The organism is Serratia sp. CY40230, assembly GCF_052168835.1.
GTDB lineage: Bacteria > Pseudomonadota > Gammaproteobacteria > Enterobacterales > Enterobacteriaceae > Serratia > Serratia nematodiphila.
This window is the reverse complement of record NZ_JBJNLX010000005.1, coordinates 335,559-554,844: the sequence shown is the minus strand read 5'-3', so window position 1 is coordinate 554,844 and position 219,286 is coordinate 335,559. Positions and strand designations below refer to the sequence as shown.

226 protein-coding genes, 2 tRNA genes, 1 other RNA gene and 1 pseudogene (2 of these 230 only partly in view) are annotated in these 219,286 nt (G+C 60.0%); 122 read left to right on the top strand and 108 right to left on the bottom strand.

Annotated elements, in window-relative coordinates; genetic code table 11:
• Positions 1–2,134: the 3' portion of a glucans biosynthesis glucosyltransferase MdoH gene (gene mdoH, locus ACJ8IJ_RS20090; RefSeq protein WP_016928223.1), read on the top strand. The gene continues 425 nt to the left of window position 1, outside the view; the window shows 2,134 of its 2,559 coding nt (coding positions 426–2,559); the start codon falls outside the window, past its left edge; it ends in the stop codon at positions 2,132–2,134.
• A gap of 163 nt (positions 2,135–2,297) precedes the next feature.
• Entirely contained in the window at positions 2,298–2,543 is a 246-nt protein-coding gene (locus tag ACJ8IJ_RS20085) for a YceK/YidQ family lipoprotein (RefSeq protein WP_004927875.1), read from the top strand.
• A 6-nt stretch (positions 2,544–2,549) separates the two neighbouring features.
• Here the strand turns inward: ACJ8IJ_RS20085 and ACJ8IJ_RS20080 are convergent, their stop codons facing one another.
• Both ACJ8IJ_RS20080 and ACJ8IJ_RS20075 read right to left on the bottom strand, forming a co-directional pair.
• Positions 2,550–3,095, bottom strand: coding sequence for a GNAT family N-acetyltransferase (locus tag ACJ8IJ_RS20080; protein ID WP_265261625.1), 546 nt, complete (start codon positions 3,093–3,095; stop codon positions 2,550–2,552).
• A gap of 33 nt (positions 3,096–3,128) precedes the next feature.
• Complete coding sequence (locus ACJ8IJ_RS20075; RefSeq protein WP_004927872.1) at positions 3,129–3,506, bottom strand: MysB family protein; 378 nt, start codon at positions 3,504–3,506, stop codon at positions 3,129–3,131.
• 209 nt (positions 3,507–3,715) lie between these two features.
• Between ACJ8IJ_RS20075 and leuA the strand changes: the two genes are divergently transcribed.
• A complete protein-coding gene (gene leuA / locus ACJ8IJ_RS20070) occupies positions 3,716–5,404 on the top strand; it encodes a 2-isopropylmalate synthase (protein ID WP_166445018.1) in 1,689 nt (562 codons plus the stop codon).
• Here the strand turns inward: leuA and ACJ8IJ_RS20065 are convergent.
• Positions 5,355–6,155 (bottom strand): AraC family transcriptional regulator, encoded by an 801-nt coding sequence (locus ACJ8IJ_RS20065; protein ID WP_442518483.1) that lies wholly within the window; start codon positions 6,153–6,155, stop codon positions 5,355–5,357. The two genes, leuA and ACJ8IJ_RS20065, sit on opposite strands and share 50 nt — an antisense overlap.
• 135 nt (positions 6,156–6,290) lie before the next feature.
• Between ACJ8IJ_RS20065 and ACJ8IJ_RS20060 the strand changes: the two genes are divergently transcribed.
• Genes ACJ8IJ_RS20060 through ACJ8IJ_RS20045 form a run of 4 tightly spaced genes read left to right on the top strand, consistent with a single transcriptional unit; the run spans position 6,291 to position 7,852 of the window.
• The gene (locus ACJ8IJ_RS20060; RefSeq protein ID WP_033638023.1) at positions 6,291–6,608 is read left to right on the top strand and encodes an ArsR/SmtB family transcription factor; all 318 of its coding nucleotides are present in this window, start codon (positions 6,291–6,293) and stop codon (positions 6,606–6,608) included.
• A complete protein-coding gene (locus ACJ8IJ_RS20055) occupies positions 6,598–7,032 on the top strand; it encodes a YeeE/YedE family protein (protein ID WP_004927858.1) in 435 nt (144 codons plus the stop codon). The genes ACJ8IJ_RS20060 and ACJ8IJ_RS20055 overlap by 11 nt, the downstream gene beginning before the upstream one ends.
• 2 nt (positions 7,033–7,034) lie before the next feature.
• Complete coding sequence (locus tag ACJ8IJ_RS20050) at positions 7,035–7,463, top strand: DUF6691 family protein (protein WP_442518482.1); 429 nt, start codon at positions 7,035–7,037, stop codon at positions 7,461–7,463.
• Positions 7,454–7,852, top strand: a complete 399-nt coding sequence (locus ACJ8IJ_RS20045; protein ID WP_015377424.1) for a VOC family protein — start codon at positions 7,454–7,456, stop codon at positions 7,850–7,852. Before ACJ8IJ_RS20050 ends, ACJ8IJ_RS20045 begins: the two co-directional genes overlap by 10 nt.
• 49 nt (positions 7,853–7,901) lie before the next feature.
• Here the strand turns inward: ACJ8IJ_RS20045 and ACJ8IJ_RS20040 are convergent, their stop codons facing one another.
• The 4 genes from ACJ8IJ_RS20040 to ACJ8IJ_RS20025 form a co-directional block, all read right to left on the bottom strand.
• Positions 7,902–9,455 carry a peptide MFS transporter gene (locus tag ACJ8IJ_RS20040; RefSeq protein ID WP_004927849.1) on the bottom strand — a complete coding sequence of 518 codons (1,554 nt, stop codon included), beginning with the start codon at positions 9,453–9,455 and terminating at the stop codon, positions 7,902–7,904.
• Positions 9,456–9,930: 475 nt separating this feature from the next.
• Positions 9,931–11,169: a multidrug efflux MFS transporter MdtG gene (gene mdtG / locus ACJ8IJ_RS20035; protein WP_442518481.1), complete on the bottom strand. Its 1,239-nt coding sequence runs from the start codon at positions 11,167–11,169 to the stop codon at positions 9,931–9,933.
• A 199-nt stretch (positions 11,170–11,368) separates the two neighbouring features.
• Positions 11,369–11,653, bottom strand: a complete 285-nt coding sequence (locus tag ACJ8IJ_RS20030) for a YciI family protein (protein ID WP_442518480.1) — start codon at positions 11,651–11,653, stop codon at positions 11,369–11,371.
• 101 nt (positions 11,654–11,754) lie between these two features.
• Positions 11,755–12,675, bottom strand: coding sequence for a Kdo(2)-lipid IV(A) acyltransferase (locus tag ACJ8IJ_RS20025; RefSeq protein WP_131164369.1), 921 nt, complete (start codon positions 12,673–12,675; stop codon positions 11,755–11,757).
• A gap of 261 nt (positions 12,676–12,936) precedes the next feature.
• Between ACJ8IJ_RS20025 and ACJ8IJ_RS20020 the strand changes: the two genes are divergently transcribed.
• Together ACJ8IJ_RS20020 and trhO are read left to right on the top strand one after the other, a co-directional pair.
• On the top strand, positions 12,937–13,095 hold the full coding sequence (locus ACJ8IJ_RS20020) for a hypothetical protein (RefSeq protein WP_015377427.1): 159 nt from the start codon (positions 12,937–12,939) through the stop codon (positions 13,093–13,095).
• Between the two features lie 118 nt (positions 13,096–13,213).
• Entirely contained in the window at positions 13,214–14,281 is a 1,068-nt protein-coding gene (gene trhO / locus ACJ8IJ_RS20015) for an oxygen-dependent tRNA uridine(34) hydroxylase TrhO (protein ID WP_131164368.1), read from the top strand.
• Between the two features lie 43 nt (positions 14,282–14,324).
• Here trhO and ACJ8IJ_RS20010 read toward each other — a convergent pair whose 3' ends face one another.
• Positions 14,325–14,903 (bottom strand): YceI family protein, encoded by a 579-nt coding sequence (locus tag ACJ8IJ_RS20010; RefSeq protein ID WP_015377429.1) that lies wholly within the window; start codon positions 14,901–14,903, stop codon positions 14,325–14,327.
• Positions 14,904–14,926: 23 nt separating this feature from the next.
• A complete protein-coding gene (locus ACJ8IJ_RS20005; RefSeq protein ID WP_004927830.1) occupies positions 14,927–15,481 on the bottom strand; it encodes a cytochrome b in 555 nt (184 codons plus the stop codon).
• Between the two features lie 442 nt (positions 15,482–15,923).
• Here ACJ8IJ_RS20005 and ACJ8IJ_RS20000 point away from each other — a divergent pair, with 442 nt between their 5' ends.
• Positions 15,924–16,982, top strand: coding sequence for an AI-2E family transporter (locus ACJ8IJ_RS20000; protein WP_021504908.1), 1,059 nt, complete (start codon positions 15,924–15,926; stop codon positions 16,980–16,982).
• On the opposite strand, the gene ACJ8IJ_RS19995 is transcribed toward ACJ8IJ_RS20000, so the two are convergent.
• The 8 genes from ACJ8IJ_RS19995 to pyrC form a co-directional block, all read right to left on the bottom strand.
• Positions 16,930–17,934, bottom strand: coding sequence for a zinc-dependent alcohol dehydrogenase family protein (locus tag ACJ8IJ_RS19995; RefSeq protein ID WP_131164367.1), 1,005 nt, complete (start codon positions 17,932–17,934; stop codon positions 16,930–16,932). The genes ACJ8IJ_RS20000 and ACJ8IJ_RS19995 overlap by 53 nt on opposite strands.
• Positions 17,935–17,937: 3 nt before the next feature.
• On the bottom strand, positions 17,938–18,054 hold the full coding sequence (locus ACJ8IJ_RS19990) for a DUF2770 family protein (RefSeq protein ID WP_004927822.1): 117 nt from the start codon (positions 18,052–18,054) through the stop codon (positions 17,938–17,940).
• A gap of 122 nt (positions 18,055–18,176) precedes the next feature.
• Positions 18,177–18,803, bottom strand: coding sequence for a LuxR C-terminal-related transcriptional regulator (locus ACJ8IJ_RS19985; RefSeq protein WP_049189150.1), 627 nt, complete (start codon positions 18,801–18,803; stop codon positions 18,177–18,179).
• A 216-nt stretch (positions 18,804–19,019) separates the two neighbouring features.
• Positions 19,020–20,135 (bottom strand): N-methyl-L-tryptophan oxidase, encoded by a 1,116-nt coding sequence (gene solA, locus ACJ8IJ_RS19980; protein ID WP_085058616.1) that lies wholly within the window; start codon positions 20,133–20,135, stop codon positions 19,020–19,022.
• Positions 20,136–20,274: 139 nt separating this feature from the next.
• Positions 20,275–20,529 carry a biofilm formation regulator BssS gene (bssS, locus tag ACJ8IJ_RS19975; RefSeq protein WP_004927812.1) on the bottom strand — a complete coding sequence of 85 codons (255 nt, stop codon included), beginning with the start codon at positions 20,527–20,529 and terminating at the stop codon, positions 20,275–20,277.
• 201 nt (positions 20,530–20,730) lie between these two features.
• Positions 20,731–21,009, bottom strand: a complete 279-nt coding sequence (locus tag ACJ8IJ_RS19970; protein WP_004927809.1) for a hypothetical protein — start codon at positions 21,007–21,009, stop codon at positions 20,731–20,733.
• Positions 21,010–21,139: 130 nt separating this feature from the next.
• The gene (dinI, locus tag ACJ8IJ_RS19965; protein WP_015377444.1) at positions 21,140–21,379 is read right to left on the bottom strand and encodes a DNA damage-inducible protein I; all 240 of its coding nucleotides are present in this window, start codon (positions 21,377–21,379) and stop codon (positions 21,140–21,142) included.
• A gap of 75 nt (positions 21,380–21,454) precedes the next feature.
• Positions 21,455–22,501 (bottom strand): dihydroorotase, encoded by a 1,047-nt coding sequence (pyrC, locus tag ACJ8IJ_RS19960; RefSeq protein ID WP_004927803.1) that lies wholly within the window; start codon positions 22,499–22,501, stop codon positions 21,455–21,457.
• A gap of 213 nt (positions 22,502–22,714) precedes the next feature.
• On the opposite strand from pyrC, the gene ACJ8IJ_RS19955 reads away from it, so the two are divergent.
• Positions 22,715–23,002 (top strand): putative quinol monooxygenase, encoded by a 288-nt coding sequence (locus tag ACJ8IJ_RS19955; protein ID WP_004927799.1) that lies wholly within the window; start codon positions 22,715–22,717, stop codon positions 23,000–23,002.
• 60 nt (positions 23,003–23,062) lie between these two features.
• On the opposite strand, the gene rne is transcribed toward ACJ8IJ_RS19955, so the two are convergent.
• Positions 23,063–26,455, bottom strand: coding sequence for a ribonuclease E (gene rne, locus ACJ8IJ_RS19950; RefSeq protein ID WP_442518479.1), 3,393 nt, complete (start codon positions 26,453–26,455; stop codon positions 23,063–23,065).
• 552 nt (positions 26,456–27,007) lie between these two features.
• On the opposite strand from rne, the gene rluC reads away from it, so the two are divergent.
• Positions 27,008–27,967 carry a 23S rRNA pseudouridine(955/2504/2580) synthase RluC gene (rluC, locus tag ACJ8IJ_RS19945; RefSeq protein WP_004927787.1) on the top strand — a complete coding sequence of 320 codons (960 nt, stop codon included), beginning with the start codon at positions 27,008–27,010 and terminating at the stop codon, positions 27,965–27,967.
• A gap of 6 nt (positions 27,968–27,973) precedes the next feature.
• Here the strand turns inward: rluC and ACJ8IJ_RS19940 are convergent, their stop codons facing one another.
• Positions 27,974–28,555: a Maf family protein gene (locus ACJ8IJ_RS19940; protein ID WP_442518478.1), complete on the bottom strand. Its 582-nt coding sequence runs from the start codon at positions 28,553–28,555 to the stop codon at positions 27,974–27,976.
• A 141-nt stretch (positions 28,556–28,696) separates the two neighbouring features.
• Between ACJ8IJ_RS19940 and yceD the strand changes: the two genes are divergently transcribed.
• The 14 genes from yceD to ptsG all read left to right on the top strand — a co-directional run bounded on the left by yceD (position 28,697) and on the right by ptsG (position 41,006).
• The gene (gene yceD, locus ACJ8IJ_RS19935) at positions 28,697–29,218 is read left to right on the top strand and encodes a 23S rRNA accumulation protein YceD (RefSeq protein ID WP_004927780.1); all 522 of its coding nucleotides are present in this window, start codon (positions 28,697–28,699) and stop codon (positions 29,216–29,218) included.
• A 16-nt stretch (positions 29,219–29,234) separates the two neighbouring features.
• A complete protein-coding gene (rpmF, locus tag ACJ8IJ_RS19930) occupies positions 29,235–29,402 on the top strand; it encodes a 50S ribosomal protein L32 (protein ID WP_004927778.1) in 168 nt (55 codons plus the stop codon).
• An 11-nt stretch (positions 29,403–29,413) separates the two neighbouring features.
• Complete coding sequence (gene plsX, locus ACJ8IJ_RS19925; RefSeq protein WP_004928717.1) at positions 29,414–30,448, top strand: phosphate acyltransferase PlsX; 1,035 nt, start codon at positions 29,414–29,416, stop codon at positions 30,446–30,448.
• Positions 30,449–30,454: 6 nt separating this feature from the next.
• Positions 30,455–31,408 (top strand): beta-ketoacyl-ACP synthase III, encoded by a 954-nt coding sequence (locus tag ACJ8IJ_RS19920; RefSeq protein WP_004928723.1) that lies wholly within the window; start codon positions 30,455–30,457, stop codon positions 31,406–31,408.
• Between the two features lie 18 nt (positions 31,409–31,426).
• Complete coding sequence (fabD, locus tag ACJ8IJ_RS19915) at positions 31,427–32,356, top strand: ACP S-malonyltransferase (protein WP_015377451.1); 930 nt, start codon at positions 31,427–31,429, stop codon at positions 32,354–32,356.
• Positions 32,357–32,367: 11 nt separating this feature from the next.
• Positions 32,368–33,102 (top strand): 3-oxoacyl-ACP reductase FabG, encoded by a 735-nt coding sequence (gene fabG / locus ACJ8IJ_RS19910; RefSeq protein ID WP_004928729.1) that lies wholly within the window; start codon positions 32,368–32,370, stop codon positions 33,100–33,102.
• A gap of 154 nt (positions 33,103–33,256) precedes the next feature.
• Positions 33,257–33,493: an acyl carrier protein gene (gene acpP / locus ACJ8IJ_RS19905; RefSeq protein ID WP_004719003.1), complete on the top strand. Its 237-nt coding sequence runs from the start codon at positions 33,257–33,259 to the stop codon at positions 33,491–33,493.
• A gap of 82 nt (positions 33,494–33,575) precedes the next feature.
• Positions 33,576–34,817 carry a beta-ketoacyl-ACP synthase II gene (gene fabF, locus ACJ8IJ_RS19900; protein WP_004928734.1) on the top strand — a complete coding sequence of 414 codons (1,242 nt, stop codon included), beginning with the start codon at positions 33,576–33,578 and terminating at the stop codon, positions 34,815–34,817.
• Positions 34,818–34,961: 144 nt separating this feature from the next.
• Complete coding sequence (pabC, locus tag ACJ8IJ_RS19895) at positions 34,962–35,759, top strand: aminodeoxychorismate lyase (RefSeq protein WP_442518477.1); 798 nt, start codon at positions 34,962–34,964, stop codon at positions 35,757–35,759.
• Between the two features lie 13 nt (positions 35,760–35,772).
• Positions 35,773–36,798, top strand: a complete 1,026-nt coding sequence (gene mltG / locus ACJ8IJ_RS19890) for an endolytic transglycosylase MltG (RefSeq protein ID WP_265261618.1) — start codon at positions 35,773–35,775, stop codon at positions 36,796–36,798.
• Entirely contained in the window at positions 36,788–37,426 is a 639-nt protein-coding gene (gene tmk / locus ACJ8IJ_RS19885; protein WP_171403403.1) for a dTMP kinase, read from the top strand. The genes mltG and tmk overlap by 11 nt, the downstream gene beginning before the upstream one ends.
• Positions 37,426–38,433 (top strand): DNA polymerase III subunit delta', encoded by a 1,008-nt coding sequence (gene holB / locus ACJ8IJ_RS19880; RefSeq protein WP_265261617.1) that lies wholly within the window; start codon positions 37,426–37,428, stop codon positions 38,431–38,433. Before tmk ends, holB begins: the two co-directional genes overlap by 1 nt.
• A gap of 19 nt (positions 38,434–38,452) precedes the next feature.
• Positions 38,453–39,229 (top strand): metal-dependent hydrolase, encoded by a 777-nt coding sequence (locus ACJ8IJ_RS19875; RefSeq protein ID WP_442518476.1) that lies wholly within the window; start codon positions 38,453–38,455, stop codon positions 39,227–39,229.
• Between the two features lie 343 nt (positions 39,230–39,572).
• Positions 39,573–41,006, top strand: coding sequence for a PTS glucose transporter subunit IIBC (gene ptsG, locus ACJ8IJ_RS19870; RefSeq protein WP_015377458.1), 1,434 nt, complete (start codon positions 39,573–39,575; stop codon positions 41,004–41,006).
• Between the two features lie 56 nt (positions 41,007–41,062).
• Here the strand turns inward: ptsG and ACJ8IJ_RS19865 are convergent, their stop codons facing one another.
• Together ACJ8IJ_RS19865 and mntR are read right to left on the bottom strand one after the other, a co-directional pair.
• A complete protein-coding gene (locus ACJ8IJ_RS19865; protein ID WP_440484078.1) occupies positions 41,063–41,428 on the bottom strand; it encodes a DUF4180 domain-containing protein in 366 nt (121 codons plus the stop codon).
• 14 nt (positions 41,429–41,442) lie between these two features.
• Positions 41,443–41,913, bottom strand: a complete 471-nt coding sequence (mntR, locus tag ACJ8IJ_RS19860) for a manganese-binding transcriptional regulator MntR (RefSeq protein ID WP_048322909.1) — start codon at positions 41,911–41,913, stop codon at positions 41,443–41,445.
• Between the two features lie 230 nt (positions 41,914–42,143).
• Here mntR and ACJ8IJ_RS19855 point away from each other — a divergent pair, with 230 nt between their 5' ends.
• Positions 42,144–43,448 (top strand): Nramp family divalent metal transporter, encoded by a 1,305-nt coding sequence (locus tag ACJ8IJ_RS19855; RefSeq protein ID WP_015377461.1) that lies wholly within the window; start codon positions 42,144–42,146, stop codon positions 43,446–43,448.
• 30 nt (positions 43,449–43,478) lie between these two features.
• Here ACJ8IJ_RS19855 and ACJ8IJ_RS19850 read toward each other — a convergent pair whose 3' ends face one another.
• Positions 43,479–44,228, bottom strand: coding sequence for an SDR family oxidoreductase (locus ACJ8IJ_RS19850; RefSeq protein WP_154870749.1), 750 nt, complete (start codon positions 44,226–44,228; stop codon positions 43,479–43,481).
• 99 nt (positions 44,229–44,327) lie between these two features.
• Between ACJ8IJ_RS19850 and ACJ8IJ_RS19845 the strand changes: the two genes are divergently transcribed.
• Complete coding sequence (locus tag ACJ8IJ_RS19845) at positions 44,328–44,705, top strand: winged helix-turn-helix transcriptional regulator (protein ID WP_074469396.1); 378 nt, start codon at positions 44,328–44,330, stop codon at positions 44,703–44,705.
• Here ACJ8IJ_RS19845 and ACJ8IJ_RS19840 read toward each other — a convergent pair.
• A complete protein-coding gene (locus ACJ8IJ_RS19840; RefSeq protein WP_442518475.1) occupies positions 44,702–45,607 on the bottom strand; it encodes a transporter substrate-binding domain-containing protein in 906 nt (301 codons plus the stop codon). The genes ACJ8IJ_RS19845 and ACJ8IJ_RS19840 overlap by 4 nt on opposite strands.
• A gap of 221 nt (positions 45,608–45,828) precedes the next feature.
• Here ACJ8IJ_RS19840 and hinT point away from each other — a divergent pair, with 221 nt between their 5' ends.
• From hinT to ACJ8IJ_RS19795, 9 genes are all read left to right on the top strand, one after another.
• Complete coding sequence (gene hinT / locus ACJ8IJ_RS19835) at positions 45,829–46,179, top strand: purine nucleoside phosphoramidase (protein ID WP_004928776.1); 351 nt, start codon at positions 45,829–45,831, stop codon at positions 46,177–46,179.
• Between the two features lie 11 nt (positions 46,180–46,190).
• Entirely contained in the window at positions 46,191–46,586 is a 396-nt protein-coding gene (locus ACJ8IJ_RS19830; RefSeq protein ID WP_004928779.1) for a YcfL family protein, read from the top strand.
• 26 nt (positions 46,587–46,612) lie between these two features.
• Positions 46,613–47,203, top strand: a complete 591-nt coding sequence (lpoB, locus tag ACJ8IJ_RS19825) for a penicillin-binding protein activator LpoB (protein ID WP_004928784.1) — start codon at positions 46,613–46,615, stop codon at positions 47,201–47,203.
• Positions 47,184–48,038 carry a thiamine kinase gene (gene thiK, locus ACJ8IJ_RS19820; RefSeq protein ID WP_265261614.1) on the top strand — a complete coding sequence of 285 codons (855 nt, stop codon included), beginning with the start codon at positions 47,184–47,186 and terminating at the stop codon, positions 48,036–48,038. The genes lpoB and thiK overlap by 20 nt, the downstream gene beginning before the upstream one ends.
• 49 nt (positions 48,039–48,087) lie before the next feature.
• Entirely contained in the window at positions 48,088–49,107 is a 1,020-nt protein-coding gene (gene nagZ / locus ACJ8IJ_RS19815; RefSeq protein ID WP_021504926.1) for a beta-N-acetylhexosaminidase, read from the top strand.
• Positions 49,108–49,186: 79 nt separating this feature from the next.
• Positions 49,187–49,729, top strand: coding sequence for an alpha/beta hydrolase YcfP (gene ycfP / locus ACJ8IJ_RS19810; RefSeq protein WP_015377468.1), 543 nt, complete (start codon positions 49,187–49,189; stop codon positions 49,727–49,729).
• A 332-nt stretch (positions 49,730–50,061) separates the two neighbouring features.
• Complete coding sequence (locus ACJ8IJ_RS19805) at positions 50,062–51,366, top strand: NAD(P)/FAD-dependent oxidoreductase (protein WP_004928794.1); 1,305 nt, start codon at positions 50,062–50,064, stop codon at positions 51,364–51,366.
• 356 nt (positions 51,367–51,722) lie between these two features.
• Positions 51,723–52,259, top strand: coding sequence for a glycine zipper 2TM domain-containing protein (locus ACJ8IJ_RS19800; RefSeq protein ID WP_004928798.1), 537 nt, complete (start codon positions 51,723–51,725; stop codon positions 52,257–52,259).
• 264 nt (positions 52,260–52,523) lie between these two features.
• On the top strand, positions 52,524–53,003 hold the full coding sequence (locus ACJ8IJ_RS19795; protein WP_015377469.1) for an RrF2 family transcriptional regulator: 480 nt from the start codon (positions 52,524–52,526) through the stop codon (positions 53,001–53,003).
• Positions 53,004–53,068: 65 nt separating this feature from the next.
• Here ACJ8IJ_RS19795 and sdeB read toward each other — a convergent pair whose 3' ends face one another.
• A complete protein-coding gene (gene sdeB / locus ACJ8IJ_RS19790) occupies positions 53,069–56,212 on the bottom strand; it encodes a multidrug efflux RND transporter permease subunit SdeB (RefSeq protein WP_049241717.1) in 3,144 nt (1,047 codons plus the stop codon).
• Between the two features lie 24 nt (positions 56,213–56,236).
• A complete protein-coding gene (gene sdeA, locus ACJ8IJ_RS19785; RefSeq protein WP_442518474.1) occupies positions 56,237–57,424 on the bottom strand; it encodes a multidrug efflux RND transporter periplasmic adaptor subunit SdeA in 1,188 nt (395 codons plus the stop codon).
• Positions 57,425–57,719: 295 nt separating this feature from the next.
• Between sdeA and ACJ8IJ_RS19780 the strand changes: the two genes are divergently transcribed.
• Positions 57,720–58,076: a helix-turn-helix domain-containing protein gene (locus ACJ8IJ_RS19780; protein WP_004928813.1), complete on the top strand. Its 357-nt coding sequence runs from the start codon at positions 57,720–57,722 to the stop codon at positions 58,074–58,076.
• A gap of 55 nt (positions 58,077–58,131) precedes the next feature.
• On the opposite strand, the gene ACJ8IJ_RS19775 is transcribed toward ACJ8IJ_RS19780, so the two are convergent.
• The 3 genes from ACJ8IJ_RS19775 to ACJ8IJ_RS19765 form a co-directional block, all read right to left on the bottom strand.
• A non-coding RNA gene (locus ACJ8IJ_RS19775) (RtT sRNA) lies at positions 58,132–58,251 on the bottom strand.
• Between the two features lie 47 nt (positions 58,252–58,298).
• Positions 58,299–58,388 (bottom strand) — tRNA-Ser (locus ACJ8IJ_RS19770).
• Positions 58,389–58,762: 374 nt separating this feature from the next.
• A tRNA-Ser gene (locus ACJ8IJ_RS19765) sits at positions 58,763–58,852 on the bottom strand.
• A 447-nt stretch (positions 58,853–59,299) separates the two neighbouring features.
• Between ACJ8IJ_RS19765 and ACJ8IJ_RS19760 the strand changes: the two genes are divergently transcribed.
• The 6 genes from ACJ8IJ_RS19760 to ACJ8IJ_RS19735 all read left to right on the top strand — a co-directional run bounded on the left by ACJ8IJ_RS19760 (position 59,300) and on the right by ACJ8IJ_RS19735 (position 66,197).
• Positions 59,300–60,766, top strand: coding sequence for a peptide MFS transporter (locus tag ACJ8IJ_RS19760; protein ID WP_075685762.1), 1,467 nt, complete (start codon positions 59,300–59,302; stop codon positions 60,764–60,766).
• Between the two features lie 127 nt (positions 60,767–60,893).
• Positions 60,894–61,835: a glyoxylate/hydroxypyruvate reductase GhrA gene (gene ghrA, locus ACJ8IJ_RS19755; RefSeq protein WP_442518473.1), complete on the top strand. Its 942-nt coding sequence runs from the start codon at positions 60,894–60,896 to the stop codon at positions 61,833–61,835.
• Between the two features lie 90 nt (positions 61,836–61,925).
• The gene (locus tag ACJ8IJ_RS19750; protein WP_004928821.1) at positions 61,926–62,663 is read left to right on the top strand and encodes a phosphatase; all 738 of its coding nucleotides are present in this window, start codon (positions 61,926–61,928) and stop codon (positions 62,661–62,663) included.
• A gap of 42 nt (positions 62,664–62,705) precedes the next feature.
• Complete coding sequence (locus ACJ8IJ_RS19745; protein WP_015377474.1) at positions 62,706–63,284, top strand: TorD/DmsD family molecular chaperone; 579 nt, start codon at positions 62,706–62,708, stop codon at positions 63,282–63,284.
• Positions 63,285–63,441: 157 nt separating this feature from the next.
• Positions 63,442–64,095: a tellurite resistance TerB family protein gene (locus ACJ8IJ_RS19740; protein WP_099982672.1), complete on the top strand. Its 654-nt coding sequence runs from the start codon at positions 63,442–63,444 to the stop codon at positions 64,093–64,095.
• A gap of 68 nt (positions 64,096–64,163) precedes the next feature.
• Positions 64,164–66,197 carry a S9 family peptidase gene (locus ACJ8IJ_RS19735; RefSeq protein ID WP_075685761.1) on the top strand — a complete coding sequence of 678 codons (2,034 nt, stop codon included), beginning with the start codon at positions 64,164–64,166 and terminating at the stop codon, positions 66,195–66,197.
• Between the two features lie 35 nt (positions 66,198–66,232).
• Here ACJ8IJ_RS19735 and exoX read toward each other — a convergent pair whose 3' ends face one another.
• Together exoX and ACJ8IJ_RS19725 are read right to left on the bottom strand one after the other, a co-directional pair.
• Positions 66,233–66,901 (bottom strand): exodeoxyribonuclease X, encoded by a 669-nt coding sequence (gene exoX / locus ACJ8IJ_RS19730; protein ID WP_033644251.1) that lies wholly within the window; start codon positions 66,899–66,901, stop codon positions 66,233–66,235.
• 26 nt (positions 66,902–66,927) lie between these two features.
• The gene (locus ACJ8IJ_RS19725; protein WP_442518472.1) at positions 66,928–67,674 is read right to left on the bottom strand and encodes a carbon-nitrogen hydrolase family protein; all 747 of its coding nucleotides are present in this window, start codon (positions 67,672–67,674) and stop codon (positions 66,928–66,930) included.
• 369 nt (positions 67,675–68,043) lie between these two features.
• Here ACJ8IJ_RS19725 and dksA point away from each other — a divergent pair, with 369 nt between their 5' ends.
• Positions 68,044–68,469: an RNA polymerase-binding protein DksA gene (gene dksA / locus ACJ8IJ_RS19720; protein WP_004928840.1), complete on the top strand. Its 426-nt coding sequence runs from the start codon at positions 68,044–68,046 to the stop codon at positions 68,467–68,469.
• 4 nt (positions 68,470–68,473) lie between these two features.
• Here the strand turns inward: dksA and ACJ8IJ_RS19715 are convergent, their stop codons facing one another.
• The gene (locus ACJ8IJ_RS19715) at positions 68,474–69,370 is read right to left on the bottom strand and encodes a LysR family transcriptional regulator (RefSeq protein WP_004928843.1); all 897 of its coding nucleotides are present in this window, start codon (positions 69,368–69,370) and stop codon (positions 68,474–68,476) included.
• 148 nt (positions 69,371–69,518) lie between these two features.
• Between ACJ8IJ_RS19715 and ACJ8IJ_RS19710 the strand changes: the two genes are divergently transcribed.
• Positions 69,519–69,914 carry a RidA family protein gene (locus ACJ8IJ_RS19710; protein WP_015377479.1) on the top strand — a complete coding sequence of 132 codons (396 nt, stop codon included), beginning with the start codon at positions 69,519–69,521 and terminating at the stop codon, positions 69,912–69,914.
• A gap of 156 nt (positions 69,915–70,070) precedes the next feature.
• Positions 70,071–71,024, top strand: coding sequence for a prolyl aminopeptidase (gene pip, locus ACJ8IJ_RS19705; RefSeq protein WP_004928848.1), 954 nt, complete (start codon positions 70,071–70,073; stop codon positions 71,022–71,024).
• A gap of 31 nt (positions 71,025–71,055) precedes the next feature.
• Here pip and ACJ8IJ_RS19700 read toward each other — a convergent pair whose 3' ends face one another.
• Positions 71,056–71,286: a DNA polymerase III subunit theta gene (locus tag ACJ8IJ_RS19700; protein ID WP_016928156.1), complete on the bottom strand. Its 231-nt coding sequence runs from the start codon at positions 71,284–71,286 to the stop codon at positions 71,056–71,058.
• A gap of 344 nt (positions 71,287–71,630) precedes the next feature.
• On the opposite strand from ACJ8IJ_RS19700, the gene ftnA reads away from it, so the two are divergent.
• The 5 genes from ftnA to ACJ8IJ_RS19675 all read left to right on the top strand — a co-directional run bounded on the left by ftnA (position 71,631) and on the right by ACJ8IJ_RS19675 (position 75,046).
• Positions 71,631–72,149: a non-heme ferritin gene (gene ftnA / locus ACJ8IJ_RS19695; RefSeq protein WP_015377481.1), complete on the top strand. Its 519-nt coding sequence runs from the start codon at positions 71,631–71,633 to the stop codon at positions 72,147–72,149.
• A 324-nt stretch (positions 72,150–72,473) separates the two neighbouring features.
• Positions 72,474–72,857 carry a copper homeostasis periplasmic binding protein CopC gene (copC, locus tag ACJ8IJ_RS19690; protein WP_442518471.1) on the top strand — a complete coding sequence of 128 codons (384 nt, stop codon included), beginning with the start codon at positions 72,474–72,476 and terminating at the stop codon, positions 72,855–72,857.
• Positions 72,858–72,859: 2 nt separating this feature from the next.
• A complete protein-coding gene (copD, locus tag ACJ8IJ_RS19685) occupies positions 72,860–73,741 on the top strand; it encodes a copper homeostasis membrane protein CopD (RefSeq protein WP_004940888.1) in 882 nt (293 codons plus the stop codon).
• 69 nt (positions 73,742–73,810) lie between these two features.
• Positions 73,811–74,152: a YebY family protein gene (locus ACJ8IJ_RS19680; protein ID WP_033633333.1), complete on the top strand. Its 342-nt coding sequence runs from the start codon at positions 73,811–73,813 to the stop codon at positions 74,150–74,152.
• Positions 74,153–74,641: 489 nt separating this feature from the next.
• Entirely contained in the window at positions 74,642–75,046 is a 405-nt protein-coding gene (locus ACJ8IJ_RS19675) for a hypothetical protein (protein WP_049188179.1), read from the top strand.
• Here the strand turns inward: ACJ8IJ_RS19675 and ACJ8IJ_RS19670 are convergent.
• Together ACJ8IJ_RS19670 and ACJ8IJ_RS19665 are read right to left on the bottom strand one after the other, a co-directional pair.
• Positions 75,043–75,261 carry a hypothetical protein gene (locus ACJ8IJ_RS19670; protein ID WP_004940942.1) on the bottom strand — a complete coding sequence of 73 codons (219 nt, stop codon included), beginning with the start codon at positions 75,259–75,261 and terminating at the stop codon, positions 75,043–75,045. The two genes, ACJ8IJ_RS19675 and ACJ8IJ_RS19670, sit on opposite strands and share 4 nt — an antisense overlap.
• Before the next feature lie 74 nt (positions 75,262–75,335).
• Positions 75,336–75,686, bottom strand: a complete 351-nt coding sequence (locus ACJ8IJ_RS19665; protein WP_049188181.1) for a hypothetical protein — start codon at positions 75,684–75,686, stop codon at positions 75,336–75,338.
• Between the two features lie 248 nt (positions 75,687–75,934).
• On the opposite strand from ACJ8IJ_RS19665, the gene ACJ8IJ_RS19660 reads away from it, so the two are divergent.
• Positions 75,935–76,285, top strand: coding sequence for a DUF4377 domain-containing protein (locus ACJ8IJ_RS19660; RefSeq protein ID WP_004940949.1), 351 nt, complete (start codon positions 75,935–75,937; stop codon positions 76,283–76,285).
• Positions 76,286–76,335: 50 nt separating this feature from the next.
• On the opposite strand, the gene ACJ8IJ_RS19655 is transcribed toward ACJ8IJ_RS19660, so the two are convergent.
• Together ACJ8IJ_RS19655 and ACJ8IJ_RS19650 are read right to left on the bottom strand one after the other, a co-directional pair.
• Positions 76,336–76,638, bottom strand: a complete 303-nt coding sequence (locus ACJ8IJ_RS19655; RefSeq protein ID WP_042784229.1) for a hypothetical protein — start codon at positions 76,636–76,638, stop codon at positions 76,336–76,338.
• Complete coding sequence (locus tag ACJ8IJ_RS19650) at positions 76,638–77,414, bottom strand: DUF4225 domain-containing protein (protein ID WP_053089782.1); 777 nt, start codon at positions 77,412–77,414, stop codon at positions 76,638–76,640. Before ACJ8IJ_RS19650 ends, ACJ8IJ_RS19655 begins: the two co-directional genes overlap by 1 nt.
• A 276-nt stretch (positions 77,415–77,690) precedes the next feature.
• Between ACJ8IJ_RS19650 and fabV the strand changes: the two genes are divergently transcribed.
• The 3 genes from fabV to ACJ8IJ_RS19635 all read left to right on the top strand — a co-directional run bounded on the left by fabV (position 77,691) and on the right by ACJ8IJ_RS19635 (position 80,196).
• Positions 77,691–78,890 carry an enoyl-ACP reductase FabV gene (gene fabV / locus ACJ8IJ_RS19645; RefSeq protein ID WP_004940952.1) on the top strand — a complete coding sequence of 400 codons (1,200 nt, stop codon included), beginning with the start codon at positions 77,691–77,693 and terminating at the stop codon, positions 78,888–78,890.
• Positions 78,891–79,506: 616 nt separating this feature from the next.
• Positions 79,507–79,812 carry a hypothetical protein gene (locus ACJ8IJ_RS19640; RefSeq protein WP_004940954.1) on the top strand — a complete coding sequence of 102 codons (306 nt, stop codon included), beginning with the start codon at positions 79,507–79,509 and terminating at the stop codon, positions 79,810–79,812.
• 48 nt (positions 79,813–79,860) lie between these two features.
• Complete coding sequence (locus tag ACJ8IJ_RS19635) at positions 79,861–80,196, top strand: hypothetical protein (RefSeq protein ID WP_004940957.1); 336 nt, start codon at positions 79,861–79,863, stop codon at positions 80,194–80,196.
• 37 nt (positions 80,197–80,233) lie between these two features.
• Here ACJ8IJ_RS19635 and dcuR read toward each other — a convergent pair whose 3' ends face one another.
• The 3 genes from dcuR to ACJ8IJ_RS19620 all read right to left on the bottom strand — a co-directional run bounded on the left by dcuR (position 80,234) and on the right by ACJ8IJ_RS19620 (position 83,527).
• On the bottom strand, positions 80,234–80,953 hold the full coding sequence (gene dcuR, locus ACJ8IJ_RS19630; protein ID WP_004940959.1) for a two-component system response regulator DcuR: 720 nt from the start codon (positions 80,951–80,953) through the stop codon (positions 80,234–80,236).
• Entirely contained in the window at positions 80,946–82,559 is a 1,614-nt protein-coding gene (locus tag ACJ8IJ_RS19625; RefSeq protein ID WP_004940962.1) for a sensor histidine kinase, read from the bottom strand. The genes dcuR and ACJ8IJ_RS19625 overlap by 8 nt, the downstream gene beginning before the upstream one ends.
• A 125-nt stretch (positions 82,560–82,684) precedes the next feature.
• Positions 82,685–83,527 (bottom strand): class I fructose-bisphosphate aldolase, encoded by an 843-nt coding sequence (locus ACJ8IJ_RS19620; protein ID WP_004940965.1) that lies wholly within the window; start codon positions 83,525–83,527, stop codon positions 82,685–82,687.
• A gap of 484 nt (positions 83,528–84,011) precedes the next feature.
• Between ACJ8IJ_RS19620 and ACJ8IJ_RS19615 the strand changes: the two genes are divergently transcribed.
• The 5 genes from ACJ8IJ_RS19615 to ACJ8IJ_RS19595 all read left to right on the top strand — a co-directional run bounded on the left by ACJ8IJ_RS19615 (position 84,012) and on the right by ACJ8IJ_RS19595 (position 89,444).
• On the top strand, positions 84,012–84,941 hold the full coding sequence (locus ACJ8IJ_RS19615) for a sugar ABC transporter substrate-binding protein (RefSeq protein WP_015377544.1): 930 nt from the start codon (positions 84,012–84,014) through the stop codon (positions 84,939–84,941).
• Positions 84,942–85,016: 75 nt separating this feature from the next.
• On the top strand, positions 85,017–86,501 hold the full coding sequence (locus ACJ8IJ_RS19610) for a sugar ABC transporter ATP-binding protein (protein WP_004940975.1): 1,485 nt from the start codon (positions 85,017–85,019) through the stop codon (positions 86,499–86,501).
• Positions 86,502–86,516: 15 nt separating this feature from the next.
• Positions 86,517–87,557: an ABC transporter permease gene (locus ACJ8IJ_RS19605; protein WP_004940978.1), complete on the top strand. Its 1,041-nt coding sequence runs from the start codon at positions 86,517–86,519 to the stop codon at positions 87,555–87,557.
• A 63-nt stretch (positions 87,558–87,620) separates the two neighbouring features.
• The gene (locus ACJ8IJ_RS19600; RefSeq protein ID WP_004940980.1) at positions 87,621–88,541 is read left to right on the top strand and encodes a sugar ABC transporter substrate-binding protein; all 921 of its coding nucleotides are present in this window, start codon (positions 87,621–87,623) and stop codon (positions 88,539–88,541) included.
• A 138-nt stretch (positions 88,542–88,679) separates the two neighbouring features.
• Positions 88,680–89,444 carry an SDR family oxidoreductase gene (locus tag ACJ8IJ_RS19595; RefSeq protein ID WP_004940984.1) on the top strand — a complete coding sequence of 255 codons (765 nt, stop codon included), beginning with the start codon at positions 88,680–88,682 and terminating at the stop codon, positions 89,442–89,444.
• 46 nt (positions 89,445–89,490) lie between these two features.
• Here ACJ8IJ_RS19595 and metQ read toward each other — a convergent pair whose 3' ends face one another.
• The gene (metQ, locus tag ACJ8IJ_RS19590; protein WP_442518470.1) at positions 89,491–90,306 is read right to left on the bottom strand and encodes a methionine ABC transporter substrate-binding lipoprotein MetQ; all 816 of its coding nucleotides are present in this window, start codon (positions 90,304–90,306) and stop codon (positions 89,491–89,493) included.
• Positions 90,307–90,542: 236 nt separating this feature from the next.
• Between metQ and ACJ8IJ_RS19585 the strand changes: the two genes are divergently transcribed.
• Together ACJ8IJ_RS19585 and ACJ8IJ_RS19580 are read left to right on the top strand one after the other, a co-directional pair.
• Entirely contained in the window at positions 90,543–91,061 is a 519-nt protein-coding gene (locus ACJ8IJ_RS19585) for a hypothetical protein (RefSeq protein ID WP_004940990.1), read from the top strand.
• Between the two features lie 147 nt (positions 91,062–91,208).
• Positions 91,209–91,634, top strand: coding sequence for a universal stress protein (locus ACJ8IJ_RS19580; protein ID WP_015377548.1), 426 nt, complete (start codon positions 91,209–91,211; stop codon positions 91,632–91,634).
• Between the two features lie 43 nt (positions 91,635–91,677).
• Here the strand turns inward: ACJ8IJ_RS19580 and ygjK are convergent, their stop codons facing one another.
• Both ygjK and ygjJ read right to left on the bottom strand, forming a co-directional pair.
• On the bottom strand, positions 91,678–94,047 hold the full coding sequence (gene ygjK, locus ACJ8IJ_RS19575) for an alpha-glucosidase (protein WP_442518469.1): 2,370 nt from the start codon (positions 94,045–94,047) through the stop codon (positions 91,678–91,680).
• A 17-nt stretch (positions 94,048–94,064) separates the two neighbouring features.
• On the bottom strand, positions 94,065–95,135 hold the full coding sequence (gene ygjJ, locus ACJ8IJ_RS19570; RefSeq protein ID WP_015377550.1) for a protein YgjJ: 1,071 nt from the start codon (positions 95,133–95,135) through the stop codon (positions 94,065–94,067).
• Positions 95,136–95,471: 336 nt separating this feature from the next.
• Between ygjJ and ebgR the strand changes: the two genes are divergently transcribed.
• From ebgR to ACJ8IJ_RS19535, 7 genes are all read left to right on the top strand, one after another.
• Positions 95,472–96,452, top strand: a complete 981-nt coding sequence (ebgR, locus tag ACJ8IJ_RS19565; RefSeq protein WP_015377551.1) for a transcriptional regulator EbgR — start codon at positions 95,472–95,474, stop codon at positions 96,450–96,452.
• Positions 96,453–96,618: 166 nt separating this feature from the next.
• Positions 96,619–99,708: a beta-galactosidase subunit alpha gene (gene ebgA, locus ACJ8IJ_RS19560; RefSeq protein ID WP_154870807.1), complete on the top strand. Its 3,090-nt coding sequence runs from the start codon at positions 96,619–96,621 to the stop codon at positions 99,706–99,708.
• Positions 99,705–100,157 carry a beta-galactosidase subunit beta gene (locus ACJ8IJ_RS19555; protein ID WP_004941002.1) on the top strand — a complete coding sequence of 151 codons (453 nt, stop codon included), beginning with the start codon at positions 99,705–99,707 and terminating at the stop codon, positions 100,155–100,157. Before ebgA ends, ACJ8IJ_RS19555 begins: the two co-directional genes overlap by 4 nt.
• 58 nt (positions 100,158–100,215) lie before the next feature.
• Entirely contained in the window at positions 100,216–101,718 is a 1,503-nt protein-coding gene (locus ACJ8IJ_RS19550; RefSeq protein WP_015377554.1) for an amino acid permease, read from the top strand.
• Between the two features lie 102 nt (positions 101,719–101,820).
• Positions 101,821–102,135, top strand: a complete 315-nt coding sequence (locus tag ACJ8IJ_RS19545; protein ID WP_049188197.1) for an ArsR/SmtB family transcription factor — start codon at positions 101,821–101,823, stop codon at positions 102,133–102,135.
• Positions 102,132–102,461: an SRPBCC family protein gene (locus tag ACJ8IJ_RS19540; protein ID WP_049188199.1), complete on the top strand. Its 330-nt coding sequence runs from the start codon at positions 102,132–102,134 to the stop codon at positions 102,459–102,461. Before ACJ8IJ_RS19545 ends, ACJ8IJ_RS19540 begins: the two co-directional genes overlap by 4 nt.
• A 45-nt stretch (positions 102,462–102,506) precedes the next feature.
• Positions 102,507–103,100 (top strand): ATP-dependent Clp protease proteolytic subunit, encoded by a 594-nt coding sequence (locus ACJ8IJ_RS19535; protein WP_154870810.1) that lies wholly within the window; start codon positions 102,507–102,509, stop codon positions 103,098–103,100.
• 5 nt (positions 103,101–103,105) lie between these two features.
• On the opposite strand, the gene ACJ8IJ_RS19530 is transcribed toward ACJ8IJ_RS19535, so the two are convergent.
• The 6 genes from ACJ8IJ_RS19530 to ACJ8IJ_RS19505 form a co-directional block, all read right to left on the bottom strand.
• Positions 103,106–103,972, bottom strand: coding sequence for a hypothetical protein (locus ACJ8IJ_RS19530; protein ID WP_015377557.1), 867 nt, complete (start codon positions 103,970–103,972; stop codon positions 103,106–103,108).
• Positions 103,973–104,015: 43 nt separating this feature from the next.
• On the bottom strand, positions 104,016–104,765 hold the full coding sequence (locus ACJ8IJ_RS19525) for a fimbrial biogenesis chaperone (protein WP_187212326.1): 750 nt from the start codon (positions 104,763–104,765) through the stop codon (positions 104,016–104,018).
• The gene (locus tag ACJ8IJ_RS19520; protein ID WP_197752727.1) at positions 104,765–106,105 is read right to left on the bottom strand and encodes a fimbrial protein; all 1,341 of its coding nucleotides are present in this window, start codon (positions 106,103–106,105) and stop codon (positions 104,765–104,767) included. Before ACJ8IJ_RS19520 ends, ACJ8IJ_RS19525 begins: the two co-directional genes overlap by 1 nt.
• 27 nt (positions 106,106–106,132) lie before the next feature.
• Entirely contained in the window at positions 106,133–108,664 is a 2,532-nt protein-coding gene (locus ACJ8IJ_RS19515; RefSeq protein WP_154870812.1) for a fimbria/pilus outer membrane usher protein, read from the bottom strand.
• 20 nt (positions 108,665–108,684) lie between these two features.
• Positions 108,685–109,407: a fimbrial biogenesis chaperone gene (locus ACJ8IJ_RS19510; protein ID WP_015377561.1), complete on the bottom strand. Its 723-nt coding sequence runs from the start codon at positions 109,405–109,407 to the stop codon at positions 108,685–108,687.
• A gap of 88 nt (positions 109,408–109,495) precedes the next feature.
• Positions 109,496–110,029, bottom strand: coding sequence for a fimbrial protein (locus ACJ8IJ_RS19505; protein WP_015377562.1), 534 nt, complete (start codon positions 110,027–110,029; stop codon positions 109,496–109,498).
• Between the two features lie 486 nt (positions 110,030–110,515).
• Between ACJ8IJ_RS19505 and ACJ8IJ_RS19500 the strand changes: the two genes are divergently transcribed.
• Positions 110,516–111,088, top strand: coding sequence for a helix-turn-helix transcriptional regulator (locus ACJ8IJ_RS19500; protein WP_286094058.1), 573 nt, complete (start codon positions 110,516–110,518; stop codon positions 111,086–111,088).
• 7 nt (positions 111,089–111,095) lie between these two features.
• Here ACJ8IJ_RS19500 and ACJ8IJ_RS19495 read toward each other — a convergent pair whose 3' ends face one another.
• A complete protein-coding gene (locus ACJ8IJ_RS19495) occupies positions 111,096–111,590 on the bottom strand; it encodes a winged helix-turn-helix transcriptional regulator (protein ID WP_049188207.1) in 495 nt (164 codons plus the stop codon).
• A 166-nt stretch (positions 111,591–111,756) separates the two neighbouring features.
• Here ACJ8IJ_RS19495 and ACJ8IJ_RS19490 point away from each other — a divergent pair, with 166 nt between their 5' ends.
• Entirely contained in the window at positions 111,757–112,182 is a 426-nt protein-coding gene (locus ACJ8IJ_RS19490; RefSeq protein ID WP_004941035.1) for a tautomerase family protein, read from the top strand.
• A gap of 109 nt (positions 112,183–112,291) precedes the next feature.
• On the opposite strand, the gene ACJ8IJ_RS19485 is transcribed toward ACJ8IJ_RS19490, so the two are convergent.
• Positions 112,292–113,173: a LysR family transcriptional regulator gene (locus ACJ8IJ_RS19485; RefSeq protein ID WP_004941038.1), complete on the bottom strand. Its 882-nt coding sequence runs from the start codon at positions 113,171–113,173 to the stop codon at positions 112,292–112,294.
• Between the two features lie 181 nt (positions 113,174–113,354).
• Here ACJ8IJ_RS19485 and ACJ8IJ_RS19480 point away from each other — a divergent pair, with 181 nt between their 5' ends.
• Positions 113,355–114,299 (top strand): amidohydrolase family protein, encoded by a 945-nt coding sequence (locus tag ACJ8IJ_RS19480; protein ID WP_131164330.1) that lies wholly within the window; start codon positions 113,355–113,357, stop codon positions 114,297–114,299.
• Positions 114,300–114,425: 126 nt separating this feature from the next.
• Here ACJ8IJ_RS19480 and ychF read toward each other — a convergent pair whose 3' ends face one another.
• Positions 114,426–115,517 carry a redox-regulated ATPase YchF gene (gene ychF / locus ACJ8IJ_RS19475; RefSeq protein WP_004941048.1) on the bottom strand — a complete coding sequence of 364 codons (1,092 nt, stop codon included), beginning with the start codon at positions 115,515–115,517 and terminating at the stop codon, positions 114,426–114,428.
• A 334-nt stretch (positions 115,518–115,851) separates the two neighbouring features.
• On the opposite strand from ychF, the gene ACJ8IJ_RS19470 reads away from it, so the two are divergent.
• Entirely contained in the window at positions 115,852–117,381 is a 1,530-nt protein-coding gene (locus tag ACJ8IJ_RS19470; RefSeq protein WP_004941051.1) for a SulP family inorganic anion transporter, read from the top strand.
• Positions 117,382–117,418: 37 nt separating this feature from the next.
• On the opposite strand, the gene pth is transcribed toward ACJ8IJ_RS19470, so the two are convergent.
• On the bottom strand, positions 117,419–118,009 hold the full coding sequence (pth, locus tag ACJ8IJ_RS19465) for an aminoacyl-tRNA hydrolase (protein ID WP_004941053.1): 591 nt from the start codon (positions 118,007–118,009) through the stop codon (positions 117,419–117,421).
• Between the two features lie 301 nt (positions 118,010–118,310).
• Here pth and ychH point away from each other — a divergent pair, with 301 nt between their 5' ends.
• The gene (ychH, locus tag ACJ8IJ_RS19460) at positions 118,311–118,589 is read left to right on the top strand and encodes a stress-induced protein YchH (protein WP_004941056.1); all 279 of its coding nucleotides are present in this window, start codon (positions 118,311–118,313) and stop codon (positions 118,587–118,589) included.
• Positions 118,590–118,774: 185 nt separating this feature from the next.
• Here ychH and prs read toward each other — a convergent pair whose 3' ends face one another.
• From prs to lolB, 3 genes are all read right to left on the bottom strand, one after another.
• Positions 118,775–119,722 carry a ribose-phosphate diphosphokinase gene (gene prs / locus ACJ8IJ_RS19455; protein WP_004941061.1) on the bottom strand — a complete coding sequence of 316 codons (948 nt, stop codon included), beginning with the start codon at positions 119,720–119,722 and terminating at the stop codon, positions 118,775–118,777.
• A gap of 174 nt (positions 119,723–119,896) precedes the next feature.
• Entirely contained in the window at positions 119,897–120,763 is an 867-nt protein-coding gene (gene ispE, locus ACJ8IJ_RS19450) for a 4-(cytidine 5'-diphospho)-2-C-methyl-D-erythritol kinase (RefSeq protein WP_154870815.1), read from the bottom strand.
• Complete coding sequence (lolB, locus tag ACJ8IJ_RS19445; RefSeq protein WP_004941069.1) at positions 120,760–121,383, bottom strand: lipoprotein insertase outer membrane protein LolB; 624 nt, start codon at positions 121,381–121,383, stop codon at positions 120,760–120,762. Before lolB ends, ispE begins: the two co-directional genes overlap by 4 nt.
• Positions 121,384–121,850: 467 nt before the next feature.
• On the opposite strand from lolB, the gene hemA reads away from it, so the two are divergent.
• Genes hemA through kdsA form a run of 6 tightly spaced genes read left to right on the top strand, consistent with a single transcriptional unit; the run spans position 121,851 to position 127,224 of the window.
• Positions 121,851–123,113 (top strand): glutamyl-tRNA reductase, encoded by a 1,263-nt coding sequence (gene hemA, locus ACJ8IJ_RS19440; protein ID WP_004941072.1) that lies wholly within the window; start codon positions 121,851–121,853, stop codon positions 123,111–123,113.
• A gap of 31 nt (positions 123,114–123,144) precedes the next feature.
• On the top strand, positions 123,145–124,230 hold the full coding sequence (prfA, locus tag ACJ8IJ_RS19435; RefSeq protein ID WP_004941074.1) for a peptide chain release factor 1: 1,086 nt from the start codon (positions 123,145–123,147) through the stop codon (positions 124,228–124,230).
• Positions 124,230–125,063, top strand: coding sequence for a peptide chain release factor N(5)-glutamine methyltransferase (gene prmC / locus ACJ8IJ_RS19430; RefSeq protein WP_131164328.1), 834 nt, complete (start codon positions 124,230–124,232; stop codon positions 125,061–125,063). Before prfA ends, prmC begins: the two co-directional genes overlap by 1 nt.
• Positions 125,064–125,103: 40 nt before the next feature.
• Positions 125,104–125,505, top strand: a complete 402-nt coding sequence (locus ACJ8IJ_RS19425) for a SirB2 family protein (protein WP_171455054.1) — start codon at positions 125,104–125,106, stop codon at positions 125,503–125,505.
• Positions 125,502–126,311, top strand: a complete 810-nt coding sequence (gene sirB1 / locus ACJ8IJ_RS19420) for an invasion regulator SirB1 (RefSeq protein ID WP_004941083.1) — start codon at positions 125,502–125,504, stop codon at positions 126,309–126,311. The genes ACJ8IJ_RS19425 and sirB1 overlap by 4 nt, the downstream gene beginning before the upstream one ends.
• Before the next feature lie 58 nt (positions 126,312–126,369).
• Positions 126,370–127,224, top strand: coding sequence for a 3-deoxy-8-phosphooctulonate synthase (gene kdsA / locus ACJ8IJ_RS19415; protein WP_131164327.1), 855 nt, complete (start codon positions 126,370–126,372; stop codon positions 127,222–127,224).
• Positions 127,225–127,271: 47 nt separating this feature from the next.
• Here kdsA and dauA read toward each other — a convergent pair whose 3' ends face one another.
• Positions 127,272–128,960: a C4-dicarboxylic acid transporter DauA gene (gene dauA / locus ACJ8IJ_RS19410; protein WP_004941089.1), complete on the bottom strand. Its 1,689-nt coding sequence runs from the start codon at positions 128,958–128,960 to the stop codon at positions 127,272–127,274.
• 232 nt (positions 128,961–129,192) lie between these two features.
• Positions 129,193–129,678 carry a heme-degrading domain-containing protein gene (locus ACJ8IJ_RS19405; RefSeq protein ID WP_004941092.1) on the bottom strand — a complete coding sequence of 162 codons (486 nt, stop codon included), beginning with the start codon at positions 129,676–129,678 and terminating at the stop codon, positions 129,193–129,195.
• A 200-nt stretch (positions 129,679–129,878) separates the two neighbouring features.
• Between ACJ8IJ_RS19405 and ACJ8IJ_RS19400 the strand changes: the two genes are divergently transcribed.
• A complete protein-coding gene (locus ACJ8IJ_RS19400; RefSeq protein WP_004941095.1) occupies positions 129,879–130,979 on the top strand; it encodes a GGDEF domain-containing protein in 1,101 nt (366 codons plus the stop codon).
• Between the two features lie 32 nt (positions 130,980–131,011).
• Here the strand turns inward: ACJ8IJ_RS19400 and mfd are convergent, their stop codons facing one another.
• The gene (mfd, locus tag ACJ8IJ_RS19395; RefSeq protein WP_131164326.1) at positions 131,012–134,485 is read right to left on the bottom strand and encodes a transcription-repair coupling factor; all 3,474 of its coding nucleotides are present in this window, start codon (positions 134,483–134,485) and stop codon (positions 131,012–131,014) included.
• A gap of 309 nt (positions 134,486–134,794) precedes the next feature.
• On the opposite strand from mfd, the gene lolC reads away from it, so the two are divergent.
• The 5 genes from lolC (at position 134,795) to cobB (ending at position 139,840) form a co-directional block, all read left to right on the top strand.
• The gene (gene lolC, locus ACJ8IJ_RS19390) at positions 134,795–135,997 is read left to right on the top strand and encodes a lipoprotein-releasing ABC transporter permease subunit LolC (protein ID WP_004941116.1); all 1,203 of its coding nucleotides are present in this window, start codon (positions 134,795–134,797) and stop codon (positions 135,995–135,997) included.
• Complete coding sequence (gene lolD / locus ACJ8IJ_RS19385) at positions 135,990–136,694, top strand: lipoprotein-releasing ABC transporter ATP-binding protein LolD (protein ID WP_004941120.1); 705 nt, start codon at positions 135,990–135,992, stop codon at positions 136,692–136,694. Before lolC ends, lolD begins: the two co-directional genes overlap by 8 nt.
• Positions 136,694–137,941 carry a lipoprotein-releasing ABC transporter permease subunit LolE gene (gene lolE / locus ACJ8IJ_RS19380; RefSeq protein ID WP_015377581.1) on the top strand — a complete coding sequence of 416 codons (1,248 nt, stop codon included), beginning with the start codon at positions 136,694–136,696 and terminating at the stop codon, positions 137,939–137,941. Before lolD ends, lolE begins: the two co-directional genes overlap by 1 nt.
• Before the next feature lie 53 nt (positions 137,942–137,994).
• A complete protein-coding gene (nagK, locus tag ACJ8IJ_RS19375) occupies positions 137,995–138,912 on the top strand; it encodes an N-acetylglucosamine kinase (protein WP_004941127.1) in 918 nt (305 codons plus the stop codon).
• A 91-nt stretch (positions 138,913–139,003) separates the two neighbouring features.
• Positions 139,004–139,840 carry a Sir2 family NAD+-dependent deacetylase gene (gene cobB / locus ACJ8IJ_RS19370; protein WP_004941131.1) on the top strand — a complete coding sequence of 279 codons (837 nt, stop codon included), beginning with the start codon at positions 139,004–139,006 and terminating at the stop codon, positions 139,838–139,840.
• 45 nt (positions 139,841–139,885) lie between these two features.
• Here the strand turns inward: cobB and potD are convergent, their stop codons facing one another.
• Together potD and ACJ8IJ_RS19360 are read right to left on the bottom strand one after the other, a co-directional pair.
• Positions 139,886–140,929 carry a spermidine/putrescine ABC transporter substrate-binding protein PotD gene (gene potD, locus ACJ8IJ_RS19365; RefSeq protein WP_015377584.1) on the bottom strand — a complete coding sequence of 348 codons (1,044 nt, stop codon included), beginning with the start codon at positions 140,927–140,929 and terminating at the stop codon, positions 139,886–139,888.
• A complete protein-coding gene (locus tag ACJ8IJ_RS19360; protein ID WP_131164325.1) occupies positions 140,859–141,176 on the bottom strand; it encodes a hypothetical protein in 318 nt (105 codons plus the stop codon). The genes potD and ACJ8IJ_RS19360 overlap by 71 nt, the downstream gene beginning before the upstream one ends.
• On the opposite strand from ACJ8IJ_RS19360, the gene ACJ8IJ_RS19355 reads away from it, so the two are divergent.
• Positions 141,166–141,876 (top strand): MurR/RpiR family transcriptional regulator, encoded by a 711-nt coding sequence (locus ACJ8IJ_RS19355; RefSeq protein WP_004941137.1) that lies wholly within the window; start codon positions 141,166–141,168, stop codon positions 141,874–141,876. The genes ACJ8IJ_RS19360 and ACJ8IJ_RS19355 overlap by 11 nt on opposite strands.
• Before the next feature lie 12 nt (positions 141,877–141,888).
• On the opposite strand, the gene ACJ8IJ_RS19350 is transcribed toward ACJ8IJ_RS19355, so the two are convergent.
• The 6 genes from ACJ8IJ_RS19350 to ACJ8IJ_RS19325 all read right to left on the bottom strand — a co-directional run bounded on the left by ACJ8IJ_RS19350 (position 141,889) and on the right by ACJ8IJ_RS19325 (position 148,114).
• Positions 141,889–143,274 (bottom strand): family 4 glycosyl hydrolase, encoded by a 1,386-nt coding sequence (locus ACJ8IJ_RS19350; protein ID WP_442518468.1) that lies wholly within the window; start codon positions 143,272–143,274, stop codon positions 141,889–141,891.
• 24 nt (positions 143,275–143,298) lie between these two features.
• On the bottom strand, positions 143,299–144,858 hold the full coding sequence (locus ACJ8IJ_RS19345) for a PTS transporter subunit EIIC (protein WP_171403484.1): 1,560 nt from the start codon (positions 144,856–144,858) through the stop codon (positions 143,299–143,301).
• Positions 144,859–145,077: 219 nt separating this feature from the next.
• Positions 145,078–145,860: a spermidine/putrescine ABC transporter permease PotC gene (gene potC, locus ACJ8IJ_RS19340; RefSeq protein WP_075684741.1), complete on the bottom strand. Its 783-nt coding sequence runs from the start codon at positions 145,858–145,860 to the stop codon at positions 145,078–145,080.
• A complete protein-coding gene (gene potB, locus ACJ8IJ_RS19335; RefSeq protein WP_004941149.1) occupies positions 145,857–146,717 on the bottom strand; it encodes a spermidine/putrescine ABC transporter permease PotB in 861 nt (286 codons plus the stop codon). Before potB ends, potC begins: the two co-directional genes overlap by 4 nt.
• On the bottom strand, positions 146,701–147,816 hold the full coding sequence (gene potA / locus ACJ8IJ_RS19330; RefSeq protein ID WP_004941151.1) for a spermidine/putrescine ABC transporter ATP-binding protein PotA: 1,116 nt from the start codon (positions 147,814–147,816) through the stop codon (positions 146,701–146,703). The genes potB and potA overlap by 17 nt, the downstream gene beginning before the upstream one ends.
• Before the next feature lie 25 nt (positions 147,817–147,841).
• Entirely contained in the window at positions 147,842–148,114 is a 273-nt protein-coding gene (locus tag ACJ8IJ_RS19325; protein WP_126180994.1) for a hypothetical protein, read from the bottom strand.
• Between the two features lie 57 nt (positions 148,115–148,171).
• Here ACJ8IJ_RS19325 and pepT point away from each other — a divergent pair, with 57 nt between their 5' ends.
• Positions 148,172–149,401 carry a peptidase T gene (gene pepT, locus ACJ8IJ_RS19320; RefSeq protein WP_049188226.1) on the top strand — a complete coding sequence of 410 codons (1,230 nt, stop codon included), beginning with the start codon at positions 148,172–148,174 and terminating at the stop codon, positions 149,399–149,401.
• Positions 149,402–149,603: 202 nt separating this feature from the next.
• On the opposite strand, the gene ACJ8IJ_RS19315 is transcribed toward pepT, so the two are convergent.
• From ACJ8IJ_RS19315 to phoP, 8 genes are all read right to left on the bottom strand, one after another.
• Positions 149,604–149,861 carry a DUF1471 domain-containing protein gene (locus ACJ8IJ_RS19315; RefSeq protein ID WP_072010109.1) on the bottom strand — a complete coding sequence of 86 codons (258 nt, stop codon included), beginning with the start codon at positions 149,859–149,861 and terminating at the stop codon, positions 149,604–149,606.
• 155 nt (positions 149,862–150,016) lie between these two features.
• The gene (locus ACJ8IJ_RS19310; RefSeq protein WP_049278645.1) at positions 150,017–150,817 is read right to left on the bottom strand and encodes an AraC family transcriptional regulator; all 801 of its coding nucleotides are present in this window, start codon (positions 150,815–150,817) and stop codon (positions 150,017–150,019) included.
• The gene (locus ACJ8IJ_RS19305; RefSeq protein ID WP_442518467.1) at positions 150,807–152,570 is read right to left on the bottom strand and encodes an FUSC family protein; all 1,764 of its coding nucleotides are present in this window, start codon (positions 152,568–152,570) and stop codon (positions 150,807–150,809) included. Before ACJ8IJ_RS19305 ends, ACJ8IJ_RS19310 begins: the two co-directional genes overlap by 11 nt.
• Complete coding sequence (locus tag ACJ8IJ_RS19300) at positions 152,567–153,430, bottom strand: HlyD family secretion protein (RefSeq protein WP_342579180.1); 864 nt, start codon at positions 153,428–153,430, stop codon at positions 152,567–152,569. Before ACJ8IJ_RS19300 ends, ACJ8IJ_RS19305 begins: the two co-directional genes overlap by 4 nt.
• 1 nt (position 153,431) lies before the next feature.
• Complete coding sequence (locus ACJ8IJ_RS19295) at positions 153,432–153,599, bottom strand: DUF1656 domain-containing protein (protein WP_411295373.1); 168 nt, start codon at positions 153,597–153,599, stop codon at positions 153,432–153,434.
• Between the two features lie 439 nt (positions 153,600–154,038).
• A complete protein-coding gene (locus ACJ8IJ_RS19290) occupies positions 154,039–155,160 on the bottom strand; it encodes a ribosomal protein uL16 3-hydroxylase (RefSeq protein WP_004941161.1) in 1,122 nt (373 codons plus the stop codon).
• Positions 155,161–155,244: 84 nt separating this feature from the next.
• Positions 155,245–156,702 (bottom strand): two-component system sensor histidine kinase PhoQ, encoded by a 1,458-nt coding sequence (gene phoQ, locus ACJ8IJ_RS19285; protein WP_004941164.1) that lies wholly within the window; start codon positions 156,700–156,702, stop codon positions 155,245–155,247.
• A 5-nt stretch (positions 156,703–156,707) separates the two neighbouring features.
• Complete coding sequence (gene phoP / locus ACJ8IJ_RS19280; protein WP_004941169.1) at positions 156,708–157,379, bottom strand: two-component system response regulator PhoP; 672 nt, start codon at positions 157,377–157,379, stop codon at positions 156,708–156,710.
• Between the two features lie 379 nt (positions 157,380–157,758).
• Here phoP and ACJ8IJ_RS19275 point away from each other — a divergent pair, with 379 nt between their 5' ends.
• On the top strand, positions 157,759–158,778 hold the full coding sequence (locus ACJ8IJ_RS19275) for an ADP-ribosylglycohydrolase family protein (RefSeq protein WP_033645924.1): 1,020 nt from the start codon (positions 157,759–157,761) through the stop codon (positions 158,776–158,778).
• A 21-nt stretch (positions 158,779–158,799) separates the two neighbouring features.
• On the opposite strand, the gene ACJ8IJ_RS19270 is transcribed toward ACJ8IJ_RS19275, so the two are convergent.
• The 4 genes from ACJ8IJ_RS19270 to ACJ8IJ_RS19255 form a co-directional block, all read right to left on the bottom strand.
• Positions 158,800–159,564 (bottom strand): GntR family transcriptional regulator, encoded by a 765-nt coding sequence (locus ACJ8IJ_RS19270; RefSeq protein ID WP_004941173.1) that lies wholly within the window; start codon positions 159,562–159,564, stop codon positions 158,800–158,802.
• 112 nt (positions 159,565–159,676) lie between these two features.
• On the bottom strand, positions 159,677–160,951 hold the full coding sequence (locus ACJ8IJ_RS19265) for a c-type cytochrome (protein WP_033645925.1): 1,275 nt from the start codon (positions 160,949–160,951) through the stop codon (positions 159,677–159,679).
• A gap of 17 nt (positions 160,952–160,968) precedes the next feature.
• Positions 160,969–162,747: a GMC family oxidoreductase gene (locus ACJ8IJ_RS19260; RefSeq protein ID WP_004941179.1), complete on the bottom strand. Its 1,779-nt coding sequence runs from the start codon at positions 162,745–162,747 to the stop codon at positions 160,969–160,971.
• Between the two features lie 2 nt (positions 162,748–162,749).
• Positions 162,750–163,466, bottom strand: coding sequence for a gluconate 2-dehydrogenase subunit 3 family protein (locus tag ACJ8IJ_RS19255; protein ID WP_442518466.1), 717 nt, complete (start codon positions 163,464–163,466; stop codon positions 162,750–162,752).
• A gap of 290 nt (positions 163,467–163,756) precedes the next feature.
• Between ACJ8IJ_RS19255 and pdxR the strand changes: the two genes are divergently transcribed.
• The 3 genes from pdxR to ACJ8IJ_RS19240 all read left to right on the top strand — a co-directional run bounded on the left by pdxR (position 163,757) and on the right by ACJ8IJ_RS19240 (position 166,563).
• Positions 163,757–165,274 (top strand): MocR-like pyridoxine biosynthesis transcription factor PdxR, encoded by a 1,518-nt coding sequence (pdxR, locus tag ACJ8IJ_RS19250; protein ID WP_442518465.1) that lies wholly within the window; start codon positions 163,757–163,759, stop codon positions 165,272–165,274.
• Between the two features lie 116 nt (positions 165,275–165,390).
• Positions 165,391–165,843 (top strand): GNAT family N-acetyltransferase, encoded by a 453-nt coding sequence (locus tag ACJ8IJ_RS19245; RefSeq protein ID WP_015377605.1) that lies wholly within the window; start codon positions 165,391–165,393, stop codon positions 165,841–165,843.
• A 15-nt stretch (positions 165,844–165,858) separates the two neighbouring features.
• On the top strand, positions 165,859–166,563 hold the full coding sequence (locus ACJ8IJ_RS19240) for a GNAT family N-acetyltransferase (protein WP_015377606.1): 705 nt from the start codon (positions 165,859–165,861) through the stop codon (positions 166,561–166,563).
• A 51-nt stretch (positions 166,564–166,614) separates the two neighbouring features.
• Here ACJ8IJ_RS19240 and purB read toward each other — a convergent pair whose 3' ends face one another.
• The gene (purB, locus tag ACJ8IJ_RS19235) at positions 166,615–167,985 is read right to left on the bottom strand and encodes an adenylosuccinate lyase (RefSeq protein WP_004941193.1); all 1,371 of its coding nucleotides are present in this window, start codon (positions 167,983–167,985) and stop codon (positions 166,615–166,617) included.
• Between the two features lie 22 nt (positions 167,986–168,007).
• Entirely contained in the window at positions 168,008–168,634 is a 627-nt protein-coding gene (hflD, locus tag ACJ8IJ_RS19230; protein WP_004941196.1) for a high frequency lysogenization protein HflD, read from the bottom strand.
• A 323-nt stretch (positions 168,635–168,957) separates the two neighbouring features.
• Between hflD and kup the strand changes: the two genes are divergently transcribed.
• Positions 168,958–170,826: a low affinity potassium transporter Kup gene (kup, locus tag ACJ8IJ_RS19225; protein ID WP_015377607.1), complete on the top strand. Its 1,869-nt coding sequence runs from the start codon at positions 168,958–168,960 to the stop codon at positions 170,824–170,826.
• A gap of 48 nt (positions 170,827–170,874) precedes the next feature.
• On the opposite strand, the gene mnmA is transcribed toward kup, so the two are convergent.
• From mnmA to rluE, 4 genes are all read right to left on the bottom strand, one after another.
• Entirely contained in the window at positions 170,875–171,975 is a 1,101-nt protein-coding gene (mnmA, locus tag ACJ8IJ_RS19220; protein WP_015377608.1) for a tRNA 2-thiouridine(34) synthase MnmA, read from the bottom strand.
• 106 nt (positions 171,976–172,081) lie between these two features.
• Positions 172,082–172,528, bottom strand: a complete 447-nt coding sequence (locus tag ACJ8IJ_RS19215) for an NUDIX hydrolase (protein WP_440484096.1) — start codon at positions 172,526–172,528, stop codon at positions 172,082–172,084.
• 9 nt (positions 172,529–172,537) lie between these two features.
• Positions 172,538–172,876: a lysozyme inhibitor LprI family protein gene (locus ACJ8IJ_RS19210; RefSeq protein WP_171453833.1), complete on the bottom strand. Its 339-nt coding sequence runs from the start codon at positions 172,874–172,876 to the stop codon at positions 172,538–172,540.
• Between the two features lie 22 nt (positions 172,877–172,898).
• The gene (gene rluE / locus ACJ8IJ_RS19205; RefSeq protein WP_044031414.1) at positions 172,899–173,525 is read right to left on the bottom strand and encodes a 23S rRNA pseudouridine(2457) synthase RluE; all 627 of its coding nucleotides are present in this window, start codon (positions 173,523–173,525) and stop codon (positions 172,899–172,901) included.
• A 131-nt stretch (positions 173,526–173,656) separates the two neighbouring features.
• On the opposite strand from rluE, the gene icd reads away from it, so the two are divergent.
• A complete protein-coding gene (icd, locus tag ACJ8IJ_RS19200) occupies positions 173,657–174,910 on the top strand; it encodes an NADP-dependent isocitrate dehydrogenase (RefSeq protein ID WP_046686909.1) in 1,254 nt (417 codons plus the stop codon).
• Positions 174,911–174,996: 86 nt separating this feature from the next.
• On the opposite strand, the gene uspF is transcribed toward icd, so the two are convergent.
• The gene (gene uspF, locus ACJ8IJ_RS19195) at positions 174,997–175,452 is read right to left on the bottom strand and encodes a universal stress protein UspF (RefSeq protein WP_004941216.1); all 456 of its coding nucleotides are present in this window, start codon (positions 175,450–175,452) and stop codon (positions 174,997–174,999) included.
• A 508-nt stretch (positions 175,453–175,960) separates the two neighbouring features.
• Here uspF and tolA point away from each other — a divergent pair.
• The gene (tolA, locus tag ACJ8IJ_RS19190; protein ID WP_442518464.1) at positions 175,961–176,404 is read left to right on the top strand and encodes a cell envelope integrity protein TolA; all 444 of its coding nucleotides are present in this window, start codon (positions 175,961–175,963) and stop codon (positions 176,402–176,404) included.
• 161 nt (positions 176,405–176,565) lie between these two features.
• Here tolA and ACJ8IJ_RS19185 read toward each other — a convergent pair whose 3' ends face one another.
• Positions 176,566–176,856, bottom strand: a complete 291-nt coding sequence (locus ACJ8IJ_RS19185) for a hypothetical protein (protein ID WP_004941220.1) — start codon at positions 176,854–176,856, stop codon at positions 176,566–176,568.
• A 147-nt stretch (positions 176,857–177,003) separates the two neighbouring features.
• On the opposite strand from ACJ8IJ_RS19185, the gene ACJ8IJ_RS19180 reads away from it, so the two are divergent.
• Positions 177,004–177,423 carry a GNAT family N-acetyltransferase gene (locus ACJ8IJ_RS19180; RefSeq protein ID WP_442518463.1) on the top strand — a complete coding sequence of 140 codons (420 nt, stop codon included), beginning with the start codon at positions 177,004–177,006 and terminating at the stop codon, positions 177,421–177,423.
• Here the strand turns inward: ACJ8IJ_RS19180 and ACJ8IJ_RS19175 are convergent.
• Positions 177,420–177,632 carry a hypothetical protein gene (locus tag ACJ8IJ_RS19175; RefSeq protein ID WP_004941224.1) on the bottom strand — a complete coding sequence of 71 codons (213 nt, stop codon included), beginning with the start codon at positions 177,630–177,632 and terminating at the stop codon, positions 177,420–177,422. The two genes, ACJ8IJ_RS19180 and ACJ8IJ_RS19175, sit on opposite strands and share 4 nt — an antisense overlap.
• A gap of 93 nt (positions 177,633–177,725) precedes the next feature.
• Positions 177,726–178,841, bottom strand: coding sequence for an AI-2E family transporter (locus ACJ8IJ_RS19170; RefSeq protein ID WP_033640590.1), 1,116 nt, complete (start codon positions 178,839–178,841; stop codon positions 177,726–177,728).
• Between the two features lie 294 nt (positions 178,842–179,135).
• On the opposite strand from ACJ8IJ_RS19170, the gene ACJ8IJ_RS19165 reads away from it, so the two are divergent.
• Positions 179,136–179,273: a hypothetical protein gene (locus ACJ8IJ_RS19165; RefSeq protein WP_004941229.1), complete on the top strand. Its 138-nt coding sequence runs from the start codon at positions 179,136–179,138 to the stop codon at positions 179,271–179,273.
• 85 nt (positions 179,274–179,358) lie between these two features.
• On the opposite strand, the gene ACJ8IJ_RS19160 is transcribed toward ACJ8IJ_RS19165, so the two are convergent.
• Both ACJ8IJ_RS19160 and ACJ8IJ_RS19155 read right to left on the bottom strand, forming a co-directional pair.
• Positions 179,359–179,568, bottom strand: a complete 210-nt coding sequence (locus tag ACJ8IJ_RS19160; RefSeq protein ID WP_004941231.1) for a tautomerase family protein — start codon at positions 179,566–179,568, stop codon at positions 179,359–179,361.
• A gap of 17 nt (positions 179,569–179,585) precedes the next feature.
• Positions 179,586–180,326: an SDR family NAD(P)-dependent oxidoreductase gene (locus ACJ8IJ_RS19155; RefSeq protein WP_015377621.1), complete on the bottom strand. Its 741-nt coding sequence runs from the start codon at positions 180,324–180,326 to the stop codon at positions 179,586–179,588.
• 122 nt (positions 180,327–180,448) lie between these two features.
• Between ACJ8IJ_RS19155 and ACJ8IJ_RS19150 the strand changes: the two genes are divergently transcribed.
• Positions 180,449–181,351, top strand: coding sequence for a LysR family transcriptional regulator (locus ACJ8IJ_RS19150; RefSeq protein ID WP_442518462.1), 903 nt, complete (start codon positions 180,449–180,451; stop codon positions 181,349–181,351).
• Here ACJ8IJ_RS19150 and ACJ8IJ_RS19145 read toward each other — a convergent pair.
• Positions 181,326–182,534, bottom strand: a complete 1,209-nt coding sequence (locus ACJ8IJ_RS19145) for an MFS transporter (RefSeq protein ID WP_442518461.1) — start codon at positions 182,532–182,534, stop codon at positions 181,326–181,328. The two genes, ACJ8IJ_RS19150 and ACJ8IJ_RS19145, sit on opposite strands and share 26 nt — an antisense overlap.
• 228 nt (positions 182,535–182,762) lie before the next feature.
• Here ACJ8IJ_RS19145 and ACJ8IJ_RS19140 point away from each other — a divergent pair, with 228 nt between their 5' ends.
• The 5 genes from ACJ8IJ_RS19140 to ACJ8IJ_RS19120 all read left to right on the top strand — a co-directional run bounded on the left by ACJ8IJ_RS19140 (position 182,763) and on the right by ACJ8IJ_RS19120 (position 187,137).
• Positions 182,763–183,221 carry a hypothetical protein gene (locus ACJ8IJ_RS19140; RefSeq protein ID WP_442518460.1) on the top strand — a complete coding sequence of 153 codons (459 nt, stop codon included), beginning with the start codon at positions 182,763–182,765 and terminating at the stop codon, positions 183,219–183,221.
• A gap of 98 nt (positions 183,222–183,319) precedes the next feature.
• The gene (locus tag ACJ8IJ_RS19135) at positions 183,320–183,736 is read left to right on the top strand and encodes a DUF2000 domain-containing protein (protein ID WP_004941246.1); all 417 of its coding nucleotides are present in this window, start codon (positions 183,320–183,322) and stop codon (positions 183,734–183,736) included.
• 72 nt (positions 183,737–183,808) lie between these two features.
• The gene (locus ACJ8IJ_RS19130) at positions 183,809–184,840 is read left to right on the top strand and encodes a LacI family DNA-binding transcriptional regulator (RefSeq protein WP_049186078.1); all 1,032 of its coding nucleotides are present in this window, start codon (positions 183,809–183,811) and stop codon (positions 184,838–184,840) included.
• Between the two features lie 186 nt (positions 184,841–185,026).
• Positions 185,027–185,950 carry a TIM barrel protein gene (locus ACJ8IJ_RS19125; RefSeq protein WP_004941251.1) on the top strand — a complete coding sequence of 308 codons (924 nt, stop codon included), beginning with the start codon at positions 185,027–185,029 and terminating at the stop codon, positions 185,948–185,950.
• A gap of 14 nt (positions 185,951–185,964) precedes the next feature.
• The gene (locus ACJ8IJ_RS19120) at positions 185,965–187,137 is read left to right on the top strand and encodes a Gfo/Idh/MocA family protein (protein WP_156865556.1); all 1,173 of its coding nucleotides are present in this window, start codon (positions 185,965–185,967) and stop codon (positions 187,135–187,137) included.
• A gap of 13 nt (positions 187,138–187,150) precedes the next feature.
• Here the strand turns inward: ACJ8IJ_RS19120 and ACJ8IJ_RS19115 are convergent, their stop codons facing one another.
• Positions 187,151–187,501: a GFA family protein gene (locus ACJ8IJ_RS19115; RefSeq protein ID WP_004941257.1), complete on the bottom strand. Its 351-nt coding sequence runs from the start codon at positions 187,499–187,501 to the stop codon at positions 187,151–187,153.
• Positions 187,502–187,642: 141 nt separating this feature from the next.
• Between ACJ8IJ_RS19115 and ACJ8IJ_RS19110 the strand changes: the two genes are divergently transcribed.
• From ACJ8IJ_RS19110 to ACJ8IJ_RS19100, 3 genes are all read left to right on the top strand, one after another.
• Complete coding sequence (locus ACJ8IJ_RS19110; RefSeq protein WP_004941260.1) at positions 187,643–187,852, top strand: hypothetical protein; 210 nt, start codon at positions 187,643–187,645, stop codon at positions 187,850–187,852.
• Between the two features lie 152 nt (positions 187,853–188,004).
• Complete coding sequence (locus tag ACJ8IJ_RS19105) at positions 188,005–189,126, top strand: SMP-30/gluconolactonase/LRE family protein (protein WP_442518459.1); 1,122 nt, start codon at positions 188,005–188,007, stop codon at positions 189,124–189,126.
• 26 nt (positions 189,127–189,152) lie between these two features.
• Positions 189,153–189,797: a Qnr family pentapeptide repeat protein gene (locus ACJ8IJ_RS19100; RefSeq protein WP_442518458.1), complete on the top strand. Its 645-nt coding sequence runs from the start codon at positions 189,153–189,155 to the stop codon at positions 189,795–189,797.
• Between the two features lie 8 nt (positions 189,798–189,805).
• Here the strand turns inward: ACJ8IJ_RS19100 and ACJ8IJ_RS19095 are convergent, their stop codons facing one another.
• The gene (locus tag ACJ8IJ_RS19095; protein ID WP_442518457.1) at positions 189,806–190,207 is read right to left on the bottom strand and encodes a hypothetical protein; all 402 of its coding nucleotides are present in this window, start codon (positions 190,205–190,207) and stop codon (positions 189,806–189,808) included.
• A 558-nt stretch (positions 190,208–190,765) separates the two neighbouring features.
• Here ACJ8IJ_RS19095 and cspE point away from each other — a divergent pair.
• Together cspE and ACJ8IJ_RS19085 are read left to right on the top strand one after the other, a co-directional pair.
• Positions 190,766–190,978, top strand: coding sequence for a transcription antiterminator/RNA stability regulator CspE (gene cspE / locus ACJ8IJ_RS19090; RefSeq protein WP_004941268.1), 213 nt, complete (start codon positions 190,766–190,768; stop codon positions 190,976–190,978).
• A 114-nt stretch (positions 190,979–191,092) separates the two neighbouring features.
• Positions 191,093–191,171: pseudogene (locus ACJ8IJ_RS19085) on the top strand.
• A gap of 213 nt (positions 191,172–191,384) precedes the next feature.
• Here ACJ8IJ_RS19085 and ACJ8IJ_RS19080 read toward each other — a convergent pair.
• On the bottom strand, positions 191,385–192,062 hold the full coding sequence (locus tag ACJ8IJ_RS19080; RefSeq protein ID WP_016928046.1) for an isochorismatase family protein: 678 nt from the start codon (positions 192,060–192,062) through the stop codon (positions 191,385–191,387).
• Positions 192,063–192,315: 253 nt separating this feature from the next.
• Between ACJ8IJ_RS19080 and ACJ8IJ_RS19075 the strand changes: the two genes are divergently transcribed.
• The gene (locus ACJ8IJ_RS19075; protein WP_442518456.1) at positions 192,316–192,669 is read left to right on the top strand and encodes a universal stress protein; all 354 of its coding nucleotides are present in this window, start codon (positions 192,316–192,318) and stop codon (positions 192,667–192,669) included.
• Here ACJ8IJ_RS19075 and ACJ8IJ_RS19070 read toward each other — a convergent pair.
• On the bottom strand, positions 192,664–192,954 hold the full coding sequence (locus ACJ8IJ_RS19070) for a hypothetical protein (RefSeq protein WP_442518455.1): 291 nt from the start codon (positions 192,952–192,954) through the stop codon (positions 192,664–192,666). The two genes, ACJ8IJ_RS19075 and ACJ8IJ_RS19070, sit on opposite strands and share 6 nt — an antisense overlap.
• Before the next feature lie 118 nt (positions 192,955–193,072).
• On the opposite strand from ACJ8IJ_RS19070, the gene ACJ8IJ_RS19065 reads away from it, so the two are divergent.
• Complete coding sequence (locus ACJ8IJ_RS19065) at positions 193,073–193,828, top strand: SDR family NAD(P)-dependent oxidoreductase (protein ID WP_025302549.1); 756 nt, start codon at positions 193,073–193,075, stop codon at positions 193,826–193,828.
• 43 nt (positions 193,829–193,871) lie between these two features.
• Here ACJ8IJ_RS19065 and ACJ8IJ_RS19060 read toward each other — a convergent pair whose 3' ends face one another.
• From ACJ8IJ_RS19060 to puuD, 4 genes are read right to left on the bottom strand one after another with little or no spacing between them, the layout of a single operon-like run.
• Entirely contained in the window at positions 193,872–195,152 is a 1,281-nt protein-coding gene (locus tag ACJ8IJ_RS19060) for an NAD(P)/FAD-dependent oxidoreductase (RefSeq protein WP_004941279.1), read from the bottom strand.
• A gap of 11 nt (positions 195,153–195,163) precedes the next feature.
• Positions 195,164–196,660 (bottom strand): aldehyde dehydrogenase PuuC, encoded by a 1,497-nt coding sequence (gene puuC, locus ACJ8IJ_RS19055; protein ID WP_442518454.1) that lies wholly within the window; start codon positions 196,658–196,660, stop codon positions 195,164–195,166.
• A 15-nt stretch (positions 196,661–196,675) separates the two neighbouring features.
• Positions 196,676–197,233 carry an HTH-type transcriptional regulator PuuR gene (puuR, locus tag ACJ8IJ_RS19050; protein WP_015377636.1) on the bottom strand — a complete coding sequence of 186 codons (558 nt, stop codon included), beginning with the start codon at positions 197,231–197,233 and terminating at the stop codon, positions 196,676–196,678.
• A complete protein-coding gene (gene puuD / locus ACJ8IJ_RS19045) occupies positions 197,230–197,991 on the bottom strand; it encodes a gamma-glutamyl-gamma-aminobutyrate hydrolase (RefSeq protein ID WP_044031398.1) in 762 nt (253 codons plus the stop codon). Before puuD ends, puuR begins: the two co-directional genes overlap by 4 nt.
• A gap of 219 nt (positions 197,992–198,210) precedes the next feature.
• Between puuD and ACJ8IJ_RS19040 the strand changes: the two genes are divergently transcribed.
• The 5 genes from ACJ8IJ_RS19040 to ACJ8IJ_RS19020 all read left to right on the top strand — a co-directional run bounded on the left by ACJ8IJ_RS19040 (position 198,211) and on the right by ACJ8IJ_RS19020 (position 203,883).
• Positions 198,211–199,629 carry a glutamine synthetase family protein gene (locus tag ACJ8IJ_RS19040; protein WP_015377637.1) on the top strand — a complete coding sequence of 473 codons (1,419 nt, stop codon included), beginning with the start codon at positions 198,211–198,213 and terminating at the stop codon, positions 199,627–199,629.
• A 308-nt stretch (positions 199,630–199,937) separates the two neighbouring features.
• Positions 199,938–201,308: an APC family permease gene (locus ACJ8IJ_RS19035; protein WP_015377638.1), complete on the top strand. Its 1,371-nt coding sequence runs from the start codon at positions 199,938–199,940 to the stop codon at positions 201,306–201,308.
• Between the two features lie 91 nt (positions 201,309–201,399).
• Positions 201,400–202,293, top strand: coding sequence for an aromatic amino acid DMT transporter YddG (gene yddG, locus ACJ8IJ_RS19030; protein WP_048323071.1), 894 nt, complete (start codon positions 201,400–201,402; stop codon positions 202,291–202,293).
• Positions 202,294–202,366: 73 nt separating this feature from the next.
• Positions 202,367–202,639 (top strand): hypothetical protein, encoded by a 273-nt coding sequence (locus ACJ8IJ_RS19025; RefSeq protein WP_004941292.1) that lies wholly within the window; start codon positions 202,367–202,369, stop codon positions 202,637–202,639.
• A 362-nt stretch (positions 202,640–203,001) separates the two neighbouring features.
• Positions 203,002–203,883, top strand: a complete 882-nt coding sequence (locus ACJ8IJ_RS19020) for a nucleoside-specific channel-forming protein Tsx (RefSeq protein ID WP_004941293.1) — start codon at positions 203,002–203,004, stop codon at positions 203,881–203,883.
• A 54-nt stretch (positions 203,884–203,937) separates the two neighbouring features.
• Here ACJ8IJ_RS19020 and ACJ8IJ_RS19015 read toward each other — a convergent pair whose 3' ends face one another.
• On the bottom strand, positions 203,938–204,117 hold the full coding sequence (locus ACJ8IJ_RS19015; RefSeq protein ID WP_031300509.1) for a hypothetical protein: 180 nt from the start codon (positions 204,115–204,117) through the stop codon (positions 203,938–203,940).
• 442 nt (positions 204,118–204,559) lie between these two features.
• Between ACJ8IJ_RS19015 and ACJ8IJ_RS19010 the strand changes: the two genes are divergently transcribed.
• A complete protein-coding gene (locus ACJ8IJ_RS19010; protein WP_103085645.1) occupies positions 204,560–205,054 on the top strand; it encodes an anti-virulence regulator CigR family protein in 495 nt (164 codons plus the stop codon).
• Positions 205,055–205,168: 114 nt separating this feature from the next.
• Positions 205,169–205,699: a chorismate mutase gene (locus ACJ8IJ_RS19005; protein ID WP_442518453.1), complete on the top strand. Its 531-nt coding sequence runs from the start codon at positions 205,169–205,171 to the stop codon at positions 205,697–205,699.
• A gap of 3 nt (positions 205,700–205,702) precedes the next feature.
• On the opposite strand, the gene ACJ8IJ_RS19000 is transcribed toward ACJ8IJ_RS19005, so the two are convergent.
• The 4 genes from ACJ8IJ_RS19000 to hutC form a co-directional block, all read right to left on the bottom strand.
• Complete coding sequence (locus tag ACJ8IJ_RS19000) at positions 205,703–207,238, bottom strand: serine hydrolase domain-containing protein (protein ID WP_015377642.1); 1,536 nt, start codon at positions 207,236–207,238, stop codon at positions 205,703–205,705.
• A gap of 237 nt (positions 207,239–207,475) precedes the next feature.
• On the bottom strand, positions 207,476–208,279 hold the full coding sequence (hutG, locus tag ACJ8IJ_RS18995) for an N-formylglutamate deformylase (RefSeq protein ID WP_275095785.1): 804 nt from the start codon (positions 208,277–208,279) through the stop codon (positions 207,476–207,478).
• Positions 208,276–209,499, bottom strand: coding sequence for an imidazolonepropionase (gene hutI / locus ACJ8IJ_RS18990; RefSeq protein ID WP_004941304.1), 1,224 nt, complete (start codon positions 209,497–209,499; stop codon positions 208,276–208,278). The genes hutG and hutI overlap by 4 nt, the downstream gene beginning before the upstream one ends.
• 157 nt (positions 209,500–209,656) lie before the next feature.
• On the bottom strand, positions 209,657–210,412 hold the full coding sequence (gene hutC, locus ACJ8IJ_RS18985) for a histidine utilization repressor (RefSeq protein WP_015377644.1): 756 nt from the start codon (positions 210,410–210,412) through the stop codon (positions 209,657–209,659).
• A gap of 181 nt (positions 210,413–210,593) precedes the next feature.
• Here hutC and ACJ8IJ_RS18980 point away from each other — a divergent pair, with 181 nt between their 5' ends.
• The 3 genes from ACJ8IJ_RS18980 (at position 210,594) to ACJ8IJ_RS18970 (ending at position 213,598) form a co-directional block, all read left to right on the top strand.
• Complete coding sequence (locus ACJ8IJ_RS18980; RefSeq protein WP_442518452.1) at positions 210,594–211,964, top strand: formimidoylglutamate deiminase; 1,371 nt, start codon at positions 210,594–210,596, stop codon at positions 211,962–211,964.
• Positions 211,964–212,527 carry a HutD/Ves family protein gene (locus ACJ8IJ_RS18975; RefSeq protein WP_049186043.1) on the top strand — a complete coding sequence of 188 codons (564 nt, stop codon included), beginning with the start codon at positions 211,964–211,966 and terminating at the stop codon, positions 212,525–212,527. Before ACJ8IJ_RS18980 ends, ACJ8IJ_RS18975 begins: the two co-directional genes overlap by 1 nt.
• Positions 212,528–212,596: 69 nt before the next feature.
• Positions 212,597–213,598, top strand: coding sequence for a LacI family DNA-binding transcriptional regulator (locus ACJ8IJ_RS18970; protein ID WP_442518451.1), 1,002 nt, complete (start codon positions 212,597–212,599; stop codon positions 213,596–213,598).
• A gap of 41 nt (positions 213,599–213,639) precedes the next feature.
• Here ACJ8IJ_RS18970 and ACJ8IJ_RS18965 read toward each other — a convergent pair whose 3' ends face one another.
• The 3 genes from ACJ8IJ_RS18965 to ACJ8IJ_RS18955 form a co-directional block, all read right to left on the bottom strand.
• Positions 213,640–215,082: a glycoside hydrolase family 32 protein gene (locus ACJ8IJ_RS18965; RefSeq protein ID WP_442518450.1), complete on the bottom strand. Its 1,443-nt coding sequence runs from the start codon at positions 215,080–215,082 to the stop codon at positions 213,640–213,642.
• Positions 215,079–216,338, bottom strand: a complete 1,260-nt coding sequence (locus ACJ8IJ_RS18960) for an MFS transporter (RefSeq protein WP_004941315.1) — start codon at positions 216,336–216,338, stop codon at positions 215,079–215,081. Before ACJ8IJ_RS18960 ends, ACJ8IJ_RS18965 begins: the two co-directional genes overlap by 4 nt.
• Positions 216,339–216,499: 161 nt before the next feature.
• Positions 216,500–217,441 carry a LysR family transcriptional regulator gene (locus tag ACJ8IJ_RS18955; protein ID WP_033645932.1) on the bottom strand — a complete coding sequence of 314 codons (942 nt, stop codon included), beginning with the start codon at positions 217,439–217,441 and terminating at the stop codon, positions 216,500–216,502.
• Positions 217,442–217,548: 107 nt separating this feature from the next.
• On the opposite strand from ACJ8IJ_RS18955, the gene ACJ8IJ_RS18950 reads away from it, so the two are divergent.
• Positions 217,549–218,760: an MFS transporter gene (locus ACJ8IJ_RS18950; RefSeq protein ID WP_442518449.1), complete on the top strand. Its 1,212-nt coding sequence runs from the start codon at positions 217,549–217,551 to the stop codon at positions 218,758–218,760.
• A gap of 28 nt (positions 218,761–218,788) precedes the next feature.
• On the opposite strand, the gene ACJ8IJ_RS18945 is transcribed toward ACJ8IJ_RS18950, so the two are convergent.
• A protein-coding gene (locus ACJ8IJ_RS18945) for an MFS transporter (RefSeq protein ID WP_004941321.1) crosses the window boundary here: on the bottom strand, positions 218,789–219,286 show its final stretch. Its footprint extends 807 nt past the window's final position; 498 of the gene's 1,305 nt are visible here — the last part of the coding sequence; its start codon lies beyond the right edge, outside the window; the stop codon is at positions 218,789–218,791.

Genomic DNA, 219,286 nt, shown 5'->3' with positions numbered 1-219,286 from the left:
CGGCTCCATGCGCCGCTATGTGCTGCTGGTGCTGATGCTGGTGCAAACCGGCATCGCCACCTGGTACATGAAAACCATCTTGCCTTACCAGGGCTGGGCGCTGATCGATCCTATCGCCATGCTGGATCAGGATCTGATGCAGTCGGTGTTGCAGCTGCTGCCGTATGTGCTGCAAACCGGCATTCTGATCCTGTTCGCCGTGCTGTTCTGCTGGGTCTCGGCCGGTTTCTGGACCGCGCTGATGGGCTTCCTGCAGCTGCTGATCGGCAAGGACAAATACAGCATTTCCTCCACCATCAAGGGCGATGAGCCGATCAACCCGGCGCACCGCACTGCGCTGATCATGCCGATCTGCAACGAAGACGTCGAACGCGTGTTCGCCGGCCTGCGTGCGACCTATGAGTCCGTCGCCGCGACCGGTCAGCTGGAACACTTCGATATCTACGTGCTGAGTGACAGCTACGATCCGGACATCTGCGTGGCCGAGCAAAAGGCGTGGATGGAGCTGTGCCGCGATGTCGATGGCCACGGCCGCATCTTCTATCGCCGCCGCCGCCGCCGCGTCAAACGCAAGAGTGGCAACATCGACGACTTCTGCCGTCGCTGGGGCGGTGAGTACAGCTACATGGTGATCCTGGATGCCGACAGCGTGATGAGCGGCGAATGCCTCACCGGGCTGGTGCGCCTGATGGAAGCCAATCCGAACGCCGGCATCATCCAGTCGGCGCCGAAGGCGTCCGGCATGGATACCCTGTATGCGCGCGTGCAGCAGTTCGCCACCCGCGTTTACGGGCCGTTGTTCACCGCCGGCCTGCATTTCTGGCAGCTGGGCGAGTCGCACTACTGGGGGCACAACGCCATCATCCGCGTGAAGCCGTTTATCGAGCACTGTGCGCTGGCGCCGCTGCCGGGCGAGGGCTCTTTCGCCGGGTCTATCCTGTCGCACGACTTCGTTGAAGCGGCGCTGATGCGCCGCGCCGGCTGGGGCGTGTGGATCGCTTACGATCTGCCGGGCAGTTATGAAGAGCTGCCGCCAAACCTGCTGGACGAGCTGAAGCGCGACCGTCGCTGGTGTCACGGCAACCTGATGAACTTCCGCCTGTTCCTGGTGAAAGGCATGCACCCGGTGCACCGCGCGGTGTTCCTTACCGGCGTCATGTCCTACCTGTCGGCGCCGCTGTGGTTTATGTTCCTGGCGCTCTCCACCGCATTGCAGGTGGTGCATACGCTGATGGAGCCGCAATACTTCCTGCAGCCGCGGCAGCTGTTCCCGGTCTGGCCGCAGTGGCGGCCCGAGCTGGCGATAGCGCTGTTCTCCACCACGCTGGTGCTGCTGTTCCTGCCGAAGTTGCTCAGTATTGTGCTGATCTGGGCCAAGGGCGCGAAAGAATACGGCGGGGCGTTCCGTCTGTTCATTTCGATGCTGATGGAAATGCTGTTCTCGGTGCTGCTGGCGCCGGTGCGCATGCTGTTCCATACCGTGTTCGTGGTGAGCGCCTTCCTCGGTTGGGAAGTGGTGTGGAATTCGCCGCAGCGTGACGATGATGATACGCCGTGGGGTGAAGCGTTCCGCCGCCATGGCTCGCAGATGTTGCTGGGCCTGGTGTGGGCCGGCGGCATGGCGTGGCTGGATCTGCGCTTCCTGTGGTGGTTGGCGCCGATCGTGTTCTCGCTGATCCTGTCGCCGTTTGTGTCGGTGTTGTCGAGCCGCGCAACGCTGGGCATGAAAAGCAAACGCGCCAAGCTGTTCCTGATCCCGGAAGAGTACAATCCGCCGCGTGAGCTGTTGGCGACGGAAGAATATCTGCATCTCAACCGCAACCGCGCGCTGACCAACGGCTTTATGCATGCGGTGGTCAATCCATCCTTCAACGCGCTGGCGACGGCGTTGGCGACGGCGCGTCACCATCTGCGCGCGACGCTCGATCGCAATCGTGAGGAGCGGGTGAACGAAGCGCTACAGTTAGGGCCTGAGAAGCTGGTGAAGGGCAAACGTCTGGAGCTGCTGAGCGATCCGGTCACGCTGGCTCGTTTGCATCAGCGCGTCTGGCTGTTGCCGGAAGGCGCCGCCTGGCGTGAGCATTATCAGCAGTTGCCGCACAACCCGCTGGCGCACCCTACGGGCCGGCGTTAATTGCTAATCGGCAACGCTCAGACGGGGAATGCGCATGGCGCATTCCCCGTTTTTTTTACCTTTTGCTTACGTGCGCCGGTACCGGTGGAGAAAGGGAACTGTGATAGACTGCGGCCGATGCGTTGTTCACTCGCGAAACAACCCCTTGCTCAGAGTCAATGTCGTGAAGCTCTCTTCCTATCTTCGGCTGGCCTGCGTGACGGCCGGTGTGATGACACTCACCGGCTGCGGCAGCATTATCAGCCGCACCGTGCCCGGTGCGGGGCATGGCCACCAGTACTATCCCGGCGTGCAGTGGGATCTGCGTGACACGCCCTGGCGCTACGTCACGGTGATAGATGTGCCGCTGTCGATGGTGGTGGACACCTTTATGCTGCCGTTTGATGCGCAGCATGGCCCCTACGAGTAATTTCGTTCAGCGGGTGGCGAACACCACCAGCTGATAGCCTTGCTGCCCGCAATGGAAAGGCGCCAGCGCCGTCATCCCCAACCCTTGCACGTGAGCGGCCAACGAATGCGGATTGTCGTCGTCGATAAACAACGCGCCCACGTCATAGTCATGGCAAGTATGCGCTTTGACCGCGGCGTAGAGGCGCTTCAGCACGCCTTTGCCGCGCCAGGCGGCGGCGAGGCAGACGGGGCCGTAGAGAAACACCCGCTGCTCACTCAGCGGCCGTCCGGCGAAGGATTGCGTGGCGAGCGTCACCAGCATCGCCTCCACCACCGGCGGGCGCGGTTGCACGTCGGCGGGCATCAGGCAAACAAACCCCGCCAGTTGGTTCTCCTGTTCGGCCACCCATATGCCGATGCCGCGGTTGATCGCCGCCAGCTGCGCCTCATTCATGCGCGATACGATAAATCCCTGCCGTTTTTGGCGCTCGTCGAGCGCTTCCGGCACGTTTTCCCCCTGTAGCTGCAAAATGGCGGGGTAGTCGGTAGGGCAGGCCCGGCGAATAATCATGCGGCCTCCTTGGCGATGAAAGCGTGGTGCGGGTTAACGTTCATCCCACTCATCGGCTGCGGCCTGGCCTTCTTCGGTATCCAGCGGCGGTTCGAGCTGAAAGTCGCCTTCCTCCCATTCGTACAGGGTGTTTTCATCTATCCACTCGGCGGTAATTTCCACCTCGTCGTAGTCACCGTCGAAGATCGCCTGCGCCGCCGCACCGCTGCGCAGCGTCAGACATTCTACCGCCTCTCCTTCTTCTTCGAAGAACTCCGCCTGCCACATCGTGTCGCCATCCTGCATCACGTACTTTTGCAGATTGAACTGCTGGGGCACCGGCGGTTCGTCACCGCTGCCGCCTTCGGCGGTGTCGATAAACTCTTCGCGTGCGGCCTCGATGGCTTCTTCCAGGGTTGCATACAGGCTCATGTTCGCCTCCGTTGACAATGAGAGTAAAGCGTCCGGCGCATTGCCGGTGCGGTGGGGGAAACGTCAAAACTAATTGTTGTCTCACTGGCGCAGGATGCAAATTTTTTTGTTGTCCGCTGTGCGACGATGGTTGTCCGCAAAGCGGGAGAAGAGGAGGCGATGGCGGGAAATAATGACGCGATCGTTCACTCTGGCGTCAGGAGAAGCCCATGTTAATCGACCCTTCAAGCAAATACCGACCTTTCCCGCCGGTGGCGTTGCCGGACCGCCAATGGCCTGCGCGTACGCTGCGGCAGGCGCCGCGCTGGTGCTCCAGCGATCTGCGCGACGGCAACCAGGCGCTGGCGGAGCCGATGGATAACGCGCGCAAGCGCGAATTTTATCAATTGTTGTTGCAGTGTGGTTTCAAAGAGATCGAGGTAGCGTTCCCTTCGGCGTCGCAAACGGATTTTGACTTTGTACGCACGTTGATCGACGAGCGGCTGATCCCGGACGACGTCACGATCCAGGTGCTGACGCAGTCGCGCGACGATCTGATCGATCGCACCTTCGAGGCGCTGCAGGGGGCGCCGCGGGCTATCGTGCATCTGTATAACGCCACGGCGCCGATGTTTCGCGATATCGTGTTCCGCCAGGATAAGGCGGCGACCGTGGCGCTGGCGGTGAACGGCGCGCGGCGCATCCGCCGGCAGTGCGAGGCGCAGCCCGATACCGCCTGGTGCTTCGAATATTCGCCGGAAACCTTCTGTTTTACTGAGTTAGAGTTTGCGCTGGAGATCTGCGAAGCGGTGGCGGAGGTTTGGCAGCCGGGGCCGCAGCGGCCGATGATCATCAACCTGCCGGCGACGGTGGAAGTGAGCACGCCCAACGTGTATGCCGATCAGATCGAATGGTTCTGCCGTCACTTCAGCCGCCGCGCCGATGTGGCGATCAGCGTGCATCCGCATAACGATCGCGGCACCGGCGTGGCCTGCGCGGAGCTGGCCTTGCTGGCCGGCGCCGATCGGGTCGAAGGCTGCCTGTTCGGCAACGGAGAGCGCACCGGCAACGTCGATCTGGTCACGCTGGCGTTGAATCTCTATACCCAGGGCGTGGCGCCGGGTCTCGACTTCAGCCGCCTGAAGCAGGTGGTGGAGGTGGTGGAGCAGTGCAATCAGCTGCCGGTGCATCCTCGCCATCCTTATGCCGGCGAGTTGGTGTTTACCGCTTTCTCCGGTTCGCATCAGGATGCGATCAAGAAAGGTTTCGCCGCACAGCGGCAGCGGCAAGATGGCCGCTGGCAGGTGCCATACCTGCCGCTCGATCCCGCCGATGTCGGTTGCAGCTATGAGGCGGTGATCCGGGTCAACAGCCAGTCCGGCAAAAGCGGCGCCGCCTGGCTGTTGGAGCAGAATCATGGGCTGGCGTTGCCGCGTGGTTTGCAGATTGATTTCAGCCAGGTGGTGCAGCGCGCGACCGACGATAGCGGCAAAGAAATGAGCGGCGCGCAGCTGTGGCGCTTATTCCGCGATACTTACGGGCTGGTGGAGCAGCCGCGTTTGCAGCTGTTAAGCTACCAGACGGAAAGCCATGGGGTAGAGGCCTACAGCTTCAACGCGCGAGTTGCCTGCGAGGGAGAGCCGCTGCGCCTGCAGGGGGCCGGCAACGGTCTGCTGTCCAGCGCGGTGGATGCACTGCGTCAGCGCTTCGGCTTGCCGCTGGCGATCGAGGATTACCACGAGCATACGTTGGGGCATCAGAGCGATAGCCGAGCGGTGGCCTATATTCGCTGTACGCTGCCGCAAGGTGAGGCGACTTATGGCGTTGGCATCGACGTCGACTCCGCCAGCGCCTCGCTGCAGGCGCTGTTCAACGTCGCCGGGCGCTATCTGGCGCCAACGTCGGCGCAGTCCGGCTGAAATAGTCGCTGGGTGCTACTCCCAGCAGCCGGCGGAACATGGCGCTGAACGCGCTGGGGCTGTCATAGCCGAGATCCAGCGCCACTTCCAACACCGAGCGACCGGTCGCCAGCGCGTTTAATGCCGCCAGCAAACGGGCGCGTCGCACCCAGTCGCTAAAATGTAGCCCGGTTTCTCGCAGGAAGCGCCGCGACAGGGTGCGTCCGCTGACGCTGAGATGAGCGGCAGCCTGTTCCAGCGTCCAGGGCTGCGCCAGCGTGGCCTGGATATGGTGGCACAGGGCGAGCAGCGAGGCTTCGCGAGGTTCCGGCAGGTGCAGCGGCAGGATCGGCAGCATTCGCAACTCATCCAGAATCAGTTCCATCACGCGCTCATCGCGCCCGCCGCTGGGGTAACCGGGCGCAATCTCCATCGCACAGATAATCAACTCGCGCAGCAGCGGGGAAACCTGCACTACCTGGCATTGGGCCGGCAAATCGGCGCGCGCCAACGGATCGACGAACAGCGTCCTGGCCGCCACCTGGCCGGTGATACGCAGGCTGTGCACCACTTTCGCCGGCACCCAGACGCCGCGGCCGGGCGGCACCACCCAGCTGCCGAGCCGGGTCGTGACCTGCACCACGCCGCTCAGGCTGTGGATCAGCTGCGCGCAGTTATGGTAGTGGTCCGGCTCGCTGTCGCCGTGGCGATAATCCCTGGCTAACGGCCGGACAGGCCGATCGGGCGGCAGAACGTCGTGAAAAAACAGCATCGTAAGCAGGCTCCGCGCGGCAAAAGAGGGAGGACAGCATGCCATGCGTCGCTGTTTCACACCAGTCTGTGGCGCGGCACGGTAAAATGGTTTATAAAATTATATTATATAATTTTATAAACTGAAGGAGGGGCAATGGATATTGATGCGATGCGCAAGGCGGCGGCGCAGGCCGGTGCGATGCTGCGTACCCTGGGCAACGAAGATCGGCTGCTGCTGCTGTGCCGGCTCAGTCAGGGCGAGATGGCGGTGAGTGAACTGGCGCAGGCGCTGGATATCCGCCAGCCGACGCTGTCCCAACAGCTTGGCGTGCTGCGCGAGGAGGGGTTGGTCTCCACCCGGCGAGCCGGCAAGCAGATTTACTATGCGGTGGCCGATGCCAAAGCGCTGGCGCTGCTCCATACCCTGTATCAGCTTTATTGCCCACAACCGGAGAACCGCGATGACCATTGACTGGCAGCACTTCACGCCGTATTCCGCGTTGGCGGGCGGGGCCATTATCGGCGGCGCGGTAGCGCTGCTGCTGTTGTTCAACGGCCGGATCGCCGGTATCAGTGGCATTACCGGCGGTTTATTGAGCGCGGGCGGCCGGGAGCGGGGCTGGCGCGCCGCATTTATTGGCGGGTTGCTGCTCTCCCCCTGGCTATATGCTGCCGCTGCGGCGTTGCCATCCGGTGAGATCTCGGTTGGCAACGGCTGGCTGGCGGCCGCAGGGCTGTTGGTGGGCTTGGGTACTCGATTGGGCAGCGGTTGCACCAGCGGGCACGGCGTGTGCGGCGTCGCGCGGTTGGCGCCGCGTTCACTGGCCGCCACGGCGTTGTTTATGCTGCTGGGCTTTATGACCGTGTGGCTGATGCGCCACACGTTGGGAGGTTGAAAATGCTTAAAACGCTGTTGGCGCTGCTGAGCGGCGTGATTTTCGGTCTGGGGTTAATTATTGCCGGCATGGCCAATCCGGCCAAGGTGTTGGCGTTTCTCGACGTTACCGGCCAGTGGGATCCCTCGTTGGCGCTGGTGATGGCTGGGGCGATCGCGGTGGCGGCGCCGGCCTTCCTGTGGGCGCGGCGACGCGAACGGAGCCTGTTGGGGGAAACGCTGCAGATCCCGGCCGCCGGGCGTGTGGAACGCCGTTTACTGGCGGGCAGCGCGCTGTTCGGCATCGGCTGGGGCATCGCGGGTATTTGCCCTGGCCCAGCCTGGGTGTTGGCCGGGGCGGAGATAAGTCGGGTATGGCCGTTTCTGCTGGCGATGCTGGCGGGTATGGCGCTGTATGAAATTATCATGAGGCGGAGGCGTACATGTCGATAGCCAAAGCGGTGTTGCGCATCGCGCGCCCGACAGATCGGTTGCAAGAGATTGCCGCGCTGTATTGCCGCGGGCTGGGTTTCGAAAGGCTGGGCGAGTTTGTCGATCATCTGGGCTTTGACGGCATTATGATCGGGCATCCGCAGCATGCATACCATCTGGAGTTTACGCAGCATCGTGGGGTACAGGTTGGACAAGCGCCGACGCAGGATCACCTGCTGGTGTTTTATCTGCCGGATGAGAACGAATGGCGAGCCGCGTGTGAGCGGATGCGGGCGGCGGGGTTCTTGGCGGTCGCCGCCTATAACCCCTATTGGGATCGGGCGGGGCAAACCTTTGAAGATCCTGATGGCTACCGGGTGGTATTGCAACACCAGGCCTGGCAGGCATAAAAAAACCGGCGCATCGAGCGCCGGTTTGCGAGATAAAACGGTTTATCCGTCAGGCGCTGGTCGCCGGCTTTTGTGCGCTCTTGGACTGGGTATTTTCCAGCATGCGGCGAATCGGCACGATCAGCACGATAAGCACGGCGGCGCAGATCAGCAACGCGACTGAGCAGCGGGCGAACAGATCCGGCAGCATATCCAGTTGGTCGGCCTTGACGTGACCGCCGATCAGACCGGCCGCCAGGTTGCCCAGCGCACTGGCGCAGAACCACAGCCCCATCATCTGACCGCGCATTCTCTCCGGCGCCAGCAGCGTCATGGTGGCCAGCCCGATCGGGCTCAGGCACAGCTCACCCAGCGTCAGCATCAGGATACTGCCCACCAGCCACATCGGCGATACGCCGGTGCCGCCGTTGCTCAGCACATTCTGCGCGGCCAACATCATCAGGCCGAAACCGCCGGCGGCGCACAGGATACCGATCACGAACTTGGTGATGCTGCTCGGACGCACGTTATTGCGTGCCAGCGCAGGCCAGGCCCAGCTGAACACCGGCGCCAGCAGGATGATGAACAGGGCGTTGATCGACTGGAACCACACCGCCGGGATCTCGAAGCCGCCAATCATGCGATTGGTGTAATCGTTGGCGAACAGGTTGAACGAGGTCGGTTTTTGCTCAAACGCCGACCAGAAGAACGCAGCGGAGATCAGCAGGATGAAGCACACCAGCAGGCGTGCGCGCTCTTTGCGGCTCAGGCCGGCAAAGGCGAACAGATAGATGAAGTACAGGGTGACCGACGCAGCGATCACGTACACCAGCATGCTGGCCACTTCGACCGGATTGATGACGATGGTGCCCTGAGCGATCAGCACGATGACGGCCACCAGGATGACCGCCAGCGCCAGCAACCAGGCGCCGACGCCTTTTTTCTTCGCCACCGGGCTGTTCCAGGTGGAGTCCAGGCCCACTTCGCGGTCATAGCGTTTCATCGCCGGGACGGCGAACACGCGGAAGATCACCAGCGCCACCAGCATCCCGATACCGCCGATGCCGAAGCCCCAGTGCCAACCGTGTGACTTGATCAGCCAACCGGAGATCAGCGGAGCGATGAACGAGCCGATGTTGATGCCCATGTAGAACAGCGAGAAACCGCCATCGCGGCGCGCATCGCCTTTTTTGTACAGCGTGCCGACCATCACCGAGATACAGGTCTTGAACAGGCCGGAACCGAGCACGATGAACATCAGGCCGATGAAGAACAGGTTGGTGCCCATCACCGCGGACAGGGCGATCGACAGGTGGCCGAGTGCGATCAGGATCGAACCGTACCAGACGGCCTTGCGTTGGCCGAGCCAGTTGTCCGCCAGCCAGCCGCCCGGCAGTGCCGCCAGGTACATGCTGCCGGCGAAGATGCCGACGATCGCCGACGCGTTCTCGCGCGCGAGACCCAGACCGCCGTCGTACACGGTGGCGGCCATAAACAGGATCAGCAGCGGACGGATGCCGTAGAACGAGAAACGCTCCCACATTTCGGTGAAGAACAGAGAACCCAGCGGATAGGGATGGCCGAAGAAGGTCCGGCTTTCTGACTTATTGACAGAGGATTGCATAACGATTTCCCAATAAAAGGCGCTGCAAGGCTGCAGCCCGTACTGTGGTATGTATGTGTATTTAATAAAGGCGATCCGCCCAATGCGGATTACCCGACAAACACCGTGGCTGCAACGCTGATAAACCGTGGAAAGCGTGCTGACCTTTTCTTCACTTGGCCGATGTTTCACATCTGGCGTGATATTATTTAACCATTTGATAACTGGTCGTTGGTTTTGTCTAGTACCTGTATCCCATTTTTTAGACGAAAAGTCGACAAGCATCTCCTTTTCTGGTTTTTCTGTTGGTTGTGACAGGAATATGATTGACAGCGGGTTTTATGTGCTGAAAGTTATTTTTTTGTTGATAAACAAAATGTTGAGATAAGAAAGTTCTGGGTGGGACGAAAATTCGCCGGCCCGAAGGAGGCATTATTAAAAGTGGGGGAAATGCGCCGTTGATCCGGCCAACGGAGGAAGCTGGCGATAAATGCAGCTATTGTTCTTCCTGCAGCGTGTCTTCCCGCAAATAGCCCGGCCGCCGCCGCAGACACCACCAGGAATAACCGGCGTTGAACAGCACCACTAAAGCGGTGACAGCGAAGACCGTGCGGAAACCGTAGCCGGCGGAGACTGCAGCGCCGAGCAGCGGACCGCTGACGTTGCCGACGTCGCGGAACGATTGGTTGTAGCTGAAGATTCGGCCGGCTACCTGATTGGTGCAGTTGTAAATCAACAGCGTCTGTACCGCCGGCAGCAGCGCGCCGTCGGCCGCCCCCAGCAGAAAACGCAGCACCCCGAGCTGCCACGGCGTTTGCACGAACGCCATCGGGATCAGCAGCAGCACCGAGACGATCAGCATAAACACCAGAATGCGCTCCGGGCCGATGCGATCGCCCAGCTTGCCCAACCGTGGGGCGCTCATCAACGCCGCGACGCCGGGCACCGAGGCAATCAGCCCGCTGATAAACGCCAGGTTATGGGTGGCGCCGGCCAGATCGCGCACATACAGCGTCAGGATCGGCGCAATCGAGCCGGTGGCGATCTGGATGATCATGGTGGTCACGAACAGGCTGAGCACCAGCTTCGGGTTCTTCAGCGAGGCGAACACCTGTTTTGCGTGCAACATGTCGCGCTTTTGCACCGGGGTGAATTGCTCTTTGACATACAGCAGCGTCAGCACGAAACAGACGAACAGCACCGCGGCGGTGATATAAAACACCGGGCGCAGCCCGTAGAGGTCGGCCAGCAAACCGCCGATCAGCGGGCCGACCAGCGCGCCGCCGACGCCGCCGGTTGACAGGGTGCCCAGCGCCCAGCCACTGCGGTTGCGCGGCACCTGGGTGGCGATCAGCGCGTTGGCGTTGGGGATGAACCCGCCGAGCAGCCCCAGCACCGCGCGCAGCGCGAGAAATTGCCAGACCGTTTGCGCCATGCCCATCAGCACCATGACGATCGCCATGCCCAGGGCGGAGCGCAGCAGCATCAGTTTACGGCCGCGTCGGTCGGCCAGGGCGCCCCAAAACGGCGCGGCGATAGCGGAAAACAGGAAGGTGATGCTGAACAGCAGACCGGACCACATGTTGAGCGCCTGATGGCCGGTTACGCCCAGCGTCTCTACGTACAGCGGAAGAAACGGCATCACCAGGCTGAAGGCGGCGCCGGTGAGAAAACACCCGACCCAGGCGACGAAAAGGTTGCGTTTCCAGTTAACGGGTTCTGCTGCCGAAGCCATAAATGTCCACTGTCGAAGGGTGACGCGCTTTGCCGGCGGCATGATGAAGGGGCAAAACGTGAAAGTTAGCCTGATAAGTATGCGCCGCCTGCGTGGCAACGGCAAACCAGAGGACGGAAATAGGGCGAAAAATGAAATAAAGTTTTAAAAATGGCGTTTAAACCTTATTCCGCGCTTAGCGCGCGGAATTTACAGCGTTTTATAAGCCGGCCAGCGCCTCGAAACCGGCGGCGGTGGTGGTCGCGCTAAAGTCGATGACCTCGTAGTGGGCCACGGCGTTGAACGGATCTTCGGCCAGGATGGCGTCCAGCTGCGCACGCTCAATGCCCTTGGCCAGGATCACGCCGCCGGTGCGGGGATTCTTGCGGCCGGAAGCGACGAAGGTGCCGTCCTGAAAATATTTCTTAAGCCAGGCGATGTGCTCGTCAAGGTGGCTGTCGACGTCGGCGATCGGGCGATGGTAGGTCAGGCTGACAATGTACATAGCGGCTCCTGGGGTGTCGGCAAAGGCATTACCATCCCACCCTCGCCGGCGATTCTCAAGAGGCACGCAATAAAAAACCCGCCGACGGCGGGTTGGTTTTATCAGTAAAGCGAAGGCTCGCCTTCAGGACGGGTCTTGAAGCGGCGATGCAGCCACATGTATTGGTCCGGCGCCATCAGGATCTCTTTTTCCACCACTTTATTCATGAAGGCGGCGGCGTCGAGTTCATTATCCAGCGGGAAGTTTTCCACCGCCGGCTGCATGATCAGCTCATACCCTTTGCCGTCCGGCAGGCGACGCGGGGTGAACGGAATGATCGCCGGTTTACCCATTCGCACCAGCACATAGCTGCCGGTGGTGGTGGCGGCTTTGTTCACGGCGAACAGCGGCACGAAAACGCTGCTGCGCGGGCCGTAGTCGTGATCCGGCGCATACCAGATGATATCGCCCTGTTTCAGGGCACGGATCATGCCTTTGACGTCCTTGCGATCCAGCATTGACTTGTTGGAACGCATGCGCCCCCAGGTTTGCAGCCAGTCCATCAGCTTGTTGTCGTGCGGGCGGTAAACGCCGATGCCCGGGTTGTGAATGCCGAAGATACGCGCGCCCAGCTCCAGCGTCAAAAAGTGCAGGCCAATCAGCAGCACGCCCTGCTGGTTGTCGCGCGCTTTTTGGATATGCTCCAGGCCGCTGACCTTGAACCAGCGCTCGATGCGCCAGTTGGGCCAGAACCACGCCATGCCGGTTTCAAACAGCCCCATGCCGACCGATTCGAAATTCTTTACCACCAGCGCATCGCGTTCGGCCTGCGGCATGTCGGGAAAACAGAGCTCGAGGTTGCGTTGGGCGATAGCGACGCGCCGCTTGAGAAAGCGCATGGAAAATCGCCCAATCGAGGTGCCGAGCCAGTAGATGACGGGGTAAGGCAGCAACACCAGCAGATACAGCAAGCCGATGCCGACCCAGGTCAGCCAGTAGCGCGGGTGCAATAAGGAGCGATTGAAAGTAGGAACTTGAGTCATGGGTTCTCTGTTTGAATACGGTTGTTTAAGTGTAATGACAGCGTCATCGCACGGTCTGGCAGCCGGGTGAACTCGGCGGCAAGGTTCGTTTCTGCCGTTTGTTTGCGACTATTGTGGCATTTTTCTGGCGATCCGGGAAAACACAACGCATTAAAATCCCTTTTGGGGCGTTAAATATGCATCGAATGCCGAATTTTTCCACAATCTTTCCTGCCAAAGATAATGGCGATATTATTGTCGGTAATTATTTAGAGGGTAAATATGTTGGCATCATGGATCAGTGCGGGGCTGCTGGTGTTGGGTGCGGCGGTCGGCAGCGTCGGCGCACATCTGCAGATGAACGCGATATTGGCGCTTGCCGGCGTGATGATGGCGCTCGGTATGGTGGCTTCCGCGTTTACCGAAGGCGGCGGGCGCTGAACGGGGCGCTGCGCCAGGGCTGCGCGGCGGCGGTTTTTCGGGTATGATGTGCGCCGCGCGTGGGCCTGCTGGCTGCACGCGGTAATCAGTCACCTCCCGAAAGACAGGAAAGTACACCATGCCAGTGTTACATAACCGAATTTCTAATGAGGAACTGAAGGCGCGCATGCTGGCGGAAACCGAGCCGCGCACCACAGTTTCTTTTTACAAATACTTCTCCATCGACGATCCCAAGGCGTTTCGCGACAGCCTGTACGTTCAGTTTGAAAAACTGAAGGTGTTTGGCCGCATCTACGTGGCGAAAGAGGGCATCAACGCGCAGATCAGCGTGCCGCAGCATAACTTCGATGCGTTCAAATCCGCGCTGTTCGCCTCGCACCCGGCGCTGGATCAGGTACGCCTGAATATCGCGCTCGAAGACGACGGCAAATCCTTCTGGGTGCTGCGCCTCAAGGTGCGTGAGCGTATCGTGGCCGACGGCATCGATGACGAAAGTTTCGATCCGAGCAACGTCGGCGAGTATCTGCAGGCCGAGCGTGTCAATCAGATGATCGACGATCCGAATACGGTATTTGTCGATATGCGCAACCACTATGAGTACGAAGTCGGCCACTTCGAAAACGCCATCGAGGTGCCGTCGGATACCTTCCGCGATCAGCTGCCGATGGCGGTGGAGATGCTGCAGGACAGTAAAGACAAGAATATCGTCATGTACTGCACCGGCGGCATTCGCTGTGAAAAAGCCAGCGCCTATATGCTGCACAACGGTTTTAAAAACATCTACCACGTGGAAGGCGGGATCATCGAGTACACCCGCAAAGCGAAAGAACAGGGGTTGCCGCTGAAGTTTATCGGCAAAAACTTCGTGTTCGATGAGCGCATGGGCGAGCGCATATCCGACGATGTGATCGCCAACTGCCACCAGTGCGGAGCGCCGTGCGACACTCATACCAACTGCAAGAACGACGGCTGCCATCTGTTGTTCATTCAGTGCCCGAGCTGCGCCGCCAAGTTTGAAGGATGCTGCAGCGAGATTTGCCGCGAAGAGCTGAAGCTGCCGCGCGAAGAGCAGCGCGCGCGCCGTGCCGGCCGTGAAAATGGCGTCAAGATCTTCAATAAGTCGAAAGGCTTGCTGCAGACCACGATGCACATTCCGGCACCGGAAGAAGAAGGCCCAGCCCGCTGAGCCTGAGGAAATGAGAAGCCCGGCCGCCAAGCCGGGCTTTTTTTTATTTCTCGCGCACGCCTTCTACGGAGATGATCAGCTCAACGTCTTGCGACGCCGGGCCCAGATCGGTGGTGATGCCGAAATCTTTCAGCTTGATCTTGCCGTTGGCTTCAAAGCCGGCGCGGTAGCCGCCCCACGGATCGTTGCCCTGGCCAATCAGTTTGGCATCGAGCGTAACCGGTTTGGTGACGCCGTTCAGCGTCAGGTTGCCGACCACCGCATAACCGTCGCCGTTTTTCTTCACTTCGGTGGATTCAAACTTGGCCTGCTTGTTCTTCTCCACGTTGAGGAATTCGGCGCTGCGCAGGTGCTTGTCGCGCTCGGCATGGTTGGTGTCGACGCTGGCGGTATTGATGGTCACGTTGACCTTGTCCTTCGAAGGATCTTTTTCGTCGAAGGTGAAGCCGCCGTCGAAGTCTTTAAAGCTGCCGTACAGCCAGCTGTAGCCCAGATGCTGGATACGGAACTCGATAAAGGCGTGCTGGCCCTGTTTGTCGATCTTGTAGTCCGCCGCCAGTGCGGAACCGGCGCTCAGCAGCAGGGCGCCTGCGGTCAGGCCCAATACGGTCTTTTTCAACATAGCAATCTCCATAAATCCAAAGGTTAATCGGCGCTGCTACCCAGCATCCGTTTCAAAGTGACATCACGATCGATAAAGTGATGTTTAAGCGCGGCCAGCCCGTGCAGTACCGAGAGCACTACCACGGCCCAGGCCAGGTAAAGGTGTATGGCGCCGGCGGTATCGGCCTGTTCCGCCATGCCGGTCACGGTGGCGGGCACGTCGAACCAGCCGAAGACGCTGATCGGTTGACCGTCGGCGGTCGAGATCAGATAGCCGCTGATCAGAATGCCGAACAGCACGGCGTACAGCGCCAGATGCGCGAGGATGGCGCTGACGCGAGTGAGGCGGCCATAGCTGGCCAGAGGTTTGGGCGGCGGTGAGACAAAGCGCCAGATCACGCGGATCACCATCACGATGAACAGCAGCGTGCCGATGCTTTTGTGGATCTCCGGCGCCTGGTGATACCAGACGTCGTAATAGCCCAGCGTGACCATCCACAGGCCGAGCGCGAACATGCCGTACACCGTCAACGCCACCAGCCAGTGGATCAACACTGACACATGGCCGAAACGATCGGCGGTATTTTTCCAGAGCATCCTGTTTCCTTCGATTACCGATTGGCTGGCTGCAATAATTAAACTTTAGGAAACATAAAATCAATAATAAATTTAACTATGTTACTTCTTAGAAATATTAGTCAGTGAATTTGTTTGAGATGTTCGTGAACCTTCAGATAAATCGTTGAAGATGATATTGTTTCTCTCGCGCGGTGATTGTGCTAGTTGTTGAAAATTAGGCTTATTATCTATTAATGTCAGCTTTTGTCATTTTACGTAAACCTCGCGTGAGTTGCCCGGTGAGATTATTTGTTGGCAAAGGTTATGCCTATTTTTTGCGGCGCAGAGCAGGGCGGAAAGATTAACGTTGTCGAACGGTTTCGCTAAATCCTCTGCGGTGCAGCGGCGGATTTTGCTACCATTAGCGCCAAGAGACGGCCCCATGAGGCCGGTTAACCCAGTGAAATAACAAGGAAACGTCATGGGCCGAACCCGCGTGACCGACAGCAGCCTGCGTCTGGCCGTCCTGCTGGCGATGTTGGTGATCATTCTGGCCGGGGTGAAAGCCGCCGCCGACATCGTGGTGCCGTTTTTGCTGGCGGTATTTCTCGCCATGGTGTTGAACCCGCTGGTGGCGATGCTGGAACGCAAGCGGGTGCCGCGTATCGTCGGGGTGACGCTGCTGCTGACGGCGGTGATCGTGGTCGTGATGCTGTTTATCGGCATGTTGGGCGCTTCGCTCAATGAGTTCGCCCGCTCGCTGCCGCAGTACCGCGGCATGATGATCGAGAAGCTGCGCGAGCTGCAGCATTACGCCGATCGCTTCAATATCAGCCTCTCCAGCGAAGCGATGCTGCAGTATGTCGATCCCAGCGCGGCGATGAATCTGGTCACCCGCATGCTGGGGCACCTGTCTGGCGCCATGACCAACGTCTTCCTGCTACTGATGACCGTGGTGTTTATGCTGTTCGAAGTGCAGCTGCTGCCTTACAAGCTGCAGCAGGCGCTGGATAAGCCGAACGAGGGGCTCGCCGCGATGCGGCGGGCGCTGGACGGCGTGACGCGCTATCTGGTGATTAAAACCATCATCAGCCTGGCCACCGGGGTGATCGTCTGGATCTTCCTGGCGGCGGTCGGCGTGCGTTTTGCCTTTATCTGGGGGCTGCTGGCGTTTCTGCTCAACTATATTCCCAATATCGGCTCGGTGTTGGCCGCCATTCCGCCGCTGATTCAGGCGCTGCTGTTCAACGGATTGGGGGATGCGCTGGTGGTGGCGGGCGGCTTTATCGCTGTCAACATGGTGATCGGCAATATCCTCGAACCGCGTGTGATGGGGCGCGGGCTGGGGCTGTCGACGCTGGTGGTGTTCCTGTCGCTGATCTTCTGGGGCTGGCTGCTCGGCCCGGTGGGCATGTTGTTGTCGGTGCCGCTGACGATCGTGGCGCGCATCGCGCTGGAGACCACCGAGGGCGGCTATCGTCTGGCGGTTATTCTGGGGGACGGTCGCCCGCCGCGCCAGCCTCCGGCGGCGCCGGAGTGAGGAAGATTTTGCCGCTCACGCCGGGTTGTGCGGCATGCTGCAGCGCCGCTGCGTACTGATGCAAAGGATAAATCGCGGCGGGTGGGCGCAGCGCCAACTGGCCGCGCCGCAGCAGCTGGAACAACTGATAAAACGCCATCTGCCATTGCGCCGGCGCCGCCTGTGCGTTCCATTTGCGCAGGTGGAACAGCGAAGCGCGCAGCTTTAACTCGTCCACCACGCGCCGCCAGTCTACCTGGTGGCCGCTCAGCAGGCCCAGCGCCACAAAATCGCCGCCGGAGCGCACCGCCCGCGCCAATTGCAATCCGTCTTCTCCACCGATGCAGTCGATGGCCGCACGGGCGCCAAAATTCGTCATTTCCACCAGCTGCGGCGCTTCGATAACGCGCCAGGCGCCGGCGGCCAGTAAAGCCTGACGATGAGCGGCGTTGCGCACCACGACCGCCAGACGAATACCGCGCAGCGCCGTCAGCTGCGCCAGCAGCAGGCTGACAGCGGAGCCGCCGCCGTTGAGCAGCAGTACGTCGCCGGCGTTGAGCGGCAGCCATTGCGTCAACAGCACCCAGCAGGTGAGCGGGTTGATATAGATTTGCGCTGCGCCAGCGTCGTCAATGTCGTCCGGCACCCAGATCACCCGATCCTCAGGCAGCGTGACGAAGGTTTGCCAACTGCCGTTACCCGCTACCGCCAGCGCGCGTCGGCCCGTTGAATGCCCATTCTGCGGATTGACGATGATGCCTACGCCTTCATATCCCGGCACCTGCGGCAGGGCGGTGCGGTGCGCGTATTGGCCGTGGATCGGGATCAGATCGGAAGGGTTGATCGGGGCATAGCGCATCTGCAATAACCGCTGTCCGGGGCGCAGCAGCGGTCTGCTCATCTGCTGCAATTCCAGCACCTGGGTGGGATCGCCGAAGCGGCTGAAGCTCAATCGGGGAAATAACGGTGGCATGGCTTACATGACGAAGAAGAAATAGACATCCAACGCCAGCAGCACCAGCCACAGACAAAGGTAAAGCACCAGGTGCTCACGCACGTTGTTGACGATAGCCGCCAGTATTCGGTTTAACATTTCAGCCGCCTGAAGAGAAGGACCCTTGATTATAGTCCTTTTCTCGGCGTCTTTTACAGCGCACCGCGCGTGAGTGCTGGAAGAGCGGCGATAAAAAAGCCTGCGTTATCGCAGGCTTGATGTTATACCGCCAGCAGCGCCAGCGGCGTCGAATTGGTTGGCGTGCTCGGTGGGTAGAAATAGCGCAGCACGTTATACAGCGAGTAGAACTCCAGCCGGTTGCGCGCGTTGATCTTCTCCGTGATGTGACGCTTGTGCACGTACACCGTATGCGAGCTGATCTGCAGCTTTTTCGCGATGCGGTAGTTGGGCATTTCCGCCATCCAATATTTCATTACCGTCAGTTCTTGCGGGCTGAACAGGGAACGCTCTTCGCCGTCATCGGCCAGCGCCAGCGGATTTTCGCGCAGCGTGCGTAAGGTGAGCGGCAGAATGCTTTTATTGAACAGAAAGGCATTATCGGCAATGCGCATTGGCGCTTCGCTGTAAGGATAAGGTGTATCGAGATAGATAAACAGCAAGGCGGACTGGCTGGCTTCCATAAATGCCTGCAGCTGTGCGTCCGCTTCGTTATAGCGGCATTGGTTGCTGAGGTTCACCAGAATGTGGCTCGGCTGAAAGCTGGCCAACAGCGATGTAGCGTATTCAATGCTGTGGCAGCACTTGATCGTCGTGATCCCACTATCAGCAAAGTAGCTGGCTATACCGACCCGGGTGAAGCAGCATTCGTCCACGACAAGTAGTTTCATGGTGACGTCCTTGTTGAAAGCCGATGGAGCATATCTTCTGTAAAATAGGACTTACACTGCAAGTGTTCAATTCGGAAATTCAAATGCTGAATGCAAGAAATTTCCGTCATCAGAGTTTTTACTTGGTATTTAAAAGAGTTAGCAGGTTAATAAATTGTAACCAGCAGATTTCGCTGTCCAGGGCGCGACGGGAACGTGGACAGCGAAATCCTTCGCTTAGCTGAATCGCTTCAGACCAAAGCTGGAGAGGTCAACCGGCGGCGCTTTGTCCTGCGCGAACAGCGCGGCGATCTCGCCCAGTGCGCTGGCGAACTTGAAGCCGTGGCCGCTCAATCCGCTGATGACCATCAGGCGATCGCAATCCGGCAGGGTATCGATAATAAAATCTTCGTCGGGGCTCATATCATAACTGCAGGCTTCGCCGTGTAAACATACGCCTACACCCGGCAAAAATTGCCGCAGGAAGGAGAAAACTTCCGTGCCGTCGCTGGCGTAGCTGCCGAAGGGTTTGCGCTGTTCGGGGGCATCCATCGGCTGGCCGCCGTCGTGTTTGCCCACTTTCAGGCCATCGTTATCCGCCGGGAAGCCGTAATAGTGCGTGCCGTCCTGCGCTTCGACGGTAAAGGCCGGGAAGCGATTGTTCACGCTGTAGCGGCCGTCCGCCTGATGCCAGGAGAATACCTTGCGCAATGGCGCGATAGGCAGCTGCGGCAACAGCGCTTTCACCCAGGTGCCTGCGGTGACCACCGCTTTTCGCGCCGTGAAACGCCCTTCGCCGGTGACGATCTCAACGCCGCCATCAATGGGGTTCACCGCGCTGACCGGGCAGTTGAAAAGCTGGCTGCAGCCGGCCTCTTTCGCCAGTTTGATCAGGCTGGCAACCGCCAGTTCGGAGCGCAGGAAGCCGGCGTCCGGCTCGAAGACGCCGACGTAACCTTCCGGCGCGCGGAATTCCGGCCAGCGTTGAGCGATCTGTTCGGCGCTGAGGGTTTGCGCGTTCAGGCGAAACTTTTGCGCGCTCTGCTGAGCATTGCGAATGAATTCGGAGTGCTGCGGCCCCAGGTTGAGCACGCCGCACGACTGGAACAGTTCTTCACCGGATTGTTGAATCAGCGCATTCCACAGCGCCTGTGCGCGCAGCACCAGCGGCACGTACTTTTCACCTTCGCCGTAAGCGTGACGAATGATGCGGGTATCGCCGTGATGGCTGCCGTTGCGATGTGGAGGAATGGCGCTGTCGATCATCAGCGCTTTCAAGCCGGCCCGGGTAGCGTAATACCCTGCCGCCGCGCCGACTGAACCGCTGCCCACCACGATCAAATCATATTCCACGTGCCCACCCTCTCTGATAGCAATTGCTTATCGCCCCATGATAAAAGGTTGGCGAGCGCAATGCACTGATTGAACGGTGAAAGGCAAAGAAAAAGGCGCCGGGAACGGTCACGGCGCCTTAGGGTTAGGGGACGATGAATCAATGTTTTCTGCGATCAAGATCCTGGTAATCCGTAGCTTCAATCTTGGCGATGCCGGCCTCTAAAATATTGATTAATTGACGGGCGACATCTGTAGTCAGCCAAAGCGTTCGGTCTACTTGGGCTTCTTCGGGCGTTTGGTCTAGTGAAGACAGGTAATGAAGGCGTATCATCATGGCGTCGTAAACGTCGACAGTACTGATATCCCAACCGACAAGCGGGTGCGTCTGAATTACTTCATCATTTCTGTCCATAAAGACCCCTTATTGAGTAGTAACTACCGTGAGTGACTAACGAGGATCAATGCGGCTCATCATCATGAGAGCAATTACAGTATACGCATCCGCTTTCATCGGTGGAGAGGGTTGTCACCGAAATTTGCAAAATAAATATTTATTTGAACAATTATTCTACAAATTTGTATGTGCAGCAGTGGATGAGCAGAGCGCAGGGCGTTATTCCGCGTCGGCAGGCGGCGATGCGCCATGCAGACATTTTTCCAGCTCTTCGGCCAAATGGGCGAAATGCTTTTGCGTTTCGGCATCGCGATTCTGGCTGTGCGATTCCAGCTTCAGGCTGTGGATCAGCCGTTGGTTGGCTTTGTCATCCAGGCTGAAGGCCAGATAAGAGAAAGCCACTTCCAGTACGTTCAAGCGCCTTTTCTGATCGGCTATCAGCGCCAGCAGTTCGCCAAACGTCATTGCGTCTTCGGATTTCACCTTGTCCGGGGCCATGCTTACTCCTTTGCGTTAAATACAGCGCTGAGGCGGATTTTGTTCCAGAGTAAGGGTAAGCGATGAATGGGCAGGGCGCCAGAAACAAAAAAGCCGGAGAGCGACCCCCGGCAAAAACAGCATTGCAGTGTTATTCTGCGCTAAACCATTCGTCTGCGCTTTCCCAGGTTTCCTGAAGGATTTCCTCGATCAGATCCCGGTCGGTTTTGGCGCCCCCCAGCACGGAGAGCCCGTTGGCGCCGGCATAACGTACGTGCACGACGGCGTCTGGAAACTGGCGGTTGACCCGCTTGCCCAGTTCTCCGGTCAGCGCCTCAATGGCGCCCGCCGGCAGCGGCCGGGTTTTATCTATAGTGACTTCAACACGCATAATTGCCCCCGAAGCGATTTACTGTTTATTTATACAGTTAACCGAGTGCGGGGGCAAGAGGGCGAAGCAAAAATATCAGTCTTTCAGCGACCAGTTCAGGGTTTCACCCGCCAGGAAGGGGATCACGGATTCATTGCCGAGAGCGATCTCTTCCGGCTGGGTGGTTGGCACGCGCTGCAGTTCGATGAAGTCTTCGTTGAGCGGCAGGCCATAGAAGCGCGGGCCGTTGAGCGAACAGAAGGCTTCAAAGTGTTCCAACGCGCCGAGTTGTTCGAACACGGCGGCGTAAGCCGGGATGGCATTCGGCGCGTTGAAGCAACCGGCGCAGCCACAGCTGGACTCTTTACGGTGCTTGAGGTGCGGCGCGGAGTCGGTGCCAAGGAAGAAGCGGTCCGAGCCGCTGGCCACCGCCTGACGCAGCGCCTCCTGGTGGACATTGCGCTTGAGGATCGGCAAGCAGAACAGGTGAGGGCGAATGCCACCGACCAGCATGTGGTTGCGGTTGAACATCAGGTGCTGCGGCGTGATGGTGGCGCCGAGGAAACGATTGCCTGCCTGCACATATTGCGCCGCTTCCTTGGTGGTGATGTGCTCGAAGACGATCTTCAGCTCAGGGAAATGCTGACGAATCGGTTCCATCACCTGTTCGATAAAGCGCGCCTCGCGGTCGAAGATATCGACGGCGGGATCGGTCACTTCGCCGTGGATCAGCAAAGGCATGCCGATTTTTTGCATCTGTTCGAACAGCGGGTAAATACCGGTCACGTCGCTCACGCCGTGGCTGGAGTTGGTGGTGGCGTTAGCCGGATACAGCTTGGCGGCAGTAAACACCCCTTGCTCGAAGCCGTTGACCAGTTCACTGGCCGCCAGGGAGTTGGTCAGGTAGCAGGTCATCAGCGGAGTGAAGTTGTGCCCCTGCGGGACCGCCGCCAGAATGCGATCGCGGTAGGCGCGCGCGGCGGCCACGGTCGTTACGGGCGGAACCAGGTTCGGCATCACGATCGCCCGGCCAAATACCTGACTGGTATAGGGCACCACCGTTTTCAGCATTTCATCGTCACGCAGGTGGATATGCCAGTCGTCTGGGCGGCGGATTTTCAGAACTTGAGGTTGTGCGGTCATCTAGCTAGGCTCCGGCGGTCAAATACGTCTAATGAAAAGCGAATAATGGGTTTATTCACGCCGGGGTGTAAGGATAAGCGGAAAGTGCCGCAGATGCATCTGTTTGTTGCCGACAAGTTGAAATCAATGGGCCAGCAGGCGCATAGTGGCAGGGATTTCAACGATGCCGACATGATTAGGGTCGACTGCCATCAAGTGGAAAGGGAGAAAACAATGGAAGTACGCGTTATTGCCACCCTGCAAGCAAAAGCGGGATTTGAGGCCGCCGTCAGCGAAGCGGTGCACGACATACTTGAGCCGAGCCGCCAGGAGTTGGGCAACCTGCAATATGATTTGCATCGCGACCTGGAAAAGCCGGGTGTTTTCGTGTTCTTTGAGCGTTGGGCCAGCAGCGAAGCGCTGGATAAGCATAATGAGACGGCGCATTTTCAGCAGTTTGTCAGCCGGCTTGACGGCAAGTTGGATGTTCTGGACATCAAAAAACTGAAGAAGATCGCCTGAGTATTTTACAGGCAAGAAAAAACCCGCCGATGGCGGGTTTTTTTAGGGTTGCAGATTAACTTATTCGTTAACCGGCTGCGGCTTGGTGGCCGGCGCGGTCGCCTGGCTTACCGCCGAATGACCGCCTGCGGAGCCTTTGCCTTCGAAGTTGAAGGAAGGGCGCTGCCAGTCGCTGTGCTTGCGTTCTTCCGGCACATAGGCTGGTGCCGGCGCTTTGGTCATCGGCGCAGTGGCGATGTGTTTGTACAGCACGTTCTGCACGGCTTTCACCGGCACCGGCTGTTGAGCAACCACTGGCGCAGGGGCTGTTTCCACCGGAGCGGCTTCCAGGGCTGCTGCCGCAGGTGCAGCTTCTACCACTGGCGTTTCTTCCGCTGGCGTGGCTTCCACGGCTGCTGCCGCAGGTGCAGCTTCTACCACTGGCGTTTCTTCCGCTGGCGTGGCTTCTACCGGCGCAGTTTCGACCACAGGCTCGTCCTCCACCGACTTAGCTTCAACTACAGGCTCTGCAGCAACGGTTTCAACTACCGGCTCGGCTTCCACTGCCGGGGCAGTCTCTTCCACTTTCGGCTCTTCAACCGCGACTTCCGCCGGCGCCGGGGTTTCCTCGGCCGGGATAGCAACGACAGGCGCTACGGCTGCAGCTTCTTCCGTGACGGTGACGGCGGCAGTTTCAACGGCGGCTTCTGGTGCCGGTTCGTTGACGCTGGCCGCGGTCTGGGTTTCTTCCACGGCAACGTTGTGTTGTTCAACCGCTGCGGCGACAACCGGTGCCTGCTCTACGGCTTCGGTCTGCACTTCGGCTTCTTCAACCTGAGCGACCGGGTAGCTTACCCAGACTTTGCCCGATGCCATTTCCGGCGAAGCGAAGGCACCCGCCAGCGGCATTGGAGATTGCAGCGGGTAACGCTCATCGCGGTAACGACGGCGGCGCTGGCCGCTGACGCGCAGGTGACGCGGTGAACGACGGGAACGGCGCGGCATGCCTTCGCCGTTGCCGCGGTTTTCACCCTGGGCATCGTCTTCCGGCTGTGCGGCAACGGTTTCCGGCAGCAGCTTGACGCTGTCGTCGGCGGTCGGCTGCACGTCTTCGGCTTTCGCTACCGGCGCTTTCGGCGCCAACAGCTCTTCCGCTGCACGCTGCAGCTCTTCTTCGGCAGACAGGATACGCACTTTCTGCGACAGTGGGCGGCGCTGACGGCGCTGCATGTTCTGCTGCTGGCGTTCTTCCTGCTCTTCGTCGGTGCTCTCGACCGCTTCAACGCTTTCCAGCGCTTTCACTTCCTGCTGAGCCTGACGTTTCTCTTCCTGACGGCGACGCTGGCGTTCAGCACGCTGCTCACGACGCTGCTGCTGATCTTCGCGCGGCGCTTTAGCGCTTTCTTCCGTTGCGGTTTCCTCCGCTACCGGCGCGTTCTGCTGCTGGTTGCGGCGGTTACGGCGCTGCTCATCGCGGGATTCACGCGATTCACGGCCTTCACGGTTCTCACGCGGTTCACGGTTGTCGCGCTCGCGATTGTCACGGCCTTCACCGCGCTCTTTACGCTCGCCGCGTTCCGGACGATCGCCACGCTCACCGCGCTCTTTACGGCCGGTGCCTTGGCGGCGCTGACCGCGACGATCCTGACGACGGTTTTCACCGTTGCCTTCCGCTTTCGGCGTTTCGGCCGGTTTGGCTTCTTCGACGGCAGGTTGTTCTTCACCGGCGAACAGGCTCTTCAGACCACCGAACAGGCGGCCCAGGAAGCCCGGCTTGGCGGCGACCGGCGCTGCGGCTTTCGCCTTGGCGGCGGCAGCGACAGGTTTGGCCACGGCGACGGGCTCTTCAGCCGGCGGCGGCGCATCGGCGGACAGCGAGAAGGAAGCCAGGGCCGGTTGCTCCGGACGCTTGCGTTCCATCGGCGCATCTTCCAGCGGGCGCTCCATGTCTTCTTCGTGCAGCTTCGGCAGCAGGTAGCTGAGGGTGGAAGTCTCTTCGCCCTTGCGCACGCGCAGCACAGAGTAGTGTGGAGTTTGCATCTGATCGTTCGGCACGATGACGGCTTTCACGCCGCCCTGGCGTTTTTCGATCGCGCTGACGGATTCGCGCTTTTCGTTCAGCAGGTACGAAGCGACCTGAACCGGCACGATAGCGTGAACTTCTTTGGTGTTTTCCTTGAGCGCTTCTTCTTCGATCAGGCGCAGAATGGACAGCGCCAGCGATTCGTTGTCGCGAATGGTGCCGGTGCCGTTACAGCGTGGGCACACGTGGTGGCTGGACTCGCCCAGCGACGGGCTGAGGCGCTGACGCGACATTTCCAGCAGGCCGAAGCGGGAGATGCGGCCGATTTGGATGCGCGCGCGGTCTTGGCGCACGGCGTCACGCAGGCGGTTTTCCACTTCGCGCTGGTGGCGTACCGGCGTCATGTCGATGAAGTCGATGACGATCAGGCCGCCGAGGTCGCGCAGGCGCAGCTGGCGAGCGATTTCGTCCGCCGCTTCCAGGTTGGTGTTGAACGCCGTTTCTTCGATGTCGCCGCCGCGGGTTGCGCGCGCGGAGTTGATGTCGATGGCGGTCAGCGCTTCGGTGCTGTCGATGACGATCGAGCCGCCGGACGGCAGGCGCACTTCGCGCTGGAAGGCGGATTCGATCTGCGATTCGATCTGGTAGTGGCTGAACAGGGGGATTTCACCGCTGTACAGTTTGATTTTGCTGCTGAAATCCGGGCGACCCAGCGCAGCGATGTGCTCTTTGGCCAGATCGAGAATTTTCGGGTTGTCGATCAGGATTTCGCCGATGTCCGGGCGCAGGTAGTCGCGGAAGGCGCGCACGATAACGTTGCTTTCCTGGTGGATCAGGAACGGCGCAGGGCGGCCTTCGGCGGCTTTTTTAATCGCTTCCCAGTGCTTCAGACGGAAGGAAAGATCCCACTGCAGCGCGTCGGCGGATTTGCCTACGCCCGCGGTGCGAACGATCAGGCCCATGCCGTCCGGCAGCTGCAGCGAGGAGAGCGCTTCTTTCAGCTCGGTGCGATCGTCACCCTCGATGCGGCGAGAAATACCGCCGGCGCGCGGGTTGTTCGGCATCAACACCAGATAGCTGCCCGCCAGGCTGATGAAGGTGGTCAAGGCGGCGCCTTTGTTGCCACGTTCTTCTTTGTCTACCTGAACAATGACTTCCTGGCCTTCGCGCAGCACATCTTTGATGTTCGGGCGGCCATGGGAAGAGTAATTGCTAGGGAAGTATTCGCGGGCGATTTCTTTAAGGGGGAGGAAACCATGTCGTTCTGCGCCGTAATCCACGAACGCTGCTTCAAGACTTGGTTCAATGCGGGTGATTTTGCCTTTGTAAATATTCGCTTTTTTCTGCTCATGACCCGGACTTTCGATATCCAAATCATACAGCCGCTGTCCATCTACGAGGGCAACACGCAACTCTTCCTGCTGAGTTGCGTTAATCAACATTCTTTTCATCTTAACTTACTCGTTATTTTTACATTATCGACAAAGCTGCGGGCAAAATAACCTCATGGCCGGAGTTAAACCGAAAGCCCCGTGTCTTCTCGCAAAGTCGTCAACCTCACGGTTGTCGCCTGCATAGGGGCGCATTATCTCGGTAAGCCTGCTTTTCTTTGTGAAAGACAGCACTTTTACTAGGGGAATAGCCTCTGATTTACGTCGACAGATCTGATTCCATTTGCCGGCCAAGCTGCAACCCGCAGCCCGCTAATTGTTTGATTTCGCATTACGTCTTACGCCATTGCTGCGTTTTTGCGCGATCAGACAAATTTTATAATTCCACCGTTTTCCCTGTTTAACGAGAATCAACGCGGAAAGTGACTGCATTATTCCACTGCTGATGCCGTTATAGCAAGGTGACTTTTCCTTAACTGCGGAAGAAATCGCAAACGTTCAAATCGGCTTGCTGCCTTATTGTCCGCTGGGGTTTCGCCCGCCGTCAGAGAGACAGTTAAGCACAGAAAAAGATGTGGCGCTATTCACGCGCTCTATTTAGAATCCCGCACCATGAAAACGAACAATCCAGCAGTACAATTCATCACGATTTCCGACGACGAAGCCGGTCAGAGAATCGACAACTTTCTGCTCGCTCGCCTGAAAGGCGTGCCGAAGAGCATGATTTATCGCATCGTGCGCAAAGGTGAGGTGCGGGTTAATAAGGGGCGCATCAAGGTCGAATACAAATTGGCGGCCGGCGACGTGGTGCGCGTGCCGCCGGTGCGCGTGGCCGAGCGCGAAGAGGCGCCGGTGTCGGCCAAGCTGGATAAGGTGGCGGCGCTGGCCGACTGCATTCTGTATGAAGATGACCACCTGCTGATCCTCAACAAGCCTTCCGGCACCGCGGTGCACGGCGGCAGCGGCCTGAGCTTCGGCGTGATTGAAGGGCTGCGGGCGCTGCGCCCGGAAGCCCGCTTCCTCGAGCTGGTGCACCGTTTGGATCGCGATACCTCCGGCGTGCTGTTGGTGGCCAAGAAGCGTTCCGCGCTGCGTTCGCTGCATGAGCAACTGCGGCTGAAGGGCATGCAGAAGGATTATCTGGCGCTGGTGCGCGGCCAGTGGCAATCGCACTGCAAGGCCGTACAGGCGCCGCTGCTGAAAAATATTCTGCAAAGCGGCGAACGTATCGTGCGCGTCAACAGCGAAGGCAAGCCTTCGGAAACCCGCTTCAAGGTAGAAGAGCGTTACGAATTCGCCACCCTGGTGAAGGCCAGCCCGATCACCGGGCGTACTCACCAGATCCGCGTGCACACTCTGCATGCCGGGCACCCGATCGCCTTTGACGATCGTTATGGCGACCGCGAGTTCGATCGTCAACTGGCGGGCACCGGCCTGAAGCGTCTGTTCCTGCACGCTGCGGCGCTGCGCTTTGAGCATCCGGCCACCGGTGAAACGATGCGCATCGAAGCGCCGATGGACGAAGAACTGCGTCACTGCCTGCAGGTGCTGCGCCGGCAGGCGGCCAAGTAATCTGCGTCACACCAGCGGGTTGATGCCTTCAGCCCGCAACATGTCCAACAGCGCGATCAACGGCAGGCCGATCAGGGCGTTCGGATCCCGGCCTTCCAGCCTGTCGAACAGCGCGATCCCCAATCCCTCGCTCTTGAAACTGCCTGCGCAGTTCAGCGGTTGCTCCAGACGCACATAGGCGGCTATCTCCGCTTCGCTTAGCGCGCGAAAATGCACGTGAAACGGCTCGCACAAGGCTTGCAGCTGCTTGCTGCGGCCGTTGTACAGCGCCAGGCCGGTATAGAAAGTCACGGCCTGGCCGCTGGCCTGCCGCAGCTGCGCGCGGGCGTTTTCCTCGGTATGGGGCTTGCCGGTGATGTTGCCATCGATCACGCAGATCTGATCGGAGCCGATGATCAGATGCTCGGGATAGGCGAGGGCCAACGCCTGAGCCTTCGCCGCCGCCAGGCGCAGCACCAGCGCTTCGGCGCTTTCGCCGGGCAAGGGGGTTTCATCCACCTCCGGCGCGGCGCAGTCGAACGGCAGCTGCAGCTTCTCCAGCAGCATTTTTCGATAGGGGGAGGTGGAGGCTAAAAGCAATCTCTGCATAATTTTTTTCGCAAACCGTAGCGTAAATGGGTACGGCATTTTAAACTGTCGGCCGCTGTGGAAGCGAATATTGGTGAAAGGAGCCGTTTTACGGCCTTTTTCTTTGACTCTATGTCGTTACAAAGTTAATATGCGCGCCCTATGCAAAAGGTAAAATTACCCTTGACCATTGATGCGGTACGTACCGCTCAGAAACGCCTGGACTATGCTGGTGTCTATGCGCCTGAGCAGGTTACTCGTGTTGCCGACTCCGTGGTCAGTGTGGACAGTGATGTCGAGGTGTCGTTGTCGTTCAATATCGACAATCAACGCCTCGCGGTGATAACAGGGCATGCGGACGTCACGGTAACGTTGATGTGCCAACGCTGTGGAGTCCCGTTCGAACATCAGGTTCACACAACATATTGTTTTAGCCCGGTCGTCAATGATGAGCAGGCTGAGGCATTACCGGAAGCGTACGAACCGATCGAAGTTGACGAGTTTGGCGAAGTCGATCTGTTGGCAATGATTGAAGACGAAATTATTCTTTCACTGCCTGTCGTTCCGGTACATGAATCTGAACACTGTGAAGTGTCCGAAGCGGACATGGTATTTGGCCAACTGCCTCCTGAGGCGGAGAAACCGAATCCGTTTGCCGTATTAGCCAGTTTAAAGCGTAAGTAATTGAGGAGTAAGGTCCATGGCCGTACAACAGAATAAACCAACCCGTTCCAAGCGTGGCATGCGTCGTTCTCACGATGCTCTGACCACGACTACTCTGTCTGTAGACAAAGTATCCGGTGAAACTCACCGTCGTCACCACATCACTGCCGACGGTTTCTACCGCGGTCGCAAGGTTATCGGCTAAGTAGCGATACCTTGACTCGTCTAACCCTGGCGTTAGATGCAATGGGCGGGGACTTCGGTCCCTGCGTCACAGTGCCTGCTTCGTTGCAGGCACTGGCCTCTAATTTACAGCTTCATCTCCTGCTGGTCGGCAATCCCGACGTCATCTCTCCCTTGCTTGCCCACGCCGATCCGGTTCTTCTGGAGCGTCTGCAAGTCGTGCCCGCCGAGTCCGTGATCGCCGGCGACGCCAAACCTTCACAAGCGATACGCGCCAGCCGCGGTACGTCGATGCGCATTGCGCTCGAACAGCTCAGCAGCGGCAACGCGCAGGGGTGCGTCAGCGCCGGCAATACCGGTGCGCTGATGGGATTGGCGAAGCTGTTGGTCAAGCCGCTGGAAGGCATCGAGCGCCCGGCGCTGATGACGGCGATCCCGAACCAGCAACGCAGCAAAACCGTGGTGCTGGATCTGGGCGCCAACGTTGAGTGCGACAGCACCATGCTGGTGCAGTTTGCCGTGATGGGTGCGGTGATGGCGGAAGAGGTGATCGGCATTGCGCAACCGCGGGTGGCGCTGCTGAATATTGGCGAAGAAGAGACCAAAGGCCTGGATAATATCCGCGAAGCGGCCGCTGTGCTAAAAAATACTCCGGCAATCAACTATATTGGTTACCTGGAAGGAAACGAACTGCTCACCGGCAAGACCGACGTGTTGGTTTGTGATGGCTTCGTGGGCAACGTCACCCTGAAAACCATGGAAGGGGTGGTCAGGGTGTTCTTATCGCTGCTGAAATCGTCCGGCGACGGAAACAAGCGAGCGTGGTGGCTGAAATTGTTGGGCCGTTGGTTGCAAAAACGGGTGGTTAAGCGGTTCGGCCACCTGAACCCCGACCAGTATAATGGCGCATGTCTGTTAGGATTGCGCAGCACCGTAGTCAAGAGCCACGGCGCTGCGAACCCTCACGCGTTTGCAGTCGCAATCGAACAGGCTGTGCAGGCGGTGCAGCGGCAAGTCCCGGAAAGGATTGCTGCGCGCCTTGAGGCTGTATTACCTAAGAGTGACTGATCGTACATGTATACAAAGATTCTCGGTACGGGGAGTTATTTGCCCGTACAAGTGCGCACCAATGCTGATTTGGAAAAAATGGTGGATACCTCTGACGAGTGGATCGTCACGCGTACCGGTATCCGCGAACGTCGCATCGCCGCCGCGGATGAAACCGTTGCGACGATGAGCTTCCAGGCCGCTGAAAAAGCGCTGGAAATGGCAGGTGTGGCTAAAGAAGACATCGGGCTGATCGTGGTGGCGACCACCACGAATACGCACGCGTTCCCGAGCGCGGCGTGCCTGGTGCAAGACATGCTGGGTATCAAAGACTGCGCGGCGTTCGATCTGGCTGCGGCCTGCGCCGGCTTTACTTACGCGCTCAGCGTGGCCGATCAGTACGTGAAAAACGGCGCGGTCAAACATGCGTTGGTGATCGGCGCAGATCTGTTGTCACGCACGCTGGATCCTGAAGATCGCGGCACCATCATCCTGTTTGGTGATGGCGCAGGGGCGGTGGTGCTGGGGGCGTCTGAAGAGCCGGGCATTCTGTCTACTCATCTGCATGCCGACGGCAGCTACGGCAACCTGCTGACGCTGCCATATAAGGATCGCCAGAATCAAGACAAGCCGGCCTATGTCACCATGGCGGGCAACGAAGTCTTCAAGGTTGCGGTCACCGAGCTGGCGCGCATCGTCGACGAGACGCTGCAGGCCAACAACATGGACCGCAGCGAGCTGGATTGGCTGGTGCCGCACCAGGCCAATCTGCGCATCATCAGCGCAACGGCGAAAAAACTGGGCATGGGGATGGACAAAGTGGTGGTGACGCTCGATCGTCACGGCAACACCTCTGCCGCCTCGGTGCCTTCCGCACTGGACGAAGCCGTGCGCGACGGGCGAATTCAGCGTGGTCAACTGGTGCTGTTGGAAGCCTTCGGCGGCGGCTTTACCTGGGGCTCGGCGCTGGTTCGTTTCTGATTTGGACAGGAAGAAAAAATGACGCAATTTGCTTTTGTTTTCCCGGGCCAAGGGTCGCAGACCGTTGGCATGCTGGCCGAGTTGGCCGCACAGTTCCCGATCGTCGAAGAAACCTTCGGCGAGGCTTCTTCCGCCCTGGGTTACGACCTGTGGCAGCTGGTGCAGCAAGGTCCGGCGGAAGAACTGAACAAAACCTGGCAGACCCAACCGGCTCTGTTGGCCGCTTCGGTGGCGATTTTCCGCGTGTGGCAGCAGCAGGGCGGTAAAGCGCCTGCGCTGATGGCTGGCCACAGCCTGGGCGAGTACTCGGCGCTGGTCTGCGCCGGCGTGCTGGACTTCAAGGCGGCGATCCGTCTGGTCGAGCTGCGCGGTAAGCTGATGCAGGAAGCGGTGCCAGAAGGCACCGGCGCGATGTACGCCATCATCGGTCTGGACAACGACGCGATCGCCAAGGCGTGTGAAGAGTCCGCGCAGGGGCAGGTGGTTTCTCCGGTCAACTTCAACTCGCCGGGCCAGGTGGTCATCGCCGGCAACAAAGAAGCGGTTGAACGTGCGGGCGCCGCCTGCAAAGCCGCCGGCGCCAAACGTGCGCTGCCGCTGCCGGTGAGCGTGCCTTCGCACTGCGCGCTGATGAAGCCGGCCGCCGACAAGCTGGCCGTGGCGCTGCAAGACATCACCTTCAACGCGCCACAGGTGCCGGTGGTGAACAACGTCGACGTACGCACCGAAAACGATCCTGAAGCGATCCGCAGTGCGCTGGTGCGTCAGCTTTACAGCCCGGTGCGTTGGACCGAGAGCGTAGAATTTATCGCAGCACAGGGAGTGACGTCGCTGCTGGAAGTGGGGCCGGGCAAAGTGCTGACTGGTCTGACTAAACGTATTGTTGACACCCTGACGGCTGCGGCGGTGAACGACACCGCCAGCCTGTCGGCGGCGCTTGAACAATAAAGAGGAAAATGATGAGCTTCGAAGGTAAAATCGTTCTGGTCACCGGCGCGAGCCGCGGTATTGGCCGAGCCATTGCAGAAACGTTTGTAGCACGCGGCGCCAAAGTGATCGGCACCGCGACCAGCGAGAGCGGCGCTGAAGCGATCAGCGGCTACCTGGGCGCAAACGGCAAAGGGTTTATGTTGAACGTTGTTGATGCGCAATCTATCGACAGCGTGCTGGCATCGATTCGTGCCGAATTTGGCGAAATCGACATTTTAGTGAATAATGCCGGCATCACGCGTGATAACCTGCTGATGCGTATGAAGGATGATGAGTGGGAGGATATCCTCGACACCAACCTGACTTCCGTATTCCGCCTGTCAAAAGCGGTAATGCGCGCTATGATGAAAAAGCGGTTTGGCCGTATCATCACCATCGGTTCCGTTGTCGGTACCATGGGGAACGCAGGGCAGGCGAACTACGCGGCGGCTAAAGCCGGTCTGATTGGTTTTAGCAAATCTTTGGCACGTGAAGTTGCTTCTCGTGGCATTACGGTCAACGTCGTGGCACCTGGCTTTATTGAGACGGACATGACACGGGCGTTGACAGATGATCAACGCGCAGGCATTTTGTCATCAGTTCCAGCCAACCGGCTGGGCGATGCTAAAGAAATCGCCAGCGCTGTTGCATTTTTGGCCTCTGATGAGGCCGGCTATATCACCGGTGAAACGTTACATGTCAATGGCGGCATGTACATGATTTAAAAAATGCGAAAACCATTTGCGTTATTTGAGGCAAAAACCGCAAAATAGCGTAAAATCGTGGTTTGACCAGCCGGGATTTAGTTGCATCTTTTTCAGCATTTTATACACTACGAAAACCATCGCGAAAGCGAGTTTTGATAGGAAATTTAAGAGTATGAGCACTATCGAAGAACGCGTTAAGAAAATCATTGTTGAGCAACTGGGTGTTAAACAGGAAGAAGTTTTGAACAACGCTTCTTTCGTTGAAGATCTGGGCGCTGATTCTCTTGACACCGTTGAGCTGGTAATGGCACTGGAAGAAGAATTCGACACCGAGATTCCAGACGAAGAAGCTGAGAAGATCACTACTGTTCAGGCAGCTATTGATTTCATCAACGCTAGCCAGCAGTAAGAGAACATATCTAGGCGGTCGTTCGACCGCCTAAGTTTTTTCTATCCCTAGTGTCATATTTTTCCCTCCCTGGAGGACAAACGTGTCTAAGCGTCGAGTAGTTGTGACCGGACTGGGCATGTTGTCTCCTGTCGGCAATACGGTAGAGTCCACGTGGAACGCTCTTCTTGCCGGTCAGAGTGGCATCAGCCTGATCGACCATTTCGATACCACTGCCTATGCGACCAAGTTTGCTGGCCTGGTAAAGAATTTTAATTCTGAGGATTTCATCTCTCGCAAAGATGCGCGCAAGATGGACGCCTTTATCCAGTACGGTATCGCTGCCGGCATGCAAGCCATGCAGGATGCAGGTCTGGACATCACCGAGGCTAACGCCACCCGCATTGGAGCCGCGATCGGTTCCGGCATCGGCGGCCTGGGTTTGATTGAAGAAAACCACAGTTCACTGGTTAACGGTGGCCCACGGAAAATCAGTCCGTTCTTCGTGCCATCCACCATCGTGAATATGATTGCAGGCCACCTGACAATCATGTACGGCATGCGTGGCCCAAGCATTTCCATCGCCACCGCCTGTACTTCAGGTGTGCACAATATCGGCCATGCGGCGCGTATCATTGCCTACAATGATGCGGACGTGATGCTGGCCGGTGGGGCAGAGAAAGCCAGCACCCCATTGGGCGTCGGCGGCTTTGGCGCAGCGCGCGCCCTGTCCACCCGTAATGACAACCCGCAGGCGGCGAGCCGTCCGTGGGATAAAGACCGCGACGGCTTCGTGCTGGGCGACGGCGCCGGCATGATGGTGCTGGAAGAGTACGAACATGCGAAAAAACGCGGCGCGAAAATCTACGCCGAAGTGGTTGGCTTTGGGATGAGCAGCGATGCTTATCACATGACTTCGCCACCGGAAAACGGCGCAGGCGCTGCGCTGGCGATGGAAAATGCCCTGCTTGACGCCGGTGTGACCCCGTCACAAATCGGTTACATCAATGCGCACGGCACTTCTACGCCGGCGGGCGACCAGGCGGAAGCGCAGGCGGTGAAATCCGTGTTCGGCGCCGATGCAGAGCGCGTGCTGGTGAGCTCGACCAAATCGATGACCGGCCACCTGTTGGGTGCGGCAGGCGCGATCGAGTCCATCTTCACCGTGCTGGCGCTGCGCGATCAGGCGGTACCGCCAACCATCAACCTGGATAACCCGGATGAAGGTTGCGATCTGGACTTCGTGCCTCACGAAGCGCGCCAGGTCAGCGATATGGAGTACACCCTGTGTAACTCCTTCGGCTTCGGCGGCACCAACGGCTCGCTGATCTTCCGCCGAGTGTAACTCGCGCTGTCGAACGCTGATGAAAGCCCGGTTTTTTAACCGGGCTTTTTTACGCCTGGCGTCCGGCCGTCAGCAGGGCTGCGTATTGCCTCGCCGCCTGCTATTCTGCGAGCGTAATGAAATAACCCGGCAACAGGAGGAAGCATGTACTGGATTAACGGACAACGCCACGACGCGCTGGCGCCGAGCGATCGCGGCCTGCAGTTCGGCGATGGCTGTTTTACGACTGCCCGGGTTATCGACGGTAAAATCGAGCTTTTGTCCTGGCATCTGGAGCGGCTGCAGCAAGCGGCGCAGAGGCTGATGCTGCCCGCCACCGATTGGGCGGCTTTCGAGCGCGAGATGGCGCTGGCGGCCGAATCAATTCCGCTCGGCGTGGTCAAAGCGATACTGACGCGCGGCAGCGGCGGGCGGGGTTACAGCCCGACCGGGTGCGAGAACCCGACGCGCATTGTTGCCCGCAGCAGCTACCCTACGCACTATTTGCAGTGGCGCGAGCAGGGCATTACGCTTGCGCTCAGCCCGGTGGCGCTGGCGCGCAATCCGCTGCTGGCGGGGTTGAAGCATTTGAACCGCCTGGAGCAGGTGCTGATCCGCGCGCATCTTGACCAGACGGGCGCCGACGAGGCGCTGGTGCTTGACACTGCCGGTATGCTGGTGGAATGCTGTGCGGCTAATTTGTTCTGGCGTAAGGGAAAAGCGGTATTTACCCCGGATCTGAGCCAGGCGGGCGTCGCGGGCCTGATGCGGCGGCGAGTGATCGCGCTGCTGGCGGGCTCGGAATACCGTCTGCATTGCGTCAGTGAACCGCTGGAGACGCTGGCCGATGCCGACGAAGTCCTGGTGAGCAATGCACTGATGCCGTTGCTGCCGGTAAACGCTGCGCAATCATGGCGTTATGCTTCGCGTCAGCTGTATGATTTTTTGCGTCCACACTGTTAACCATGGCTAATTGATGAAGAAAAGAAAGCTGAAGGTCCTGTCTGTTATTGTTGTTCTGGCATTGGCGCTGCTGTTTTGGGGCTACCAGAAGATCGAACGCTTTGCCGATACGCCACTGGCTATCCAGCAAGAAACCATCTTCAAACTGCCGGCCGGCACTGGCCGGGTAGCGCTCGAAGGGTTACTGGTGCGCGACAAATTGGTGCGCAACGGCCGCTGGTTCCAGTGGCTGCTGAAACTGGAGCCGGAGCTGGCGGAATTTAAAGCCGGTACCTACCGGTTCACGCCGGGCATGACGGTGCGTCAGATGCTGAAACTGTTGGCCAGCGGCAAAGAGGCACAGTTCACCGCACGCTTTATCGAAGGCTCACGCCTGCGTGACTGGCAGCAGGTGTTGCAACAGTCCAAATACCTGAAACACACCCTGGCGGGCAAGAGCGAAGCGGAGATCGCCGCTGCGCTCGGCATTCCTGCGGGAGAAACCCCGGAAGGACATTTGTACCCGGATACCTATCAGTATACCGCCGGCATGAGCGACATCGCGTTGCTCAAACGCGCGCACGTGCGCATGAACAAAGCGCTGCAGGCCGCCTGGGCCGGCCGCGACACCAGCCTGCCGTACAAAACGCCGGAGGAGCTGCTGACTATGGCTTCGATCGTCGAGAAAGAGACCGCGGTCCCGGAAGAGCGCAGCAAGGTGGCGTCGGTGTTCGTCAACCGCTTGCGCATCGGCATGCGTCTGCAGACCGATCCGACGGTGATCTACGGCATGGGCGAAAGCTATAATGGCAACATCACGCGCAAGGATCTGGAGACGCCGACGCCTTATAACACCTATGTGATCGCCGGCCTGCCGCCAACGCCGATCGCCATGCCGGGTGAGGCCTCGCTGCAGGCGGCCGCCAATCCGGCCAAAACGCCTTATCTCTATTTTGTCGCCGACGGCAAGGGTGGGCATACCTTCACCACCAATCTGGCGAGCCATAACCAGGCGGTGCGCGTGTACCGTCAGGCGTTAAAGGAAAAGAATGAAAAGTAAATTCGTTGTTATCGAAGGGCTGGAAGGCGCGGGTAAAACCACCGCGCGCGATACGGTGGTCAATGTACTGCGTGAACACGGCGTCAGCGATATCGTCTTCACCCGTGAACCCGGCGGCACGCCGCTGGCGGAGAAACTGCGCGATCTGTTCAAGCGCGGCATCGACGGCGAATTGCCGACCATCAAGGCCGAAGTATTGATGCTGTACGCCGCGCGCGTGCAGCTGGTGGAAACCGTGATTAAACCGGCTCTGGCGCGCGGCGCCTGGGTGGTGGGCGACCGTCACGATCTCTCTTCACAGGCTTACCAGGGCGGCGGCCGTGGCGTAGATCCGCAACTGATGGCCTCGCTGCGCGACATCGTGCTGGGGGATTTCCGCCCGGATCTGACGGTTTATCTCGATCTGCCGCCTCTGGTCGGCCTGCAACGCGCACAGGCACGCGGCCAGCTGGATCGCATTGAACAGGAGGCGCTGCCGTTCTTCGAACGCACCCGCGCGCGCTATCTCGAGCTGGTGGCGCAGGATGAAACCATCGTCACCGTTGACGCTGCCCAGCCGCTGGAGCAGGTGACGGCGGCGATCCGCGACTGCGTCGGCCACTGGCTGCGGCAGCAGGAAGGCGCATAATGAACTGGTATCCGTGGCTGAATGGCCCTTATCGCCAGCTGATTGGGCAGTACGCCGAGGGCCGCGGCCATCATGCGCTGCTGCTGCACGCGGCGGCGGGCAACGGTGACGATGCGCTGGCCTACGGCCTGAGCCGTTGGTTGATCTGTCAGCAGCGCAACGGCGAAAAAAGCTGCGGCGAGTGTCACAGCTGTCGGCTGATGCTGGCGGGCAACCACCCGGATTATCACGTGCTGGCGCCGGAAAAGGGCAAGAGCAGCCTGGGCATCGAACCGATCCGCCAGGTGATTGAAACGCTGTATGCCCACGCGCAGCAGGGCGGCGCCAAGGTGATTTGGCTGCCGCAGGCGGAACAGCTGACCGAGGCGGCGGCCAACGCGCTGCTTAAAACGCTGGAAGAGCCGCCGGAGAAAACCTATTTCCTGCTGGGTTGCCGTGAGCCGTCGCGGCTGATGGCGACGCTGCGCAGCCGCTGCCTGTACTGGCATTTGGCCAGCCCGGATGAACAACTCAGCCTGCAGTGGCTGAGCCGGCAGGCGGCCGGCTCTCAGACGGACCGCCTCACGGCGCTGCGCCTGCACGACGGCGCGCCGCTGGCCGCCGAACAGCTGTTGCAGCCGCAGCAGTGGCAGCAGCGCAGCGCGCTGTGCGCCGCGTTGAGCGCCGCGCTGCCGCAGCGCGATATGCTGTCGATGTTGCCGGTGCTGAGCCATGAAGACGTCGCCGAGCGCCTGCACTGGCTGTGCGCGCTGCTGGTGGACGCCATGAAGTGGCAGCAAGGCGCGCATCACTATGTATTGAATCAGGATCAGCAACCGCTGGTGCATCAGCTGGCCAGCCTGTTGAGCAGCGCCTCGCTGCAACAGATCGTGCAACAGTGGCTGAGCTGCCGCCATCAGTTGCTCAGCGTGGTGGGCGTCAACCGCGAGCTGCTGCTGACCGAACAGTTACTTCGCTGGGAACAGATGCTTGGCGCCGCCGGCTATTCCCACCCTCACTCGCTGTAAAGTTAAAGAGTTAAAAATTATGTTGTTAGTCGATTCTCATTGCCACCTTGACGGCCTGGATTATCAAACGCTGCACCAGAATGTGGACGATGCACTGGCCAAGGCCAAAGCTCGCGACGTCGGCTATGTGCTGGCGGTCGCCACCACGCTGCCGGGCTACCGCTCCATGACCGAACTGATCGGCCAGCGCGACGATGTGGCCTTCTCCTGCGGGGTGCATCCGCTCAACCTGGAAGAAGGCTATGATTACGCCGAGCTGCGCCGCCTGGCGGCGGCGGAGCAGGTGGTGGCGCTGGGGGAGACCGGGCTCGATTACTTCTACCAGAAGGATAACCTTGAGCTGCAGCAGGACTCTTTCCGCGAGCATATCCGCATCGGCCGGGATCTGAACAAGCCGGTGATCGTCCACACCCGCGACGCGCGCGCGGACACGCTGGCGATCCTGCGTGAAGAGAATGCACAGGACTGCGGCGGCGTGCTGCACTGCTTCACCGAAGATCTGGCCACGGCCGAAGCCTTGCTGGATCTGGGCTTCTACATCTCCTTCTCCGGCATCGTCACCTTCCGCAATGCCGAACAGCTGCGCGAAGTGGCACGCTACGTGCCGCTGGATCGCATGCTGGTGGAAACCGACTCGCCTTATCTGGCGCCGGTGCCGCATCGCGGCAAAGAAAACCAACCCGCCTATGTGCGTGATGTGGCTGAATACATGGCGGTATTGAAGGGCGTCAGCCTGGAACAGCTGGCCGAAGCGACCACCGCCAACTTTTCACGCTTATTTCACCTCGAACTGTGATCTTTGGCCTAGGCTATAGCGGTAGGTCATTGTCTGCGTAATTTTTTTTAAGCTCGTAATTAATCACTGAAACGGGTAAGGTTCCCTCCCGTTTCAAGGTGGTTGGTGCGCGTTTTTTGCTCTCTTTTGCCAAAAAAACGCCGGTTTATGCAAAGTTGCCGCGGCTCGATCATCGAAACGTGATTGTCATCAAACATTGCGCAGGCTATTTATTTTACTCTGCGTAATAAATTCAAGGGGTGCTCAGACACCCTGAATTGCAGGGGTTTTTCTCCCCCCCTTGCAGCGCGACGTATCGCGACAAGAAGTAGCAAAGCATTATTACTCAGGAGCACACTCAACTATGTTCAAGAACGCATTTGCAAACCTGCAAAAAGTAGGTAAATCGCTCATGCTGCCGGTGTCCGTGTTGCCTATCGCAGGTATCCTGCTGGGCGTCGGCTCCGCCAACTTTAGCTGGCTACCTGCGGTAGTCTCCCACGTGATGGCGGAAGCGGGCGGTTCGGTCTTCGCCAACATGCCGCTGATTTTCGCCATCGGCGTCGCCTTGGGCTTCACCAACAACGACGGCGTTTCCGCGCTGGCGGCGGTGGTGGCTTATGGCATCATGGTGAAAACCATGGCGGTGGTTGCGCCGCTGGTGCTGCACCTGCCGGCTGAAGAGATTGCGGCCAAACACCTGGCGGATACCGGCGTGCTCGGGGGGATTATCTCCGGCGCCATCGCGGCCTATATGTTCAACCGCTTCTTCCGCATTCAACTGCCGGAATACCTGGGCTTCTTTGCCGGTAAGCGTTTCGTGCCGATCATTTCCGGTCTGGCGGCGATCGTTCTGGGCGTAGTGCTGTCCTTCATCTGGCCACCGATCGGTACGGCTATCCAGACCTTCTCGCAGTGGGCGGCTTACCAGAACCCAGTTGTAGCCTTCGGCATTTACGGCGTGGTTGAGCGTGCTCTGGTGCCGTTCGGTCTGCACCACATCTGGAACGTACCGTTCCAAATGCAGATTGGTGAATTCACCAACGCGGCGGGCCAGGTGTTCCACGGCGACATCCCTCGTTACATGGCGGGTGACCCAACCGCGGGCAAACTGTCCGGCGGCTTCCTGTTCAAAATGTACGGTCTGCCTGCTGCGGCCATCGCCATCTGGCACTCGGCCAAGCCGGAAAACCGCGCGAAAGTCGGCGGCATCATGATCTCCGCCGCGCTGACCTCGTTCCTGACCGGTATTACCGAGCCGATCGAGTTCTCCTTCATGTTCGTCGCGCCGATCCTGTACGTGATCCACGCTATCCTGGCCGGTCTGGCGTTCCCAATCTGCATTCTGTTGGGCATGCGTGACGGCACCAGCTTCTCGCACGGCCTGATCGACTTTATCGTACTGAGCGGCAACAGCAGCAAAATCTGGCTGTTCCCAATCGTCGGCATCGTCTACGGTCTGGTGTACTACACCATCTTCCGCGTGCTGATCGCCAAGCTGGATCTGAAAACGCCAGGCCGTGAAGACACCGCTGCCGAGCAGTCTGCGCAGGGCGGTTCCGAAATGTCCGCGGCGCTGGTTCAGGCCTTCGGCGGCAAAGAAAACATCACTAACCTGGATGCTTGCATCACCCGTCTGCGCGTCAGCGTGGCCGACGTGTCCAAAGTTGACCAGGCGGGCCTGAAGAAACTGGGCGCAGCCGGCGTAGTCGTCGCTGGCTCCGGCGTGCAGGCCATCTTCGGCACCAAGTCCGACAACCTGAAAACCGATATGGACGAATACATCCGTAATCACTGATTCAGGCAGGGGAGTTGCAAAGGGAGGCGAAAGCCTCCCTTTTTTATTGCCTGCCGTCAGGCGCCAAGGCGCTGTTCGAGCTCGGCGAGAGAAGGGAGGAACCAGACCTGTTCGCCGCGATTGGCTTCGCGCACGAAGTCTTGCAGCGCGTTGCTTTGTGCCAGCCAGGGAGTGATATCGCCCAGCAGCGCCACACGCAGGCGGTAGTTGATGAATTTCTGCAATACGGTGCCGGCCACGCCGCTCCTCAGCTGGAAGAAGGCGGCGTCGAGGCGGCTGACGGGGAGGGCAATCATCCCGGCCTCGTGTTCAAAGGCGGGCGCGATAAACAGGCTGACGTCGTTTTCGTCTTTCAACATCGGCCCGGCTTCGGCGAATACCACCAGGCGCAGATCATGGATTTGCTGCACGGCGTAGCTCATCGGTGCTCCGGGAGTCAGGGTTTAGCATGTTTTTGCAGGTAATGCTCGAACACCGCCAGCGTTTCGTCCGAGATATGGTGTTCAATCCCTTCGCTGTCCAGCTCGGCGGTTTCGCTCGGCACCCCGAGGCACATCAGCAGATCGACCACGATGCGGTGACGGCGGCGCACCTTCTGCGCCAGCTGTTCGCCTTCCTCGGTTAAAAACACCCCGCGATAAGGGCGCGATTCCACCAGCCCGGCGCTTTTGAGCCGCGCGATATTTTTGATCGCCGTCGGGTGAGACACGCCGAAGCGGCGCGCGATATCGGTGGTTCTGGCTTCGCGGGTGCTTTGCAGCAAATCGGCGATCAGCTCAACGTAATCTTCGATCAGCGCATTGGACTGCGCTTCGCGGGCGCGGCTAAAACGCAGGGCGTGCTCGGCCTCGTCCGGCATGTCGGTCAGGGCGGAGCGGTCGGCGTTATCTGGCGCGCGGGTAACCATAGCGTGGGGCGTCCTGTAAGCATAAAAATGGCGTCTCCCGGCAATGCGGGGAGGGTTGCCCTAAGTTAGTCCAAATAGCACACATTATCAATTCGATGCCACGCATTGTGGTAGTTAGAAATATCTCTACACAAAGCCAATGAATTTCGCCTGTTGCATAAAGTGTAGCCGATGCTACATTGTCAGCATGATCGGTGGAAAAATAACCAGCAAAAGATTAAGGGCAATTCATGCGTGACGCGGCAACCCCCTCATCGTTAACCGAACGAACCAACATCGCGATTGGCGCCGCCCTTGCCGGACGCAAGCGCGGCGCCTTCACGCCGTTGCTGTTCGCCGGTCCGGCGGTGATTGCCTCTATCGCCTATATGGATCCCGGTAATTTCGCCACCAACATTCAGGCCGGGGCGAAATACGGCTACAGCCTGCTGTGGGTGGTGGTGATGGCCAACCTGATCGCTATGCTGTTCCAGGCGCTGTCGGCCAAACTGGGCATCGTCACCAACCGCAATCTGGCGGAAATGTGCCGCGACCAGTTTTCACGGCCGGTGGTGATCGGCATGTGGCTGCTCAGCGAAGTGGCGGCGATGGCCACCGATCTGGCGGAGTTTCTCGGCGGGGCGATCGCGCTGGCGCTGCTGTTCCACATGCCGCTGCTGGCGGGGATGGGGGTGACGGCGGTGATCACCTATGCGCTGTTGATGGTGGAAAAGAAAGGTTTCCGCCCGGTCGAGCTGATGATTGGCGGCCTGGTGGGCATCATCGCGCTGTGCTACCTGGTGGAGATGTTCATCGTGCCGGTGGACTGGCAGGCGGCCGGCCTCGGCATGGTGACGCCGCAGTTGCCGGATGCCCAGGCGCTGACCATCGCCGTCGGCATTATCGGCGCCACCGTGATGCCGCACGCCATTTTCCTGCACTCGGGATTGACTCAGCACCGCAGCCCCGCCAGCGACAACGGCGAGCGGCGCAAGCTGCTGCGTTTTTCCAATATTGAAGTGGTGATCGCGCTGGCGCTTGCCGGGCTGGTGAATATTGCGATGGTGATCATGGCCTCGAGCGCCTTCCACGCCGGTAACAGCGACGTGGCCGAAATCGGCACTGCCTACCATACGCTGACGCCACTGTTCGGCGCGGCGGCGGCCGGCATCTTCCTGGCTTCGCTGATCGCCTCCGGCATTTCCAGCTCGGTGGTGGGCACCATGGCCGGGCAAATGATCATGCAGGGCTTTGTCGGCTTCCGCATCCCGGTGTGGGTGCGCCGCCTGGTGACCATGGTGCCGGCGTTTATCGTGGTGGCGATGGGCGTCAACGCCACCGATGCGCTGGTCTATAGCCAGGTGGTGCTGAGCCTGGCGCTGCCGGCGCCGATGATCGCGCTGGTGATGTTCACCCGCCGCCGCGACATCATGGGCGAGTTCGCCAACGGCCGCTGGACCAGTCTGGCGGCGGTGGTCGGCACGGTGGTGATCGTGCTGCTCAACGTGGTGTTGCTGCTGCAGACTTTCGGCGTCGATATCCCTGGACTGGGGTGATCTTGCGGGGCGCGCGGCCGCGTCGCTAAATTATAAATTCCCCACGCCGCCGTCCATTTGCAGCTCGGCGCCGACCATAAAGGCCGACTCGTCCGCCGCCAGAAACACCGCCGCTTTGGCCAGCTCCAGCGCGCTGCCCATGCGGCCGATCGGCACCAGCGCGCGGATATCGTCGCGCAAGGCCCGCTCGTCCGCTTCCGCCAACCCCAGTTTACCCAATGCCGGGGTTTCGGTCGGTCCGGGGCTGAGGCCGTTGACGCGAATGCCGCGCGTGTGCAGCTCGCCGGAGAGCGTTCTGGCCAGCGATAACAAACCGGCTTTGCTGGCGGCGTAGGCGCTGCTCTGCGGCAGGCCGATATGGGCGCTGACCGAACCGCACAGGATCACCGAAGAAGGGTTGGCCAGCAGCGGCAGCAGCGCCTGGATCAGAAAGAACGGCCCCTTCAGGTTGATGTCCATCAGCCGCTGATAGCTTTGCTCATCCCACTCCTGCAGCGGGCGATGCGTGACGTCGCCGGCGTTGATGTACAGCACGTCCAGCCGCGGCCACCGCTGCTCCAACTGCTGCGCCAGCGCGCGCTGCTGTGGGATATCGCCGGCGTCGCTCAGCAGCAACAGCGCCTTGTCCGCCAATGCCTGGCCCGCCGCGTCCAGGGCGCGTTGGCTGCGGCCGGTGATCGCAACCAAAGCGCCCTCGGCGATGAACTGGCGGGCGGTTTCCAGCCCGATGCCGCTGGTGCCGCCGGTAATCAATGCGTATTTGCCTTGCAGTCGTGACATAACCGATTCCTCTTTAGCGTCAGTTGCGGCATTATTTGCGCTATAGTTCCTTTTGCATAGTAGGCACCTTTTGGATACTAATAGACGAGGTGGGATGAAATGACGGCGCAAGCGCCCTTAGCGGCGGAAAATAATTTGGCGGCGTTGCCGACGGCGGGCGAACCCTGCCCGATGGTGGACTTCGTCAATCTGGTGTCGGGTAAATGGGCGATACCGATATTGTACCGGCTGATCATGATCGACGGCCCGGTGCGATTCAGCGAGCTGCAGCGGGCGGTGGCGCCCATTGCGCAGAAAGAGCTGACGCGCCAGCTGCGGCTGTTCGAACAGCGCGGCCTGGTGACGCGGCAGGTGTTTCCCGAAGTGCCGCCGCGGGTGGAGTATCAGGTCACCGCGCTGGGCAAATCGCTGCGGCCAACGCTGGACTCGCTGGCCGAGTGGATGCGTCGGCATGCGCCGCAGCTGATCGGCGGCTAGTCGCCGATGCCCGGCGGGTTGATGGTGGAACGCTCGACCTTTTCGTCGCCTTCGCCCCAGCGTTCCAGCACCTGCGCATATTCGCCGCTGACGATCGCGCCATTGATCGCGGCGTTGACGGCGTTCACCAGCCCGTTGCCTTTTTTGGTGGTGACCGCGACATAGGCCACGTTGGGGCCGATGCCGACCATTTTGGTTTTGCCGGTCAGCGCCGCCTTGTAGGCGCCGGTGGAGTGGGGGCCGAAGAACGCATCGGCGCGCCCGGACTGAATGCTCAGGTTGGTGGCAGCGTCGTCGGTCACGTAGATCGGCTGTACCGGCGGCAGCCCGGCGGCGCGATTTTGCTTATCCCATCCCAGCAGAATGTTTTCCTGATTGGTGCCGGATCCGACGATGATCCGCAGACCGGCGACGTCCTGCGGCCGGTTGATCGTGGTGATGTGGCTGGTGGATTTGACGTAAAAGCCCAGCGTATCCACCCGGTAGGTGGCGAAGTCGAATTTGGTTTTACGCTGTTTGGTGACGGCGATGTTGAAGATTGCCGCATCGTATTTGCCCGTGCTGATGCCCAGCGGCCAATCTTCCCAGGAGGTGGGCACCAGATTCAGCTCCAGTCCGAGGCTATCGGCCACCAGGCGGGCGATGTCCGGATCGCTGCCGATCAGCGTTTTATTGTCTTCGGCGAACAGCGCCAGCGGCGGGGAGTTCTCGAATGCCACCGCCACCGTCAGCTTGCCTGGCACTGCGAAGTGAAAGTTCGCCGGGATCAGCGCGATAGCGGCGGGATTCTTCTCTGCGTGTATCGGCTGTCGGTTAGCCTGCAGGTCGATACCGCCCGTCGTGGCCGCCTGCACGGCGGCGCTCAGCAACAGCGCGCACAGCGCCGAAATTCTCGGTAACATAACGCCCTCTATCCTTTGTTAATCATGGAGTTACTATTGGCGGCGGCGCGGGGCAAGTAAAGCAACAATAGTGAATAACCAAAGTGAAAAGATGCACAAGCGGGGGGCCGGGCTGCGCGAATCTGCAGCACTCGACGTGGAAAGTGCGCAATCAGGTTGAAAGCAGTAGAATTTGTCACTCATACTGCGTACAGCTAATTGTGTAAAACAAGGAACGCCAGATGGCCGAAGAAACGATTTTCAGTAAAATTATCCGCCGCGAAATCCCTGCTGATGTGGTTTACCAGGATGAACTGGTGACCGCTTTCCGTGACATCTCCCCCCAGGCGCCCACCCATGTGCTGATCGTTCCCAACGTGCTGATCCCAACCGTCAACGACGTGACCGTGGAGCACGAAGCCGCGCTGGGCCGCATGATCACCGCTGCGGCGAAAATCGCCGAACAGGAAGGCATCGCCGAGGACGGCTACCGCCTGATCGTCAACTGCAACCGCCACGCCGGTCAGGAGGTCTATCATATTCATATGCACCTGGTCGGTGGCCGCTCGCTGGGGCCGCTGCTGTCACGTTAAGCGAGGAAATCATGCGCGGTAAAAAAACTCTGCGTGGTCTGATGGCGTTGGCGTTGGCGCTGCCCGCCGCGTTGTTGATGGGATGCAGCTCACCGCCCGGCATCGCGGTCAACCAAGGGCAGACGGTGGTGATGGATCCCTCGGTGCTGACCGCCGGTATTCTGGCCGATACGCCCTCGATTTCGAACGCTTCCGGGCGGGTGATGGCAACCTCGGTGCTCAATAACAGTCAGCTGACGCCGGTCACCGTACATTACCGTTTCTATTGGTACGACGCGCAGGGGCTGGATATTCGCCCCTTCGAGAAACCGCGTGAGATCGTGGTGGCGCCCGACTCGGACGCCAAAATCTACTCGATTAACGGCAATCTGGACGCTAAAAGCGCGCGTCTGTATCTGTACCTGTAAGCGCTTGCCAGGTTTGGAGAAAAAGCATGAAAAAGTACGTCTTAGTGGCGCTGGCCGCATTTACCCTGAGCGGCTGCCTGTCGCGCCCGCCTGAGCCGGAACAACCGTTGCCGCCGGTCACCGTCGAGCCGGATCAGCCAACGCCGCCGGTGGAGCAGCCGCAGCCGCCAACTACCGAGCCGGTGCCGCAGCCGCCGAAAATCCAGCAGCTCGACTGGCTGGGCAGCGTTCAACCGCTGGTGGGGCAGATGTTGAAGGCCGATGGCGTCACGGCCGGCAGCGTGCTGCTGCTGGACAGCGTCAAGAACAACACCAACGGCTCGCTGCAGATGGGCAAAGCCACTGCGGCACTGTATAAGGCGTTGGCGTCGAACTCCACTTTCAGTGTGGTGCCGGAAGCGAAGCTGACCAGCGCCCGACAAACGCTGGGCCTGTCGGCGGATGACAGCTTCGGCTCGCGCAGTAAGGCGATTGGCCTGGCGCGCATCGTCGGCGCGCAGTACGTGCTGTACAGCGACGTCAGCGGCGACGTGAAGTCACCGGCGCTGGATATGCAGCTGATGCTGGTGCAAACCGGCGAGATCGTCTGGTCGGGCAATGGCGCCGTTAAACGCTGAGGCCGCGCTGCGACGATTGATGGAAACCAGACTGCCGGCGGTGAATACCGCCGGTTGTCATTTCAGCCCGGTGCAGGGGCTGACCGGCGAGAGCTGGCGCATCGACGGCTCGGGCGTCACGCTGCTGGCGCGGCAACATAGCGCGGAGAAACGCGCGCTGGGCGTGAGCAGGCGGCGGGAAGCGCAGGTTCTGCGTCGCTGTGCGCCGGGGCTGGGGCCACGGGTTTTCGCACAGAATAATCAGTGGCTTATCCTCGAATGGCTTGAAGGTGACGTCGTCACAAATACCGAATTTGACGCGCTGAATCAGCGCGGCGAGCTGGCGGTGATGGTGGCGACGCTGCATCGGCGGCCGCTCAGCGGTTACCGGCTGGATCTGCGGCGGCAGTTCATTCGTTACTGGCAGCTGTTGGACAGGCGGCGTTTAACCCCTCTTTGGCTGCGCTGGCAGCATCACTTTTTGCAAAGCGAGCCGCCGTCACCGTTGAAGCTGGCACCGCTGCACATGGATATCCATCCGGGCAATCTGCTCACCACCGGCGAAGAGCTGCGGCTGATCGACTGGGAGTATGCCGCCGACGGCGACATAGCGCTGGATATCGCCGCGCTGTTTCGCAGCAACGGCTGGTCGGGCGAACAGCAGCAGCGCTTTTTGCAGCACTACGCGTATCAGGGCTATCGCGACGTCGCCCGGTTGCAGGCGCAGGTGCGCCGTTGGCTGCCGTGGGTGGATTATCTGATGCTGCTGTGGTTTGAAGTGCGCTGGCAGCAGAGCGGTGACGTTGAATTTTTGCGCTGGGGCGCTGCGGTGCGCCGGCGATTCTGTTTATCATAATCTGAATTCTGAACGAACAAAATGAAGTGAGGTGCCCGTGGGCCCAGTAATGCTAGATGTCGCCGGCTACGAGCTGGATGCAGAAGAACGCGAGATTTTGAAACACCCGCTGGTTGGCGGATTGATCCTGTTTACCCGTAACTTCCACGATGCGGAGCAACTGCGTGAGCTGGTGCGCCAGATCCGCGCCGCCTCGCACGATCGGCTGGTGGTGGCGGTAGACCAAGAGGGCGGGCGCGTGCAGCGCTTCCGCGAGGGTTTCACCCGTTTGCCGGCGGCGCAGTCGTTCGCCGCGTTGCACGATGCGCAGGAAGGCGGCCGTCTGGCGCAGGAGGCCGGCTGGCTGATGGCGGCGGAGATGATCGCGCAGGATATCGACATCAGCTTCGCGCCGGTGCTGGACATCGGTCACGGCAGCGCGGCGATCGGCGAGCGTTCGTTCCACAGCGATCCGCCGCAGGCGCTGGCGATGGCGGAGCGCTTCATCCTCGGCATGCACAGCGCCGGCATGAAAACCACCGGCAAACACTTCCCGGGGCACGGCGCCGTCAGCGCCGATTCGCACAAGGAAACCCCGCGCGATCCGCGGCCGCTGGCGCAGATCCGCGAGCACGACATGGCGATCTTCCGCGAGCTGATCAATCGTCAGCTGCTGGACGCCGTCATGCCGGCCCACGTCATCTATACTGAAGCGGACCCGCGTCCGGCCAGCGGCTCGCCTTACTGGCTGCAGCAGATCCTGCGTCAGGAGCTGGGCTTCGACGGCGTGATCTTCTCCGACGATCTGTCGATGGAAGGCGCCGCCATCATGGGCAGCTACGCCGAGCGCGGCCAGGCGGCGCTGGATGCCGGATGCGACATGATCCTGGTGTGCAACAACCGCGCCGGTGCGGTCAGCGTGTTGGATAACCTGTCCCCGGTCAAAGCAGAGAAGGTGAAGCGGTTATATCATCGCGGTCAGTTCACCCGTCAGGAACTGCGCGACTCCGAGCGCTGGCAGCAGGCGCACAAGGCGCTCAGCGCGTTGAGCGAGCGTTGGGAGGAGCACAAGCAGCGTTCGCAAGGGTGAATCCAGGTGCCGCATCGCGGCGCAGAGCGGAAATGATGAGGGCCGCGCCCGCGGCCCTTGGCTTGTTGCGAGGATCCACATGATTATCTATTTGCACGGCTTCGATTCCACCAGTCCCGGCAATCATGAAAAGGTATTACAGCTGCAGTTTATCGATCCGGACGTGCGCTTTATCAGCTACAGCACGCTGCATCCGCGTCACGACATGCAGCATCTGTTGAAAGAGGTGGACAAGGCGGTGCAGCAGGGCGGCGATGCGCACCCGTTGATCTGCGGGGTTGGCCTCGGCGGATTCTGGGCGGAGCGCATCGGCTTCCTGTGCGGCATTCGCCAGGCGATGTTCAATCCCAACCTGTACCCGGAAGAGCACATGCACGGCAAGATAGATCGGCCGGAAGAGTATCGTGATATCGCCACCAAGTGCGTGGAGGATTTCCGCGAGAAAAACCGCGATCGCTGTCTGGTGGTGCTGTCGCGCCACGACGAGGTGCTGGATAACCGGCGCAGCGCCGAATTGCTGCATCACTACTACGAGATCGTGTGGGATGAACAGCAGACGCACAAATTCAAAAACATCTCTCCGCATCTGCAGCGGCTCAAGGCGTTCAAGGCGCTGGGTTAACAGTTTCATAACGCTGCCGCGAGCCGCGCGCCCCGTTTTTCACCGGCGGAAAGTGCGGCTTTTTTGTACGTCAAAGCAAGATTCCGTGTGGCAATCGGCAAAATTTAAAACTGTGACTCAGCGCTAACTATTTGAATCACAATCCCCAAAAAATCCCCGCGTCCAGCCTTTAACCAAAAAAATTTGATGTACGTCAATTTTGGTATGACCAAATAACCTCACATGCTATTCTGGCTGCAGAGAGCCGATTTATTTTAAGCGAACCCTATGTATTCTAAGGATATTATTTATTTACCCTGGGATAACAAATGGTTCACATTTAGGGGGTTATTTTGACAACGCCAAAGAAGAAAATCGTTATTGTTGGCGGCGGCGCCGGTGGTCTGGAGCTGGCGACCAGCCTGGGCCATAAACTTGGCCGCAAGAACAAAGCCGAGATCACGTTGGTGGATCGCAACCACAGCCATTTGTGGAAACCGCTGTTGCACGAAGTGGCGACCGGTTCCCTCGATGACGGCGTAGATGCGCTCAGCTACCTGGCGCACGCGCGCAATCACCATTTCAGCTTCCAGCTGGGGTCGCTGACCAACATCAACCGTGAGACGCAAACGCTGCAGCTGGCGCAGATCTGCGACGAGCAGGGCGGCGAACTGGTGCCGGCGCGCGAATTGCCGTACGACATTCTGGTGATGGCGTTGGGCAGCACCTCGAACGATTTCGGTACGCCAGGCGTGAAAGAGCACTGCATCTTCCTGGATAACCCCCATCAGGCACGTCGTTTCCACAACGAAATGCTCAACCTGTTCCTGAAGTTCTCGGCGCAGCCGGGGCAAAAAGAGCGGGTCAACATCGCTATCGTCGGCGGCGGCGCCACCGGCGTTGAACTGTCCGCCGAACTGCACAACGCGGTGAAGCAGTTGCACAGCTACGGCTTTGAAGGCCTGGACAACAGCGCGCTCAACGTGACGCTGGTGGAAGCCGGCGAGCGCATCCTGCCGGCGCTGCCGCCGCGCATTTCCGCCGCCGCGCACCAGGAGCTGATCAAACTGGGCGTGCGCGTGCTGACCAACACCATGGTGACCAGCGCGGACGCCAAAGGCCTGAACACCAAGGGCGGCGAATTCATCGACGCCGATCTGATGGTGTGGGCGGCCGGCATCAAGGCGCCGGACTTTATGAAGGACATCGGCGGCCTGGAAACCAACCGCATCAACCAGCTGGTGGTGGAGCCGACGCTGCAGACCACGCGCGATCCGAACATCTTCGCCATCGGCGACTGCGCTTCCTGTCCGAAAGAGGGCGGCGGTTTCGTGCCGCCGCGCGCGCAGTCGGCGCACCAGATGGCCTCGCGTTGCGCCACCAATATTCTGGCGCTGATGAACGGCCAGACGCTGAAGCCTTACGTGTATAAAGATCACGGCTCGCTGGTGTCGCTGTCGCGCTTCAGCACCGTCGGCAGCCTGATGGGCAACCTGATGCGCGGTTCGATGATGGTGGAAGGGCGCATCGCACGCTTCGTCTACATCTCGCTGTACCGCATGCATCAGGTCGCGTTGCATGGCTACATCAAAACCGGCCTGATGATGCTGGTGGGCGGCATTAACCGGGTGATCCGTCCGCGTCTGAAGATGCACTGATCCCGCCTTTGTCGACCAACCCGCGCCGGTTCGCCCGCGCGGGTTTTTTTATGGCGGCGCGAGGCGATCGGCGGCGGTTGCTTGATTCTTCTGCATAAGCCGTCGTTGGCATGGGTAAAATTCTTAAGATTCCTCCTAAACAACGGGAAAACGGCCGTTTTCCCGCATTTTTGGTCCCCTTGTCTTATTGCGGGCCTTCAGATCATTGTGCAGACTTTACCTCGTTTACAGACGGCGCGTCGCGCACGCCGTAAACCGGGATACCGCCAGCCGCCCATGCGCAAAATAATAAGCGCGGTGCCAGCCGGTAACAGACCCCGGAAAAAATGCGTGGTAACACTTTCAGGAGGTTTCCTGTGAACAAGTCAATGTTAGCCGGTGTTGGAATTGGTATCGCTGCCGCTCTGGGGATTGCTGCGGTAGCCAGCCTGGACGTCTTTTCTGCCGGTCCGCAATATGCGCAGGTGCTCGCCGCCACACCGATTAAAGAAACCATCAAAACGCCGCGTCAGGAATGCCGCAACGTCACCGTCACGCACCGCGCACCGGTGCAGGATGAAAACCGCATCGCCGGCTCTGTGCTGGGCGCAGTGGCGGGCGGCGTGATTGGCCACCAGTTCGGCGGCGGTCGCGGGCGCGACGTGGCGACCGTGGTCGGCGCGCTGGGCGGTGGCTACGCCGGCAACCAGGTGCAAGGGGCGATGCAGAACAACGACGTCACCACCAGCGTTCAGCAGCGTTGCAAAACGGTCTACGACAAGTCCCAGAAAATGCTGGGCTATGACGTGACCTACAAGATCGGCAATCAGCAGGGCAAGATCCGCATGGATCACGATCCGGGCACGCAAATCCCGTTGGATAAAAACGGCCAGCTGGTGCTGAACAGAGCCTGATCGCCACATTCGAATTAAACCCGCGGGCAGTGTTAGTTCTGATCGTTTAACCCGGTTAAGCGAGCGGCGTTAACATTGACGCGGGTTTCTGTTTTCTGCCTGCCCAAAAGTTTGCGATCGTTCTAATGTCTGCGTGCGATATCGCTGGGCGAAACTTCAAAAAAGCCCCTGCGTTTGTTATATTATTGTGCAATTAAGCGGTGTTATCGGCGCCAATCGCCACACCGGCCAAACCCGAGTATTTCGTCTCGCAGAGATAACGACATGTTAGATTTTCGCTTTCCGACAGCGTTGCAAATGGTCCTTAGCGTCGCCGTAGCTGAGAAGCAGGGCATGCGTTCGACGAGCGCCACCCTCGCCGCCGCTCTGGAAGCCAACCCCAGCTTTATCCGCAAACTGATGGTGCCGCTGACCAAAGACGGCATCATTGTTTCCACCCTGGGCCGAAACGGCTCTATCCACCTCGGCCGCCCGGCGGAAGAGATCACCCTGCGGGACATCTATCTGGCGGTGATCGACGACAAGCGCATCTGGGCTTCCCGCCCTGAAGTGCCGGCTCGTTGCCTGGTGAGCGCCAACGCCTGCTGGTATTTCAAGTCGGTGGTGAACGAGGCCGAGCAGGCTTCGCTCGCGGTGCTGGCGCGCCACACCGTGGCCGACTCGTTGGCCGAGCTGGAGCGGGGCGACAAGCGCGCCTGCGCGGAATACGCCGCCGAGCAAGAGGCTGAAGCCGCCGGTAAATAATCGCGGTTATGATGCATAAAGAAAGGTCGGGCATTGCCCGACCTTTTTGCATTTCAGGATGATGATTACGCCGTCTGCGGCTGCGCTTTGCGCGCCACCAGGCGCCGCAAGGTGACGTAGAACACCGGCGTCAGGAACAGCCCGAACAGGGTGACACCCAGCATGCCGGAGAACACCGTGATGCCGGTGACGCCGCGCACTTCGGCGCCGGCGCCATGGCCAAGGATCAGCGGGATGGTGCCGGCGATGAAGGCGATGGAGGTCATCACGATCGGCCGCAGCCGCAGGCGGCAGGCCTCCAGCGCCGCTTCGACGATGCCTTTGCCCTGCATTTCCAGTTCGCGGGCGAACTCGACGATCAGAATGGCGTTCTTGCAGGCTAGCCCCATCAGAACGACCAGCCCGACCTGAACGAACACGTTGTTGTCGCCGCCGGTCAGCCACACGCCGAACAGCGCCGACAGCATGGTCATCGGCACGATCAGGATCACCGCCAGCGGCAGCGTCCAGCTTTCGTACAGCGCCGCCAGCGCGAGGAACGCCAGCAGTACCGCCACCGGGAACACCACCAGCGCGGCGTTACCCTGGGTCGATTGCTGGTAACTCAGATCGGTCCACTGGATGTTCATGCCGTTCGGCAACAGCTTGCCGGCCATTTGCGTCAGCGCGCCCATCGCCTGGGTAGAGGAGAGCACGCGCGGATCGGCGTCGCCGATCAGATCCGCTGCCGGGAAACCGTTGTAACGGATCACCGGATCCGGGCCGTAGGTGGTGCCGATGCTGACCATACTGCCGATCGGCACCATTTCGCCTTTGTCGTTGCGGGTACGCAGGTTGGCGATGTCTTCCACGCTGTCGCGGAACTGGCCGTCGGCCTGCGCCATCACCTTCCAGGTGCGGCCGTAACGGTTAAAGTCGTTGATGTAAGACGAACCGAGGTAGGTCTGCAGCGTGCTGAACAGCGCATTGAGCGGCACCCCCTGGGCCTTGGCCTTGTCGCGATCGATTTTGGCGTCCAGCTGCGGCACGTTGGCCTGATAAGAGGAGATCGGGAACCCCATTCCCGGCGTTTGCATAATGGCGCCGGACAGGGTGTTGATCGCCGTCTGCAGCGCGCCGTAACCCAGCCCGCCGCGATCCTGCACGTACAGTGAATAGCCGGAGCCCTGGCCGATGCCGAGGATCGGCGGCGGCATGATCGAGAAGGCGAAGCCTTCCTGGATCTGTGAAATGCGCGCGTTGATCTCGGCGTTGATCTGCGCCGCGGTGCGGGTACGGGTGCTCAATGACTCCAGCGCGAAGAACACCGTGCCGGTATTCGGCGTATTGGTGAACTGCAGCGCGTTCAGGCCGGGGAAGGCCACCGCATCGGTGACGCCGTCCACGCTCAGGCCGATGGCGCTCATCTTGCGGATCACCGCATCGGTGCGCTCCAGCGAGGCGCCTTCCGGCATCTTCACGCCGCCGATCAGGTATAGCTTGTCCTGCGTCGGGATAAACCCGCCGGGCACGGTCTTGAACATCACGCCGGCGGCGGCCAGCAGCAGCAGGTAGACGACGAACACCGCGCCGCGTCGGCCCAGCACGCGGGATACCCCGTGCTGATAACGCTGCGAGCCGCTGGCGAAGAAGCGGTTGAACGGCCGGAACAGCCAGCCGAACAGCCGGTCGATCAGGCGCGACGGCAGGTCTTTCGGCGCGCCGTGCGGTTTCAGCAAGCGCGCCGCCAGCGCCGGCGACAGGGTCAGCGAGTTGATGGCGGAGATCACCGTCGAGATGGCGATGGTGACGGCGAACTGCTTGTAGAACTGGCCGGTGACGCCGGAAAGGAACGCCATCGGCACGAACACCGCACACAGCACCACGGCGATGGCGATGATCGGGCCGGAGACCTCGCGCATCGCCTGGTGCGCCGCCGCCAGCGGCGACAGCCCCTCTTCGATGTTGCGCTCGACGTTCTCCACCACCACGATGGCGTCATCCACCACGATGCCGATCGCCAGCACTAGCCCGAACAGGCTGAGGGTGTTGAGCGAGAAGCCGAGCAGATACAGCGCGGCGAAGGTGCCGACCACGGAGATCGGCACCGCCAGCAGCGGAATGATCGAGGCGCGCCAGGTCTGCAGGAACAGAATGACCACCAGCACCACCAGGATCACCGCTTCCAGCAGGGTATCTACCACCGCGCGGATCGAGTCGCGCACGAACACCGTCGGATCGTATGGCGACTTCCAGCTCATGCCGTCCGGGAAGCGGGTCGCCAGCTCGGCCATCTTGCCGCGCACCGCGTCCGACAGCTCGATGGCGTTGGCGCCCGGCGACTGGAAGATGCCGATGCCGACCGCATCCTTGTTATTGAGCTGGGCGCGCAGCGCGTAGCTGCCGGAGCCCATTTCGATGCGCGCCACGTCGCGCAGCCGCACGATCTCGCCGTTATCACCGCTCTTGAGAATGATGTTGCCGAACTCTTCTTCGGTTTGCAGGCGGCCCTGGGCGTTGATCGACAGCAGATAGTCGCTGCGCGTCGGCATCGGTTCCGCGCCAAGCTGGCCGGCGGAAACCTGCACGTTCTGCTCCTGCATGGCGCTCACCACGTCGGAGGCGGTCAGCCCGCGCGCGGCGACCTTGTTCGGATCGAGCCAGATGCGCATCGCATATTCGCCGGCGCCGAAGATCTGCACCTGGCCGACGCCCGGCAGGCGGGCCAGCTCATCCTTGACCTTCAGGGTGGCGTAGTTGCGCAGGTACAGCGAGTCGTACTTGCCGGAAGGCGATACCAGATGCACCACCAGCGTCAGCGCCGGAGACTGTTTCTGGGTGGTGATGCCCTGGCGGCGCACGTCTTCCGGCAGGCGCGCTTCGGCCTGTGCCACGCGGTTTTGCACCTGCACCTGCGCCTGATCGGGATCGGTGCCCGGGCGGAAGGTGACGGTGGTCACCAGCACGCCGTCGGAACCGGCGACCGATTTCATGTACATCATGTTTTCGACGCCGTTGATCGCTTCCTCCAGCGGCGTGGCCACCGTTTCAGCGATCTCTTTCGGGTTGGCGCCCGGGTATTCTGCACGCACCTGCACGCTGGGCGGCACCACGTCCGGGTACTCGCTGATCGGCAGCAGCGGGATGGCTATCACCCCGGCGACAAAAATCAGTATCGACAGCACCGCGGCGAAGATCGGCCGGTCGATGAAAAAGCGGGAAAAGTCCATGGGTCAGAAGTCTCTGCTGGGAGCTTAGTTAAGCGTGGAGGCGATAGGATTCATGGCGACGGCTTTCGCGTCGACCGGCATGCCCGGCATAAACACTTTCTGCATGCCGTCGACGATCACCCGATCGCCGTTTGCCAACCCTTTCTGCACGATGCGCAATCCTTCGGCCATGCGGCCCACGTCAATGTCGCGGCGCTGCGCCTTGCCGTCTTTATCGACGATGTAAACGAACTTGCGGTTCTGGTCGGTCATCACCGCTTTGTCGTCGATCAGCATGGCGTTGAACTCGGCGCTGCCGGGCATCTGTACCCGGGCGAACAGCCCCGGCGTGAAGCGGCGATCGCGGTTGTCGAGCAGGGCGCGCATGCGGATGGTGCCGGTCCCGGCGTTCAGTTGGTTATCGGTGAAGTCCACCAGCCCCTGATGCGGAGTGCCGTCTTCGCCTACCAGGCCGACTTTCACCGGCAGGCGGGCATCGTGCCGGCCTTGCTGCTGATAGCGCAGGAAGGTGGCTTCATCCACGTCGAAATAGACGTAGACCTTGTCGAGCGACACCAGCGTCGTCAGCACGCTGGCGCTGTCGCCGGCGGTGACCAGGTTGCCGGCGGTGATCATCGCGCGGCTGGCGCGCCCGTCAATCGGCGCGGTAACGCGGGTAAAGTCGAGATTCAGCTGCGCCATATCGAACTGGGCCTGCGCCGCCAGCACATTGCTTTGCGCCTGCGCGGCGGATGACCGGCGCTGCTCCCATACTTCCTGAGAGATGGCCTGAGTGCCGATCAGTTTCTCGGTGCGCGAGGATTCGCTGCGCGCCAGGGCGGCCTGGTTGCGCGCTCGCACCAGCTCCGCCTGCGCCTGTTCGCGCGCGGCGCGGTAGGTGCGATCGTCGATAGTGAACAGCACCTGGCCTTTTTTCACCTCGTCGCCTTCGGTGTAGTTGACCCGCTCGATGTAGCCGGAGACCCGTGGGCGCAGTTGCACGCTTTGCACCGCTTCGACCCGGCCGTTGAAGGCATCCCACTGGCTGATCGGCTTGACCACTACGCTGGCGGCGCTGACCACCGGCGGCGGTGGCGGGGCGTTGTGCGCGACGCTGTTGTCGCACCCGGCGAGCAGGGCGGCCAGCAGCGCCACCCCGGAGAGCCGCTGACCCAGAGCGACGGCGCGCGTGCGGCCGCCGGCGTTGAACGATGAGTTTGGTTGATTTGCCATTATTTTTATTCCGATAAGTAAGCGCGGTCAGGCCCCACACCCGGCCCTGTTCTCCGGGATTCGCCCCCGCACCGGCGTGCGGTGAGGGGGCGGCTGCGCCGTGCAGCGGCGCAACGTTAGGTTTTGAAACACATTGGTGTCACATTAATGTATCAATATCGGTTACATTAATTGGGTGGAGTATAGTGGCGGCTTTCCAATAAATGCAATAATAAAAATTGCATTTAAAGCGAAACTGTTGCAACGTATGTGCATCGGGCAGAGGGTGACCCTGCCGAATGATGGGAGCATCTGCATGAACACTACGGGCTTTATTACCGATTTGAAGGCGTGGATCGACAACAATCTGGAAGAGAAACTGGATATCAACACCGTGGCGGACCGCGCGGGCTATTCCAAATGGCATCTGCAGCGCATGTTCAAACGCCAGACCGGCTACGCGCTGGGGGAGTATATCCGCATGCAAAAACTGAAAGTGTCGGCGGAGCGCCTGGCCAACAGCGGCGAGCCTATCGTCAGCGTGGCGATCTCGCTCGGCTTCGACTCACAGCAGTCGTTCAACCGCAGCTTCAAACGCCAATTCGGCCAAACGCCGGGCGACTGGCGCCGCGCGCTGGCGCAGCCGGCGTCAATGGGGCGCACGCACCACTGAGCGGTTGGGGTGTGGGGAGAAAAAAAGCCTGAATTTGCGTTCGGGCTTTTTTGTATGGCGGTGAGAGAGGGATAGATTCGCTGCGCTCACCCTGCGGGCCGCCATTGGCGGTCCAAAACGCAGGCGTTTTGTCGAACCCTGTCGATGATTCTCACCCTCCCGGTCGGTGCGCTATGCATACAAAAAAGCCTGAACGTGAGTTCAGGCTTTCTCGTTAGAATATGGCGGTGAGGGAGGGATTCGAACCCTCGATACACTTTCGCGTATACACACTTTCCAGGCGTGCTCCTTCAGCCACTCGGACACCTCACCATATTTTTTTGTTGCGAAATCATCGCTGCAACGGGGCGCTACTATAGGGAGTGGGGCCGATCCGGTCAAGAATAATTTCTGTGTTTTTGTTCGTCCGCTCAAGCCGTGTTCACTTTGCTGAAAACTGCGGCGAACGGCAGGGCAGAAGTCATGAAAAGGTGGGAAAATCAGAAGTAAGGTTCGTGGATAACCGGTGGAAATGGGAATTACGGGCGCGGGCTGTGGGCTTGATTCGCTGCGCTCACCCTACGGGCCGCCGTTGGCGGTCCAAAACGCAGGCGTTTTGTCGAACCCTGTCGAGGCTTCTCGCCCCTCTCGGCGGTGCGCCATGCAAAAAAAAGCCTGGACGCGAATCCAGGCTTTCTCTTTGAATTTGGCGGTGAGAGAGGGGTTCGAACCCTCGATACACTTTCGCGTATACACACTTTCCAGGCGTGCTCCTTCAGCCACTCAGACACCTCACCGTTTTGTTGTCGAAAACGCTTTGCGCTGTCGACGGGCGCTAATGTAGGAGAATCTGATCTCAGCGTCAACCCTCTTATTTCATTCTCATGACTGTTTAGCCAAACTTGCAGCAATTTGCTGATTTACCGAACGATATTCCCACTCTTGGCCACCGGCGGGCAGGGCGGACTGCGTTCAAAACGCGTGAAAGATGATTGTTTGACCTTTTTCTGTACGGGTAGCTCAATATATCGCCAATGAGATCGGTCTATTTGCTGTTATATGCATTAATACTGGATTATTAGTCAAATGTGTCGCTAAATGGAATCATGTCGGCGCGGCGTTTTTGGCAAGGAACATCACGGCGCCGCGCAGATTGCCGGGAGACAGGCCGGCGATATCGCAGACAGGGACAGACTCATTACATAATAATGCAGTAGAGGTTCGTTTTGACTCCTTCAGATGCCATGCCGGCGCCGCAAGCGCGCCATGCCATTCCTCCCGGTGCGGGGGCGCTGTTCTTCATCCAGATCTTCGCCACGCTGGGCTTCGCCGTGCTTTACTCCACGCTGGTGCTGTACGCCACCAAGCGATTGGGCTTCAACGAAAGCAGCGCCAACGCCATGATGGGCGTGTTCGGCGCCTTCAACTATGGTCTGCATATGTTCGGCGGCTACCTCGGCGGCCGTTTCCTCAGCAACCGCAACCTGTTCGTGCTCGGCATGGTATTGCAGGTGATCGGCTGCGCGCTGATTGCCGTCGCGGGCGTGTGGGGGCTGTACTGGGGGCTGGCGATGTTCCTGACCGGCAGCGGCCTTAACGTGACCTGCATTAATATGATGCTCACCCAGCGTTTCAAACCGGATGATGACCGGCGCGAATCGGCATTCCTGTGGAACTACGCCGGCATGAACCTCGGGTTCTTCGTTGGCTTTACCGTGGCCGGGTATTTCCAACTGACGGAAAACTATCGCGCGCTGTTCCTGTTCGCCACGCTGGGCAATGCGGCGGCGATCATCGTCGCCGTCTGCCGCTGGCGGATTCTGGCGGATCTCAATACGCCGCTGCACGATGCCAGCCGCAGCCAATACCGTTGGCGCATGCTGGTCGGGCTGGCGGTGCTGGTGGCGCTGGTGCCGATTATCCGCGTGATGCTGACCCACGCCGAGTTCAGCGGCCATTTCGTGATCGTGCTCGGTGCGCTGATCTTCCTGATGCTGTGCGTGGTGACGCTGCGCCACCATCCGCGCGATGAGCGCCGCAGAATGGCGGCCTATCTGATCCTGGCGCTGGGGTCGCTGGTGTTCTGGGCGCTGTATCAGCTGGCGCCGATGGGGCTGATGCTGTTCTCCGAGCACAACATCAACCTGAACGTTTACGGCATTCAGGTGGCGCCGCAGTGGATCCAGAATATCAACACGCTGGTGATCGTGGTGGGCGGCCCGCTGCTGGCCTGGTGGTTCAATCGCCTGCGCGCCCGCGGTTGCAACATCGACATTCCGCTGCAGTTCTCCGGATCGCTGTTCTGCATCGGGCTCGGCATGCTGGTGCTGCCGCTGGGCATCAGCATGGCCGGCGGCGACGGGCTGGTGGCGTTTAAATGGATCGTCATCAGCTATGTGCTGCAAAGCGTCGGTGAATTGATGATCTCGCCGATCGGTTACGCGATGATCGGCAAGCTGGCGCCGCCGCGCTATCAGGGCGTGATGATGGGCTGCTGGATGATGGTGACCGGCGTCGCCTCGGTGCTGGCGGGCTACGTCTCCGGCCTGATGCCGGAAAACAGCGGCAGCACGCCGCTGCAAACCAATCCCGGCTACAGCGAAATCTTCAGCGCACTGGGCTGGGGGGCGACGGGCGTCGGCGTGGCGATGCTGATTTTAATTCCGCTGTTGCGGCGTCTTATCCGGCGCGACGGCGCGTCTGCCGCCTGATTTTGCGAACATGTACAACAGCCCCACTGGTCGGGGCTGTTTTTATTTTGGGCTTTAACGCTTGCATCCGGCGGCGAATCGCGGAAGGCTGAAGGAAAACCAATAAAAACAAACCGGAGCCCGCAGTATGAACATCATTTATTACCACCCCTTGTTTAACGCCCAGGAATGGCTGATCGGCATCAAGCAACGCCTGCCGCAGGCCGAGATCCGCGAATGGCAGCGCGGCGACGAGCGGCCGGCGGATTACGCGCTGGTATGGCGCCCGCCGCACGAAATGTTAGCCAACCGCCGCGATCTGAAAGCGGTGTTCGCCCTCGGCGCCGGCGTCGACGCCATTCTCGATCAGGAGCGCAAACACCCCGGCACACTGCCCGCCGGCGTGCCGCTGCTGCGGCTGGAGGATACCGGCATGGCGCAGCAGATGCAGGAATATGCGCTGAGCTATGTGCTGCGCTATTTCCGCCGTTTCGACGAGTATCAGGCGTTGCAGCAGCGGCAGGAATGGCAACCGCTCGATCCGCACTCGCTGGATGATTTCACTATCGGCATCCTCGGCGCCGGCGTGCTGGGGCAGAGCGTGGCGCGTAAGCTGACCGAGTTTGGCTTCAGCGTGCGCTGCTGGAGCCGCAGCGCCAAACAGATCGACGGCGTGCAAAGCTTCGCCGGAGAGGCGCAGCGCGACGCCTTTCTCGACGGCGTAAAACTGTTGATCAACCTGCTGCCCAATACGCCGGAGACCGTCGGCATTCTCAACCGCGAGCTGTTCGCGCAACTGCGGCCGGGCGCTTACCTCATCAACATCGCGCGCGGCGCGCATTTGGTGGAGGCCGATCTGCTGGCGGCGCTGGAGCAGGGGCAGCTGGCCGCCGCCACGCTGGACGTGTTCGCCCGCGAGCCGCTGCCGCAGGATCACCCGTTCTGGCGTCATCCGCGTGTCACCATTACCCCGCATATTGCTGCCATCACGTTGCCGCAGCAGGCGATGGATCAGATCGCCGCCAACATCCGCGCGCTGGAGGGGGGGCATGCCCCGGCCGGCGTGGTCGATAGGCAACGGGGTTACTGAGCCTTCAGCCGCCGTTCGGTAACTGATAAGCTGTTATCGTCATCGCGCCTGTCCGTACCTTTGCGGGCGGGCCCTCTGGAAGGAGAAACAATGTACCCCGTTGATTTGCATATGCACACCGTCGCCAGCACCCACGCTTACAGCACGCTGCACGATTACATCGCCGAAGCCCAGCAGAAGGGCATCAAGCTGTTCGCCATCACCGATCACGGCCCGGACATGGCCGATGCGCCGCACTACTGGCACTTCATGAACATGCACGTGTGGCCGCGCCGGGTGAACGGCGTGGGCATTTTGCGCGGTATCGAAGCCAACATCAAAAACCTGCAGGGCGATATCGACTGCACCGGCCCGATGCTGACGGCCACCGACGTGATCATCGCCGGTTTCCATGAGCCGGTGTTTGCGCCGCAGGATAAAGCGTCCAATACTGAAGCGATGATCGCCGCGATGGCTCAGGGAGACGTGCATATCATCAGCCACCCCGGCAACCCGCGTTACCCGATCGATATTCCCGCCGTCGCGGCGGCGGCGGCCAAATACGAGGTGGCGCTGGAGCTGAATAACTCGTCGTTCACCCACTCCCGCAAGGGTAGCGAGGCCAATTGCCGGGCGATCGCCGCCGCGGTGCGCGACGCCGGCGGCTGGCTGGCGCTGGGTTCGGATTCGCACGTCGCTTTTTCACTGGGTAATTTCGAGCACTGCGAGCGCATCATCGAAGAGGTGGGCTTCCCGCAGGAGCGCATTCTCAACGTCAGCCCGCGCCGGTTGCTGGATTTTCTCGAGCGGCGCGGCAAGCCGGCGATTGCGGAATTGGCCGATTTGTGACATCGTCCCGGCAAAATTTTCCGTATTGTATAAGGCCTTATCATGAATGAGTTTTCCATTGTCTGCCGTGTGCTGGGTACGCTGTTCTACCGCCAGCCGCAGGATCCGCTGCTGGTGCCGCTGTTCGCGCTGATCAAAGAGGGCAAGCTGCAGCAGCACTGGCCGCTGGAGCAGGATGACCTGCTGAAGCGCCTGCAGCAGGGCTGCGATGTCAACCAGCTGGCGACCGACTTTAACGCGATGTTCGTCGGCAGCGAATGCAGCGTGTCGCCGTTCCGCTCCGACTACGTCGAAGGCGCCAGCGAAGCGGAAGTGCGCACCTTCCTGCAGCAGCGCGGCATGCCGCTGGCGGAGGCGCCGGCCGACCATTTCGGCCAGCTGCTGCTGGCCGCTTCCTGGCTGGAGGATCAGTCGCAGGAAGATGAAGCGCAGGCGCAGATCGCGCTGTTCGACGAGTTTCTGCTGCCGTGGTGCGGCCGCTTCCTCGGCAAAGTGGAAGCGCACGCCACCACCGGTTTCTACCGCACGCTGGCGCTGATGACCCGCGACGCCATCCAGGCGATGCGCGACGAGCTGGCGGAGTACGAGCAGGACGACGAAGCGGGCGACGAAGACGCGTAACGCCGCAGCCATCCAGGCGGGCCGCCCGGCCCGCCGATCCGCTAAACACAGGTTTGCATCCCCCAGACGTAAATTGACAAAAGATCCCCTAATCTGGCGGTTTACCGTCGGTTCGGCCGCGCCTGCGCGCCGCGCTTTTTCACGCAAGGGGTAGATGATGAAAAGTAACTGGATGCAGCAGATTCAAACGTTGATCGGGCAGAAGGCCGGCGCGATGGGCGGGGCGGAAGGCATCGGCAAGCTGCTGGCGCCCACGGCGCTGGGCGGTTTGGTCGGCGTGCTGTTGGCCAACAAATCCTCGCGCAAGCTGGTGGGCAAGTTCGGCAAGAATGCGCTGATTATCGGCGGCAGCGCGGCGGTGGGCGCGGTGCTGTGGAACAAGTATAAGCAGCGGGTGAAAGAGACCCATCAGGACGAACCGCAGTTCGGTTTGCAAACCACGCCGGTGGATCTGCGCGCCAAGCGTTTGGTGCAGGCGTTGGTGTTCGCCGCCAAGAGCGACGGCCATATCGATGCCGACGAGCAGCGCGCCATCGATCACAGCCTGTCGCAGCTGCAGGTGGGGGAAGAGGCGCAGGCCTGGGTGCAGGAAGCGCTCGATCAGCCGCTCAACCCGGAATTGATCGCCCGCAGCGTGCAAAACGAAGACGAGGCGCTGGAGGTTTACTACCTGAGCTGTCTGGTGATCGACGTCGATCACTTTATGGAGCGCGGCTACCTCGATGCGCTGGCGCAGGCGCTGAAGATCCCAGCGGACGTCAAGCAGGGCATCGAGAGCGACGTCAACGAGAAAAAGCGCGAGCTGGCATAGCGCCGCTTGGCAAGCCGGGGGGAATCGTGTCACTCTTGCCGCAATCTATGTAAGCGGATGATTTAGTAATGATGACCCCACCGAAAGCGGAAAAACGCCCTTATCCCATCACCATCCACGGCGACACGCGCGTGGATGACTACTACTGGCTGCGCGACGACGAGCGCGCAGACCGCCAGGTGCTGGACTACCTGCAGGCGGAGAACGCCTACACCGATGCGATGCTGAAGCCGCAGCAGGCGCTGCGCGAAACCCTGTACGAAGAGATGGTGGCGCGCATTCCGCAGCAGGAACATTCGGTGCCTTACGTGCGCCACGGCTATCGCTATCAGACGCGCTACGAACCGGGCAACGAATACGCGATTTATGTGCGCCAGCCGCAAACCGAGAGCGAGCACTGGGAAGTGCTTATCGACGGCAACCAGCGCGCCGAGAACCACGAGTTTTACACCCTGGGCGGGCTGGACGTCAGCCCCGACAATCAGCGGCTGGGGGTAGCGGAAGATTTCCTGTCGCGCCGCCAGTATGACATTCGCTTCAAGAACCTGGCCGACGGCAGCTGGGCGGACGAAGTGTTGGAAAATACCTCCGGCAGCTTCGAGTGGGCTAACGACTCCTCGACGGTGTACTACGTGCGCAAGCACGCCAAGACGCTGTTGCCGTATCAGGTCTATCGCCACGTGGTGGGCAGCGATCCGCGGCAGGATGAGCTGATTTACGAAGAGCTGGACGATACCTTTTACGTCGGGCTGGAGAAGACCACCTCCGAGCGTTTTATCCTGATCCACCTGAGCAGCACCACCACCTCGGAGATCCTGCTGCTGGACGCCGATCGTGCGGACGCCAAGCCGCAGCTGTTCGTGCCGCGCCGCAAGGATCACGAGTACGCCATCGATCACTATCACCAGCATTTCTACATCCGCTCCAACAAGGACGGCAAGAACTTCGGCCTGTACCAAAGCGAGCAGGCGGACGAAGCGCAGTGGCAGACGCTGATCGCCCCGCGCGCCGACGTAATGCTGGAGGGCTTCAGCCTGTTCCGCGATTGGTTGGTGGTGGAAGAGCGCAATGCCGGCCTGACGCTGCTGCGCCAGATCCACTGGCAGACGGGCGAAGAGAAGCGCATCGCCTTCGACGATCCGACCTACACTACCTGGCTGGCGTATAACCCGGATCCGGAAACCGCGCTGCTGCGCTACGGCTATTCGTCGATGACCACCCCGACCACGCTGTACGAGCTGAATATGGACAGCGGCGAGCGGACGATGCTCAAACAGCAGGAGGTGAAGAACTTCACGCCGGAAAACTACCGCAGCGAGCGGGTGTGGGTGAAGGCGCGCGACGGCGTCGAGGTGCCGGTCTCACTGGTGTATCGCCAGGATAGCTTCCAGCGCGGCGCCAACCCGCTGATGGTGTACGGCTACGGCTCTTACGGCAGCAGCATGGATCCGGCGTTCAGCGCCAGCCGCCTGAGCCTGCTGGATCGCGGTGTCGTGTTCGCGCTGGCGCACATTCGCGGCGGCGGTGAGCTGGGGCAGCTGTGGTATGAAGACGGCAAACTGTTCAACAAGCAGAACACCTTCAACGACTTTATCGACGTGACCGAAACGCTGATCGCCCAGGGGTACGGCGACGGCAAGCGGGTGTTCGCCATGGGCGGCAGCGCCGGCGGCCTGCTGATGGGCGCGGTGATCAACCAGGCGCCGCAGCTGTTCCACGGCGTGGTGGCGCAGGTGCCGTTCGTCGATGTGGTGACCACAATGCTGGACGAGTCGATCCCGCTGACCACCGGCGAATACGACGAGTGGGGCAACCCGAACGAGCAGGCCTATTACGACTACATCAAACAGTACAGCCCGTACGATCAGGTGAAGGCGCAGGCATACCCGCATCTGCTGGTGACCACCGGCCTGCACGATTCGCAGGTGCAGTATTGGGAGCCGGCCAAGTGGGTGGCCAAGCTGCGCGAGCTGAAAACCGACGATCGGCAGTTGCTGCTGTATACCGACATGGATGCCGGCCACGGCGGCAAATCCGGCCGCTTCAAGGCCTATGAGGATATTGCGCTGGAGTACGCCTTCATTCTGGCGCTGGCGGAGTAACGGCGAACAGCGGGCGGCCTGCGCCGCCCGCTGTGCTAGCCAATCAGATAGTATTTCAGCGTGTGTTTCATGTCCGGGCTCAGATCGTCGATGGATTTCAGCATCCAGCGCAGATAGCCGGGATCTTCCTGGGCGATGCGATCGATTTCTTGCCCGCGATACTTGCCGAATTTGAACTTCTTCAGCAGCACCGGCTGTTCGGTGATCTGCACCATTTGCTCCGGCGTCCAGCCCGAATCCTTGATGATGCGCTGCAGCAGCGCGGCGGTGACGTAGCAGTCGTACAGCGCGCGGTGCGGGTACAGCGTGGCGTCTGCCGGCAGTTGCACGTCCAGGTTCAGCGCGTAGCGCAGATACTGGTTGCCGTACTTGATGTCCGGATACAGCGTGCGCGCCAGCTTGAGGGTGCAGATCCAGGCGCCGTTCATCTCCGGCAACACCCCGCGATCAAAGGCGGCGTTGTGCGCCACATAGTAGGGGCTGCCCTGATAGCGGCCGATCGCCACCGCAATGCGCGGTTTGCCTTCCACCATCTGTTCGGTGATGTGATGAATCGCCATCGCGTCCAGGCTGATGGGGCGATCCGGGCTGATCAGATCGCTCATCGGGTTGGTTAACTGGCCGTCGAGCAGATCGAGGGAGGCCACTTCCACCACGCCGCCGTCCAGCCCGCAGGTCTCGGTATCTATTACGCGTAACGTCATGCTTTCCTCCGCGTTGCCGTCAGGCTCTAGCTTAACCGGCACAGGTGGCCGTGCCAACCGTCGGCGTTCCTGCTCGCGATGACCAGCCCGGGGGCGTCGCCCGGCGCGGCAATCAGGCGCTCTCCCGTTTCATCCCAGATGGCGCTGCGGCCCGCTGGGATCCAGCCGCCGGTCGGCGCCGCATGGTTGGCCATCAGCGTGACCATGCGGTAACGCCGGGCATAGCCTGCCAGCGCGGCGCTGTCTTTCGCGTAACCGGCTTCAGATACCAGCACGCCGGCAGCATAAATCTGCGCGCCCGCTAGCGCGGCGGCGCTTGCGTGGCCGGGCTCCGAAGTATCGGCACAGATAGCCAGCGCGATGCGTTGCCGATGTATTTCCAGCAGCGAGCCGCCATCGCCGGGCAAGAACCGTTGCCGTTCCTCGCCGTGCAGATGCTGCTTGGTATAGGGCGTCAATGCGCCATTGGGGTGAAAGATCAAGGCGGCGATATGCAGCGCCTGGCCGCTGCGTAAGGGCGCGCCGACGACGATCGTCATCTGATGCGATTGCGCCGCCGCAGCGAGCGGTTGCAGACGCGGATCGCCCAGCGTCAGCGCCAGTTCGGCAGCATCAGCCAGTTCATAGCCGCTTAGCGACAGTTCGGGAAACACCAGCAGCTGCACCTGCTGTTGGGCTGCCTGCGCGACAAATTCAAGGTGACGTTCAAGGTTGCAGGCGATATCGGCCGCAGCGGCGGGGTATTGGGCGGCGGCGAGGGTGAAACAGGACATCGGCCATCTCTCCTGTGAGGCAATAAAAAACCCGCCTTGGCGGGTTTAATGACGGATGGAAGGACGCTTACTCACCAGACGGATGCGCTTTTTTGGCGCGTTTCTCCGCACGTTTCTCAGCTGGGGTTTTCAACGGCTTCTTCTTCGCATTTTTTTTGCTATCCATTCCCTTACTCATGATGGCCTCTCGTTACCTATGATTGGGTGGCTTGCTCAGCCATTAACCGCCTAAAGCCGGCAGGATGCAAGCGACAAAGTGCGAATTGCACTTAACCGGCTGTTTGCACGTGAAATTTTGTTTTAGGATGACCGGGTGATAAAAATAATTATTATGTTATAATATTACACTTTCAATATTCGGAGAACGCAATGACTGTGATGGCATTACCGGACGCGCAGCAACTGCTGGCCATGCCGGATTCTGATTATATGAACTCGGTTCAACGGGCGTTTTTCCGTCAGCTGCTGCAGGATGAGCGGCAAAAGCTGCTGCTGCACATCGATGAGCTGAAAAAAGAGATCGATGGCGGCGAAGCGACGGGCGATGAGGCCGACAAGGCGGCGCGCGAAGAGGATTTGCGCCTGTTGTTCCGCCAGTTGGATCGCGAAAGCCGCCTGTTGCCGAAAATCGATGCGGCGCTGGCGCGCTTGCAGAACGGCGAATACGGCTACTGCCGGGAAACCGGCGAACCCATCGGGCTGGCGCGCCTGCTGCTGCGCCCGACGGCGGAACTAAGCATCGAGGCGAAAACCGCGCAGGAGATGCGCGAGCCGCATATGCGTAAAGGCGGGTAAGGTCTCAGCCGCCGAGCGTATCCACCAACAGATCGAGAAAGCGCCTGACGCGAGGTTCCAGCAGGCGCTTATTCGGATAGAGCGCCACAATCCTGACTTCTTCACCCGCCACGGCGCGCAACACCTGCCGCAGACGGCCGGCGGCCAAGTCCTCCGCAATCATAAACTCCGGCAGATACGCGATGCCCAACCCGGACAGAGCGGCGTCGCGTAACGCTTCCCCACTGTCCAGCCGCAGGCGGCCGCGCACCGGGGCCTTGACCCATTCGCCGCGCTCGTCGCGCAGCCGCCAGGGCTGTTTTTGGTTGCGGCTGCTGAACAGCAGAGCCTCATGCCCGGCGAGCGACTCGACGGTTTGCGGTTCGCCACGGGCGGCGAGGTAGGCGGGGGAGGCGCACAGCAGGGCGCGATACCTGGCGAGGGTTCTGGACACCAGCCGGGTATCCGGCGCCGTGACGCCGATCCGTACCGCTAAATCAAATCCTTCTTCCACGATATCCGCCAGGCGATCGGAAAAACTGATCTCCACCTGCACCTCAGGCCAGGCGACGAGAAATTTCGGCACCAGCGGCAACAGGATCCGTCTGCCGAAGGCGGCGGGAGCGGTCAACCGTAGCACCCCGCGTGCGGTGCCTTTGTCGCCGGCCACGCTGGCCTCGGCGTCGTCGACCGAAGCGAGGATCTGCAGACCGCGCCGATAAAACTCTCGCCCCTCGTCGGTCAGGCCAAGCGAACGCGTGGTGCGATGCAACAGCCGCACGCTCAGCCGCTGCTCCAGACGCGCGATGGCTTTGCCCGCCGCCGAGCGCGACAGCCCCATCGTCTGTCCGCCGGCGACAAAACTGCCGGCGTCGACGACGGCCATGAAAACCTGAATGTCATTGAGATTCGCCCGCAACATGCCGCTCCCCGAGATTCGATGATAAGATGATTAATTTAACATATTCAATGAATTAACTGCATATCCAATGTCGTTTCAGTGACGACGTCCATTCGCCAATCAAACGATTATAGTCGCCATGGAAACGATAAACGGTTGGAGAAGCAGCATGAAAAACGGCATCACGCACTACCATCACGGGGTCATTTGGGAAGAGGAGAATGGCGTGTCCCAAGGCGTTCGCGTCAAAGACACCCTCTACATTTCAGGGCAGTTTTCCCATGATATGCAGGGTGAGTTTATCGGCGCGGGCGATATCGAACGGCAAACCCAACAGACGTTGGACAACCTGGATCGGGTATTGGCGGGATTCGGCGCCGAACGTTCGAACCTGGCGTATGTGGAGATCTATCTGACTGACGTACAGGCGCATTTTGAACCCTGCGTTGCGTTGTTCAAACGCTATGTCGGCGCTCACCGGCCCGCCGGTTCGCTGATCGGCGTCACCGGGCTGGCTTCGCCCGAGCAGTTGGTGGAGATCAGCGCGATCGCGCACCTCAACTGATCGGGCCTGTGGGCGTTTTGCAAGCAGGTCGTTGTGATTTTGAGCAAACGCGCGCCGAGTTCCCGGCGCGCGTTCGAGTTTTCGGGTTTTACCGTTGACCTGCCGGGCGGCTTCCGCTTTGATGAAAGCATGACTCACAGAGAGACGGAAAGCGCCATGGAACAATTACGAGGTTTGTACCCGCCGTTAGCGGCATACGACAGCGGTTGGCTGGACACTGGGGATGGCCACCGGATCTACTGGGAGCTGAGCGGTAACCCGAACGGTAAGCCGGCGGTTTTCATTCACGGCGGGCCGGGCGGCGGCATCTCCCCGCATCATCGTCAGCTGTTCGATCCCGAACGCTATAAGGTGCTGCTGTTCGATCAGCGCGGCTGTGGCCGCTCCCGTCCGCATGCCAGCCTGGACAACAACACCACCTGGCATTTGGTGGCCGATATCGAACGGCTGCGGGAAATGGCCGGCGTCGAACAATGGTTGGTGTTCGGCGGTTCCTGGGGCTCCACGCTGGCGCTTGCCTATGCGCAGACCCACCCGGAGCGCGTCAGTGAAATGGTGCTGCGCGGCATCTTCACCCTGCGCAAGCAGGAGCTGCATTGGTATTACCAGGACGGCGCTTCGCGCTTCTTCCCGGAAAAATGGGAGCGCGTGCTGTCCATCCTCTCGGATGACGAGCGTAAAGACGTGATCGCCGCCTACCGGCAGCGGCTGACCTCGGCCGATCCGCAGGTGCAGCTTGAAGCGGCCAAGCTGTGGAGCGTGTGGGAAGGGGAGACGGTCACGCTGCTGCCGAGCCGCGAATCCGCTTCGTTCGGCGAGGATGATTTCGCGCTGGCGTTCGCCCGCATTGAAAACCACTACTTCACCCATCTGGGCTTCCTGGAGAGCGACGACCAACTGCTGCGCAACGTGCCGCTGATCCGCCATATTCCGGCGGTGATCGTCCACGGCCGTTATGACATGGCCTGCCAGGTGCAGAATGCCTGGGACCTGGCCAAGGCCTGGCCGGAGGCGGAGCTGCATATCGTGGAAGGGGCGGGGCATTCGTATGATGAGCCGGGCATTTTGCACCAGCTGATGATCGCCACCGACCGGTTTGCCGGCAAGTGACGCAAAAAACCCGCCGTAACGGCGGGTTTTTCTATTTAGCCTTCGGCTCGTACGGCAGGCGCGAAAACTTGTGGGATTCCGCGCGGTAGTGCGCCACGCGCTCGCGAAAATAGTCGCGCAGCGCTTCCGGTTGCTCGCGCTCCACCACTTCCGGGATCACCGGCATGTTGTAGCGCTCTTTGTACGCCACGCCTGAGGCGGCGAGATCCACATTCACCCTGTCCATTTCCTCTTTGGACAGCTCGGCCAGATTGTAACCCACGCTATGCTCCTTACTTACTTTGCCGCATTGAATCTGCGCAGAAGGTAATCCACCCGGCGGCGCTTGGCAAGCCCATTACGCCGTTGCCGGGAGCGATATTTATCCGAGAGTAATGCAATCTATTTATTCTTTTAAATAAGAATGATTCGCTTTTTGATTAAAATAAAAGATGAAAATAATTATCATGTGAATTCTCAATGTGGGTTTGATATTTTAATTTATTGATATTTATGATTTTTATAATTAATGTTTGCTTGGTGTGAATAATGTGTTTTTATTTTTACGGCAGCAAGGCATAATGCGCGGAAATTAAATTCATGACCTGCAAAATAAAAGGAATCATTATGCTGACGCAAGAAATGACTCAAAAGCTGAATGAGCAACTGAATCTGGAGTTCTACTCCGCCAACCTGTATCTGCAGATGAGCGCATGGTGCAGCGATAAAGGCTTTGAAGGCGCCGCCGCATTTCTTAAAGAGCATTCTCAGGAAGAGATGCAGCATATGCAACGTTTGTTCGACTATCTGAGCGACACCGGCTCTCTGCCGCTGCTGGGCACCATCGCCGCGCCGCCGGTGGCGTTTGAGTCGCTGGCGGACGTGTTCCAGCAGACCTACGAACACGAACAGCTGATCACTCGTCAGATCAACGAACTGGCGCACGCCGCCATGACCGCACACGATTACTCCACCTTCAACTTCCTGCAGTGGTACGTGGCGGAGCAGCATGAAGAAGAGAAACTGTTCAAATCCGTGCTGGACAAGCTGGCGCTGGTGGGCACCAGCGGCAAGGGCCTGTTCTTCATCGACAAAGATCTGAAGAAAATGGGCGCGATGGGCCAGGGCGGCAACGACCAGGCCTGATCTGCACCTGAGCATCGAAAAACCGCGCGCGGGCGAGCCTGACGCGCGGTTTTTTTTACCCTGCGTTTATCGCGGTTATGCGGCGATACGTGCTGCCGGATCGCAAAATGCCAGTGATGCGCTCGACTTGCCGCGGCGTGGTCGTTATGATTTACCGCGATACGCTACAGGGATGGTAGAGTCAAAACAGCGGGTTAGCCGATACAACCCGTTTTTCTGTTTACCCGTGGCGCAATCATTGCGGTGGGTTGGGGCCGCTGATACATCGCCTTGGCTGTGGCCTTAACCCTTATGACCCTCTTTATATTGTTAAGGGATACCACTGTGATCGGTAAAATTCGTTCCTCCTGTCGCCTGCTTTCCACCGTTTTCGTTCTGTTCGTCGGCCTGTCTTCGCAGCAAGCGCTGGCGCACGCTCACCTGAAAGTGGAAACGCCGAAGGCCGACGCCAGCGTCAGCCCGGCGCCGAAGGCGCTGACCCTCAGCTTCTCCGAAGGCATCGAACCAAACTTCAGCGGCGTGAAAATCATCGGCCCGGACAACGCCGTGGTGAAAACCGGCAAACTGCAGCTCGATCCGAACAACAACACCCAGGTCAACGTGCCGATTGAAGGCGAGCTGAGCGCGGGTAAATACAACGTCAGCTGGCATGTGGTGTCGGTCGACGGGCATAAAACCAAAGGCCAGTACAGCTTCACCGTAAACTGATCGTGAGTCTGGCGACCCTGTTCGTTCTGTGTCGCTTGGTGCACTTTGCGGCGGTGATGCTGATGTTCGGCATCAGTCTGTTCACCGCCTTATTGTCACCGCAGCGCCTCTCCCCGATCCTCTCCCGCGATGTGCGTCCGCTGCTGCTTGCCGGCACCTGGATTGCCGGGCTTTCCGCCGTGGCGCTGCTGGCCATTCAGGCCGGGCAGATGGGCGACGGTTGGCAAGACGCCTGGCGGCTGGAGGTCTGGTGGGCGGTGCTCGGCACCACCTTCGGCGAAGTGTGGCGCTGGCATCTGGGCCTGTCGCTGCTGGCGATCCTGAGCCTGCTGCTGCCGGAACGGCCGCGCGCGCAGGCGTTGGCGCTGTGCTCGGCGCTGCTGCTGGTGAGCCTGGCGTTCATCGGCCACGCGGCGATGCATGAAGGCGCGTTGGGCGCGCTGCACCGCGCCAACCATGCGGTGCACCTGCTGGCCGCCGGTTACTGGTTCGGCAGCCTGGCGCCGCTGCTGGTTTGCCTGCGTTACCTGCCGCCGCCGCAGTGGCGCAGCGACGCCATTACCACGCTGATCCGTTTCTCGCGCTGGGGGCACCTGGCGGTGGCGGCGGTGATCGTCACCGGCATCGTCAACAGCCTGATCATTCTCGGCGGTTGGCCGCTCAACCTCGGCTCGCCTTATCAGCGCCTGCTGCTGATCAAAACCGCGCTGGTGGCGCTGATGGTGATGGTGGCGCTGGCCAATCGCTACGCCATCGTGCCGGCGATGAGCCGCGTACCGGCGCTGGCGCAGCGTGGCGTGGTGCTGGCCTGCTGGCTCGAAGTCGGGCTGGGGATGGCGGTGCTGCTGCTGGTCAGTTTATTTGCAACCTATGCGCCGGTATGACATTTCAGCTTGCCGCAACCGGCCAAGCTGCGGGAAAATCGGCGCGAATAGCAACCTTAAGGCCATCACATGAAATCGGTATTACTCGGCATTACGCTGCTGGCAACCGCGACCGGCGCGCTGGCGGCAGACAAACTGGTGAACATCACCAAACTGGAGTACGGCAAACAGTGGGCGTTCACCAAGGAAGAGGTGACGCTGCAGTGCCGCAGCGGCGGCGCGCTGTTCGTGCTGAATAACAGCACCCTGATGCAATATCCGCTCAACGACGTGGCGGAGCAGCAGGTGAAGAAGGGCCATCAGCGCGCGCAGCCGCTGGAGGTGATCCTGCTGGACGACCCTGCCGAACCGGGGAAAAAAATGAGCATGGCGCCGTTTATCGAGCGCGCCGAGAAGCTGTGCGCTGACTAACCGCTTGTTTGCCAACGCCTTGCCCAGCGTGCGCAGATTGATGCGCATTTGCCGCATAGTTATTTCGTCACGAAACTATCACGCAGCCGCCGGGCGGCTGGCAAAACTGGCGCGGTAGGCTACTCTTAAAGTGCACGGCTGAACAAGCCCTGCATTAAATGCCAACTTTTAGCGCACGGCTCTCTCCCAAGAGCCATTTCCCTAGACCGAATATAGGAATCGTATTCGGTCTTTTTTTGTGTGATTGATTTATAAGAAAATTCCACTTAAGACGCCAATAAAATTCTGGTTTCTCTTTCCAGTCGTAACACCTCAGCCCGATCTCCGGCTCCACACACCACCCGCACCTATCGCTAATTTAGCCGCACCAAAAGTCATTACGTCATTTATGGCGCTGATAAGCTCCGTTCATTGCTCCCATTATCGGTTTAACGAGAGTGGCATTATGCAGAATATCAAAGCATTAGGCGTTGTAAAAGGAAACCTGCGTTGAACGATCGGCTGAATCAGTTGAAGAGGGCGCTGCCCGGCTATCTCGAGGCGTGGCGTGAGGGGGCCTTACCCTCTGACTGGGGGCAGGTGGCTAACCCTGAAGTGGTTGCCGCCCTGTTGGCGGAGTGGGAGGCGCTCAGCGAGTTGGCGTCTCAGTTCGAAACCGCCACTGAAGCCCCCTCCGAACCGGCCGCCTTTTGGCAGGCGCGCGCCGAGCTGATGGCGCGGCGCAATCGTGAGCTTATGGCCCAACTGGCGACGCCAGTCCGTTTGCCCGGCGCACGGGTGGCCTTTTTTGGCTATGTGAAAACGGCCGTGATGGACGCCAGGCAGGTTAAGGCGGCGATTCGCGATGCCGGTTTTATCGTTGCGGGCGGCGCCCCCAACGAGAACACGGCTTAACGCGGTTTCTTCTCAAATTTCTCGGCAAAAAAGAACCGCAGCAATTTATGGGTCCACAGCAGGATGGCGCCAACCACCACCAGCGAGACGACGAAATGCGACAGATTTTTAGGCGCGGCGTAGCCGTGGGTAAAGGAGACCCCCGCGCCGCTGAGCAGCAGGGTGGCGATCCAGAAGCCGAGCAGCAGGCATAAGGTACGAAACAGTTTAAACATGGTTATCACCAAAAATACGGAAAGCGCCGACCGAACGGAGAGGCTCAGCCGGAGCTTTGATTAATTAAAACCGCTTAGCGCGAACAGGTATTGCCGCCTTTACTGCTATTGTTATTGCAGCTGCTGCCGCTGTTTTTGTTGCCGCCTTTCCCCATGCCGACGTTGCCGCCGCCCTTGCTGCCCTCCTTGAAGCAGCCGCCGTTGAGCGCGCCCACCGCCAGGCCGCCAAGGCCGCCCAGAGAGCCGGTGATCACGCCGTTAACGCAATCCGGCGAGGTGTGCTTGCCGTAGAATCCCTGATTGGATGACCCGCCCCCGTTCTTGTTGCCGCCGTTGTTGTTGACGCGGCCATTGCTGCCGCGGTTGTCGCCAAAGTTACCGGCGCCGGCGATCAGATGAAAGTGTTTGGCATCGATCTCTTGCATAAAATTCCCTCTTTATCGATTCAGTTAGATTCAGTAAAGCTTGCGCAAGCCAGCTGTTTTTAACAGAAAAAATAGCGGGGGTAATTACCGGTTCGAATAAGAACAGGGGGTTTATTTTGCGATATTTTCCAGACTGATAGAGCACAGAGGAATGATATTTGGGGCGTGTGGAACCGTAGCGCTATCTGTTCTCTTGGGCCGGTTAATTTGTTAGCATGGCGCCCCTGGATGACTATTGGTGCAGTACATTGAAAATTAAAGCGTTGTTATTTGTTGCGTTGGCCGCGCTGGCCGGCTGCAGCCAGGAGGGAACCTCGATGAATCAGCCCGCAAACGAGAAAGGCGGCCAAACGGAAGTGTTGCTGGTGAACAGCGCGCTGGTGGACTGCGTGGGCGTCGGCCCGATGAAGTGCATGCAGGTGCGCCGCTCCGCGCAGCAGCCGTGGGAGTTGTTCTATACCGGCATCGAGGGCTTCACCTTCGAACCGGGCTATCAGTATCGATTGAAAGTGCGCGTCACCCCGGTGGAGAACGTACCGGCCGATGCCTCATCGCTGCGTTACACGCTGATTGAGCAGCTGGAAAAGAACAAGGCGTAATGGATCTATCTCGTCACCACCAAATGGCGTTTCATTTGGTGGTGACGTTTTCAGGAAAGTTTGTCTTTTTTCTTTCTTTTGGAGGATTCGAAAGTGGCGAAGGCATGTGCAAGAGCAAACCCCAGCGCACAGTAGCGTAGAGGCCAATTCTCTTTAGCCCATGTTTCAGAGTCAGCAATAAACATCGTGTTGCCGTTGGCAAAAAGGGTAAATTGCCAGCAAAGGATTAAAAAGCATATCGTAACCAGAACGACATAACCCTTGGAACCCAGAGACGGTCTGAAGACGTATTTCACGGCCAGACAGGCCGCGGCAGCGAGAGTAGAAAAAATATAATATAAAGTCGGTTCCATCACTGTTCCTGGCTGCTTTTATAAATGGAATTAATGGTTGAGACATCTGCGCCACCTTCAAGCATCAAGCTGGCTCTTCCCATGTTCCTCCAACCGCGAATATAGTCTGTATTGATGTAACGAAATAATCGCCAGGCTTCGGGTTTCAGCGACAGTTTTAGTAAACCATAGCCTGATAACAGTAAGTCTACGCCACCTAACGCCATGTCTGCTGCGGAATGGGAATAGCCTAGCGTTGAAGCCGCAGAGCGGTACATCATTCGGCCTGGACCAATAGTATTCTTGCCAAATAACAGCGTATAACCGTTTTCGTAGACATTATTGATGCCATTGATTAAAAGTAACGTTCCTGGAATGGCACCGACGCCAGTCCAATCCAAGCCCACGCCGAGTAAAATTTGTGCTATTCCCGAGAGGAAGCCAACGCCGGCTAACACGTAGGTCACTACGGCGTCATGATTGACTTTCTTTCTCATTACGGCATAAGGCGTCACGGCGTCAGTTCGCAATAAGCGCTCTTGCTCAGAAAGCGATTGATATTCTTGCTTCATTTCTCTCATTGCAACATTCGCCGCTTCACCTACTTGTTGGCATTTTTGCAATTTATCATTCACAAAGCAGTGCATCTCATGTCTGAAGGCATTACCGACTGTCCGATCTTTTAAAAAGTCCCTATTAACGCGTTCTGATAGTTCTAAAAGCATACGTCCTTGTTGGCGAGCCATCGTTTGCGAGTAGGTATTTAAACGTTCTTTTAGTAACAGTGGATTATCCATTTTTCTTTGTTCCTCCCTGGATTTCGACCGAAAAACAGCCACACCATAACGCAACGCCAGAAGCTTGATCAACTTTCGCTGATTTGAAGAGGGAAAGCTTGAACTCGCTGAGGGGACGAGGCGTGGCGTGTGAAGACATCACGATGCGGAGTTGGGCAACCCTGAACCATCGACTTAACTGGTCTGTTCACTGCGCTTGTTTTCGCACTTTCTTAAGTATATCGAGAAAATCAGGTATATTGTCCTTCGGTTTTTAGCTACCAAGAAAAAATTACTATGATTATCAAACCTAAAATTCGTGGTTTTATCTGCACCACCGCTCACCCGGCAGGCTGTGAAGCCAACGTCCGTGAGCAAATCGCCTACGTTAAGTCACGCGGCGAACTGAAAAACGGGCCTAAAAAGGTGCTGGTCATTGGTGCATCCACCGGTTACGGTCTGGCCTCGCGCATCAATGCCGCTTTCGGCAGCGGTGCGGCCACCATCGGCGTATTTTTCGAGAAGCCTGGCAGCGAAGGCAAAACCGGTTCCGCCGGTTGGTACAACTCCGCCGGTTTCGACAAGGCAGCTAAAGAAGAAGGCCTGTACGCGAAAAGCATCAACGGCGACGCATTCTCCAACGAGTGCCGTCAGACCGTGATCGATCTGATCAAAAAAGACCTGGGTCAGGTTGACCTGGTGGTTTACTCGCTGGCTTCGCCGGTGCGTAAGATGCCGGAAACCGGCGAAGTGGTGCGTTCCGCACTGAAGCCGATCGGCGAGCCATACAAATCCGTCGCGCTGGACACCAACAAAGACGTGCTGGTTGAAGCCGTGGTCGAGCCGGCCAACGAGCAAGAAATCGCCGACACCGTGAAGGTGATGGGCGGCCAGGACTGGCAGCTGTGGATGGACGCGCTGGACGAAGCGGGCGTGCTGGCGGATAACGCGCAGTCGGTCGCTTACTCCTACATCGGTACCGATCTGACCTGGCCAATTTACTGGCACGGTACGCTGGGCAAGGCGAAAGAAGATCTGGATCGCGCGGCGCACGCCATCAACCAGAAGCTGCAGGCCAAAGGCGGCGCGGCTTACGTTGCGGTGCTCAAGTCGGTGGTGACTCAGGCTTCCTCCGCCATTCCGGTGATGCCGCTGTATATCTCCATCGTGTTCAAAATCATGAAGGAGCAGGGCATTCACGAAGGCTGCATCGAGCAGATCCAGCGTTTGTTCGCCACCAAGCTGTACAGCGGTGCGGCGCCGGACACCGACGAGAAGCACCGTCTGCGTCTGGATGACTGGGAACTGCGCGACGAAGTGCAGGAAACCTGTCGTGAAATCTGGCAGCAGCTGAACGACAACAACATCAACGAACTGACGGATTACCAGGGCTACAAGGCGGAATTCCTGCGCCTGTTCGGCTTCGGTCTGCAGGGCGTTGACTACGACGCCGATCTGAGCGGCGAAGCCAATTTCGATGTGATCGAGCTGGTCTAAGCGCGTCGAGCGGTCAAACAAGGTCGGGTTAGCCCGGCCTTTTTTATTGCCTGCGAATTATCGGGTGGCTAAGCGAAAATGTTTATTTCGGGTTAACAGAGGAACCGGGTGGTTAACATCGGCAGTCGGATGGTGAAATAACGGCGGTTATTAAACTAAAGAAAGTCATTTTTTATTTACCCTTGCCGCCGGCTGCGGGTATTTTATTTCCTTTAAGGAGAAAGCTATGACATGGCGTTATTGTGCCACGGTATCGTTGTTTTTGTTGGGCGGCTGCAGCGCGATCCAGCCAACGTCGACGTCCCCGGACTGGTCTCAGCCTCAGCCGGCCACGCGGGAACAGCGGCAACGCATCATGGCGGGTGAGTCTGCCTCGTCGGTATTGCATGAAGGTAATATCGGTATTGGCGGTACGTTAGATGGGTCGAAAATATTCGATCGTTAAACCGCTAAATATATTCAGCCAAATTAATGCGCGCATTCTGCCGATATTGTCGGAGGGTTTACCTTTCCTGCGTTATTCTGCCGTGGCTTGACCATTCATTGCGTTAGCAGACAATTCGTTTTCCTTATAGGGAACCGCCGGTTTATTTCGGCGTAATCAAAGGAGTTGCCCATGACGAAGAACATGGCCGCGATCTTTCTCTTGCTGTTGCCGCCGCTAAGCCAAAGCGCCGGCGCAGCGCGCTACGACAGGCCGTGCGAAGGAGTGTCGCCGGTGCTGTTTCAAAAGCGCCTGAAAGCGCTGGCGCAGGATCTGCGTCAGGAAATGAGCGAGGAAGCGCCGCCGACAGAGCGCGATGCGGAAGAGCTGGCGCGGTTGGCGGAGTGCGCTATCGAGCCCGGCAAAGCGCCCGTCACCGGCGGGCAGCGCGTCTCCCGTTCAGAGGAAAAGCCGACGGCATCGCCGAACGGTTGCTGAGCCGGCGTGTACGCAGAGTCTAGCGATGTAATGTAAAAGGAGTCATTGATGAAAAGGATCGTGTTGGCCGGCGTGGCCTTGTGTTGTTCCAGCTTCGCGCAGGCGCGGGTGGATCTGGAATACCATGCGGCGGCGCCGAAGGACAGTAAGGTCACCGAGGAGTACCAGAAAAAGCGCGACGCATTGCGCCACAAGGTGTGGAATGTCGATAACCTGACGCTGGCCAACGAGCAGGCGATTGCACGCGAACAGCAGCGCGAAGCCGCTGAGACCGCCGAGCGGCAGCAGCGGAACCTGGAACAGCAGCAGAAAAAGCAGCGTTGCCTGCGCAGACACTCGAAAGATCCTCATCCCGAGGCGAAGTGTTACATGCACAACTTCTAACCTTTAACGTCCGGGCGCTTTCTGCGCCCGACGTCGTTTAGGCCGGGCGGCAATGCTCTTTCAGCATGGCGATCGCGTCCGGTTTCAGCTGATACAGATAGACCGGCCGGCCGGTGGCGCCGTACAGAATACGGGTGCCGAGGATACCGCTTTCCGCCAGATAGATGAGGTACTTGCGGCAGGACACCCGCGAAATGCCAATGGCGTTGGCCAGATTGTCGGTAGAGAATTCGCTGTCGTGCTGTTGCTCGATCCACTCGCACACCGTGCTCAGGGTGATGCTGGTCAGGCCCTTCGGCAGCTTTTTGCTCTCCTGGCCGCCGGGCTGGCGGCGCAACAGGCTGTCGACGTCGGCCTGCGAAAACTCGCGTTGCGCCAAGAGCTGTGACTGCTGCCGGTAGTGGCTCAGCGCCTCCTTGAAGCGGCTGAACTGGAACGGCTTGATCAGATAATCCACCACGCCGTAGTGCAGCGCTTTTTGCACCGTGTTCACGTCGCTGGCGGAGGAGATGATGATCACATCGGTCTTTTCGCCGAGCTCGCGCAGGCCGGGCAGCAGATCCAGCCCATTCTCCTGCTGCATGTAGATATCCAGCAACACCAGATCGATGCTGACGCTGGCGTCGGCCAGCAGGGCGCGCGCCTGGCTCAGGGTCGCGACCGTCGCCTGGCAGTGAAAACCGCCGACCTGGCTCAGGTAGTATTTGTTCAGCTCCGCCACCATCGGGTCGTCGTCGACAATCAGTACGTTAATCATGGGCTCTGCTCTTGGCCTGATAGGGAAGGTGCACGAAAAATTGGGTCAGCTCGCCCGGTTCGGATTCGAAATCGATGCTGCCGCCCAGTTTCTCCAGATGGCTGCGGATCAGCGCCAGGCCGATGCCGCGTCCCGTTCCCTTGGTGGAAAATCCGTGTTCGAAGATGCGCGCGCCGATCGCCGGATCGATGCCGGGGCCGTCGTCGCTGACGATACAGTGTAATTGATCGTCGTGATGATGGAAGCTCAGGCCGATCTCGTGGCCCTCAACGCCGTCGATGGCGTCGATGGCGTTTTCGATCAGGTTGCCGAGCACGCTGATCAGCACGTGGGTGGTTTCCGCATCGTCGGTTTCCGGCAGCAGGCTGTTTTCCTCGATGGTCAGTTCGATGCCGGCCTCGTGGGCGCGGCTGATCTTGCCGATGAAGAAGCCTGCCACCTCCGGCGAATGGATCTTGCGCAGCAGCGCGCCGATCTCTTCCTGGTAGTTGCTGGCGGTGTTGATGATGTAGTTTTCCAACTGCTGATAGGCCTTCATATGCAGCATGCCGAGTATCACATGCAGCTTGTTCATAAATTCGTGCGACTGCACCCGCAGGGCGTCGGCGTAGTGCGCCATGCCGCTCAGCCGCTGCAGCAGGCGGCTGATCTCGGTCTTATCGCGGAAGGTGGCGATGGCGCCGGTTACCTGGCCGTTGACGATCACCGGCACGGTATTGGTCAGCAGTTCGCTGCCGTTGAAGCTGATCTGCCGATCGCGCAGCGGTTCGCCGCTGGCCAGCACCTCCGCCAGATGCAGCTGCGCCGGCCAATGCTTGCTGGCGGCTTCCAGCAGCAGGTTTTCCACCGGCCCGCTCTGGCGCAGCAGGCGCTTGGCTTCGTCATTGACGATGGTGATGCGGGATTCATTATCGACCGCGATCACGCCTTCTTTAATCGATTGCAGCATGGCGTTGCGCTGTTCGAACAGGTTGGAGATTTCGTAAGGCTCGAAACCCAGCATGATGCGTTTGAGCGCAGAGACCAGGAAAAAGGTGCCCAGGCTGCCGACCAGGGCGGCGAAGGCGATGGTCCAATAGATGATCCATCGGCTTTCCGCCACCACCCGCTGCACGGTGTCCAGCGCGATGCCGAGCGCCACCACGCCGATTTGTTTTTTCTGATCGTCATACACCGGCACGAACACCCGCAGCGCCGGAGCCAGCGTGCCGCGGTTGATGGCGCTGTTGACGTTGCCTTGCAGCGCGGGCGCCAAATCGTCGCCGATAAAATGCTTGCCGATCAGCCAGGGTTTAGGGTGCGAATAGCGGATGCCCTGCATATCCACCACCACCACGAACAGCAGCTCGTTTTGATGGCGCACCTGCTCGGCGAAGCGCTGAATGGCGCCGCTGTGATCGCGTCGCTGCAGGCCGTCGATCACGGTGTTGGAGAGCGCCAGCGTGTTGGCGACGGCGATGGCTTTTTGCTGCAGCTGATCTTGCCCCTCGCGGCTCATCTGCACGAAAAACAGTGCGAACACCACCAGCAGCACCGAAGCGATGATGGCGGACACCATCAGCGTGATGGAGGTGCTCAGCTTGAGCGGCACCCGTTGTTTTGGCATGGCGGTTCTCCGAATGGCGATATCACGGCGTATTCTAGCGAGGAATGCGGCAAGCTGCAGTTACCGGCAGCAGGTTATAGCACGCTGCCGGGGGGCGGAGGGGTTATTTTAGTTACAAAAGCGGGTTACTGCTGGTGGTAGATCTCCAGCGCCTGTTGGCCGCTGGCGCCTTGATGGATGATCGCCATCAGGGCGCGCACCACCTGAGACGGATTACTGTGTTGATAGACGTTGCGGCCATAGACCATGCCGGAGGCGCCCTGGGCCATCAGCGCGGCGGATTTCTCCAGCACCGGGCCCAGCTCTCCCTTGCCGCCGCCGCGCACCAGCGTCGGGCAGCGCGCCGCTTCCACCACGCGGTGGAAATCTTCCACCCGATCGGTCGGATCGGCCTTGATGATGTCGGCGCCCAGCTCGCGCGCCAGCCGCACCAGCGGCACGATCTTCTCCACGTCACCCAGCGATCCGTAGGCGGCGCCCTGGCCGGCCGGGGCCATCACCAGAGGTTCGATCATCAGCGGCATGGCGTAGCGATCGCAGGCGTGGCGCAGGCGGCCGATGTTTTCTACGCACTGGCGGAAAATGCCGGGTTCATCCGGGATCATATAGAGGTTGACCACCACCGCGGCGGCGTCCGTTTGCAGCGCGGCCAGGATCGGCGCTTCCGGGTTGTGCAGCACCGCCCACATTTCACGGTGGCGTGCGGCGTTATAGGCGTTGCCGACGTCGGTGCGCATCACCAGCGCCGGTTTTTCACGCTGCGGCGCGCGCTGCAGCAGATCCGCCTGCCCGTAGTTGACCTGAATCGCGTCGGGGCGCGCGGCGATCAGGTTGCCCATCACCCGTTCGATATCTTCCAGCCCGATTAAAAAATCCGGTTCGTTGGCGATGCCGTGATCGATCGCCACATCCAGGCACTTGCCGTTGTTGAACAGGCGGTTCATCCGCACCTTACTGCTGAGCTGCATGTCAGGTCCTCCTGAGATAGGGATATGTCCATTATTGCCGAGTAAGGATGGTCGGGAAACGCAGAAACCGCAAACTGCGCGCCCGCTCGCAGTTTTTGCCGGCGCACGAAAGGGGAACGCTCGCGGGCGGCTTTCATTTCATTTGTTAGATCCGTGTCATGTTTTTGTTAATAAGCCATTCCAAAACGCATGTTTCGCTTGTTTGGGTTAAAAAGTTTCAATAATCTAAATTATGAAATAAACATTTAAAAAAGCGGCGAGGACGCGGCTTGCTCCACCAGGGGTTTATTTCAATTGATTGTTTTTAATCTATTTTGAGATATCGATCACCATTTTGTTCACGGCCTTAATACGGCGATAACGCGGTAATTTCGCCGTATCAAAGGGATAACACCGACCGTATTGTTGTTTGAATGTAAAAAATATTTTTCATTAGCTGTCAACCAACAGACCTCTTCATTCTAACGATTAAAGGGTAACGAACATGAAGCTGAAGAAATTGATCGCCGCCTCGGTACTGATGTGCATGCTGCCGGCCAGCGTGTTGGCGAAAGACATCAAGATCGGCGTTTCCATGGCTTACTTCGATGACAACTTCCTCACCATTCTGCGCCAGTCGATGCAAAGCAAAATGAAGGCCGACGGCAACGTCAGCGGCCAGTTCGAAGACGCCAAGGGCGACATCGCGCAGCAAATTCAACAAATCGAAAACTTCGTCAGCCAGGGCGTCGACGCCATCATCCTCAACCCGGTGGATACCCAGGGCGTCAAGCCGATGATCAAACTGGCCGAGAACGCCAAGATCCCGCTGGTGTTCGTCAACCGCAAGCCGGAAGTGACGCTGCCGGCCGGCATGGCCTACGTCGGCTCCGATTCCAAGCTGGCCGGCAAACTGCAGATGGAAGCGTTGGCCAAGCTGATGAACGGCAAGGGCAACGTGATGATCCTGATGGGGGAACTGTCGAATGAATCGACCCGCGACCGCACCCGCGGCGTGGAAGAGGTGGCGGCCAACTATCCCGGCATCAAGATTGTCGATAAGCAAACCGCCAAGTGGACGCGTAAAGATGCGGTGGATATCACCACTGACTGGGTGCTGACCGGCCAGCAGATCGACGCCATCGCCTCCAACAACGATGAAATGGCCATCGGTGCCATCCTGGCGCTCAAGCAGGCTAAAAAGTCCGGCGTGCGGGTGGCCGGCGTGGATGGCACGCCCGATGCGCTGGAATTCATCAGAAAAGGCGATCTGGCGCTGAGCGTGTTCCAGGACGCCAAAGGCCAGGGCGAGGGTGCGGTGCAGACCGCCGTTCAACTGGTGAAAGGCGAGAAAGTGGAGAGCAACGTGCTGATCCCTTACCAGCTGATCACCCAGGCCAATTACCAGCAATTCGCCGATAAAAACAAGAAATAAGCCTTGAAGCCCGCCGCGGGCGCCGGTGTGGGGCGAGCGCGGCGGAAAACGTGGGTCAGTGCGGAGGTAAGCGGTATGTACCCTTATGTTCTTGAGGCCGAAGGCATCAGCAAGCAGTTCCCCGGCGTCAAAGCGCTGGATAAGGTCTCGATTAAAATCAAACCCGGCAGCGTGCACGCGCTGATGGGGGAAAACGGCGCAGGCAAATCGACGCTGATGAAATGCCTGATCGGCATCTACCACCCGGATGAAGGCTCGATAAAAATCAAAGGCCGGCCGGTCACCTTCAGCGACACGCTGCAGGCGCTGCATTCGGGCATTTCCATGATCCACCAGGAGCTGAACCTGGTGCCTTATATGACGGTAGCGGAAAACATCTGGCTGGGGCGCGAGCCGGCGCGGTTGGGGTTCGTCAACCACGAGCAGTTGAACGAGAACACCCGCGAGCTGCTGGCGCGGCTGAACATCAAACTGCAGCCGGACACGCTGGTGGGCGAACTGAGCATCGCCAACCAGCAGATGGTGGAGATCGCCAAGGCGGTGTCCTACAACGCCGACGTCTTGATCATGGACGAACCGACCTCGGCGCTGACCGAAGGTGAAGTGGTGCACCTGTTCGCCATCATCCGCGAGCTGCGCGAGCAGGGCAAAGGCATCATCTATATCAGCCACAAGATGGACGAGATCTTCGCCATCACCGACGAAGTGAGCATTTTCCGCGACGGCACCTTCATCGCCTGCGACAAAACCGAAAATCTGACCAAGCAGTCGCTGATCACCATGATGGTGGGGCGTGAACTGACGCAGATGTTCCCCAAATTCAACAACAATATCGGCGAGGAAGTGCTGCGGGTGGCGGGGCTGCGCCGCAGCGGCTGGTTCCACGACGTGTCGTTCAGCGTCAAACGCGGCGAGATCCTCGGCGTCGCCGGGCTGGTGGGCGCCGGGCGCAGCGAAGTGATGGAAAGCCTGTTCGGCATGCACCCGGCGGACGGCGGCGAGATCTTTATCGAGGGCCAGGCGGTGAAGGTCGATTCCCCGGCGAAGGCGATCGAGAGCGGGTTGGCCTTCCTCACCGAAGACCGCAAAAAATCCGGCCTGTTTTTGGTGCTGTCGGTGGTCGAGAACATGAGCATCGTCAACCTGTCGGAATACATCGGCAAGAACGGTTTCGTCAGCCACGTGCAGATGGCCAAAGACTGCATGGATCAGATCAAAAAGCTCAACATCAAAACGCCGACCATGGATCAGATCATCAATAACCTCAGCGGCGGCAACCAACAGAAGGTGCTGATTGCGCGCTGGCTGCTGGCGCAGCCGAAAATCCTGATCCTCGACGAACCGACGCGCGGCATCGACGTGGGAGCCAAAGCGGAAATCTACCGCCTGATCAGCGAGCTGGCCAACCGCGGCGTCGCCATCATTCTGGTCTCCTCCGAGCTGCCGGAGATCCTCGGCATGAGCGACCGGGTGATGGTGATGCACGGCGGCCGCATCACCGGCATTTTGGACAAAGACGACGCGGACCAGGAAAAGATCCTGGCGCTGGCCTCAGAATAACGAAGGGTGAACATCATGAGTAACGTAAAGATTGAGAAGCCGCTCTCCGCCGATTCAACGAGCAAGGGAACGCTGTTCTCCGGGCTGAGCGGCAAAATGCCGAAGGATACCGGCATCTTCATCGTGATGCTCGGCATCGCGCTGGTCTTCGAAATCCTCGGCTGGTACATGCGCGATCAGTCGTTCCTGCTGAACCCGAACCGCCTGCTGCTGATCGTGCTGCAGGTGGCGATCATCGGCATCATCGCGGTGGGCGTCACCCAGGTGATCATCACCACCGGCATCGATCTCTCCTCCGGTTCGCTGATTGCGCTGACTGCGGTGGTGGCGGCCAGCCTGGCGCAGACCTCGGACAGCATTTCGCCGATGTACCCGGGGCTGCTCGATCTGCCGGCGGCGATCCCGATCGGCGCGGGGATTGGGGTGGGCATTGTCTGCGGCTTTATCAACGGCTTCCTGATCACCCGCACCGGCATTCCGCCGTTCATCGCCACGCTGGGGATGATGGTATCGGCGCGCGGTCTGGCGCAGTACTACACCAAGGGTAACCCGGTCAGCTTCCTGTCGGACGGCTTTACGTCAATCGGCCAGGGCGCGATGCCGGTGATCATCTTCCTGGTGATTGCAGTGATCTTCCATATCGCGCTCAAACACACCCGCTACGGCAAATACATCTACGCCATCGGCGGCAACATGACCTCGGCGCGGGTGTCCGGCATCAACGTCAACAAATATCTGGTGACGGTTTACACCATCGCCGGCGGGTTGGCGGGACTGGCGGGCGTGGTGCTGGCGGCGCGCGTCAGCAGCGGCCAGTCGAGCATGGGGATGTCGTACGAGCTGGACGCCATCGCCGCGGCGGTGATCGGCGGCAGTAGCCTGATGGGCGGCGTCGGGCGCATCACCGGCACGCTGATCGGCGCGGTGATCCTCGGCCTTATCAAAAGCGGCTTCACCTTTATCGGCGTCGATTCTTACATTCAGGACATCATCAAAGGCGTGATTATCGTCGCCGCCGTGTCGATCGACATGCGTCGCAACCGCAAGAAACACTGATTGCCGTGAATTGCCGCCGGCGCCAGGGTTGGCCGGCGGTGTTTTTTTACCGGGGGGCACATCATGAATTACCTGAAAGGGCTGTGGCTGGCGGTGGCGCTGTGTGCGTCCACCCCGGCATGGGCGCAAACCATCGGCGTATCGATGGCCTATTTCGACCAGAACTTCCTCACCATTATCCGCCAGGCGATCGACAAGGAGGCCAAGGCGCGCGGCATTACCGTGCAGTTCGAGGACGCGCGCGGCGACGTCGGCCGCCAGACCGACCAGGTGCAGAGTTTTATCAGCGCCGGGGTGGACGCGATTATCGTCGATCCGGTCAACTCGGCCAGCACGCCGGTAATGACCAAAATGGTGCAGGCCGCCGGCGTGCCGCTGGTGTACGTGAACCGCACGCCGGGCGACGCCAAACTGCCTCAGGGCGTGGTATTCGTCGGCTCCGACGAGCGGGAGTCCGGCACGTTGCAAATGGAGGAATTGGCGCGGCTGGCCAACTATCAGGGCAACGTGGCGGTGATGATCGGCAACCTGACCGACGCCGGTGCGCTGCAGCGCACTAAAGATGTGGAGCAGGTGGTGGCCAAATACCCGAACATGAAGGTGGTGCAGAAGCAGAGCGCCAACTATTCACGCAGTGAAGGCATGGATCTGATGATGAACTGGCTGACCAACGGCGAAGCGATAGACATCGTCGCCGCCAACAACGACGAGATGGCGATCGGCGCGATCATGGCGCTGCAGCAGGCGGGCAAGGCGGACAAGAAAGTGCTGATCGGCGGCATCGACGCCACGCCGGACGGCCTCAAGGCGCTGGCCTCCGGCAAGATGCAGGTCACGGTGTTCCAGGACGCGATCGGCCAGGGCAAGGCCTCGGTCGAGGTGGCGCAGCGCATGATCAACGGCGAAAAGCTTGAGCCGTATTACTGGATCCCGTTCGAGCTGGTGACGCCGGCCAATCAGGAGAAATACGCGGCCAAACCGTGAGTTCGCCGTCGGATCCGCGTTGCCGGGGCGCTGCTTGCAGCGCCTTTTTTATTGCGCCAATTGCATGTCCGCTTGCGGCCAGCGCGGCGTCGAACCTTGCCTCACACTGAGGATCTTTAAACAGCGTGAGGATGAGCGATGAACGCATTAAACGGCAAGGTGGCGGTGATCGGCGGCGCCAGTTCGGGGATCGGCAAAGCGGCGGCGCTGCTGTTCGCCCGGCAGGGGGCGGCGCTGGTGTTGGGCGCCCGGCGCGCGCCGCTGTTGGCCGAGCTGGTGGAGGACATTCGGCGCGAGGGCGGCCGGGCATTGGCGGTGGCGGGTGACGTACGCGACGAAGCCTTCGCCGAACGGCTGACGGCGACGGCGGTCGACGAATTCGGCGGCCTGGATATCGCCTTCAACAACGCCGGCACGTTGGGGCCGCTGGGGCCGTCGCTGGCGCTCAGCGCGTCAGAATGGCGCGAGGTGCTGGAAACTAACCTGTCCAGCGCCTATTACGGCGCCAGGCATCAAATTCCCGCCATGCTGGCGCGCGGCGCGGGCTCGGTGATCTTCACCTCCACGTTCGTCGGCCACACCGCGGCGTTTCCCGGCACGGCGGCCTATGCGGCCGGCAAATCGGGGCTGATCGGCCTGACGCAGGCGCTGGCGGTGGAGTTTGGCGGGCGCGGCATTCGGGTGAACGCGCTGCTGCCGGGAGGCACCGATACGGCGATGGGGCGGCAGATGAGCAATACCCCGGAAGCCTTGGCGCAGGTGGCCGATCTGCACGCGCTGAAGCGGCTGGCGATGCCGGAGGAGATCGCGCAGGCGGCGCTGTATTTGGCGTCTGACGCTTCCTCATTTGTCACCGGCACCGCGATGCTGGTGGACGGCGGCGTGTCCATCCAGCGCGGCTGAGGTTGGCATGGCCCGTGGCCTGGCGCCACGGGCATACGGGAGAGCGTTACCAGCCTTTGACGGCGTCGCCCTTGTAGATTTCGGCGGCGCTGGCCGCCACTTCGTTGGTCTGATAGGCCTTGACCAGATCCTTCACTTTCTCGCTGTCTTTGTTGTCGATGCGGCTGGCGAAAATGTTGACGTACGGGGAGTTTTTGTCTTCGACAAATAGCCCGTCCTTGGCCGGCGACAGGCCGATCTGGCTGGAATAGTTGGTGTTGATGATCGCCAGCGTCACCTGTTGGTCGTCCAGCGCGCGCGGCAGCTGCGGCGCTTCAATCTCGACGATCTTCAGCTTTTTCGGGTTGCTGACGATATCCAGCGCGGTCGGCAGCAGGCCGACGCCCTCTTTCAGGGTGATCAGCCCCTGTTTTTGCAACAGCAGCAGCGAGCGGCCCAGGTTGGTCGGATCGTTCGGCACCGCCACCTGCGCGCCGTCCGGCAGCTGGCTGAGTGCGGTTATCTTCTTCGAATAGCCGGCGATCGGGTAGACGAAGGTGTTGCCCACCGCCGCCAGCTTGTAGCCGCGCTCCTGCATCTGCTTGTCCAGATACGGTTTGTGCTGGAAGGCGTTGACGTCCAGATCGCCGTTGTTCAGCGCTTCGTTCGGCAGCACGTAGTCGTTGAAGGTCACCACCTCCACGTCCAGATCGTATTTCTGCTTGGCGACCTTTTGCACCACCGCCCACAGCGACTGATCGATGCCGGCGCTGATGCCGACCTTGATGTGGTGCTCGTCCTGTGCGGTCGGGCCGCAGGCGGTCAGCAGCAGCGTGCCGGCGGCGGCCAGCGCCAGGGTGAGGTTTTTCAGCGTAAATGTCATTTTCCCAGGGTCCTTGTCAACATTGCCTGCTAATTTTGGCGGGCAGAATAGTGGCAGTGACTGTAGGTAATCGCTGGGCTAAAACAAAATACTGATTCACTATGACTCATAGCGATTAGCTATGAGCGGCCGCCGCACCGCGCGGTGCGGATTGTTTTGACGGCGAATCGGCGGGCTTATTATGATAGCCGTTGGCCCGCGAGGGCAGACTGGGTACTGAAACGAAGGAAAAGACAATGCGATTGAACACTTGGAGCAAGGCGCTGCTGCCGCTGGTGGTGTTGGCCTGCGTCTCGGCGACTCAGGTTCGGGCGGCGGAAAGCGATACCGGGCCGATCCCCAAACAGCTGCTGGGCAACTGGCGCGTCAGCAAGATCGTGCCGACCCAGACCACTGGCTGCTGGGATCAGCAGCAGGCGCAGAGCCTGATCGGCGGCAAAATCAGTTATAAAGCGGACGCCTTCAGCTGGAACGGCACGGCGCTGAAAAGCGAAGGGGCCACCGTCAGCACCGTAGAAGCGCAGGAGTTCGTCGAGGACAACGCCGGCAGCAGCTCCTACATCGATTTCCCGATGCTGGGCATCAGCACGCCGTCAGTCGAGCGCGTGGCCATTCAGCACGCGGATACCGTCATCAAAGGTATCACCGATCAGGGCACCGATGGGGTGCCCGGCGATAACGTGCTGGTGAAAGACGCCAACACGCTGATCCTGTCGCTGTGCAACGTCTGGTTTGAGGCGCAGCGCGAGAAATAATTTCTGCCTTCAGCCCCGGCGACGGGGCTTTCCCACCGCATCACCTCCCGCCACGAGCGCCATTTCTGAACTAAAATTAACCATAACGATATGACCCCGGCGTGATATCGGAGCCTCGGCTCAACCGAGTCCATGACAGGAGGCGCTATGTGTTACCACCATATTGTCATCGCCACCGATCTGAGCGATGACGGCAAACGGCTGGTCGAAAAGGGGGCGTTGCTGGCGGAGGCGCTGCAGGCCAAACTCTCGCTGATCTATGTGGACGTCCACTACGACACCTACCACGCGGCGATCGGCTTTTCGGAGCGCAGCTATGACGGCGTGCCGTTCGAAGAGAAGATCCGCAAAGAGCTGGAACCCACCACGCAAAACGTCAATTACCCGATCGCGGAAGTGATTATCGGGCGCGGCGGCTTCGTTGACGAACTGCGCACGGCGGTCGTGGACAAGAACATCGATCTTCTGGTGTTCGGCCATCACCACGATCTGTGGAGCAACCTGTTTTCTTCTACCCGCAACGCCATCAACCAGCTGAATATCGACGTGCTGGTGATCCCGATCCGCTCATAAACGCGGGCCACCGCCGGGCAACGATGGCGGTGGCCGCCGCGGCTTATTGCGTGAAGAAGTCGTTATACAACATGTACAGATGCGCCGCGCTCCAGGAGAAGTTCGGCGCGCCTTGCTGTTTGCCGGTGAGCGGGTTGTAGTTCTCGCGGATCGGCCCGTCGGCGACCAGGCCGTCGGCGTGGCGGAAGAAGGCCTGCGCCATCGCTACCGCGTCGTCGCGATAGCCGTAGCGTTCCATGCCCTTGAGGCCGAAATACAACTGATCGACCCACACACGGCCGCGCCAGTAGATGTCCGCGCCGAACGCCGGGTTGGTCAGCGCCGCGGTGCCGAGCGGCACATAGGTATTGAACTCGCGCGGATCCTTCATCACCCTGACCACCGCATCGGCGTGCGGCTGGCTGGCGGCGCCGTTGAACAGCGGCGACCAGCCTTCCGGCCCTTTGCCGCGTTCGACGATCGGTTTGCCGGCGCAGCCGTTGGCCAACGGCCGGTTTTCGATGCGGATGTCGTAGAAGAAACCGCTCTGCTTATCGAACATGCAGGTGTTGATATAGGCCGCCAGCTTATCGGCTTTGGCGCGGAAGGACTCGGCCTCGGCGCCATGGCCCAGAATATCGGCCATCTCCGCCAGGTAGCGGTTGTCGCTGTACATATAGCTGGCCTGATCCACCGACTCCTGCAGCAGCGAGTAGCCGAGCAGCGTGCCGTCCGGCGCGCGGTTTTCGGCGAATTTCACCTGCCAGTCTTCGCGTTTGCCGCCCTGCGCCACGTAGCGCGCCAATTGATCCGGATCGATAAAGCCGAATACCGCCGCATCGTCACGGCCCGACTCCCAGGAGGCGGCGGTCTGCGCCGGGATCGCGATGCTGTCGTAATGCCCCTCGCGCACGATGCGATCGTAGTTGTCGAGGCCGGCCCGCGTTTGCTCGCGTTGCCCGCGTTTGACGGTAAACAGCATGCGCCCGTCGGGCGTATTGTGCGCTTTGTCGCGGGTGGCGCCGTACTCCGGCACGCCGTTGCCGTTGTGATCGCGGTTACGCAGCCACCAGTCATGGTAAGCCACCAGCTTCGGGTACATCTCCGCCAGCCAGCCCTTATCGCCGGTGACGCGATAGACCTCCATCACCGCCCAGGCCGCCAGGCTCGGCTTGGTGTTGCGTTCGTTCCAGTTGCCGCCGTCGCCGCCGCGTTCCGGGCTGGGGTTGTAGGCGATAAGGTCGGGCAGGAAACCGGCGTCCCACGGCCGCAAAGCGTCGCCCGGCCGGATCTGGTAGGCGAACACCGCGCGAATGTTGTCCTTGGCCACGTCCGGGTTGAAGTGCGCCATGGCGTAGGCCTGTTTCCAGGTGTCCCACGGCCAGGTCTGGTTGCCGGAGAACCAGCGCCCGGTGACCGACGGGGTGACCGAGTCGAACTTCATCGCCCCGGCGGCGCCGCGCCAGTTGCCGTTCAGCGTTTCTATCGCTTTGACCGCCACACGCGTTTGTTCCGCCGTGGCGTGCGGGTTGCGGAGCCCGGCGGCGAGATAGCGTTCCCAACGCTGGGCCGACGCGGCCATATAGCGCTGCGGGTGAGCGAGGATGTCGGCGATAGCTCGCTGTTCGCGCTGCGCCTCGTCGGCGGTGAGCAGGTGCGAATAGGTGGTGTACAGCGTGGTGGTGCCGGCGATGCGCACCGTGGCGCGGAAGCGGTGGCCGTCGACCGTGGTGCGCTGCGGCAGCGATTTATGGATCTGATACTCAGACTGGCCGGAGGTCATCAGCTGCGACGGCGCACGCACCTTGCCGAAGGTGACGCGCAGGCCGTCCGCCGTCGGCACAATGCGGCGCTTGTAGTCCGGAAACGCCTGTTCGAGGGTCGCCGGCGGCTGCGGTTTTTGCTCTTTGGCCGCGTAGCGCTCCAGCAATTCGCCATCCCACACCAGCTCCAGCGGCGCATCGGTGATAATTTGCGTCTCCAGCAGCGAGGTGCGCGCACTGGCGAAGCGCAGCGTCAGGTTGACGGTAACCCCCGGCGCGCTGAGCCGCTGCACCAGGGCGCCGGGCAGGCTGTAGGCCGTCATGGTGAAATGCACCGGCTTGCCGTTGCGATACACGCTGAGCCGATCGAAATTGTTGGCCATAAAGTTGATGTATTCTTCGGTCAGCAGCGCCGGGCCGGGGAAGCCGCCCATGCCTTCCGGGCCGCTCGGCAACAGGTGGCCGTGCCAGGCGCCGAGATCGAAGAACGGATTGAAGCGTTGATGATCGTCGAAGTCATAGTCGAGCATAAAATGCGGCGCGCCGTGGCGATCGATAACGTTTGGGTAGCGTTCGGCCAGTGCGGCAGTGGGCGTTTTCGGCGCGCAGCCCGCCAGCGTCAGCGCGAGGGTGAGGGCGGTGGCCAGCGGCGTCAGGGGAGTCATGTTCATCGTAGGGGCCTCAACGGTTACCAATAGAAATATTGCATCAGAAACACCGAGTTGCTGGCGCCGGTGCTGTCGTTGCGCATAAAGAATTTGCTGTCCAGCGCGGTGGCCAGCTTACCGCCGGCATATTCGTACCAGATGCCGAACTGGGCGTAGGAGGTGGCGGTATCCGCCGCGTTATCAAACCGGTGGCGGGCGTAGCTGTAGGCGGTGGAGAGGTACAGCCCTTTGGCGGTTTCCGTCATCGCGCTGAGCATCAGGCCCGATTCGCTGCCGGGATGGCCGCCGCTGTCGCCTTTGCCGGTATGGTGCCAAACGCGGCCGGCCAGGTGTTTGCCGCGCAGCCCCAGCAGAAACAGCTGCCCCAGGCCGTCGGTCACCTCCAGGCCGTTCAGCAGCGTCAGACCGTCCTGCAGATCGTACTGGGTGTAGCCGTTGATCATCGCCCGGTAGGTGTATTTGTCGGAGTAGCGGTCGTATTTGCCGAAGTGCAGCAGCGCCTTGCTCTCGTCGATGCGGCTTTCCGGCGCCGCCGTCACGCTGTAGCGAAAGCGCCCGGTCAGGTTTTGCAGCTTGGCGGCGTAGCTGAGATCGCGGGTGTTGGGGATCACGTAGCCGTACTCCGGCGTGAAGTCGCCCCACCATTGCAGATCGTCGAGCGACGAGTCGTTGCGTACGCTGAGCATCATCTCGGTGCCGTCATCGGTGCGGTAACCGCCGTAGAAACGGTTCAGGCCCCCCTCGAAGCCGCCCCAGCCGTGTCCGGGCGTCCAGGCGTGGCCCTGGCTGTCCGCCTGCACGGTCCAGCCTTCGCCGTAAATCAGGCCGAACCAGTGGCCCTGTTTGATCTCGAGGCCGCCTTCGATGTAGGTGCCGTCGCTGTATTTATGTTGATGTTCGCCGTTCAAATAGACGCTGCCGCCGATGCCGAGCTCGCCGTAAAAGCGCAGGGCGGTCGCGGCGGTTTCGGGTAACGGCGGCGGCGGCAGCTGATTGCGCTCCGCCGGGGTAACGGGTTCCTGCGCCGCCCAGACCGGCGCGCTCAGTATCAGTAACAAGGGCAACAGGGCGTGATGATTTATTGATGTCATGGGGCATGTGCCTGGTGTTGGATGGATCGGTGCGTCAGTCGAACGGCGGCTCACGCAAGGTCGCTCCCGGCTCCCTGGGAGAAGAGATAAAGTCCGCCCGGTCGCGGGCGGTAAACGGCAGGTATATTAGTAAAATATTTAGTAAAAAATACGCTTTAATCAGTAAATCGTTAACTTGATCACAACGGGTGAAATGGGTATCTTTCGCTGCAGGCGCCCGGCAGTGGTTTGCAAGAGCGAGCGCTGGCCCGGTCTGGGAAGAGAGGGGCGGGCGGCACTGTACGTTGCGCCGCTATCCGATTAAGCTACCGTTTTTCGTCTGTGCATTGGGACTCTATGGCCACACTGAAGGAAATTGCTGAAGCCGCTAATGTGTCCGTCGCCACCGTTTCGCGCGTGTTGAATGACGACCCCACCCTGAGCGTGAAGGCGCAAACCCGCCAGAAGATCCTGGAAGCGGCGGAGCGCCTCGAATACAAGATTGCGCCTTCCAAACGGCAAAGCGGGCAACGCCTGCAATTCGCCGCGCTGTTCACCTATACGCAGGGTGTGGAGATCAACGATCCCTATTACCTGGCGATGCGCTACGGCATCGAAACGCAGTGCGAAAAACTGGGCGTGATGCTGAGCGCCGGTTACGACTTTACCGGCGACAAGGCGCTGCCGGCGGCCGACGGCCTGCTGGTGATCGGCCGGCCACAGCCCGCGCTGTATGAGCAGCTCAGGCAGCAGGAAACGCCGGTGGTGTTTATCGACGGCGTGGTGGACGATGAGCGTTTCGACTGCGTCAATGTCGACCTGTACAAGATCAGCCGCAAGGTGATCGATTACTTCATCGGCCGTGGCTATCAGCGCATCGGTTTTATCGGCGGGCGCGACCATCCGGCCGGCATCGACCAGCGCGAGCAGGCGTTCGTCGAGTATGGCCGGCAGCAAAACGTGGTGCGGCCGCAGGATATTTACCACGGCGATTTCAGCAGCCAGTCGGGCTACCAGTGCGCCAAAGCGATGTTGCAGAGCAAGAATGGCTATCCGCCGGCGCTGCTGGTGGCGACCGATTCGATCGCCATCGGCGTGCTGCGCGCGCTGCATGAACACGGCATTCAGGTGCCGGGGCAGATCGCGTTAATCAGCGTCAATGACATTCCCACCGCCCGCTTTATTTTCCCCGCCTTGTCCACGGTGCGCATCCCTTCGGAAACCATGGGCGCACAGGCCGTCAACCTGCTGGCGGAGCGGCTGCGCGATGAGCGCGCCGTCCCGCTGTCGATCTTCGTTCCCAGCTCGCTGCAGCTGCGTGACACCACCGTCGCCTGACCGGCCCCCGCCTCGGCGGGGGCGTTGGCGCTCAAAATTAACGTCATGATAAAAAAAGGCATTTGAGATTTATTGTGATCCTGTCGTCATTTGGTAAATGTCGACTGTAGTTTTTACTAAATATTTACTATCGTTTCCGCATTGCACAGGTGTCGGGAGACGTGACGTGAATAATTGGGAAAACATTGAAAAACAGTCGGAGCACCGGTTGGCGCCGCGCGCGAGCTTCTTCAGCTACGCGGACGCCGAGCAGGCGCTGAGCTTCGATCGCAACGCCAGCCGGCGTTTCCAGCTGCTGAGCGGCCGCTGGCGCTTTCGGTTCTTCGAGCACCCGGCGCAGGTGCCGGCGGCGTTTTACCGTGAGCCGATGAGCGACTGGGGCGATATGGCGGTGCCGGGCATGTGGCAGCTGGAAGGGCACGGCCACCTGCAGTATACCGATGAGGGCTTCCCGTTTCCGATCGACGTGCCTTACGTGCCGACCAACAACCCCACCGGCGCCTATCAGCGCCACTTTACGCTCGACGCCGGCTGGCGGGACCAGCAAGTGCTGATCAAATTCGACGGCGTGGAAACCTACTTCGAGGTGTACGTCAACGGCGGCTATGTCGGCTTCAGCAAGGGCAGCCGACTGTGCGCCGAATTCGACATCAGCCCCTATGTGCGGCAGGGCGAGAACCTGCTGTCGGTGCGGGTGATGCAGTGGGCCGATTCCACCTACATCGAAGATCAGGACATGTGGTGGATGGCCGGCATCTTCCGCGACGTTTATCTGATCGGCCAGAGCGCCACTCACCTTCACGACCTGACGCTGGTCACCACCTTCGATGAGCGCTATTGCGACGCGCAGTTGGCGATCGACGCCGAGCTGCGCCATCTCGGTGCGCAGGCCGCCGAGGGTTGCCGCCTGCAGGCGCAGCTGTTCGACGGCGATCGCTGCGTGGCGGAGCAGTGGCGCGACGATCTGCATATTGAGCGGGCTCTGAGCTGCCGTTTCGAGCTGCCGGTCAGCCGTCCGCAGCAGTGGAACGCGGAAAATCCCTATCTGTATCAGCTGTTGCTCAGCCTGTATGACGGCGCCGGCAACCTGCTGGGCGTGGTGCCGCAGCGGGTGGGCTTCCGCGAGATCGCGGTGCGCGACGGGCTGATGTACGTCAACGGGCGTTACCTCAAGCTGCACGGCGTCAACCGCCACGATCACGATCACCGTAAAGGGCGCGCCGTCGATATGGCACGGGTGGAGCGCGACATCGTGCTGATGAAACAGCACAACATCAACTCGGTACGCACCGCCCATTATCCCAACGATCCGCGTTTTTACGAGCTGTGCGATCTCTATGGCCTGTTTGTGATGGCGGAGACCGATCTGGAGAGCCATGGCTTCGCCAACGTTGGCGATCTGAGCCGCATCACCGACGATCCGCGTTGGGAGCAGGCTTACGTCGAGCGCATCGAGCGCCACGTGGCAGCGCAGAAAAACCACCCGTCGATCATCATCTGGTCGCTCGGCAACGAATCCGGCTACGGGTGCAACATTCGCGCCATGGCCCGGCGCTGCAAGGCGCTCGATCCGACCCGCCTCATCCACTACGAAGAAGACCGCGACGCCGAAGTGACCGACGTGATCAGCACCATGTATTCCCGCGTGGCGATGATGAACGCCTTCGGTGAATACCCGCACCCCAAACCGCGCATTCTGTGTGAGTACGCCCACGCCATGGGCAACGGCCCCGGCGGGCTGTTCGAATATCAGTCGGTGTTCAACCGTCACGCCAGTTTGCAGGGGCACTATATCTGGGAATGGTGCGATCACGGTCTGCTGAGCCACGACGAGCAGGGGCGCGAGCGCTACCAGTACGGCGGCGATTACGGCGACTACCCGAACAACTACAACTTCTGCATGGACGGCCTGATCTACCCGGACCAGCGCCCTGGCCCCGGCCTGCGTGAATATCAGCAGGTGCTGTGCCCGGTGGAAGTGACGGCGGAAGAAGGCGCAGGCGACGTGCTGCGGGTGAAAAACCGCTACTGGTTCAGCTCGCTGGCGGACATCACGCTGAAGGTCAGCGTCAAGACCGACGGCCGCCAGGTGGCGAGTTACGAATTCAAGCTGCCGCATCTGCAGCCGGGCGAGAGTGAAGACATGCACCTGCCGGTGCTGGCGCTGGGGCAGGGGGAAACGCTGATCGACGTGGCGGTGCATAAAGACAGCGCCACCCGCTATAGCGAGAGCGGCCAACTGCTGGGGCATTACCAGCATCTGCGCCAGGCGGCGACGCGGCTACCGGCTCCACCGTTGGCCGATGCACCGGCGCTGCAATGCCGCGAGGAAAATCATCAGCTGCTCGTCAGCGGCGGCCGGTTCCAGCTGGCGTTCTCGCTGCTGAGCGGCGAACTGCTGTCGTGGCGGGTAGACGATGAAGACGTGGTGGGGCGCGCGCCGCGCATCACCTTCTTCAAACCGGTGATCGATAACCATAAACAGGAATATGAGGGGATTTGGCTGCCGTATCACTTCCCCATCATGCAACAGCATTTCCGCCGCCTCAGCCGACACTGGCAGGGGGAGGATCTGCTGATCGAGGTGCACAGCCTGATCGCGCCGCCGGTGTTCGACTTCGGCATGCGCTGTACCTATCGCTGGCGCATCTCTCCGCAGGGCTGTGTCAGCCTGGATCTGGCCGGCGAGCCTTACGGCGATTTCCGGCAGGTGATCCCGAAAATCGGTCTCGATTTCGGCATCAGCCGCCGCTTCGAACAGGTGGAGTACTACGGCCGCGGGCCGGGCGAGAACTACCGCGACAGCTGCCGGGCCAACCTTATCGGCCACTACCGGCAGCGCGCCGACGCGCTGTTCGAACACTATCCGTTCCCGCAGGACAACGGCAACCGGCAGGACGTGCGCTGGCTGAGCCTGCAGGACGCGGCGGGCAAGGGGATCTTCATCCAGCCGCGGCGGCCAATCAACTTCAGCCTGTGGCCGTACAGCGCCGAGATGCTGCATCAGGCCCAGCACATCAACGAGCTGGAGCCTGACGATTGCCTGACGCTGAACCTGGACGATCAGGTGCTCGGTCTCGGCTCCAACTCCTGGGGCTCCGAGGTGCTGGATACCCACCGGGTCTATCTGGCGCCGTTCAGTTACGGCTTCACGCTGGTGCCGTTCGACGGCCGGCAAACGGACGGCGCCACGCTCGCCGGTTATGACTTCGCGCCGGCCCCTCATCACCCGCAGTCTGCGGAGGAAAACGCATGATCATTCTCGAATCCCTGACGGAGTTTCAGCGCATTTATCACAGCGGCAAGAAATGGCTGCGCTGCATGGAGGCGATCGCCAATGTCGATCGCATCAGCCCGAACGTGTGCCATTCGATCGGCGACTCGCTGACCTATCGGCTGAGCGTCGGCGCCGGCCGGCAGCACGGCTGGCTGGAAGGCAACCGCCGCTACTTCGACGTGCACTACTACCTCGAGGGAGACGAGATCGTCGAAGTCGCCGACAAACGGGCGCTGACGACGGTGGCGCCCTATCAGGACGAAACCGACCGCGAGTTTTTCAGCGGCGAAGGCGAGAGGCGCCGGGTCGGTAAAGGCAACGTGGTGATCTTCGAAAACCACCAGGCTCACCGCTTCAAAGAAAGCGGCAAGGTAAAAAAAGTCATTTTAAAAGTGACGGTGGAAGACAGCTATTTCATCAACAAATAGCGCGACCGCCGATCGATAACAACAAACCGAAGTCCCCTACACCATTCGGAGAATCTCTATGGCTGCGTCGAACAGAAACACCATCGGCAAGTTTGGCCTGCTGTCGATGACGTTTGCGGCAGTGTTCAGTTTCAACAACGTGATCAACAACAATATTCAGCTCGGCATCGCCTCGTCGCCGGTATTCCTGGTGGCGACGATCATTTACTTCATTCCCTTTTGCCTGATCATCGCCGAGTTCGTCTCGCTCAACCGCAATTCCGAGGCCGGCGTCTATGCCTGGGTCAAAAGCGCGCTCGGCGGGCGCTGGGCGTTTATCACCGCCTACACCTACTGGTTCGTGAATCTGTTTTTCTTCACCGCGCTGCTGCCGCGCGTCATCGCCTACGCTTCTTACGCGTTCTTGGGCTATGACTATGTGTTTACGCCGCTGACCACGGCGATCATCAGCATCTTCCTGTTCGCCTTCTCGACCTACATCTCCAACAGCGGCGCGAAACTGCTGGGGCCGATGACCTCCGTCACCTCGTCGCTGATGCTGCTGCTGACGTTTTCCTACATCATCCTGGCGGGCGCGGCGGTGCTGGGCGGCATCGAGCCGGCCGATCCGATCAACGTGCAGGCGATGACGCCGAACTTCAACTGGGCGTTCCTCGGCATTACCGCCTGGATCTTCCAGGCGGCGGGCGGGGCGGAATCCGTGGCGGTGTACGTGAACGATGTGAAAGGCGGCAGCCGCGCCTTCGTGAAGGTGATCATCGTTTCCGGGCTGTTCATCGGCGTGCTGTATTCGGTGTCATCGCTGCTGATTAACGTATTCGTGCACCGCACCGACCTGCATTTTACCGGCGGTACGGTACAGGTGTTCGAAGGCTTGTCGGCGCACTTCGGCCTGCCGACGGTATTGATGAACCGCTTTGTCGGCATCGTTTCCTTCACCGCCATGTTCGGTTCGCTGCTGATGTGGACGGCGGCGCCGGTGAAAATTTTCTTCACCGAGATCCCGAAGGGCATTTTCGGCGAGAAAACCATCCGCCTGAACCGGCACGGCGTGCCGACGCGCGCCGCCTGGATCCAGTTCTTCATCGTTATCCCGCTGATGCTGATCCCGACGCTGGGCTCCAGCAGCGTGCAGGATTTGATGAATACGCTGATCAACATGACCGCCGCCGCCTCGATGCTGCCGCCGCTGTTCATCATGCTGGCCTACCTGAATCTGCGGCTGAAGTACGACCGGGTGGCGCGCGATTTCAAAATGGGCTCGCGCCTGCAGGGCATCGCCATCGTCAGCGTGCTGATCGCCATCTTCACCGTCGGCTTCTTCGCCTCGACGTTCCCGACCGGCGCCAGCATCATGACCATCGTGTTCTATAACGTCGGCGGGCTGGTGGTGTTCCTCGGCTACGCCTGGTGGAAGTACAACCGCTACTCAAAGACTCTGAATGCCGAGGCGCGCTACCACGAAGACATGCCGCTGGCGCGTCTCGCGCTGGAAGCGCAGGAGGGGGCGCCTGCCGGTCAACCCGCGCTGACCACGCCCGCATGCAATAAACCGCTGTAATTGCTCACCTCTCGACTCCGCGCCCCGGCGCGGAGTCTCGCCTTGCGAAAAAAATCTGCCTCTGCGTTTGCATAATACATAAGTGAATACTAATGTGTTTGTATGAACGAAAATGACATCTTCAAGGCGTTGGCCGATCCGACCCGCCGCTGCATCTTCGACAAACTCGCCGCCGGCAGCATGAACGCCAGCGCGCTGCGCGAAGGGCTGCACATCAGCCAGTCGGCAATGTCGCAACACCTGGCGGTGCTGCGCAATGCCGGGCTGGTGCGCGAGGCGAAGCAGGGGCGCTGCGTCAATTATCAGGTCGACCCGGACGGGCTGGCGCAGATTGCCCAGTGGCTGGCGAAGTACCGCGCCTGGTGGCCGGCGCGCATCGACGCGCTGCAAACTTTGCTGAAGGACATGGATCAATGAACAAACGGGCTGAGCCACCGCCGCACGATCGGCTGGTGTTGGAGTATGCGCTCGAGGCGCCGCCGGAAAAAGTGTGGCGGGCGCTCAGCATTCCCGAGCTGCGCGAGCAGTGGCTGCCGACGGGGGATCTGGCACAGGCCGAGCCGCTGGCCACCACGCCGGGCGAGGCGGTGAGCTACCGTCTGCGCGACGACCAACCGCCGTTCCTCGAAAGCGTGGTGACGCTGCAGATTGTGCCGGATGCCGGCGGCGGCAGCCTGTTGCGGATTATTCACCAGCTCGACGCCGCCAACGACGGCCCGACGACGATGATGCGCGCCGCCTGACGCGTTAAACACACTTCCCTTTGTTGCCAACCCAGGAGTTCACCGATGCGTGAGAAGATGATGCTCGTCCCGATGGTGGTGGAACAGACCAGCCGGGGAGAACGCTCCTTTGATATTTATTCGCGCCTGCTGCGCGATCGGATCGTGTTCCTCAACGGCGAAGTCAACGACGACGTGGCTGAAATGCTGTGCGCCCAGTTGCTGTTTCTGGAGGCGGAAAACCCGGAAAAACCGATCCACCTGTACATCAACTCGCCGGGCGGGGCGATCACCAGCGGGCTGGCGATTTACGACACCATGCAGTATATCCGCGCCCCGGTGCATACGCTGTGCATGGGCACCGCGCGCTCGATGGGCTCGTTCCTGCTGATGGCCGGCGAATCGGGGCACCGCATGGCGCTGCCTAATGCCAGCCTGCACGTGCACCAGCCGCTGGGCGGCTTTCAGGGGCAGGCCTCCGACATCTTGATCCACGCCGAAGAGATGAAGCGCACCAAAGACACGGTGATTCGGTTGTATGCCCAACATTGCGGCCTAAGTTATGAAGAGGTGGAGCGGGTGTTGGATCGCGATCGCTTTATGACCGCCGACGAAGCGGCGGCCTGGGGGCTGATCGATCGGGTGCTGCGGGCGCGCTAAAGGGCTCAGGAGTGCGTGGCGGATTGTAGCGTTTGCCAAACCCGTTCAAGTCCGAATTCGACCATCGCGAAATAGAGACTAAAATAGCGCTCCGCCATGATGAAGAACGAACTGTTGAGTTCGATCACCACATTATTGGTGGTGGTCAGCAGGCCGGATTTTTCCGCCGCCTGCAGGATGCGGTTCACGTGCGCGCGTGAGACGGAGCAGGACTTGGCGATTTTCGCCGAGGAGAGCAGCAGAAAGGGGGAGTCCTGTCGGATGCTTTCGATAAACAACATCAACAGCACCATGTGGCCGGCATCTTTGCTGATGAACAGCGCGGATTGCGGCACCAGGTCGATCAGGTAGACCTCCTTGAGCATCAGTTGCCCGTAGGCGGCGAAAAAAGTGGACAGAAAGTCGGGCGCCGCCAGCAGCGCCGCGATGGGCATCTGTGGCGCCAGCGCCTGATAAGGGCGCGCCATTGAGGCGATCAGCGCCTGGGTTTCCGCCAGCGCGTGCGGCGTTGGCTTATAGCGTAACTGGCGTTTGTCATGCTCGCAGGGTTTGACCTCCAGCCGGCGCCCGACCCGTAAAAAGAACAGAAAGGAATCCAGGGAATTCTCGCTGATCATATTCTTCCCTTTGAAAAAGGCTTTGATGTCTTTCAGCGCGGCGGCGTGCTGGTGGTAATAAATGGACAGGATGGTGGAGCAGATGATGAACCGGCTGTTCCTGAAAATGATTTTGTAAAACAGCGGATGCTTCTTGTAGGTCTCCCTCAATAATTCCCCGTGTTTGACGATGGCGGCGTGGAACGCCGGTGACTGCCTGATGATGTTGGCCTGTTTCTCCAGGTGAAACTGTAGCTGGAATCTGCTTAGACTCATTTTCCCTATTTCCTGTACTTAAAAAATGTGCTGCTTTTTATCGTTATGGGTTTGCTGTGTATGGCTTGACGATCTGTTGGCCCTGGTCGTTGATGAGAGTGGCCTGAACGGTGACCTGAGAAGGGAGTGTCGGCGCTGCAACGCCGTCCAGGTGATAATCTCGCGTGCTGAACGGCGCGGTCATCATGTCGCTTTCTTGCCGCACCGGGTAATCGCGCCTGTCGGCGTGCACGGCGATGCGCGCGAACGAGAGATAAAACGCCGATCGGTTTTGACAGCGCAGCAGATAACCGTCCGGCGATTTTTGCAGCGTGAATGAGACGGCCTCGGTCGCGTTCTCGGCTTTCCCCTGCAGCGCTCTGGGCCGGTAGAAGATCTTCATCTGCGTGTTCATCGCCAGCGTCACGCGCGACGCCAGCGGCGGCGTGGTCGGCGGGTTAGGCGGGATCTCATACAGGTTGAGCCAGAATACCGACTCCCGGTCGGCGGGCAGGTTAGCGCCGGCAAACAGGATCCGCAGCCCTTTCAGCGCCGAAGGCTGCAGGGCGAACACGCTGGGCAGGGTGACAAACGGCGCGCGGGACAGTTCGGGGGCGGCGTTGACGTCACCGTTATCGACCCAGGTTTGCGCCACGATCGGGTAGCCGTTGGTGTTGAGCAGCATCAGGGTTTTTTCCGTCTCGCCCTCATGAAAGATCACCCGCGTGGCGGAGGCGATGATGCCCGCCTGCGCGCCGATGGAAGCCAGCGCCAGCAGCAGGGCGCATCCCATAATCAGGCATCTCTTTCCCATCATTGCACCTTAACCCAAACGTAGGCCCTGGCGTCCACCTTGCCGGCGGTGACGGTTTGGCCAGGCAGCCGGGCGAGCGTGGCGGTGAGCTGGGTGGTGTAGTGGGTAAACCCCGCTGCGGTGCTGCCGCCGCCGCTGGCGCCGTTGAGCACCGGGTACCAGCCGGCGTCGTTGCCCTGCGGGCATTGCCCGGCGCTGCAGCGCGCCCAGCCGACAAAGTTCATCGGCGCGCCGTTGCCGGCGTTGGCGAGCGCGATGCCCACGCCGGTGGCGATGCTGCTGTCGGTGCCGTAGCCGCTGGAGAGCAGGTAGCTCACGCCGCCGTTGGCGCTGACCAGCCCGAGCTGCTGCGCCGCGACATAGCTTTCATACGGTACCTGCAGGCCGAGGGCGGTATTGTTGCTGCTGACGCCGGACACGGCGGCGTTGTCGCATTCGATATTGATAGTGAACTGCGCCTGAGAGGTTTGCCCGGCGGTCAGCTGGCTGACGGAGATGGTCGGCAGGATCACCAGCGGCGTGACGTTGCGCGCCACGCAGGTGGCGGTATAGGTCAATGAGGAGATCGGTGCGGTGCCCATGCCCATCGCGTTCCAGCGCCCGGTGCCCCAGGTGGCGTAGTTGGTGGCGGAATCGCTGCCGATAGGATCCGAAGCGATGCCGGGCCCCTGAAAGGTGACATAGCCGTTCGGCTGCGTGCAGGTATAGTTCGAATTGCCGGTGGTCGACGCCATGCCCACCAGCGGGTTGCCGGCGCTGTAGCCGCAGTAGTTGCTGGCGCCCGCGCCCGGCAGCGAGCTGATGCGGATCAGATCGGCGCGGATGGCGCTGAAGTCTTTCACCCGGATCTGGATTTTGTTGCCGACGGTGGCGTAGCGGGTAATCGGCGCCGACTGCCAGTAACGGGTAAAAACCTTGCCGGAATCCAGGTGGGTCAAACGGATGCCGACGTAAGGGAAGTAGGTGGCGTAATAGTTGGGGTTGCCGTCCTGGGCGCCCAGATCGTAATAGCCGCCGACGCGATCGTCGCCGTTGGTGGCGAAGACTTCATAAATTTGCCCGACATCGCCGGCATCGCATTCATACAGCACCTTGTTGGGATCGGGATAGCGGGTGCCGGAGGTCAGATCGAACACGCTGGTGCCGAGCGGCGTGCCGACGGGCTGCAGGTAAGTGCTGGTCAGGTTGACCCGGCCCAGCGCCGTGCCCACCCCGCAAGGATCGCAGCCGGAGTCGATCCAGGGGGCGACCCGCGTGCATTGCGCCAGCGCCGCGGGGGCGCCGAACAGCGACAGGGCGAACAGCGCCGGGGCGGCGACCAGATAAGAAATGTGTTTCATCGTCTCTCCTGAGATAAGTTAAACGGGCTAACGGCACGGGGCGCTGAGCCGCTGAATCGGGCTGTCTTCCGCGGCGGGCAGGCGATAATGCAGCGTGCACTGCTGGCCGGGCGCGCCGCCCCAGTTCAGCGTCAGTTCGCCGGCGCTCCGATCGCTGCGTAGGTACACCTGGTTGGCCTGGCCGACCATGCCCACGCTGTTGCCTGCCGCGTCAAGGACGTTGGCGCCCATCGGGATCGGTGCGTTATCGGGCCGCCGTGCGGTGATCAGCAGCGCCTGGCCGCGCACGGTGTTGAAGTGCAGGCGCACCGTGGCACCGGCATAAGGAGCCACGCGCCGCTGGCCGTCTTCCAGTTCCGCTTTGTCGTTCATGCCCTCGGGGTTCAGCGCGACGGTGTTGTAGTGATAGGGCACCAGCGCCGGCGCCAGCGCATAGCCGAAGCGATCGACGCGCGCGCCCTGGCCGTCCATCACCCGTGCGCCGCTGGCGCCGGGCGCTTCGATCAGGGCGAAGGTGTCGCCGACATACGGCCCTAATGTCACGCCGCCGCGGTGCGCCACCACCGCGCCCTGCAGCGACAGGGAGCCTTGTCGGTACTGGCGCGCGGTGGAGAACGAGCCGGTGACGTTGGCGTAAGGCAGGCGGGTTTGCAGGTTGCCGCCCCAGACGCTTTGTTGGCGATCGTCGTCGGTGGTGAAGTTCAGGCCGTAACTGACCGGCTGTTCGTCGCCGACGCTGCCCGACAGCGCAGCCTGATAGTTGCCGCCCTGACCCTGGCTGTGGTTGGCCAGCAGCGAGACGCTGGGGGCGGATGATGAGCGCCCGAGCGGGAAGCTCAGCGACAGGGCGGTGACGGTCTGCGCGTTCTGCGCCAGCGGTGCGCTGTAGACGTTATCCAGCGGCCCGTAGCCGCGGTAGTCGCCGTTGCTGTAGCCCAAGCTGCGGGTGCGGGTGACGGAGAGGTTAAGCGCCACGCCGTTGCCGAAGGTTTTCCCCCAGCCCAGCTGGAGCTGATTGTCGCGGCCGCGCTGATCGCGGTAGTCCTGAGTCGAGCCGGACATCGTCAGGCTGCCGAACGCGCCCATGCCCTGATTGACGGCCACCTCGAAACGCGAACGCTGGCGGTAGGAGTCGGACTGCCAGTTTTGGCCGGTAACGGCGGCGCGCCGCACGCCGAGCACGTCGCTGAGATCGCGGAAACCCTCAGTGGAGTAGCGGTAGCCGGCGATGGATAAGGTGGTGTCCGTCGGGCTGAAGGTTCGGCTGTAAGAGAGGTGCAGCATCCAGCCGGAGGCGCCGCCGTCCGGCAGGCTGGCGTGGGAATAGGTGGTATCCATGCCGAAGGCGCCCAGCCAGCTGCTGTACACGCCGCCCAGCATCATCGCCTGATAGCCGTCCGCCAGCTGATTGCCGAGGTTGAAGGTCAGGGCGTTGGTCAGGCCGTGCTGCCAGGTCACTTCGCTGAACAGATCGTTGTCGCCGACGTAGCGGGAACGGCCGACGATGGCGGAGTAGCGCGACTGGCCGGGGCGAATGGATTCCGGCACCGCGGCGAACGGCACGGTGAAGGTGCTGACGCTGCCGTCGGCTTCGGTCACCACCACGGTCAGATCGCCGGCGTAGTTGGTGGCGTACAGATCGTTGATGGCGAACGGTCCCGGCGCCACGGTGGTTTCGTACAGCGTGCTTTTACCCTGCAGCACCGTCACGCGCGCGTTGCTTTTCGCCACGCCGCGCACCACCGGCGCATAGCCGCGCTGTGAATCCGGCAGCATGCGATCGTCCGAGCTGAGCTGAATGCCGCGAAAGCCCAGGCCGGAGAAGAAGTGCCCGTCGGTAAAGCCTTCGCCCAACAGCATTTCGCTGCGCCAGGGCAGGATTGCGCGCTGCACGTAGCGGCGGCTGGTGTCCAGGTGACCGCCGAACTCCCGATCGTAGCGGTAGCTGGACTGCTGGCGGTAGCGCCATAGCCCGAGGTTGAACCCGCCGTTCAGGTTAGCGTAGGTCGAATCGAGGTCGCGGGTTTGCCCCTGCCGGTAGCTGACGTGGTACTGGTTGAGGTTGTAATTGACAAAGACCATCGATTCGCCGCTGTCCAGGCTGGCGGGGTTGACGCTGCCGCGCGGCCGGCCGTTCAACAGCGCCTGCGGAATGCTGAGATCCAGCCGCAGCCGCGAGATATCGGCGTTCACCATGATGTCCTTCAGATCCCGGCCGGGCAGCAGGCATTCCGCCTCGGCCGCAGGCGGATTCTTCAGCCCGAAGCGCGTCAGCTGCGGGCGATCGAAACAGGGCAGCACCTGCTGGCCTGCGCGCACGAAGCGAATTTGATCGCGCTCGAGAAACTGGCCGTTGAGGTACAGATCGATCTGATAGCTGCCGGGGGCGACGGCGTCCTGTTGGTTGAACTGACTCAGGGCGCTGTTGCTCAGCACGCTGCCGCGCAGCAGCGCAGGATCGAAGGTGTAGCCGTCGGCGGCGGCGCAGCCCAACGGCAGCGCCAGCAGCGCGCAGCACCAGCGTGCGGGCAGCGGCGTCGCCTTGCGGACATCGAACATGAAAACCTCCCTGTCTGGTTTCAGCGCGCGACGTTCAGGGTGCGCGTGATTTCCACCCCGTAGTCATTGATGACGCGCAGCGCGACCTGCCGCACTTCCCCGTTCACCGGCCAATTGGCCTGTGAAAACGGCGGGATCAGATCCGCCTGTGGAATGGCGCTGCGCTTCGCGCCGCTCAGAATTACCGCCTGGCTGACGTTGGCGTAGTAGCCGGTCGGGTTGTCGACGCGCAGCGCGTTGCCGACCTGGCGCAGGCTAAGGCGATCGATGACGTGGTTGGCGTCGCCGGCCAGCCCGGCCGGGCGATAGAACACCTTCAGCCGGTTGGTGACCACCAGCAGCAGTTTGTTCTTGTCGCTGTCCGTCTGACGCACGGCGGGGACCTGCAGGAAGTTGAGGTAGAACAGCGATTCGCGATCGCGCGCCAGCGGCTGGCCGACGAACGACAGCCGCACCATTTGCCCGCTGTGCGGATCCATGCGGAAGATTTGCGGCGAGGCGACAAAGGGCGCATCGGCGTTTTCCGGCGTGGACTGCGGGTTGTTGATGTCGAGCCAGATCTGCATCAGCGCCGGGGCGCCGTCATCGTTGGTGAACTGCAGCGTTTTCTCCCGCGCCTCGGCGGGGTAGATCACGCGGTTGCCGAGCAGCGTTACGCTGGCCAAGGCGTGGGTGGCGGCAAAACTCATCAGGCAAAGCGACAGGGCGGCCCATCGGCGGGCGGAACGGGATATCTGCGGCATAAACGTGAACCGATAAAGGAGCGAGTCATTCAGCGCCGTCCGCTAAGGAACGGCGCTGGCATCAACAGGTATGGCGCCTGACGCCGGCTTATTTGTAGCTAATGGCGAACTGGGCGGTGGCGATCACCGAACCGGCCGCCACACCGGTGTCTTCCGCGTAGTAGCGGGCCACCAGGTTTTGCGAGGTGGAGGTGGCGTCTTTCGCCAGCGTCATCGCCGACGTGGTGACGGTCGAACCGCTGGCGAACGACAGCGGCGTGGTGGCGTCGCTGTCCAGCAGTTGAATGGACACCTTGGCCGCATCGCCCGCGTTGCCCAGGTTGCCGTTGGTGGTCGGGTTGTTGCCCGCCAGCACGGTTTTGATCGCCGTATCGCTGGTGGCCGCCGCACAACCCGTGACGTTAACGGTAAAGGTGGTGTCGCCGGCGGTGGCGCCTTTGGTGGCGAGTTTGCTGGCGGCGACGGTCGGCAGCAACACGACCGGGTTGGATTGGTTGCCGTTAATATTCACCGAACAGGTTTGCGTGCTGACTTCGCCTTTGAATTGCACGGTATTGGACGAGGCGGCCGCACAGGCGCCGGAGAGAGCCAGCATGGATAATGCGACTAATTTAACATTCATGTGAAATACCCTTTAATTAACTTTAGAGAAAAGCTTTCCTGACAGTAATAAATTACTGACGTGCGTTTGTTGATTAATCATGTTGCGCAATTGTTTTTTAAACGCGTCGGCAAACATGGATTTTCATCCTAACAAACTAAGAATTTTCCCTATAGGTGTTTTCCGCATGGTAATAAGTTGGCGGTGCGGGTTGTTACATTTATTTTCATTTTTGCTTATATCATACAAAATGGAAAATAGATCTATATCATTGCGTTGCGTTTTTATTGGATCGTCGGTTTTTGTTTATGAAATAATTTGAAACATTCATGCCTTTTTTGCGTATTCATCAAAGTGCTGGCTGTTGCGTGATTATTTGAAAAACATGTTATCAAGTTGTTTTATATCGGTGTGCTTTGCAGGCGAATTACCCCAAAAAAGAGCAGCGACAAGCCGCCTGAGGTATGGAAGCATACTTTCACGCTGATAAGGAGAATTAAAGTGAGAGTGATTTATATCGACGGTTCGCCGCTATGCCGTTTGGGGATGAAAACATTATTGGGAGAAGGAATGATAACCTTATCCTCGCCCAATATTAATATCATTAAAAATATAAGCCCTGCGCCTGATTTAATTATCATGGATTTTCCCCATGAAATTTACCGGTTCGAAGCGTATTTGCGATTTATTCACGCCTCACGTGCTGAATATGAAGGCGTCCGGATACTGTTCTTCGTCGATAAGACTTCGCCGCTGATCCTGGCATTTATCGCGGCGGCGCAGCCGGATGCGATTTTGCACAAACGGGAAGCGCTGCGGGTGGTGCGGGAAACCTGCGCGGCGCTAGTCCGCCGTGAAGAGACGGGCGAACGGCGCGTGGTGAGCCGGCATCGGGCGGCGGCGATCACGCCTGGCGAGGCGGCGGTGTTGTGTGAAACCGCCCGTACGGAAGATATCCGCCTGACCGCGCGGCGGCTGAATTTGCACCCGAAAACCGTTTATTCGCACCTCAACAATGCCGGCAAGAAGTTCGGCATCCGTAATCGGGTGGAACTGCTGAAGATGATTGCGCTGCTGTAGCGCGCCGTTAACGGGCCTGGCCTACGGCCAGCCGCCATCGCGTAATCTCATCGGCGCCGGGCCCAGCGGCCAGCGTCAGGCTTTGCGGCGGCAGAGATTCGCCGGTCACGGCATCTACCACGCGCAGGGTGGCGGGGTGGCCGGTCACGCGGTCAACTACGCGCAGCGGCGGCCCGGCCAGCTCGGACAGATTCCATTTGTCGCCAATCTGAATCATCGCCATCACCAGCAGCCCGAGATCTTTTCCCTTCTCCGTCGGCAGATACTCGTAGCGATCGGGACGCGTCTGGTATTGCCGCTTTTCGATAAGGCCGTGGCTTTCCAGGGCCTTGAGGCGATCGGTCAGCGTATTGTTGGTGATGCCGGTCGATTGGCGCAAATCGTCATAGCGCGAGAGCCCCAGCAATAGATCGCGCATGAGGATCGCGCCCCAGCGATCGCCCAGTGCTGACAGCACGTGCGCCACCGAGCACGTCATGCCTTCAAACCCTTTTGCTTTCACGTTGCCTTACCTCCGCTTGCCGCCTGATTGCCGAGAATGTTATCGCCTCGGCTTGATAACTTCAATAATTGGAGTTATTACTCTTATTATTGGAGTTTTAGTTTAACAACGGCTAATGGCTTGAACGCCGGCCGAAAACCCCAGCCTTCACCGAGGAGATAACGTTATGCCACTGTGGCAGATTTACCACCCGGAGCCGGCCTTCAGCGCCGCCGATAAACGCGCGATCGCGCAGAAGGTCACCGCCCTGTATCAGGACTTTTTGCCGCGTTTCTACGTCAACGTCTTTTTCCACGCGCTGCCGCCAGGATCGGCGTATCTCGGCGGCGAAGCGGCCGATGATTTCGTGCGGGTGACCATCGACCATATCGCGCGCGCCATGGACAACGACGCGGAGCAGCAGCAATTCCTGGCGGCCTGCACCCGCATCCTGCAACCCTACATCGCCGCACGCGGGCTGCGCTGGGAGCTGCACGTGGACGAAACGCCGTTCTCGCTGTGGACGATAGACGGATTGAAACCGCCGGCGCCGGGGACGGCGGCGGGGGAGAAATGGCGCAGCGAGAATCGGCCTTCGGCGTGGGAGGGGTAGCGGCGTTTTCGGAATGCCCAATGCTTAAAGGCAGCGATGAGTGTCGGCTTTTATCTTCGCGTTCAAAGAGGGCGAGATTAAGCGTGGGGGGAGGAGAAATCGACGAAAGTCATAGATTACTTTTTACATCTGATATGAAGGCATTAACAATGGCGGATTTTTCATTCTCACGATAGATGAAAAAAAACTCAGTCACGTTATCGACATCGGGGATCGCTCTGTAGGTAATGTTAGGCAGCTTGATTGAGGATAGTGTAGAAGGAACGATAGCGATGCCCAGGCCAGAAGCCACCATGGCGAGCACGCTTAGTGTGCTGTCCAGCCGATAGGAAACCTGGACGTCTTCTTCAAGAATGGCTTTCAGGATACGGAGCTGACCATCGTCTCCGCTGTTTTCCGAGTAGATGATAAAGTCTCGTCCCGAGAGGTCTTCTTTTTTCAAGGTCTCTTTTTTCGCCAGATCGGAGTCTTCCTGAATCACGACGACCCAGTCAAACTTTTTAATGGGTATAAGGCCGAGCCCCGGTGGGATTTTGAGATCCAGATTGGGGCAGTAGCTGACGTCGATATTTCCGTTGACAATCTCATCGATTTGTTTCCAGTAAGACATCTCTTTGGCGCGGAAGTTAACGCCGGGATGCTCTGCTTTAAATCGATGAATATCGGCGGTGACTAATCCCGCCGCGACGGCATTGCCGACAAATCCGATGCGCACATTGCCATTCTCACCTTTCGCTGCTGCTTTGGTTTCGTCAAGCGCGCTTTTTATTTTTTCATAAATATCCGGCGCATTTTTTAAAAATATCTCTCCTACTTCGGTTAGTTCGACATTGCGGTTGGTGCGAATAAAAAGTGGTGCACCAATTTCTTCTTCCAGCGCTTTTATCTGCATGCTGAAAGCCGACTGTGTAACATGAATTCGCTTAGCCGCCTTGCCGAAATGTTTTTCTTCAACGAGAGCCAGGAATGCCTGGATATGGCGAAAATTCATGGATTAGATTCCTGCATCAGTCGTTCAAAAAAATGAATTGGATATATAGCGACCATGAAAATACCCTCTAATAGAACTCACGTTAAAGTGTAGATTATTTCTGGAATGCGGGTTAGTCAACAACACTCAGCATGTTGCTATCTGTTTCAAAGACCGAATATATGCATAGTGGAGGCGTTAAATGAATTCATTAGCCAGAATCGATGTTCATACTCACCTGGTCCCACCTTTTTGGGGCAGCGCGCTGCCCAGCCACGGCGGCGATCCATCCGGTTGGTCTCTGCCCAAATGGACGGCGGACGACCATCTGGGCTATATGGACAAACAGCAAATAGCGACCAGCGTCCTGTCGTTAACCGCGCCGAGCGTGGTTGGCTGGGAAGGCCAGGCGCGCCGCGATATGGCCAGAAAAGTCAATGAGTATACGGCGGATCTGGTGGCGAAATACCCTACGCGGTTTGGTAACTTCGCGACCGTGCCGTTGCCGGACGTTGAGGGGGCGGTGCTGGAAGTGGAGTATGCACTGGATATGCTGAAAGCCGATGGCGTGGTGTTATTAACCAACTATGAAGGGGTTTATTTAGGGGATAAAAAGTGGGCTCCGCTTTGGGCGGCGCTTAACCAACGCTCTGCCGTTGTTTTCATTCACCCTGGTCATCCCATCATGGATTTGCTGGATGGCGTTCCGGGCCCCATGGTTGATTATCCGTTTGATACTACCCGCAATGCCGTCCATATGGTGCTGAACGGCGTTATGGACAATTATCCTAACGTGAAAATTATTCTTTCGCATGCCGGCGGGTTCCTGCCTTATGCCGCTTTGCGTTTTACATTGCTGGCGGAATCGCTTAATCCAAATGGGCCTACAGCTCAGGAATTGAACGATAAATTTAAGCGTTTTTATTTTGATACCGCATTGTCTTCCGGCCCGAATGCACTCTCCAGCCTGCTGACGTTTGCGAATCATAATAATATTCTGTTCGGCAGCGATTATCCTTATGCGCCGGAGTCCGTCGCCGCTAAGTTTAATCATATTCTCGACGCCGAGACAAACCTGACGGATGCGCAGAAAGCAAGTTTCAACCGGAATAACGGTCTGGCGCTTTTCCCTCGGTTAAATAAATAAAGGTTCCGCTGGGGCGATGCCGCATTGCTTTTAGCGCTGGCGGTTCCTTCCCGAAAATAAAAAATCCACGCCGAAGCGTGGATTTTTCCGTTTCCGGCAGCGGAGAGAAACGCTGCGGGGAAGGGGTTAGACGTTGAACAGGAAGTTCATCACGTCGCCGTCTTTGACGATGTAGTCTTTACCTTCGGAACGCATTTTGCCGGCTTCTTTGGCGCCTTGCTCACCCTTGTAGGTGATGAAGTCGTCAAAGGCGATGGTTTGCGCGCGGATAAAGCCTTTCTCGAAGTCGGTGTGGATCTTGCCGGCCGCCTGCGGGGCGGTGGCACCGACCGGGATGGTCCAGGCGCGCACTTCTTTCACGCCGGCGGTGAAGTAGGTTTGCAGGTTCAGCAGCTCGTAACCGGCGCGGATCACGCGGTTCAGGCCCGGCTCTTCCAGGCCCAGCTCGGCCATGAACTCGTCGCGCTCTTCGTCTTCCAGCTCGGCGATATCGGATTCCACAGCGGCGCACACGGCAACTACCACGGAGCCTTCGGCATCGGCGATTTTACGCACGGTGTCCAGGTACGGGTTGTTCTCGAAGCCGTCTTCGTTGACGTTGGCGATGTACATGGTCGGCTTCAGGGTCAGGAAGCTCAGGTATTTGATCGCCGCTTTGTCTTCCGCGGTCAGATCCAGCGCGCGCAGCATGCCGGCGTTTTCCAGGTGCGGCAGGCATTTCTCCAGCGCCGCCAGCTCGGCCTTGGCGTCTTTGTCGCCGCCTTTGGCTTTTTTCTGCACGCGGTGGATGGCGCGTTCGCAGGTGTCCAGGTCAGACAGCGCCAGCTCGGTGTTGATGACGTCGATATCTTCGGCCGGATCGACCTTGTTGTTGACGTGGATGATGTTGTCGTTCTCGAAGCAGCGCACCACGTGGCCGATGGCTTCGGTTTCGCGGATGTTGGTCAGGAACTGGTTGCCCAGGCCTTCACCTTTAGACGCGCCTTTCACCAGGCCGGCGATGTCGACGAATTCCATGGTGGTTGGCAGAATGCGCTGCGGCTTGACGATCTCGGCCAGCTTATCCAGACGCGGATCGGGCATCGGCACCACACCGGTGTTCGGTTCAATGGTGCAGAACGGGAAGTTGGCTGCTTCAATGCCCGCTTTGGTCAACGCGTTGAACAGGGTGGATTTGCCTACGTTAGGCAGGCCGACGATACCGCATTTGAATCCCATGTTGTAATCACCTTAAATATCTTAACTATCAGTTGGTTAGATTTAACCGACTGCATAAAGGGCAAAATAATGCCGCCATTATACACGTAATGGGCGTTTATCTCGATCAGACTTGCTTGGCCGGGGCGAACGCAGCGCGGACGGCCGGTTTTTATTTGAGATTTGGATCACATTTACCCATACTGGCCATTCCGATTAACCGACAGGAAACGCGCCGGATGTATTTCTTGCCTACGCCACCCTGAGCTGTGCCCGCCTGCAGTCTGCCGCCCCTTGCGGCTCCCCATACCCGCTACGCGGGGAGATGATGTCATCTGTCATAAGTGAATAATGTATGTTTAATCTGAGTAACGTCAGGATCGCGGACGTTAAAAATGAAGTCCTGGCGGGCTTTGTGGTGGCGGTTTCGATGATCCCCGAGGCGGTCGGCTTTTCGCTGGTCGCCGGTCTTTCGCCGATTGTCGGCTTGCATACCGCGTTTATTATCGGCCTGGTCACGGCGCTGTTCGGCGGCAAACCGGGCATGGTTTCCGGCGCCGCCGGCTCCATTGTGGTGGTGCTGATGAGCCTGGCGGCGCAGTACGGCATGGGTTACGTGCTGTGGGCCACGCTGTTTGCCGGGGCGATTCAAATCCTGATCGGCGCCTTCCGGCTGGGCAAGTTCATTCGTCTGGTGCCGCTGCCGGCGATCCACGGCTTCGTCAACGGCCTGGCGATCGTCATCATGCTGGCGCAACTGAAGATGATCGCCGGGCAGGGGCCGCTGATGTACGGCCTGGTGGCGCTGGCGATTGCGGTGGTGGTGCTGTTCCCGCGCCTGACCAAAGCCATTCCGTCTTCGCTGGCGGCGCTGCTGGTGGTCTCGGCGTTGGCGATCGGCCTCAACCTGCACACGCTGCGGGTGGGCGATCTGGCGGACATTTCCGGCGCGCTGCCGCACTTTAGTCTGCCGACGGCGCCGTTTACCCTGGAGATGGTGCGGGTGGTGCTGCCCTATGCGGTGGTGATCGCCCTGGTCGGTTTGATTGAATCGCTGCTGACCATGACGGTGCTGGATGAAATGGGCGGCAAGAAGGGCAACGGCAATCGCGAGAGTATCGCGCAGGGCGCCGGTAACGCGGTATGCGGCCTGTTCGGCTGCTTCGCCGGCTGCGCGATGATTGGCCAGTCGATCATCAACTTCACCTCGGGCGGGCGCGGGCGCATCTCCGGCACGGTGGGCGCTATCCTGCTGATTCTGTTCGTGGTCAGCCTGTCGCGCTATATCGGCCTGCTGCCGGTGGCGGCGCTGGCCGGGGTGATGCTGGTGGTGTGTTACAACACCTTCGAGTGGAGCTCGCTGCGCCGCTTGCGCCGCATGCCGAAAGCCGACGCGCTGGTAATGATCGTCGTCACGCTGATCACCATCTTTACCGATCTGGCGGTGGCGGTGATCAGCGGGGTGATTATCTCGGCGCTGGTGTTCGCCTGGCAGCAGGCGCGCATCCGCGTGCGCCAGCGGCAGGTGACGGGCGACGTGGCGGTGTATCAACTGGATGGCCCGCTGTTCTTCGGCTCCGCCGCGGCTTTCGCCGAGCTGTTCGATCCGCAGAACGATCCGCAGAGCGTGGTGCTGGATTTTGCCGGCACCCGGGTGATGGATTCCAGCGGCGTGGAGGCGATCGATAAGCTGACGGCGCGTTATCTGGCGGCGGGGAAAAGCATTCGTCTGCGCCACCTGAGCGCTGACTGTGTGCGCCTGCTCAAGCGCGCCGGGCCGTTCTGCAGCCATGAGCTGGACGATCCGCAGTATTACGTGGCGGAAGAGGGCTTCACCGCCGATGAGAGCCGGGTGGGCGAGGAAACCTTCAACCCGCGCGGCTAAAAGCAGGCAGCGGGCAGGGCGCCCGCTGCGGCAAGGATCAGGCCTGCGCCTTGAAGCTGTGCAGGCGCTGAACGGTTTTTTCCAGCCCGTCCTTCATCAGCATTTCGGTGCAGCGCAGCGACTCGTCGATCGCTTCGTCAATCATCTTCTGTTCGCTGGCCGGCGGTTTGCCGAGCACGAAGCCCACCACCTTGTTCTTGTCGCCCGGATGGCCGATACCGATGCGCAGGCGATAGAAGTTCGGGTTGTTGCCGAACTTGTTTTGGATGTCTTTCAGGCCGTTGTGGCCACCGTTGCCGCCGCCGAGCTTGATTTTGGCCACGCCGGGCGGCAGATCCAGCTCGTCGTGCGCCACCAGGATCTCGTTGGGTTCGATGCGGTAGAAGTTGGCCATCGCCAGCACCGCTTTGCCGCTCAGGTTCATGAAGGTGGTCGGCACCAGCAGGCGCACGTCGTTGCCCGCCAGGTTCAAACGGGCGGTGTAGCCGAAGAACTTGCTCTCTTCTTTTAACTGCTGATTGTGGCGCTGGGCCAGCAGATCGACGTACCAGGCGCCGGCGTTGTGGCGTGTCTGGGCGTATTCCGCGCCCGGGTTGGCCAGGCCGACTATCAATTTAATACTGCTCACTGGGAGATTCGCTATGATCAGGGTAATGGAAAGGGCCTTAGTCTACCTGTCGGGGCGATGAATGACAAAACCCGCTCTCTGCCGTCACCCTGGGTAAGAAAGACGAATGATTCATTAGCTGAATAATTCAATTTGTCCGCTAATTTTCAGCGCTGTGTTAAGAAGTGTCAATAATTCTTTACCATTTGTGATCGCCTCCGCAATCCCCTTGCCGCAACAGGGACTATACTTAACTTATCAAAGTGGGTTAACAAGTTGCAGCGTTATCCCGGTTGGCACATGGCAATCATGGAGGTGGCATATGAAACGTAGAAGCGCGGACAGAGTGGGCAACTTTTTTATGGGGCTGGGGCTGGTCGTGATGATCGGCGGTGTCGGATACTCAATTATTGCTGAAGTATCCCAGTTCAATCTGCCGCAATTTTTCGCCCACGGTGCCATCATGAGCATCTTTGTCGGCGCGCTGTTGTGGCTGGTGGGCGCGCGTATCGGCGGCCGCGAACAGGTGGCGGATCGCTACTGGTGGGTAAAACACTTTGATAAACGGTGCCGCAACGATCAACATCGTTCGTCGCATTGATTAAAAAAGCAGAAGGGAAGCAAGAGCGGGGCAAGGGAACATCTGCCGTGCATTAAGGTTTGAGGTCATGTCGGACTACAAGTAGAAAACCCGTTGTTGCTCGCGCACCAACGGGTTTTTCTTTTTCTGCTGTCGGGCGCGCTATCTTTCCGGCGCAGTGGGCGCCGCACCGGAAAGACGACGAATTAATGCTCGAACATCGCAGAGATCGACTCTTCGTTGCTGATGCGGCGGATGGCTTCAGCCAGCATGCCGGACAGGGTCAGAGTGCGAACGTTTTTCAGTGCCTTGATTTCCGGCGACAGCGGAATGGTGTCGCAGACGATCACTTCATCAATCACCGAGTTCTTGATGTTGTCCACGGCGTTGCCGGAGAAGATCGGGTGCGTCGCGTAGGCGAATACGCGCTTGGCACCGCGTTCTTTCAACGCTTCAGCCGCTTTACACAAGGTGCCGCCGGTGTCGATCATGTCGTCGACCAGCACGCAGTCGCGGCCTGCCACGTCACCGATGATGTGCATCACCTGAGAAACGTTCGCGCGCGGGCGGCGTTTGTCGATGATGGCCATGTCGGTGTCGTTCAGCAGTTTGGCGATAGCGCGGGCGCGCACGACGCCGCCGATGTCCGGGGAAACCACGATCGGGTTTTCCAGGTTCTGCTGCAGCATGTCTTCCAGCAGGATCGGGCTGCCGAACACGTTGTCTACCGGTACGTCGAAGAAGCCTTGAATCTGCTCAGCATGCAGATCCACCGTCAGAACGCGGTCAACCCCTACGCTGGAGAGGAAATCGGCAACCACCTTGGCGGTGATTGGCACACGCGCGGAACGCACGCGGCGATCCTGGCGGGCATAGCCGAAGTAAGGGATAACGGCGGTAATACGACCTGCGGAGGCGCGACGCAGGGCGTCGACCATCACAACCAGTTCCATCAGGTTGTCGTTGGTCGGGGCACAGGTGGACTGGATGATGAAAATATCACCGCCGCGTACATTTTCGTTGATTTGCACGCTCACTTCGCCGTCGCTAAAACGACCTACAGCGGCGTCACCAAGGCTGGTGTACAAACGGTTGGCAATACGTTGTGCTAGTTCCGGGGTGGCGTTACCAGCAAAAAGCTTCATATCAGGCACGAGAAGAACCTCAGGCTTGCGTCCAGAGAAGATATTGTCATACGACATCGCCAAGGGGCAGTCGGCGAGGCCGGCGCAATATACATACGGGTATGTAAAACTAAAATTGAGACCGCAGGCAGCGCAGGGATAACAGGGCCAGGTGTGCATGACCCTGCGCAGCGAAACGTTGAGCTACGACTCAAACCGCCCGGAACGAATGCGATGTAGTGGGGAGACGTTAACGCCGCGCGCTACAAAACCACACAACCACTCCGGGGCTTGATTTAACACCTGACGGGCGGCGATTTCTGTGTCGAATTCAGCAAACACACAAGCACCTGTGCCAGTCAGGCGTGACGGGGCGTATTCTAACAGCCATGAAAGAAGCTGTTCAACCTCGCGAAAACGTTTTCTTGCGATCGGTTCGCAATCATTTGCGTACGGCGCCTGCAACAGCTCACTTAAGGAGCGAACCGGGGTGTCTCTTTTCAATTCGGGGTCGCCGAAGATAAGCGGCGTCGGGATGCCGACGCCAGGATGCGCCACCAGATACCATTTTTCCTGCGGCTCGGCCGGCTGCAGGCGCTCGCCGATGCCTTCGGCGAAGGCGGCGTGGCCGCGCACGAACACCGGCACGTCGGCGCCAAGGCTGAGCCCCAGCTCTGCCAGTTGGCCGTCGTCAAGGCCGCAGCGCCACAGTTCGTTGAGCGCCACCAGCACGGTGGCGGCGTTGGAGGAGCCGCCGCCCAAACCGCCGCCCATCGGCAGGCGCTTATCGATGCTGATGTCGGCGCCGCGCGCTGCGGTCTGCAGACCCTGTTCATCACAATAGCGCTGCAGCAGGCGGGCGGCGCGCACGATCAGGTTCTGCTCGTCCGGCACGCCGTCGACCGGCGTCAGCAGGTGAATGCGATCGTCCTGGCGCGGGTCAATGGTCAGGGTGTCGCCGTAGTCCAAAAACTGGAACAGCGTCTGCAGCAGGTGATAGCCGTCTTCACGACGGCCGGTGATGTACAGAAACAGGTTGAGCTTTGCGGGGGAGGGCCACTGGCGGATCATTTGAGCGTCCAGTTATCCATTTTCAGCTTGATGCGTTGGTCGCCCTGCTGCAGCTCCAGACGGTTCGGCAGCGTCGGCTGCACCTCGGTGCTGTAGCTCTGGTAATCCACCTTCCAGGTTTGACCGCCTTGCTGGTAGGTCAGTTTGCTCAGGCGATATTGGTCATCCAGCGCAAAGTCGCTGGCTTCGCCCGGCAGGCCGACCATCCACTGGCGCAGGTTGTTCAGCGGGATCGCCATCCCGGTCAGCTTGCGGATCATCTCTTCCGGGTTGTCGCTGACGTAGCGTTTGCCCTGGTTGTCGGTCAGCTGCACCACGTTTTTCTGTACGTTGAGATCCATTTCCGTGCTGCCCAGCGGGTTAGTCAGCAGCAGGCGGTAGCGCTCCGGCGAAAACTGCTGCCAGAAGAAGCGGGCATAGACTTTTTTCTGATCAGACAAGTAGGCGAAGGAGCCGCGGGTCTGATAGGTGCTAAGCTGCTGCACCGCCTGCTCATGGGCGCGCCACTGCGGTGAGGTCGGGCTGGTGGCCGGGCCGGTTGGCTTGGTGGTGGTACAGGCGGCCAGCACCAGGCTGGCCAGCGGGATCAGACGGAGCAAACTAACTTTGCGTATTGGCATAACTTTTTCTTGTCCTTTTGTCCTTGCGGGCATGCGCGACGAAACCCGGATTCAGCGCTCACGCTAACGGGGCGGCGGCGGCGCGTCAATTTTTTGCTGCATCGCGTTGAATCTTGCCGCGTTTATCGGCGTAGTGCCAACGCGGCGCGCGTGTCGGGGTTGCCATTAAGCGTAACACAATCGCCTGAAGGCGGGGGAGGCGCTCCCGATAAGCGGTGCAGAGTTGCGCAAACGCCGCCGTTATGTGCGCCGAATAGCGTGCGCGTCTTCGCAAACTGCGCTAAAATTTAAACCATCAACCTACCCTTTGACTATTTATCCCGCTGTATTTATTACTTATTCATTAATTGATGTCGTCTATGACAGCGATTGAACGGAAGATGCGGTTGTTACTTTTATTGATCCCGCGCATCAAGTAGAATGCCGCTCAACGAGAACCCGTACCAACAGAAGTATTACTCGAAGCAATGACCCTGCTGGCGTTAGGTATAAATCACAAAACCGCTCCGGTTTCTCTGCGTGAAAGGGTGACCTTCTCGCCAGAGTCCATCGATGAGGCGCTGACCAGCTTGCTCCAACAACCGTTGGTGCAGGGTGGCGTCGTGTTGTCCACCTGCAACCGCACCGAGCTGTATCTCAGCGTGGAGCAACAGGAGCACATGCACGAGCAGCTGGTCGCCTGGCTGTGCGCCTACCACAACCTGCGTCCGGAAGAGGTGAAGAAAAGCCTCTACTGGCATCAAGGCAACGACGCGGTCAGCCATCTGATGCGGGTGGCCAGCGGGTTGGACTCGCTGGTGCTGGGTGAACCGCAGATCCTCGGCCAGGTGAAAAAGGCCTTCGCCGAGTCGCAACGCGGCCAGTCGCTGTCCGGCGAGCTGGAGCGCCTGTTCCAGAAATCCTTCTCCGTCGCCAAGCGCGTGCGCACCGAAACCGAAATCGGCGCCAGCGCAGTTTCCGTTGCTTTCGCCGCCTGTACGCTGGCGCGGCAGATTTTCGAATCGCTGGCCGATCTCAACGTCTTGCTGGTGGGCGCCGGTGAAACCATCGAGCTGGTGGCGCGCCACCTGCGCGAGCACAAAGTGCGGCATATGATCATCGCTAACCGCACCCGCGAGCGCGCGCAATTGCTGGCGGAGGAAGTCGGCGCGGAAGTGATCACCCTGCCGGAGATCGACGAACGCCTGGCGGACGCCGACATCATTATCAGTTCCACCGCCAGCCCGCTGCCGATCATCGGCAAGGGGATGGTGGAGCGGGCGCTGAAAGCGCGCCGCAACCAGCCGATGCTGCTGGTGGATATCGCCGTACCGCGCGATATCGAGCCGGAGGTCGGCAAACTGGCCAACGCTTATCTGTACAGCGTGGACGATCTGCACGCCATCATTCAAAGCAATCTGGCGCAGCGCAAAGCGGCGGCGGTGCAGGCGGAGTCGATCGTGCAGCAGGAAAGCACCAACTTTATGGCCTGGCTGCGTTCGCAGGGCGCGGTGGAAACCATCCGCGACTACCGCTCGCAGGCCGACCAGATCCGCGCAGAGATGGAGGCCAAAGCGCTGGCCGCCATCGCGCAGGGCGCTAACGTGGAGCAGGTTATTCACGAGCTGGCCCATAAACTGACCAACCGTCTTATTCATGCCCCTACCAAATCCCTCCAGCAGGCCGCCGGCGACGGTGACGTGGAGCGGTTGCAGTTATTACGCGACAGCCTTGGGCTGGATCAGCATTAGTTTTCTCTATTAACAGGGTTTATTACCACGCATGAAGCCTTCTATTGTTGCCAAACTGGAAGCGTTACAAGAGCGCCATGAAGAAGTGCAGGCGCTGCTCGGCGATGCCGGCGTTATCGCCGACCAAGACCGGTTCCGCGCGCTGTCGCGAGAATACGCGCAGCTGACCGACGTCAGCCGCTGCTTCCTGGAATGGCGTCAGGTGCAGGAGGATCTGGAGACGGCGGAAATGATGCTGGACGATCCGGAAATGCGCGAGATGGCGCAGGAAGAGCTGAAACAGGCGCGGGCGACCAGCGAAGCGCTGGAACAGCAGCTGCAGGTGTTGCTGCTGCCGAAAGATCCGGATGATGAGCGCAGCTGTTTCCTCGAAGTGCGCGCCGGCACCGGCGGCGATGAGGCGGCGATCTTCGCCGGCGATCTGTTCCGCATGTACAGCCGTTACGCCGAAGGCCGCCGCTGGCGCGTCGAGGTGATGAGCGCCAACGAAGGCGAACACGGCGGCTTCAAAGAAGTGATCGCCAAAGTTTCCGGCGACGGCGTGTACGGCCAGCTGAAGTTTGAATCCGGCGGCCACCGCGTGCAGCGCGTGCCGGAAACCGAATCCCAGGGGCGCATCCACACCTCCGCCTGCACCGTGGCGGTGATGCCGGAAGTGCCGGAGGCCGAGCTGCCGGACATCAACCCGGGCGATCTGAAAATCGACACCTTCCGCTCCTCCGGCGCCGGCGGTCAGCACGTTAACACCACCGATTCGGCGATCCGCATTACCCACCTGCCGACCGGCATCGTGGTGGAGTGCCAGGACGAACGTTCACAGCACAAAAACAAAGCCAAGGCGATGTCGGTGCTGGGCGCGCGCATTCGCGCCGCCGAGATGGCCAAGCGCCAGCAAGCCGAGGCGTCCACTCGCCGCAACCTGCTGGGCAGCGGCGATCGTTCCGACCGTAACCGCACCTACAACTTCCCGCAGGGGCGGGTGACCGACCACCGCATCAACCTGACGCTCTACCGTCTGGACGAGGTGATGGAAGGCAAACTGGACATGCTGATCCAGCCGATCGTGCAGGAGTATCAGGCCGATCAGCTGGCGGCGCTGTCCGCCGAGCAAGAGTGATGGATTATCAACACTGGCTGCAAGCCGCCGCCGCGCGTTTGACCCACAGCGACAGCGCCCGGCGCGACGCGGAAATCCTGTTGGGTTTCGTGACCGGCAAGGCCAGAACCTTCCTGATGGCGTTCGGGGAAACCCTGCTGACGCCGCCGCAGCAACAGCAGCTGGAGACGCTGCTGGCGCGCCGCGAATGCGGTGAGCCGGTGGCCTATCTGGTGGGCGAGCGCGAGTTTTGGTCGCTGCCGCTGTCGGTCTCGCCCGCGACGCTGATCCCGCGCCCGGATACCGAATGCCTGGTGGAACTGGCGCTGGCGCGCCTGCCGCCGCAACCCTGCCACTTCCTCGATCTCGGCACCGGCACCGGCGCCATCGCGCTGGCGCTGGCCAGCGAGCGCCCGGATTGTTCGGCTATCGGCGTCGATGTGCAGCCGGAGGCGGTTGCGCTGGCGCAGCACAATGCGCACAAGCTGAAGATCGACAACGTCCGATTTTTACAGGGCAGCTGGTTTGCGCCCGTCGCGGGGCAACGTTTCGCGCTGATCGCCAGCAATCCGCCCTATATCGACGCCGCCGATCCGCATTTGTCGCAGGGCGACGTGCGCTTCGAGCCGGGCAGCGCGCTGGTGGCCGCCGAGAACGGGCTGGCCGATCTGGCCGCCATCGTGTGCCAGGCGCCGCACTATCTGCAGCCGCAGGGCTGGCTGCTGTTGGAACATGGCTGGCAGCAGGGTGAGAGCGTGCGCGCGTTGCTGCAGGCCGCCGGATTTTCCGCTGTCGCCACCCACCGTGATTACGGCGACAACGACCGCGTGACACTCGGCCAATGGCCGGGATAAGCGCCCTCATAATAACGACGCCCGGGCCATTTAAGGGAGCATCATGACTGCATACACCGCGTTGAAACATTTCCATTTGCTGACGGTCGCCATCAGTATTACCTTGTTTGTGCTGCGTTTCTTTTGGCAGTGGCGCCGTTCGCCGATCATGGGCCGCCGCTGGGTCAAGATAGCGCCGCACCTGAATGACACGCTGCTGTTCGTCAGCGGCATCGCGCTGGTGGTGACGTTCGGGTTTTATCCACTGCTGGGTATGGACTCATGGCTGACCGAGAAGCTGTTTGGCGTTATTATCTATATCCTGCTTGGCTACGTCGCATTGGGCAAGAAGACCAAAAGTCAGCGGCTGCGAACCGTGGCGTTCGTGCTGGCGTTGGGCTGCCTGTACCTGATAATTAAACTTGCCACGACGAAAATACCGTTTCTGATGGGATACCTATGAGTAGCATTGCTGATTTTGAATTTAACACCTCGCCGCTGAGCGAAGGGGTGATCCTGGTGTCGCAGTCGGTGCGGCGCGATTTCCCGGCTGCCGACGTGGAGCGCAAGCTGCAACAGCTGGTGGACGAAGCGCGCGCGGTGGTGCCGACCGATATCACTCAGGAGCAGCAACTGGATGCGCTCATTGAACTGTTCTACAAGACCTGGGGATTCGGCGGCGCCAGCGGCGTGTACCGCCTGTCGGACGCCATCTGGCTGGACAAGGTGCTGGAGGGGCGGCAGGGCACGCCGGTTTCGCTCGGCACCATCTTCCTGCACATCGCCAACGCGCTGGATCTGCCGCTGCTGCCGGTGATTTTCCCCACTCAGCTGATCCTGCGCGCCGATTGGCTGGATGAAGAGCTGTGGCTGATCAACCCGCTGAACGGCGAAACCCTGAGCGAACACCAGCTGGAAGTGTGGATTAAGGGCAACCTGGGCTTGGGTGCCGAGCTGGAAGACGACGATCTCGACGAATCCGAGAACATCATGGTGGTGCGCAAGATGCTGGATACGCTGAAGGCCGCTCTGATGGAAGAAAAGCAGCTGGAAATGGCGCTGCGCACCAGTGAAACGGTGTTGTGCTTCGATCCGGAAGATCCGTACGAGATCCGCGACCGCGGGCTGATTTATGCCCAGCTGGAGTGCAACCATATCGCGATTTCCGATCTCAACTATTTTGTCGAGCAGTGTCCTGAAGATCCGGTCAGCGAGGTGATCAAAGTGCAGATCCATTCGATTGAACCGAAACAGGTGACGCTGCATTAATTCAATGACTCCGTGCAGTTTGCAAGGCGACGGTTACAACCTTAACAAAGGCGAAAGCATGAAACAGAAAGTGGTTAGCATTGGCGACATCGACGTAGCAAACGATCTGCCGTTTGTGCTGTTTGGCGGTATGAACGTGCTGGAATCGCGCGACCTGGCGATGAGCATCTGCGAGCACTACGTCACCGTGACGCAAAAACTGGGCATTCCTTATGTATTCAAAGCCTCTTTCGACAAGGCCAACCGTTCTTCTATTCACTCGTACCGCGGTCCGGGCCTGGAAGAAGGGATGAAGATCTTCGAAGAGCTGAAAAAAACCTTCGGCGTGAAAATCATCACCGACGTGCACGAAGCGGCACAGGCGCAGCCGGTTTCTGAAGTGGTTGACGTGATCCAGCTGCCGGCCTTCCTGGCGCGTCAGACCGATCTGGTGGAAGCGATGGCGAAAACCGGCGCGGTGATCAACGTCAAGAAGCCGCAGTTCGTCAGCCCGGGGCAGATGGGCAACATCGTCGACAAGTTCAAAGAGGGCGGCAACGACCAGGTGATCCTGTGCGATCGCGGCAGCAACTTTGGCTATGACAACCTGGTGGTCGACATGCTGGGCATCAACGTGATGAAGAACGTGACCGGTGGCCATCCGGTGATCTTCGACGTGACCCATGCGCTGCAGACCCGCGATCCGTTCGGCGCCGCGTCCGGCGGCCGTCGTGCCCAGGTGGCCGAGCTGGCGCGCGCCGGTATGGCGGTTGGCCTGGCAGGGCTGTTCCTCGAAGCGCACCCGGATCCGAACAACGCCAAGTGCGACGGGCCGTCCGCGCTGCCGTTGGACAAGCTGGAACCGTTCCTGGTGCAGATGAAAGCCATCGACGACCTGGTGAAGAGCTTCCCGGAGCTGGATACCAGCAACTAAGCGCTCATCGCCAAAAAAAAAGCCCGACGCGTCGGGCTTTTTTACGTTTAGGCGCCGGTGGCCGCCAGCGCTTCCGGCAGCGTCGGGTAGAACTGCAAGCGGCCCTCGATCGGCTGCACCCGCGCGCGCGCCAGGGTTTTCAGCGGCTGGAACGGCACGTCGGTGATCACCAGCTTTTTATCCGCCGGCAGCACGTCGATAAAGCGCCGCAGGGCGTTCAGGCCGCCGGCGTCGAGCACCGGCACCGCATCCCACTGCAGCACGATCGTCCGGTAGCCCTCGCTGCGTGCCAACAGTTCGCTAAAGATACGCTCGGCGGCGGCGAAGAACAGCGGGCCATTCACTCGCAGCACCAGGCGGCCATCGTCGGCGCTCAGCTCGCTCAGCCGCGTCATGCGGGCGATGCGACGCATAAACAGCAGCGACGCCAACACGATGCCCACGGTAATGGCGATCACCATGTCGAACAGCACCGTCAGCGACATGCACAGCAGCAGCACCAGAATGTCGTCCTTCGGCGCCCGGCGCAGCAGGTAAATCACTTTGTGCGCCTCGCTCATGTTCCAGGCTACCATCAACAGCAGCGCCGCCATCGCCGCCAGCGGCAGATAAGAGAGCCACGGCGCCAGAACCAGCAGCGCCAACAGCACCAGCAGTGCGTGGATGATGGCGGACACCGGCGAGGTGGCGCCGGCGCGCACGTTGGCGGCCGATCGGGCAATCGCGGCGGTCGCGGTGATGCCGCCGAAGAACGGCGCGATGATGTTGCCCGCACCCTGGCCGATTAATTCGCTGTTCGAGTTATGTTTCTTGCCGGTCATGCCGTCGAGCACCACCGCGCACAGCAGCGACTCAATCGCGCCGAGCATTGCCATTGAAAATGCCGCCGGTAGCAGCGCGGAAACGGTTTGCCAACTCAGGGTGAACGGTTGCCCGCCGCCGCCCGGCAGATCCCAGGGCAGCAGCAGCTGCGGCAGGATCGGCGGGATGCCCTGGCCGCTGCTGCCGTCGGCCAGCAGGTAGCTGAAACGGGAGCCGATGGTCGCCACCGGGTGGTCAAACAGCGTCAGCAGCCCCATCAGCGCGGTGCCCGCCAGCAGCGCCGGCAGGTGGCCGGGCACCCGCAGGCCGAGCTTGGGCCAGAAGATCAAAATCAGCAGCGTCACGGCGCCGATCAGGGTATCGCCGAAATCCAACGTCGGCAGCGCCTGCAGCAGGGCATACAGCTTGCCGACGTAATTTTCCGGCGTGTGCGTCAGCTGCAGGCCGAAGAAGTCCTTGATCTGCATGGTGGCGATGGTGATGGCGATGCCGGAGGTAAAGCCGAGCGTCACCGGCAGCGGAATGTACTCGATCAGCCTGCCAAAGCGCGCGAGCCCCATCAACAGCAGAAATACCCCGGAGATCAGCGTGGCGACCAGCAGGCCGGCCAGGCCGAACTGCTGCGAGACCGGATAGAGGATCACCACGAAGGCGGCGGTGGGGCCGGAGACGCTGTAGCGCGAACCGCCGCTGACGGCGATGACGATGCCGGCGATGGCGGCGGTATACAGACCATACTGCGGCGGCACGCCGCTGGCGATCGCCAGCGCCATCGCCAGAGGAATGGCGATAATACCGACCGTCACCCCGGCGATAGCGTCTTTCAGCAACCGCGCCAGGTTATAAGGTTCCCGCCAGCAGGCGTCTATCAGCGCGCTGAAGGGGCGAATTTTGTTTATTTCATGCGTTTTCATCTACGGTGCGTACCAAATCTTCAAAAGTGAAAGGAATGGCGGGCCCGATGAGGTCCGTCTTGTCACGTGACAGATACCATACGCCTTTTGTTCAGCGGATTACCAGACCTGCATCAATTTGGCGCAGGAAATCAGAGAGTCGCCCTTTTGTTCGGCGCTAAATTTCGATAATAGAGAAGTCAGCCGCAGATTCTGCGGCTGACAAGAAAGGTGACAGTCAAGGTTTTAACGGTTATTGCAGGGCGGGCAGGGATAAGCCGAGAAAATGGGCTAAAGTGCTCACCAGCAGCTGGTGATCTTCCTTCTGCGGCGCGCCGGAAATGCTGATGCTGCCGACGCAGCCGAGGCCGGTCAGGGTGAGCGGGAAGGCGCCGCCGTGCACCGAATAGTCACGCACGCTCAGCCCGTAACGCTCCTCCAGCGACGTTTGCCGCTGCTGCAGGCGCAGGCCGATGGCGTAAGAGCTTTTGTGAAAATGGTTCACCAGATTACGCTTGCGCCGCACCCAGTCGGCAATGTCCGGCGTTGCCCCCGGCATGGCGTAATAAAACAGCGTCTGCCCGGCCAGTTGGATCTCGATGGCGATGCTCAGGCCGCGCCGCTCGGCGGCGGTTTTCAGCGCCGCGCCCAGTTCCCAGGCGGTGGCGGCGTCAAAATGGGTAAAGGCCAGCGTCGCTTCCTGTTCGCTGAGCGCTTGCAGTTCATCGTCGATATTCATGCGGTTCTCCCCCGATAGCACAACGCACAGAGTAGCCTGAAGCGGGCGTCGTGAGATAGACGGCTTGGCGATAAGATAGAACTGCTACTCTATTAATAGACTGTGTAAAATGGCCACCGCCGAAGCGGAGACGACAGGGATGCGTTATTCAACGTCTGCACATTACCCCCTGGCGATCCCGAGGAGCGCGCTGACTATTTATGACTTACATTGCGTCCATTTCTACCCTTTACAGCGACGCCTGCATCACCTACGCCACGCTGTCGATAAGCTATTTCCTTCTCAGCAAGAATGCCCCTTTTTCTTATCAATCCGCACTGTGGAAGCGCGTTGTTTTCGGCCTGCTGGCCGGGGTGGCGGTGCTGTATTTGAGCCAGGATCGGCTGGAGCTGACCGATAAGGTGCATTACAGCTTTGCGATGATCCCGATGATATTGGTGACGTTCTTCGGCGGCGGCGTCAGCGGGCTGGTGAGTTTTCTGTTCGCCATGATGCTGACCGGCGGTTTCACCGTCGATAACCTGTTCATCGCCTCGATCGTCGCGCCGCTGCTGTTGTCGCGCGTGTGGCTGAAAAAATCCCACCAGACGTTTTACCTGACGATCGGCATCATCGCGCTGTATCGCATCGCGGTGGTGTGGCTGCTGGTGGACATGAGCGGGCTGTGGCCGGATGTGTTGCTGTACCAGGCGGTTTCCGCGCTCTGTCTGGCGATTTGCTATCATGCGCTGAATTTCAAAGAGCGCCATATCTACGCCTATTTCGCGATGCGCGCGCGCGCCACCACCGACAGCCTGACCCACATCAACAACCGCGCCAGCGTCGATTATCAGCTGATGCTGCAGCGTGCCGAGCGCCGCCCGTGCGGGCTGATGATCCTCGATTTGGATAACTTCAAAAGCATCAACGATACCTACGGCCATCCGGCCGGTGACGTGCTGCTGGCCAGCGTCGGCCGGCTGCTGCAAAACAGCGTGCGCAATGAGGACTTCGTCGGGCGCTACGGTGGCGAGGAGTTTATGGTGATCACCGCCAGCTACGATCCGCAGGTCATCGGCGGGGTGGCGGAGCGCATTCGCAGCGCGGTTGAAAGCTCGACGTTCTTGCTGAATGCGCACGACGAAGCGCACATCACGCTGTCGATCGGCGTGTCGCTGTATCTGCCGGGCATGACGCTGGACAAGGCGATCGCCATGACCGACGAGGCCTTGTATGAGGCGAAGCGCAGCGGCAAAAACCGTGTGGTGACCAGCCGCGTGATGCAGCTGGCGCCGCTGGGCGCCGGATTCCCGCGCGAATAAGCCGCCCCCGCCGTCACGGCGGGGGCATTGGCTCAGACCGCCAGCGTGTGTTCGCGGAAGGCGTTCAGCAGCTCTTCGGTGAACGCCAGGCGTTTTTGGCGATCGGCCAGATCGAGCGTGAACTTCAGCTTGCTCGGGCCGTCCAGGCGGTAAACCTGCGGATTGCCCTGCAACAGGCCGATCAGATAACCCGGATCGACGCGGTTGTTGTCGCCGAACTCGATAAAGCCGCCGCGCTCGTTGCTCTCGATGCGTTTGATCCCCAGTTTCTGCGCGTGCAGGCGTAGCGCCGCGCACTGCAACAGATTGCGCGCCGCATCCGGCAGTTGACCGAAGCGGTCGATCAGCTCGACCTTCAGCTCGTCAAGCTCACCGTCGTTCTTCGCGCTGGCGATACGCTTATACAGCGACAGGCGGGTATTGACGTCGGGAATGAAATCTTCCGGCAGCAGCGCCGGCATGCGCAACTCTACCTCGGTCTGGTTGCTGGTGAGATCTTCCAGCGACGGTTCGCGGCCGTTTTTCAACGCGTCGACGGCGCTTTCCAGCAGCTCCATATAGAGCGAGAAGCCGACGGTGGTCATCTGGCCGCTCTGGTCTTCGCCCAGCAGTTCGCCGGCGCCGCGGATCTCCAGATCGTGAGTCGCCAGCGCGAAACCGGCACCGAGATCTTCCAGCGACGCGATGGCCTCGAGCCGTTTATGAGCGTCGGTGCCCATGGCTTTCGGGTTTGGCGTCAACAGATAGGCGTAAGCCTGATGGTGCGAACGCCCGACGCGGCCGCGCAGTTGGTGCAGCTGCGCCAGGCCGAAGCGATCGGCCCGCTCGATGATGATGGTGTTGGCGCTGGGGATATCGATGCCGGTTTCGATGATGGTCGTGCACACCAGCACGTTGAAGCGCTGGTGGTGGAAATCGTTCATCACCCGTTCCAGATCGCGTTCGCGCATCTGACCGTGACCGATGGCGATGCGCGCCTCCGGCACCAGCTCAGCCAGGCGTTGCGCCGCTTTCTCGATGTTTTCCACGTCGTTGTAGAGGTAGTAAACCTGGCCGCCGCGCAGCACTTCGCGCAGGATCGCCTCGCGCACCACCAGACTGTCGTATTCGCGCACGAAGGTCTTCACCGCCAGCCGGCGCGCCGGCGGAGTGGCGATGATCGACAGATCGCGCATGCCGCTCATCGCCATGTTCAGCGTACGCGGGATCGGCGTGGCGGTCAGCGTCAGGATATCGACGTCGGCGCGCATCGCTTTGATGCGTTCCTTGTGGCGCACGCCAAAGCGGTGTTCTTCATCGACGATCAGCAGCCCCAAATCCTTCCAGCGCAGATCGCTCTGCAGCAGTTTGTGCGTGCCGATGATGATGTCCACTTTGCCATCGGCCGCGTCGTCCAGCACCTGCTGCTGCTCTTTGGCGCTGCGGAAGCGCGACATCATCTCGATGCGGATCGGCCAGGTGGCGAAGCGATCGCGGAAGTTGTCGAAGTGCTGCTGCGCCAGCAGGGTGGTCGGCACCAGCACCGCCACCTGCTTGCCGTTTTCCACCGCCAGGAAGGCGGCGCGCATCGCCACTTCGGTTTTGCCGAAGCCGACGTCGCCGCACACCAGGCGGTCCATCGCCAGTGGCTGGCACATGTCGCTCAGCACCGCGTTTATCGCCTGTTCCTGGTCCGGCGTGGTTTCGAACGGGAAGGTCTGGCAGAACAGCTGGTACTGCTCGCGGTTATGCTTGAAGGCGAAACCGGCCTTGGCGGCGCGCTGGGCGTAGATATCCAGCAGCTCGGCCGCGACGTCGCGCACCCGTTCGGCCGCTTTTTGCCGCGCGCGCGTCCAGGCGTCGCCGCCCAGTTTGTGCAACGGAGCGTTTTCATCCGCGCCGCCGGCGTAGCGGCTGATCAGATGCAGCGAAGACACCGGTACGTACAGCTTGTCCTCACCGGCGTAGGAGAGGATCAGGTATTCAGCCTTGATGCCGCCGGCTTCCAGCGTGGTCAGGCCGACATAGCGGCCAACGCCGTGCTCCAGGTGCACCACCGGCTGGCCGGGATGCAGCTCCGCCAGGTTGCGGATCAGGGTATCGGTGTTGATGGTGCGCCGGTTGTCCTGCCGGCGGCGGCTGACGCGTTCGCCGAGCAGATCGCTTTCGCAGATCAGTGCACGCTGGCGCAGGCCGTCGAGGAAACCGTGTTCGGCGGCGCCGACCATCATGTAACGGCCCGCGGTTTCCGCCTGATCGAGACGCTGGATCAGCGCCGGCGCCAGCTTGATGCGGCCGAGCAGATCCTGCAGCGTTTCACGCCGCCCCTCGCTCTCGACGGAGAAAATCACGCTGCCGTCGAAGCCTTCGATAAAGCGCCGCAGATTATCCAGCGGGGATTTATGCTGCGCCTGCACCGCCAGATCGGGCAGGGCATGGTAATCCAGATTGGTATTGCCGGCCTTGGCCGGCAGCTCATCAGTTTTCAGCGCGATGCGAGGCCAGGCTTTCAGCTCGCCGAACAGCGCGTCAACGCGCAGCCACAGCGTATCCGGCGCCAGCAGCGGGCGCATCGGATCGACGCGGCGGCTTTCGTAACGCTGGTTGACGTCCTGCCAGAAGCGCTCGGCGGCGCCCTCCAGATCGCCGGTATTGACGATCAGCGTATTGGCCGGCAGGTAGCTGAACAGCGACGGCAGCGGCTGGCTGAAGAACAGCGGCTGCCAGTATTCGATACCGGCGGGCCAGGCGCTTTTGCTGACCTGCTGATAGATGTGCTCGGCGTCGCGACGCACCTCAAACTGCTCGCGCCACTGGCTGCGGAACAGCTCGATGGCGTTCTTGTCGGTGGGAAACTCATGGGCCGGCAACAGATTGATGGCCTCGACTTCGCTCAGCGTGCGCTGGGTATCGACGTCGAAGATGCGCAGGCTGTCGATTTCGTCATCGAAGAAGTCGATGCGGTAAGGCTCATCGCTGCCCATCGGATAAAGATCGAGCAATGCGCCGCGGGTGGCGAATTCGCCATGCTCCATCACCTGATCGACACTGCGGTAACCGGCCTGTTCCAGCTGCGCGCGCAGCTTATCGCGCGACAGGCGCTGGCCTTTCTTCATCACCAGCGCGTGGCCGTGCAGGAATTCGTGCGGGCAGACGCGCTGCATCAGGGTGTTGACCGGCAGAATGATCACGCCGCGCGCCATGGTCGGCAGGTGATACAGGCTCGACAAACGATCCGAGATGATTTCCTGATGCGGCGAGAAGCTGTCGTACGGCAGGGTTTCCCAGTCGGACAGTGTGGTCACCATCTGATCGGTGAACTGCTGGATCTCGTCGCGCAGCCGCAGGGCGTTTTGCATATCCGGCGCGATCAGCATCACCGGGCCAGGGTGGCGCTCGACGATCTCGGCGCACTCCACGGCGCAGGCCGCGCCGGTCAGTTGCCCCAGCTGGCGCAGATCGCCCGCGCGATCGGGCAGAGAATAACGAGGGGATGAAGAACGGTTACGGCTATCGGAAGTGCTCATTCAGGTATCTTTAATCAATGTGTTAGAGGGCGTCCCGGCACGGATAACCCAGCGCTTTTATGCTGTTTATAGTAGCCCAGCGGCCGGCAAACTGACACAGCAAAAAGCGCTGTCCATCGCTTTTTTGCCGGTTATTTAACCGGTTAACGCCGTCGATTTTTTGCAGCGACGGGTAAATCTTGCGCTAATCCGCCGCCACCGCTCTCGTCTGCGCCACGCAATAAAAGGCCGTCGGGTGTTCCCTAAACGAGGGAGAGCCTTTATTATCCATGATCACTTTGCTTAAGCCACGGCTATCAAACGGATTTCATGTATCAACCTGTCGCGTTATTCATTGGCCTGCGCTACATGCGCGGGCGAGCCTCAGACCGCTTCGGGCGGTTTGTTTCCTGGCTTTCCACCATCGGCATTACGCTGGGGGTGATGGCGTTGGTCACCGTGCTGTCGGTGATGAACGGATTCGAAAAGGATCTGGAAAACAACATTCTCGGCCTGATGCCGCAGGCGTTGGTCACCAGTCCGCAAGGATCGGTCAACCCGCAGCAGCTGCCGGCCTCCGAGGTGCAGAAGCTGCAGGGCGTCACGCGCGTCGCGCCGCTGACCACCGGTGACGTAGTGCTGCAAAGCGCCCGCAGCGTGGCGGTCGGGGTGATGCTCGGCGTCAATCCCGACGAGGCCGATCCGCTGACCCCGTATCTGGTCAACGTCAAGCAACAGCAGCTGCAGCCGGGCCAGTACAACATCATCATCGGCGAACAGCTGGCGGGGCAACTTGGCGTCAAGCGCGGCGATTCGCTGCGCGTGATGGTGCCGAGCGCCAGCCAGTTTACGCCAATGGGCCGCATTCCCAGCCAGCGCCTGTTCACTCTCATCGGCACCTTCCACGCCAACAGCGAGGTGGACGGCTATCAGCTGCTGGTCAACCAACAGGACGCTTCGCGCCTGATGCGTTACCCGGCCGGCAACATCACCGGCTGGCGCCTGTTCCTGCAACAGCCGCTGACGGTCGATACCCTCAGCCAACAGGCGCTGCCGGCGGGCACCGTCTGGAAAGACTGGCGCGATCGCAAGGGCGAGCTGTTCCAGGCGGTGCGCATGGAGAAGAACATGATGGGGCTGCTGCTCAGCCTGATCGTGGCGGTGGCGGCGTTTAACATCATCACCTCGCTCGGCCTGCTGGTGATGGAGAAGCAGGGCGAAGTCGCCATTCTGCAGACTCAGGGGCTGACCCGCCGCCAGATCATGTCGGTATTTATGGTGCAGGGCGCCAGCGCCGGCATCATCGGTTCGCTGCTCGGCACGCTGCTCGGCGTGCTGCTGGCTACCAATCTGAACAATCTGATGCCGATCCTCGGCGCCTTGATCGACGGCGCTTCGCTGCCGGTGGCGGTCGATCCGCTGCAGGTGACGATCATCGCCGTGGTGGCGATGGCGGTTTCTCTGTTGTCCACGCTCTATCCTTCATGGCGCGCTGCCGCCGTACAACCCGCTGAGGCTTTACGTTATGAGTAACCATCTTTTGCTGCAGTGTGACAACCTGTGCAAGACCTATCAGGAAGGCAATCTGCACACCGACGTGCTGCGCAACGTCAGCTTTGCCATGCAGCAGGGCGAGATGATGGCGATCGTCGGCAGCTCGGGTTCCGGCAAGAGCACCCTGTTGCACCTGCTGGGCGGGCTGGACTCGCCGACCTCCGGCGAGGTGATCTTCAAGGGCGAATCGCTGAACGCCATGTCTTCGGCGGCCAAGGCCGAGCTGCGCAACCGCCAGCTGGGCTTCATCTATCAGTTCCACCATCTGTTGCCGGACTTCACCGCACTGGAAAACGCCGCCATGCCGCTCTTGATCGGCGGCGCCAAGCCGGCGCAGGCGCAGGAGAAGGCGCGGGAGATGCTGGCGGCGGTCGGGCTGGAAAAACGCAGCAAGCACCGCCCGTCCGAGCTCTCCGGCGGCGAACGTCAGCGCGTGGCGATCGCGCGCGCGTTGGTCAACAACCCGGCGTTGGTGCTGGCGGACGAACCGACCGGTAACCTGGATAAACGCACCGCGGACAGCATCTTCGATCTGCTGGGTGAGTTGAACGTGCGCCAGGGCACCGCTTTCCTGGTGGTGACGCACGATCTGCAGCTGGCCAAGCGCCTGAGCCGCCAGCTGGAAATGGCCGACGGCCACCTGCAGGCGCAGCTGACCCTGATGGGGGCCGAGTAATGGCGGGAGCCTCACTGTCCTTCCTGACGGCCCTGCGTTTCAGCCGCGGCCGTAAACGCGGCGGCATGGTGTCGCTGATCTCGGTCATCTCCACCATCGGCATTGCGCTGGGGGTGGCGGTGCTGATCGTCGGGCTGAGCGCGATGAACGGCTTTGAGCGCGAGCTGAAGAACCGCATTCTGGCGGTGGTGCCGCACGGCGAGCTTGAGCCGGTCAATCAGCCGTTCAGCGGCTGGCCGTCGATTCTGCAGCGGGTGGAAAAGGTGCCGGGTATCTTGGCCGCCGCGCCGTACATTAACTTTACCGGCCTGATGGAAAACGGCGCGCAGCTGCGCGCGGTGGAAGTCAAAGGCGTGGATCCGCAGCAGGAGAGCCGGCTGAGCGCGCTGCCGCAGTATGTGCAGGGCGACGCCTGGGCCAACTTCAAGCCCGGCGAGCAGCAGGTGATCCTCGGCAAGGGCGTGGCCGACGCGCTGGGCGTCAAGCAGGGCGCCTATGTCACGGTGATGATCCCCAACAGCGACCCGGAGATGAAGCTGCTGCAGCCGAAGCGCATTCGCCTGCATGTGACCGGCATTTTGCAGCTCAGCGGCCAGCTCGATCACAGCCTGGCGCTGGTGCCGCTGGCCGACGCGCAGCAGTATCTCGACATGGGTGACAGCGTCACGGGTATCGCGCTCAAGATGAACGACGTGTTCGCCGCCAACAAACTGGTGCGCGACGCCGGCGAAGTGACCAATTCTTATATCTACATCAAAAGCTGGATCGGCAAGTACGGCTACATGTACCGCGACATCCAGATGATCCGCGCCATCATGTATCTGGCGATGGTGCTGGTGATCGGCGTGGCCTGCTTCAATATCGTCTCCACGCTGGTGATGGCGGTGAAAGACAAAAGCGCCGACATCGCCGTGCTGCGCACCCTGGGTGCTAAAGACGGCTTTATTCGCGCCATCTTCATCTGGTACGGGCTGTTGGCCGGGCTGCTGGGCAGCCTGAGCGGCGTGGTGATCGGGGTGATCGCCTCGCTGCAGCTGACCAACATCATCCGCGGCATCGAGAAACTGGTCGGTCATTCCTTCCTGTCGGGCGATATCTACTTCATCGACTTCCTGCCTTCCGAGCTGCACTGGCTGGACGTGCTGATCGTACTGGCGACCGCCATCGTGCTGAGCCTGTTGGCCAGTTGGTATCCGGCGAGGCGCGCCAGCCGCATCGATCCGGCGCGGGTGCTGAGCGGACAATAACACCGACGGGGAGGCAGCGATGCCGCCCCGTTTTTTTAGCCTGGGGATGGGTTATGTACTACGGTTTCGATATGGGCGGCACCAAGATTGAGCTGGGGGTGTTCGACGGCAACCTGCAGCGCATTTGGCAAAAGCGGGTGCCGACGCCGCGTGAAGACTACCGGCAACTGCTGGCCACGCTGTGCGATCTGACCCTTGAGGCGGATGCGTTTTGCGGCCGGCGCGGCAGCGTCGGCATCGGCATACCGGGCCTGCCCAACGACGATGACGGCACGTTGTTTACCGCCAACGTGCCGGCGGCGATGGGGCGGCCGCTGCCGCGCGATCTGGCGGCGCTGATCGGGCGCGAGGTGCGCGTCGATAACGATGCCAACTGCTTTGCGCTGTCGGAAGCCTGGGACGACGAGTTCCGCCGCTACCCGACGGTGCTGGGCATCATCCTCGGCACCGGCGTGGGCGGCGGTCTGATCGTCGATGGCAAGACGGTGCCTGGGCGCAACTATATCGCCGGCGAGTTCGGCCATTTGCGCCTGCCGGTGGACGCGCTCGAGGTGCTGGGGCGTGATGTGCCTCGCGTTGCCTGCGGGTGCGGCCATCAGGGTTGCATTGAAAATTACATATCGGGCCGCGGTTTCGAATGGATGTACGCCCATTTCTATGGCCGGCGCTTGCCTGCCACCGAGATCATTGCGCATTATCAGGCGGGCGAGCCGCAGGCGGTGGCTCACGTCGACCGCTTTATGGACGTGCTGGCGATCTGCCTGGGTAACCTGCTGACGGTGCTGGATCCGCATCTGGTGGTGATCGGCGGCGGGCTGTCGAATTTCGACGCCATTTACCAGGCGTTGCCGCAGCGGCTGCCGGCGCACCTGTTGCGGGTGGCCCGGCTGCCGCGCATCGAGAAGGCGCGCTATGGCGACGCCGGCGGCGTGCGCGGCGCGGCGTTCCTCAATTTGGCGCGCCCAACGTAATGGGCGTTGAGGCCGGGCGTGAATGTAGGCAGCCCACCACGCCTCAACGTCCAGTAAGAAGGGTAAACAGGGAAAAGTAAGGAGAGAGTTAATGCACACTCGCCATCGGCTGTGTCAGTTTCGCAAGAGTAAGCATGTGCTGCATCAGCGCTTTCGTTCACGCATTTTTCACCGTGACACCATGGCGGCGGCCGAGCTGAAAAAGCCGTTTGTGGTGGTGTTGACCGGGGCCGGCATTTCGGCCGAGTCGGGCATTCGCACCTTCCGCGCCGCGGATGGGCTGTGGGAAGAGCACCGGGTGGAGGACGTCGCCACGCCGGAAGGTTTTCAGCGCGATCCGGCGCTGGTGCAGGCGTTTTACAACGAACGCCGCCGCCAGCTGCAGACGGAGGAGATCGCCCCGAACGCCGCGCACCGCGCGTTGGCGGATTTGGAAGAGTGGTTGGGGGACAACTTCCTGCTGGTCACGCAAAACATTGATAACCTGCATGAGCGCGCCGGCAGCAAGCGGGTGCTGCACATGCACGGCGAACTGCTGAAGGTGCGTTGCACCCAGTCGGGGCAGGTGTTCGAATGGCCCGGCGATCTCAGCGTTGACGATCGTTGCCATTGCTGCCAGTTCCCGGCGCCGCTGCGGCCGCACGTGGTGTGGTTCGGTGAGATGCCGCTGGGCATGGACGACATCTACCAGGCGCTGAGCAAGGCCGATTTCTTCGTCGCCATCGGCACCTCCGGCCATGTCTATCCGGCGGCCGGCTTCGTGCATGAGGCGCGGCTGGGCGGCGCTTACGCCATGGAGCTGAACCTGGAACCGAGCCAGGTAGAGAGCCAGTTCGATGAGAAACACTACGGTCTGGCCAGCGAAGTGGTGCCGCGTTTTGTGCACAAGTTCCTGGTGGGCAAGGTGGCGCGGGCCGACCAGCCCTGAGAAAGGCATCAGGGCGCAATGCGCCCTGATGGGATGGCGGGCGTATTAGCGCCCGGCTTTCAGCTTTTGGAAGTAGCTTTCGTACAGCGTGCTGGCGTCGCCGACGTCGTTTTGCCACTCGCCGTGCTCAATCACCGCCTTATCCGGGTAGAGCGACTTGTCGTTGGCGATCTCCGGCGACAGCAGCTTCTTCGCCGCCAGGTTCGGCGTCGGGTAACCGATGGTCTCCGCCACCTGCACCGCGATTTCCGGCCGCAGCAGGAAATCGATCAGCTTCAGCGCCCCTTCGACGTTGCGCGCGTTGGCCGGAATGGCCAGGCTGTCCATCCAGAAGATCCCGCCTTCCTTCGGCCAGACGATCTCCAGCGGCGTGCCGGCCTGGCGCGCCACAAAGGCCGAGCCGTTCCACACCATGCCGACGTTGACTTCCCCTTCCATAAACGGGTTTCCCGGGTTGTCGGAGTTGAAGGCCAGCACGTTCGGCATCAATTTCTGCAGTTCGTGGTAGGCGGCTTCGATCTCTTTCGGGTCAGTGGTGTTGCCGGAATAACCCAGCTTGAGCAGCGCCATCTGGAACACTTCACGCGCGTCGTCGGTCAGCAGCAGGCGGCCTTTGTACTGCGGTTGCCACAGATCGGCCCAGGAGGTGACGGTGGACGGATCCTGCGCGTCGCTGTTGACGCCGATGGCGGTAGCGCCCCAGATGTAAGGAATGGAATAGTCGTTGTTGGGATCGAACGGCTTGTTCAGCAGGGTGGGATCGAGATCCTTGAAGTGGCTGAGCTTGCTCTTGTCGATTTTTTGCAGCATGCCTTCCTTGCTCATCTTGGCGATGAAGTAGGTGGAAGGCACCACCAGATCGTACGCGCCGTCCTTGTAGGTCTTCAGCTTGGCGTACATGCTTTCGTTGGATTCATAGGTGGAATAGATCACCTTGATGCCGGTTTCTTTGGTGAACTGCTCCAGCAGCCCCGGCGGGACGTATTCAGTCCAGTTATAGAAGTACAGCGTTTTGCCGTCAGAGGCGTTTGCAGAGCAGAAACTCAGCGCCATCATCCCGGCTGCGAGCAGATGTGACCACTTTTTCATGCAGCGTATCCTTCAGCAGTAGTGAGCCGAACCCGTATGGGCTGCCGTTTTCGGCCGCGCCATACCCCAGAAAGGGGCCATTATAGGGGGCGGGGCGGGGTGGGTAAAGGCGGTTATCCCGCTGGCAAATCAAGGGGTTCAGCGCCTTAAAGCGCATCACAATTTGTGTGTCTCGCGCTGGACAGGCGGTGAAGCGCGTGCGAAACAATAATTTTGGCGAATAAACGAGGGCAGCGATGAATTTCAAACAGGTCTTCAGCCAGGCTGAGCTCAGCAAGACGGATCTGACGATTTTGCACTGCATTCTCGACAACCCGGACGCCTGCATCGACGACGGCATCCGTGCGGTGTCCGCACGCTGCTACAGTTCCCCCTCGACGCTGGTGCGGCTGGCTAAAAAGCTGGGCTTTCGCGGCTATCTCGAACTGGTCTATTTCATCAAGTTCAACCTGACGATGGCGCCGGCTTACCAGGCGGAACGCGCTACGTCGGCGGCACCGCCGGCCCAGCAGGCGCAGTTTCTCGATCTGCTAGACAACGGCAAGATCCTGATCCACGGCAGCGGTTTTTCGCAGCTGGTGGCTCAATATATGTACAACAAGTTTATGACGCTGGGTGTAGACAGTTATCTGTCGCTGTGGCCGGATTTCGACATTCTTGACCGTGAGACGCGCTTTCGCTTCGACATGGTGATCGTGATTTCAAAGTCGGGCAACAGCGGCTCGGCGCTGAGCTGGAGCGAGGCGGTGAAGCGTAACCGCATTCTGCTGGCGGCCTTCTGCGGCGACGGCGGCAGCCCGCTGGCGCAGCAGGCCGACATGACCTTTCTGTTTGAGGACCGGCAAAAATACGATCACGATATCTACTATCCCAACCCGTTTTTCGGCCACTGTCTGTTGGGATTCGAGAATGTGATCACCGCCTGGTTTGAACGTCGCGGCCGCTGACGGCCGCACCGTTTAGCGCCAGTGCCCGGCATACGCGCGGTGGGCCTGCAGGTACTCCTCCACCAGCGTTTTCGCCAGCGAGTAGGAGTTGACCAGCGGGTGCACCATCAGCGCCTTGATGGCCAGTTGGCGGTTGCCGGTCAGGATCGCCGCCACCGCCAGCCGTTCGTACTCTTTCACCTGCGAAATCAGGTTTTTCTGGGTGTCGGGAATATCGCGCATTTTGACTGGCTGAATGCCGGCGCTGCTCAATTCGCAGCTGATTTCGATCACGTCATCCGGGTGCAGAAAATCGAGCGTGTCGCGGTTTTGCATCGACACCACCACGCGTTTTTGCCGGCCGCTGTTGACCGCCTCCAGAATGTCGATCGCCACCCCGGCATAGCCGCCGCTGTCCGGCTGCTCGATAAACTGTTGTAGCGTCAGCATCTCGCGCGTTTTCACCTTGCCCTGGTTGGACTCGCGCTGCATGTAGGAGTTTTCGCGCTGCAGATAATGGCTGAAATAGACAGAGAAGGCGTGTTCCAACTGGTGGGGGATGTCCAGCACGCCTAACTCTGACAGCATTTGGCGGTTGATCGCCGCGATTTGTTCGCCGCGGGTCTCGCCGCCCGCGACGATGGCGGCGATCGCCTGCTCACGATAGTAGTAATAATAGAGATACTCGTTGAGCATCAAATTGTCCGACAGCGCCACCAACTCCGGCGAGAAGTATTTCATGCAGGTATCACGATACAGGCGCGGATCCGCCAGCAACCGCTCCGTGACCGGTTCGCCGTTGACGCGCGCATTGCGGAACCAGGAAAGATGGTTGAGGCCGAAGCAGTCGACGCTCAGTTGGTCTTCGCGGCAGCCCAGCAGCTCGGCCAGTTCGCGGATAAACTCGCTGGGGGCGTCGCAGATGCCGTAGACCCGGCGCTGGAAGCCGGATTTGATGATCGCCTCGGTCACCATGCCGGAAGGATTGGTGAAGTTGAACAGGACCGCGTCCGGTGAGGAAACCTGTTCGATCAGGCGGCAATAGTCGAGGATCGCCGGAATCGAACGCATTGCCATGGCGAAGCCGCCGGCGCCGGTAGTTTCTTGCCCGAGCAACTGGTGATTGAGCGCGATGCGCTCGTCATGGATGCGGCCTTCCTCGCCGCCGATGCGCAGGGTAGTGATGATGTAGTCGGCGCCTTGCAGCGCCTGGCGCGGATCGCTGCTGAGGCTGAAAGCAATGTCGCTGCGAATGCGCTGGAATACGCCCCGCGCGAGGGCGCCATAGATCGCCAGATGGCGCTCATCGGTATCCATAAACACCACTTCGGTAATGCCGATGCGATGGGCGTTATAGGCGATGGATTTGGCGAGGAACGGGGAACGCACGCCGCCGCCGCCGAGAACGGTTAATTTCATTCGATATCTCCCATTAATAAAGCGTTAGAGTGTCGCTAAATATTTTTCTACCTGATTTTTGACCTTGCCGACCGTGACGCCGTAAATTACCTGCACTTCACGGCGATTCTTCACTACGCCTTTGGCGCCGGTGCTTTTTAACGCGGCTTCATCCACCCGCGTCATATCCTTTAATTCCACCCGCAGTCGGGTAAAACAGTTATCGACGGAAATAATGTTTTCCTTGCCGCCCAGCGCGCGAATAATGATGCCGCTCGGCTCGTCCGGGGTATTTTTGCGGTTCCGGTAATCCTGTTTGGAATAGAGTCTGACGTCCTGATCATCTTCACGACCCGGCGTCTTCAGATTGAGCTTCAGCACCAGCGTTTTGAACACCAGGTAATACACCGCAAACTGCACCAGGCCGATGACCACGTACAGCGGCCAGCGGGTGAGGGAAACCGGCAGCGGCAGGTTATAGGCCAGGAACTCGACCAGCCCGCTGGCGCCCCAGGGGCGTACCTGCAACAGGTTGCAGGCCACCTGCGACAGCGCGGTCAACACGGCATGGATCACCCACAGCAGCGGAGAGATAAACAGGAAGGTGAACTCTATCGGCTCGGTGATGCCGACCAGGATCGAGGTGGTGATGGCCGGGATTAGAATCGCCTTGGCCAGCATTTTCTTTTCCGGCTTGGCGGTGTGATAGAAAGCCAATGCCGCGCCCGACAGGCCGAAGATGGTCACCATCCCTTGCTGCGAGAAGCGCAGCGCCTCGTTCATCAGCGGCGAGATGCTCGGGTCGCGCATATAGGCCAGGAAAATCGCCTGCGAACCGGAGACGGTCTGGCCGTCCTGCACGATCGAACCGCCGATGCTGGTGAGCTGGAACGGCGACCAGATAAAGTGGTGCAGCCCGGTGGGGATCAGGAATTTCTCAAAGAAGCCGTAGACGAATACCCCGAGCGAGCCGGCGCTTTTCATAAAGCCGGTCAGCGCGATCAGGCCCTGTGAGATCGCCGGCCACAGGTAGCTGAAGGCGACGGCGTACAGCATGATGATCGGCGTCATGGCAATCAGCACCAGCTTGGCGCCGCCGTAGACCGAGAACACGCCGTTGAGTTCGACGTTGCACAGGCGGTTATGCACCCAGGCGATGGTGACGCCGAGGATAAGACCGAGGAAAATGCCCATATCCACCACGGTAAAACCCAGCAACTCCGTCTGCCCGGTGCCGTAATATTCGCCGTTGATCTTGGCCGCGACATGGCCGCTGAATTGCAGATAAGAGGCGTTGGCGCCGAGGAACATGATAAAGCACATCACGGCGACCAGCGCCGCTTCGCTTTTCTTGTCTTTGGCCAGGCCGTAGGTAATGCCGATGCAGAAAATCAGCCCGAGGTTGCCGAATAATGGCCAGAAGGTATCGCCGATCATTTTACCGATAGAGAAGACGGCGGAATGTTCATTGATTAATGTGGCATTGGTGAGAATAGAACTGAGCGCCAGGATCAGACCGATTACCGGCAGGAAAAATATCGGCCCCATCATGGCTTTGGAGAAAAGCTGCAGCTTGCTTAAGATATTATCGATAATACCTTTCATGGCAGTTCCTTTTTATATTTTAATGGATGACGACGTTGCTGAATAAACTCCCTGGAAGCGAGAAAAAAATAAGGCACCTTGCCTGAGTTCAGTTATAGGGGGAAGTTTTCGCCGCTGCAATCGGCGGGGCGGAAATAGGCACCGATGGTCAGGGAGTGACAACCGGTGCCGGTTGTGAAGGGGATCACAACCGGGCGCCGCAGCGCCCGGCGGGAAGGGTTACTCGGCCTTGGGCGAGCGATCGCGCATCACCCACTGGCTGGCGATCACCAGCACCAGCGACAGCAGCAGCAAAATGGTGGCCAGCGCGTTGACCTCCGGTGAGACGCCGACTTTCACCATCGAGTAGATCTTCAGCGGCAAAATCTCGTAGCTCGGCCCGGTGACGAAGGAGGAGACCACCACGTCGTCCATCGACAGGGTGAAGCTCAGCAGCCAACCGGCCGCCACCGCCGGCATCGCCAGCGGCAGGATGATTTTGCGCAGGATGGTGAACTCGCTTGCGCCGAGATCGCGCGCGGCTTCCAGCATCTTCACGTCGAAGCCTTTCAGGCGCGCGTAGACGGTCACCACCACGAACGGCAGGCAGAAGGTGATGTGCGAGAACAGCAACGACCAGAAGCCGAGCGAAATGCCCAGCAGCATGAACAGCACCAGCAGCGAGATGGCCATCACGATGTCCGGCGACATCATCACTACGAACAGCATGCCGCCGACAAACGGCTTGCCGCGGAAGCGGTAGCGGTACAGCGCCACCGCGGTCAGCGAGCCGATCAGCGTGGCGAAGGTGGCGGAGAGCACCGCCATGGTCAGCGAGTGGCCCGCGGCCTGCAGCAGGCTGTCGTTATTCAGCAGGGTGCTGTACCACTTGGTGGTAAACCCTTGCCAACTGATACCGAAGCGCGAGGCGTTGAAGGAGTTGACGATCAGGATGACGATCGGGATATACAGATAGGCGTATACCAGCGTCATAAAGCCGCCGCGCAGCAGACGTCCGATCATGCCAGATCCTCCTTCTTGTTCAGCAGGCGTGCGGCCCGGTAATAAACCAGCAGCAACAGCCCCATCACCAGCGTCAGGCAGATGCTGGTGGCCGCGCCGAACGGCCAGTCGCGGATATTGAGGAACTGGCTTTTAATCACGTTGCCGATCAGCAGGTTTTTGGCGCCGCCCATCAGATCGGCGACGAAGAACAGCCCCATCGCCGGCAGCACCACCAGCAGGCAGCCGGCGATAATGCCCGGCATGGTCAGCGGCACGATGATGCGGATAAAGGTTTGCAGCTTGCTGGCGCCGAGGTCGCGCGCCGCCTCCAGGCAGGACTTATCGAGCTTTTCGATGCTGGAGTAGAGCGGCATCACCATAAACGGCAACAGGATATACACCAGGCCGAGGACGACCGCTTCCGAGGTGTACATGATGCGCAGCGGCTTGTCGATGACGCCGATCCACAGCAGCGCGTCGTTGAGATAGCCGCGGGTGCTGAGAAACAGCTTCAGGCCGTAGATGCGGATCAGCGAGTTGGTCCAGAAGGGCACGATCAGCAGAAACAGCAGCAGCGGCCGCACTTTCTGCGGCAACCGCGCCAGGATAAAGGCGAACGGATAGCCGATCGCCAGGCAGCACAGGGTGGCGATCAGCGCCATGTTCAGCGAGTGCAGCAGCACCTGGGCGTACAACGGATCGAACAAGCGCCGGTAGTTGTCCAGCGTGAACACCATCTGCACCAGGTTGGCGTCGTCGCGGGTCAGGAAGCTGGCGCCGATGATCATCAGGTTCGGCATGAACACGAACAGCAGCAGCCAGGCGACGACGCCGACGATCACCACATTCTGGAAGACTTTACGCGATTTCTTCATCGGCCAGCACCACCTCCCAGCTTTCAACCCAGGTTACCGCCATCTTCTGATTGAGCGAGTGATCGACGTCCGGATCGTCTTCGTTGAAGAACTCGCTGACCATCACCGTTTTGCCGCTCTCCAGCTCGACCACCGATTCCAGCGTCATGCCTTTGTAGTTGCGCTCGCGCACGTAGCCGATCAGCCCGTCGTGCTGCGCGCTGTCGTTCACTTCTTCCACCCGCAGATCCTCCGGGCGCAGCAGCACCTTCAGCTTTTGGCCCGGCTCTACCGGCAGATCGGCGTAGATGTCGCACTCGCGGCCTTCTACGTTGGCGCGCACCCGCTGCGGATCGAGGCGTTGCAGGACCACCGCGTCGAAGATGTTGATCTCGCCGATGAAGCTGGCGACGAACAGGTTCTTCGGCTCTTCGTAGATCTCACGCGGCGTGCCGTCCTGCTCAATGCGGCCTTCGCGCATCACCACGATGCGATCCGACATGGTGAGCGCTTCTTCCTGATCGTGGGTGACGAACACGAAGGTGATGCCCAGTTTGCGCTGCAGCGCTTTCAGTTCGTTCTGCATCTGCTTGCGCAGCTTGTAGTCCAGCGCCGACAGCGATTCGTCCAGCAGCAGCACCTTCGGCTTGTTGACCACCGCGCGGGCGATGGCCACGCGCTGCTGTTGGCCGCCGGAGAGCTGGCCCGGCCGCCGCTTGGCAAAGTCGTCCAGCTGCACCATGCGCAGCGCCTCTTCGACGCGCGGCGTCAGTTCCGCCGCCGGCACCTTTTGCATGCGCAGGCCGAAGGCGACGTTGTCGAACACCGACATGTGCGGAAACAGAGCGTAGCTTTGAAACACGGTGTTGACGTGGCGATGTTCGGCCGGAATGGCGGTGATGTCCTGGCCGTCGAGCACGATGCGGCCCACATCGGCGTCTTCCAGACCGGCGATCAGGCGCAGCACCGTGGTTTTGCCACAGCCGGAGGGGCCGAGAATGGTGAGGAATTCGCCGTGATTAATCGTCAGATCCAGATCGGCAATGATGGTTTTGCCATCGAACGCTTTGCTCAGGGCATGCAGTTCAACAAGGGGAGTCGGAGAGGATGTCTCAGTCATTTATCGTATTACTCTATCCCGTGGGCTAATGCAGATAGAACCGCAACTGGAAAAGACTGCCGGAGCTTGCGGGATACCCGCTGATCAAATGAAGCTCAAACCAGTTACGCCAATGGAAATTTTTCGAGCGCGCATGATAGACGCTGAATGCCGGAATTGAAAGCCGATCCGGCCCAGATGCCGCGTTTTTCATCATGATAGCGACAAATGACCCTGTGATGACAGCATTATTCCCCTCAGAAATCATCACAAAGATTAATGATATTGGCGAATTCTGGTTAAAAATGACCTGACGCAATATTTGATCCTGATCGGTTCCGCATAATGAAACGCGATATTCTGAGGGGCCGCTACCATGGACAAATTACTTGACCGCTTTTTCAACTACGTCTCTTTCGACACCCAGTCCAAAGCGAACGTAAAGCATGTGCCGAGCACCGACGGGCAGTTGAAGCTGGCGCGTGCGTTGCAGCAGGAAATGATCGCGCTCGGCTTCGAGCGGGTGTCGCTCAGCGAACACGGCTGCGTGATGGGCACCTGGCCGGGTAACGTCGCCTGGCCGGTGCCGGCGGTCGGTTTCATCGCCCATCTGGATACTTCGCCGGATTTCAGCGGTAAACACGTCAATCCGCAGATCGTCGAGAACTATCGCGGCGGCGACATTGCGCTCGGCATCGGTGATGAAGTGCTGTCGCCGGTGATGTTCCCGATCCTGCACCAGATGCTGGGGCAGACGCTGATCACCACCGACGGCAAAACGCTGCTGGGCGCCGACGACAAGGCAGGCATCGCCGAGATCCTCACCGCCATGGTGCGCCTGCGCGCGCGCAAGATCCCGCACGGCGACATCCGCGTGGCCTTCACTCCGGACGAGGAGGTGGGCAAGGGCGCGCAGCTGTTCGACGTGGCGGCCTTCAATGCGGAATGGGCCTACACGGTGGACGGCGGCGGCGTCGGCGAGCTGGAGTGCGAAAACTTCAACGCCGCCTCGGTGACGATCAAAATCCTCGGCAACAGCGTGCACCCCGGCAGCGCCAAGGGGGTGATGGTCAACGCGCTGTCGCTGGCGACCCGCATTCATCAGGCGCTGCCGGCGGACGAAGCGCCGGAGACCACCGAAGGCTACCAGGGTTTTTATCATCTCAGCAGCATCAAGGGCAGCGTAGAGCGAGCCGAAATGCACTATATCCTGCGCGACTTCGAGCGCGAAGGGTTCGAGGCGCGCAAGCGCAAGATGGTGGACATCGCTCGCGAGGTCGGCAAAGGCCTGCCGCGCGATTGCTATATCGAAGTCAGCATCGAAGACAGCTATTACAACATGCGCGAACAGGTGGCGGAGCACCCGCACGTGATCGCGCTGGCGCAGCAGGCGATGCGCGATTGCGACATCGAACCGATGATGAAGCCGATCCGCGGCGGCACCGACGGCGCGCAGCTGTCGTTCCGCGGCCTGCCGTGCCCGAACCTGTTCACCGGCGGCTACAACTACCACGGCAAGCACGAGTTCGTGACGCTGGAAGGCATGGAGCAAGCGGTGGCGGTAATCATGCGCATCGCGGCGCTGGCCGCCGAGCGGGCGCGGTAAACACCTTCGTTCCCCGGCCGGCTAGCGCCGGCCCGACTATGCTTTTCTGATCCGCCCGGCGGGGCCCAGCGCGCCCGCCGTTCACTTTATGACCGCCTTTCTCACGGTTGTCTTGAGCGTCAGAGGGCTGGCCGCTTTTAGCAGCAATTCCGAGTGTGTAATAGATAAAAATTAAACGAGCAACTTTTGGCTTGGTTAAAAACTATTTATAAACAATCGCGGTTCCACGTGAATTACTTGCCACTTCCAATGAGGTTATTTTGAAGTAAGCACCACCCATTTTATCTGCCTGGTCAGATAACCCCTGGATAATCTCTGATGTGGAAGCGTTAGGATTACTGTAACTGACACTACCAATTTTATTTTTTCCAGCAGGAAGCGGTGTTGAAAATGTCACCTCAGTCGCAGCCATGCTGGCAGCAGAGAAAATGATTGCGCTGAAAATAATTATTTTCTTCATGGTAAGTTCTCCATTTGTATGATTTCTTGAATGTGTAAATATTTTACGATAAAAATTTTCTTTGTGATAAACAAAAGAAGACGTCGGATGAACATTAACGGTCAATATGGAATAGGATTCTTCTTCTGTTTTTAATTTTGCTATTTTAAAATCATCTATGGCTGAATAAAGAGATTTTTACGATATCGGTCAGGCGTGGTTCCAGATATTTTCTCAAACATGATAATAAAGGAAGATGGATTCCCATATCCTAATTGCCAGGCGATTTCTTGAATGGTCATGCTGGTTTTCAACAAAGACAGTGAGTGGATAAAACGCAGGCGCGAACGCCATTCACGAAATGGCATGTGCAATTTCTCGTTAAATCTTCTGGAGAGCGTTTTTTCTGAGGCGAAGACTTTCTTGCCCCACTGCTGCAGCGTACAGTTATCACCCGGATTATTGTGCAGGTATTCAATGATCGGGCTTATATATTTATCTGTAGTGCTCGGCAAGTAAGTTAGCCTTTTTGAGCTCTCTTCCAGTTGGTCGATAATGACATTCGAAAGATTGAGATCTTTATCATTGGCCAGGATGTCCACGTGACGGTCTAAGAGGTCGTTAATGATAGCTCGATTTATTTCTGAAACCTCAATAATGCACGGCGTGGCAGATAAACGATGGCAATATTTAGCGGGAATCGAGATTGAGCAGTAGTCCGTATTTTTCTCGTTATAGCTGGAATGCAGAATGCCAGGGGGGATCCACACTGAGTATTGCCAGGGCGCGATGAGGCTTTCCTCATTGTTAATGTTGATCTCCATAACGCCAATATTGATGACATTAAGCTGACCCCAATCGTGTTTATGCAGTACCACTTCGGTGTTTGCCGTTAGAGAAGCGCTAAGTACGCTAATATATTCATCGGATATCTTTAATCCTTCCAGCAGCGAATTATGGTAGTTTTTATTCTTCATAAACGGCTCCAATCTCATTTATAATTGAGAGAATACACAGGGAAACTCTCTTTAACTCACCACTCTCTTCTGCTATCTGTGCCTGTAGCGCGCCTGCACAGTCTGGGTCCACATGAAGAATGCCCTCTTTGGCCCACAACTGCAACTGACGGATTAACGGTAAAAGCGGCGTATTTTCAAGCCTGTGAAATTTTACATGACACATGATGATGTACAACGACATGAGGTCGGCTAAAACGCTAAAGTCATCACGGGTGTGCGCGATCAACATTGCACTTCTGCGCAGTTTATCGTGCATGCTTTTTAGCTGGGCATGGAGGTCAAAACTTTCCTTTTTAATGTCCTGGAGAATGAGCGTTATTGCATCTTTTATCAGATCGCGATTTTTGATTTTTTTGCTCTCTGGAAACAGCATAACCAGCCCCAGGCCTGCAATGCCGACGCCGGCAATCCCCCCCAGAGAACTCTGCATAAAGACGGAGAAACTGACCGGCTCGCCGTTGGAAGGTTGAACAGAGAAGTAAAACTGTGTCAGGAAGGTGATACCGATTAAGAATGTCTTACTTTCGACCAGCAGCCTGCCGCCGTAAATCATAAATGGCAGTTGAGAAAAGAAGTAAATGGCAGGCTGCGTATAGGCATAGCTAAAACCATAGATGAAATGAATATAAACCCACGCACCAATGACGCCCTGGATCGTACCGTTAAAAATCTCTTTGGCTGCACTCAAGGGGGCAGGGAAAGATGAGAGCAGGACGATATAGACAATGCCCAGAATGGTCATATCACTCCCGCCATCCCACCCTGACAGGTACCACAACGTAAACAGCAATACGGATACCAACAAGGTTCTGATTCCACGCTGTAACGCTTGGGAAACCGACTTGTACTCCGGAAAGCGATGAGGTCGGTCAATCGCCTTATCGCGAAATTTTCCCCACTCTCTTTTATAACGTACCGATTGGGTCACAATGTTGTCGTAGTCGCGCTGAATATTGACGGAGATTTCACCACCAATACGCAACGAATGTCGCAGTGTGTTGGCGTAGAAAAATGCCATCAGGGCCACATAGGAAAAGCGGTCAAACAGGTTTGCGGAACGCAGGCTAAATGCGGACTCATATTTGATAATGGTTTTGTTGGCGATAAGTTCCGAGACATTATTGAAGTTACCCTTAAGTTCATCGAGAGATACCTCTTGCCTTCTGGCGATCTTTTTGTGCAGTAGCAGCGCGCCTCTATAGATGGACAGAATCCTCTCGTTCACATTGAAGTTGCTGTAGTGCATAAACATAAGCAGGGAAGTGACCACGAGTATCCCCATACCCATCGTGACATCGGTAGCGCGAAAAATTAAGTTATGGAATGCCCTCTGTGGGTTTCCCAGTACCGGGATGGATATGAATGCGTATGTATATCCGGCAAGCTGATATATATAGGCATTTTCGCTCATGACAAAGCTCGACATCACAGTCATGGTCGTTACCCACAGAAGCGAGAGGCCAATGAAAAAGAATGGATTTTCCGGAAACAGGAACGCAGCAATAAAAGAGAACAATATCCCCAACCCGGTGCCGATCAGCCGGTTTCTGGCCTTGAGATATAGGGTGCCGACAAAAGACTGTGAAACGACAATTGCACTCATGATGGAGGTGGCGACACCGTCGATGCTAAAGTAAAAGGAGCACAGTTGAATAATAAATATGGCGATACTGAGATGGATGATGCGCAGCGCGCTTAGTGATATTTTCATTGTTCCTCGACGATTTCCACCGTGCAGGTCATGCCGGAGATCAGTGCTTCGTAGCCTTTTTCGTGGGGATCGATAACGATGCGCACGGGGATCCTCATTGGCAGGCGAACCCACTCAAATGTCGGATTGATATCGTGTAACTCACCGGTGCTGCTTTTATCGCTACTGTCAATGATGCCGCGGGAGATGCTGTCGACTCTCCCTTCATATTGACTATTTTTATTCAGCAGGATAATTTTTGCTTTCTGATTAGGCTTGACTCTTTGGATCTGATCCTCTTGGAAATAGGCATACACATAGAAAGAGTCCTTTTTTACGATTGAGACAATGTTTTTTCCCGCATTCAGATAATCACCGGGGTGAATAAGCAGGTTGGTAATATAGCCGTCGGTGGGGGCATAAATTCTAGTTTTACTTAGAGCAAGTTCCGCTTTGCGGTTTTCCTCAACCGCTGATGAATAGTTCGCCAGTGCCATTGCGTAGTTCAGTGCGGCGTTTTCTACATCTTCTTGGCTGATGACCTCTCCGGCCAGACCCTTTCGTCGGTTATACCTATTTTTTAGACGACTGACTTCAACCTTCTTTGATTGCATGGCGTGATAACTTTCTGCGGCGATGATTTTGTATTCGCGTTCATCAACGACAAATAACAGCTGCCCTTTTTTAACGGGTTGGTTATCATGCACATAGACACTTTCCACATAGCCGTTGACCTCGCTCGACAAGGCAATGACGTCACTCCTCACTCTGCCATCGCGGGTCCATAGACCGTATACTTGTTTCGAATAAACAGCGTAAACAGAGATACACCCTAGAACAAATATCAGTAATGTCAGGTAAATATTTCTGGTGGTTTTCATTTCAGATCCAGCGAGTAAATAGTGAGAGGCTTATTAAGTAGAGCGAAAAACAGAAAAGGGGTTTATGCCATACGTTTTTCCAGAAGCTTAAATGCTTAATTACAGATAACACTATTTTATACAACAACCAAGATTCGATTAATGTCTTGAGAATGTTTGGAAAGGCCATACCTAAAAGCACTGAATCTTCCATTAGTTAAGTTTTACGTTAATCAGGTTTGATATTTATTATCACATGTCTTTTTTTGTTCACAGTAAACAAAACCGGACACTGGGTTAACAATACCGGACAGATGGCCATTAAGATGGCTACGATGCCACTGCTATAAGTATGGGTATCAAGTGTAAAGTATAAATCGATCCTCTAAACCCCATGTGCTTTAGCCATCCTCGTTAAGTTCGGTGCCGGCCGATATATCCGCTGATGTCATGTTGTTCAGAGAATTGCGTAATTTTTAAGCGTTATGTTCAAACGTGATTATGGGATAAGTTGCCACATTGCTAGAGGCGTAGTGATGTGATTTTGGAGCGGGGCATTATTGGAAGCGATAAATAACGGCCCGCTCTGGAGGGCCGTTATTGTGGTTTAGTGGGGGTATTCCAAGAACTCAGTCGTTAAAGTACCAATAGCCGCTGTTGACCAGCGCGGTCAGCAGCGCCAGGAATGACGGGTCGTCCACCGCGTCGCCGAGCAGGGCGGCATCGACGCTGAAGTGCTGGCACAGGGCGTCTGCGGCCTGCAGCTGGTCGGTGTCGATCAGTTCACCGTTGACGAAGCAGCGATCGCCGACGCGCAGCACGCGCAACCCGCCCAGGCGCTGCAGCGCTTCACCCTGTTGCAGCAGTTCGTAGATTTCCCCGGCCTGATACGGCGGCTCCGGCGGCGCCAGATCCAGCTCGTGGCGCGACTGGGAGATAAACTCGCCGAACCAGTGCTGGAAGTGTTCCGGCTGTTGCACCAGATCCAGCATCATCTGCCGTAAGGCGTCCACTTCCTGCGGCAGGATCTCCGCTGGGTGTTCGCGCAGTTTAACGTCCGGATCGCCGTAGCGTTTGCTGCCGAGCTCGCGCGCCAGCACGTAGTCGGCGAAGCCGCTCACCAGCTCGCGGCCGTTCGGCGCGCGGAAGCCCACCGAGTAGTTGAGCGCGTTTTCCAGCGCGTAGCCTTCATGCGGGAAGCCCGGCGGAATATAGAGAATGTCGCCCGGCTCCATCTCTTCGTCGATGATGGCGTCGAACGGTTCGACCTGCAGCAGATCCGGGTGCGGGCAGTGCTGTTTCAGCGGCGTTTTTTCCCCGACGCGCCAGCGGCGGCGGCCGGTGCCCTGAATGATGAACACGTCGTACTGATCGAGGTGCGGGCCGACGCCGCCGCCCGGCACCGAGAAGGAGATCATCAGGTCATCCATCCGCCAGTCCGGCAGTTGGCGGAACGGGCGCATCAGCGCCGCCGAAGGCTCATGCCAGTGGTCCACCGCCTGCACCAGCAGCGACCAGTTGTTTTCGCTCAGGTGGTCGAAGCTCTCGAAGGGGCCGTGCGCAACCTGCCAACGGCCGTCCTGGTGGCTGACCAGACGGCTGTCCACTTCGTTTTCCATCGCCAGCCCGGCCAGCTCATCCGGGGAGATCGGATCGATAAAGTTTTTGAAGCCGCGCTTCAGAATCACCGGACGCTTTTGCCAATAACGTTGCAAAAAATCGTTCCAGTCCAGATCTAATTGATAATCCATGTTCTATTCCAGGATAGGGGAGTGAGCCTGAGTGCGATTATAACGGAAGTTTGGCCCCGTGGATCGGGGCCGCAGCGGCATAATTTACTCGTTGTGGTGGGTGTCGTGCTGGCGGGCGAAGGTGACCTGCATGCGCGCGCCGCCGAGCGGGCTGTCGCTGATGACGATTTCGCCGTCGTATTGCTCGATGATCTCCGCCGCCACCGACAGGCCAAGGCCCTGGCCGGGGCGCAGGGTATCCACCCGCTGGCCGCGCTGGAAAATCAGCTGGCGCTTGCTTTCCGGGATGCCCGGGCCGTCGTCGTCGATAACGATGGTGAGGTTTTTCTCGGAGTGCAGCGAGGTGATCTCCACGAACTCCAGGCAGTATTTGCAGGCGTTTTCCAACACGTTGCCCATCACTTCCATAAAATCGTTCTTCTCGCCCATAAAGGTCACTTCCGGCGAGATATCCAGCGTGATCACCACCCCTTTGCGCTGGTAAACCTTGTTCAGCGCCACCACCAGGCTGTCGAGCAGCGCCGGCACCGAGTGGATCTCGCGCGTCAACACCGTCTGGCCGGAGTTGATGCTGGCCCGGTGCAGGTAGTAACCGATCTGCTGCGAGATGCGCCCGATCTGATCCAGCATGATCGGCTCGGCTTCTTCGATGGTGGTTTGCTTGCCGCTGCGCAGCGAGCGCAGGGTGCTTTGCAGCACCGCCAGCGGCGTTTTCAGGCTGTGGGTCAGATCCGACAGGGTGGTGCGATATTTGGTGTAGCGCTGGCGCTCGTTGCGCACCAGAATGTTCAGATTGCGCACCAGCCCGCGCAGCTCGCTGGGCGGGTTCTCATCCAGCTGATCGCGCTCGCCGTTCTCCAGCTCGCCCACCTGATTGACCAGCGCCTTGATCGGCCGCAGGCTCCAGTAGGCCGCCAGCCACAGCAGCGGCACCACCAGCAGCAGGTTGGCCAACAGCACGTAGCTGAACCACTCCCACACCACGTCGGATCGCTGTAGCTCCTGCGGAATGCTGTCGACCACCACGATGGTCAGCGCCGGCAGGCGAGGCGTGGCGGCATAGGTGTTGACCGCCACCGAGTGGGTCAGCGCGTTTTGATCGGTATCGTCGTAATTCTTCAGCTGATCCTGCGCTTTGGGGTTGTCCCCCAGCACTTCGCTACTGACGCGGGTGTCGGTGTCGATTTCGTAGAAGCCGGACTCCTCCAGCCATTCCTTGTTGATCAGCTTCTCGAGCTCCGGCACCTTGCGCTGGCTCCATAGCAGGTTGCCTTTATCGTCGTAGATAAATACCAGCGTCGGGAAGTTGAGATCGAGATCGGGGGGAATGGCGATGGTGAGCTTGTTGTCTTTCCACTGCGCCAGGCTGAAGAACAGGTTGCTCTCGCCGCGCAGCAGACGGAAGGCGGTTTTGTCGAAGCTGACGATATAGCCGACGACCGCCACCAAACCGTAAGAGAGCGACAGCGCCAAGATCACCCCGGCGGTCGCCATCAGGAAGCGGGCACGCAGCGAAAACGGTTTTTTATTCTTGTTGAACATCATGTTCACTTCGCGTCAAAACGATAGCCCTGGCCACGTACCGTGGTGATCACTTCATGCGGGTATTCCGCCTGCACTTTCTTGCGCAAGCGGCCCATCAGCACGTCGATGGTGTGGCTTTCACGCAGTTCGGCGTCCGGGTAGAGCTGCAGCATCAACGAATCCTTGCTCACCACCTTGCCGGCGTTGCGGATCAGGGTCTCAATGATGGTGTATTCAAAGGCGGTCAGCTTGATCTGTTGATCGTTGACGCTCAGTTCGCGGCGCGACAGATCGATCTGGAACGGCGGCAGCACGATCACTTGCGAAGCCAGGCCGCTGTTGCGGCGCATCAGCGCCTGCATGCGGGCGATCACTTCTTCCAGGTGGAACGGCTTGGTGACATAGTCGTCGGCGCCGGCTTCCAGCACCGCCACTTTGTCCTGCCAGCTTTCGCGGGCGGTCAGCACCAGGATCGGCAGCTTGGTCTGATGGGCGCGCCAGCGGCGGATCAGGCTCAGGCCGTCTTCACCCGGCAGGCCGAGATCGACGATGGCGATATCCGGCGCGTGCTCCTGCAGGAAATAATCGGCTTCCTTGGCGTCTTCGGCCGCGTCGACCTGATGGCCCATCTCGCGCATCTGAACGGAAAGGTGGTGACGCAGCAAACCATTATCTTCAACAACCAGTACTCGCATGGCGAACTCCTGTGACTATGCGGGTGAACGTCCTGTCACCCACGCGATAAAAGGGAACACGCTCTGCGGCGTGTCAGGGAATAACGCGGCCACCTGAACCATTTTGACAAAAAGTGCTGAGGCTATGGTAGGTATAACCCGCCCGGCTCGCAAGAGAGCCGAAGCAATGTATTAAAATAAGCGTTATCAATTTGTTCACCGACATTATCGACAAGCTCTGATAAACGTCGGATAAACAGCGGCGGGGCAACATTAAACGCAACTTAAACGCCCCAGGCATTGCCCGCGAAAGGGAAGTGTGAGCCGGGGCGCTTGATAAGCTTTAAAGGTACTAATAAGGTATTATTGAGGCAACGGTACATTTTCTCAGGAGCGACGGATGAAGCAGTTAACCCAGGCAGAACGCATAGCGGGAGCACTTTACGGACAGATGCTGGGCGACGCGCTCGGCATGCCTTCCGAGCTGTGGCCGCGCGAGCGGGTTAAGCGCCATTTCGGCTGGATAGACGGCTTTCTCGATGGGCCGGCGGAGAACACCGCCGCCTGTTACTTCAAGGCCGGGCAATATACCGACGATACCGCGATGGCGTTAGCGCTGGCCGATGCGCTGCGGGAAGCGGAAGGCGAGGTGGTGCCGGAACTGATCGCCCGCAACGTGATCCGCTGGGTGGACAGTTTTGACGCCTTCAACAAGAACATTCTCGGCCCCAGTTCCAAACTGGCGTTGAGTGAGCAGAAGGCGGGCACGCCGATCGCCGAGTTGGAAAACAACGGCATCACCAATGGCGCGGCGATGCGCATTTCGCCTTTGGGCTGCGTGCTGCCGTCCGCGCCGCTGGAGGATTTCTGCCAGCAGGTGTGGCTGGCCTCCAGCCCGACGCACAAATCCGACATCGCCGTCGCCGGTGCGGTGGCGATCGCCTGGGCCGTCGCGCGAGCGGTAGAGGGCGCGGACTGGGCCTCGATTCGTCTGGCGCTGCCGGGCGTGGCGGAGTATGCCCAGCGCCGGCAGGAGACGACGTTTAGCCCCTCGCTGGCGGCGCGCATCGAGTTGGCGTTTCAGGTGGTGGATGAGGCCGCCGATCCCGAGCAGGCCTCTGAGCGGATATATCAACTGATCGGCGCCGGGGTGAGCACCATCGAGTCGGTGCCGGCGGCGCTGGCGATGGTGCAGCTGGCGCAAACCGATCCTACCCGTTGCGCGGTGCTGTGTGCCAACCTGGGCGGCGATACTGACACCATCGGCGCGATGGCCACCGCTGTCTGTGGTGCGCTGCACGGTGCAGAAGCGATCGAACCCGGATTGCTGGCGGAGTTAAAACGGGTGAATCCGCTGGACGTTGAGGCGTATGCCCAGGCGTTCGTGCGTTTTCGCCGCCGCCGGCAGGGCGAGGCGTGAGCCGCCGCAAGGTGCAACGGGTCAGCTTTCGCTGGTAAATTCGTACATGTCGCTGCGGCAGAAGCTTTCGCTGTATTCGACAGGCTTCTTGCGGTGGTCGAACAGCGTCTGGCGCACGATCAGCAGCGGCATCGGTTCTGATAGCTGCAGCGTCCGGCGGATATCGTCGTCGGCCATCGCCGCGCTGACCTGGCTGCGCAGCGAGCCCATCTCCACATTATTGCGCCGGAAGTAATCGTAGAGCGAGATGCCAATCTCGTCGATGTTGGCAATCGCCGCCGCCACCACGTAGGACACCGCCACCGACATCGGCCGCCGATCGATAAAGTGAATGCGTTTGAGTTGGTAGATCGGCGCTCCAACCGCCAGCTGGAGCCTTTCCGCCAGTTCGGCGCTGGCCGGCACCCGCTCGCGGCTGATCCATTGCGTGTCCGGCTGACGCCCCTGTTGCGTCGCCTCGCGCGAGAACCCTTTGATGTCCGCTAAGGAATAACGCAGCTTCGGCGCGGGCCGTTGCGGCTGGATGAAGGTGCCGTAGCCGCGTGAACGGCCAATGATGCCGTCTTGCTCAAGGCAGGCCAGCGCTTTGCGCACCGTGATGCGCGAGATGCCGAGCCGTTCGGTGAACAGGCGCTCGCTGGGCAGGAAATCCCCCGCGCTCAGCAATCCTTGCTCGATAGCCTGGCGCACCGAGGCGTTAAAGCGCAGATACAACGGCATCGCGCCCGCGCTGGCCAGATCCTGCAGCAGTTTTTCCAGCAGACGCTGGTTGATCTCCTTGCTCATAGCTGACGGAAGTCCTGTAGCCGCAATGCGATGGCTTATTTAAGGAGATTTCGCCGGGCAGCGCAACCGCCGCCCGGTGATAACGAAGGGTGGGGATAGGGCACCCACAGGTTTATGGCTGAGATGGGCTATCGCCGGAGCGAATGTCCTTCACCTGCTCGGCGCTGACCGCCGGGGCGTTGTTACCCCAACTGGCGCGCACGAAGGTCGCGAGCTGTGCGACCTGCTCGTCGCTCAACCGCCAGCCGAAGTCCGGCATGGTCAGGCCGGTAGGCGCGCCGATGGTGACCGGCGTCCGTGAGCCGTGGAGGATGATGCTGATCAGCGATGAGGGATCTTCGCTCAGCAACGCCGGGTTGCGTGCCAGCTGCGGAAACGTGTTGCGATACCCCTGGCCGTCGCTGCGGTGGCAGGCAGCACAGTTGTCCAGGTAGGTTTGCGCGCCGGGCGTGTTGACCTTACCGTTGAACAGCGCCTGGGCGACGCCGTCGTTGCGCGACGGCGAAGGCTTCTCGTCACCGGCAGGCAGCGATTTCAGGTAGACTGCGATCGCTTTCAGATCGTCATCGCTCAGATGTTGCGTGCTGTCCTGTACCACCTCCACCATTGAACCGAAGGCGGCGAAACCTGGGGTATGGCCGGTTTTCAGGAAGCGAGTGATCGCCTGCGCACTCCAGTCCCCTAAGCCGCTGACGGCATCGGCGCGCAGGTTAGCGGCATGCCAGCCCTCCAGCGTCCCGCCGCTTAAATAGGCGGCATCGTTCTGGCTGAGCGCCTTTTCCTGGAAGCCGATGCCGCGCGGCGTGTGACATGTGCCGCAGTGACCCAATCCCTGAACCAGATAGGCGCCGCGATTCCACTCGGCGCTGCGCTGCGCATCCGGCTGATAAACACCGTCTTCGCGAAAGGCCAGATCCCACAACGCCAGCGGCCAACGCATGCTGAGCGGCCAGGGAATATCGCTTTCCCGATTCGGCTGCGTCACCGCGCTGACCTTTTGCGTGAAATACAAATAAAGATCGCGGATATCGTCATCGTTGATTTTGGCAAACGACGGGTAGGGCATGGCCGGATACAGCCGCCTGCCGTCGCGCGCGACGCCTTTGCGCAGCGCGTCGGCGAACTCGGGCAGGCTGTACCCGCCGATGCCGGTTTGGCGATCGGGTGTGATGTTGGTGGAGTAAATAGCGCCGATCGGCGTGGTCATCTTCAGGCCGCCCGCGAAGGGGGCGCCGCCGGGCGCGGTGTGGCAGGCCGCGCAATCTCCTGCGCGCGCCAGATATTCACCGTGTTCTATCCGCGCGGTGGAAGGAGGGGCGTCGGCCGCCTTAACCGCACCAGCGGCGAGCAACAGCAGCACCGATAATGTGGGTGTAAATCCTTTCATCTTAAGCTCCTTGGGCTTCATGCCTGCACCAGCGGGCCAGGGTTTTTCAGGTATTGCTCGCGGATCGCTTCGGCGGAGTGATAAGCCAGTGCGCCGACGATGCCGGTCGGGTTATAGGCCAGGTTCTGCGGGAATGCGCAGGCGCCGGTGACGAATACATTGGGCACATCCCAGCATTGCAGGTATTTGTTCACCACGCTGGTGGCGGGATTGTCGCCGATGATGGCTCCGCCGGTAGTGTGGGTGGATTGGTAGGGGCGCACGTCATAATGATCGCCGGTTTTTCTGACCGAGATCGCCATCTGCTTTGGTTGCATGGCGTTGGCGATGTCCGCCATTTTAGCGGTGATATGCTGGGTCATTTTGATCTCGTTCGCTTTCCAGTCGAAAGTCATACGCAGCAGAGGCTGACCGTAGGCGTCTTTATAGGTGGGATCCAAATCCAGATAGCAATCGCGGTATGGCATCACCGATCCTTCCGAACCGATGCTCATCGAGTGAGGATAGTTGTCGCGGATACCTTGTTTCCAGCCGCTGCCCCAGTTCGGCGTGCCTGGCGGCAGCATCATCTGCTGGATAGGCCGACCGCCGGTGCGGGTAGCGGAGATGTAGGCGCCGCCGATAAAACCGAGGTCGGCGTGGTCGAAGTTTTCCCCGTTAAGATCGTCGATCACCGTACCGGCGGCACCTGCGCCGATAAAGGGGTTGAAATGGGTATCGCGATCGTAAAACAGGGAGATGCCGCTGTTCATTTGATAGGCGTAGTTCTTGCCCACCACGCCGTCGCCAGTGACCGGATCATAGGGTTTTCCGATGCCGGAAAGCAGCAGCAGGCGAACATTATGGAGTTGGAAAGCGCTGAGGATCACCAGATCGGCGGGTTGTTCTACTTCACGCCCTTGCTCGTCGATGTAGGTGACGCCGGTGGCCTTTTTACCGCTGCTGTCCAGATTGACCCTGATCACCTGCGCCTGGGTGCGCAGCTCAAAGTTTTTACGCTGTGTCAGTACCGGCAGGATGGTCGACTGCGGCGAGGCCTTGGAGTACATGAAGCAGCCGAAACGTTCGCAGTAACCGCAGAAGTTACAGGGGCCAAGCTGCACGCCGTACGGGTTGGTATAGGGTTCGGAGCAGTTGGCGGCGGGGATAGCAAACGGATGGTAGCCTAGCGACTCGGCGGCTTTGCCAAACAGTGAGCCTGAGTAGAGCTGTTTGAGCGGCGGCGTCGGGTAGTCATTGCTGCGCGGCCCTTCGAACGGGTTGCCGCCCTTGATGATCTCACCCTGCAGATTACCGGCCTTACCGGCGGTGCCGCACACCTTCTCGAATTTGTCGAAGTAAGGTTCCAGCTCCTGGTAGCTGAGGGGGTAGTCCTGCAGCGTCATGCCTTCCGGGATCCAGTTGGCGCCGTATTTTTCAGTGAGGGTGGTGTGCAGTTTGAGATCGGAAGGCAGGGCGCGCCAGTGCATGCCGTTCCAGTGCACGCCGGCTCCGCCGACGCCGTTACCCGGCAAAAAAGAGCCGAGCTGGCGATAGGGCACTGCGAAATCCGCCGGCGTATGGCGCACGGTGACGGTTTCATGCGCCATTTCTTGCGCCAGCTTGAGGCGAATGCCGTAAGTCAGCTCATCGGCGATACGCGGATAAGCGAAGTCAGGGTAGGTATCGCGCCGTTCACCGCGTTCGAGCGCCAGCACCTGCAGACCGCTGTCGGTCAATTCCATTCCCATAATGGCGCCGGTCCAGCCAAAGCCGACGATCACCACATCTACCGGTGGTTTTTTTATTGTGCTCATGATTATGCATTCCTTTTGCTGGATATACTGACCGGGTGAAGAGGATAGGGTTGGTTGGGTTTGTTGACCCAGTCGGCGAAGTCCGCGCGCGCACCGGGGAAACCGATCAGTTTCCATGACGCCAGCGTTTGATTGCCACCGTGGATCGGATCGGCCAGATAACCCTCTTTGGTGTTTTGCAGCAGCTGTTCGAAGAACGCTTTACCCGGCAAGGTGTCCGCATCGAGTTGGCCGCTTTCCAGCGCAGTCAACAGCCGTTCTTGCTCGCCATGAGACAGCTCGGCGAAAACTTTGCCGAACTGACGTTTACAGAGCGCATTGATCGAGAGGATGCCGTTGCGATAGGTCTCGCGCGGCGTCAGTTTGGACTGATAGCCCAACTCTGGCGCCGACGGCACGAACGGCGGATGCATGTACCACAGGCCGCCATGGCCGTAGGGCGTTTCCATTTGGCGATCGATGAATACCGGGACGCCCTGATCGACGGCGCCGGGGCCGTTCTCGTCGCTGGGGATCAGCCGATCGCAGGCCGCCAGCAAGAATCGCCACTCCTCGTTGTTGAAATAAACCGGAACGTAATTCGGCGAGATGCCCGCAGTTGGCGCCGCCTGGACGTTTACCATCATGAGACCGTTACCGGCGGCGGCTAACGGGATCAGCGCCAGCGTTTTTTTCAAAAATTCACGCCGGGGCGGCGTAGGGATGTGCTGTTGCGACATAATTCCACCTTGAACATGCTTCACAGTAAATGCCCGCGCAGGTTTTGCGTCGCTCTCCAGCGGCGGTAAACAGGCGGGATAAGGGAGAGAACGTCTATCACCATATATAGTTAGCAAGCTACTTGTATGGTAATTAAGTCTAAGATCGGGAAGTGTGAAGAAACAATAAATGATCTGTTTCAAAACATTTTTTATACATTTAAGTTGATCGGGATCAATTTGTTAACATTTGCGGTAAGCCGGCGAAATGCAATAAGGTCATGTTCCGCTTAAACAACATTGGGAGTGCCATGGAAAACTGCACCAACGCGCCGCATGCCCTGGAGGCGATCGCAGCGGCTTTCTCGCCAGGTCTGCAACAAGGCCAGACCCGACGTTCGGCGCTGCATCAGGCCCTGTTGCGGCTCATCACCGCCGGGGAACTGCCTTGGCGGGCGAAGCTGCCGCCGAGCCGCGCGTTGGCGGCCCGGCTGGCGGTGGCGCGTGACACGGTGGAACAGACCTACGCGCGGCTGGAGGCGGAGGGGTTCATCAGCCGAACGGTGGGGCGCGGCAGCTTTGTGCGTTATCGCTGCGATACGCTGCTCGGCCGTGAACTGCTGGCGACGCAGGCAGGCCAGGAGGCGCGGCTGGCGGAACGCGAGTTAAGCGATCGCGGCCGGGCGTTGCTGGCGGTCAGCCATACGCCGCACACCAGCCGCCAGGCCTCGTTGACGCCCTCGCTGGCGGATCTGCGGGCGTTTCCCATCGATTCGTGGCTGCAGTGGGAAAAGCAGGCGCTGCGGCGGCACGGCGAGCGGCTGTTGGGGTATGCCGATCCGCAGGGCTTGCCGGAGCTGCGTGCGGAGATCGCGCACTATTTGCAGCGGGAGCGGGGCGTCAAGGCGACGGCGGAGCAGGTGATCGTGGTCACCAGCTCTCAGCAGGCGCTGGCGCTGTGCACGCAGGTGCTGTTCGATCCCGGCGATGCGGTATTCGTCGAAGAGCCGGGTTACCAGGGGGCGAAAAAACTGGTGCAGTCGGCGGGGCTGCAGGCGCGGCCGATCGGCATTGATGAGCAGGGGCTGGACGTCGGGCAGCTGATGCAGGCTGCGGGCGGCGGGCGGGGCGTTTACATCACGCCGTCCCATCACTACCCGCTGGGGTACTCGCTGAGCCTCGAGCGGCGTCTGGCGCTGTTGCAGTGGGCCCAGCGTCGGCGGGCCTGGATCATCGAAGACGATTATGACGCCGAGTTCAACTACGATCGACAAACCAAGGCGGCGCTGCAGGGGCTGGACAGCGGCGGGCGCACGCTGTACATCGGTACTTTCAGCAAGACGCTGTTTCCGGGGCTGCGCATCGGCTTCATGATTGCGCCGCCGCAGCTGGTGCGGCCATTGGTCGCCGCCAGGCAGTTTCAGGACGGCTACACCTCGGCGCTGGCGCAGATGACGCTGTTCCACTGCCTGCACGAGGGCGGCTACGCCGAGCATCTGCGCAATATGCGCACGCTTTACAAGGCGCGGTTGGATGTGCTGTACGACGTGGTGCAATGCCATCTCGCGCCCTGGACGCGCCCGGCCTTGCCGCAGGGTGGGCTGCAGCTGGTTTGCCCGTTGGCGGATGCGGCGACGGAGCGGCGGCTGGTGGTGGCGGCGGCCGAACGGGGCATCCGGCTGTACGGCCTGGCGGACTTCTACACCGGCGCGCCGCAGCGCGGGGCGCTGGTGCTCGGTTTCTCGGCCTACACGCCGGACGAGATCGTGCGTTTTATCGCCACGCTGGCGCAGGTGTTCAACGCGCTGCCGCGGGAAAACGGCGGTTAAAATTGGTCTGCCCGGCGTTTTGAATTGGTCCGTATTACGCCGTCGCTGCGCGGTGTATTCTGCCGCTATTCGGTTATTTCCCTAATGGAAATAATATCTTAACCCCGTGAGGCGCTATGAACCCATCAAATCGTGAAGTGACCATCCGCAGAATCAATGGCGACGACAGAGCGCAATGGCTGGCGTTGTGGCAGGGCTATCTCGACTTTTACCGCGCCGAGGTGGCGCCGCAGGTGACCGATCGCACCTTCGAACGGTTGGGGCAGGATGAACAGGTGTACGGGCTGGTGGCGGAGGATGCCGACGGCCGGCTGCTGGGGCTGATGAACCTGGTATTCCATCCGTCCACCTGGAGCGCGGTGGGCTATTGTTATATCGAAGATCTTTATGTGTCGCCGCAGGCGCGCGGCCATAAAGTGTCGGAAAAACTGTTCGAACAGGCGTATCGGCTGGCGGAGGCGCGCGGCAGCGATCGGGTCTATTGGATGACCCAGGAGTACAACGCGCCGGCGCGTTCGCTGTACGACAAAATCGGCAGAAGAAGCTCGTTTATCGTGTATACCCGTTAACCGCAGGAGGCGCGTATGGCAATGAATCGTTATGGTCAGCCGATTGGCGAACCGATGCCGGATTGGCAGCCGGCTCGCCGCCCGGGCGGCGTGACGCTCGGCGGGCGTTTCTGTTCACTGGCGCCGCTCGATCCGCAGCGGGATTACGCCGCGCTGTATGACGCTTTCCAGCTGGCGCCGGACGGCCGCGACTGGACCTATCTGTCTATCGAACGGCCCGACACGCCGGCGGCGATGTTGCAGCACCTGGAGACGCTGCAGGCCAACCCGACGCTGGTCAATCTGACGGTGTTCGACGCCGCCAGCGACGCGCCGGTGGGGACGGTGGCGCTGATGCGCATCGACGAGGCCAACGGCGTGCTGGAGATCGGCCACGTCAGCTGGTCGCCGTTGATGAAACAGCGCTCCAGCGCCACCGAAGCCATCGCGCTGCTGCTGCGTTACGCCTTCGACACGCTGGGCTATCGCCGCTGCGAGTGGAAGTGCGACAGCCACAACGCGCCGTCGCGCCAGGCCGCGCTGCGCTTCGGCTTCCGTTACGAGGGCAACTTCCGCTTTGCGGTGATCGTCAAGGGGCGCAGCCGGGATACCGACTGGTTCGCCATCACCATTGACCGTTGGCCGGCGGTGCGGCAGGCGCTGGCGCGTTGGCTGAGTGCGGACAACTTCGATGCGCAGGGGCGGCAGATTGCCCGGCTGCAGGTGTTGCGCGGCGAATAATAAGCAAAAAGGCGGCCCGTGGGCCGCCTTGTCGTTGTGGGTCTAACGCGCTTACTTCAGCTCGTCGACCATGGTGGTGGCGCGGCCGATATAGTTGGCCGGGGTCATCGCCTTCAGACGGGTTTTCTCTTCTTCCGGCAGCGCCAGGCCATCGATGAACGCCTGCATGCCGGCGGCGTCCACGCGCTTGCCGCGGGTCAGCTCTTTCAGCTTCTCGTAAGGCTTCTCGATGCCGTAGCGGCGCATCACGGTCTGGATCGGCTCGGCCAGCACTTCCCAGTTGTGATCCAGTTCGTCCAGCAGGTGCGCCTGGTTGACTTCCAGCTTGCTGATGCCCTTCAGGGTGGCCTGATAGGCGATCAGCGCGTAACCCAGGCCCACGCCCAGGTTACGCAGCACGGTGGAGTCGGTCAGGTCGCGCTGCCAGCGGGAAACCGGCAGTTTGCCCGCCAGGTGGCCCAGCACGGCGTTGGCCAGCCCCAGGTTGCCTTCGGAGTTTTCGAAGTCGATCGGGTTGACCTTGTGCGGCATGGTGGAAGAACCGATTTCGCCGGCGATGGTTTTCTGCTTGAAGTGGTTCAGGGCGATGTAGCCCCAGATGTCGCGGTCGAAGTCGATCAGAATGGTGTTGAAACGCGCTACGCAGTCGAACAGTTCGGCGATGTAGTCATGCGGTTCGATCTGGGTGGTGTACGGGTTCCAGGTGATGCCGAGCGAGGTGACGAACGCTTCGCTGAACTGATGCCAGTCCACTTCCGGGTAGGCGACGATGTGGGCGTTGTAGTTGCCGACCGCACCGTTGATTTTACCCATGATCTCCACGCGCTCCAGTTGGCGGTACTGGCGCTCCATGCGGTAAGCCACGTTGGCGAACTCTTTGCCGACGGTCGACGGGGTCGCCGGCTGGCCGTGGGTGCGCGACAGCAGCGGGATATCGCGGTATTCCTGCGCCAGCCCTTTCAGCGCGTCGATGATCTTGCGCCAGTAAGGCAGCACCACGTCCTGACGGGCGCTTTGCAGCATCAGCGCGTGCGACAGGTTGTTGATGTCTTCGGAGGTGCAGGCGAAGTGGATGAACTCGGACACCGCGTGCAGCGCAGGCACCGCCGCCACTTTTTCCTTCAGGAAATACTCGACCGCTTTCACGTCGTGGTTGGTGGTGCGCTCGATGGTTTTGATGCGCTGAGCGTCTTCTTCATTGAATTCCGCGACGATTTTGTCGAGGAAAGCGTTTGCGTCGGCGTCAAAAGCGGGAACTTCCTTGATTTCTGCGCAGGCGGCCAGTTTTTGCAGCCAACGTACTTCAACCTGTACGCGGAATTTCAGCAGACCGTATTCGCTGAAAATGGGGCGCAGTGCGCTGACTTTATCACCGTAGCGTCCATCAACGGGGGAAACGGCGGTCAGTGAGGATAATTCCATCGGTAGCAACTCCTGGGATCGATTAACAATGAGCAACGATATTTTGCGCCTGCTTGAACAGACGATTACGGGAAAACATTAACTGCAGGCGGCTGCCGCCGACCTGTTGCCACAGCACGGCGGCGCGAATGCCGGCCAGCAGCGTGGCGCGAACCTTGGCCTGCACCTGCGGATTCTGCAGGATGGCCGGCGAACCGGTCACCTGGATGCGCGGCCCGAGCGGGCTGACCACGTCGACGTAAATACCGGCCAGCGCGCTGATGATGGTGTCCGACTCAAGATCGAAGTGCGCCAGCTGGCGCTCGAGCTGGCCGAGGCGTTCGCCGAGCGTGTTCATCGCCTGTTTGTTGGCGTTGAGTTTGCGCTCCAGCACCATCAGGCTGATGGTGTAGCGGGTCAGTTCCGCGCCCGGCCCTTTGTTGTTGGCATTCAGCACGCCCATCAGGGTTTCGAGGCCGACCATCAAATTGCGTTCTTCGCCGCCGAACACCGCCAGCGTGGAGGGCGGATCCATTTGCAGCAGGCTTTTCAGCGAGGTCTGAAACGCTTCGCGGTTGCATTGCCCTTCATGGGCCAACTGCTGAACCAAACGCGCCGACTGGCTGATACCCGCCATGGCCAGCGTGATGTCATAATAATTCTTCGCCACGATGACTCCTGTAAACGCGGTGAACGGTACATGGCTTACTGCATAAGGTTGTGTGTATCGCAGGGGTAACGGCGGCGGCCGCGAACGGTAACGATCGGGCGTGGCTGTAACAACGATGACAACGAATGCCGCGGATCATGCCACAAAATCGAGGGTAAACCCAGCGTCTAATACGTCTGCGGTGAGGCGGAGGCGCCGTGCGGCGCAGAACTGCGCAAATAGGCGACGAAAATCGCCGGCGCGAACTTATTGTTGCTGCGGCAAATAAAGTGCGGCGGCTGCATCTATACTGCCAACGTGAACCCTCAAATAAAGACCTTTATATGCACGTAAAAAACAAGCAGCCACTGCCGGCGGTGACGCTGGCGGCCATCGGCGTGGTGTACGGCGATATCGGCACCAGCCCGCTGTATACCCTGCGCGAATGCCTGACGGCGGAGGAGGGCATCACCCTGACGCCGGCTTCGATTTACGGCTTTTTATCGCTGATTTTCTGGCTGCTGACGCTGGTGGTGTCGATTAAATACATTTGTTTCGTGATGCGCGCCGACAACGACGGCGAGGGAGGCATTCTGACGCTGATGTCGCTGGCGATCCGCAAGCTGGATGCGCGCTGGGTGCCGGCGGCGGTGCTGATCGGGCTGGTGGGCGGCAGCTTCTTTTACGGCGATGGGGTGATCACCCCGGCCATTTCGGTGCTCTCGGCCATCGAGGGGCTGCAGATTATCGCCCCCGAGCTGGATAGCTTTATCGTACCGCTGTCGCTGCTGGTGCTGACCGCATTGTTCGCGATCCAAAAACGCGGCACCGGCAGCGTCGGCAAACTGTTCGCCCCGGCGATGGTTATCTGGTTCCTGACGCTGGCGCTGCTGGGCCTCGGCGGCATTTTACATCACCCCGGCGTGCTGCGGGCGCTGAACCCTTACTGGGCGGTGAATTTCTTCCTCGAATACAAGGCCGTGTCGTTCTTTGCGCTGGGCATGGTGGTGCTGTCGGTCACCGGCGCCGAAGCGCTGTACGCCGATATGGGCCACTTCGGTAAAAAACCGATCCGTCTGGCGTGGTTTACGCTGGTGGCGCCGGCGCTGGTGTTGAACTACTTCGGCCAGGGGGCGCTGCTGCTGGCCAACCCGGCGGCGATCAATAACCCGTTCTTCCTGCTGGCGCCGACCTGGGCGCTGATCCCGCTGCTGGTGATCGCTACGCTGGCGACGGTGATCGCCTCGCAGGCGGTGATCTCCGGCGTGTTCTCGCTGACGCGGCAGGCGGTGCGGCTGGGTTACCTGCCGCCGATGCGCATCATCTATACCTCCGATCAGGAGTCCGGGCAGATCTACATTCCGGTGGTGAACTGGCTGCTGTTCGCGGCGGTGCTGATCGTGATCGTCAGCTTCAAACACTCCAGCAACCTGGCCTCGGCCTACGGCATCGTGGTAACCGGCACCATGCTGCTGTCGTCGATTCTGCTGAGCATAGTGGCGGTGAAAAACTGGGGCTGGCCGCGCTATCTGGGCGGGCTGATGCTGCTGGTCATGCTGTGCATCGACGTGCCGCTGTTCGGCGCCAACCTGATCAAGCTGGCGACCGGCGGCTGGCTGCCGGTGGCGCTCGGGCTAATCATTCTGTTGATCATGCTGACCTGGAAGACCGAGCGTTCGCGCCTGATCCGCCGATTGCGCGACAACCAGGAAGGGCTGAGCGCGCTGATCGAGTCGCTGGAGAAGGCGCCGCCGAAGCGGGTGCCGGGCACCGCGGTGTTTATGGAGCGCACGCCGCATGCGGTGCCGCTGGTGCTGTTGCATAACCTGAAGCACAACAAGGTGCTGCACGAGCGCGTGGTGCTGTTGACCATCGTCACCACCGACATGCCGTACGTGCACAACGTGCAGCGGGTTGCGATCGAACAGCTGTCGGCGAGTTTCTGGCGGGTGGTGGCGAGCTACGGCTGGCGCGAGACGCCCAACGTGACGGACATTCTTTACCGCTGCGGGCTGGAGGGGATGAGCTTCACCATGAATGAGACCTCGTTCTTCATGTCGCGCGATACGCTGGTGCTGGGCAAACGGCCCTGGTATCTGCGCGTGCGCGGCAAGGTGTTCCAGCTGTTGCAGCGCAACGCGCTGCGGGCGCCGGACCTGTTCGAAATCCCGCCGAACCGGGTGATCGAGCTGGGGGCGCAGGTGGAATTCTGAATAAAAAAAACGCTGCGGTAAACGCAGCGTTTTTCTTTTGCCGGGCAGTTACGCCAGGCGCTGTTCGATGATGCCGCCGCCGAGGCAGATTTCGCCCTGGTAGAACACCGCCGACTGGCCGGGGGTGACGGCGGAGACCGGCTCGTCGAAACGCACTTCGATGCGTTCGTCGTCGAGCGGGGTCACGGTGCAAGGGATATCCTGCTGGCGATAGCGGGTCTTCACCGTGCAGCGGAACGGGCCGCTCAGCGGCAGACGATCCACCCAGTGCAGCTGCTGCGCGATCAGGCCTACGGACATCAGGCGCGGGTGATCGTGACCCTGCGCGACCACCAGCACGTTGTTGGCCACGTCTTTATCCACCACGTACCACGGATCTTCGCTGCTGTCTTTCAGGCCGCCAATGCCCAGCCCTTTGCGCTGGCCCAGGGTGTGGTACATCAGGCCCTGATGTTCGCCGACGGTCTGGCCGTCAACGCTGACGATCGGACCCGGCTGCGCCGGCAGGTAGCGGCCGAGGAAGTCGCGGAATTTGCGCTCGCCGATAAAGCAGATGCCGGTAGAGTCTTTCTTCTTGGCGGTGACCAGCTCCAGCTGCTCGGCGATGCGGCGCACCTCCGGCTTCTCCAGCTCGCCGACCGGGAACAGGCTCTGCGCCACCTGCTCGTGGCTCAGGGTGTAGAGGAAGTAGCTCTGATCTTTGTTGCCGTCGACGCCGCGCAGCAGGCGGCTTTTGCCGTCCACGTCCTGGCGGCGCACGTAGTGGCCGGTGGCGATAAAATCGGCCCCCAGATCTTCGGCGGCGAACTCCAGGAAGGCTTTGAATTTGATCTCTTTATTGCACAGGATGTCCGGGTTCGGCGTGCGGCCGGCCTTGTACTCTTCCAGGAACAGCTCAAACACGTTGTCCCAGTATTCCGCCGCAAAGTTCACCGTGTGCAGTTCGATGCCCAGCTTGTCGCAGACCGCTTGCGCATCGGCCAGATCGGTCGCGGCGGAGCAGTACTCTTCGTCGTCGTCTTCTTCCCAGTTCTTCATGAACAGCCCAGCGACCTGATAGCCCTGTTGCTGTAACAGATAGGCGGTAACGGAAGAGTCGACGCCGCCGGACATACCGACGATTACTTTTTTCTGGCTGTTGTCTGACATGGGGATCTCACGAACTTGAACACGAACCGTGCTGATAAAAACAAGCGCAGGATTTTACCACGTTGGCCGCGCCGGCGCACTGTTCATCTTGTGCTGCCCGGCGCGCTTAATACGGCCAGGCGAAGCTGCCGACCAGCGACAGCGGGTAACGTTCCGGCTGCTGATAGCTGCGAATGCTCTCCGCCACCAGTGCGGAGCGCAGGTTGGGCGCCTGCAAAATCTCGTCGGCGCTCAACCACAGGCAGCGATCGATGTCGCTGTCGTGCGGCTCGGTCGGCAGCGGCTGTTCCAGCTCGATGACGAAGCAGAAGCGCAGAAACGGCGTGCGATCCGGCGCGATCCATTGGTGCAGGCGCAGGAACGCCTGCGGCGTGGCGCGGATGCCGGTCTCTTCCCACAGCTCGCGCTCGGCGGCCTGCACCAGCGTCTCGTCGGTCTCCAGATGGCCGGCCGGCTGATTCCACAGCGCTTTGCCGTTGATGGTTTCTTCGACAATTAAAAATTTGCCGGCGGCGTGCACCACGCAGGCGACGGTGACGTGCGGTTTGAACATGCGGTCTCCTTACAGCGGTTTGTCGATGCGCCGGTAGATCTCGTCCAACTCGGCGATGCGGGTGCGGTAACTTTGCAGCAGGCAGGCGGTGTCACCGCCGCACCGCTGGCGCTTGGTCAGCCAGGCCTGCTGGCTGTCCTGCATCGCGCCGCGCGCGCCCATGGCGAACAGGCCGCGCAGGAATTGATATTTGGTGGCCATTTGCACGTCCAGGTCGTTCAGCGTGCGGTCGGCGCAGATGGCGCGCTCATCGCCGCCTGCCGCCTTGGCGCAGTCGAAGCTGGCGGCAGGGGCGGCGAACGGGGCCGCCAGAGCGGCGAGCAGCAGCGCGATCGGAGTAGATTTCATGGCGCCTCCATCAGTTATCGGTCTACAGGGAATCGATGATTTTCCATTCACCGGGCTGCAGTGAACCCAGCGAAAGATTACCCATACTGTAGCGAATCAGGCGCAGGGTAGGGAACCCGATATGCGCCGTCATGCGACGCACCTGGCGGTTTCGCCCTTCGAACAGGGTGATTTTCAACCAGCTGGTGGGGATGGATTTGCGTTCGCGGATCGGCGGATTGCGCGGCCACAGCCACTGCGGCTCGGCCACCAATTCCACCCCGGCGGGCAGCGTGGGCCCGTCTTTCAGCGTGACGCCGCTGCGCAGCGGCGCCAGATCGCTCTCCTGCGGCGCCCCCTCGACCTGCACATAGTAAATTTTGCCGGTGCGCTTGCCCGGCTGGGTGAGCTGCGCCTGCAGCTGGCCGTCGTTGGTCAGCACCAGCAGCCCCTCGCTGTCGCGATCCAGGCGCCCGGCGGCGTAAACGTCGGGGAAGGGGATGTACTCTTTCAGCGTGGCGCGGCCGGCTTCGTCGGTGAACTGCGGCAATACGTCGAAGGGCTTGTTGAATAACACAATGCGGCGCGGCCCCTTCGGCGCGGCGGGTTTGGCGGCATTCGGCTTGCTGAATCGTTTAACTTTGTGATTTCTAACAGAGAATTTTTTCATAACGGTTGAGATTACGGATGATAAGCGCATTATAACCGAATCCGTTTCGGATTGGCGCGGACCGAATATTCAAGTAGTATCTACACGCATCTTACAAAGCATTAACAAAATTGCGCTTGAAGGAGAGGTTGATGGAAAGCAAAGTAGTTGTTCCGGCAGAAGGTAAAAAAATCACGGTTGACGCCCAGGGTAAACTGGTTGTTCCTCATAACCCGATCATTCCGTTCATCGAAGGCGACGGCATCGGCGTTGACGTGACTCCTGCCATGATCCACGTGGTTGATGCGGCCGTTAAAAAGGCTTACCACGGCGAACGTAAAATCTCCTGGATGGAAATCTACACCGGCGAAAAATCTACCCACGTTTACGGTAAAGACGTGTGGCTGCCGGACGAAACTCTGGACCTGATCCGCGACTACCGCGTCGCCATCAAAGGCCCCCTGACCACCCCGGTCGGCGGCGGCATCCGTTCTCTGAACGTGGCCCTGCGCCAGCAGCTGGATCTGTACGTGTGCCTGCGCCCGGTGCGTTACTACCAGGGCACCCCAAGCCCGGTGAAACAGCCTGAGCTGACCGACATGGTGATCTTCCGCGAAAACGCTGAAGACATCTACGCCGGCATCGAGTGGAAAGCCGGCTCCGCCGAAGCGGACAAAGTGATCAAATTCCTGCGCGACGAAATGGGCGTGAAGAAAATCCGCTTCCCGGAGCAGTGCGGTATCGGCGTGAAGCCATGCTCCGAAGAAGGGACCAAGCGTCTGGTGCGTGCGGCGATCGAATACGCCATCACCAACGACCGTGACTCCGTGACCCTGGTTCACAAAGGCAACATCATGAAGTTCACCGAAGGTGCCTTCAAGGATTGGGGCTATGAGCTGGCGCGCGAAGAGTTCGGCGGCGAGCTGATCGACGGCGGCCCATGGCTGAAGATCAAGAACCCGAACACCGGCAAAGAGATCGTGGTTAAAGACGTGATCGCCGACGCCTTCCTGCAGCAGATCCTGCTGCGCCCGGCGGAATACGACGTGATCGCCTGTATGAACCTGAACGGCGACTACATCTCCGACGCCCTGGCGGCCCAGGTCGGCGGCATCGGCATCGCGCCGGGCGCCAACATCGGCTCCGACTGCGCCCTGTTCGAAGCGACTCACGGCACCGCGCCGAAGTACGCCGGCCAGGACAAAGTGAACCCAGGCTCCATCATCCTGTCCGCAGAGATGATGCTGCGTCACATGGGCTGGTTCGAAGCGGCTGACCTGATTGTTAAAGGCATGGAAGGCGCCATCGCCGCCAAAACCGTGACCTACGACTTCGAACGCCTGATGGATGGTGCTAAGCTGCTGAAATGTTCAGAGTTTGGCGACGCTATCGTAAAACACATGTAAGTGTGTTCAGCGCTTGAATGAGAACGGGAGCCTAAGGGCTCCCGTTTTTTTTTACGGTTCAAATATGTGTGAGGTGTCGGACAGGCTCACTGAGTGGCGTTAGCCGATTCACGCACCACCAGCACCGGGCAATTGGCGTGGCGGACGACGGCGGTGGCATTGGAGCCGAGGAGATAAGTGATCGCAGAAGGGCGGTTGGAACCCATCACGATAATCTCCGCGTTGAGCGCATCGGCGAGCTCCAGGATCTGATCTTTAGGATCGCCGACGGCAACGTGCGTGGTCACTCTATCTTCAGGCACGCTGAATTCTTTGGCCGCTTTTGCCAGCCCCTCGGTTGCTACCGCAATGATTTCGTCTTTGGTTTCTATCGCCGCCGTGGCGGCAAAGCCGAAAGCGGCATAGGTGGCGCGCGACGGGATCACCGCCAGGAAATGGACGTGGGAGTCTTCGAGCCTGGCGAGCGCGTTGACATGCGGGATGACCTGCTGTGTTAATTCCGGTTCGGTAATATCCACGGGAACCAAAATAGTTTTGTACATACTCCCTCCTTATCGTTTTCAAAAAACTCCACTTTTTTGATTATAGCTGCTTAACGCCGAGAAAACGGCGATCGGTATGGCAGAACCAAAGAAATTGACCGCCAACAGGGAAAGTATGCAGAAACCGTTGTTGTGGCAATTGATTAGAAGCGGCTGATTCTGGCCGTTAAAGGCATGTGACGGCGTAACAAGCTGGGTGTTCGTGAACATGGCATCCAGCGATCCGGTTTATCTCAGCATTGTGAGCCAAAAGGCCATGTTGAAATTTATGTGCGGTGCTTACAAAGGATGAGCGAAAACGTGTATGCCGCCGCTGTCTATTCATACATTATTCTGTCAAAAATTGGTGCGTCACTGCTGGTGTAGTGACGGGCTTCACAGCCCCTGGCGAAAGTTTTGAGGTCAGTAGCGATGTATATTGATCCTGTATAACGTATTGGCCGGGGCTCTTTGCGTGGCCCAGCGTCAACTGATTTCACTACTGAGAATTATCCATAAGGACAGGGATATGAAAATAACGCATTCAGGCTATAAAACCGGCGTTGCCACAGTATTGGCGGCGATGACCGCGCTGGCATTAACGGGGTGCGCTAAGAGCACGGCCCCCAGCCAAACCGATCCGGTAAATAAAGAGGTTGACGATCTTTTCACCAACCTTGGCGACCCAAAGACGCCGGCACCGGGAAAAGAGAAAGAACACTATATCGCTCAGTTGCAGGCCGCGATTCAAAGCCATTTGAAAGATGCCGAAGCCTACTCAGGCAAGCGTTGCACATTGAGCATCAAGCTGGCGCCGGACGGTATGCTGATCGGCATTCGGGCTGAACAAGGGGAACCGGAACTTTGCCAGGCCGCGATCAAGGCAATCGCCAATGCGCGTCTGCCTAAGCCGCCAACGGCCGCGGTTTACGAAGCGGTCAAAAACAGCACGTTGGAATTTCGCCCGCAGTGAAGATAAAGGGCGGCAACTGCGATGCTAGACAATTAAACCAAAGCCATAGGCCGTACTTTCATGCGGCCTGTGAGTATTGGGTTGGGCAATATTTCGTATAACGTTTCCTAATGCCGAAGCCAGTTTTTTCGGCATTATTTCGCGGTATATGTCGCCAGGGTTTACCGATACATCATCGCGCTCACGCGCTCGCTTCGGTCTTTAAAACCGTTGCTGCGCATCGTGACCACATAGTAGCGATAGTGATGTTTCTGTGCGTATTCGCGCACCAGATCTTCGGCGAACAGGCCGCTGAAGGTGACGGTGGTGACGAACGTCAGCCCTTTCACTTCGTAGGTGCCGATCTCTTGCGGGGTGCCGATATACGGCGGCGGGAACACGGTTTTGTGGAACTGGCAGCCCGCCAGCAGCAGGGTAAACAGCAGGGCGGCGGGTATTTGCGGTATGCTCATCGGGAAAAGCTTTCCTTCCTTGGCGTGTGTTTTAGTAACTCTATAATAGGATTACAAAATTCGGCGGGGATGTAAAAATTATCCCGCTTCGGTTGCCGTTTCGTTGAAGCGGTGTCGCCGCCCCCCCATCAGAATGAAGGGATAAACATGTTTGTTCGTCTTGCCACTGAAACCGATGTCGCAGCCCTGATCGCCCTCGACAGCGTCGCCGAACACGAACCGCAGCGCGCGGCGCAGATCCGCGCCTGGTGCGGGCAGGGGGATTGCTATCTTGCCGAGGAACAGGACGTGGTGATGGGCTATGGCGTATTGCACTATCACTTCTTCGGCTGTGGCTTTATCGAGATGCTGATGGTCGGCGAGCGCTATCGCCGCCGGGGCGTCGGGCAGGCGTTGATTACGGCATTGAAGTCCCATTGCCGACACCCGAAGCTGTTCACTTCCACCAATCGTTCCAACCTGCCGATGCAGCGGCGGCTGCTGAACGCCGGATTTGTCGCCAGCGGCCAGATTGACAATCTCGATGACGGCGATCCGGAGCAGGTCTTTTTTACCCCGCTGCGCTAATACAACCGGACATCGACCGCCTGCTGTTGCAGCCAGGTGCTGACGTAGCCATAAGCGGCATAGAAGGCCAGCAGCGCGAAGATCAGCACCGAAAGCGAGGCCAAAAATTTGACGTCGCCGTGCTTCGAAAGCTGGTAAGCGCAAGAGATAAAGGCCAGCAGGCACAGCAGGGTGAAGGCGATGGCCAGCGTGGCGTAGAAAATAAGCATAACGAAACCCGTTCTTCCTTGTGAGCCTGGCAAGGATACCACAGACAAAAAAAGGGGCCCAAACGGGCCCCTGCGTGATTCGCTGCGGGAGGTTTACTCCACCGCGTCGGGATGGTTTTTGCCTTCCTCGATAAATTCTTCGTCGATCTCTTCGATGTTCTCCTCGCTGTCGCGGCCGGACAGGATGTTCCAGCAGGCGATGAACAGCGCGGCGATCAAGGGGCCGATAACGAAGCCGTTGATGCCGTAGATCTCCATGCCACCCAGGGTGGAGATCAGGATCAGGTAGTCCGGCATTTTGGTGTCTTTGCCCACCAGCAGCGGGCGCAGGATGTTGTCCACCAGGCCGATCACCACCACGAAGAACACTACCAGGAAAATGGCTTTCCACAGCATGCCGGTGGCGAAGAAGTAGATCACCGCCGGCACCCAGATGATGGCGGAGCCCACGGCCGGGATGATCGACAGGAACGCCATCAGCGCGCCCCACAGCAGGCTGCCGTCGATGCCGGTAAAGTAAAACGCCAGCCCGCCGAGCGCACCTTGCACCACGGCGACCACCACCGTGCCCTTGACGGTGGCGCGGGAGACGGCGGCGAACTTCACGAACAGGTGGTGTTTCACGTGCTGGGAGAGCGGCAGCGCTTCGAGCGCCAGGTTCACCAGATAGGGGCCGTCTTTCAGCAGGAAGAACAGCAGGTAGAGCATCACGCCGAAGCCGACGACGAAGTTGAAGGTGCCCTTGCCGATCAGGAACACGCTGCCCGCCAGGTATTGCCCGCCCTTGAGCGCCACCTCGGAAAGCTGCTTTTGGATCTCGGCGGCGCTGTTGAGGTTATGCTCCGCCAGGAAGCGCTGCGCCCAGCCGGGCAGGTGGCGCATAAAGTCCGCCAGCATGGTCGGCAATTGGCTGTTGTTGGTCTGCAGCTTGGTGTAGATCACGTTGAATTCCATCGCCAGCGACGAGGCGATGATCGCCAACGGCGTGAACACGATCAGGCAAATCAGCGCCACCGTCAGCAGCGACACCACGCCGTTGCGTTCGCCGACGTACTGCTTCAACTTCTTTTTCACCGGATGGAAAATCACCGCCAGAATAACCGCCCACAGCACCGAGGAGTAATAAGGCCCCAGCACGTCGAGAAAGGCGGCGGTAACGATGAACAGGATCAGAATAAAGAATCCCTTGGAAATGCCTTTAGACATCATAGTCGTCCCTCAAAAGATGAATTTTCAGCATAGATGAACTGAATGAAAACAACACTATCATCACCTTTGCTTAACCGGTAGGGGATTTTTAGTGGCGTATTCCATAGGGTTATTAAGGGCAAGGCGGGCGCCGCACGGTGAACAGGCGGCGGCGTGAGAAAAGAAAGAGGGCTAAATAGTTAACAAAATTTATCGATTGTGTTTCATTTTGTGAGCCGCGCTTGCCGCCTGCGCCAGGCTTTCCTAGTTTTTAGGAGGGCGGCCATTCGCCCGATACCACGAAGGAGTATGCAAATGACTGAACACAAACGACTTGCCGTTATCGAAAAGGTGCTGCTGATCGCTTTCGCCGGTGTGCTGGTTTATCTTGCCGCGACCGGCGCCTTGTCATTATCGGGTCTGGACCATCACTGGCCTTATCCTTCGCGCTGAGCGTGATTGATCTCACCACGCAGACCCGATAACGATAACTAGCGGCTGTACCCTACGACACTGGATCTCCAGAATAAATCGCCCGTCATTCGCCTCGTTCTTTGGCGCGCAGGGCGGTGACGCTCTCTCCGCCGACGCCCCAGTTGTCGGTGGCTACCTCGTCAATCACCACGAAAGTGGTGTGGCGTGGCTTATTCAGCACCTGCTCCAGCAGCGCGGTGGCTCCCTCGATCAGCATGCGCTTTTGCGCGGCGCTGACCCCTTCGTCGGTCACTTTAATGTTGACGTATGGCATGGCGTTTCTCCCCGGTTTCACCAGACGCCGGCGGTGGCGCCGCCGTCAACCGCGAGCGCCGCGCCGGTAACGAAATTGGCGTCGGTCAGATACAGCACCGCATCGACGATGTCCTGCGGCTGGCCGACGCGGCCGGTTGGCGCCAGTTGCCGCATCTGCGCCAGACTCTGTTCATCATTTTGATGCATCGGCGTGGCGATGATGCCGGGCGCCACGGCGTTGACCATCACGTTGTGCGGCGCTAACTCCAATGCCAGCTCGCGCACGGCGTGGTTAAGGCCGCCCTTGATCAGCACCGGCAGCAAGGCGGGCACTTTGCTGTTGGGCTGCATGGCGATCGACGCGGTGATGGCGACGATGTGGCCGGCGCCGCGTTGCTGCATATGCCGGGCGGCGGCCTGCGCCGGGTAGAAGAAGCCTTTCAGATTGGTTGCCACCATCGCGTCGACCTCCTCCGGCGTATAGTCGGCGATCGGCTTGGCGATAAATATGCCGGCGTTATTGATGAGAATATCTACCTGACCAAAAGCCTGTATCGCCAGGCTGAACAACCGTTCGGCGGTTTCCGGCAGCGCGATGTCTCCCGGCGCCAGCAGCAGATTGGCCGGGCGGCCGAGTTTGTCCGCCGCCGCCTGCAGCCGTTCAAGCGAACGGGCGTTTGCGACAACCTGATAGCCGCGCGCCAGGTAGGCTTGCGCGATGGCGAAGCCCAAGCCGCTCGATGCGCCCGTGACGATGACCGTTTTTACTTTGCTCATTTTCTCTCCTCGACAGGATAGGGATTGATCGTACGTGAACGGTAATCCATACCTGATGATTGAAAAATGAGGAGGAAAGAACTTTAATTTATACCTTATGTAATGAATTGGCAGGGAGAGACATGCAACGCCATTTTGACGACGTTCAGGTGGGCAGCATTGAGCTGTTTTGCCTGACGGTAGAAACCGGCAGCTTCACCGCAGCGGCCAATGCCGCCGGGATAACCCCTGCGGCGGTCAGCCGCTCGGTCGCGCGTCTGGAGACGCGATTGCAGGCGAAGCTGTTTATCCGCACCACACGCCAGATGCGCGTCACGGATGCCGGCCAGCGTTATTACCTGGAATGTCGCCGGGCGCTGAGCCAGCTGATGGAGGCCGAGGCGAGAATTTCCGGCGAACGGGACAAACCGGTGGGCACGCTCAGCATCAGCGTGCCGACGCTGTATGCACATTTTAGGCTGTTGCCGCGCTTGCCCGAGTTTGCGCATCGCTATCCCGATCTCAAGCTGAATCTGCACGTCAGCAATCAGAATATCGATTTCTCCGAAGATAAATTCGACGTCGCCATTCGCGGCAGCGAGCTGAACGACTCCGGCCTGGCGGCGCGGCGTCTGGAGGAGGCTGAACTGATCGTGGTGGCGACGCCGGGCTATTTGCAGCGCCACCCTGCGCCGCTCACGCCGGCGGATCTGGCCCGGCACGATTGCATTCAGTATGCGTTGCCCAGCACCGGCAGAAAAACCGCCTGGACGTTTAAGGTTCAGGGCGAAAATAGCAAAGTGGAAACTGCCGGGCGCTGGCTTTGCCAGGAAGATTACCTCGCTACGCTGACGTTGGTGAAAAGCGGCGCCGGACTGATGCAGGTGTATCGCTTTACCGTCGAACAAGAGTTGAGCAGCGGGGCGCTGGTCGAGGTATTGAAAGATTACGCCGGCGCCTCGCGTCCCTTCATCCTGCTTTATCCCTATGCGCGCTTCGTCCCGCTCAAGGTACGGAAATTCATCGATTTCCTGACGCAAGCGTAGCCGCCAGCGCCAATACCGCTCCAGACACCGCCGCCGCCAACACCAGCCACGCCGGGGCCGCCCAGCCGGCCGCGGCCACGATGGCGCTCAGTGCGATCGGACCGATCACCTGGCCGAGGTAGTTTCCCTGCATCACCAGCCCGAGGCTCAGCGGCAGCAGCGTCGGTTCCGGCGTCGCCGCCGGCGTGGCGGCCAGAATGGTGGCGGGCAGTATGCCGGCGATGGCGCAGAACAGGAAACACAGCGGGATCAGCAGGCCGTTGGGCGTCATCGGCAGGAAAATGCCGACGCCGAAGACCCCGATCAACAGGCTGGTGGCGGCGAGCAGCGTTCTGGCGGGCAGCCCGCGCGACAGCAGCACGCCGGCGGCGAGGTTGCCGACGATGTTGGCCGCCACCGCCGCCGCGCTGATGCCGCCGGCGGCCGCCAGTGACAGACCGATGCGCTGCATCAGAAAGATCGGCAGAAAGGTCATCACCGAGAAAAACTGCAGGTTGTATGTGGTGAACATCAGCGCCAGCAACAGCGGCTGACGCGCCCGCAGCATCGCGCCCAGCGCTTGCCGCAGCGGCAGAGACGGCGAGTGCGCGTCGGCGGCGCGGCGGGATGTGGTCAGCGGCAGCAGCAGGGCGGCCAGCAGCGTCAGCGCCGCACCGGCCTGCCAGCTCTGCTGCCAGTCGGCCAGATGCGGGCCGAAAAACAGCGAAATGGCGATGCCCGCCGGCATGAAGGTGCTCCAGATGCCAAAAACCAGGTTGCGCTGCGCCGGGGCGACGATGCGGTTCAGCACCGCCGGCGAGGCAACCACCACGATCACGAAGCCGAGGCCTTCGACAAAGCGGCTGACGATCAGCCCGCTGAAGTCGTGCAGCGTGGCGCCGGCGAAGCTGGCGGCGCTGATGATCAGCAGCCCGAACGCCAGCAGGCGCCGGTCGCCCCAGCGGCGCACCAGCAGCCCGGCGGCGATGCCGCCGAACACTCCAACGAAGGGAAAGGCCGAAATGACCCAGCTGAGCGTCTCCAGTGAGCGGCCGAACTCGGCCTGCAGCGCCGGCAGCGCGATGGTGGCCTTACCCACGTGCAGCGCCGCGGCGATGCCGGCGAACAGCACGTTGATGACGGCCAGCCAGGGCGTGGCGGCGGGGGAAATGCGGTCGATGGCGTCCGGTTTAATCGCGGTCATAACACTCTCCAGTAGCGGCAACGTCATCACTATGCCTCTGCGCTGCGACAGAAGTCGTTCAAATGCTGCGCTGTCACGCGGGGAAATTATTCATTTCGAGCTTTAATTTGCGCGCCTCGTTGTTTGGTGCGCCAGCGTGCCGCCCGGCGTGGACGCTCGCCCCCCTGCAGCGGTTTACTGTTCCGGCACGCAGCAGGCGTGTTGAATTCACTTTATAAGGAGCAGTGTATGTCAGAGATGATGAACGAGAGTAGGGCGCCGGCCATTGAATGGAGCTATGGCGGCCGGGGCGATGATATCAGCAGCAGCCTGAGCCTCGACACGGTTGAGGAGCAGCCGCAGGGTTTCTTGATGACGGTCGATCGGCCGGTGCAGATCTTTACAGAGGCGCTCTCGCCGCTGATGGCCTTTGTCACGCTGCTGCGCCCGCTGTATGCGAAGACGGGCGAGGGATTCCAGTTCGTGCCGGTTTCCCACCCCTGGACCGATGTGCAGCGCCTGCCGCCAAGCGCCGGTTATCTGGGCGTGCAGGTCAACGCCGGCCTGTTCTTCCACGGGGCCAAACCGACGCACTATAAAGATCGCGACGGCCAGATGAAGCCTATCGACGGCGGCACTCTTTTGCAGAATATCACCGTGCTGCATCAGGTGGTGCAGCCGCAAGGCCCGGGCGAAGGCGGGATCTGAGGCTGAAACGTTATCACGGGGCCGGACGCGGCCCTTATCTCGCCTTGAAAACCGCCCTTGGCTTGGGTAAAAAGGGTTGTCTATTCAAGGAGAAGAGTATGTACAGCGACAACGAGAAAAAGTTTTATATCATCCTCAACCGCAATCACGAACCGGCCACGCTGTTTAACGCCTCTTGCCATCTGACGGCGGGCATCACCGATCTGATCGAGCAGCGCGAGTTTCACCACTATCCGAGCAGCCTCGACGGCGTCAGCGCCAATATGAGCCACTACCCGATCGTCATCCTGCAGGCTAAAAACAGCAGCCAGCTCAGCAACCTGATCCTCAAATGCAAGGAGGAGGGCGTGCTGTCCAACTTCTTCACCACCACCATGCTGTCGCACTCCGCCGAGCAGCAGATCGCCGACACCGCCAACACGCCTTACGAGCAGCTGGATTTCGTGGCGGTGGCGCTCTACGGCGACACTGAACAGCTTAAGCCGCTCACCAAGAAGTTCTCCGTCTACCGTTAATCGCGAACGGCATCACATCAGGGGCGGCAACGGCTATGATATTTTTCCATCAAATCGTTGATGGAGATGAACATGAGCGGCAAGAAAACCACCATGGCGGCCATCGCCAGAGAGGCGCGGGTCGGCATCGCCACCGTCGATCGGGTAATCAACCAACGCGCGTCGGTGCGGCCCGCCACCCAGCGCCGGGTGATTGAGGCGGCGAAAAAGTTGGGGTTCGCGTTGGAGAAGTCCCACTGCCTGTCGGCGGTGCTGGGCAGGCCGGAACGCCGCCTGAGAATGGGGTTCATCCTGCTGCGGCGCGAACACTCTTTCTATGCGCAACTGGCTGATGAACTGATGGCGCAAGCGGCGCCGTATCATGAGCCGGGTCAGCCGCCGCAGTTCATCTTCCACTCTCTCAATGCCATCGGCGACACCGCCGCCGCCATTAGCCAATTGAGCCGCCAGGTGGAAGCGATCGGCGTGCTGGCGCTGGATCACCCCCTGATCCACTATGCCGTAGAAGAAGCCGCCCAGGCGGGCATCAACGTTTTCGCGCTGCTGTCGGATTTATCGGTGCCCAGCCGCGCCGGCTACATCGGTCTGGATAATCAAAAAGCGGGCCGCACCGCCGGCTGGGCGGTGGATCGTCTGTGCCGGCGGCAGGGCGACGTCGGCGTGATCATCGGCGACAACCGTTTTACGTGTCAGGAGGCCTGCGAGATCGGTTTCCGCTCTTATCTGCGTGAGCAGATGAGCGGCCAGCGCGTGCTGGAGCCGGTGCGCAGCCATGAGGACGCGGAAACGGCGCGCCGGGTCACGCGTGAACTGCTGGCGAGCCACCCGGAGCTGGCGGCGCTTTACGCGCCGAGCGGCGGTGTGGAAGGCATTATTCAGGCGTTGCGAGAGAGCGGCCGGCAGCATGACATTACGCTGGTGTGCCACGGCCCGGTGCAGGGCGGTGAAATGGCGCTGCTCGACGGCACGGTGGATCTGCTGCTGTGCCACCGCATTCCCGAATTGGCCGCCACGATCGTCGAGACGTTACTCGCCGCCGATGAACAACCGGGATTACGCCACATCATTAATCGCTTCGATGTGATCACCAAAGAAAACCTCTGACGGCCGCTGAGTGGTGTTTGCCGAGGTCAGGGCGCAGCCAGGCGTCGCCTATATTTGATTAAAAACCATCAAATATTTTATCAAAAATAGCGCGATCTCTATCAAAAAATAAAATTTTCATTATTGATGGTTTTGGAATTTTTGTTTGATACTGCCGGCATTCCCTGCAAAAAAGGAGCCGTCGCCATGACTTTGCCTATCGCCAATGCGCCCTGCAGTTGGGGCGTGGATGATCCGAACAACCCCCATTTGCCGCCCTACGCCACGGTTCTCCAAGAAGCGTCGGCGGCCGGCTACCGCAGCATCGAGCTGGGGCCGTGGGGCTATCTGCCGACGCAGAGCGAGGCGCTGTGCGCCGCGCTGGAGCAGCAGCGCCTGTCGCTGGTGGCCGGCACGATTTTTGACGATCTGGTCAGCGAGGCGAACATTGAGCGCCTGCTGGATCTGACGCATCGGATTTGCCGCAACCTCTCGCGGGCGCCCAGGGCGGAGCCGAGCGAGGGCGATCGCGCCGCGCCGCCGTTCCTGGTGATTATCGATTTCGGCAATCCGCAACGCGCCAGATTCGCCGGGCGTTCAGATTTAGCGCCGCGTTTGTCGCAGGCGGAGTGGCAGAGGATGATCGGGCACATTACGCGCATCAGCGAACTGGCCTGGCGGGAATACGGTGTGCGGCCGGTGGTGCATCCGCACGCCGGCGGCTGCATCGAGTTCGCCGACGAAATCGACCGGTTGGCGGCGGACATTCCGCATCATACCGCCGGATTGTGCCTGGATACCGGCCATCTGTATTACGCCGGGCTGGACCCGGCTGCCTGGCTGAGCAAGCACTTTGATCGCCTCGATTATCTGCACTTCAAAGACGTCGATCCGCAGGTGTTCCGCGAGGTGCTGGCGCGCGGCGTCGATTTCTTCACCGCCTGCGCTGAGGGCGTCATGTGCCCGTTGGGCAGCGGGGCGATCGATTATCCGCAGCTGCGTGCGCTGTTGGCCGAGCGCGGATACCGGGGCTGGATCACTATCGAGCAGGAGCGCGATCCGCGCAATGTGCAGGGCAGCCTGCAGGACGTCACCGCCAGCTTGCGCTACTTGCGCGGCCTCGGCTTTTAATCAGGAGAAACACGATGATCAACGGCAGCAAACCTTTGGCGAGATCGTTGCGCTGGGGCATGGTCGGCGGCGGCGGCACCAGCCAGATTGGTTACATCCACCGTTCGGCGGCCTTGCGCGACGGCGCGTTTACTCTGTTGGCCGGCGCGTTCGACATTGACGCCGAACGCGGGCGTGATTTTGGCCGGAGTCTGGGCGTGGCGGCGGCGCGCTGTTATGCGGATTATGCCGAGATGTTCCGCGCCGAAGCCGCGCGGGCGGACGGCATCGAAGCGGTCTCGATCGCCACGCCGAACAACACCCATTACGCCATTTGCCGGGCGGCGCTGGAGGCGGGATTGCACGTGGTGTGCGAGAAGCCGCTGTGTTTCAGCGTCGAAGAGGCGCAGGCGCTGGCGGCGCTGTGCGAGCGGCAGCGCAAAGTCATCGGCGTGACCTATGGCTATGCCGGGCACCAGATGATTTTGCAGGCGCGGCAGATGATTGCCGATGGCCGGCTGGGTGAAATCCGGCTGGTGAATATGCAGTTCGCTCACGGCTTCCACGCCGCTCCGGTGGAGCAGGATAATCCCAGCACTCGCTGGCGGGTCGATCCGCGCTTTGTCGGCCCCAGCTATGTGCTGGGCGATCTGGCGACCCACACGCTGTTCCTGGCGGAAACCATGGCGCCGCAGCTGAAGATCCGGCGGCTGATCTGCAGCCGGCAAAGCTTTGTGCCGTCGCGCGCGCCGTTGGAGGACAACGCCTATGTGCTGATGGAGTATCACAACGGCGCCATCGGCTCCGTGTGGGCTTCGGCGGTCAACTGCGGTTCGATGCATGGCCAAAAGGTGCGCATTGTCGGTGAAAAGGCCAGCCTGGAGTGGTGGGATGAACAACCCAATCAGCTGCGCTTCGAAGTGCAGGGCGAGCCGGTGCGGATCCTGGAGCGTGGCATGCCGTATCTCGCCGCGTCGGCGCTGGCGGACGATCGCATCGGCGGCGGCCATGCGGAGGGGCTGTTTGAAGCCTGGTCGAATCTCTACCGCCGCTTCGCGCTGGCGATGGACGCCACCGATCGGCGCGACGCGGCCTTCCTGGCCGACTTCTGGTACCCGGACGTGCAGGCCGGCGCGCTGGGCGTGAAGTGGGTGGCGCGCTGCGTGCAATCCGCCGAAACCGACGCCGGCTGGGTCGCCTTCGACTGAGCGCGCGATTCGCTCAGACGCTGGCCCCGTCGTAGCTGTGGATCTGTAACGCATCGAGCGCGACGTCAGGCACGCAGCGCAGGTTAACGGCGCACATCGCGGCGCCGTCCGGCGCGGTGCCGTAGGCAAAGGGCTGGGCTCCGCAGACTCGGCAGAACTGATGGCGGATCTTGTGCTGATTGAAGGTGTAGGTGCTGAGCCGGTCTTGGCCGCTGCTGAGCGTGAACGCGCTGATGGGAAAGAAAGACAGCAACAGCCCCTTGCGGCGGCAGATCGAGCAGTTGCAGCTGAGGGCTTCGGTCGGCAGTTCGGCGTCGACGGTGAAGGTGACGGCGCCGCAGTGGCAGCTTCCCTGGAATGACATGGCGGTGATCCTGTGGCAGGAGGGCGGGTTTGCCCAGTATAGTGCAATTTATCGCCATTCGGCCGCTCCGGGCGGGGTTTCCTTAATAAATGCGCGGTTTTCTGGTAGGTTAAGGTTTAACGTCATCAAAAGGAGAGCGCGATGTTAGAACATTACTATCCGGCCAATATGGGCGCCGAACCGGTCACGGACGAACAGCACAAACGGCTGGTGGCAGTGCAGGCGGCGCTGGAACTGATCAAGGCTACGCTGTCGGATACCAACGATGGCAACGGCGTGGACTTCCAGCTGAAGGCGGCGGAGAAGCACATCGGTCCGATGGCCGACGCCATTCAGGAAGCCCTGAAGTAACGGTTCGCCGTCACGTCAACCGCCCGTATCGGGCGGTTTTTTTTGCGCCGATTACTGCGATTTTTTTAGTGGCGCATTGCCTTTTTCCCGGCTGGTGCCATGAGCGGCGCGATCCTACTCTAGCGATCCGAGTCCTCATCAGGGTCATGCTCATGTTCCGCTTCAGCTTCTTTTCTTTCTTATTGCCGTGCCGCCGACGCGTCACCCAGTTGGCCGGCGCTGCGCTGTTGCTCTGCGGCGTTATGCAGGCGCAGGCCACGCAACGCATCGAGTTTTCACCGGACCCCGCCGGCGCCTACCCTGAGGGCATTGCCTGGAATGCACGCGCCGGTGCGTTCCTTATCTCCTCCCTGCGCGGCGGGCAGCTTGGCCTGGTCTACCCGGATGGCCACTATCGGCGGTTTTCCACCGGCACGGGGCTTATCACCACCTCCGGCATGCTGGTGGACGCCGAGCGCAACCGGGTGCTGGTGTGCAACGAAGACGTGGGCGTGTCCCGCAACTCTGCCGCCGGCACGCGCAATCGCGTGGCGCAGGTGCTGGAGTTCAATCTCGATACCGGCGTGCTGCAGCAGACGTACGACCTTTCATCGCTAAGCCATGGGCCGACGCTGGCCAACGATCTGACGCTCGACGCGCAGGGCAATATCTACGTCACCGACAGCTTCCAGCCGCAGATTTACAAGATCGACCGGGCAACGCACCAGGTATCGATTCTGGTGCGCTCAGCGCGCTTGATGCCGGCCGTCGCACCCACCGCTGCGCAGGGCACGCAGCCCTATCTCAATGGCGTCGTGTATCACCCGGACGGCTTCCTGATTGCGGCGGACTACACCCGCGGGCTGCTGTGGAAGGTGACGCTGGATAACGCGCCTGCGGTAAGTGCAATCAGGTTGCCGCAACGCTTAAAAGGCCCGGACGGGTTGCGGCTCAAAAACGCCCATGAATTGGTGATCGTACAGTCTTTTCCGGGTGAAAAGGGGAGCATGTCCGGTGACGTGACGCTGCTCTCCTCGACCGACGGCTGGGCCAGTGCGCGTATCGCTGCGGTCGCCGCGCCGCCGGGATTGGATGGGCCGACCGGCGCCGCGCTGCGCGATGGCGAGGTGTGGGTCGTCAACTCCCGTTACCCCCGGCTGTTTGCCGACGTCGCTCAGGCGGAAAGTACCAAGACGTTCAGTATCGTCAAGGTGGCGTTCGAACCGGCCGCAGCAGATGGCGGCCGATCGGCGACGGTTGCCAACCCGGCCGGAATAGGATTAAATGCGCACTGACTGTATAAATAAACAGGTGCGCTGCGATGAGTCTGATGTTGAAGGGTGAAAAGATTAACCGTAACCGCTTTACCGGCGAAAAAATTGAAAACGGCAGCTTTATGCTGTGCGATTTTTCGGGCGCCGATCTGACCGGTACCGAGTTTATCGGCTGCCAGTTTTACGATCGCGACAGCCGACAGGGCGGCAATTTCAGCCGCGCGATCCTGAAAGACGCCAGCTTCAGAAGCTGCGATTTGTCGATGGCCGACTTCCGCCATGCCAGCGCGCTGGGGGTGGAGATCCGCGAATGCCGCGCGCAGGGCGCCGATTTTCGCGGCGCCAGCTTTATGAACATGATCACCAGCCGCACCTGGTTTTGCAGCGCCTATATCACCAAAAGCAACCTGAGCTATGCCAACTTCGCCAAGGTGGTGCTGGAGAAATGCGAGCTGTGGGAAAACCGTTGGCACGGCGCGCAGGTGCTCGGCGCCAGCTTCAGCGGCTCCGATCTGTCCGGCGGCGAATTCTCCGGTTTTGACTGGCGCGCCGCCGATGTCACCCAGTGTGATTTAAGCAACGCGGAACTGGGCGAGTTGGATTTACGCACCACCGATCTGCAGGGCGTCAAAATGGACAGTCACCAGGCCGCGCAGCTGCTGGAGCGGCTGGGGATCGCGATCATCGGCTAAGGGAATGGCTAACGCGACGGTTGGCCAAATAAGCGCTTGAAGGCTTTCTCTGCGTCCACGGGAATGCGGCGTTGCATTACCGGGATAGTGAAGCGCGGATCCTGGGAGAGGTGGCGAGCCTGCTCGTTGAGCGGCACGACGGCGATCGCCAGATTGTCGTTAGCCTGCATGACGCCTTCCTGTTCGAACAGGGCGAACACCGGCGTGTCGCGCGCGTTACCCAATGAGCAAGCCGAAATCCAATAATCGCCGTCTTGGGCAAATTTGCACTGCGCCGCTTGCGGGCCAATCGCGCTGATTTGTTTGGCAATCAAGGCATTCGCGTTTTCCACATAGCTTGGTGGTGCCTGCTGGCAGCCTGCCAAACTGAGCGTCAGTGCAGCAAGCGTCAGTGTTCTTTTGCCCATCATAGCCATCCTTGAGGTCATTTCCTGTAAAGTAAAATAATTATCCTAACAACGATAATGCGCCAGTGTCGAGAACAGATTGATTTATTAAGCTTTTATTTCTATTTCATGACGATTAAGCGGTTTTCTTCAGTGTTTTAGCAGGGAGTAGTTTCGCGTGAAGGGAAGAGCAGAACGCGGAATCAGCGGCTGTTTGCGCGTTCATGATCGGCCCCGGCGCGGCGAATCCAATCGTTCGTTATTTTTCACCCCGAACGCCGCGCAGATAACCCTGAGCTGGCGGCAGATGCAGACGGTGCTTTGCGGTAATAAATTTATGAGGCAGATGAATATAATTTAAAATATATCTTGCTTAAATAATTTAGCTGTGTGTAAATAGCGTCATCGGTTTGTAGTACAGACCTTATGAAAGCAGTTTTAGTAAAGCAGTTCTCAGTATTAGCGATATCCCTCAGATACCTCTTCTTCCGCGAATTCTCTTCTCTAGTGCCCCATAAGTTTCCAATAAAAACAGACCTCTATCGCCCTATGGCGTCGCAAAAATATAAAGGAAATATCTCTATGTCCAATAAAATGACTGGTTTGGTAAAATGGTTTGATGCAGGTAAAGGCTTTGGCTTTATCACCCCGGCAGACGGCGGCAAAGATGTGTTCGTACACTTCTCCGCTATCCAGAGCAACGATTTCAAAACGCTGGATGAAGGCCAACAGGTTGAGTTCACTATCGAAAATGGCATGAAGGGGCCTTCTGCCGGCAACGTGGTCGCGTTATAATTTTCGGCCGAGGTGCAATTTCTTACGACAGCGATGATGGTTTAAGCCGGAGCAGTTAAGCAATGAAATCCTCAGCCTGAATAAACTCCGGGTTCGCCCGGAGTCTTTCTCGATACGTCATTAGCTCAGCAGGAAGAGCGGCAGCGAAATTATTCGTTGGCGGACTGGGGTTCGATTCCTCGATGACGTTCCAATAATTAATGATTATTGGCAACAGAAAAACAGATTGCCGCAGAATTAATAACGCCGCGTTTCAGTCTATTTTTCTGTTGTGAAAAAGTCGCGCTTAGGCTGCGTAATGTTGGAGTGTGGGATGGACGCTTACGCCATAACATGACAGCCGGGAAAGTCACCGGCACACGATTAATAGCCCCGGCCTTGGCCGGGGTTTTTTATGCCCGCGATCTTAACGCTGCGAGTCTAGCAGTTCGTTGTTTTTCACCACGTCCTGCGCTTTGAGGTAGCTCTCGATCAGCAACTGATAGGCCGGGAAGATTTTGGTGTAGACCTCGGCCCATTGCTGAGCGTCGGCGCGGTTCCAGCTGCCCTGCAGCTCCGAGGCCACGCCGGCGGTGTCGATCGGCACCACGCCGGCCTGCACCACACGCGCCAGGGTGATTTCCTGCGCCATTTTCGAGTAGGTGCCGGAGGCGTCGATCACCGCGAACACTTTATAGCCTTCGGCCACCGCACTGATGGACGGGAAGGCCATGCAGACGCTGGTGATGGTGCCGGCGATGATCAGGGTTTTGCGGCCGGTGGCCTTGACCGCCGCCACGAAGTCCGGGTTGTCCCAGGCGTTGATTTCCCCTTTACGGGCGACGTATTGCGCGTGCGGTGCATTCTGGTGAATTTCCGGGATCAGTGGGCCGTTGGGGCCCTGCGGCACCGAGGCGGTGGTGATCACCGGCAGTTTACTGAGGGTGGCGATGCTGGCCAGGGCGGCGGCGCGGGCGCGCAGTTCGGTCATCGGCATATCGGCGACGGTCTGGAACAGGCCGCTCTGGTGATCAATTAGGAGCATGACCGCGTCATTGGCATCAATAACAGGACGCTGGCCGTTGAAATTGGCTGGAGTGCTCATGGTGTTTTCCCTTTCTCGTCGTGAGGTCAGTGGGTATCTTCTTTGATTGATAAGGCTGAAACTCAGCACTTGCCTACAGTGTAGGGAGAAGAGAGAAATCCGGTAGAGCCTGAAGTCGGGATGCATCGTTCCATAAATGGAACGATTTTGACGCAGGCGAGCGGCCCGGCGCTGGGCTAAACTTAAGATGCATAAGAAACATGCGGCAAGGAGCGCCATCCTGTTTACGGATCTGACGAGGAGGGCCGCCATCATGGCTTACCGGCATATCGTTGTCGCCACGGATCTCAGCGAAGACGCCGAGTTCCTGCTGGGCAAGGGCGCCAGACTGGCCGCCGCGCTCAATGCCAAACTTTCCCTGATCTATATCGACATCCACCGCGCCGGCTATTACGTCGATCTGGGCGTGGGCGATTACAACTACACCGATCGCACCTTTTCGGAGCGGGTGAAGAATATGCTCAATGCGATCAAAGGGCAGTCGTCGTATCCGGTGGAAGAGGTGATCGTCAGCCGCGGCGCGTTGACGGAAGAGCTGAACCGGGTGGCGAAGGAAAAAGGGTTCGATCTAAGGGTTCGATCTGGTGATCTTCGGCCATCATCATGATGTCTGGAGCCGACTGGTCTCTTCGGCGCGCCAGGCGATCAACGAGCTGAACGTTGATCTGCTGGTTGTTCCCATCGAGAAAAAATAGTCGTGGCCGCCTGCGGGCGGCTGCCGTTTTCCATTCGCATCGCTTATCTCTGGGTGAAGATAACCGCATACCTGCAATAATTCCGCTTGCTGACAATCCGCCCGAAAAATAGTGACTGCCTGGAATTTTATTTTCTCCATCAATATGTTGGCCAAAATCCGATAAAGGTTAATCCAGCGCATTGAAATCACTGTCATACCTCCTTTTGGTTAATAAACCGCACGTTTTGACTGGCTCTCCGCGAAGAGGCGTCTTATCCTCGGGGTAATGAGATTTGTATGACTTATATAAATACGTTCACATGGAGGAGGTCTCATGCGTTTTGACAATAAAGTCGTGGTTATCACCGGTGCGGGCAATGGCATGGGGGAAGCGGCGGCGCGGCGTTTCTCCGCCGAGGGCGCGATCGTGGTGCTGGCCGACTGGGCCAAGGAAGCGGTGGACAAGGTCGCCGCTTCGCTGCCGAAGGGTCGGGCGATGGCGGTGCATATCGACGTTTCCGATCACGTCGCGGTTGAAAAAATGATGAACGAGGTGGCGGAAAAACTGGGCCGCATCGACGTCCTGCTGAACAACGCCGGCGTACACGTGGCGGGCAGCGTGCTGGAAACCAGCGTCGACGACTGGCGTCGCATCGCCGGGGTTGATATTGACGGCGTGGTGTTCTGCTCCAAATTCGCTTTGCCGCACCTGCTGAAGACCAAGGGCTGCATCGTCAATACCGCGTCAGTGTCCGGCCTGGGCGGTGACTGGGGCGCGGCCTATTACTGCGCGGCGAAAGGCGCGGTGGTCAACCTGACGCGCGCCATGGCGCTCGATCACGGCGGTGACGGCGTGCGCATCAACTCGGTCTGCCCGAGCCTGGTCAAAACCAACATGACCAACGGCTGGCCGCAGGAGATCCGCGACAAGTTCAATGAGCGCATCGCGCTGGGGCGTGCGGCGGAGCCGGAAGAAGTGGCGGCGGTGATGGCGTTCCTGGCCAGCGACGACGCCAGCTTTATCAATGGCGCCAACATTCCGGTCGATGGCGGGGCGACCGCCTCGGACGGCCAACCGAAGATCGTCTAAGCGTTAACGCACAGGCCCGGCCATGATGACCGGGCCTGCTGTTTTAGACGCCGATGCGGTCGCGCAGCGTGTAGTAGGCCGCGCCGATGGCGGTGAACGGGATCTGCAGATTGCGCCCGCCGAAGAACGGCAGGTGCGGCAGTTTGGCGAAGGCGTCGAAGCGTTCGGCGTCGCCGCGCATCAGCTCGGCGATCAGCTTGCCCGCCAGATGGGTGCAGGTCACGCCGTGGCCGCTGTAGCCCTGCATGTAGTACACGTTATTCTCCAGCCGGCCGAACTGCGGCATGCGCGACAGCGTCAGCAGGAAGTTGCCGGTCCAACGATAGTCGATACGCACCCCTTTCAGCTGCGGGAAGGTCTTCAGCAGCTTTGGCCGGATCAGGTTGTCGATGTCGTCCGGATCGCGCGCGCCGTACACCACGCCGCCGCCGTACAGCAGGCGATGATCGGCGGTGATGCGGTAGTAATCCAGCAGGTAGTTACAGTCTTCCACGCAGTAATTCTGCGGGATCAGCGCCTGCGCGATCTCCGGCGCCAACGGTTCGGTGGTCACCACCTGAGTGCCGCACGGCATGCTGCGTTTGGCCAGCCGCGGCTCCAGCTTGTCGCCCAGGTAGGCGTTGCCGGCGACGATGACGAAGCGCGCCTTCACCTGGCCGTTGGCGGTGCTGATGAGCGCCGGTTCGCCGTGGCGGATGTTCGTCACCGCCGATTGCTCGAAGATGCGCCCGCCCTGCAGGCGAATCGCCTCGGCCTCGCCCAGCGCCAGATTGAGCGGATGGATGTGGCCGCCGCTGTGATCGAGCAGCGCGCCGACATAGCGATCGCTGGCGACCTCCTGGCGCACCCGGTCCGCATCGAGCAGCTCGAGCTGGGTATTGCCGTAGCGCTCCCAGTTGCGCTTTTGCTCGATCAGCGCATGGAACTGCTTGTTGTTCAGGGCGGCGAAGATGCCGCCGGGGCGGTAGTCGCAGTCGATGGCGTAGCGGCTGATGCGGCTGCGAATGATCTCCGCGCCTTCAAACATCATGCTGCCGAGCAGGCGGGCGCTTTCCGCGCCGTAGCGCTCCTCGATCACATCGATGTCGCGGCTGTAAGAGTTGACCAACTGGCCGCCGTTGCGGCCGCTGGCGCCGAAACCGATGCGCGCCGCTTCCAGCACCACCACGTCGTAACCGGCTTCCACCAGGAACAGCGCGGAGGAGAGGCCGGTATAGCCGCCGCCGATCACGCAGACGTCGCACTCGAGAGATTCATTCAATTGCGGATAGGGCTGATGAGCGTTGGCCGTGGCCGCATAGTAGCTTTTTACGTGTTCAGTCATGAGAGAAGCCCTTATTCCAGCGAGATCCAGGTGGTTTTCAATTCGGTGAATTTGTCCAGCGCGTGCAGCGATTTGTCGCGGCCGTTGCCGCTCTGCTTATAGCCGCCGAACGGCACGGTCATGTCACCGTCGTTGTAGTTGTTGACGAACACCGTGCCGGCTTTCAGCTGGCGCGCCATGCGGTGCGCGCGCGCCAGATCGCGGGTCCAGACCGCGGCGCCGAGGCCGTAGTCGCTGTCGTTGGCCAGCTGCAGCGCCTGTTGCTCGTCGTCGAAGGCGGTCACCGCCAACACCGGGCCGAAGATTTCATCGCGCGCCACGCTCATGACATTGTCCACCTGGGTGAGGATGGTCGGCCCCAGATAGCCGGCGTGGTCGCCCTGTGGATGGTCGCGCCCGTCGAGGAACAGTGCGGCGCCTTGGCTCAGCCCCCGCTCGATATAGCCGGCCACTTTCTCGCAGTGGCCGCTGTCGATCAGCGTGCCCATCACCGTGGCGGGATCGAGCGGGTCGCCGGGGATGAAGGCCGCCGCATGTTTGCGCAGCGCCTGCAGGAACGCTTGCTCAATGCTCGCTTCGACCAGCAGGCGAGTGCCGGCGATGCACACCTGCCCCTGATTATAGAAGATGCCGGCGGCGGCGCTGCGGGCGGCCTGATCCAGATCCGGGCAGTCGGCAAAGACGATGTTGGCGCTCTTGCCGCCGGCCTCCAGCCAGACGCGTTTCATGTTCGATTCGCCGGCGTAAATCATCAGCTGTTTCGCCACCAGGGTGGAGCCGGTAAAGGTGAGGGCATCGACGTCGCGGTGCAGCGCCAGCGCCTTGCCGGCGTCGTGGCCATAGCCGGGCACCACGTTCAGCACGCCGTCCGGCAACCCGGCCTGTTGCGCCAGTTTGCCGAGCAGGATGGCGCTCAGCGGCGATTTTTCGGAGGGTTTGAGCACCACGCTGTTGCCGGCGGCCAGCGCCGGGCCGAGTTTCCAGCAGGCCAGCAGCAGCGGGAAGTTCCAGGGCACGATGGCGCCGACCACGCCGATCGGTTCGCGCTCGATCAGCGCCAGCGCATCGCGGCCGGTGGGGGCGATTTCGCCGTACACCTTATCGATCGCTTCGGCGTACCAGCGGATGCAGCGGATAGCGCCCGGCACGTCGTCGCGCAGGCTGTGGCGAATCGGTTTGCCGGTGTCCAGCGTTTCCAGCAGCGCCAGCTCTTCGTGATGCTGCTCCATCAGATCGGCGAAGCGCAGCAGCGTGGCTTTGCGTTGCGCCGGCGCGGCCTGCGCCCAGTCGCCGCGTTCAAAGGCGGCGCGCGCCGCGCTGACCGCCCGATCGATGTCGGCGGCTTCACCGCGCGCGACCTGCGCCAGCTCACGGCGGCCGGCGGGATCTTCCACGGCGAAACGCTTCCCCGCGGCGGCCGGTTGGTAGCGGCCGTCGATAAACAGCTGGTGCTCAATCTTCAGGGTCTGCGCCCGTTGTTGCCAATACTGCAAATGGTGAAAGTTCATGCCTGGCTCCGTTGATCAGAATGTCGTCGGCGTATGGGCGCTGATAATCCGGCAAATGCGCGCCGACGTGTTGCTGAAGCTGTGGGGAATGCCGGTATTGATGGCGTAGCTCTGCCCGGCCAGCAGGTGATAGCTCTGGCCGTTGACCTGCAGCACCACTTCGCCCTCCAGCAGCGTGCCGATCTCTTCCCCTTGGTGTTTGATGCGCTCGCCGGTGGTGGTGCCCGGTTCGTAGGTCTCGATCATCATTGCCAGCGTGCGGTTCGGATCGCCGTTGTGGATCAGCTTCATCGAAACGCCCTGGCTGCCGATTTCGATCAGATCGTCACTGCCTATCACGATCTGCGGCTGCGCCGGTTTTTCCGGCTCGGCGAAAAACGCCGACAGCGACAGACCGTATACCGTCAGCAGCTTTTGCAGCGTGCTGATGGCCGGGCTGACCTTATCTTGCTCGATAGTACTGATGGCGCTGTGGGTTAACCCAGACAGTTCGGCGACCCGGCGCTGCGACAACCCCAATTGTTGACGGATCTGCGACAGACGTTTTCCCGGTGCCAAGCTGACGTCGCTCATGGGCGTTTTTCCTTTTGATAGTTCCGACAGGCGGTGATGAAACCATCAAACAACAGGCGCGACAGGGCGTACTCGTCGCTGTTCCACTCCGGGTGCCACTGCACGCCGAGCGCGAAGGGCTGATCGCGCACGCTGATCGCCTCCACTAGCCCGTCGGCGGCGTGCGCCTCGACGCGAACGCTCGCGCCCAGAGTTTTGGCGCCCTGGCCGTGCAGCGAGTTCACCCAGAATCTGTTGCAATCCGGTATCAGTTGCGAAAGCAGCCCCCCTTCCTGAACGATGACTTCATGGGCGGGGGCGTATTGCTGTTCCAGCGGCAGGTCGTGATCTTCACGATGCTCCAGCAGCTCGGGCAGTTCGTACAGGCGGCGATGCAGGGTGCCTTGGGTGGCGACCACCATCTCCTGCATGCCGCGGCAAATGGCGAAAAGGGGAATGCGCCTGTCGAACGCCTGGCGGAGCAGCGCCAGGCTCAACGCGTCTCGGCCAGGATCGGCGTCAGGCTCATCGCCGTTTTCACCATAAAGGTGCGGCTGCACATTACTGGGGCTGCCCGGCAGCAAAATGCCGTCGAGGCGCGGCAACAGTTCCGCCAGCATTTCCGGCTCCGCCAGCGCGTGCGGCAGGGCGATCGGCAAGCCGCCGGCGGTGATAACGGCATTCAGGTACTTTTCTTGCAAGGTCTGTGTGAGGTGCCCGTTTAACCTATACCTGCACATGACGACGCCGATGACTGGTCTGTTAAATATATTGTCCATGTTATCCCCTTGGTACGTTCGAAATTATGAACGATAAGCTTCTCCACCGCCGATTTCGTTCAATATTCTATAAATCTAGCAGTCGATTGGGCAATATTCAAACCAAAAGTAACACTTGCAAAACAAATTTGTTTCATCTACGTTTCATTTGTGGGCATTATATTGAACAAGACGGTCAATAAACATCGACGACAGCAAAACACAAACGGCGGGTGAACCATGCAGACCAACATCGTAGAAGTGGAAAACTTTGTTCAGCACAGTGAAGAGAGACGAAGTAGCGCGTTCCAGCGCGAAGTGAAGAAGTACCTGGAACGTTATCCGTTAACCCAACATGTCGACGTCCTGTTGACCGATCTGAACGGCAGCTTCCGCGGTAAACGCATCCCGGTCGGCGGTCTGAATAAGCTGGAAAAAGGCTGTTACTTCCCGGCGTCGGTATTTGCGATGGATATTCTCGGCAACGTGGTGGAAGAAGCCGGGCTGGGGCAGGAGCTGGGCGAGCCGGATCACGTGTGCGTTCCGGTACCGGGCACGCTGACGCCGTCGGCGGCGGATCCGCAATATATCGCGCAGGTGCTGCTCACCATGCTGGATGAAGATGGCACTCCCTTTGACGTTGAACCGCGCAATGTGCTGAACCGAGTGTGGCAGCGTTTGCGTCAGCGCGGGCTCTCCCCCGTGGTAGCGGTAGAGTTGGAGTTCTATCTCATCGATCGTCAACGCGATGCGGAAGGCTATCTGCAGCCGCCGTGCGCGCCGGGCACCCAGGAGCGCAACACCCAAAGCCAGGTGTACTCCGTCGATAACCTGAACCATTTCGCCGATGTGCTGAGCGAAATCGACGAGCTGGCCCGTTTGCAGGGCATTCCGGCGGACGGCGCGGTGGCGGAAGCGTCGCCGGGGCAGTTCGAAGTCAACCTGCACCATACCGATGATGTGCTGCAGGCCTGCGACCATGCGCTGGCGCTGAAACGGTTGGTGCGCATGGTAGCCGAGAACCACAACATGCAGGCCACCTTTATGGCCAAGCCGTATGAGGAGCACGCCGGCAGCGGCATGCACGTGCACATCAGCATGCTGAATGCGCAAGGCGACAACGTGTTCGCCGATGACGACGGCGAAGATTCGGCGCTGCTGAAACAGGCGCTGGCGGGCATGATCGCCCTGATGCCGTCCTCGATGGCGCTGCTGGCGCCGAACGTCAACGCCTATCGCCGTTTCCAGCCCGGCATGTATGTGCCGACCCAGGCTTCCTGGGGGCATAACAACCGCACCGTGGCGCTGCGCATTCCCTGCGGCGATCGCGACAACCACCGCGTGGAGTATCGCGTGGCGGGCGCCGACGCCAACCCTTATCTGGTGATGGCGACCATTCTGGCCGGCATCGTCTACGGCCTGGAAACCGCATTGCCGCTGCCTGAGCCGGTGACCGGCAACGGGCTGGAGCAGGACGGGCTGCCGTTCCCAATCCGCCAGAGCGACGCGCTGTACGAGTTTGAGCATCAGCCGGTGCTCAATGCATTGCTGGGCGAACGCTTCAGCCATGTCTACCTGGCCTGCAAAACCGACGAGCTGGTGCAGTTCGAGCGCCTGATCACCGAAACCGAAATCGAGTGGATGCTGAAAAACGCCTGATCCCGCTCACCTAACGACTACCGCGCGCGTCCGGCGCATTTCATCGGCTCTCCTGTGGCCGGTGAGGCTGCGCGCTGCGGTACAGAATTTCTTCTATCACGGCGTACAGGACGCCGACGAGGAAATAACCATGACTCAGTCATCCCCATGCGCAGGCGTCTGCCTGTGCCGCAGTGCCTACGGGCCGGTCGCCGGCCGTCCGACAGTGACCCCAAACCGTTTTTCCCGCCGCCTGAACAGCAGTTTCCCCGCGGCCTCTCTGAATGACGTTGCACGGTTGACAGCAGAGGACCAAAAGGGGAACTGCCATGACGACTAAAGCCATCGACAGCGGCCCGGCGGGCAAACCGCAGCTGCGCAAATCCCTCAAGCTGTGGCAGGTGGTGATGATGGGCCTGGCCTATCTGACCCCGATGACAGTGTTCGACACCTTCGGCATTGTCTCCGGCCTCACCGACGGCCATGTGCCGACCTCCTATTTGCTGGCGCTGGCCGGCGTGTTGTTCACCGCCATCAGCTACGGCAAACTGGTGCGCCAGTTTCCTACCGCCGGCTCTGCCTACACCTATGCGCAGAAGGCGATCAACCCGCACGTCGGTTTTCTGGTGGGGTGGTCGTCGCTGCTGGATTATCTGTTCCTGCCGATGATCAACACGCTGCTGGCGAAGATTTACCTGACCGCGCTGTTCCCGGAAGTGCCGCCCTGGGTGTGGGTGGTGGGCTTCGTTATCCTGATCACCGCCATCAACCTGAAAAGCGTCAATCTGGTGGCCAACTTCAATACCCTGTTCGTGCTGGCACAGGTGGCGATCATTCTGGTATTTATCTACCTGGTGGTGCGCGGCCTGCACAACGGCGAGGGGATGGGCACGGTGTGGAGCCTGCGGCCGTTCCTCAGCGAGAATGCCCACCTGCTGCCGATCATTACCGGCGCGACTATCCTGTGCTTCTCGTTCCTCGGTTTTGACGCGGTCACCACGCTGTGCGAGGAGACGCCCGACGCCGCCAAGGTTATCCCGCGCGCCATCTTCCTGACTGCGCTGTACGGCGGGGTGATCTTTATTAGCGTTTCGTTCTTTATCCAGCTGTTTTTCCCGACCATTCAACGCTTTCACCAACCCGACGCCGCGCTGCCGGAGATCGCGCTGTACGTCGGCGGCAAGCTGTTCCAGTCGATCTTCCTGTGCGTGACCTTTATCAACACGTTGGCTTCCGGCCTGGCGTCGCACGCCAGCGTGTCGCGCCTGCTGTATGTGATGGGGCGTGACAACGTGTTCCCGGAGAAATTCTTCGGCTATATCCACCCCAAATGGCGCACGCCGGCGCTGAACGTACTGATGGTCGGGCTGGTGGCGTTGTCGGCGCTGTCGTTCGATCTGGTGACCGCTACGGCGCTGATCAACTTTGGCGCGCTGGTGGCCTTTACCTTCGTTAACCTGTCGGTGATCAGCCACTTCTTTATTCGCGAAGGGCGCAACAAAAGCTGGAAGGATCGCTTCAACTTCCTGTTCCTGCCGCTGGTGGGGGCGTTGACGGTGGGGGTGCTGTGGCTGAACCTGGAGAAGAGCTCGCTGACCATGGGGCTTATCTGGGCGACGCTGGGCTTCGGTTACTTGGCCTGGCTGACCCGACGTTTTCGTCAGCCGCCGCCGCAGTTGGAGCGGCAACCGCAGCAATAAATTCACAGGCGGGAGTTTCCCGCCTTTCTTTTTGGCGCGTGCGGCAGTAGAGTGAAAAACCTGATAAAAAATAACCTATTGGACCTGCCTTATGCCCGCTTTGCCCTTGCGTACCCGCGCCACGCTGCTCGGTTTGTTGGCTATCGTGCTGTGGAGCAGCGTCGTCGGCCTGATCCGCAGCGTCAGCGAAGGGCTGGGGCCGATCGGCGGCGCGGCGATGATCTACAGCGTCAGCGCGGTGTTTTTGCTGGTGGCGCTCGGCGTGCCGAAATGGCGCAGCTTTCCGCGGCCTTATCTCATCGTCGGTAGCCTGCTGTTCGTCAGTTACGAGATCTGCCTGTCGCTGTCGCTCGGCTACGCCAATACCCGCCTGCAGGCGATAGAAGTGGGCATGATCAACTACCTGTGGCCCTGTTTCACCGTGCTGATGGCGTTGGCGCTTAACGGCCAAAGAGCGAAATGGTGGCTGCTGCCGGGGCTGCTGCTGTCGCTGTTCGGCATCGGTTGGATCATGAGTGGCGAGGGCGGCTGGTCGCCGGCGCAGATGCTGGCCAACGTGCGCAGCAACCCGCTCAGCTACGCGCTGGCCTTCAGCGGCGCGGTGATCTGGGCGCTGTATTGCAACCTGACCAAGAAGATCGCCCAGGGCAGCAACGGCGTGGTGCTGTTCATCGTGCTGACCGCGCTGGCGCTGTGGCTGAAGTATGCCTTCAGCGCGGAAAGCGGCATGCAGTTCAGCCTCGGCGTGACCGTAACGCTGCTGTGCGCCGGGGTGGCTATGGGGGCGGGGTATGCCGCCTGGAACGTCGGCATCTTGCACGGCAACATGACGCTGCTGGCCACCGTCTCCTATTTTACCCCGGTGCTGTCGGCGGTGTTCGCCGCGTTGGTGTTGCACACCTCGCTGACCGTCAATTTCTGGCAGGGCGTGGCGATGGTCACTCTCGGTTCGCTGATCTGTTGGCGGGCAACTCGCGGAAATTAACGGAAATTATCCGCTGTCGTCGCAATGTTGAACTAGAATTTAACTAGCCATGTTGCCTGAAGGAACGACGACGATGAGAAGCGACATTCAATTTATTCAACAGCCTGAAATCGACGTGCATCACTATGAGCGCGGCGATACCGTTCGCCTGACCACGGCGAATTTGCGACATGAATATCAGCTCGACGTTTATATTTTGCGTCGCGACGACAAGCTGATTTACGGCTCGGTCGTCGCGGCGGCGCCCAAGACCGATATTCCGGTCGCCAGTTGGGAGGTGAAAAACGGTGAAGAGGTGGCGTTCCGCCAGGAAAACATCGCCAAAGCGGTGCCGGCGGTGAACTGATTTCACGTTCCGTACTTTCTCCTGATGCTGATGAAGGCCGGCGCTGGCGCGTCGGCTTTTTCTTTTCCAGGGCGTGATGACGCCCTGATGTCATTTGGCTCAAAAACTGCGCTAAAAAACGCGGTGCATGACAAAAATCACAGCGAATGTGAATTTGCATGAAACATAATTTGACAAATGTGAACGCAATCGATTACCTATTCGCGAAATGCGTAACTGGATCACAGATTCTTACAGTCAGTGGTTTCTATAATGCGCGCGTCATCCGAGTTTCTGTGTGAAGACAACGCCAGGTGTCGGCAGACTCATTGTCATCTTTTCTAAACGGGCAGGAAATGGCCCTTTAAGCATGTGGTAATAAAATGAAAAAAATAGCTCTCGCAGCAGGTGTACTGCTCGCAGCGTCTTACAGTGCATCATCAATGGCTGATAGCAAAGACAGTCAATATGTCTCCGACTGGTGGCACCAGAGCGTTAACGTGGTGGGCAGCTACCACACCCGCTTCGGGCCGCAATTGAACAACGACGTGTATCTCGAATACGAAGCCTTCGCCAAGAAAGACTGGTTCGATTTCTACGGCTACGTTGACGTGCCGAAATTCTTCGGCGTAGGCAATACCCCGGATCGCGGCATCTGGGACAAAGGCTCCCCACTGTTTATGGAGATTGAACCACGTTTCTCCATCGACAAACTGACCGGCACCGATCTGAGCTTCGGTCCGTTCAAAGAGTGGTACTTCGCCAACAACTACATCTATGATCTGGGCCACAACGCCGACGGCCGTCAAAACACCTGGTACATGGGTCTGGGCACCGATATCGACACCGGTCTGCCGATGAGCCTGTCGATGAACATCTATGCCAAATACCAGTGGGAAAACTACCAGGCCGCCAACGAGAACAGCTGGGACGGTTATCGCTTCAAGGTGAAATACTTCGTGCCGCTGACCCAGGTGTGGGGCGGCAACCTGAGCTACATCGGCTTCACCAACTTCGACTTCGGCTCCGATCTGGGCAAGGACAGCCATTGGGTTGACGGCACCGGCAAACAGGTGCGCACCAGCAACTCTATCGCCTCCAGCCACATTTTGGCGCTGAACTACGATCACTGGCACTATTCTTTCGTGGCGCGTTATTTCCATAACGGCGGCCAGTGGCAGGATGGCGCGGATATCGGCACCCCGCAGGGCCCGATCAAGTCTACCGGTTGGGGTTATTACCTCGTGGTCGGCTATAACTTCTGATTTTCCGTGCTATCAGAAACAGAAAACCCCGCCTGGCGGGGTTTTTTTTCGTCATCACTGGGCTTGTTCAACCGGGAGATGCTTCACCGGCATAAACAGTCTGCCTTTGATCACGTGACATTCATTATTTATCCAACTAATGATTTGTTCACGGCTGACGCCTTCCGACTGCGCGTACTGATGAAGATCGCCGTTAAAGTGCCGAGTGATGTATTCCATGAGGGTCATTTGCACGTCTTTTGCTCCTGAACGCCCACCCGTTGCCAGCCTGGCCACCGCGGGAGGTTGAGGTTTCTCAGACAGCGAATGTAAATTATCGGCAACGAAATCTCAACATAAAGCACCAGATTGGGGCGACAGCGGCGGGAAAAAGAATCCCGCACGGAGAGGCGGGAAATGTTCGCTATTATCATTATGGATGATAAGAATAAGATTTGAGGTGCGACGAAAAAGAGCACGCTAACTCTTTTTTGTTACCTTCCCACGCTAGCGTAAGGCTTATTTTTCTTCAAGAAAAATCTGAGACAAGCATCGGCATTTTCGAGGCATTTTGCGTTAAAACAAGAGAGTGGCGCGAATGCCGTAAAACCGCACTGTCATCTCGGAGTTTTCCTTATACTTTGTCTGGAAAAGGCCAGCTATAGTCAACAGAGTCACCCACGCAGGAATACACAACATGAACAAACGTCGTACGACTCTCACGGTGTTGGCGCTGATTGCATCGCTGGGGTTGTCATCCGCCCCGGCCTTGGCCGACAAAGGCGGCAATGGTAACGGCAACGGGAACGGCCATGGCAACAGCGGCAATCACGGTAACCATGGCAACAACGGTAACAACGGCAATCACGGCAACAAAGGCAATAAAGATAAAGGCGGCTATAGGAACGACGATAATCTGGTATCAGTCAGCCTCTCGCGCGACCGCGCCCGTTCGCTGGCGCACAACTATGGCCTGACCGGCTACAGCTCGCTGCCACCGGGCATCGCCAAAAATCTGGCGCGCGGTAAACCGCTGCCGCCGGGCATCGCCAAAAAAGTGGTGCCTTACTCGATGCTGCGTGAGTTGCCGCAGTACCCGGGTTATGAGTGGCGTATCGCCGGCGACGATCTGGTGCTGGTCGCACTCAGCACCGCGATTGTGGCCTCCGTGATCAATGGCGTTTTCGACTAACGTTTGTCGAGCGTTATCGGGCCTCGCTGCGGCGGGGCCTTTTTATTTGCCAGCGCGGGGCGGACGTGGTGAACTTTGGGCCTTACGTTTTCACTGCATCATAAGGGAGGCGCCATGTTCAGGGCGTTATTGATAGCCTGCTGTTTGACCAGTTTTCCCGTGTTGGCGGGCGGCGCCGCCGCCATCGGCGAGCTGGTGAACCAACGGCTGTCGTTGATGAAAGACGTGGCCGGTTACAAGGCGCAGCAGCATTTGCCGATCGAAGATCTGGCGCAGGAGGCAAAGGTGTTGGCCAGCGCGCAGGCGGAGGCGCGGCGTTTGGGGCTGGAGCCGGCGTCGGTACGGCCTTTTATCGCCGCGCAGATGGACGCCGCCAAGGCGATTCAGTACCGCTATCGCGCCGACTGGTTGGCGAACCCGGAAAGCGATTGGCAGCCGCGCCCGTTGGCGCAGGTGCGCCCGCAGATCGCGCAACTGAGCAGCCAGATATTGCAACGGTTGGCGGAACGGCTGCGTGCCGGCCCGCTCGACGAGGCGGATCGGGCGGCGTTTATGGCGTCGGTGGATCAGGTGAATCTCAGCGACGCCGACAAACGGCGGCTGGCGGATGCGCTGCTGGCGGTCAAAACCGGCAGCGCACGCTGAGCGTCAGTCGCGGCCGACGGTGCTGCGGCGGAAGGTCAGCATCCGGCTGCGGTTGGCGATGAGATCCACGTTGTAACCGCGGAAATAGAGGCAAAAGCGTTTTAACCACGGGCCGTCCTGGCACTCCACCAGCATGCGGCCCTGGCCGAGCGGGCTGAGCGTGCCGGTCTGCGCCGCCGGGCCGACGCCGATATGCACCCGATTGCCGCGAATTTCAAAGGCGGTGCGATAGTGCGGGTGATACCACAGCCCCTGCACATGCTTCAGGCAGTCGCCGTTGGCCGTGACCGGCAGGAAACGGCGCGCCACATGCCCGACTTCGCCCTCGATCGCTTCACCGGTCCATTTCAATTTGATCGGCATATGGGCGGACAGCGACACCGCGTACCCATCCTCGCCCTGATACAGCGGCTCACCGCTGCCTAGATAGGCCAGATTGCCGTCTTTGACCTCCAGCCAGTGCGGCTCCGCCAGGGTGGCGTAGAGGCCGTCGGGGATCGCGGCGCTGCGCTGCGGCAACGGTTCGCCCAGCAGCGTCGCCATCACCTGTAAGACCATGCCGAAGCTGTCGCAGTCTTCGCGGTTGGCCACCAGCGCGACGCCGGCCTGACGGTCGGGCGCCAGCAGGAAATAGGTTTTGTAACCGGCGTGGGAACCGCCGTGGCCGAGTAAGCGGCGGCGGCCCAGCGGGGTTTGCGCCAGACCCAGGCCATAGGCGCTGAGCTGGCCCTGATTAAGGCGGCGCGGTGCGCCGAGTTGCGCCAGCACGCCTTGGCCGGGGCCCTCGTCGGCCAGCAGCGTCTGCAGCCAGCGGGTGAGGGCGTTGAGGCTGCCGGTCAGGCTGCCGGAGGCGGAAAGGTGCAGGCCGGCGCTGGCGTGTTGCCAGCCCTGCGGCGCACGCCAGTAACCCGGCACCAACCCCGGCACCACGTCGAACCAGCTTTCCGGCGCTCGCATCTGCACCTGCAGCGGCCGGGCGATGTGCTGTTGCACCAGTTGGTCGAAATCATACCCTTTGCTGCGCAGCGCGGCCTCCAGCAGCCGATAGCCGGTATTGCTGTAGGCGATCTCGCTGCCGGCTTCGTAGTTCAATTTCTCCAGCCCCTCGACGAACTGCATCACCGGCTGCGCCTCGCTGACGGCGTGCAGCGAGATGCCCAGCAGGCCGAGCGTCTCGCGCACGTCGGGCAGGCCGCCGGTCATGTCCAGCGCCTGGCCGACGGTAACGTCCGCCAACGCGGGCTGCAGGGCGGGGAGCAGTTCACCCAGGCGTTGCTCCAGCCGAATGGCGCGCTCGGTGGCGTTCAGCGCCAGCGCGGCGAAGATATGCTTGGTCACTGAGGCATAACGCACCACGCTGTCGGCGGTGAAGGGGGTGTTCTGCGCCAGATCGGCCAGGCCGGCGCAGGCGGTGGCGCGGCGTTGTTGGGCGTCAAACAGGGTGATGGCGCCGCCGGGTTCGCCATGCCGTTGCCAGCCGGCCAGCAGTTGTTCGGCCAAGGCGCCGGCAGCGCGCCAGTTTAACGGTGTTACAGACATAGGGCCTCCAGAGAGTATTCGAAACGGGCCAGCTCGGCCACACGCCGCCCGGCGCTGAGCGCGGGCTTTTGGGCTGATTGTGGCGCAGTGCGTTTTTCGTCGGCCGCCGTTTTGTGCGCTGTTTAGACCAGTTAGCGGGGAATCACACGAAACTTTGATATAGCGCGCAGATTGCTGCTGGCGTTGCGGTTAGAGGCAGGAGAAAAACAGGCGCCCGGCGGCGCCTGTAAAGGGGGATCAATTCAGTCTGGCGGCACCGTCCAACAGGCTTTCAATCATCTGCTTGAGCAGACGCTGCAGCGAGGCGGCGCGCTGGGGCTCGAACGCAAAAGGATACTGTTCGGACATGTAGTTGACCTGCGCCAGTTCGAGCTGGATCGCATGCTGTTGCTGCTGCGGTTGACCATAGGCGCGGGTGATATAACCGCCCTTGAAGCGGCCATTCAGCACGTGGGTGTACTGCTGTTGCTGCTCGCAGCAGGCGACCAGCCGATCGCTCAGCGCCTGGGCGCAGCTTTCACCGCCGTTGGTGCCGAGATTGAGATCCGGCAGCTGGCCGTCGAACAGCCGCGGGATCACCGAGGCGATGGAGTGCGCGTCGAACAGCAACGCATAGCCGTGCCTTGCTTTGAGGCGCGCCAGCTCGTTCTGCAACTGCTGATGATAAGGTTGCCAAATCTGCTGCAGATAGCCGGCGCGTTCTGTGTCCGTCGGCGTTTTGCCCGGCAGGAAGCTTGGGCGGCCGTCGAACAGCACGTCGGGATACAGACCGGTGGTGGCAGTGGTGTACAGCGGCTTGTCGTCCGCCGGGCGGTTCAGATCGATGACGAAGCGCGAATAGTTGCCGACCAGTACGCTGGCGCCCATCGCCCGGGCGAAGTCGTACAGCTGCGGAATGTGCCAGTCGGTATCGGGCAGCGGGCGAGCGTCGTCGGTCAGCCCGGCCTCGACCGCCGGCGTCAGTTGTGTGCCGGCGTGCGGGATGCTGATCAGCAGCGGCAGGCTGCCGGTCTGGAAGCTAAAAGGATCGCGAATGGTCATTGACGTACTTCTCCTCGGAAAATCACCGTACAGGGCAGCTGGCCGCCCAACCAATAAGCCAGTTCCGCCGGCCGCGACAGCGGCCAGTGAACGAAGTCCGCCACCTTGCCGGTTTCCAGCGTGCCGTGGCTGTGCTGCAGCCCCAATGCTTTGGCGGCGTGGGTGGTGACGCCCGCGAGCGCTTCTTCCGGCGTCAGGCGGAACAGCGTGCAGGCCATGTTGATCATCAGGCGCAGCGACAGTGCCGGCGACGTGCCGGGGTTGGCGTCGCTGGCGATCGCCATCGCCACGTGGTGTTTGCGGAACAGCTCTACCGGCGGGCATTGGGTTTCACGCAGCAGGTAGTAAGCGCCCGGCAGCAGCACCGCCACGGTGCCGGCGTCGCCCATGGCGCGGGCGTCTTGCTCGGTAGCGTATTCGAGATGGTCGGCGGAGAGCGCGTGATGGCGCGCCGCCAGCGTGCTGCCGCCGAGGGCGGAGAGCTGTTCGGCGTGCAGTTTGACCGGCAGACCGGCGGCTTCGGCGGCGGCGAAGACGCGCTCCACCTGCGCCGGTGAGAACGCCAGATGCTCGCAGAAGGCGTCGACCGCATCCGCCAGACCGGCGGCGGCCGCCTGCGGGATGATGGTGTCGCAGACCAGATTGATGTAGTCGTCGGCGCGGTTGGCGTATTCCGGCGGCAGCGCATGGGCCGCCAGACAGGTGGTTTTCACCTCGACCGGCAGCAGCTCGCCCAACTTGCGCGCCACCCGCAGCATTTTCAGTTCGCTCTCCGGGCTGAGGCCATAGCCGGATTTGATCTCCACGCAGGTGACGCCTTCCGCCAGCAGCGGCCGCAGGCGGAACAGCGCCTGCTCCAGCAGCAACGCTTCGTCGGCCTCGCGGGTGGCTTTCACGGTGGAGATGATGCCGCCGCCCTGCGCGGCGATGTCGGCATAGCTCACGCCGTTCAGCCGCTGTTCGAACTCGCCGCTGCGGTTGCCGCCGAACACCAGGTGCGTGTGGCAGTCAACAAAGCCGGGGGTGATGATGCCGCCGTCGAATTTCACCGTTTCGTCCGCGATAAGATCGGGCGGCAGCGCCGCATGTTCGCCAATCCAGACAATCTTGCCGTCGCGTACGGCGATCGCGCCGTCGGTCAGGGTGTGATATTTACCGTCGCGCATGGTGACGATATCGGCGCCGTGCCACAGGCTGTCACAGTGGATCTCAGACGTCATTGCTTTCCTCCGCCGGAGCCGCAGCTCCCACATGGTTGTATATACAATTAAAAACAACCTAACGCATTCACCGGGATGTCACAAGAGGCGGGCGAGATTTTGTTATCAGGATGTGATCGACAGCGGAGATGCGGGCGCAGGGCGCGCCCGCCGGGGTTCAGACTTCGCTGGTGAAGCGGCCGAACAGCTGATAGCGGCTGCCGGGGTACAGCAACCGCGCCGAGGTCACCACGGTTTTGCCGGACCAGGTGCGGCGATGGATCAGCAGGCCGGGTTCGTGGTCCTCCAGCTGCAGCAGCTCGCGCTCCCGCCGGGTGGGGATCACCGCTTCGACGATGTGTTCGCCGGCGGTCAGCGGCGCGGCCTGCGTCAGGTAGGTGTAAGGGGTGACGCGGTCGAAATCCTGCTTCAGGTAATCCGGCGCCACCAGCGGGTTGACGCAGCGGTCTTCCACCTGCACCGGCACGTCGTTTTCGTAATGCACGATCTGGGAGTAGAACAGCCGTTGGCCGGGCTGAATGCCCAGCGCCGTCGCTTCTTCCTCGCTGGCCGGGCGGGCCTTCAGCTCGAGGATTTTACTGCTGTGGCGATGGCCGCGCGCGGCGATCTCATCGGCGATGTTGTGCACTTCCAGCAGTGCGGTATGCGCCTTGGCTTCGGCGACGAAGGTGCCGACGCCCTGCATGCGGATCAAAAAACCTTCGCTGGTCAGCTCGCGCAGCGCGCGGTTGATGGTCATGCGGCTGACGCCCAGTTCCGCCACCAGTTCACTTTCGGAGGGCACGCGCTGGTGCGGTTGCCAATGCCCCGCACGGATTTGATTCACGATCGCCTGTTTGACCCGTTGGTAGATCGGGGCGGGGGCATCGCTCATTGCAGCCGCCAGTTGTAACACGGTCTGTTGTTCAGCCACGACGTTAACCTCGTCAAATAAAAAAATAATAACACCAGTTTACTGTTGATGTCGGCGTATGTATATGTATATACAACTAGTGGCCATCGCGCCAGAAACTTGCCGGCGGCCGCCAAAAAATTCCTGAATGCGCGCCATCGCCGCGCCTCATTCACCGTTACATCAACCGTGGAATACTGCCATGCCTGCTTATTTTGCCCCACGCGCTTTGCTCCCTGAGGGCTGGGCGCATAACGTCCGGCTGGACGTCGATGCGCAAGGTTACCTGACTCAAGTTACCGCCGACGCTGAACCGCAAGGCTGCACCCGGCTGCACGGCGACGCGGTGCCGGGCATGCCTAACCTGCACTCCCACGCTTTCCAGCGCGCGATGGCGGGGCTGGCGGAAGTGGCGGGCAACCCGCAGGACAGCTTCTGGACCTGGCGCGATCTGATGTACCGCCTGGTGCAGCGTCTGACGCCGGAGCAGGTGGAGGTGGTCGCCCGTCAACTGTATATCGAAATGCTCAAGGGCGGATACACCCAGGTGGCCGAATTCCACTACCTGCATCACGACGCCGACGGCAGGCCTTACGCCGATCGCGGTGAGATGACCGGCCGCCTCAGCGAGGCGGCGCATCAGGCCGGCATCGGCATGACGATGCTGCCGGTGCTTTACAGCTACGCCGGTTTCGGCGCGCAGCCGGCCCAGCCGGGGCAGAAACGTTTTATCCAGGACACCGAAAGCTATCTGCACCAGCAGCAGGTGATTGCCCGCCAGCTGGGGGATCGTCCGTTGCAGAATCAGGGGTTGTGTTTCCACTCGCTGCGTGCGGTGGAGCTGGGGCAGATGCAGCAGATTTTGGCCGCGTCGGATCGCACCTTGCCGGTGCATATTCATATCGCCGAGCAGCAAAAAGAGGTGAACGATTGCCTGGCGTGGAGCGGGCAGCGCCCGGTGGCCTGGCTGTATGACCATCTGCCGGTGGATCAGCGCTGGTGTCTGGTGCACGCCACCCATCTGGATCGCGACGAGTTGGAAGCGCTGGCGCGCAGCCGCGCGGTGGCCGGCCTGTGTCTGACCACCGAAGCCAACCTCGGCGACGGTATTTTCCCCGGCGACGCGTACCTGCAGCAGCAGGGGCGCTGGGGCATCGGTTCCGACAGCCACGTTTCGCTCGACGTGGTGGAAGAGCTGCGCTGGTTTGAATACGGCCAGCGGCTGCGCGATCAGCGACGCAATCGCCTGACGACGCCGGAACAGTCGGCGGTGGGCAATGTGCTGTACTCACAGGCGCTGCAGGGAGGTGCGCAGGCATGCGGCGCGCCGATCGGTCGGCTGCAGAGCGGCTATCGCGCCGACTGGCTGGTGCTGGACGGCGGCGATCCGTATCTGGCGGCGGCGCCGGACGCCTCGATCCTTAACCGCTGGCTGTTCGCCGGCGGCAAAGAGCAAATTCGCGACGTATTCGTCGGCGGCCGGCAGGTGATCGAGCAGGGACGGCACGCGCTGCAGCAGCAGAGCAGCGCCGAGTTCCTGCAGGTGCTGAAAACCTTTCAGCAGGAGGCGTAATGGGCCTGACCCGTTTTAACTTCGCCGCGCTGCCGGTCAGCCCGTGGCGCAACGGCGGTGGGGAAACCCGCGAAATCGTCAGCTGGCCGCCGGGCGCGCAGGATTTTGACTGGCGCGCCAGCATCGCCACCATCGCGCAGGACGGGCCGTTTTCCGCCTTTGCGGGCATCGATCGTTCGATCACCCTGCTGGAAGGCGACGGCGTGCGGCTGTTCAGCGCTGGGCATATCGACCATCAGTTGGCGCGCGTCGGGGAGCCGTTCGCGTTTTCCGGCGACGTGGCGCTGGAAGCGACGCTGCTGGGCGGCGCCAGTCAGGATTTCAACATCATGACGCGCCGCGGCCGGCAGGCGGCCGAGGTGCGGCGCAGCACGGCGCCCGTCAGCCTGCTACCCAACCGGGCGGGCGTGCTGTATGTGCTGAGCGGGGTCTGGTCGCTGCCGGGGGGCGGCGAGCTGCGAGCGCGCGAAGGCGTCTGGTGGACGGCGCAGGCGGTGAGCGGCGAGGTGAAGCCGCTGACGGCCGACGGCGCTATTCTGTGGGCGGACATCACAGCCTGCTAACGCGGAGTAGAGTCCTGCGCCTGGTTATGGGATTATTCACTTTTCCTCATTAATCATAAAGAAGGGCGCATGGCTTCGCTGAAAGACGTCGCAAAACTTGCCGGAGTCTCGTTGATGACGGTGTCCCGCGCCATCAATGAGCCCGGCAAGCTGCGGCCGGAAACCTATCGGCGCGTCAAACAGGCTATCGACCAGTTGGACTATGTGCCGGATCTGTCGGCGCGGCGTATTCGTGGTGACGGAAATCGCGTACAGACGCTCGGCGTGCTGGCGCTGGACACCGCCACGACGCCGTTCTCGGTGGACATGATCCTGTCGATTGAAAAAACCGCGCGCGAGCACGGCTGGAACAGCTTCGTCGTCAATCTGTTTGCCGACGACAACGCCGAACAGACCGTCGATCTGCTGCTGGCGCATCGCCCGGACGGCGTGATCTTCACCACCATGGGGCTGCGTCAGGTGGATGTGCCGGCCAAACTGTTGGACAAAAGGCTGGTGCTGGCCAACTGCGTCAGCCCGGCGCATGCGATCGCCAGCTACATTCCTGATGACGAGCAAGGCCAGTATGACGCGATGCGCACGCTGATCGCCAAAGGCTATCGTACGCCGCTGTGCATACATTTACCGGCGGATACGCTGGCGGCGGGGCTGCGCCGCCGCGGTCTGGAGCGCGCCTGGCGCGAAGCTGGGCGCGATGTTGAACAGCTGCGGCAGTATCATCTCGATCTGAGCGGCGGCGATCAAGGCTATCGCGACTGCGTCGCGCTGCTGGCGCGGCATTTCTCTGCCGGCCGGCGCGATTGCGATGTCGTGGTATGCGGGAACGATCGGATAGCCTTTCTGGTGTATCAGGTATTGCTGGCGCAAGGATGGCGGATACCGCAACAGGTGGCGGTGCTGGGCTACGACAACATGGTTGGCATCGGCGAGCTGTTCCTGCCGGCGTTGACGACGGTGCAATTGCCGCACTACGAGCTGGGCCGCCTTGCGGCGCTGCATGCGATCGAGCAGCGGGAACAGCGTGATACGGTGAAAGTGCCTTGCCCGCTGTTGGAGCGTGGTTCGCTGTAACCGCACCGGGTGCGTCGCTGCGCGCCCGGTGCTCATTCCCACTATCCCCAGATGCTAGCCAACTGCCATCCTGTGATGGGCTCGAACTCTGCCCGTCCGCCCTCGGCAAACAGGCTGAGGCGGCGATCCTCCTCCGTCGGATAAATGCGGCTGGTCAGGCAGGCCAATCCCTGATTAACGAAAATCTCCAGCGATGAACGGTCGATAAAGATCCGCAGCGACAGGATGTCACCCTCCGGCAGCGGCACGCTGCGGCAGGTGCTCAGGGCGGGGTTTTCATGAAAACGTTCCAGTACCAGTCGGTGCGCCTGATTATCGACGAACAGCCGCGCTGCACTCCCGATGGCCAGCCCGTAACGCTCGGCGTCGTTGTCGGCCGGTCTCAATGTCAGAGTGAGTTCCTGCACATCGTTCGCCAGCGGCAAATGCTGATTGGTGAGCGTCTGCGCCAAAAACGAGTGCGATTCTCGGCGCAGCGCCGCCAGTTCACGCGCCGGGTTCATGCGAACGCTGCCGTCGGCGGCCAGCGTCAGCTCGCGCGGCAGGGTGAGGGCGCCGGCCCAACGGTGCGCTTTGCTGGGCATCGGTGATTCCCACATATCCATCCAGGCAAACAGCAGCCGGCGGCCGTCGGCGGCGGTGAAGGTCTGCGGCGCATAGAAATCGTGGCCGGCATCCAGCTCGCAGAAGGGCTGCGTTACCGTAAAGTCGCCGTCCGGCCGCCAATGGCCGAGCAGATAGCCGCTCTGGAAGCGATTGCGGTAGCGGTAGCCCTGCGCCGCCAGGCCCTGCGGCGAGAACAGCAGCAGGTGTTGTTCCCCCAGCGGGAAGACATCCGGGCATTCCCACATATACCCTTGATGCGCCGTTTGCGCGCCGGCCAGCACCCGATCGAAGCGCCAGGCGCGCAGGTCTGCAGAACGGTACAGGCGTACCTGGCCCAGGCCGTTTTCTTTAGCGCCGACCACCAGCCACCATTCGCCGTTCTCGCGCCAGACTTTCGGATCGCGGAAATGCTGAATGCCGTCCGGCGGGGCCAGCACCGGCCCGTGCTTGACGAAGCGTATGCCGTCTTCGCTGGTGGCCAGACATTGCACTTCCCGCACCTGGCTGTCGTCGCCGGGCTCGCCCAGCCACACGTGGCCGGTGTAAATCAGCGTCAGCACGCCGTTGTCATCCACGGCGCAGCCGGAAAAGCAACCGTCTTGGTCATAGGACGCATCGGGTGCCAGGGCGATGGGCTGGTGCTGCCAGCGGATCAGATCGCGGCTGGTCGCGTGCCCCCAGTGCATGGGCCCCCAGTGTTCGCTATAGGGGTGATGCTGGAAGAAGGCATGATAGACGCCGTCAATACAGATCAGGCCGTTGGGATCGTTGATCCAGCCGGCGGGCGGCGCGAGATGGAACTGCGGGTAGTAATCATCTCGGCGCTCTGCGCGCAGGGCCTCGACCGCATGGTCGGCTTGAGCTAAGGCAGTGTTCATTGGACAGACTCACTTGATTTAATGGCGGATGGAAAGGGCGCTGCCGTGGCGGAACGTTCGCCGCGCAGCAGGAAACAGGAAACAAGCGTCGTGGCGGCGACCGCGCAGCCCATCAGCAGATAGGTGTCGGCAAAGCCGATGCGGTCATAACCGTAGCCCGCCAGCGGCGACAGGAAGCTGGCCATCACCTGGGTGATGAACTGAAAGCCCACCAGGTACAGCGTGGAGGAGAGGCGGCTGTCGAAGCGGCTGGCGATGTATTTGAAGATAGCGATCAGCAGGATCGGCAACTCTACGGCGTGCAGCAGTTTCATGGCGGAGATCATCAAGGCGCCGCTGACCAAGCCGGAGCCGAACATGCGCAGCGCCATCACGCTGCCCGCCAGCAACAGCCCCTGCTTGGCGCCGATGCGGTTCACCAACAGCGGAGCCAGAAACATACCGCCGGCTTCGAGGAAGACCTGCAGCGAGTTGAGAAAACCGTACATCTCGTTGCCCTGTTCGCGTGACGCGAACTGTGAGGCGAAGTAGACCGAAAATTGCTGATCGAAAACGTTGTATACGCTGATGCCGAGCACAAACACCACCAACGCCCAGAAGCCCGGCATGCGCAGCAGCGCCAGCGCGTCCTGCAGCCGCAGGTTCTCCGGTTTGCCAAACGCCAGGCCGGCCATGGCGTTCGGCTTCAGCTCGCGCACCTGGCTGAGCAGCACCAGGAACACCACGGCGGCGGCGGAGGCCAGCCAGAAATTGATGTTCGGATCGATATTGAAGATAAAACCGGCCAGAAAGGTGGCGCTGGCCCAGCCGAGCGAGCCCCACATGCGGGCGCGGCCGAACTCGAAACCGCTGATGCGGCTGACGCGCTCGGTATAAGATTCCAGCGCGCCGATGCCGGCGAAGAAAGTGGCACCGATGAACAGCCCGCCGACCAACGCACCCAGCGGCAGGCTGCTCGCCAGCAGCGGGGCGTAAACGTAGATAAAGAACGGGCCGGTCAGCAGCAGCATCACGCCGAGAAACTGCAGCAGGTGCTTGCGCAGCCCAAGTTTGTCCTGAATAAACCCGTACAGCGGCTGTGCGCACAGCGCCACCAGCGAGATAGCGGAGAAGATCAGGCCGGTCTCGGCGCCTTTAAGACCGATCTTCTGATTCAGCCAGAGTGAGATCAGTGAAAAGCTGGAAGACCAGGTGAAGAAAAAGAAGAACAGCAGGCCGCTGAGCAGCACGTAATATTTTTTCGTTTCGCGGTTCATGGATAAGGTCCCGGTGAGTGAAATCAGCTTTATTGTTAACGTTAACTCGCGAAGGGATGAAGCTGTCCGATATCACACATGCGATGTTAATCACAAAAGTTAACGTTAACATTATTGATTTGTGATGTTTCTCACGCAGAGACGCGGATTAACGAGCGTGGTTACTCATCCTGCGGGGGGACATGAAACGGCGGCGATTGGCTGGCGGCCGCAAAGCGGGCGATCAAGAAATCCAACAGCAGGCGCACGCGCGGCGGCTGATAGGGCGAGCGGCGAAACACGGCGTAGATCCCGGCTTCATGCGGGGTGAAGTCGGGAAGAATGACTTTCAGACGCCCGCTGCGGATATCGTCTGCCGCATCCCAGATGGTTTTACGCGCGATGCCGTGCCCCGCTAAAGCCCACTGGCGCGCCAGCGCGCCGTCATTGGTCTCCCAGGCGCTCTCCAGCGGCACCGTGTGGCTCCAGGCCTGGCCGTCCAGGGAGAAATGGAACGTATTCAGCGGGCCGGCTGCGGTCACCAGTACGATAAAACGATGGCCGGTGAGATCGGCCGGCGTGCGCGGCTCGCCATATTGCGCCAGATACGCCGGAGAGGCGCACAGCACGCGTCGGCTGGCGGCCAGGCGCCGCGCGATGAGCGTTTCTTCGCGCGGCGCGCCGAAACGAATGGCGATATCCAGATCGTCCTGCAGCAGGTTGGATAGGGAGTCCGACAGTGTCAGCGCGATCTGCAGCCGGGGGTGTTCGGCGCAAAATTCTTCAATCCACTGATTGAGAAGGTTGCGCCCGAAATCGGCGGAGGCCGAGAGGCGAAGTTTACCGCACACGCCGCTTTGGCTGGCCTGCAGAGCCGCCTCGCCGTCGGCAATCGCCTGCAACGCGAGGGTGCAGTGTTGCAGATAAATGCGCCCTTCTTCAGTGAGACGCAGGCGGCGAGTAGTGCGATCGAAGAGTTTACTGTGCAGCGCCGCTTCCAGCTTGAACAACCGCGCGCTGGCGGCGGCGGGGGAAAGGCCGAGTTTACGGCCGGCGGCAGAAAGGCTGCCCGATGCCGCCGCTTCGGCAAATAAACGCATGTCACCCAGTCTGTCCGTTGCCATTTTTATCAATCTGGATTTGAAAATAATTCAAATGGTAGGCCAATTATCAATCCGTATGCAAGGTGAGACGCTGATGACTCTGCAATTGACCATGGGAGTTGTTGGTAATGAATGTTCACTCTGTTTCCACCGATAGCGATAATGCGCATGGCGCGCTGCCGCCGCTGAAAGCATTGCTGGCGCTGACGATGAGCAGCTTCATCGCGACCGCTAATGAGACTGTGCCGGCCGGCATGCTGCCGCAGATAGCCCGAGGCATGAGCATCAGTGAGGCGTGGGCGGGGCAAATGGTGACGTTGTGCGCGCTGGGCGCCGGGGCGGCGGCGATCCCGCTGACGTTGGCGCTGGGCGGGTGGCCGCGTCGCCGACTGCTGCTGATGGCGATCGGCATCTTTTTGATCTGCAACGCGGTGACGGCGTTGTCACCCTGTTTTGGCGTGACGCTGGGGGCGCGCTTTTTGGTCGGCATCGCTACCGGGGTGACGTGGAGTCTGCTCGCGGGTTACGCGCGCCGCCTGGCCATCGTCTCATTGCAAGGGCGGGCGATGGCGATCGCCATGCTGGGGATCCCGCTGGCGTTGGCGTTGGGCGTACCGATGAGCGCCTGGCTTGGCGAACTGTTGGATTGGCGCTGGATTTTTGCCGTGCTGGCGAGCTTGAGCGCGTTGCTGCTAGTGTGGATCCGGCTGACGCTGCCCGAATTTTACGGTCGCCGAACGCCAGGTAATGCGCGTTTGCGTGAGGTTTTCTGTCTTCCCGGCGTGCGGCCTATCCTTGTCGTATTGGCGTGTTGGATCCTGGCTCATTACACGCTGTATACCTATCTTGCGCCCTATCTTGCCGCGCGCGGCCTGGCGGCCAGGGTGGATTTGGCGCTGTTGGCGTTCGGCATCGCCGCCGTTGCGGGCATTGCGCTGACCGGCTTATGGGTGGATCGCTGGCTGCGTACGCTGGTGCTGTTCAGCCTGGCGGCCTTCGCGTTGGTGGCGCTGGCGTTTGGCGTGAACGGTTTGCCCGTCGGGGCGGTTTACGTTGGCATGGCGGCATGGGGATTGAGTTTCGGCGGTGCGCCAACGCTGTTGCAGACATCACTGGCGGATGCAGCGGGTGAGCATGCCGATCTCGCCCAGTCGCTGCTGGTCACTTTCTTTAATCTGGCTTTCGCCGTCAGCGGCGCGTTGGGCGGAGTTCTGCTGGCAAACGTCGGCGCTAACGCCATCCCGTGGATGGCTTTTGTCCTGGTGCTGGTGGGGTGGAGCATTGCCTGGGGCAGTGCAAAGCGCGGCTTCAGCGCCGAACGCCGCGCCGCGGCGCGCTGAGGGGGCGGCGTCGCCCCCTGTAGCGAGATTAACGTTCGTTCAGCGAACGCAGGTGATCGTCACGGCGCAGCGTCATCAGCGCAAACAGGCTGACCACCGACGTGGCGACCACGTAGTAGGCGGGAATATCGATATTGCCGGTCTGTTTGATGAGGCCGGTGATAATCAACCCGGCCGAGCCGGAAAACACCGCATTGGAAAGTGAGTAAGCCAGCCCCAAACCGGTATAACGCACCCGGGTCGGGAACATCTCCGCCAGCATCGCCGGGCCGGGACCGGCCAGCAGGCCGACTACGGCGCCGGCGATCATGACCGCCAGCCCTTTGACCCACAGTGAACTTTGCGCATCCTGCAACAGGTGCAGCAGCGGAAAGGTAAACAGGATCACCGCCGCCACCGCCGTCAGCATCACCGTTTTTCGTCCCAGCCTGTCGCTGATGATGCCCGCCGGCAGAATGGTCAGGGCGAAACCGACGTTGGCCAGCACCGTCGCCACCAGCGCCTGTTGGAAGGTGGCGTGCAGCGA

Excerpts from the sequence above, each read along its gene's own strand:
- ACJ8IJ_RS19750 (WP_004928821.1), top strand. The coding sequence starts at position 61,926 with ATGTACCCCGTTGATTTGCATATGCACACCGTCGCCAGCACCCACGCT.
- ACJ8IJ_RS19655 (WP_042784229.1), bottom strand. The coding sequence starts at position 76,638 with ATGGAACCGACTTTATATTATATTTTTTCTACTCTCGCTGCCGCGGCC.
- lolC (WP_004941116.1), top strand. The coding sequence starts at position 134,795 with ATGTATCAACCTGTCGCGTTATTCATTGGCCTGCGCTACATGCGCGGG.
- rluE (WP_044031414.1), bottom strand. The coding sequence starts at position 173,525 with ATGAAAAAATTCTCTGTTAGAAATCACAAAGTTAAACGATTCAGCAAG.
- potC (WP_075684741.1), bottom strand. The coding sequence starts at position 145,860 with ATGATCGGACGTCTGCTGCGCGGCGGCTTTATGACGCTGGTATACGCC.
- ACJ8IJ_RS19530 (WP_015377557.1), bottom strand. The coding sequence starts at position 103,972 with ATGAGTCTAAGCAGATTCCAGCTACAGTTTCACCTGGAGAAACAGGCC.
- ACJ8IJ_RS19875 (WP_442518476.1), top strand. The coding sequence starts at position 38,453 with ATGTTGTTAGTCGATTCTCATTGCCACCTTGACGGCCTGGATTATCAA.
- ACJ8IJ_RS18975 (WP_049186043.1), top strand. The coding sequence starts at position 211,964 with ATGGGCCTGACCCGTTTTAACTTCGCCGCGCTGCCGGTCAGCCCGTGG.
- ACJ8IJ_RS19105 (WP_442518459.1), top strand. The coding sequence starts at position 188,005 with ATGTTCCGCTTCAGCTTCTTTTCTTTCTTATTGCCGTGCCGCCGACGC.
- mntR (WP_048322909.1), bottom strand. The coding sequence starts at position 41,913 with ATGGTTACCCGCGCGCCAGATAACGCCGACCGCTCCGCCCTGACCGAC.
- hutG (WP_275095785.1), bottom strand. The coding sequence starts at position 208,279 with ATGACCATTCGCGATCCTTTTAGCTTCCAGACCGGCAGCCTGCCGCTG.
- mdtG (WP_442518481.1), bottom strand. The coding sequence starts at position 11,169 with ATGGCTTCGGCAGCAGAACCCGTTAACTGGAAACGCAACCTTTTCGTC.
- fabV (WP_004940952.1), top strand. The coding sequence starts at position 77,691 with ATGATTATCAAACCTAAAATTCGTGGTTTTATCTGCACCACCGCTCAC.
- metQ (WP_442518470.1), bottom strand. The coding sequence starts at position 90,306 with ATGACATTTACGCTGAAAAACCTCACCCTGGCGCTGGCCGCCGCCGGC.
- ACJ8IJ_RS20080 (WP_265261625.1), bottom strand. The coding sequence starts at position 3,095 with ATGATTATTCGCCGGGCCTGCCCTACCGACTACCCCGCCATTTTGCAG.
- ACJ8IJ_RS19610 (WP_004940975.1), top strand. The coding sequence starts at position 85,017 with ATGTACCCTTATGTTCTTGAGGCCGAAGGCATCAGCAAGCAGTTCCCC.
- ACJ8IJ_RS19615 (WP_015377544.1), top strand. The coding sequence starts at position 84,012 with ATGAAGCTGAAGAAATTGATCGCCGCCTCGGTACTGATGTGCATGCTG.
- ACJ8IJ_RS19920 (WP_004928723.1), top strand. The coding sequence starts at position 30,455 with ATGTATACAAAGATTCTCGGTACGGGGAGTTATTTGCCCGTACAAGTG.
- ebgR (WP_015377551.1), top strand. The coding sequence starts at position 95,472 with ATGGCCACACTGAAGGAAATTGCTGAAGCCGCTAATGTGTCCGTCGCC.
- dinI (WP_015377444.1), bottom strand. The coding sequence starts at position 21,379 with ATGCGTGTTGAAGTCACTATAGATAAAACCCGGCCGCTGCCGGCGGGC.
- ACJ8IJ_RS20020 (WP_015377427.1), top strand. The coding sequence starts at position 12,937 with ATGTTGGCATCATGGATCAGTGCGGGGCTGCTGGTGTTGGGTGCGGCG.
- ACJ8IJ_RS19115 (WP_004941257.1), bottom strand. The coding sequence starts at position 187,501 with ATGTCATTCCAGGGAAGCTGCCACTGCGGCGCCGTCACCTTCACCGTC.
- yddG (WP_048323071.1), top strand. The coding sequence starts at position 201,400 with ATGCCCGCTTTGCCCTTGCGTACCCGCGCCACGCTGCTCGGTTTGTTG.
- dksA (WP_004928840.1), top strand. The coding sequence starts at position 68,044 with ATGACTGTGATGGCATTACCGGACGCGCAGCAACTGCTGGCCATGCCG.
- dcuR (WP_004940959.1), bottom strand. The coding sequence starts at position 80,953 with ATGATTAACGTACTGATTGTCGACGACGACCCGATGGTGGCGGAGCTG.
- ygjJ (WP_015377550.1), bottom strand. The coding sequence starts at position 95,135 with ATGACATCAATAAATCATCACGCCCTGTTGCCCTTGTTACTGATACTG.
- ACJ8IJ_RS19635 (WP_004940957.1), top strand. The coding sequence starts at position 79,861 with ATGAAAAGGATCGTGTTGGCCGGCGTGGCCTTGTGTTGTTCCAGCTTC.
- ACJ8IJ_RS19625 (WP_004940962.1), bottom strand. The coding sequence starts at position 82,559 with ATGCCAAAACAACGGGTGCCGCTCAAGCTGAGCACCTCCATCACGCTG.
- nagK (WP_004941127.1), top strand. The coding sequence starts at position 137,995 with ATGTACTACGGTTTCGATATGGGCGGCACCAAGATTGAGCTGGGGGTG.
- ACJ8IJ_RS19780 (WP_004928813.1), top strand. The coding sequence starts at position 57,720 with ATGAACACTACGGGCTTTATTACCGATTTGAAGGCGTGGATCGACAAC.
- ACJ8IJ_RS19605 (WP_004940978.1), top strand. The coding sequence starts at position 86,517 with ATGAGTAACGTAAAGATTGAGAAGCCGCTCTCCGCCGATTCAACGAGC.
- ACJ8IJ_RS19995 (WP_131164367.1), bottom strand. The coding sequence starts at position 17,934 with ATGCCACCGTTATTTCCCCGATTGAGCTTCAGCCGCTTCGGCGATCCC.
- ACJ8IJ_RS19855 (WP_015377461.1), top strand. The coding sequence starts at position 42,144 with ATGCGTGACGCGGCAACCCCCTCATCGTTAACCGAACGAACCAACATC.
- ACJ8IJ_RS19840 (WP_442518475.1), bottom strand. The coding sequence starts at position 45,607 with ATGTTACCGAGAATTTCGGCGCTGTGCGCGCTGTTGCTGAGCGCCGCC.
- puuC (WP_442518454.1), bottom strand. The coding sequence starts at position 196,660 with ATGAACTTTCACCATTTGCAGTATTGGCAACAACGGGCGCAGACCCTG.
- phoQ (WP_004941164.1), bottom strand. The coding sequence starts at position 156,702 with ATGTTCAACAAGAATAAAAAACCGTTTTCGCTGCGTGCCCGCTTCCTG.
- ACJ8IJ_RS19160 (WP_004941231.1), bottom strand. The coding sequence starts at position 179,568 with ATGCCATACGTCAACATTAAAGTGACCGACGAAGGGGTCAGCGCCGCG.
- potB (WP_004941149.1), bottom strand. The coding sequence starts at position 146,717 with ATGAAGAAATCGCGTAAAGTCTTCCAGAATGTGGTGATCGTCGGCGTC.
- pdxR (WP_442518465.1), top strand. The coding sequence starts at position 163,757 with ATGGAAAACTGCACCAACGCGCCGCATGCCCTGGAGGCGATCGCAGCG.
- ACJ8IJ_RS20050 (WP_442518482.1), top strand. The coding sequence starts at position 7,035 with ATGCTTAAAACGCTGTTGGCGCTGCTGAGCGGCGTGATTTTCGGTCTG.
- ACJ8IJ_RS19080 (WP_016928046.1), bottom strand. The coding sequence starts at position 192,062 with ATGAGCACTCCAGCCAATTTCAACGGCCAGCGTCCTGTTATTGATGCC.
- cspE (WP_004941268.1), top strand. The coding sequence starts at position 190,766 with ATGTCCAATAAAATGACTGGTTTGGTAAAATGGTTTGATGCAGGTAAA.
- sirB1 (WP_004941083.1), top strand. The coding sequence starts at position 125,502 with ATGAGTAGCATTGCTGATTTTGAATTTAACACCTCGCCGCTGAGCGAA.
- ACJ8IJ_RS19505 (WP_015377562.1), bottom strand. The coding sequence starts at position 110,029 with ATGAATGTTAAATTAGTCGCATTATCCATGCTGGCTCTCTCCGGCGCC.
- lolB (WP_004941069.1), bottom strand. The coding sequence starts at position 121,383 with ATGCCAATACGCAAAGTTAGTTTGCTCCGTCTGATCCCGCTGGCCAGC.
- hemA (WP_004941072.1), top strand. The coding sequence starts at position 121,851 with ATGACCCTGCTGGCGTTAGGTATAAATCACAAAACCGCTCCGGTTTCT.
- rpmF (WP_004927778.1), top strand. The coding sequence starts at position 29,235 with ATGGCCGTACAACAGAATAAACCAACCCGTTCCAAGCGTGGCATGCGT.
- ACJ8IJ_RS19130 (WP_049186078.1), top strand. The coding sequence starts at position 183,809 with ATGAGCGGCAAGAAAACCACCATGGCGGCCATCGCCAGAGAGGCGCGG.
- pyrC (WP_004927803.1), bottom strand. The coding sequence starts at position 22,501 with ATGACCGCACAACCTCAAGTTCTGAAAATCCGCCGCCCAGACGACTGG.
- ACJ8IJ_RS19525 (WP_187212326.1), bottom strand. The coding sequence starts at position 104,765 with ATGGGAAAGAGATGCCTGATTATGGGATGCGCCCTGCTGCTGGCGCTG.
- ACJ8IJ_RS19485 (WP_004941038.1), bottom strand. The coding sequence starts at position 113,173 with ATGAATTTTCGCCATATCCAGGCATTCCTGGCTCTCGTTGAAGAAAAA.
- ACJ8IJ_RS19290 (WP_004941161.1), bottom strand. The coding sequence starts at position 155,160 with ATGGATTATCAATTAGATCTGGACTGGAACGATTTTTTGCAACGTTAT.
- ACJ8IJ_RS19125 (WP_004941251.1), top strand. The coding sequence starts at position 185,027 with ATGACTTTGCCTATCGCCAATGCGCCCTGCAGTTGGGGCGTGGATGAT.
- rne (WP_442518479.1), bottom strand. The coding sequence starts at position 26,455 with ATGAAAAGAATGTTGATTAACGCAACTCAGCAGGAAGAGTTGCGTGTT.
- ACJ8IJ_RS19305 (WP_442518467.1), bottom strand. The coding sequence starts at position 152,570 with ATGAAAATATCACTAAGCGCGCTGCGCATCATCCATCTCAGTATCGCC.
- lpoB (WP_004928784.1), top strand. The coding sequence starts at position 46,613 with ATGAAAAAGTACGTCTTAGTGGCGCTGGCCGCATTTACCCTGAGCGGC.
- ACJ8IJ_RS19310 (WP_049278645.1), bottom strand. The coding sequence starts at position 150,817 with ATGAAGAATAAAAACTACCATAATTCGCTGCTGGAAGGATTAAAGATA.
- ACJ8IJ_RS19470 (WP_004941051.1), top strand. The coding sequence starts at position 115,852 with ATGTTTAATCTGAGTAACGTCAGGATCGCGGACGTTAAAAATGAAGTC.
- pip (WP_004928848.1), top strand. The coding sequence starts at position 70,071 with ATGGAACAATTACGAGGTTTGTACCCGCCGTTAGCGGCATACGACAGC.
- ACJ8IJ_RS19550 (WP_015377554.1), top strand. The coding sequence starts at position 100,216 with ATGGCTGCGTCGAACAGAAACACCATCGGCAAGTTTGGCCTGCTGTCG.
- potA (WP_004941151.1), bottom strand. The coding sequence starts at position 147,816 with ATGACTGAGACATCCTCTCCGACTCCCCTTGTTGAACTGCATGCCCTG.
- ACJ8IJ_RS19735 (WP_075685761.1), top strand. The coding sequence starts at position 64,164 with ATGATGACCCCACCGAAAGCGGAAAAACGCCCTTATCCCATCACCATC.
- ACJ8IJ_RS20045 (WP_015377424.1), top strand. The coding sequence starts at position 7,454 with ATGTCGATAGCCAAAGCGGTGTTGCGCATCGCGCGCCCGACAGATCGG.
- ACJ8IJ_RS19040 (WP_015377637.1), top strand. The coding sequence starts at position 198,211 with ATGCAGACCAACATCGTAGAAGTGGAAAACTTTGTTCAGCACAGTGAA.
- ACJ8IJ_RS19275 (WP_033645924.1), top strand. The coding sequence starts at position 157,759 with ATGAAGCAGTTAACCCAGGCAGAACGCATAGCGGGAGCACTTTACGGA.
- potD (WP_015377584.1), bottom strand. The coding sequence starts at position 140,929 with ATGAAAAAGTGGTCACATCTGCTCGCAGCCGGGATGATGGCGCTGAGT.
- ACJ8IJ_RS19620 (WP_004940965.1), bottom strand. The coding sequence starts at position 83,527 with ATGCAGCTCAGCAGTAAGGTGCGGATGAACCGCCTGTTCAACAACGGC.
- pepT (WP_049188226.1), top strand. The coding sequence starts at position 148,172 with ATGGACAAATTACTTGACCGCTTTTTCAACTACGTCTCTTTCGACACC.
- ACJ8IJ_RS18955 (WP_033645932.1), bottom strand. The coding sequence starts at position 217,441 with ATGGCAACGGACAGACTGGGTGACATGCGTTTATTTGCCGAAGCGGCG.
- ACJ8IJ_RS19515 (WP_154870812.1), bottom strand. The coding sequence starts at position 108,664 with ATGTTCGATGTCCGCAAGGCGACGCCGCTGCCCGCACGCTGGTGCTGC.
- ACJ8IJ_RS19300 (WP_342579180.1), bottom strand. The coding sequence starts at position 153,430 with ATGAAAACCACCAGAAATATTTACCTGACATTACTGATATTTGTTCTA.
- lolD (WP_004941120.1), top strand. The coding sequence starts at position 135,990 with ATGAGTAACCATCTTTTGCTGCAGTGTGACAACCTGTGCAAGACCTAT.
- ACJ8IJ_RS20000 (WP_021504908.1), top strand. The coding sequence starts at position 15,924 with ATGGGCCGAACCCGCGTGACCGACAGCAGCCTGCGTCTGGCCGTCCTG.
- ACJ8IJ_RS19240 (WP_015377606.1), top strand. The coding sequence starts at position 165,859 with ATGGCAATGAATCGTTATGGTCAGCCGATTGGCGAACCGATGCCGGAT.
- ACJ8IJ_RS19680 (WP_033633333.1), top strand. The coding sequence starts at position 73,811 with ATGAAATCGGTATTACTCGGCATTACGCTGCTGGCAACCGCGACCGGC.
- ACJ8IJ_RS20075 (WP_004927872.1), bottom strand. The coding sequence starts at position 3,506 with ATGAGCCTGTATGCAACCCTGGAAGAAGCCATCGAGGCCGCACGCGAA.
- ACJ8IJ_RS19795 (WP_015377469.1), top strand. The coding sequence starts at position 52,524 with ATGTTAGATTTTCGCTTTCCGACAGCGTTGCAAATGGTCCTTAGCGTC.
- kdsA (WP_131164327.1), top strand. The coding sequence starts at position 126,370 with ATGAAACAGAAAGTGGTTAGCATTGGCGACATCGACGTAGCAAACGAT.
- holB (WP_265261617.1), top strand. The coding sequence starts at position 37,426 with ATGAACTGGTATCCGTGGCTGAATGGCCCTTATCGCCAGCTGATTGGG.
- ACJ8IJ_RS19060 (WP_004941279.1), bottom strand. The coding sequence starts at position 195,152 with ATGACTGAACACGTAAAAAGCTACTATGCGGCCACGGCCAACGCTCAT.
- ACJ8IJ_RS19005 (WP_442518453.1), top strand. The coding sequence starts at position 205,169 with ATGTTCAGGGCGTTATTGATAGCCTGCTGTTTGACCAGTTTTCCCGTG.
- nagZ (WP_021504926.1), top strand. The coding sequence starts at position 48,088 with ATGCTAGATGTCGCCGGCTACGAGCTGGATGCAGAAGAACGCGAGATT.
- ACJ8IJ_RS19480 (WP_131164330.1), top strand. The coding sequence starts at position 113,355 with ATGAATTCATTAGCCAGAATCGATGTTCATACTCACCTGGTCCCACCT.
- bssS (WP_004927812.1), bottom strand. The coding sequence starts at position 20,529 with ATGGACAGAAATGATGAAGTAATTCAGACGCACCCGCTTGTCGGTTGG.
- phoP (WP_004941169.1), bottom strand. The coding sequence starts at position 157,379 with ATGCGAGTACTGGTTGTTGAAGATAATGGTTTGCTGCGTCACCACCTT.
- mfd (WP_131164326.1), bottom strand. The coding sequence starts at position 134,485 with ATGAGCACTTCCGATAGCCGTAACCGTTCTTCATCCCCTCGTTATTCT.
- ACJ8IJ_RS19970 (WP_004927809.1), bottom strand. The coding sequence starts at position 21,009 with ATGGCCCCGGACAAGGTGAAATCCGAAGACGCAATGACGTTTGGCGAA.
- ACJ8IJ_RS19985 (WP_049189150.1), bottom strand. The coding sequence starts at position 18,803 with ATGAAACTACTTGTCGTGGACGAATGCTGCTTCACCCGGGTCGGTATA.
- ACJ8IJ_RS19865 (WP_440484078.1), bottom strand. The coding sequence starts at position 41,428 with ATGAGCTACGCCGTGCAGCAAATCCATGATCTGCGCCTGGTGGTATTC.
- ACJ8IJ_RS19830 (WP_004928779.1), top strand. The coding sequence starts at position 46,191 with ATGCGCGGTAAAAAAACTCTGCGTGGTCTGATGGCGTTGGCGTTGGCG.
- ACJ8IJ_RS20055 (WP_004927858.1), top strand. The coding sequence starts at position 6,598 with ATGACCATTGACTGGCAGCACTTCACGCCGTATTCCGCGTTGGCGGGC.
- acpP (WP_004719003.1), top strand. The coding sequence starts at position 33,257 with ATGAGCACTATCGAAGAACGCGTTAAGAAAATCATTGTTGAGCAACTG.
- ACJ8IJ_RS19400 (WP_004941095.1), top strand. The coding sequence starts at position 129,879 with ATGACTTACATTGCGTCCATTTCTACCCTTTACAGCGACGCCTGCATC.
- icd (WP_046686909.1), top strand. The coding sequence starts at position 173,657 with ATGGAAAGCAAAGTAGTTGTTCCGGCAGAAGGTAAAAAAATCACGGTT.
- ACJ8IJ_RS19850 (WP_154870749.1), bottom strand. The coding sequence starts at position 44,228 with ATGTCACGACTGCAAGGCAAATACGCATTGATTACCGGCGGCACCAGC.
- puuR (WP_015377636.1), bottom strand. The coding sequence starts at position 197,233 with ATGAGCGACGTCAGCTTGGCACCGGGAAAACGTCTGTCGCAGATCCGT.
- ACJ8IJ_RS19345 (WP_171403484.1), bottom strand. The coding sequence starts at position 144,858 with ATGAAAGGTATTATCGATAATATCTTAAGCAAGCTGCAGCTTTTCTCC.
- kup (WP_015377607.1), top strand. The coding sequence starts at position 168,958 with ATGCACGTAAAAAACAAGCAGCCACTGCCGGCGGTGACGCTGGCGGCC.
- ACJ8IJ_RS19490 (WP_004941035.1), top strand. The coding sequence starts at position 111,757 with ATGCCACTGTGGCAGATTTACCACCCGGAGCCGGCCTTCAGCGCCGCC.
- ACJ8IJ_RS19000 (WP_015377642.1), bottom strand. The coding sequence starts at position 207,238 with ATGTCTGTAACACCGTTAAACTGGCGCGCTGCCGGCGCCTTGGCCGAA.
- ACJ8IJ_RS19145 (WP_442518461.1), bottom strand. The coding sequence starts at position 182,534 with ATGACCGCGATTAAACCGGACGCCATCGACCGCATTTCCCCCGCCGCC.
- ACJ8IJ_RS19715 (WP_004928843.1), bottom strand. The coding sequence starts at position 69,370 with ATGTTGCGGGCGAATCTCAATGACATTCAGGTTTTCATGGCCGTCGTC.
- cobB (WP_004941131.1), top strand. The coding sequence starts at position 139,004 with ATGCACACTCGCCATCGGCTGTGTCAGTTTCGCAAGAGTAAGCATGTG.
- ACJ8IJ_RS19580 (WP_015377548.1), top strand. The coding sequence starts at position 91,209 with ATGTGTTACCACCATATTGTCATCGCCACCGATCTGAGCGATGACGGC.
- sdeB (WP_049241717.1), bottom strand. The coding sequence starts at position 56,212 with ATGGACTTTTCCCGCTTTTTCATCGACCGGCCGATCTTCGCCGCGGTG.
- ACJ8IJ_RS19265 (WP_033645925.1), bottom strand. The coding sequence starts at position 160,951 with ATGAAAGGATTTACACCCACATTATCGGTGCTGCTGTTGCTCGCCGCT.
- ychF (WP_004941048.1), bottom strand. The coding sequence starts at position 115,517 with ATGGGATTCAAATGCGGTATCGTCGGCCTGCCTAACGTAGGCAAATCC.
- ACJ8IJ_RS19010 (WP_103085645.1), top strand. The coding sequence starts at position 204,560 with ATGAACAAACGTCGTACGACTCTCACGGTGTTGGCGCTGATTGCATCG.
- ACJ8IJ_RS19025 (WP_004941292.1), top strand. The coding sequence starts at position 202,367 with ATGAGAAGCGACATTCAATTTATTCAACAGCCTGAAATCGACGTGCAT.
- ACJ8IJ_RS18965 (WP_442518450.1), bottom strand. The coding sequence starts at position 215,082 with ATGAACACTGCCTTAGCTCAAGCCGACCATGCGGTCGAGGCCCTGCGC.
- puuD (WP_044031398.1), bottom strand. The coding sequence starts at position 197,991 with ATGGACAATATATTTAACAGACCAGTCATCGGCGTCGTCATGTGCAGG.
- ACJ8IJ_RS19740 (WP_099982672.1), top strand. The coding sequence starts at position 63,442 with ATGAAAAGTAACTGGATGCAGCAGATTCAAACGTTGATCGGGCAGAAG.
- ACJ8IJ_RS19165 (WP_004941229.1), top strand. The coding sequence starts at position 179,136 with ATGACTGAACACAAACGACTTGCCGTTATCGAAAAGGTGCTGCTGATC.
- ACJ8IJ_RS19725 (WP_442518472.1), bottom strand. The coding sequence starts at position 67,674 with ATGTCCTGTTTCACCCTCGCCGCCGCCCAATACCCCGCCGCTGCGGCC.
- ACJ8IJ_RS19245 (WP_015377605.1), top strand. The coding sequence starts at position 165,391 with ATGAACCCATCAAATCGTGAAGTGACCATCCGCAGAATCAATGGCGAC.
- ACJ8IJ_RS19175 (WP_004941224.1), bottom strand. The coding sequence starts at position 177,632 with ATGCTTATTTTCTACGCCACGCTGGCCATCGCCTTCACCCTGCTGTGC.
- ACJ8IJ_RS19760 (WP_075685762.1), top strand. The coding sequence starts at position 59,300 with ATGCCGGCGCCGCAAGCGCGCCATGCCATTCCTCCCGGTGCGGGGGCG.
- mnmA (WP_015377608.1), bottom strand. The coding sequence starts at position 171,975 with ATGTCAGACAACAGCCAGAAAAAAGTAATCGTCGGTATGTCCGGCGGC.
- ACJ8IJ_RS19210 (WP_171453833.1), bottom strand. The coding sequence starts at position 172,876 with ATGAAATCTACTCCGATCGCGCTGCTGCTCGCCGCTCTGGCGGCCCCG.
- ACJ8IJ_RS18980 (WP_442518452.1), top strand. The coding sequence starts at position 210,594 with ATGCCTGCTTATTTTGCCCCACGCGCTTTGCTCCCTGAGGGCTGGGCG.
- lolE (WP_015377581.1), top strand. The coding sequence starts at position 136,694 with ATGGCGGGAGCCTCACTGTCCTTCCTGACGGCCCTGCGTTTCAGCCGC.
- ACJ8IJ_RS19545 (WP_049188197.1), top strand. The coding sequence starts at position 101,821 with ATGAACGAAAATGACATCTTCAAGGCGTTGGCCGATCCGACCCGCCGC.
- ACJ8IJ_RS20060 (WP_033638023.1), top strand. The coding sequence starts at position 6,291 with ATGGATATTGATGCGATGCGCAAGGCGGCGGCGCAGGCCGGTGCGATG.
- ACJ8IJ_RS19215 (WP_440484096.1), bottom strand. The coding sequence starts at position 172,528 with ATGTTCAAACCGCACGTCACCGTCGCCTGCGTGGTGCACGCCGCCGGC.
- ACJ8IJ_RS19095 (WP_442518457.1), bottom strand. The coding sequence starts at position 190,207 with ATGATGGGCAAAAGAACACTGACGCTTGCTGCACTGACGCTCAGTTTG.
- ACJ8IJ_RS20030 (WP_442518480.1), bottom strand. The coding sequence starts at position 11,653 with ATGTACATTGTCAGCCTGACCTACCATCGCCCGATCGCCGACGTCGAC.
- rluC (WP_004927787.1), top strand. The coding sequence starts at position 27,008 with ATGAAAACGAACAATCCAGCAGTACAATTCATCACGATTTCCGACGAC.
- ACJ8IJ_RS19745 (WP_015377474.1), top strand. The coding sequence starts at position 62,706 with ATGAATGAGTTTTCCATTGTCTGCCGTGTGCTGGGTACGCTGTTCTAC.
- yceD (WP_004927780.1), top strand. The coding sequence starts at position 28,697 with ATGCAAAAGGTAAAATTACCCTTGACCATTGATGCGGTACGTACCGCT.
- ACJ8IJ_RS19140 (WP_442518460.1), top strand. The coding sequence starts at position 182,763 with ATGTCAGAGATGATGAACGAGAGTAGGGCGCCGGCCATTGAATGGAGC.
- ftnA (WP_015377481.1), top strand. The coding sequence starts at position 71,631 with ATGCTGACGCAAGAAATGACTCAAAAGCTGAATGAGCAACTGAATCTG.
- ACJ8IJ_RS19070 (WP_442518455.1), bottom strand. The coding sequence starts at position 192,954 with ATGACAGTGATTTCAATGCGCTGGATTAACCTTTATCGGATTTTGGCC.
- tolA (WP_442518464.1), top strand. The coding sequence starts at position 175,961 with ATGAAAATAACGCATTCAGGCTATAAAACCGGCGTTGCCACAGTATTG.
- ptsG (WP_015377458.1), top strand. The coding sequence starts at position 39,573 with ATGTTCAAGAACGCATTTGCAAACCTGCAAAAAGTAGGTAAATCGCTC.
- ychH (WP_004941056.1), top strand. The coding sequence starts at position 118,311 with ATGAAACGTAGAAGCGCGGACAGAGTGGGCAACTTTTTTATGGGGCTG.
- fabD (WP_015377451.1), top strand. The coding sequence starts at position 31,427 with ATGACGCAATTTGCTTTTGTTTTCCCGGGCCAAGGGTCGCAGACCGTT.
- ACJ8IJ_RS19650 (WP_053089782.1), bottom strand. The coding sequence starts at position 77,414 with ATGGATAATCCACTGTTACTAAAAGAACGTTTAAATACCTACTCGCAA.
- ACJ8IJ_RS19135 (WP_004941246.1), top strand. The coding sequence starts at position 183,320 with ATGTACAGCGACAACGAGAAAAAGTTTTATATCATCCTCAACCGCAAT.
- ACJ8IJ_RS19940 (WP_442518478.1), bottom strand. The coding sequence starts at position 28,555 with ATGCAGAGATTGCTTTTAGCCTCCACCTCCCCCTATCGAAAAATGCTG.
- ACJ8IJ_RS19150 (WP_442518462.1), top strand. The coding sequence starts at position 180,449 with ATGCAACGCCATTTTGACGACGTTCAGGTGGGCAGCATTGAGCTGTTT.
- ACJ8IJ_RS19180 (WP_442518463.1), top strand. The coding sequence starts at position 177,004 with ATGTTTGTTCGTCTTGCCACTGAAACCGATGTCGCAGCCCTGATCGCC.
- pabC (WP_442518477.1), top strand. The coding sequence starts at position 34,962 with ATGTACTGGATTAACGGACAACGCCACGACGCGCTGGCGCCGAGCGAT.
- exoX (WP_033644251.1), bottom strand. The coding sequence starts at position 66,901 with ATGACGTTACGCGTAATAGATACCGAGACCTGCGGGCTGGACGGCGGC.
- ACJ8IJ_RS19270 (WP_004941173.1), bottom strand. The coding sequence starts at position 159,564 with ATGAGCAAGGAGATCAACCAGCGTCTGCTGGAAAAACTGCTGCAGGAT.
- ACJ8IJ_RS19990 (WP_004927822.1), bottom strand. The coding sequence starts at position 18,054 with ATGTTAAACCGAATACTGGCGGCTATCGTCAACAACGTGCGTGAGCAC.
- ACJ8IJ_RS19350 (WP_442518468.1), bottom strand. The coding sequence starts at position 143,274 with ATGAAATTAACCGTTCTCGGCGGCGGCGGCGTGCGTTCCCCGTTCCTC.
- ACJ8IJ_RS20005 (WP_004927830.1), bottom strand. The coding sequence starts at position 15,481 with ATGCTCTGGAAAAATACCGCCGATCGTTTCGGCCATGTGTCAGTGTTG.
- ACJ8IJ_RS19260 (WP_004941179.1), bottom strand. The coding sequence starts at position 162,747 with ATGAGCACAATAAAAAAACCACCGGTAGATGTGGTGATCGTCGGCTTT.
- ycfP (WP_015377468.1), top strand. The coding sequence starts at position 49,187 with ATGATTATCTATTTGCACGGCTTCGATTCCACCAGTCCCGGCAATCAT.
- tmk (WP_171403403.1), top strand. The coding sequence starts at position 36,788 with ATGAAAAGTAAATTCGTTGTTATCGAAGGGCTGGAAGGCGCGGGTAAA.
- ygjK (WP_442518469.1), bottom strand. The coding sequence starts at position 94,047 with ATGAACATGACTCCCCTGACGCCGCTGGCCACCGCCCTCACCCTCGCG.
- ACJ8IJ_RS19355 (WP_004941137.1), top strand. The coding sequence starts at position 141,166 with ATGAATTTCAAACAGGTCTTCAGCCAGGCTGAGCTCAGCAAGACGGAT.
- ACJ8IJ_RS19540 (WP_049188199.1), top strand. The coding sequence starts at position 102,132 with ATGAACAAACGGGCTGAGCCACCGCCGCACGATCGGCTGGTGTTGGAG.
- leuA (WP_166445018.1), top strand. The coding sequence starts at position 3,716 with ATGTTAATCGACCCTTCAAGCAAATACCGACCTTTCCCGCCGGTGGCG.
- ACJ8IJ_RS19255 (WP_442518466.1), bottom strand. The coding sequence starts at position 163,466 with ATGTCGCAACAGCACATCCCTACGCCGCCCCGGCGTGAATTTTTGAAA.
- hinT (WP_004928776.1), top strand. The coding sequence starts at position 45,829 with ATGGCCGAAGAAACGATTTTCAGTAAAATTATCCGCCGCGAAATCCCT.
- ACJ8IJ_RS19510 (WP_015377561.1), bottom strand. The coding sequence starts at position 109,407 with ATGCCGCAGATATCCCGTTCCGCCCGCCGATGGGCCGCCCTGTCGCTT.
- ACJ8IJ_RS18970 (WP_442518451.1), top strand. The coding sequence starts at position 212,597 with ATGGCTTCGCTGAAAGACGTCGCAAAACTTGCCGGAGTCTCGTTGATG.
- ACJ8IJ_RS19315 (WP_072010109.1), bottom strand. The coding sequence starts at position 149,861 with ATGAAGAAAATAATTATTTTCAGCGCAATCATTTTCTCTGCTGCCAGC.
- ACJ8IJ_RS19665 (WP_049188181.1), bottom strand. The coding sequence starts at position 75,686 with ATGCAAGAGATCGATGCCAAACACTTTCATCTGATCGCCGGCGCCGGT.
- ACJ8IJ_RS19170 (WP_033640590.1), bottom strand. The coding sequence starts at position 178,841 with ATGATGTCTAAAGGCATTTCCAAGGGATTCTTTATTCTGATCCTGTTC.
- ACJ8IJ_RS20040 (WP_004927849.1), bottom strand. The coding sequence starts at position 9,455 with ATGCAATCCTCTGTCAATAAGTCAGAAAGCCGGACCTTCTTCGGCCAT.
- prmC (WP_131164328.1), top strand. The coding sequence starts at position 124,230 with ATGGATTATCAACACTGGCTGCAAGCCGCCGCCGCGCGTTTGACCCAC.
- ACJ8IJ_RS19035 (WP_015377638.1), top strand. The coding sequence starts at position 199,938 with ATGACGACTAAAGCCATCGACAGCGGCCCGGCGGGCAAACCGCAGCTG.
- fabG (WP_004928729.1), top strand. The coding sequence starts at position 32,368 with ATGAGCTTCGAAGGTAAAATCGTTCTGGTCACCGGCGCGAGCCGCGGT.
- ACJ8IJ_RS19120 (WP_156865556.1), top strand. The coding sequence starts at position 185,965 with ATGATCAACGGCAGCAAACCTTTGGCGAGATCGTTGCGCTGGGGCATG.
- ACJ8IJ_RS19075 (WP_442518456.1), top strand. The coding sequence starts at position 192,316 with ATGGCTTACCGGCATATCGTTGTCGCCACGGATCTCAGCGAAGACGCC.
- ACJ8IJ_RS20010 (WP_015377429.1), bottom strand. The coding sequence starts at position 14,903 with ATGTTGAAAAAGACCGTATTGGGCCTGACCGCAGGCGCCCTGCTGCTG.
- trhO (WP_131164368.1), top strand. The coding sequence starts at position 13,214 with ATGCCAGTGTTACATAACCGAATTTCTAATGAGGAACTGAAGGCGCGC.
- ACJ8IJ_RS19640 (WP_004940954.1), top strand. The coding sequence starts at position 79,507 with ATGACGAAGAACATGGCCGCGATCTTTCTCTTGCTGTTGCCGCCGCTA.
- ACJ8IJ_RS19185 (WP_004941220.1), bottom strand. The coding sequence starts at position 176,856 with ATGAGCATACCGCAAATACCCGCCGCCCTGCTGTTTACCCTGCTGCTG.
- ACJ8IJ_RS19020 (WP_004941293.1), top strand. The coding sequence starts at position 203,002 with ATGAAAAAAATAGCTCTCGCAGCAGGTGTACTGCTCGCAGCGTCTTAC.
- sdeA (WP_442518474.1), bottom strand. The coding sequence starts at position 57,424 with ATGGCAAATCAACCAAACTCATCGTTCAACGCCGGCGGCCGCACGCGC.
- hutI (WP_004941304.1), bottom strand. The coding sequence starts at position 209,499 with ATGACGTCTGAGATCCACTGTGACAGCCTGTGGCACGGCGCCGATATC.
- ACJ8IJ_RS19600 (WP_004940980.1), top strand. The coding sequence starts at position 87,621 with ATGAATTACCTGAAAGGGCTGTGGCTGGCGGTGGCGCTGTGTGCGTCC.
- ACJ8IJ_RS19100 (WP_442518458.1), top strand. The coding sequence starts at position 189,153 with ATGAGTCTGATGTTGAAGGGTGAAAAGATTAACCGTAACCGCTTTACC.
- thiK (WP_265261614.1), top strand. The coding sequence starts at position 47,184 with ATGGCGCCGTTAAACGCTGAGGCCGCGCTGCGACGATTGATGGAAACC.
- ACJ8IJ_RS19535 (WP_154870810.1), top strand. The coding sequence starts at position 102,507 with ATGCGTGAGAAGATGATGCTCGTCCCGATGGTGGTGGAACAGACCAGC.
- ispE (WP_154870815.1), bottom strand. The coding sequence starts at position 120,763 with ATGATCCGCCAGTGGCCCTCCCCCGCAAAGCTCAACCTGTTTCTGTAC.
- ACJ8IJ_RS19155 (WP_015377621.1), bottom strand. The coding sequence starts at position 180,326 with ATGAGCAAAGTAAAAACGGTCATCGTCACGGGCGCATCGAGCGGCTTG.
- ACJ8IJ_RS20025 (WP_131164369.1), bottom strand. The coding sequence starts at position 12,675 with ATGACTCAAGTTCCTACTTTCAATCGCTCCTTATTGCACCCGCGCTAC.
- ACJ8IJ_RS19710 (WP_015377479.1), top strand. The coding sequence starts at position 69,519 with ATGAAAAACGGCATCACGCACTACCATCACGGGGTCATTTGGGAAGAG.
- ghrA (WP_442518473.1), top strand. The coding sequence starts at position 60,894 with ATGAACATCATTTATTACCACCCCTTGTTTAACGCCCAGGAATGGCTG.
- ACJ8IJ_RS19110 (WP_004941260.1), top strand. The coding sequence starts at position 187,643 with ATGTTAGAACATTACTATCCGGCCAATATGGGCGCCGAACCGGTCACG.
- ACJ8IJ_RS19405 (WP_004941092.1), bottom strand. The coding sequence starts at position 129,678 with ATGAATATCGACGATGAACTGCAAGCGCTCAGCGAACAGGAAGCGACG.
- dauA (WP_004941089.1), bottom strand. The coding sequence starts at position 128,960 with ATGAAAACGCATGAAATAAACAAAATTCGCCCCTTCAGCGCGCTGATA.
- ACJ8IJ_RS19955 (WP_004927799.1), top strand. The coding sequence starts at position 22,715 with ATGGAAGTACGCGTTATTGCCACCCTGCAAGCAAAAGCGGGATTTGAG.
- ACJ8IJ_RS19065 (WP_025302549.1), top strand. The coding sequence starts at position 193,073 with ATGCGTTTTGACAATAAAGTCGTGGTTATCACCGGTGCGGGCAATGGC.
- mltG (WP_265261618.1), top strand. The coding sequence starts at position 35,773 with ATGAAGAAAAGAAAGCTGAAGGTCCTGTCTGTTATTGTTGTTCTGGCA.
- ACJ8IJ_RS19585 (WP_004940990.1), top strand. The coding sequence starts at position 90,543 with ATGCGATTGAACACTTGGAGCAAGGCGCTGCTGCCGCTGGTGGTGTTG.
- ACJ8IJ_RS19520 (WP_197752727.1), bottom strand. The coding sequence starts at position 106,105 with ATGAAACACATTTCTTATCTGGTCGCCGCCCCGGCGCTGTTCGCCCTG.
- prfA (WP_004941074.1), top strand. The coding sequence starts at position 123,145 with ATGAAGCCTTCTATTGTTGCCAAACTGGAAGCGTTACAAGAGCGCCAT.
- ACJ8IJ_RS19555 (WP_004941002.1), top strand. The coding sequence starts at position 99,705 with ATGATCATTCTCGAATCCCTGACGGAGTTTCAGCGCATTTATCACAGC.
- ACJ8IJ_RS19670 (WP_004940942.1), bottom strand. The coding sequence starts at position 75,261 with ATGTTTAAACTGTTTCGTACCTTATGCCTGCTGCTCGGCTTCTGGATC.
- ACJ8IJ_RS19845 (WP_074469396.1), top strand. The coding sequence starts at position 44,328 with ATGACGGCGCAAGCGCCCTTAGCGGCGGAAAATAATTTGGCGGCGTTG.
- ACJ8IJ_RS19295 (WP_411295373.1), bottom strand. The coding sequence starts at position 153,599 with ATGGCCTTTCCAAACATTCTCAAGACATTAATCGAATCTTGGTTGTTG.
- purB (WP_004941193.1), bottom strand. The coding sequence starts at position 167,985 with ATGGAATTATCCTCACTGACCGCCGTTTCCCCCGTTGATGGACGCTAC.
- ACJ8IJ_RS18950 (WP_442518449.1), top strand. The coding sequence starts at position 217,549 with ATGAATGTTCACTCTGTTTCCACCGATAGCGATAATGCGCATGGCGCG.
- ACJ8IJ_RS18960 (WP_004941315.1), bottom strand. The coding sequence starts at position 216,338 with ATGAACCGCGAAACGAAAAAATATTACGTGCTGCTCAGCGGCCTGCTG.
- ACJ8IJ_RS20065 (WP_442518483.1), bottom strand. The coding sequence starts at position 6,155 with ATGCTGTTTTTTCACGACGTTCTGCCGCCCGATCGGCCTGTCCGGCCG.
- ACJ8IJ_RS19595 (WP_004940984.1), top strand. The coding sequence starts at position 88,680 with ATGAACGCATTAAACGGCAAGGTGGCGGTGATCGGCGGCGCCAGTTCG.
- uspF (WP_004941216.1), bottom strand. The coding sequence starts at position 175,452 with ATGTACAAAACTATTTTGGTTCCCGTGGATATTACCGAACCGGAATTA.